Origin of the sequence: Cellulomonas sp. zg-ZUI22 (genome assembly GCF_017353535.1) — a bacterium.
Taxonomy (GTDB): domain Bacteria; phylum Actinomycetota; class Actinomycetes; order Actinomycetales; family Cellulomonadaceae; genus Cellulomonas; species Cellulomonas wangleii.
Genome location: NZ_JAFMUZ010000003.1, coordinates 1 through 230,686 on the forward strand (window position 1 = coordinate 1; position 230,686 = coordinate 230,686).

A 230,686-nucleotide genomic window follows, 5' to 3' on the forward strand; every position below is an offset into this window, starting at 1 on the left:
TGTCAAACAGCCACCCACCGACCGAAACCGGCGAGCAACAGACACACAAAGAACCCCCCAAAAGAGGGGCATCAACTGGCATCATCCCTGACCAGACCCACGGGGTGGACCCAGCCAGGATCGACACCACAAACATGGCATCGACTACTTGGCACACTGTTGAGTTCTCAAGGAACAGACGCGCATCCTCGTCAACGCTTTCGCGCTTTCGCAGGAGGCTTTGTTCGATCTTCAATCTACCAGGCGTTCTCCGCGCCCCTGACCACCGTGGTGATCCAGGCCCTGGCGAACGCCGCCGCACGACTCTACCCGACGCGCTGAGCGCCGAGAACCACCATGCGGGAGATGCCCAGCTCCTGCGGGGACCGACCACCGAACGACTGCTCGGTGTCCGTTCCTCCCTGCTGGGCGGGCTCGGAGAACATTACGCGGGTCCCGCGCGGGCGGTCAAATCCGCGAGCGTGTGACGCCGACCACCGCGTGCTCGCCGGCCCCCCGGTCGTCATCTCCGCAGGTCAGCGAGCCGGGAGCCGCTGGTGGGCGGCGCCGTGCACGTGCACGGCGCCGCCCACCAGGGCTCAGGCCGCGGGGTCGGGTGCCTGCACGTCGACCACGGCCAGGGTCCGCTTGCCCCGTCGCAGCACGGCCCACCGGCCGTGCAGCAGCTGCTCGGCGGTGAGCGTGGCGTCCTCCGACGCGACGCGCACGTTGTTGACCGACGCGCCGCCCTCGGCGACCGCCCGGCGCGCGGCCGCCTTGCTCGCCACCACCCCGGTGGCCGCCAGGAGGTCGACGATCGGGTCACCGACCGCGCCGCGTGCCGTCGGCAGCTCGGCGACGGCCGCCCCGAGCGTGCCGGCGTCGAGCGCCCCCAGCTCCCCCCGGCCGAACAGCGCCTGGCTCGCGGCGATCACGGCCTCCGCCGCCTGCTCCCCGTGCACCAGCGCCGTCACGTCGTGGGCGAGCGCGCGCTGCGCCTCACGCGCCGCCGGGCGCTCGGCGACCGCCTGCTCGAGCTCGGCGATCTGCTCCCGCGTGCGGAACGTGAACACCTTGAGGTACCCCACGACGTCGGCGTCGTCCGCGTTGAGCCAGAACTGGTAGAAGGCGTACGGCGTGGTCATGGCCGGGTCCAGCCACACCGTGCCCGACTCCGTCTTGCCGAACTTCGTGCCGTCCGCCTTGGTGATCAACGGCGTCGTCAGGGCGTGCACCCCCGTGGCCTCCACCTTGCGCACCAGCTCGACGCCGGACAGCAGGTTCCCCCACTGGTCGTTGCCCCCGGTCTGCAGCCGCACACCGTGCCGGCGGAAGAGCTCGAGGTAGTCCATCCCCTGCAGGATCTGGTAGCTGAACTCGGTGAAGCTGATCCCCTGGTCGCTGTGCAGCCGGCGGGCCACCGTGTCCTTGGCGAGCATCGTGCCCAGCCGGTAGTGCTTGCCGACGTCCCGCAGGAAGTCGATGGCCGACAGGCCCGACGTCCAGTCGAGGTTGTTGACCATCGTGGCGGCGTTGGCGCCCTCGAACCGCAGCAGGGGTGCGATCTGGGCGCGGATCCGCTCGACCCAGCCGGCGACCACGTCAGGAGAGTTGAGCGTGCGCTCCCCCGTCATCTTGGGGTCCCCGATGAGACCGGTGGCGCCGCCGACGAGGGCGAAGGGGCGGTGGCCCGCGTCCTGCAGGCGCCGCACCGTGAGGATCTGGACGAGGTTGCCGATGTGCAGCGACGGGGCCGTGGGGTCGAACCCGCAGTAGAGCGAGACGGGCCCGGCGGCCAGCTCGGCCCGGAGCGCGTCGAGGTCGGTGTGCTGCGCGAGGAGCCCGCGCCAGGCGAGCTCGTCGAGGATGTCGGTCACAGGGGTCTCCGTCGATCGGGGGCCGGCGCACCCGCGGGACGGGCGGCACGGCGGTACGGGGTCGGACGCCGCACGGCGGCGCGGGACGAGGGGGTGGGGCACGACGAGGGGGTGTGCACCCGGGTCAGGCCGACGTCGTCGCCCCGGGAGGGGCGTCTGCCGACGTCGGCGACCGATACGCGGGGCGGTAGGCCGAGACGGTCGGCTCGCCCGTCAGCCACAGACGCCACGGGTGCACCGCGGCGTCGCCACCGACGCCCGACACCCCGACGCGTGGCCCGGCCGCGACCGGGGACTGCGTCACCGCGACGTCGCGCTTGCGCACGAGCACCGGGCCGCCGGGCTCCGTGAGGTCGGCCCCGTTGGCCGCGAGATCCAGGCCCAGGCACACCGCCAGGCGTGCCGGGCCGCGGGCGAGCTGGCGCTCGTTGTCGACGACGCCGGCGCTCGCGCGTCGCGCCCAGGCGAGCTCGACGCCCTCCACGACCTCGCCGGCGCGCAGCAGCACGGCCGACGCCCGGCCCGCCTGCTCGGTCACCACGTTGACGCAGTGGTGCAGCCCCATGTGCCGGTACACGTACAGACGCCCGGGCTCGGCGAACATGGCCGCGTTGCGGGCCGTCCGCCCGCGGAAGGCGTGCGAGCCCGGGTCGTCCTCGCCGCCGTACGCCTCGACCTCGGTCAGGCGCACGGTGACCGGGCCCTCGGGGCTGCGCGCCGTCACGAAGGCTCCGAGCAGGTCGCGTGCGACAGCGAGGGGATCGCGCGCGTACCAGCTGCGCGCGGGCACCACGCCGGTGCCGGGGACGATGCCGTCGTCCGGCCGACCCGTCGCGGGCGTCTCGAGGTGCACGCGGCCATCATGCCAAACCGGTCGGTCCCGGCGCGGGGACGTCCGGCGCGGGGACGTCCGGCGCCGGACCGACGGCACGCCCGTCGCCGTCGAGCCGGACGTCGGCGCGCTCCCGCGTGCGCTCCCGCTCGAAGTGCGCGCGCTCGTCGGCCATCCACGCCGTCCAGTGCGCCCGTGCCGCCTCGCCGTCGCGGGCCAGGCCGCGCGCCAGCCGCACGTCGTCGGGTGCGCACACCCAGACGCGCACCGACACGAACCCGTCGACCGCGCGACGCGCCGACCCGCACCCCTCGACGACCAGCACGTCGGGGACCGGGACGTCGACCCAGTCGGTGAACGCGCCCGCGGACCAGTCGTAGCGCTGGAAGCGTCCGGGCAGACCACGCCGCAGCGGTTCGAGCACCTGCGCCGACAGCCGCGGCCAGAGCGTGCCCTCCAGCCCGCCCCACCCGTCGTACAGGTCGTCGAGGTGCACGACCGCGACCCGTGCGCCCGTCTCCCCGACGAGCGCGGCGACGCGGGCGGCCGTCGTCGTCTTGCCCGAGCCGGCGGGTCCGTCGACGCACACCAGCCGCACGCGGCCGAGCCGCGGCGGGGCGGCGAGCGCCCGGGCCACGACGACATCGGCACCCGGCGTCACGTCGTCCCGCCCGCGTGCCGGTGCGCTCAGGCCCGCTGTGCGCGCAGGGCGGCGCTGCGCTCGCGCGCGGCGGCGAGCTGCTCGGCCACGCGCACCGGTGCCGTACCACCGACGGCGTCACGGGACGCCAGCGAGCCCTCGACCGAGAGCACCGCACGCACATCGGGCGTCAGGTGCTCGCTGATGCCCGCGAGGTCCGTGTCCGACAGGTCCCACAGCTCGATGCCGCGCTCCTCGCACGTGCGGACGCACGCGCCGGCGACCTCGTGAGCGACGCGGAACGGGACGCCCTGACGCACCAGCCACTCGGCGATGTCGGTGGCCAGGGAGAAGCCCTGCGGCGCCAGCGCGGCCATGCGGTCGGTGTCGAACGTCAGTGTGGCGACCATGCCCGCGAACGCCGGCAGCAGGACGGTGAGCTGGTCGACCTGGTCGAAGACCGGCTCCTTGTCCTCCTGCAGGTCGCGGTTGTACGCGAGCGGCAGGCCCTTCAACGTGGTCAGCAGGCCCGTGAGGTCGCCGACGAGGCGCCCGGCCTTGCCGCGCGCGAGCTCGGCGACGTCCGGGTTCTTCTTCTGCGGCATGATGCTCGACCCCGTGGAGTACGCGTCGTGCAGGCGCACGAACCCGAACTCCTTGGTCGCCCACAGCACCACGTCCTCCGCGAGGCGGGACAGGTCGACACCCGTCATCGCGGCGACGAACGCGAACTCCGCGACGACGTCGCGCGAGGCGGTGCCGTCGATCGAGTTCTCGACGGGCCCGGCGAAGCCGAGCTCGGCCGCGACCGCCGCCGGGTCCAGGCCCAGCGACGAGCCGGCCAGGGCACCGGAGCCGTACGGCGAGCGTGCGGCGCGTGCGTCCCAGTCGGCCCAGCGCTCGACGTCGCGCAGCAGCGGCCACGCGTGCGCGAGCAGGTGGTGCGCGAGCAGCACCGGCTGGGCGTGCTGCAGGTGGGTGCGACCCGGCATCGGGGCGTCCCCGACGGCCTGAGCCTGCGCGACGAGCGCGTCGACGACGTCGAGCACCAGCCCTGACAGCACGCGCGACTGACGACGCAGGTACATGCGGACCAGCGTCGCGATCTGGTCGTTGCGCGAGCGCCCGGCCCGCAGCTTGCCACCGAGGTCGACCCCGGCCCGCTCGATGAGCCCCCGCTCGAGCGCGGTGTGCACGTCCTCGTCGTCGGGCAGGGGCCCGAACGCCCCCGACGCGACGTCGGCACGCAGCCGCTCGAGGGCGTCGACCATGCCGGCGACCTCGTCGTCCGACAGCAGCCCGGCCGCGTGCAGCACGTGGGCGTGCGCCACCGAGCCGGTGATGTCGTCGTCGGCGAGGCGCCAGTCGAACTGCGTCGAGCGCGAGAGGTCGGCGAGGGCCGCCGCGGGGCCGGACGCGAAGCGTCCGCCCCACAGCGCGAGCGGGCCGGGCTGGTCGCTCACGCGTCGATGCCTCCCTGCGTCCCCAGGTCGGGGGCGTTGCCGAACCGGACGTCGCGGGCCGCGGCGAGCTTGGAGCTCAGCCCGTAGATCTCGATGAAGCCACGTGCGGCGGACTGGTCGAACGTGTCGCCCGAGTCGTACGTCGCGAGGTTGAAGTCGTACAGGCTGGAGTCCGAGCGCCGGCCGGTGACCGTCGCGCGGCCGCCGTGCAGGACGATCCGGACGTCGCCGGAGACGTACCGCTGCGTGTCGTCGATGAAGACGTCCAGCGAGCGCTTGAGCGGCGAGAACCACTGGCCGTCGTAGACCAGCTCGGTCCAGCGCTGCTCGACGCCGCGCTTGAAGCGGGCCTGCTCGCGCTCGACGGTGACGTTCTCGAGCTCCTGGTGCGCCGCGATGAGCGCGATCGCGCCGGGGGCCTCGTAGACCTCGCGCGACTTGATGCCGACCAGGCGGTCCTCGACGATGTCGATGCGGCCGACCCCCTGCGCGCCGGCGCGGCGGTTCATCTCCTGGATCGCCTGCAGCGGGGTGACGGGCACCTCGTCGAGCGCGACGGGCACGCCCTGCTCGAACCGCACGACGACCTCGTCGGCGACCGGCGGGAACGTCGGGTCGTCCGTGTAGGTGTAGACGTCCTTGGTCGGCGCGTTCCAGATGTCCTCGAGGAACCCGGTCTCGACCGCGCGGCCCCACACGTTCTGGTCGATCGAGAACGGGTTGTGCTTGGTGGTCGCGATCGGGAGGCTGTGCTTCTCGGCGTACTCGATCGCCTTGTCCCGCGTCAGCGCCAGGTCCCGGACCGGGGCGAGGCACTTGAGGTCGGGCGCGAGAGAGGTGATGCCGACCTCGAAGCGGACCTGGTCGTTGCCCTTGCCCGTGCAGCCGTGGGCGACCGTCGTGGCGCCGAACTGCCGCGCCGCCCGCACGAGGTGCTTGACGATGACCGGGCGCGACAGCGCCGAGACCAGCGGGTACCGGTCGAGGTACAGGCCGTTGGCCTTGAGCGCCGGCATGCAGTACTCGGTGGCGAACTCGTCGCGCGCGTCGGCGACGTACGCCTCGACGGCGCCGCAGTCCAGCGCACGGCGCCGGATGACCTCGAGGTCCTCACCGCCCTGGCCGACGTCGACGGCCACGGCGATCACCTCGGCACCGGTGGCCTCCGCGACCCAGCCGATGCCCACCGAGGTGTCCAGGCCACCGGAGTACGCGAGGACGACGCGTTCGGTCATGTCAGGTTCTCTCCTTCTCGAGGTTCGCGTGCATGAACATACATGCAACTGCGGACCTATGCATAACTCGTCTCAGCCCTCGCCCGCGAGCGCGAGGAAGCGGGCGGCCACGGCGTCGCCGCCCTGCGGGTCGCGGGAGATCACCAGCACCGTGTCGTCCCCCGCGATGGTGCCCAGCACCGTGGGCAGCACCGAGTGGTCGATGGCCGACGCGAGGAACTGGGCCGCGCCGGGCGGCGTGCGGAGCACGACGAGGTTGCCCGACGCCTCCGCCGCGACGAGGAGCTCGGCGCACAGGCGCGCCAGGCGCGCCGCGAGCTGCTCGGTGTCCGTGGTGGTGGGGGTCCGGTCCCCGCCCTCCCCCGGTACCGCGTAGACCAGGGAGCCCGACGCGGTGCGGATCCGCACGGCGCGGAGCTCGACCAGGTCGCGGCTCAGCGTCGCCTGCGTGACCGTGACGCCCTCGTCGGCCAGCAGCGCGGCCAGCTCGCCCTGCGAGTGCACCGTGCCGTGCTGCAGCAGCGTCCGGATCAGCGCGTGCCGGGCCGCCTTGGTGGCCGCCACGGTGGGCGTGCTCACGACCGCTCCAGCAGGAAGGCCAGCAGCGCCTTCTGCGCGTGCAACCGGTTCTCGGCCTCGTCCCAGACCACCGACTGCGGCCCGTCGAGCACCTCGGAGGTGATCTCCTTGCCGCGGTACGCCGGCAGGCAATGCAGGACGAGCGCACCGGGAGCCGCGAGCGCCAGCGCGGCCGCGTCGAGCCGGAAGGCGTCGAACCGGTGCTCCCGGTCGTCGGCCTCGTCCTCCTGGCCCATCGACGTCCACGTGTCCGTGGCGACCACGTCGGCACCCGCCACGGCCGCCGCCAGGTCGTGCACGACGGCGACCGAGCCACCGGTGCCCGCCGCCACCTGCGCCGCGCGCTCGAGGACCTCGGGGGCCGGCAGCGTGCCGGTGGGCGTGCCGATGCGCACGTGCATGCCCGCGGTCGCGCCGCCCAGCAGGTAGGAGTGCGCCATGTTGTTCGCCCCGTCGCCGACGTACGCCAGCGTCGTGCCGGGCAACGACGCCACGCCGCCTCGGTGCTGCGCGAGCGTCGTGAGGTCGGCCAGCACCTGGCAGGGGTGGAACTCGTCCGTGAGCGCGTTGACGACCGGCACGCCGGCGACGTCCGCCATCTCCTCCAGGCGCGTCTGCGCGTGCGTGCGCCAGACGATCGCCGCCACCTGGCGCCCGAGCACCCGGGCGGTGTCAGCGATCGACTCGCGCACGCCGATGCGTGCCAGGTTGCCGTCCACCGGCAGCGGGTAGCCGCCGAGCTCGGCGATGCCGGTCAGGAAGCTCACCTGCGTGCGCAGGGTCGGCTTGTCGAAGATGACGGCGATCGCGCGGGGGCCCGCCAGCGGTGTGCGGATGAACCGGTCGTCGCGGAACGCGAGCGCGAGCTCGAGGACCTCGGCCTGCTCCCGGGGGGTCAGGTCGTCGTCGCGCAGGAAGTGCCGGGTCACGCGGTCTCCTCGGGGGCGAGGTCGGCCGGCAGCGCGGCGACCAGGTCGACGAACGGCTGCACCTGGTCGTCCGTCAGGACGAACGGGGGTGCGAGGCGCAGCGTGGTGGGCGTGCACGGGTTGACGATGAACCCGGCCGCGAGCGCGTCGGCCGCGACCCGTGCCGCGACGGGCCGGTCGAGCTCGACGGCGACGAGCAGCCCCTCGCCCCGGACCTCACGCACCAGCGGGTTGCCGGTCGAGCGCAGGCGCTCGCGCAGCCGCTCCCCCAGCCCGGTCACGTGGTCGAGCAGGCCGTCGCGCTCGATGACGCCGATGGTCGCGAGCGCGGCCGCCGCGGCGACCGGGTTGCCGCCGAAGGTCGTGCCGTGCTGGCCGCGACCCAGCAGCTCCGCCGCCTGCGGCCCGTACGCGATCGCGGCGCCCACCGGGAACCCGGCGCCGAGCCCCTTGGCCACCGTGACCACGTCGGGGCGGACGCCGCCGCCGATGTGCGGGTGCTGGTGGGCGAACCAGCGTCCCGTGCGTCCCATGCCGGTCTGCACCTCGTCGAGGACCAGCAGCGCGCCGTGCGCGATGGTCAGCTCGCGCGCCAGCGCCAGGTACCCCGGCGGCAGCGGCCGCACGCCCGCCTCACCCTGGATGGGCTCGACGACCAGCGCCGCGACCTCGTCACCGCCGTGCGCGAACGCGGCACGCAGCGCGTCCGCGTCACCGAAGGGCAGGAACTCCACACCCGGCGGCAGCGGCTCGAACGGCTCGCGGTACGCCTGCTTGTGCGTCAGCGACAGGGCACCCATCGAGCGGCCGTGGAACGCGCCCTCCAGCGCGAGGACGCGTGGGCGGGCGCCGGCCGAGTGGCGACGCGTGAGCTTCAGCGCGGCCTCCGTCGCCTCGGTGCCGGAGCTGGTGAGGAAGACGCGGGAGCCCTCGGGTGCGTCCGCGATCGCGAGCAGCCGCTCGGCCAGCGCGATCTGCGTCGGGCTGGCGAAGAAGTTGGAGATGTGGCCCAGGGTGCCCAGCTGGGCGCTGATCGCGGCGGTGAGCGTCGGGTGCGCGTGACCCAGCGAGTTGACCGCGATGCCGCCGAGCAGGTCGAGGTACCGCACGCCGTCCGCGTCCCACACGTACGGTCCCTCCCCGCGGACCAGCACGCGCTGCGGCGGGCCGAACGTGTCCATCACCGCGTGCGTGTAGCGCGCGGTCCACTGCGCCACCGAGCCGTCGGCGGCGGGCAGCGGCAGCGCGTCGTCCGTCCCGGGTGCGCGGTGCCGGGGGGTGCCCGGGCTGGTCACGGTCACGTCCTGGGTCGCGCTCACGGCGTCGCCTCCTGGTCGTCGCCGGCCAGCCGGACCGCCCGCACGGGCACGGTCGACGGGTGGCCGTCGGGGTCGGTGTCGGGCAGCACCATGGTGCCGACGCCCTCGGACGTGAAGACCTCGACGAGGATCGAGTGGGTCGCTCGGCCGTCGATGACGTGCGCGCGCGGCACACCGCCCTCGACCGCTCGCCAGCAGGCCTCCATCTTCGGACGCATGCCGGAGTCGAGGCGCGGCAGGAGCTCGGCCAGGGCGGACGCGCGGATGCGCCGCACGAGCGTCGAGCGGTCCGGCCAGTCGGTGTACAGGCCCTCGACGTCCGTGAGGATGATGAGCTTGCGCGCCCCGAGCGCGACGGCCAGCGCCGCCGCCGCGGTGTCCGCGTTGACGTTGAGCACCTGGGTGGGGTCGTCGATGTCCGGCGCGACGGTCGAGACCACGGGGATCCGCCCCGCGTCGAGCAGGTCGAGGACGGCCCCGGGGTTGACGTGCACGACGTCACCGACGAGGCCGACGTCGACCTCGTGCCCGTCGACCACGGCGGTGCGGCGGCGCGCCTGGAAGAGCCCGGCGTCCTCGCCCGACAGGCCGACGGCGTGGGGCGCGTGGGCGTTGAGCAGGCCGACGAGCTCGCGCGAGACCTGGCCGGTGAGCACCATCCGCACCACGTCCATGGCCTCGGGCGTCGTCACGCGCAGCCCGCCGCGGAACTCGCTGGCGATGTCGAGGCGGTCGAGCATCGCGTTGATCTGGGGACCGCCACCGTGCACGACGACGGGCCGCAGGCCGACCTGCCGCAGGAAGACCATGTCCTCCGCGAACGCCCGCTTGAGCGTGTCGTCGATCATGGCGTTGCCGCCGTACTTGACCACGACGAGCGCGCCGGCGAACTGCTGGAGCCAGGGCAGCGCCTCGACGAGGACCTCGGCCTTCTGGTCGGCGCGCAGGTCGGTGCGCGTGTCGAAGACGAAGTCGTCGGGCACGGAGGGAAGGTTCACGTCGGGACCGCTCATGTGGAGTAGGCGCTGTTCTCGTGGACGTACTCGTGCGTGAGGTCGTTGGACCACACGGTCGCGGCGGCGTCGCCGGCGTGCAGGTCGACCACGACGTGCACCTCGCGGTCCGCAGCGAGGTCGACCTCCGTGCGGTCGGCGTGCGGGCGGCCGGCCCGGCAGACCATGACACCGTTCATCGACACGTCGACGGCCTCGGGGTCGAACGGCGCGACCGCCTCGGGCACCGTGCCGGCCTGCGCGAGCACGCGGCCCCAGTTGGGGTCGTTGCCGAAGATCGCGGCCTTGAAGAGGTTGGACCGCGTGACGGCCCGGGCGACCGCGAGCGCGGCCGACTCGTCGGTGGCGTGCACCACGTGGACGGCGACGTCGTGCGACGCCCCCTCGGCATCGGCCACGAGCTGGCGCGCGAGCGAGGCGCACACCCGCAGCACGGCGTCCGCGAGCACGTCCCGCGACGGTGTGACGCCCGACGCACCCGAGGCGAGCAGCGTGACCGTGTCCGACGTCGACATGCAGCCGTCGGAGTCCACGCGGTCGAACGTCCGCGCCGTCGCCGAGCGCAGCACCGAGTCGAGCACCGGGGCCTCGACGTCGGCGTCGGTGGTGAGGACGCACAGCATGGTCGCGAGCGCCGGGGCGAGCATGCCCGCGCCCTTGGCCATGCCTCCGACCGTGAACGACCCGTCCGGCGTCTGCACCGTGACGTGCGCGGTCTTGGCCACCGAGTCGGTCGTCATGATCGCCGTCGCGGCGGCGAGCCCGTCGTCCCCCAGGGCGGCGGCGGCGAGGTCGACGCCGGTCAGCAGGACCTCGCGCGGCAGCCGCTCGCCGATGAGCCCGGTGGAGCACACCACGACGTCACCCGCGGAGACGCCGAGCGCCGACGCGACGCGCTCGGCCGTCATGTGGGAGTCGAGGAAGCCCTCGGGCCCCGTGCTGACGTTGGCGCCGCCGGAGTTGAGGACGACGGCGGAGACGACGCCGTCGGTGACGACCTGCCGGGACCACACCACGGGCGCACCGACCACGCGGTTGGTGGTGAACACCGCCGCGCCGGCCTGCCGCGGGCCGTCGTTGACGACCAGCGCCATGTCCGGCGTCCCGGACGCCTTGAGCCCGGCCGTCACGCCCGAGGCACGGAACCCGGCCGCCGCGGTCACCCCGGGCGACGTGCCGGGCGACGTGCCGGCAAGGGCGGCACCGAGGTGGTCGGTCACGGGGCGACTCCGTTCCGCGGCAGGCCGAGGGTCTCCGGCAGGCCGAGCGCGAGGTTGAGGGACTGGACGGCACCGCCGGCGGTGCCCTTGACGAGGTTGTCGATGGCGGTGACCGTCACGACGCGGCCCGCACGGGCGTCGTACGCGACCTGCACCAGCGCGGTGTTCGCCCCGGTGGTCGACGCGGTGGTCGGCCACTGGCCGGCGGGCAGCACCCGCACGAACGGCTCGTCCGCGTACGCGGCGCGCCACGCCGCGCGCAGCTGCTCGTCGTCGACCGTCACGCCCGGCGCGAGCCGTGCGGTGGCCGTCGCGAGGATGCCGCGGGACATCGGCACCAGCACGGGCGTGAAGGAGGTGCGCACGTCCGAGGCGCCGGCGCTGCGCAGGTTCTGCGCGAGCTCAGGGATGTGCCGGTGGCTGCCGCCCACCGCGTACGGCACCGCGGCGCCGAGCGCCTCGGAGGCCAGCAGGCGCGGCTTCAGCGACTTGCCGGCACCGGAGTAGCCGACGGCCAGGACGGCGACGAGGTCGGTGGTGTCGAGCAGACCGGCCGCGACGCCGGGCTGCAGGCCGAGGGTGACGGCCGTGACGTTGCACCCCGGCACGGCGATGCGGCGCGCCCCGGCGAGGAGCTCGCGCTGGCGGGTCATCGACTGCGCGACCACGAGCTCGGGCAACCCGTACGTCCAGGTGCCCGCGTGGGGGCTGCCGTAGTACGCCTCCCAGTCGGCCGCCTCGACCAGGCGGTGGTCCGCCCCGAGGTCGAGGACCACCGGGTCCTCACCGAGCGCCTCGAGCTCGGCCGCGACCTGCCCGCTGGCACCGTGCGGCAGCGCGAGCACGACGACGTCGTGGCCGGCGAGCGCCTGCGCGGTCGTGGGCTCCAGGACGCGGTCGGCGAGCTCCACGAGGTGCGGGTGGTGCGCCCCGAGCGGCGTCCCCGCGTTGGAGTGCGCCGTGAGCGTGCCGATGCGTGCCTGTGGGTGGTCGAGCAGCAGCCGCAGGATCTCCCCGCCGGCGTATCCGCTGGCCCCGGCTACCGCCACCGTGAACGTCATGTGCATGAACATACAGTCGAGTGCAGACAAATACCAAGGAGAAACGGGAACAGTCGACTCACCTCGCACGGTTGCGGCTGGCATGCGCGCCGTCATCGCCACCCACGCCGGTGGCCCCGAGGTCCTGCAGGTCAGAGACGTCCCGGACCCTGAGCCGCGACCCGACGAGGTGCTCGTGCGCGTCGCGGCGGCCGGCGTCAACTTCATCGACACCTACCGTCGCGGCGGGATCTACCGTATGCCGTTTCCTCATGTCGTGGGGTCCGAGGGCGCCGGTGAGGTCGTCGCGGTCGGCTCGGACGTCACCACGCTCGCGCCCGGGGACCGCGTCGCGTGGGCGTCCGCCGAGGGCTCCTACGCGGAGCTGGTCGCCGTCCGCGAGGCCGACGCGCTGCCCGTCCCGCCGGGCGTGGACGACGCCACCGCGGCCGCGCTGCCGATGCAGGGCATCACCGCGCACTACCTCGTCTCCTCGACCTTCCCCGTCGAGGAGGGTCACGACGTGCTGCTGCACGCGGGTGCCGGGGGCGTCGGGCTGCTGCTGACCCAGCTGGCCGCGGCGCGTGGCGCCCGCGTCGTCTCGACCGTCGGGTCCGTCGAGAAGGAGCACCTGGCGCGTGCCGCCGGTGCGTCCGACGTCATCCGCTACCGCGAGCTGTCGGACCTGACCACCGAGCTCCCGGCCCTCGTGCGGGACCTGACCGGCGGTCGCGGCGTGCACGTCGCCTACGACGGGGTCGGCAAGGACACGTTCGACGCGTCCCTCGCGTCGCTGGCCCGCCGGGGCACGCTCGTGCTGTTCGGTGGCTCCTCGGGCCAGGTGCCCCCGGTCGACCTCCAGCGCCTCAACGCCGCCGGGTCGGTCTTCGTCACGCGCCCGACGATCGCCCACTACACCGCCACGCGCGAGGAGCTGCTCTGGCGGGCGGGCGAGCTCTTCGAGGCCGTCACCGCTGGCGCCCTCGACGTCCACGTCGGAGCCACCTACCCCCTGGCGGACGCCGCCGACGCCCACCGCACCCTCGAGGGGCGTGCCACCACCGGAAAGGTCCTGCTGCTCCCGTGACGCTCGACGCCCCCACGTTCACCTCCCCTCCCCGCACCGTGACCGTCGAGGTCTGGTCCGACGTCGCCTGCCCCTGGTGCTGGATCGGCAAGCGCCGGTTCGCCACCGCGCTGCGCGCGTTCCCGCACCGCGACCACGTCGAGGTCGTGTGGCGCTCGTACCAGCTGTCCCCCGAGACACCGACGGGGCCCGGCCGCCCCGAGATCGACGCGCTCGTGGCCGCCAAGGGCCTGCCGCGGGACCGGGTCGAGGAGATGTTCGCGCGCGTCGCCGCGGTCGGTGCCGCGGACGGGCTGCACTACGACTTCGACGCGACGCTCGCCTTCAACACGTTCGACGCCCACCGGCTGCTGCACCTCGCCCGTGAGGCGGGCGGCGCCCCGCTGGTCGACGCGACCATGGAGACGCTGTTCTCGGCGCACTTCGAGGAGGGCGCCGACCTCGGCGCGCCCGGCGCGCTCGGCGCGATCGCCCGGCAGGCCGGGTTCGCCGCGCACGGGTGGGACGACGCCCGTGTCGCGGCTGCGCTGCAGGGCGACGCCGCGGCGGACGACGTCCGGGACGACCTGGCGACGGCGCGCACGCTCGGGGTCACCGGCGTGCCGTTCTTCGTGGTCGACCGCCGGTACGCGGTGTCCGGTGCGCAGCCCGCCGAGGTGTTCTCCCAGCTGCTCGACGCGGGCTGGCGCGAGGCCAACCCGCTGGTCGTCGCACCTGCGGGCGAGGTGTGCACCGACGGCTCCTGCTGACGGCGTCCCACCCGTCGGCGCGGTCCACCCTGCGGGCTCACCGGACGCCGAGCATGAGGGAGACGAGCTCGCGCAACGAGTCCACGCGCACGTCCGCGAGCGCGGCGTCGGGGCGTCGGGCGTGCACGTAGCCCCACGGGCCGCGCCGCACGAGCGCCGTGCGCATGCCCGCGGCACGCGCCGGCAGGACGTCGTTGTCGAGCCGGTCGCCCACGTAGAGCACGTCGTGCGCGGGCACACCGAGGTCCGTCACGACGCGGGCGAAGAACTGCGGAGAAGGCTTGGCCACTCCCCAGCGAGCCGAGGTCGCCAGCAGGTCCACCTCGACACCGGCGGCCCGCAGCTGGTGCTCGGCGCGCGCCGGCTGGTTGCCAGCGACCGCGACGAGGTATCCCGCGGCCCGCAGCGCCCGCAAGGTCGGCAGCGCGTCGGGGTAGAGGTCGTCCGGCCGGATCTCCGGGGGGGTCGACGGCGGATCGACACCGACGTGCCGCCACACGTGGCTGTGCGGCTCGTCGCGCTCGGCCAGCGCCCCGAGCACCGCCATGAGGGCCAGGGGCGGCACACCCACCTCCCCGGCGACCTGCACCCACGCGCGCGTCTCGTCCACGAGCGTCTCGCCGACGTCGAACACGACGGCGCGCACGTCGGCCCACCGCGGACGCGGAGTCAGGTCATCCACGGCGGACACCCTGCCAGGCCCGTGGCACCCCCGTCACCCGTCCGGCGCCGCCTCGTCCCGCGTCACCCGACGGGCGCGAGCGGGCGCGCACGCACCTGGTCGAAGAAGGCGACCTCGTGCGCGCACGACGCCGCGTACGCAGCGAGCATGCGTGCGCGGGTCACCGCACCCACCTCACGCGCGGCGGCGTCGGCGAGGTCGGAGGCACGGTCGGCCGCCGCCGCGAAGGCGGGGTCCCCGTAGGTGGCGACCCAGTCGCCGTACGGGTGCGCACCCAGGTGGCCCGCGCGCGCCAGGATGCGCGCGCCCAGGTCCGCGTACAGGACGTAGCACGGCAGCACCGCGGCGACGACCTCGGCGTACGACCCCGTCGCGGCGACCGCCAGCAGGTGGTCGACATAGGCGGTGGTCGCAGGGCTCGCCGGACCGGACCTGCCGCTGCCGGTGAGCCGCTCCTCGTGCAGCCGGGCCTCGATGTCGAGGCACCGCGCCGCGCCCTGCGCGAAGAACACCTGGGCCGCGGGGCCGGGCGCGAGCTGGCTCGCCCGGGCGAGCACCCGGGAGTACTGCGCGAGGTACAGCGCGTCCTGGTGCAGGTAGGCCTCGAAGTCGTCCACGGGCAGCGTCCCGTCGGCCAGCCCGCGCACGAACGGCAGGTCGTCGCACGCGCCGCGCAGTCCGGCCGCCCGCTCCCACGCGTCGACGCTGAACGGGCGCGCACCCAGTGTCGGCGCGTGGTGCAGGTGGTCGACAGGCCCCCGCCCCGACCCGACCGCGAGGGCCTCGCCGGCGGCGATGGCGCCGGTGAGCCACTCCTTCGCCTCCCGGGCCGCCGCCACCCAGTCGGGCCGTCGCGGGCGCAGCGCCGCGACGGCGGCCGACAGCGAGCAGCCCGTGCCGTGCGTGCTGGTCGTGCGCACGCGCGCCCCGCCGAGCTCGGTCACCGTCGTCGGACCGACGACCGCGTCCGGGCTCGCGTCCCCGGCGAGGTGGCCGCCCTTGAGCAGCACCGTCACGCCCGACCGGTGCGCGAGCCGCCGGGCCTGGTCGACCGCGCCCGGCCACGTCGTCGCGACGGGTTCACCGAGCAGCACGCCGAGCTCGGGCAGGTTCGGCGTCACGAGGTCCGCGAGCGCGACCAGCCGCCGCACGGCGTCCTCGGCGTCCGCGTCGAGCAACCGGTCCCCGCTGCTCGCGACCATGACGGGGTCGAGCACGACGACGGGTGGGCGCGCACCGGCGAGCCAGAGCGCGACCTCGTCGGCGACGGCGCGCGTGCCGAGCATGCCGATCTTCACCGCGTCCACCACGACGTCGTCGCTCACGGCGTCGAGCTGGGCGCGCAGGAAGTCGACGCCGGGGACGTGCACCGCCCGCACCCCGTGCGTGTTCTGCGCGACGAGCGCGGTCACCACGGCCATGCCGTACGCGCCGTGCGCGGCGAACGACTTCAGGTCGGCGTGGACACCGGCACCGCCCGTCGGGTCGGTGCCCGCGACCGACAGCACGCGCACGCGGCTGCCCGTGAGGCGCGCGCCGGTCGCGGACGCGGCCGGTGCGGCGCTCACCGGGCCACCGCCGGCGCCGCGGCGCGGTCCCACGCCTCGACCAGCCGCGCCGCGGCTCCTCCGGGGTCCGGGGCACCGCACACGGCGCCGACGACGGCCATGGCGTGCACCCCGGCGGCGCGCAGCGCCGGTGCGTCGGAGGCGTCGAGCCCACCGATGGCCACGACGGGACGACCGCCGGCCGCGACGACCGCCGCACGCGCACCGGCGACCCCGATCGCCGGCCCCGCCTCGGGCTTGGTGGGCGTGAGCCGCAGGGGCCCCGACCCCAGGTAGTCGGCGCCCGCGACCGCCCGGACGTGCTCGGGCAGCGCCGCCGAGGCGCCCACCAGGGCGTCCGGACCGAGCAGCGCGCGCGCGTCGTCGACCTCGAGGTCACGCCTCCCCACGTGCACACCGTCGACGTGGGCGCCGCGCGCCCGCGCCGCGAGCGCGACGTCGACGCGGTCGTCCACGACGAGCACCGCGGGACCCGCGAGGCGCAGCGCGTCGGCCACCGAGACGGTCAGCGCGACGAGCTCGCGGGCGGTCGCCCGCTTGGCGCGCACCTGGACGGTGCCGACACCGGCACGGACCGCAGCGCCCGCGACGTCCGCGGGACGGTGTCCGGCACGTCCGCACACGTCGGCGTCCAGGACGAGGTAGATGCCCGCGGGCAGCGCGCTCATGCCGGCACGCCGATCCGCTGCGCGGCCGCGACGCGGCACGCGAGGTCGTCCGGGGTCAGCAGGTACAGCTCGTCGAGGAGCCCGACCTGGAACGACGCGGGGCCGCGCGCGTCGATCACCGCGCGCTCGGCGGCGAGCCCCAGGGCCGCCGACGCCGCGACGGCCGCGGTCAGCGGCGGCGCGACCGACGTGAAGGCCGCGACGAGACCGCCCAGCGCGCACCCGGACCCGGTGATCGTCGTCAGGAGCCGGTCACCGACCGCGAGCCGCACGTGCGTGATGCCGTCGGTGACGAGGTCGACCGGCCCGGACACCGCGACGACCCCGCCGGTGCGCCGCGCGAGGGCGTCGGCGGCGTCGGCGCTGGTGTCGACGTCGTCGCGCGCGTCGACACCGCGACCGGCGGAGACGAAGCCCGCGAGCGCGCGGACCTCGCTGGCGTTGCCGCGCACCACGGCCGGACGCTCGCCGAGCAGGTGGCCGGCCAGCCGCGTCCGGACCGACAGGACACCGACCGCGACCGGGTCGAGCACCCACGGCACACCAGCCCCCGCGGCAGCCGCGACCGTCGGGGCGAGGCACGCACGCTGGTCCGGCCCCGGCGTCCCGAGGTTGACCAGGACGGCGCCCGCGGCGCCCGCGAGCTCCTCGGCCTCCCCCGGCACGCTCGCCATCGCGGGGGACGCGCCGATCGCGAGCAGCGCGTTGGCGACGAGGTTCGTCGTGACCTCGTTCGTCAGGCACTGCACGAGCGGGGTACGCCGTCGCAGCTCGTCGAGGGCCGCGCCACATGCGGCGGCGAGGTCGGTGGGCAGGGCAGACGTCATGGCGGACATCCCTTCGCTCGTACGAACGAGATCAGGTTCGACGGGTGTGATCTCAGCCCTGCTCGGTACAGGGCACCCCGTGTCTCGCCGCCGACCCTAGCCCGCCGGCGGTGACGCTGCCGAGAGCAGGTCTCGCCCTGCGGACGCCTCGATGCCTCACCCGCCCGGGGGCCCCGGGCGGGTGAGGCCGCCGCTACGCTCACGGGTGCGGGTCGCCGGCGCCCCCGGGTGCCCTGCGCGGTCCGCGCCGACCAGCGCGCGTGCGCGCCAGAACCTGCGAGGCGACATGACCCCCGACACCACCCGACCCGCGCCGCTGACCGACCCGGTCGGCACCGTGGTGCCGTCCGCCGTGCCGACGCACTGGTACAACCTGGCAGCGGACCTGCCCGAGCCGTGCCCGCCGGCGCTGCATCCCGGCACGCGCGAGCCGCTCACCCCGGACGACCTGGCGCCGCTGTTCCCGATGGCGCTCATCGCGCAGGAGGTCTCGACCGAGCGCTGGGTGGAGATCCCGCAGACGGTCCGCGAGATCTACGCACTGTGGCGGCCGTCCCCGCTGGTGCGCGCCCTGCGGCTCGAGCGGGCGCTGGGCACGCCGGCGAAGATCTACTACAAGTACGAGGGCGGCTCCCCCGCCGGCTCGCACAAGCCCAACACGGCGGTCGCGCAGGCGTACTACAACGCGGTCGAGGGCATCACCCGGCTGACGACGGAGACGGGCGCCGGGCAGTGGGGCGCGTCGCTGTCGATGGCGTGCGCGCTGCTGGGCCTCGACCTCGAGGTGTGGCAGGTACGGGCGTCCTACGACGCCAAGCCGTACCGCCGCATGCAGATGGAGACGTACGGCGCGACGTGCCACCCGTCGCCGTCGGACCTCACCGAGGCGGGGCGGGCGATGCTCGCGGCCGACCCGACGACGACCGGGTCGCTCGGCATGGCGATCAGCGAGGCGGTCGAGGTCGCGGCGCAGGACCCGAACGCGCACTACGCACTGGGCTCGGTGCTCAACCACGTGCTGCTGCACCAGAGCGTCATCGGGCAGGAGGCCCTCGCGCAGCTCGACGAGATCGGCGAGCGTGCGGACGTCGTGTTCGGGTGCGCGGGCGGCGGGTCCAACCTGGGCGGGCTGAGCTTCCCGTTCCTGGGGCGCAACCTGCGCGACGGGACGACGACCCGGGTCGTCGCGTGCGAGCCGGCCGCGTGCCCGTCGATGACGCAGGGCGAGTACCGCTACGACTTCGGTGACGTCGCGGGCCTGACCCCGCTGCTGAAGATGCACACGCTCGGCAAGGACTTCGTGCCGCCGCCGATCCACGCGGGCGGGCTGCGCTACCACGGCATGGCACCGATGGTGTCGCACGCCTACGCGCTGGGTCTCATGGAGGCGATCGCGGTGGAGCAGGACGACGCGTTCGCGGCGGGCATCGAGTTCGCGCGCGCCGAGGGCATCATCCCCGCGCCGGAGTCGACGCACGCCGTGGCCGGGGCCATCGCGCACGCCCGGGCGGCGACGACCGACGAGACGATCGTCATCGGCCTGTCCGGCAACGGCGTGCTGGACCTGCCCGCGTACCACGACTACGTCTGACCGGACGCGGTGCGCGGGCCGGCGACGACCCGGCCCGCGCAGCACCCGTCCGCGTCGGGCGCCCGACGTCAGGCCGGAGGGCTCGCGGCGCGGGCGCGGGCGATGTGCCCGCGCACCGCGTCCAGGTCCGCGTCCGTGAAGAGCGCGCGCGGCAGGACGAGCCACCCGTGCGGCGGGTGGGTCCACAGCGCCACTGCCGCACCGCGCACACGGACACCGCCGAAGGCGCTCCAGCGGGTCTGCGCCGCACCACGCGGGGAGGTCGTGCACAGGGCGGTCTCCCCCACCTCGACGGTGAAGGGCCCCGGGGGCGTCAACCCGACCACGCGACGCATGGCATGACGTGTGACCACGATCAGGACCACCGGCATGAGCGACACCACGACCAGCAACGTGATCCAGTCGGCGGGCCCGAGCCGGAACTCGTGGGCACCGAGCTGCAGCGCCGTGACCCCGAGCACGAGCACCCCGCCCCGGATGCGCGTCTCGCGTGACCGCAGCACGACGGCCGCGGCGTCGTGCGCCATGTCACGTCGCAGTTCCTCGGTCACGGTGAGCGTCCGTACGCCGGCATCCTGCATGGCGCACATCGTGGCAGCGCGGCCGGCCCGACGGAGCGGTATCGCCGCGGTTCACCCGACCGCCGGACCCGGCACCCGGCGAGCCCGGGAAGACCACGAGGGCCCGGCCGGACGACGCCGACCGGGCCCTCGTGCGCGTCCGTCAGCCGCGGACCGTGACCGTGCGGCTCGTGCTGCCCGCGACGTCCGCCGCGTCGTCCGGCACGAACACCGCGGTCAGGCGGTGCGTCCCGCTGCCGAGGTCGCGCGGGACGGTCCCGATCGCCAGGCCGAGCACCACGTCCGCGCTTGCCACGACGCGCTCACCCTCGCGCAGCTCGACACGGCCCGCCGGGAGCCGGGCGGTGTCGAGACCCACGGTCGCGACCCACACCGACGGGACCAGCCGCGGGAACGGCGACTGGACGACGGACAGCGACGTGGTGCTGGTCGCCTGCTCGACGGTCACGGTCACCGGGGCGGACTGCGAGCCCGCCACGGCCTCCGTGCCGGCGTACCGCGCGACGACCTCGTAGGTGCCGACGGGCGTGTCCCCCGGCAGCGTGAGCACCGCCCGCCCGCCACGCAGCGACGCCGTGCCGAGCACGTCGTCCCCGGCGACGAACTGCACCGACCCGGTGACCGGGCCCGGCGACGTCACGACGGCCGTGAGCCGGACGCGGGTGCCGCGCGTGCCGAACACCTGCGTGTCCGGCGACGCGCTGAGCGCCGTGGTCGACGCCTCGCCGGCGTCCTCGACCGTGAACGGCACCGAGGCGGTCGTGCCGCTCGGTGACGCGACGACCGTGAGCGTGTGCTCACCCGCCCCGAGATCTGCCGGGACGGTGACCGTCACCTGCGCCGACGCGTCCGGCCCGTCGCCCCGCACCAGCGGGAACGTACCGAGCGACACCTCACCGAGGAGCACCTCGACCGACGTGTTCTCGGGCGCCCCCAGGCTGGTGAGGTTGATGCCGCCGACCGTGAAGGTGAGCTCGTCCCCGGGCGCCACCGGCTCGGTGAGCGCCGGCACCTCGACGGCCCGCTCCGCGAAGTCCGGCGCGATGCCCGGGTGCGCCTGCAGGTACGCGATCCAGGCGTCCCGGTCGATGAGACCGGAGTCGGCCGTGCGGGCGCCCTCGGCGAGCACCCGGAAGTTGTCCCCGCCCTGGGCGAGGAACGAGAACGTCCCGATGCGGTACTCGGCCCCGAGGTCGATCGGCGCGCCGTCGACCGTGACCGACGTGATCCGGTCGCCGAGCTCGCGCGAGGCGTCGTACGTGTAGGTGACGTTGTCGGACAACCCCAGCTGCAGGTACGGACGGCTCGGGATCGAGCCGTCGGCGTTGGTCTGCCACTGCTGCTCCAGCATCGTCACGACCTGGGCCCCGGTGAGCGTGGTGGTCCAGAGGTTGTTGACGAACGGGAGCACCGCGTTGGCCTCGGCGTAGGTCACCGTGCCGTCGGGGGCGTGGAGCAGCTCGGCGCGCATGCCGCCCGGGTTGACGACGCCGATCTGGGCGCCGCCACGCTCGGGCGACGCGAGCGTGTCGAGCAGGGCGTCCGCGACGAGCGAGCCGAGGGCCGACTCGCGGCTGCGGTCGTCCCGGCCCGTCGTGGTGCCCGGTGCCGAGCCGACGTACACGCCGTCGACGTACTGCCCCCCGGTGAACGCCGTCGTGACGTCCGCCGTGACGGACCCCACGGGCTGCGACCCGACCTCGTTCGCGTACGCGAGGGCAGCGGCGACGATCTGCGCCACCTCGGCGACCCGGGGATACGCGGCCACGAGCTCGGCGTCCGGGGTCGTCGTGCGGGCCACGTTCTCGGCCGTGGCCGCCGTGACCGCGTCCGTGGCGGGGTCGTACGTCAGCACGACCTTGCCGAGGTACTCGCCGTACGAGCCGGTCTGCACGACCGGCCGGGTGGCGTCGCCGTCGCCGACCGGCCCGAACCACGCGTACTGCTTGTGCGTGTGGCCGGTGAAGATGACGTCCACCGCGGGGTCGGTGCCGGTGACGATGTCGGCGAACGTCCCGCCGGCCGCGAGCTCCTCCTCGAGGGTGGCGCCGTCGGGCGTGCCCGCGCCGGCCCCCTCGTGGTACTGCGCGACGATCACGTCCGCCTCGCCGTTCGCCTCGTCGCCGTCGGTGAGCGCGGCGGCCACGCGGTTGACGGCCTCGACGGGGTCGCCGAAGTCCAGCGCGGCGATCCCACCCGGGGTCACCAGCGTGGGCGTCTCCTCGGTGACCGCGCCGATGACGCCGACGCTCACGCCGGCCATGTCGAGCAGCGCGTACTCGTCGAGCGCGGGCGTCGTGGTGCCCTCCCGGTAGACGTTGGCACCGAGGTACGGGAACTCCGCGTTCTCGCCGCCGGCGATCACGCGCTCGACCAGGTCGTCGTACCCCTTGTCGAGCTCGTGGTTGCCGATGGCCGACGCGCCCAGGTCCAGGGCGTTCAGCACGTCGATCGTCGGCTGGTCGTCCTGCACCGCCGACGCGAACAGCGACGCGCCGATGTTGTCGCCCGCCGACAGGAACGCGACCGGGCCGTCCGCCGCCGCGCGCTGCTGCTCGACCGTGCCCGCGAGCTTCACGGTGTTGGCGTCGATGCGCCCGTGGAAGTCGTTGATGTTGAGGAACGTCAGGTCGACCGGCCCGTCGTTCGCGTCACCGGCGGCCAGGCCCACGACCACCGGGTCGTGGTCCGACGAGCGGTACGCGTCGGGCGCGTGGAACGTCGTGCCGTGGTAGCCGTACCGGCTGTACTCCAGCGCGATGGACTCGGGGGCGTTGATCTCCCAGACGTCGGCACCGGTCGCCCGCGCGATGGCCGCCTCATTCAGCAGCACGTGGTCGAGCGACCCCGACAGCCCTTGGTACGAGTACGAGTACTGGCCGGGTGAGAGCTGCGCGACGGCGTCGACGTAGCCCGCGTCGTACAGGACCTGCAGCGGGTCCTCCCGCGTGTAGGCGTTGAAGTCGCCCACGAGGGCGACGGCCTCGGCGTCGCCCTGCACCGTCGGGACCCAGTCGCGCAGCGCGGTCGCCTGGCGCACGCGCGACTCGTTCGCCGCGCCCTGCCCGTCGCCCGTGTCGGCGTCGCCGGGCCACGGCCCGGCCGAGCCCTTGGACTTGAAGTGGTTGACGACGACGAGGAACGGCTCGCCGCCGTCCGTCGGCGTGAAGACCTGCCCGATCGGCTCGCGTGCGTTGCCGAACGCCTGGTCGTCACCGCTCTGGTCACCCAGCGCACGCGACGCGCCCGTCGGGGTCACCGCGGCCGGCTGGTAGATGATCGCGTTGGTGATGACGTCCTGCTCCGCCGCCGGCGGCAGCTCGTCGGACGACGGCACGAAGGCCCAGCGGTCCTCGCCGGCCGCGGCGTTGAGCGCGTCGACCAGGGTCGAGAGCGCCTCGTCGGCCACACCGTCGACGCGGGCCGAGTTCTCGATCTCCAGCAGACCGACGACGTCGGCGTCCAGACCCTCGATCGCCGCGACGACCTTGGCCTGCTGCCGCTCGAGGTCCGCCGCGTCCCACGCGCCGCGCTGGTCGCAGCCCTCGCGCACCGTGACGGGCTCGCCCGCGGGGTCACGGTAGGCCACGCACGACGCGGCCTCGTCACCGAGGGTCGTGAAGTAGTTGAGGACGTTGAACGACGCGACCGACAGGTCGCCGCCCACCGGCTCGGGGGCCGCGGTGCGGTCGTTCTCGAAGGTCACGGGGGCGGGACCGCCGGCGACCACAGGGGCCGTCGGGTTCAGCTTCCAGGTCCCGTTGCGCCAGTCCACGACCAGCGGCTCGGTCACCTGCACGCCCGCACCGACGCGCACCGGGTTCTGCAGCGACACCCACGGCGGGGTGAGCCCACCGTTGCCGGAGCCGAGGAAGTTGGTCGACGCGCCGTCGTCCAGGACGACTCCCCGCGCGGCGTTGTCGGCCGCGACGGCCGCCGCCTCCGCGGACCCGGGTCGCGCGACCTCCGTGGGCTGCAGCAGCGGCGTCGTGCCGACCGCGAGGCCGACCTCGCCGTACTGGTTCGTGCTGTACGTGTTCGAGACCGTGAGGTCACCCGTCGGCAGGAGGAGCATCGACTCCAGCGCCTCGCGCGCGGCGGCGTCGGCCGGCCACGGGCCGGTCACCGGGGACGGTGCGTCCGCCGCCGGGAGCTCCTGGACGTCGCCGGGAGCCGCGACGGTGACCTGCGTCAGCCCGTTGAACTCCACGACCTCGCCCGTCACCTGCAGGTGCTGACCGATCGCCACCTGCCCGACCGTCGCGGGCGAGTACACGAACAGGGCCTGCGAGCCGTCGCGTGCCGCGTCGCCGCCCGAGCCCGGCGTCTGCAGGACGTAGCCCGCGAGCCCGCCGGTCGGGTAGGCCGCCGTCACGACGCCGGACGTCGTCACGCGCTGACCCACCAGCGGGGACGCGTCACCGGTGCCCTGGATCGCGCCGATGGTGACCACCTGCGGCTCACCCGGCTCGCCCGGCTCCTCGGGCTCCTCGGGCGCGGTCCCCGCCGGCTGCGGCGTGGGCGCGCCGGTCCGGAAGTCGGCCGCGTTGTCCGCGGTGTGGGTGTGCGCGGCGTCGCGCTGCACCGACGTCGCGTTCGTCGTGGCCGGTGCGGCGCCGGACCCCGCCCACGAGGTCGCGTTCGGTCCCCAGCCGACGAGGTCGACGACCGCGTCCAGCTGGGCGCACCCGCTGTCGCACGTCAGGGCGGCCGTGCCCGCGACGAGCGCGACCTTGCCCGTGGTGCCGCTCATCGCGGTGCCCGTGCCCTCGAGGTCGACGGGCACGTCGGGCGCCGCGGTGTTCGCCCCGAACGCCTGCCCCACGACGAAGGTCGCGCCCGCAGGCACGCTGCCCGACAGCGGCGTGACCTGCCAGGACGTCCCGGTGGCCGACGCGTACTGCAGCGAGTAGCCGGCCAGGTCGACGGCCGCGTCGCCCGGGTTGTACAGCTCGACGAAGTCACGGTCGAACGGCGCGCCGGAGTTGCCCCCACCGCCGTACACCTCGTGGACCAGCAGGGGTGCGTCGGGCGACACCGCCGCCTGCGCGGCTCCCCCGGTGGCCAGGCCACCGGTGAGCATCACGGCGAGTGCGGTGAGCGCCCCCGTGGACCGTCGTCGTGCGTGCACGCAGATCTCCTCCGTCGGGCGCGCGAGGGGTGGGGGACCACGCCTCGTCGCGCGAGCAGCAGCCGTCACCCGGACGGCCGGTCTCACCCTGCGTGGTCCATCCGGTTCGTCGCAACTACCCGACAGTAACTATCTGGTGAACTCCTCCGAGGGTGCCCGGTTCACCCCGGTTCGCCCGGCCCGCGAGCGCACCGACGACGACGGGCCGGCCCCGGGGTGTCCCCGCGACCGGCCCGTCGACCTGACGATCAGGCGCGCAGCTCGGCGCCCACGCGCGCGTGCGCCTCGGCGACCACGGCGTGCCGCACGGCGGCCGTCTCCTCGGCCGTCAGCGTCCGGTCGGGCGCGCGCAGCCGCAGCGCGAAGGCGAGCGACCTGCGTCCCGGTCCGACCTGGTCGCCGACGTAGACGTCGAACAGCCGCACGTCCTCCAGGACGTCGCCCGCGGTCGACGCGGCGGCGCCGACCCGCACGGCCGTCAGGACGTCCGCCGCCGGGACGTCGTCCGCCACGACGAGCGCGACGTCCTCCTTCGCCACCGGGAACGTCGAGACGGGCACGGCCTGCACCGGCTCCGCGGACGAGGCCGCGAGCAGCGCCGACAGGTCGACCTCGAAGGCCACGGTCCGCGCGGGCAGGCCGAGCGCGGTGACGACGTTCGGGTGCAGCTCCCCCGCGTGGCCCACGACGACGCCGTCGAGCGTCGACAGCCGCGCGCAGCGGCCCGGGTGGAACGGCGCCCGCTCCCGGTCGGCGGTCACCGCGAGCTCGACGCCCGCCAGCCGCGCGAGGTGCTGCACGTGCGCGATCGCGTCCCCGTGGTCGGCGCGGCGACCCGCGCCCCACACCCCGGCAGGCTCCGCCAGACCGGCGAGCACGCCCGCCGCGTGCAGCGGCTGCGGCGGCACGGCCGCCTCGAGCGCGGCAAGGGTGTCGTCGTCCGGGCGCGCCCCGCCCGGCAGCCGCGGCGCCACGCCGGGGCCCGCCGGCGGCAGCGTGACGAGCCCGAGCTCGAACACGCCCACGTCGGACGTCCCGCGCGTGACGTTGCGGCGCGCCGTCTCCAGCAGCGTCACCAGCAGGTCCGTGCGCATGTACGGCTGCCCGTCGGCGAGCGGGTTGACCAGCCGCACCGCCCGGCGCCGCTCGTCGTCCTCCGGCAGGCCGAGCGCCTCGAGCTGCTCGGCACCGACGAACGGGTAGCTGAGCACCTCGACGAGGCCCGACGCCGCGAGCGTGTCCGCGACCGCGCGGCGCAGCCGCTGGTCCCGGGTCAGGCCGCGGCCGGTCGGGGCGGACGGCACGATCGACGGGATGGCGTCGTACCCGCGCAGCCGCGCGACCTCCTCGACCAGGTCGACGCCCGCGACGAGGTCGGGCCGCCAGGACGGCACGTGCACCCGCCAGGGCGTCGTCGCGTCCTCGACCGTGCAGCCGATCTCCGTGAGCGTCGCGCGCACCTCGTCGTCGGTGTACGGGACGCCGACCAGCCGCCCGGCCTGCGCCGGGTCGAACGCGACCGGCTCCGGCGCCGACGTGCGGTCGACGTCCGTCAGCGCGTCCTCGACCGTGCCGCCGCCGTGCTCGACGAGCAGCGCGGCAGCCCGTGCGACCGCGACCCGCGGCAGCTGCGGGTCCACACCCCGCTCGAAGCGCTTGGACGCCTCCGACGTCAGCCGGTGCCGCCGCGACGACCGCGCGACGGACACCGGGTCGAAGTGCGCGGCCTCGAGCAGCAGGTCCGTCGTCTCCTCCCCCACCTCGGAGTCCGCGCCGCCCATGACCCCGGCGATGCCGAGCACGCGCGCGGCGTGCCCGCCCGTGGAGTCGGTGACGAGCAGGTCCTGCGGGTCCAGGGTGCGCTCGACGTCGTCGAGCGTCGTGGCCTTCTCCCCCGGGCGCGCCCGACGGACGACGACCGGCGCGGTGAGCGTGGCCAGGTCGTAGGCGTGCATCGGCTGCCCGAGGTCGAGCATGACGTAGTTCGTCACGTCGACCGCCAGGCTGATCGGGCGCATGCCGGCCTGCGTGAGGCGCTGCTGCATCCAGGCCGGCGACGGTCCGGACGCGCGCACGCCGCGCACGACCTGGGCGACGAACCGGTCGCACCCGGGCACCCCGCCGATGCCCGCGTCGTCGGCGATCTCGACCGCGAACCCGGCGGGTCGCTCCCGCAGCACGTCGTCCGACGCCAGGCCGGGGTCGGTGAAGCGCGCGCCCGTGGAGTGCGCGTACTCGCGGGCGACGCCGCGCATCGCGAAGCAGTACCCGCGGTCCGGGGTCACGTTGATCTCGAGCACCTCGTCGGCCAGGCCGAGCAGGCGCAGCGCGTCGGTGCCGGGAGCGGTGACGTCGTCGCCGTACCCCAGTCGCGACAGCACGATGATCCCGGCGTGGTCCTCACCGAGGCCCAGCTCGCGCGCCGAGCAGATCATGCCGTCGGACACGTGCCCGTACGTCTTGCGCGCCGCGATGGGGAACGGCCCGGGCAGCACCGCACCCGGCAGCGCGACGACGACACGGTCCCCCACACCGAAGTTGTGCGCGCCGCAGACGATGCCGCGCGCGACGGTCGGGTTGCCGTCGTCGTCGAGGTCGTTGTGCGCGCCCACGTCGACGCGGCACCAGTTGATGGTCTTGCCGTTCTTCTGCGGCTCGGGCGTGAGCTCGAGGACCTGCCCGACGACGAGCGGGCCGGTGACGCCGGAGGTGTGGATCGCCTCCTCCTCGAGGCCGACGCGCACGAGGTCGGCGGCCAGCTGCTCGGCCGTGAGGTCGGCAGGGAGCTCGACGTGGTCGCCGAGCCAGGTCAGAGGGATGCGAGGCATGTCAGATCACCGTCCGGAACTGCTGGGAGAAGCGCACGTCGCCCTCGACCATGTCGCGCATGTCGGCGATGCCGTGCCGGAGCATGAGGGTGCGCTCGATCCCCATGCCGAACGCGTACCCGGAGTACACGTCGGGGTCCACTCCGCAGGCGCGCAGCACGTGCGGGTTGACCATGCCGCAGCCGCCCCACTCGATCCACCCGGGCCCGCCCTTCTTCTGCGGGAACCACAGGTCCATCTCGGCGCTCGGCTCGGTGAACGGGAAGAACGACGGCCGCAGCCGCGTGCGCGCCTCCGGCCCGAACATCGCCCGCGCGAAGTGGTCGAGCGTGCCCTTGAGGTGCGCCATCGTCAGGCCCTTGTCGACCGCGAGGCCCTCGACCTGGTGGAACACCGGGGTGTGGGTCGCGTCGAGCGCGTCGGTGCGGAACACCTTGCCGGGACACGCGATGTACACCGGCACGCCGCGCTCGAGCATCGTGCGCGCCTGCACGGGCGACGTGTGCGTGCGCAGCACGAGACCCGAGCCGTCCTCGGCGACGTCGCCGTCCTGCGGCGCCACGAAGAACGTGTCCTGCATCTGGCGCGCGGGGTGGTCGACGCCGAAGTTCAGGGCGTCGAAGTTGAACCACTCGGCCTCGAGCTCCGGACCCTCGGCGATCTCCCAGCCCATCGCGACGAACACGTCGGCGATGCGCTCCGAGAGCGTCGTCAGGGGGTGGCGCGCACCCAGCGGGTGACGGTCGGCGGGCAGCGTGACGTCGACGGACTCCTCGACGAGCACGCGCGCGTCGCGCTCGGCCTCCAGCTCGGCCGTGCGCGCGGCGATCGCCGCGTTGACGCGCCCGCGGGCCTGGCCCACGAGCCTACCGGCGGCGGCCTTGTCGGGGCCGGGCAGCGTGCCGATCGCCCGGTTGGCGAGCGCCAGGGCGCTCGCGTCACCGGTGTGCGCGAGGCGCGCGGACTTCAGGGCGTCGAGGTCGCCGGCGGCGGCGACCGCCGCGAGGGCGTCGTCGACGGCTGCGGCGACGCCGTCGGCGTCGAGCGGGGACAGCGGTGTGTCGCTGGTCATCAGGACCTTCCAGGGCGGTTCGGCGACGGCCGGACCGTGCGGCGCGGACAGGTCACGCGGTGCACGTCGGCCGGCTGGGCAGTCTAGTGGCGCCCGTCCCGGGGCGGTCGCGACGTCCGGCGCGGACGTGGACCTCGGTCACGCTCCTCAGCGTGCGTGCGCGCGTGCGCGGCCCGGGACGGGCCGCGGAAATCGTCGACCACCCGACGCCCGGGTGAGCAGGTGCACGCGCATGCGGCCATGCTGCCACAGCACCGGCTCACGCCCCGAGGGGAAAGGTCCCGACCGTCGTGTACGCCGGTCCGCCGCCGCGGCCTGCCCCGGGCCGCGACTCCACCAGCGTCAGGGCGTCCACGGTCCAGCGGGGTCCCTCGTAGACCGCGAGCGCCTGCTCGAACACCTCCGCCGGTGCGAGGTCCCGACGGTCGCCGCCCGCCGTCCGGCCCGGCCCCCGGCCGCCGCCGCGCGCGCCGGCCACCGCGCGGGTGCCGCGTCGCGGCGGTCGCGCCCCCGCACGGGCCCGCCCGACGGTCAGGTGCGGGCGGTGACGGACCCGCGCGTCGGGCGGCGCACCGTGCGCCTCCCCGACCGCCCGGGCGCCGGCGGCGAGGTCGACCATGGCCGTCACGTCACCGGAGGCGCCGACCCACAGCGTGCGGTGCGCGAAGACGCCCGCGCCGCGCAGCTGCAGCTCGAAGGGCCGCGCGCCCGCCGTCACGTCCACCAGCCCGGCGGCGAGGTCGTCGGTCACCGCGTCGGGAAGGCTCCCGTAGAACGCCGCGGTCAGGTGCCACGTCTCGCGGGCCGACCACCGCACACCCTCGTCCTGAGCGCCCGCACCCCGCCGCACGACGGCGAGTGCGAGGTCCAGGTGGTCGAGCACGTCGTCGGGGGGCCACACCGCGGCGAACAGTCGCATGGGTGCAGCCTGCCAGGCGGGCGGTGCTCAGCGCTGGGCGCGCCCCGAGGCGTACAGGCACACGGCGGCGGCGGTCGCGAGGTTCAGCGACTCGGCCCGCCCGCGCAGGGGCACGCGCACCGCGGCGTCGGCCAGCGCGAGGTCCTCCTCGCGCAGCCCCCACGCCTCGTTGCCGAACACCCAGGCGGTCGGAGCCGCGAGGTCCGGCACACCGGCCGGCGCCGCACCCGCCACGTCGAGCAGGTCGTCCAGGTCGTGCGGGGCGGACCCGTCGGCCGCCAGCACGGTGAGCCCCGCCGCGCGCAGCCGCGCCACGACCTCCGGCAGCTCGGGGCCCGCGACCACCGGGAGGTGGAAGAGCGATCCGGCGGTCGAGCGCACCGCCTTGGGGTTGTGCACGTCCACGCTGCTCGCCGTGAGGACGACAGCGCCCGCACCCGCCGCGTCGGCCGCCCGCAGCACGGTGCCGGCGTTGCCCGGGTCCCGGACGTGCGCGAGCACGGCGACGAGCCGCGGGCGTGCCGCGAGCACGTCGTCGAGGTCCGCCCGCACCTGGTCCACCACCGCCACCACGCCCTGGGCGTCCGGGCTCATCGCCTCGAGCACCTCGGGCGTGCCGGTCCGCACGCGCGCGCCCACCTGGTGCGCACCCTCGACGATCTCGGGGTGGCGGCGGACGGCGTCGGGCGTGAGGTACACGTCGTGCACCCGCGGAGCACCGGGGCCGACGGCCTCGCGCACGGCCTGCGGCCCCTCCACGAGGAAGGTCCCGGACCGTCGCCGCACGCTGCGGCTCGCCAGCGCGCGGACGGCCTTCACACGCTCGGCACGGGGGTTGGTCAGCAGCTCGTCGGGCACCCGTCCATCATCCCCGGTGCCGGTGCCGTCCCCCGCACGCGGGTGCGGGGCGTGTCCCTCGGCGGGCACCGCGCCGTGCGTGTGCCGGGCGCGGTCGACGACCGTCCGCGGGGACGAGGACGCCCCCGCCGTCACGAGGACGACGGGGGCGTGCCGGACGCGGTGCCGGCGGCGGGCGCCGGCGGTCCGTGTGGGTCAGGCGGCGGCCCGGGGCGCGTTGACGTCCTCCGGGAGCGCCGACTTGGCGACCTGCACCAGCGCGGTGAACGCGGCGGCGTCGTTGACGGCCAGGTCGGCGAGGACGCGACGGTCCACCTCGACACCGGCGGCCTTGAGGCCCTGGATCAGGCGGTTGTAGGTCATGCCGTTCTCGCGGGCCGCAGCGTTGATCCGCTGGATCCACAGCTTGCGGAAGTCGCCCTTGCGCGCCTTGCGGTCGCGGTAGGCGTACACCAGGGAGTGGGTGACCTGCTCCTTGGCCTTGCGGTACAGCCGCGAGCGCTGCCCGCGGTAGCCGCTCGCCCGCTCGAGGGTCGACCGGCGCTTCTTCTGGGCGTTGACCGCCCGCTTCACGCGTGCCACGTGATGCTCCTTGCCTTGTCCGGGGCTCGATGCCTCCGCCAGGGGCGCTGACGCGCCGGCGGGTCAGCGACCGAGCAGCTTCTTGATCTTGGGGGTGTCGGCGGGCGAGACGACGACGTCACCGGCGATGCGGCGGGTGCGGCGGCTCGACTTGTGCTCGAGCAGGTGGCGACCACCGGCCTGCTCGCGCATGACCTTGCCGGTGCCGGTGACCCGGAACCGCTTCTTGGCACCGGAGTGCGTCTTGTTCTTCGGCATGGCTGCCGTGTCTCCTTGTCGTTCGCATCGCACGGTCGTGCGACTCGTGGGTCGTCCGGACGCGGGGTGGGCGCGTCCGTGCGGATGTCAGCCGGACTGCTCGCCGTCCGCGGCCGGCGGAGCGGGTCGCGGAGCAGGCTTCGGGGTCGCACCGGGCCGGGGACCGGGCCGCGCCGCGGGGTTCGGCGTCGACGTCGGGCCGGCGGGGCGCGGCGCGGGCGCCGGCGGGCGGGGCGTGCTCGCCGCCGGTGCGGGACGCGCTGCCGGCGCCGACGTGCGCGGCGCCGGTGCCGAGCTGCGCGGCGCGGGGGCCGAGGAGCGCGGTGCCGAGGAGCGCGGTGCCGACGTCCGGGGTGCGGACGCCGAGGACGGGCGCGGCGCCGCGGCCCGACGCGGGGCGTCGGACGTGGCGGACGGCGCGGACGCCTCGGGAGCCGGTGCGGCAGGAGCCTCGGCCGCGGGAGCCGGCGTGGCAGGAGCCTGCGCGGCGGGCGCCGCCTGCTGCTCCGCGGCACGCCGCTCGGTCGCGACCGGGGGCCACGGGATGTGCTCGACGTGCTCGTCGCTCGCCGTCGACTCCCCGTCCTCCGGGTTCGCCTGGGCCGCGGCGCGACGCTGCTCGTTGCGCTGCTCGGCCTTCTTCTTGGTCGGCCCCAGCACCATGATCATGTTGCGGCCGTCCTGCTTCGGCATGCTCTCGATGAAGCCGAGCTCCGAGACGTCGGCCGCGAGGCGCTGCAGCAGGCGCACGCCCATCTCCGGGCGCGACTGCTCGCGGCCGCGGAACATGATCATGACCTTGACCTTGTCGCCGGCCTTGAGGAACCGCTCGACGTGGCCCTTCTTGGTGCCGTAGTCGTGCGGGTCGATCTTCAGCCGGAAGCGGATCTCCTTGAGGATCGTGTTCGCCTGGTTGCGCCGGGCCTCACGCGCCTTCATGTCGGCTTCGTACTTGAACTTGCCGAAGTCCATGATCTTGCACACGGGCGGACGCGCGGTCGGGGCGACCTCGACCAGGTCGAGGTCCGCGTCCTGGGCCAGACGCAGGGCGTCCTCCAGGCGCACGATGCCGACCTGCTCACCGTTGGGTCCGACGAGTCGGACCTCGGCGACGCGGATCCGATCGTTGATGCGGGGCTCGCTGATGTGGTGCTCCTCGGGTTCGTCGTGTCGGACCTCCAGGAACGAGGAAGGCCCCCGCCCTGGGCACAGGCGGAGGCCTCGTCCGGCACCGACGGACGCACGAGGCGTACCGTCGACCGGCCGACGGGGCGAAACCTGTCGACCTGCGGACCGGGACCCGGACCCCTGTCGTCGGACGAGCCGAGCGGTCGGGACCGGGTGGGAGAAGCTCCACTTGTGCATCCACCCCGCCGTGCGTCCCCGACTCCGGCACGGACACCCGGGTGTGCTCCCGGAGGGCCATGCGACAGGACGAGGGCGCGCGACAGCGCGGATCAGTCTCGACAACTCTAGCAGACCACTGCCCGCACGCACCCGAGGGGCCCCGCCCACCGGGCTGCACCCCTCCCGGCCGCACCCCTCCCGATCGCGCTGCGCCCCGCTTCACGTCGGGCGCCCCCCGGGCCGCCGCGCCCCGCACACCCCGTGGCCATCGAATCTTGAACCATTCCAGAAAACGTGGTCGAGTGTGCCCGTGACCGACACCGACCTGCTCCGTGAGCACGGGCTGCGGGTGACCGCCCCGCGGCTCGCCGTGCTCGACGCGCTCGCCGGTCGCGCGCACCTCGACGCCGACGCGGTGCTGCAGGAGGTCCGCGCCACGCTGCCGAGCGTGTCCGTGCAGGCGGTCTACGACGTGCTGCACGCACTCGCCGACGCCGGCCTCCTGCGCCGCATCGAGCCGGCGGGCCACCCGGCCCGCTACGAGCGGCGCACCGGTGACAACCACCACCACGTCGTGTGCCGCGGCTGCGGCGCCCTCGACGACGTCGACTGCACGGTCGGCCACGCGCCGTGCCTCATCCCCAGCTCCACGTCCGGCTTCGCGGTCGAGTCCGCCGAGGTCACGTTCTGGGGCCTGTGCCCCACCTGCCGGTCGGCCGGCTGACCCACCGCCGCCCACCCGCACCACGATCCCCGCCGGGCCCGTCCGCCCGGTCGACGAGAGGAACCCACCTTGTCCCACGTCCCGCCCACCACCACCAACTCCGGCGCACCGGTCGCCTCCGACGCCCACGCCCTGTCCGTCGGCGCCGACGGCCCGATCGCCCTGCACGACCACTACCTGGTGGAGAAGCTCGCGCAGTTCAACCGCGAGCGGGTGCCGGAGCGCGTCGTGCACGCCAAGGGTGGCGGTGCGTTCGGCACGTTCACGGTGACGAACGACGTGTCGGCCTACACCCGCGCCGCGGTGTTCCAGCCCGGCACGACGACCGAGATGCTCGCGCGCTTCTCCACGGTCGCCGGTGAGCAGGGCTCCCCCGACACCTGGCGCGACCCCCGCGGCTTCGCGCTGAAGTTCTACACGACCGAGGGCAACTACGACCTCGTCGGCAACAACACCCCCGTCTTCTTCATCCGCGACGGCATCAAGTTCCCCGACTTCATCCACTCCCAGAAGCGGTTGCCCGGCTCGCACCTGCGCGACAACGACATGCAGTGGGACTTCTGGACGCTGTCGCCGGAGTCGGCGCACCAGGTGACGTGGCTCATGGGCGACCGTGGCATCCCCGCCACGTGGCGGAACATGGACGGCTTCGGGTCGCACACGTACCAGTGGATCAACGCCGCGGGTGAGCGCTTCTGGGTCAAGTACCACTTCAAGACCCAGCAGGGCATCGAGAACATGCCGGCCGAGGTCGCCGCGCAGCTGGCCGGCTCGGACGCCGACCACCACATCCGCGACCTCCACGAGCACATCGAGTCCGGCGACTTCCCGCGCTGGACGCTCAGCGTGCAGGTCATGCCCTACGCGGACGCCGCGGAGTACCGCTTCAACCCGTTCGACCTGACCAAGGTGTGGCCGCACGGCGACTACCCGCTGATCGAGGTCGGCGTCATGGAGCTGAACCGCAACCCGGAGAACTACTTCGCGCAGATCGAGCAGGCGACGTTCGCGCCGAGCAACTTCGTGCCCGGCATCGCCGCCAGCCCCGACAAGATGCTGCTCGCGCGCATCTTCTCCTACGCCGACGCGCACCGGTACCGCGTGGGCACGAACCACGCCCAGCTGCCGGTGAACGCCCCGAAGTCCCCGGTGCACTCGTACTCGCAGGACGGCGCCGCGCGGTACACCTTCTCGTCGGCGACCACGCCGGTCTACGCGCCCAACTCGGTCGGCGGCCCGGCTGCCGACCCGGCCCGCGCCGGTGAGGGCGGCTGGGAGTCGGACGGCGCCCTGGTGCGCACGGCGGCGACCCTGCACCCCGAGGACGACGACTTCGGCCAGGCGGGCACGCTCTACCGCGAGGTGTTCGACGACGCCGCGCGCGCCCGGTTCCTCGACACGATCACCGGTCACGTCGGTGGCGTGAAGCGCTCGGACGTCCGGGAGCGCGCCATCCAGTACTGGACCAACGTCGACGCCGGCCTCGGCCAGGCGCTGCGCGAGCGCCTCACCGCGCTCGACGCGCCCGTCGAGACGGGTGACCCCGGCACGGCGAGCGTCCCGGTCGCCTGACCACCGCCCTCGGTCACGTCGGCCCCGCACCCCGTCGGGTGCGGGGCCGTCGTGCGTCGGGGCGCCGCGCACCGGCGGTGAGAGGATCGACGCATGAGCCACACCCACGCGGACGACGCGGCCACCGACCCGACGACCCAGGCCGTCCGTGACATCGCCGACGTCGCGGCGGTCGAGGTCATCACCGCCGCGGCGGTCCACCTCATGAGCGCCGCCGCCGTCAAGTGCGGCCTGGCCGAGGACGACGCGCAGGGTCCGGGCGCGCGGCACCGGGACCTCGACGAGGCCCGCAAGCTGATCACCGCCCTGGCAGCGCTCGTGGTGACGTCGGCGCCCGACATCGGCAACCAGCACGCCCGCTCGCTGCGCGACGGCCTGCGCTCGCTGCAGCTCGCGTTCCGTGAGGCGTCGCCGTTCCCCGACGCACCGGGCGAGGGCCCGGGCGAGACGTTCACCGGCCCGGTGTCCTGACACCGGCGGGCGTCGCGTCGGGGTCCCGCGGTCGGGTCAGCGCCGGGCGGGGTCCTCACGCAGGTCGCGCACCGGCCCGGTGACGACGTCCGTCACCACGGGGACGACGCCGCCGTGCGCGCGCCGCCGCCCGGCGAGTGCGACCACGACGAGGCCCACGACGGCCACGGCGCCGCCGACGACGGCCGCCGTCGCGAACCCCGCGCCCGCGCCGGCACGGTCGATGACCACCCCGCACAGGGGTGCACCCAGCGCGTTGCCCACGGTCTGCATGGTCCCGCCCCACCCCATGACCTCGCCGCGGCGCTCCTCGGGCACCAGCCGCACGAGCGTGGCGTTGATCGACGCGAGGACCGGGGCGCAGGGCAGGCCGGCGATGACGACGGCGACCGCGAGCGCCCCCCGCCCGTCGGCGAACGCCGCCGGCAGGGTGGCCAGCGCGAGCAGCGCCACCAGCACCAGCGGCGCGGGCTGCCGCGGGCTGATGCCGTGCAGGAGCCCGCCCACGAGCGACCCGCCGGCCCAGAGCGCGACCATCCACCCCACGTCCTGCGGGCGTCCGGCGTCGTTGAGCGCCGCGACGAGGGACACGTCCGTCCCCACGATGACGAAGGCTGCGGCGACGGCCGCGAGCAGCACGACCAGCAGCCGGGGCGTCACCACCCGGCCCGCGGGGCGGTCGGCCGGCGTCGCCGCCCCCGACGCGGACCGCGTCGGGGGGTCGGCCCACAGCAGCAGGGCGCCGCCGCCCACCGTCGCGACGCCGACCACGGTGAGCGCCAGCACGCTCGAGCCGCCGGTCACGAGCAGCACCCCGAGCACGGGACCGAGCATGAACGTCAGCTCCGTGGCCACGGAGTCGAGCGCGAACGCCGCCTTCTGCTGCGCGGGCGGCACGAGCACGGACAGCGACTGCCGCACCACCGAGAACACCGGGACGAGGAAGAGGCCGCCGACGAACACCACGGCGATGAGGCCGACGTAGTCCAGGTGCGGGGCGGCCAGCCACACCGCCGACTCCACGGCCACCGACGGCAGCACGGCGCGGCGCAGCCCGAGCCGGTCCACGAGCCGTCCGCGCCACGGGGCACCCACGGCGAGCCCGACGGTGAGGGACGCCGCGACGACGCCGGCGCGTCCGTAGCCCTCGTCGAGCGCCCCGACGACGTGCAGCGTGAGCACGACCCCGGACATGGCGTGCGGGACCCGGGCGACCAGCCCGATGAGGAACAACCGCGCCACACCGGGCAGGCGCAGCACGTCGGAGTAGGCGGAACGCACGATCGACCATGCTGACACGGTGCGGGTCACCGCCCGTGCGGCCGGCGCCCGCGATGCCGGGATCGTCCGGTGCGGCGCGCGCGAGCCACGTCACACTCCCGGACGAGGGCGCGCGGGCGTCCGGTCCGGGCTCGCCGTGACCCTCGCCACGCCGCCCTATCCTGGGGCGATGACCGGACCGAGCGGCCCGACCCCCGACCCCGGGCAGCGTCGCCCCGAGCCCAGGGTGACGACACCGACCGCGCCCCTGCCGGCGGGCTGGGCGGGACCCGAGCCCGTCGCGGCCGCCCCGCACACGACCCCCGCGCACACGGCCCCCGCGCCGACCGCGCCGCCGCGGCGCGGACGTGCCACCACGGTGCTCGCGCTGCTCCTGGTCGCGGTGCTGGCGACCGCCGGCGTGGTCGGCTGGCGCCTCTGGGAGACCACGGTCGCCTGGGAGGAGTCCGCCGCCGACTGGGAGGCCCTGGCACGCACCCACGGCGACGAGCTCGCGCAGGTGCGCGCCGAGCTCGAGGCGACGGCGGGCGAGCTCGACGCCACGCGTGCCCAGCTGGCCGCCGCGCAGACGCGCATCACCGAGCTCGCCGACGAGAAGGCCCAGCTCGGCGACACCACCGCCGCGCAGCAGCAGCTCGCGGACTACCAGGCGCGCGTCTCGCAGGCCGCGGGGCGCGTCGCGACGTCCCTGGCCACCTGCGTCGACGGTCAGGAGCGCCTCATCGGCTACCTGCAGGACGCCGCGGCCTACGACGCCGCCGACGTCGCCCGCTTCCGCGCGGACGTCGAGCGCGTGTGCGGGGCCGCCGCCGACGCGAACGCCTCGCTGCAGAGCGAGCTGTCCCGGTGAGGACGGCGCACCGCAGGAGGGCGCTCGCACCCGTGGCCGCGCTGGTGGCTGTCCTGCCGGTCGTCGGCGGGTGCGCCGCCCTGCCCGAGCCCCCGGCCCCCGTGCCGACGAGCGTCGTGCCCACGGCCGCCCAGGTACCGCCGCCGGCCGCCGACGGCTCGCAGCTGTCCCCCGACGGCTTCGACGCCGCCCAGCGGATGGCGGTCCGGATCCGCAACATCGGCTGCGGCGGGCTGTCCACCGGGTCCGGCTTCGCGCTCGACGAGCACACGCTCGTCACCAACCGGCACGTGGTCGCGGACTCGGCCGAGCTCCAGCTGAGCACCTACGACGGTCGCGACGTCGCCGCGGAGGCCGCCAGCACCGCGGGGCTGGCGGACCTCGCGGTGGTCCGCACTGTCGACGCGCTGCCCGCGGCGCCCGTCCTGGCCGAGGCCGACCCCCAGGTCGGCGACCCGGTGACGGTCGTGGGGTACCCGCTGGGCCGGCAGCTGACCGTGACGGACGGCCGCGTCGTCGGCGAGGTGACGGACCCGCTGCACGCGAACCTGGGCCAGGTGCTCGTCACCGACGCCCCGGTGGAGCCCGGGAGCTCGGGGTCCGCCGCCCTCGACGCGGACGGTCGCGTCATCGGCGTCGTGTACGCGAAGAACGCGGAGGGGATGAGCTTTCTGGTGCCCGTGAGCACGTTGCGCGCCATGCTGGGCGACGACACGGCGTTCGCGCCGGCACCGACCTGCGGGTGAGCGCGGGCCGGTCCATCACGACGACGGGACGGCACGACATGACGGAGCGCAGGTTCGACCCGGCCACCCTGACCGGTGCGGCGGCGGACACCTTCACGGTCCGCCGGGCCTTCGGCGAGGCGTACGAGCGCGACGGGCGTCTCGTCGTGCCCGTCGCGCGCGTCACGGTCCTCACGGGGTCCGGGGCGGGCGGGGGCGACGGCGACCTGACGCCCCCGGACGCCGCGGACGACGGGTCCCGCGCGACGGGCCGCGTCGCGCACGGCAGCGGCGACGGCGGTGCGGGCGGGTTCGCCGCGCACGTCACCCCGCTGGGCATGGTCGTCGTCGACGACGACGGCGCGCACTGGCAGCCGACCATCGACATCAACCGCGTGATCCTCGGCGGTCAGGTCGTCGCCGCCGTGGTCGCGAGCGTCTGGGCGGTCGCGTGGGCCGTCCGGCGTCGCTGAGCACGACCGTCGGCTCAGGCTGCGCGGACCCGGAGCTCCAGGGAGTCCACGCGGGCCGCGACCACCGGGTCGTGCGCCAGCGCGTCGTTGACCTGCGCCAGGACCCGGTCGAGCGCCGCCCGGTCCAGCCCGGCGGGCAGGGCGAGCCGCACCGCCACCTCGGCGCGGGAGCCGGGCACCGCCTCCGCGTCGACCACGAGGCGGACGTCCGCGAGCGCGGCGCGCACGGCGGAGCACACCTCGTCGTCGACCCGGCCGTCGTGGACGGCCGGCTGCCAGCCGTGACCCTGGGCGAGCGCGTACACGGCGGTGCGCGGCAGCGCGACGGTCACCGGGCCGGCGGGGTCGAGGACCAGGACCTCCCAGCCCTCCGCGACCGCGGAGAGTGCCGCCCGCGGGACCGCGGTGGGCACGGGGCGGGCGTCGGCACGCCAGCGCGCCATCGCCGCGACCCCCGTGAAGACCGGCAGGGCCGTGCGGCCGTCGGGCGTGCGCAGCGCGACGATGCCCGCGGACGCCTCCTTGTCGACCGTGTGGGCGTGGCCGCCGTGCTCGACCACGTCGGCCACCTCGAGCTCGGCCAGGACGGGCACGAGCACGCGCGTGGGCGCCAGGGCGGCCACCACGTCGGCGAGCGGCGCGTCCCCGGCGGCGTGCCGGGCGAGCACGTCCACCAGCGTGGGGTCGGCGGACCCGTCGTCCCCGGCGAACGGCGACGACGGCGGCAGCTCGCGACCCCTCACGGGCGTCCGGCCACGTCCAGCGCCTGCGGCAGCGTGAACGCACCCGCGTAGAGCGCCTTGCCGACGATCGCGCCCTCGACGCCGACCCCGACGAGACCGCGCAGGGCGCGGATGTCCTCGAGGCTGGAGATGCCGCCCGACGCCACGACGGGCGCGGACGTGCGTGCGCACACCTCGCGCAGCAGGTCCAGGTTGGGTCCGCGCAGCGTGCCGTCCTTGGTGACGTCGGTGACGACGTAGCGCGAGCACCCGGCGGCGTCGAGGCGCGCGAGCACCTCCCACAGGTCGCCGCCCTCCTGCGTCCAGCCGCGCGCTGCGAGCGTGGTGCCGCGCACGTCGAGCCCCACGGCGATCTGCTCGCCGTGCGAGGCGATGACGTCCGCCGTCCACTCCGGGTCCTCCAGCGCGGCCGTCCCGAGGTTGACCCGGGTCGCACCGGTCGCCAGGGCGCGCTCGAGCGACGCGTCGTCACGGATGCCGCCGGACAGCTCGACCTTGACGCCCTTGGCCGCCAGGTCGGCGGCCACCTTGCCGAGCAGGACCGCGTTGGTGCCGCGGCCGAAGGCGGCGTCCAGGTCCACCAGGTGGATCCACTCCGCCCCGCCGGCGTACCAGTCGAGCGCGGCCGTCAGCGGGTCGCCGTACGCGGTCTCCGAGCCGGCCTCGCCCTGCACGAGGCGGACGGCCTGGCCGTCGGCGACGTCGACGGCGGGCAGCAGCTCGAGCCGGGGCTCACGCGTGGGAGTCATGGGTCCTCTCCGGGTGGGGCCGCACCGGACCTCCGACGGGCCGGTGCGGTGCGGTGCGGTGCGGTGCAGTGCGGGTGACGTGCGGTGCCGTGCTCAGCGCAGCGAGCCGACCCAGTGGGACAGCAGCTCCGCGCCGGCGTCGCCGGACTTCTCGGGGTGGAACTGGGTGGCCGACAGCGGCCCGTTCTCCACCGCGGCGACGAACCGGCCGCCGTGGTCGGCCCACGTCACCCGCGGGGCGGGCAGCGGGTGCTCGCCCGCCGGGGGCGCGTCGGCCAGCGGGAAGGAGCGCGCGGCGTAGGAGTGGACGAAGTAGAAGCGCTCGCCGTCGAGCCCGTCGAGCAGGACGGAGTCCTGCGGTGCCGTCACGTCGGCCCAGCCCATGTGCGGCACGACGTCGGCCTCGAGGCGGTCGACCACACCGGGCCACTGGCCCAGGCCCTCGGTGCGCACACCGTGCTCGACACCCTCGGCGAACATGACCTGCATGCCGACGCAGATGCCGAGCACCGGGCGACCGCCGGCCAGCCGGCGGTCGACGACCTGGTCGCCCCCGACGGCGCGCAGGCCCTGCATGCAGGCGGCGAACGCACCGACACCGGGCACCACGAGACCGTCGGCGTCGAGGGCCGCCTGCTTGTCGGCGGTCAGCTCGACGTCGGCACCGACCCGGGCGAGCGCCCGCACCGCGGAGCGCACGTTCCCGAAGCCGTAGTCCAGGACGACAACGCGGGGAGACACGACCCCAGGGTAACCGCGACGCGGTGCGGCCCCGGGCAGTCGTCCGACGACCGGACGGTCCCCGGGCGCCGGGTCAGCGCCGGTGCGCGGCCAGCAGCTTCATCGCCTTCCAGCGCGACATCCCGACGGACGACACCACACCCTCGACCTCACCGGCCGGCAGGTCCCCCAGCAGCAGCTCCTCGAGGACCTCGGGAGCCCCGGACAGCACCAGGCCGGCCGGCAGGTCCTTCTCGTGCTCGCCGCCCACCCACTGCGACGCCGTGACCTTGCCCCCGCGACGCTCCAGCAGCACGACGGGGACCTGGCGCAGCAGCCGGGACACGGCACCGGCCGCGGGGACGCCGGCCGCGGGGTCACGCAGCACCGCGAGCGCGCCCACGGGCGACGGCACCGCGTCCACGTCCACGCCCGCCAGCGAGCAGGCGGCCGCGAGCGCCGGCGCGACCGCGACCTGCGTCACGACGACGGCCACCGTGGGCGTCGGTGCCGCGGTCAGACCCGACAGGTCGTCGGGGATCTCGATGCCGCGCAGGTCGTCCTCGCTCACAGCGAACCCTTCGTGGACGGGATGCCGTCGACGCGCGGGTCCAGCGCCACGGCCGCGCGCAGCGCGCGCGCCAGCGCCTTGAACTGCGCCTCGACGATGTGGTGCGGGTCGCGGCCCGCGAGCACGCGCATGTGCACGGTGAACGCCGCGTGGTGCGCGATCGACTCGAGCACGTGCGCGGTCAGCGACCCCGTGAAGTGGCCGCCGATGAGGTGGTACTGCTGCCCCTCGGGCTCACCCGAGTGCACGAAGTAGGGCCGTCCCGAGACGTCGACGACCGCGTGGGCGAGCGCCTCGTCGAGCGGCACCGTCGCGTCGCCGTAGCGGACGATGCCCCGCTTGTCGCCCAGCGCCTCGCGCAGCGCCTGCCCGAGCACGATCGCGGTGTCCTCGACGGTGTGGTGGGCGTCGATGTGCGTGTCGCCCTTGGCCTGCACCGTCAGGTCGATCAGCGAGTGCTTGCCGAGCGCCGTGAGCATGTGGTCGTAGAACGGCACGCTCGTGTCGATCTGCGTGCGCCCCGTGCCGTCGAGGTCGAGCTCGACCAGCACGCTGGACTCGCTGGTGCTGCGCTCGATGCGCGCCGTGCGCCGGCGTGCCTCACTCATCGTCCTGCCACCTCCACCAGGGCGTCCTTGAACGCCGCCGTCTCCTCCGGGGTGCCGACCGACACCCGGAGCCATCCCTCGGGGCCCGTGACCCGCACGAGCACACCGTGGTCGAGCAGACCCTGCCAGACCGCCTCGCGGTCGTCGAACAGGCCGAACAGCACGAAGTTCGCGTCCGAGTCGGCGGCCGTGAACCCGTGGTCCCGCAGCCACGTCACCAGGGCGTCCCGCTCGGCGCGCAGCGACCCCACCTGCGCCATGAGCTCGGGGGCGTGCCGCAGCGCGGCGCGCGCGACCGCCTGCGTGACCGCCGACAGGTGGTACGGCAGGCGCACGACGCGCAGCGCGTCGACGAGGGCGCGTGAGGCCGACAGGTAACCGACGCGCGCACCGGCCAGGCCGAAGGCCTTGGACATGGTGCGGCTGACGGCCAGGTGCGGGTAGTCGTCGAGCAGCTCGAGCGCCGACGGCGTGCCCTCGCGACGGAACTCGCCGTACGCCTCGTCGACCACCACGACGCACCCGCCGGGCACCTCGGCGGCGGTGTCGAGCACGGCACGCACGGTGTCCGCCGGCAGTGCGGTGCCGGTCGGGTTGTTCGGGCTGGCCAGCAGCACGACGCTCGGCGCGTGCGCCGCGATCGTCGCGCGCGCGTGGTCGGGGTCGAGCGTGAAGTCCTCCGCGCGACGGCCCGTGACCCAGGCGGTCGACGTGCCGCGCGCGTACTCCGGGTACATCGAGTACGTCGGGGCGAACGACAGCGCGGTGCGCCCGGGGCCGCCGAACGCCTGCATGACGTGCAGCATGATCTCGTTCGAGCCGTTCGCCGCCCACATCTGCTCGGGCTCGCGGTGCACACCCGACTCGACCTCGAGGTACGCGGCGAGGTCGGCGCGCAGCGCGGCGAAGTCGCGGTCGGGGTACCGGTTGAGGCCGCGGGTCGCGTCGGCGACCGCGGCGGCCACGTCGGCGACGACCTGGTCGGACGGGGCGTACGGGTTCTCGTTGACGTTCAGCAGCACCGGGACGTCGAGCTGCGGGGCACCGTACGGCTCGATGCCGACGAGCTCGGGGCGCAGCGGCAGCGTGCCGGGCGACAGGTCGGGAGCGGCGGTCACGTCCCGAGTCTAGGTTCCGTGCCGCGTGCCCCGGCCAGGGGCCCGCGCACCGGGACGTGTCGGCGTCCCGACGTACGCTGCCGGGCATGCCCACCCCTGCTCCCGACACCGCCACCGCCGTCGACCGGGTCGCGCTGCGCGCGCAGGCGGAGGAGGTGCTGCGGGCGCTCGTCGGACGCGACGACGCCCACCTGCACGAGGACCAGTGGCAGGCGGTCGAGGCCCTGGTCGCGGACCGCCGGCGGGTGCTGGTCGTGCAGCGCACCGGGTGGGGCAAGTCCGCTGTGTACTTCGTCGCCACCGCGCTGCTGCGCCGCGGCGCCGCCGGGCCCCCGCGCGGCGCCACGATCATCGTGTCGCCGCTGCTCGCGCTCATGCGCAACCAGGTCGACGCGGCACGCCGCGCCGGCATCGCCGCGGAGACGCTCAACTCGGCCAACCAGCAGGACTGGGACGAGGTGCACGCGCGCATCGCCGCCGGCGAGGTCGACGTGCTGCTCGTGTCCCCCGAGCGCCTCAACAACCCCGGCTTCCGCGACGAGGTGCTGCCGCGGCTCGCGTCCGACGCCGGGCTCGTGGTGGTGGACGAGGCCCACTGCGTGTCCGACTGGGGCCACGACTTCCGGCCCGACTACCGGCGCATCGGCACGCTGCTGGCCGACCTGCCCGCCGGGGTGCCGGTGCTCGCCACCACGGCCACCGCCAACGCGCGCGTCACGGCCGACGTCGCCGAGCAGCTCGCCGTCACCGGGACCGGCGACGACGGCGACGCCGGTCCCGGCACCCTGGTGCTGCGCGGCACGCTCGACCGGCCCAGCCTGCGGCTGCAGGTGACGGCGCTGCCCGACGTCGCGACCCGCCTCGCGTGGCTCGCGTCGACGCTGCCGACGTTGACCGGCTCCGGGATCATCTACTGCCTGACCATCGCCGCGGTCGAGCAGGTGACCGAGCACCTGCGCGCGGCCGGGCTCGACGTCCGGTCGTACACCGGCCAGACCGACCCCACCGAGCGCGAGCAGGCCGAGGCCGACCTCCTCGCCAACCGCGTGAAGGCGCTGGTGGCGACGTCGGCCCTCGGCATGGGGTACGACAAGCCGGACCTCGGGTTCGTCGTCCACGTGGGCGCGCCCTCCTCCCCCATCGCCTACTACCAGCAGGTGGGACGCGCCGGCCGCGCGACCGCCCGCGCCGACGTCGTGCTCCTGCCCGGGCACGACGACCAGGCGATCTGGGAGTGGTTCGCCTCGACGGCCTTCCCGCCGGAGGACCAGGTGCGCGCGACGCTCGCGGCGCTCGACTCCCAGGGGACGCTGTCGACCGCCGCCCTGGAGACGTTCGTCAGCCTGCGCCGCAGCCGCCTCGAGGGGATGCTCAAGGTCCTCGACGTCGACGGCGCGGTGCGCCGCGTGCGCGGCGGCTGGGAGTCCACCGGGCAGCCGTGGGCCTACGACGGGGAGCGGTACGCCCGCGTCACCGCCGCGCGGCGCGCCGAGCAGCGCACGATGCTCGACTACCAGGCCACCGAGGGCTGCCGGATGGCGTTCCTGCGCGCCGCGCTCGACGACCCGGACCTGCCCGACGGCTGGCGGTGCGGACGCTGCGACCGGTGCACGGGGACGAGCGTCGGGGCGGTGCCCGACGCGGGCGCGGTCGAGCACGCGCGCGAGCTGCTGGCGGTGCCCGGCGAGCCCGTCACCGCGCGCCGGCAGTGGCCCAGCGGTCTGGGCTCGCTCGGGCTGGACCTCAAGGGACGGATCGCACCCGGCGAGCAGGTGGCCGAGGGGCGTGCCGTCGGCCGCCTCGACGCGCTCGGGTGGGGCGGCCCGCTGCGCGAGGCGCTGCGCGAGCAGGTGCCCACGGAGCTGCCGGTCAACCTGCGGCCCGCCGTGCGCACCGTGCTGGACGCGTGGGCCCCCCCGGTGGACGTCGTCGTCGCCGTCGCGTCGGAGAGCCGCGGCGCCCTCGTCGAGCACCTGGCGGCCGGGACGGCGCGGCTGCTGGGCGTGCCGCTCGTCGGCGCGCTGCTGCCGACCGGGACGCCGTCGCGGCACGACGTGAACTCCGCGCAGCGGCTGGCGGACGTGCTGCGCCACGTCGACCTGCCGCCCGACGTGGCGGCCGCGGTCGACGGTCGACGGGTGCTGCTGGTGGACGACCGCACCGACACCGGCTGGACGCTGACGGTGGCCGGCCGTCTGCTGCGCCGTGCCGGCGCGACCGAGGTGCTGCCGTTCGTGCTCGGGGTGGGCTGACGCCCGGGCCGGGCACCGACGCGTGAGCGCACGGGCCCGCCGCGCCGAGCGCGACGGGCCGCGTCGTTCAGAACCGCGCGCGCACCGCCTCGCCGTGGGCCGGCAGCCCCTCGGCGTCGGCCAGCGCCACGACCCGGTCGGCCACGGCGGCCAGCGCGTCGGCGTCGTACTCGATCACCTGCACGGCACGCAGGAACGAGTGCACTCCGAGGCCGCTGGCGAAGTGCGCGCAGCCGCCGGTGGGCAGCACGTGGTTCGACCCCGCCATGTAGTCGCCCAGGGACACCGGGGACCACGGCCCGACGAAGATCGCGCCGGCGCTCGTGACGCGGTCCGCCCAGGCGGCGGCGTCGACCGTCTGGATCTCCAGGTGCTCGGCCCCGTAGGCGTTCACGACGTCGAGGCCGGCGTCCAGGTCGTCGACCAGGACGATCGCCGACTGGGTGCCCCGCAGCGCGACCCCGACGCGGTCCCGGTTGGCGGTGGCGTCCGTCAGGTCGACGAGCTTCGCCTCGACCGCACCCGCCAGCTCCACGGACGGCGTGACGAGCACGGCCGCGGCGAGCGGGTCGTGCTCGGCCTGGGAGATGAGGTCGGCGGCGACGTGCACGGGGTCGGCGGTGCCGTCCGCGAGGATCGCGATCTCCGTCGGGCCGGCCTCGGCGTCGATGCCCACGACGCCGCGCACCAGGCGCTTGGCCGCCGCGACGTAGACGTTGCCGGGTCCGGTGATGACGTCCACTGGCTCGCACAGCGTCTCGCCGTCGACGTCCTCGCTGCCCGCTGCGCCGTACGCCAGCATCGCGACCGCCTGCGCGCCGCCGACGGCGTAGACCTCGTCCACGCCGAGCAGGGCGCAGGTGGCCAGGACCACGGGGTCGGGCAGCCCGTCGTTGTCCTTCTGGGGCGGGGACACGACCGCGAGCGACGTCACGCCGGCCTCCTGGGCCGCCACGACGTTCATGACGACCGACGACGGGTACACCGCGAGGCCGCCGGGCACGTACAGCCCGACGCGGCGCACCGGGAGCCAGCGCTGGCGCACCTGGGCACCCGGCGCGACCTGCACCGTGAAGTCCTGCGGGCGCTGCGCGCCGTGCACGGCACGCACCCGTCGGATCGTCTCCTCCAGCGCGGCGCGGACCTGCGGGTCCAGCGCCCCCACCGCACCGGCGACCACCTCGGCCGGAACCCGCACGTGCGCGGGACGCACGCCGTCGAACCGCTCGGCCAGCTCGCGCAGGGCGTCCGCGCCCCGCGTGCGCACCGCCTCGAGGATCGGCGCCACCGTGGCGGTGGCGTGCTCGACGTCGAGCTCGGCCCGGGGCAGCTCGAGGAGCAGCTCACGACGTGACGGACGGCGACCGCGCAGGTCGATTCTGGAGATCACGGGATCGAGTCTAGGACGACGCACGGTGACGGGTCGGGGCCGTCCGCCGCCCGCGGATCCGGCGCGGCGACGGTTGCCGCACCGGGCGACGGTGCCGCACGGGGACACCGTGGCGCGCCTGGCAGACTGGCCCCGTGACCCAGCACGACGAGCCCATCCGCCTCGGCCAGTTCCTCAAGCTCGTCGGCCTCGCCGACACCGGCGGGCACGCCCGCGCCCTCCTCGACGACGGCGCGGTGACCGTCAACGGCGAGCCCGAGGCCCGCCGCGGTCGGCAGCTGCGCCCGGGCGACGTGGTGGAGGTCGACCTGCCCGGCGGCGTGCAGCGCGCGACCGTCGAGGACTGACCGGGCACGGACCGCGCAGCGCGGCCACCCGGCCGGCACGTGGCCGACCGGGTGCGGGACCGGGATCAGGACGCCAGGCAGCTCGGACCGAGCAGGGCCTTGAGGTCCCCGAACAGCGAGGGTGACCGCTCGACGCGCAACCCGTCGTCGAGCCGCATCACCACGGCTCGGCCGGGACTGGTGAGCCGCAGGTGGACCTCGGTGACGCCCGGGTGCGTCGACAGCACCTCGCGCAGCCGCTCGACGACGGGCGGCGTGCAGCGGCCCTCCGTCAGGGACACCACGACCGGGGAGTCGGCGGCCTGCGACGTGTCCGGGATGGAGACCTCCATCGCCTGCAGCTGCATCTGGTCGTCGCGGCGGCGCACACGGCCCCGCACCACGAGCACCGCGTCCTCGGCCAGCACCGTCGAGTAGGCGAGGTAGGTCTCGCCGAAGAACATGATCTCGACGGAGCCCTCCATGTCCTCGAGCGTCACGGCGGCCCACGGGTTGCCCTGCTTCGACATCTTGCGCTGCAGGCTCGTCACCAGGCCCGCGACCACGACCGTCGACCCGTCGGGGCGCTCGGTGTCCGCGTTGAGCGTCGCGATCGACACGTCGGCCTGCGCGGACAGCACGTGCTCGAGCCCCGACAGCGGGTGGTCCGAGACGTACAGGCCGAGCATCTCGCGCTCGAACGCCAGGCGCTGCTTCTTGTCCCAGTCCGGCAGGTCCGGGATCGTCACGGCGATGCCGGTGCCGGTCTCGTCGTCACCGCCCAGGTCGGCGAACAGGTCGAACTGGCCCGTCGCCTCCTTGCGCTTGACGTCGATGACCGCGTCCACGGCCTGCTCGTGGATCAGCAGGAGCGCCCGACGGGGGTGGCCGAGGGAGTCGAACGCACCGGCCTTGATGAGCGACTCGATCGTCCGCTTGTTGCAGACGACCGCCGGCACCTTGTCGAGGAAGTCGGTGAAGGACGTGAACGCGCCCTTCGCCTCGCGGGCCGCCACGATCGCGTCCACGACGTTCGCGCCGACGTTGCGCACGGCCGTCAGGCCGAACCGGATGTCGACACCCACGGCCGTGAAGTTCGCCGACGACGAGTTCACGTCCGGCGGCAGCACCGTGATGCCCATGTGCCGGCACTCACCGAGGTACAGGGCCGACTTGTCCTTGTCGTCACGCACGCTGGTGAGCAGCGCCGCCATGTACTCGGTGGGGAAGTTCGCCTTGAGGTAGGCGGTCCAGTACGAGACGACGCCGTACGCCGCGGAGTGCGCCTTGTTGAAGGCGTAGCCGGCGAACGGCACGAGGACGTCCCAGACGGCCTGGATCGCGCCGTCGGAGTACCCGCGCTCGCGCATGCCGGCCTGGAAGGGGATGAACTCCTTGTCGAGCACCTCCTTCTTCTTCTTGCCCATCGCGCGACGCAGCAGGTCGGCCTGACCCAGCGAGTACCCGGCCAGCACCTGGGCCGCCTTCTGCACCTGCTCCTGGTAGACGATCAGGCCGTGCGTGACACCGACGACCTCCTCGAGCGGCTCCACCAGCTCGGGGTGGATCGGCTCGATCTCCTGCAGGCCGTTCTTGCGCAACGCGTAGTTGACGTGCGAGTTCATGCCCATCGGGCCCGGGCGGTACAGCGCGATGACGGCCGAGATGTCCTCGAAGTTGTCCGGGCGCATCTGGCGCAGCAGCGAGCGCATGGGCCCGCCGTCGAGCTGGAAGACCCCGAGCGTGTCACCGCGGCCGAGGAGCTCGTACGTCGCAGGGTCGTCGAGCGGGACCGTCTCGATCTCGATCGCGGGCTTGCCGTTCATCACGATGTTCTCGAGCGCGTCGTCGAGGATCGTGAGGTTGCGCAGACCCAGGAAGTCCATCTTGATGAGGCCGAGGGCCTCGGACGCCGGCTGGTCGAACTGCGTGATGATCGCCCCGTCCTGCGGGCGCTTCATGATCGGGATGATGTCGAGCAGCGGCTCGCTCGACATGATGACGCCGGCGGCGTGCACACCCCACTGCCGCTTGAGGTTCTCCAGCCCGCGGGCCGTCTCCAGCACGCGCTGCGCCTCGGGGTCCGCCGCCACGACCTGGCGGAACTCGTCGGCCTCGGCGTAGCGCGGGTGCTCCGGGTCGTACATGCCCGACAGCGGGATGTCCTTGCCCATGACGGCCGGGGGCATCGCCTTGGTGAGCTTGTCGCCCATCGCGAACGGGAAGCCGAGGACGCGCGACGCGTCCTTGAGGGCCTGCTTGGCCTTGATCGTGCCGTAGGTGACGATCTGGCAGACCCGGTCGTCGCCGTACTTCTCGGTGACGTAGCGGATGACCTCGCCGCGCCGGCGCTCGTCGAAGTCCACGTCGACGTCGGGCCAGGACACGCGCTCGGGGTTGAGGAACCGCTCGAAGATCAGGCCGTGCTCGAGCGGGTCGAGCTCGGTGATGCCCATGGCGTACGACGCCATGGAGCCGGCCGCCGAGCCACGACCGGGTCCGACGCGGATGCCCTGCGCCTTGGCCCAGTTGATGAAGTCGGCGACGACGAGGAAGTAGCCGGAGAAGCCGAGCTGCGTGATGACGCCCGTCTCGTACTCGGCCTGCTTGCGCACCGCGTCGGGCACCGAGCCGTGGTAGCGCCGCTGCAGGCCGCGCTCGACCTCCTTGATGAACCACGACTCCTCGTTCTCCCCCGCCGGGACGGGGAAGCGGGGCATGTAGTTCGCCCCGGTGTTGAACTTGACCTCGCACTGCTCGGCGATCAGCACCGTGTTGTCGCACGCCTCGGGCAGCTCGGCCCACGTGCGGCGCATCTCCGCGGCCGACTTCACGTAGTAGCCGGACCCGCTGAACGCGAACCGGCTGCCGCCCTGGTCGCTCGTCGGCTCGTCGAGCGTCGAGCCGGACTGCACCGCGAGCAGCACCTCGTGCGCGTGGGCGTCCTCCTCACGCGTGTAGTGCAGGTCGTTCGTCGCCACGAGCGGGGCACCGATGCCCTCGGCGACGCGCAGCAGGTCCTTGATGACCCGACGCTCGATGTCGAGGCCGTGGTCCATGACCTCGATGTAGAAGCTCTCCTTGCCGAAGATGTCCTGCAGCTCGCCCGCGGCACGCACGGCCTCGTCGTAGTGACCGAGGCGCAGGCGCGTCTGGATCTCCCCCGACGGGCACCCGCTGGTGGCGATCAGACCGTCGGAGTACCGCGACATCAGCTCACGGTCCATGCGCGGCCACTTGCCCATCTGGCCCTCGAGGGACGCCAACGACCCCATCCGGAACAGGTTGTGCATGCCCTCGGTGGTGCGGCTCAGCAGTGTCAGGTGCGTGTACGCACCGCGCGCCGAGACGTCGTCGGCCGCCTGGTGCGCCTCGCCCCAGCGCACGCGGTTCTGGTCGAACCGGCTGGTGCCCGGCGTGACGTACGCCTCGACGCCGATGATGGGCTTGATGCCCCGGTCCGTCGCCTTCTGCCAGAACTCGAACGCACCGAACAGGTAGCCGTGGTCCGTGATCGCCATGGCCGTCTGGCCCAGCCGCTTGGCCTCGTCGAGCATCTCGCCGATACGCGCGGCGCCGTCGAGCATCGAGTACTCGCTGTGCACGTGGAGGTGGACGAAGGACGGGTCCGGGGATCCTCCAGCACTCATGCTGGCGATCCTACGTCGCCCCACCGACGCCCCCGGACTGCCCCGCCGGGATCTAGGAGTACGCCCCCCGCAGCGTCTCGAGCCCGGCGGCGAGGTCGTCCGGGTACTCGCTGGCGGCCTCGAACCACTGCCCCGTCCCGGGGTGCTCGAAGCCCAGGCGCATCGCGTGCAGCCACTGCCGGGTGACCCCGACACGCGCCGCGAGCGCGGGATCGGCCCCGTAGGTGAGGTCCCCCACCAGGCTGTGGTGCAGCGCAGCGAAGTGCACGCGGATCTGGTGCGTCCGACCCGTCTCCAGGTGCACCTCGACCAGCGAGGCCCCGGGCAGCATCTCCAGCACCTCGTAGTGCGTGACCGACGGCTTGCCACCCGCGACCACGGCGAACTTCCAGTCCGACGACGGGTGACGGCCGATCGGGGCGTCGATCGTGCCCGTCGTCGGCGACGGGTGGCCCTGCACCAGCGCGTGGTAGACCTTCTCGACCGTGCGCTCCTTGAACGCCCGCTTGAGCTCGGTGTACGCGTGCTCGCTCTTGGCGACCACCATGAGGCCGGACGTGCCCGCGTCGAGGCGGTGGACGATGCCCTGGCGCTCGGCGGAGCCGGACGTGGAGATGCGGTAGCCCGCGGCGGCGAGCGCGCCCACCACGGTGGGACCCGTCCAGCCGGGCGACGGGTGCGCCGCGACACCGACGGGCTTGTCGACGACCACGAGGTCGTCGTCGTCGTGGACGATCCGCATCCCCGGCACGGGCTCGGGGACCACGGCCGGCACGGCGGGAGCCGCGGGCTCCAGGTCGACCTCCAGGTAGGCACCCGCGACCAGCCGGTCGGACTTGCCCACCGGGAGCCCGTCGACACGGACGGCACCCTCGGCGGCGAGCTCCGCGGCGCGCGTGCGCGACAGCCCCAGCAGACGGGCGAGCGCGGCGTCGACCCGCTCACCGGCCAGGCCGTCCGGGACGGGCAGCGCCCGCGTGCCGCTCACGCCGCACCCCCACCCGTGATCGGGCCGGACGTGCTGGGGCCCGGCTTCGTGGTGCCGGGCGTGGCGGTGCCGGGCGTGGCGGTGTCGGGCACGTCGGTGCCGTCGCCCGGTGCGGGATCGCCCGCCGTTCCCGGAGGAGCGGCGTCGTGCCCGTCGCGGCTGCCGTCGACGTGGATGCCGCGCGAGGTGAGCCACACGACCAGCACCGCCGCCACGACGATGGCGATGTCCGCGATGTTCCCGATGAAGAGCCGCCCGTACGCGAGGAAGTCGATGACGTGGCCGCGCAGCGGCCCGGGCTCGCGGACCATCCGGTCCACGAGGTTGCCGAGCGCACCCCCGAGCAGCAGCCCCAGGGCCACCGCCCAGCCCGCCGAGCCGATACGCCGCGACACCCGCACGATCACGATGACGACGACCACCGCGACCAGCGTCAGGACCCAGGTCATGCCCGTCGCGATCGAGAGCGCGGCGCCGGGGTTGCGGACGAGCTGGAGCCCGAACAGGTCCCCGAGCAGCGGCGTGCGCTCCCCCGGGGCCAGCGCGGCCACCGCCCACACCTTGGTGACCTGGTCCACGACCAGCACCGAGAGGGTGAGGGCGACGAGCCCGCGGATCAGCCGACGACGGCGCTCGGGGGCGACGAGCACCGCCCCACCCGCTCCGTCGTCGCCCGTCGCGGTCGCGGCGGGTGTCGGGCGGTCGTCGGGCAGGGCGGTGTCGTCGTCCGTCGTGGGCACCGCAGGAGTCTACGGGCGCCTCAGCGGCGCTCCTCCCGCTGCTTGCAGCTCACGCACAGCATCGCGCGCGGGAACGCCTGCAGGCGTGCCTTGCCGATGGCCTGCCCGCAGGACTCGCACACACCGAACGTCCCGGCGGCGAGCCGGTCGAGCGCGTGAGAGGTCTGGTCGAGCAGGTCGCGCGTGTTGTTCACGAGGGTGAGCTCGTGCTCACGCTCGAGTGCGGACGAACCGGAGTCCGCCTGGTCGTCCCCGGCACCGTCGCCGGAGTTGCGCAGCAGATCCGACAGCTCAGCGTCGGCCGCAGCCACCTCGTCGATGAGGCGTAGGCGGTCGGCAGTGAGCTCGTCGGTGACCTGGTCGATCTCGGCTCGGGTCCACGGCACCTCGCCGTCACGCACCGGCAGCAGCGCGACCGGTCCCCCCCGTTCCTCGTCGGACCCCGTCGTCAGCGTGCTCAAGGCATCATTGATGGTCACGGACGTTCCCCCCGTCTCGAGTGCGCCGACTTTATGCGCGTCCGGGGCACCGCACAACAGGACACGACGGGCGCGGGGCACGCGACACGCCGGGCCGACCAGCCGGTGGCCGCTGGGGCGACCGCCGCGCCCTCCTGGCCGCCGTCGGCCGCACCGTCGTCGCCCTGGTGCCGTCCGGGCACGCCGACGCCGCCGGGGGCGGGCACGCACCCCCGGCGGCGGGCAGTCGATCAGATGCTCTGGCTCTCCGGGACCGACTGGCCCTGGCCCGAGCGGGGCGGCAGCGCGTTGCCGCGGTTCTCGAGGTCCCCGAGGAGGTTCTCGAGGTAGCTCTTGAGGCGCGTGCGGTAGTCCCGCTCGAACACCCGCAGCTCGTCGATCTTGCGCTCGAGGAGCGAGCGCTCCTGCTCGAGCTGGCCGAGGGTGCGCTGCGAGGTCTCCTCCGCCTCACGCACGATCCGGTTGGCCCGCGTCTTCGCCTCGTTGATGAGCCGGTCGGACTCCTCCTGACCGCTGCGCACGTAGTCGTCGTGCAGCTTCTGCGCCAGGGCGAGCATGCCGGTCGCGGACTCGGGCTCGTTGCCCCGCGCGGGGCCGGGCGCCGGCGCCGACACGACGGACGGCTGGGCCATGGCCGGCACGGGGGCGGGCTGGGCCGGAGCGGGAGCGGGGGTCGGCTCCGGGGTGGGCTCCGGCTTGGGCGCGGGCGCGGCCTGCTGGGCACCTGCGCGGCTGAGCTCCGCGATGCGTCGCTCCGCGGCCGCGAGCTTCGTCTTCAGGTCATCGTTCTCGCCCTGGACGTCCCGCAGGGTGTTGACGACCTCGTCCAGGAAGTCGTCGACCTCGTCCTGGTCGTAGCCTTCCCGGAACTTCGTCGCCTGGAACTTCTTGTTCAGGACGTCGTCTGCGGTGAGCAGTGCCATCGTCGTCACCTCTGTCGGTCGTACTGGCTCTGGCCGGCGGCAGTCAGTCCACCGACCACCTCGGGCCACGGTAGCGGAGAATCCGGGCGGCGTACGCCTCCCGACACTTCGAGGACGCGTGCTGCGCGCACCCCGCGGACGCCCGCACGGGCGCCCGTCGAACGGCGGTTCAGGACAGCCTGCCCAGCACCTGGAGCAGCAGCGAGCACACGAGCGCGAGCACCAGGAAGGCCAGGTCGAAGCGCACGGAGCCGATGCCGATCGGCGGCAGGACGCGCCGCAGCGCGCGCAGGGGCGGGTCGGTGACCGAGTAGGTCACCTCCGCGACGACGAGGACGAACCCCGTCGGCCGCCAGTCGCGCGCGAAGACCTGGACCCAGTCCAGCACCAGGCGCACGAGCAGCAGCAGGAAGAAGACGAGGACGACCAGGTACAGCAGGCTGGCGAGCAGGCGCACGCGTCAGCTCTGGTTGTAGAAGCCGGAACGCGTCGCCGGCTCGGCAGCGGTCGCCGCGTCGCCCGCCAGCTCCACGTGCGCGGGCGACAGCAGGAAGACCTTGCTCGTCACGCGCTCGATGGCACCGTGCAGGCCGAAGATCAGCCCTGCGGAGAAGTCGACAAGACGCTTGGCGTCCGAGTCGTCCATGTCCGTGAGGTTCATGATCACCGGCGTCCCCTCGCGGAACGCCTCGCCGATCTTGCGCGCGTCGTTGTACGAGCGGGGGTGGATGGTCGTGATGCGGCGCAGGTCGCCCGCCTCGTGCGGCGCCGGTGCAGCCTGCACCCGCGGCGTTCGGTGCAGCGGCATGACCTGGGCCTCGTAGCTGTCCTCGGGCACGGCGACCTCCGCCTCCTCGTACTCCTCGAGGTACTCCTCGTGGTCGGACCGGTCGTCGGCCAGGCCGAGGTACAGCATCGTCTTGCGCAGCGCTCCGGCCATCGCGTCGTCTCCCATCCGCCGGGCTCCCCCGACTCCTGCGGCCCTGCCTGACGGCACCGGCCGCCCGGCAGGTGCCGGGAACGGTGTCGGTGCGGTGTCGATCGTCTCCGCGCTGGTCACGCTAGCAACGCAGGCCCGGGAGGGCGCGGCGACACGCGGGCGTGTCGCGGCCGCCGCTCACGAGGTCACCCGGTCGGCGCGGTGCGCGCCGGGAGCAGCCGGACGACGCCGACGAACCGCCCGGTGGTCGCCGAGCCCTCGTGGACCGCGCGGCGGTGCGAGTACAGGTCGGCGTCGCGGTACGTGTCACGGCCGTCCACGTGGACGTGGACCAGCCCGGCGCGCAGCAGCACCGCGCGCGCACCGGCCGCGAGGTCGAGCGCGGGCGTGCCCGCCGCCGTCGTCGCGGCCGCCTCCGGCACCACGGCGGCCACCTCGTCCCGCATCGCGGCGGGGACCTCGTAGGACGCGCCGGCGATGCAGGGGCCGACGGCGGCGACGGTGCGCGCCGGGTCCGCGCCCCGCCGGACCATGGCGGCCACCGTGGCCTGCAGCACACCGGCCGCCAGCCCCGCCCGGCCGGCGTGCGCGGCGGCCACGACGCGGGCCACGGGGTCGGCCAGCAGCACGGGTGCGCAGTCCGCCACGTACACACCCACCGCCACGTCCGAGGTCGTCGACACCAGACCGTCCGCGGGGAGGTCCCGCGACGACACGTCGGTGACGAGCAGCACGTCGGCGCCGTGCACCTGGGTGGCGAGCACGACCGGCGCACCGATCCGCTGCTCCAGCGCGCGCCGGTTGGCGGCGACGGCGGCGGGGTCGTCACCCACCCGGGTCCCCAGGTTCAGACCACGCCACGGGCCGCCGCTGCGGCCGCCGGCCCGCGAGGTGAACCCCGCCACGACGCCGGGGCCGAGCGGAACGGCGTCGATCACGACGCCGTCCGCCGGCCCCGGACGGTCGGCCACACGGACCTACTTGAGGAAGTCGGGCACGTCGAGCTCGTCCCGCTCGCGGCGGGCGGGCTCCTCCGCCAGCACGCGGGGCACCTCGAGCGACCCCGTGGCGGGCGCGGGCTCGGACCGCGTCGCCATGAACGCCGGCACCTCGGGGCGCGCTGCCTCGCCGGGCTGACCGGTGGTGCGCACGGTGCCGACCGGCACCAGGTCCTCGTCGGGGAGCTGCACGGGGCGCGGCGTCGGGGCCGGACCGGCACCCGGCAGGGTCGTGACGGGCGCCACGGCGGGCACCTGGCGGGCGGTCGCGCCGCTGACCTGGCCGAGCGCGCGGGCGTCGCGACGCACGACGGGACCACCGCCGTCGAACCCGGCAGCGATGACGGTGACCCGGACCTCGTCGCCGAGGGCGTCGTCGATGACCGCACCGAAGATGATGTTCGCCTCGGCGTGCGCGGCCTCCTGCACCAGCCGGGCTGCCTCGTTGATCTCGAACAGGCCGAGGTCGGACCCGCCCTGGATCGACAGCAGCACGCCGTGGGCGCCGTCGATGCTGGCCTCCAGCAGCGGCGACGAGATCGCCATCTCCGCCGCCTGCACGGCGCGGTCCTCCCCGCGGGCGAAGCCGATGCCCATGAGGGCGGAGCCGGCACCCTGCATGACGGACTTGACGTCGGCGAAGTCGAGGTTGATGAGGCCGGGCGTGGTGATGAGGTCGGTGATGCCCTGGACGCCGGACAGCAGCACCTGGTCGGCGGAGTGGAACGCGTCGAGCACGGAGACGGACCGGTCGGAGATCGACAGCAGCCGGTCGTTGGGGATGACGATGAGGGTGTCGACCTCGGCTCGCAGCGCCTCGATGCCGGCGTCGGCCTGCACGGAGCGCCGGCGGCCCTCGAAGGTGAACGGTCGCGTCACGACACCGATCGTCAGCGCGCCCAGCGAGCGGGCGATCCGCGCGACGACGGGTGCGCCGCCGGTCCCGGTGCCGCCGCCCTCGCCGGCGGTGACGAACACCATGTCGGCGCCCCGCAGGACGTCCTCGATCTCCTCGGAGTGGTCCTCGGCCGCCTTCTTGCCGACCTCGGGGTCCGCCCCTGCCCCGAGCCCGCGCGTCAGCTCGCGGCCGACGTCGAGCTTGACGTCGGCGTCGGACATGAGCAGGGCCTGGGCGTCGGTGTTGACGGCGATGAACTCGACACCCTTGAGGCCGACCTCGATCATGCGGTTGACGGCGTTCACGCCGCCACCGCCGATGCCGACGACCTTGATGACCGCCAGATAGTTCTGCGGAGCTGCCACGGTGGGTGCCTCTCGTTCGCGGGTCGCGGCGTGCCGGGCCGCTGGTGCTCGCCCCGACACGCGGGACGCGGGTCGTGCTCGTCAACCTTCACCCTCAGGTTGAAGGTGAGAGTTATGTCAGATGTGCTGTCGGGTCGTGACGCTAGGTGGCCGCCGACCCCGGATCAACGACCGCGCCGCGCGTGTCGTGCTTCGCCGCCGTGATCCGCGTCCTGGACGCCGCCCGCTCACTTGGTGATGGGCATCTGGGGCGCCGAGACGTCGAAGACGGACGCGCCCGCCGCCTCGGGCGCGCCACGCAGCGCGGCCAGCACGGCGAGCTTCAAGGGGGTCTGCTCCGCGCTCCCCCAGTCGATCCGGGGGCCGCCGTCGCGCAGCTGCATGGTGACCGTGTCCTGGCTCGCCGCGGCGACCGAGGCGACCTGCCCCAGCAGGTCGGGCGGCAGCTGCTCCAGGACGTGCAGCACCGCCGACAGCGTGCGCTCGTCACCGACCGGGACGTCGACGACGGGCAGACCGGCGGGCGCCGCGTCGGCGCGGCCCACCTGCACGCCCTGCTCGTCGAGCAGCACGAGGCCCGTCGCCGGCGCCTCCTCCGGCACCGCCGCGACCGGCTCGCGCGACACGAGCTGCACGGCCAGCCCGCGGGGCCACTGCCGCACGACGCGCGCCTCCCGGACGCCCGGCACCTCCAGGACCTGGTCCCGCAGCCCGACGGTGTCGAGCCGCGGCAGCGGCGTGCCGGCACGCTCGTGGACGACCGCGACCACCTGGTCCACCGCCACGACGGTTCCGGCGCCGGTGACCTCGAGCTGCGTCACGTCGAGCGCGAGCACCGGCGAGAGCAGCAGCAGCCAGCCGAGCGCGCCGACGCCGACGACGCCGGCCGCTGCCCCGACCACCTGGCGCCGGGCGAGGTTGCGCCGGGCACGCGCCCGCTCGGCGAACCGCTCGCGCGACGTGGTCGACACGACCGCGGGCCGCACCGGCCCGCTGAACCGGCCGACGGTGTACGTGGTCACCGCCCGCGTCGACCCGGTGACCGGGTCGGTCGCCGGCGCCGTCGGCGCACCCGGCGCCCGACGGACGCGCGACGTCGCGGCGGTCGGCCGCGTACCGGGACCTCGCACCGTGGATCCCGGTGCCTCCGAGCGGTCCGCCGTGGCATCGGGATCGTCGCGACCCGGTCGCGACGCGGCGCGGGCGGACGGCACGCGCGTCGCCGGGGTGGGGCGGACGGGCGTCGAGCGGGTGGGCGTCGAGGGGGTGGGCGTCGAGGGGGTGGGCGTCGAGGTGGCGGGCGGTGCGGGGACCGGACCCGTCGGCGCGCTGCGCGGCGCGGGGTCGTCCCCCCGGACCGCGCGGCGACCCGCGGTCCGACGCGGGGCGGCGGGACGTGCGGTGGGCGACGGGCGTCCCGGGCGCGGTGCCGGTGGACGCTGCGGGCTCACGGCCGCGCACCGTCCCGGGGCTCCACCGCGCCGTCCGCGTGGGTGCCGTCCGCGTGGGTGTCGTCCGCGTGGGTGCCGTCCGCGTGGGTGCCGTCCGCGTGGGTGTCGCGGTCCTCCGCGGCGCCCGCGTCCGGAGCGCGCTCGGCGAGCTCGGCGAGCACGACGGGCGCGAGCTCCGTCACGTCCCCGGCACCGACGGTCAGCAGCAGGTCACCGGGCCGCGCGAGCGCGGCGACCGCCCGGGCGGCGTCGACCCGTCCCGGCACGAACACGGCCTTGCCCGGCGTCGGCACGTGCTCGACCACCAGGGCTCCCGTGACGGTGGGGTCCGGGTCCTCGCGCGCGGCGTACACGTCCGTCACGACGACCGCGTCCGCGAGGTCGAACGCCTCGCCGAACTCCCGCGCGAACGTCCGCGTCCGCGAGAACAGGTGCGGCTGGAACAGCACGACCACGCGACCGCCGTCGGCCACCTCACGGGCGGCCCGCAGGACGGCGGCGACCTCGGTGGGGTGGTGCGCGTAGTCGTCGACCACCCGCACCCCGCCGGCCGTGCCGCGGTCCTCGAACCGCCGCCCCGTCCCGACGAAGTCGTCGAGCCCGTCGGCAGCCTGCTGCGCGTCGACACCCAGCCGCCGCAGCGCGCACCACGCCGCCGCCGCGTCGAGCGCGTTGTGGGCGCCGGCGACCTGCAGGTGGAGCGTCACGGCGGGCTCGTCGCGGGGCGTCAGCGTGACCCGCCACCGCCCGCCGGTGCTCCGCTCGCTGGGCGAGACGCGCACCTCGGCGTCCGGGCCGGTGCCGTAGGTGCGCACCGCGACCCCTCGCGCGGCCAGCCGGGCACGCGTCGCGGCGACGAGACGCGCCGCGCCCGGGTCGTCCGCGCAGGCGACCAGCAGCCCACCGTCGCGGACCCGGTCCGCGAAGCGCTCGAACGCCGCCTCGAACCGCTCGCGCGTGCCGTAGTGGTCGAGGTGGTCCGGCTCGACGTTGGTGACGACCGCGACCAGCGGCTCGTACGCCAGGAAGGAGCCGTCGGACTCGTCGGCCTCGGCGACGAAGGGCCCGGCCCCGTGCCGGGCGCCGCCGAGCGTGCCCCCGGTCGCGCGGACCACGCCGCCGATCGCGAACGAGGGGTCGGCGCCGGCGTGCACGAGGGCCGCGGCGATCATCCCCGAGGTCGTGGTCTTGCCGTGCGCTCCGGCGACGGCCACGGCGTCGCGGTCGGCCATGAGCGCGGCAAGCGCCTCCGAGCGGTGCAGCACCGGCAGGCCCCGCTCCCGGGCACGGGCGACCTCCGGGTTGGACGCGCGGACGGCGGACGAGACGACGACGGTGTCGACGTCGTCGACGTGCGCCGCGTCGTGACCGACGTGCACCGTCACACCGGCGGCCCGCAGCCCGGCCAGCGCCGGGCCGTCGTGGGCGTCGGACCCGCTGACGGCGAGCCCGCGCGCGGCGAGCAGCGGTGCGACCGCGGACATCCCGGCACCGCCGATGCCGACGAGGTGCACGCGGCCGAGGTCGGCCAGCGCCACCGGCCCGCGCTCACCCGGGTCGGCCACGGCCGGTGCGTGCGCCGGGGGCGTGCGGTGCTGCGGGGTGGCGGTCCGCAGGTGGGCGGGCAGCTGCTGCTCGACGAGCCGCGCGACGCGCGCGGCGCCGTCCCGGACGCCCACCCGCGCGGCGGCCGCACCCATGCGTGCCCGGGTCTCGGCCCCGGTGTCGCCGGCCAGCAGGACCGGGAGGTGCTCGCTGACCCAGGCCGGCGTCAGGTCGCCGTCCTCGACGAGCACGCCGCCGCCGGCCGCGACCACGCCGGCCGCGTTGAGGCGCTGCTCGCCGTTGCCGATCGGCAGGGGGACGTAGACGGCCGGGATCCCGAGCGCGGCCAGCTCGCAGACCGTCCCCGCGCCCGCCCGGCCGACCACGACGTCCGCGACGGCCAGCGCCCGGTCCATCGCGGTCAGGTACTCCAGGACGTGGTACCGCTCCGCACCGGGCACGGCGGCGGTGGCCGCCCGGACCTCGTCGGCCTTGCCCCGCCCGGTCAGGTGCAGCACCTGGGCACCGGTGGCGAGCAGCGCACCCGCCGCCCCGGCGACGGCGCGGTTGATGCTCAGCGCCCCCAGGGAGCCGCCGGTCACCAGCAGGGTCGGCAGGTCGGGGTCGAGCCCCAGCGCGTCGGCGCCCGCGCGCCGTGCGGCCGCGGCGTCGGACGCGCGCGCCGCGAGCAGGTCCTGCACCACGGTCCGCAGCGGCAGGCCGGTGACCTGCGCGCCGGGCAGCGCGGTGCCCTCGAAGGTGACGGCGACGGCGGCGGCCCAGCGTGCGCCGAGGCGGTTGGCCAGGCCGGGCCGCGCGTTCTGCTCGTGCACGACGACGGGGATGCCGCGGCGCCGGGCAGCGAGGTACGCGGGCGTGGCCACGTACCCGCCGAACCCGACGACCACCTGGGCGTCGATCTGCGCGATGGCGTCCTCGGCCGCACGCACGGCGGCACCCAGCCGGCCGGGCAGGTGCAGCCAGTCGACGGTGGGGCGGCGCGGCAGGGGGACGCGGGGCACCACGGCCAGGTCGTACCCGTGCTCCGGCACGAGCCGGGCCTCCAGGCCCTCGGCCGTACCGAGGACGGCGAACCGTCCGTGGGGGTGGCGCCGACGCAGCTCGTCGGCCACGGCCAGCAGCGGGTTGACGTGGCCGGCGGTCCCGCCGCCGGCCAGGAGGACGGAGGTCGCGTCAGCCACGGGTACGTCCGATCACGGCGAGAGAGCGGCGCACGACCGAGGCACGGGCCGCGAGAGCCTCCGCGGCGCCCGGCTCGGTACGGGCGAAGGACAGCACGAGCCCCAGGGCGGCCATCGTCATGATGAGCGCCGACCCGCCGGCGGAGACCAGCGGCAGCGGCACGCCGATCACGGGCGCGAGGCCGATGACGACGGCGATGTTGACCGCCGCCTGGCCGACGACCCACGCGAACACGGCGGCCGTCGTGATCTTGACGAACGGGTCGGGGTGCCGGCGCATGATGCGCACCATCGCGAACGCGAGGAGCGCGAACAGACCGAGCACGAGCAGGGTGCCCACGAGGCCGAGCTCCTCCCCCAGGATCGCGTAGATGAAGTCGTTGTGGGCCGCCGGCAGGTACGACCACTTCTCGGCGCTCTGCCCCAGGCCGACGCCGCTGACGCCGCCGGTGGCCAGGCCGTAGCCGGCGTGCAGGCTCTGGTAGCACTCGTTGGTCTTGTCGCACTCGTCCGAGAGCCAGGACATGATCCGGTTGACGCGGTTCCGGCTGCCGAGCGTGAGCGCCGCCACGCCGCCCGCGGCCAGCAGCGCCGCGAACCCGAAGATGCGCAGCGGCACGCCGGCCACGAACATCGCGCCCGCGACCAGCAGGACCATCACCATCGCCGTGCCGAGGTCGTGGCCCAGCAGCACGACGCCGATCGCGATCCCCGCGACCGGCACGACGGGCACCAGGGCGTGCTTCCACTCGTGCAGCAGGGGGAGCTTGCGCGTGAGCAGCGCACCGAGCCAGATCGCCAGCGCGAGCTTGACGACCTCCGACGGCTGCGCCGAGAACCCGGGCAGGCACACCCAGTTGAGGTTCCCGCCCTCGCCGCAGCCCAGCGGGGTGAACACCAGCATCTGGAAGGCGATCGCGCCGCCGAGCACGGGCCACGCGAGCGCCCGCACCGCACGGACCGGCAACCGCGACATCAGCAGCAGCACCGGCAGCCCGATGAGCGCGTACCGCGCCTGGTTGAGGAAGACCGCGTACGGCGAGTCCCCCGCCGCCAGCGACTCGACGCTCGAGCTCGACAGCACCATGACCAGGCCGATCGCCACCAGCAGGAACGTCGAGCCCAGCAGCACGTAGTAGCTGGTGACGGCCGAGTTCCACGTGCCCAGGAAGGACGGTTCACGGACCTCCGGCGTACCGCCGGGCGGTGTGACCGTGCGGGTGGGAGCCGTGCGGGGGCGCGGGGGCGCGTCGGCGGTCACTGCCGACCGTCCGCCTGCCGCTCCTGCCCGACCTCGCCGTGCAGCGACCGCACGGCCGCCGCGAACGCGTCGCCGCGGGCGGCGTAGGACGTGAACTGGTCCATCGACGCGCACGCGGGGGCGAGCAGGACCGTGACGGGCACGCCCTCGGGCGCGCCGGCCGCCAGCCGGCGCGCGCTGTGCACGGCGCGCGTCATCACCGGCTCAGTGTCACCGGCGTCCAGCTCGATCACCGGGACATCCGGTGCGTGTCGGGCGAGGGCCTCGCGCAGCGGCGCACGGTCCACCCCGAGCAGGACGACCCCGCGCAGCCGGTCGCGCCGGGTGCGGACGAGGTCGTCGAACTGCGCGCCCTTGGCCAGCCCGCCCGCGATCCACACGACCGACCCGGGCTCGAAGGCGGCGAGGGAGGCGGCGGCGGCGTGCGCGTTGGTCGCCTTGGAGTCGTCCACGTACGCCACGTCGTCGACGCGGCCGACGGTCACGATGCGGTGCGCCCCGGGGGCGAAGCCGCGCAGCCCGTCGCGGACGTGCACGGGGTCGACACCGTGGGCGAGCGCCAGCGCGGCGGCCGCGAGCGCGTTGCGCACCACGTGGGGCGGGACCACCCCGGCCGGGCCCGCGAGCTGCGCGAGGTCGGCGAGCGTGCCGAGCTCGGCGGCGTGCGTGTGGCGCAGCCGGGCGAAGCCCCGGTCCACCAGCACGTCCTCGACGAGTCCGAGCTGCCCGACGCCGGGCATCCCGAGCGTGAACCCGACGGCGACGCACCCGTCGACCACGTCGGCCTCGCGGACGAGGTCCTCGGTGACCGGGTCCGTCGCGTCGTACACGCACGCGACCTGCGCCCGCTCGTAGATGCGCCCCTTGTCCGCGGCGTACGCGGCCAGCGAGCCGTGCCAGTCGAGGTGGTCCGGCGCGACGTTGAGCACGGCCGCCGCCTGCGCGGACATCGAGTGCGTGTGGTGCAGCTGGAAGCTCGACAGCTCGACCGCCAGCACGTCCAGCGCCGGGTCCACGGCCGCCAGCACCACGGGCGTGCCCACGTTGCCCACGGCGACGGTGCGCCGTCCCGCCGCACGCAGGATCGACTCGAGCATGCCGACGGTCGTCGTCTTGCCGTTGGTCCCCGTGACCGCGAGCCAGGGGGCGGGCTGCCCGTCGCCGCCGTCGCGCGGCACGCGGACCTGCCACGCGAGCTCGACCTCGCTCCACACCGGAACCCCGCGCTCCCCCGCCGCGGCGAGGACCGGGTGGGTCGGGGGCAGACCCGGGGAGGTCACGACGAGGTCGGCCCCGCGCAGGCCCTCGGCGACGAGCCCGGCCACGTCCGCGGCATCGGCCTCGGGGGCGTGCTCGTCGAACGTCACCACCCGCGCGCCACGGTCCCTCAGGACCTGCGCCGCGGCGCGCCCGGAGACGCCCAGGCCGGCGACGAGCACCGTGCGACCGTCGAAGCGTGCGTCCACCTACTGCGCCACCCACTCCGCGTAGAAGATGCCGACCCCGAGCGCGACGAACAGGCCGGCGATGATCCAGAACCGGATGACGATCGTCACCTCGCCCCACCCCGACAGCTCGAAGTGGTGGTGCAGCGGTGCCATCTTGAAGACGCGTCTGCCGGTCATCTTGAAGAAGCCGATCTGGATGACGTCCGAGAGCACGATGAGGACGAACAGACCGCCGATGATCGCCCCGAGGATCTCGGTGCGCGTGAGGATCGTCAGCGCCGCCAGCGCCCCGCCCAGCGCGAGCGACCCGGTGTCCCCCATGAAGATCTTCGCGGGGCTCGCGTTCCACCACAGGAAGCCGAACAGGGCACCGGTGATGGCCGCGGCCACGACCGCCAGGTCCAGGGGGTCGCGCGTCTCGTAGCAGCGTGGCCCCGCGGACAGCAGCTTCTGGCACGTCTGGTTGAACTGCCAGACCCCGACCAGCACGTACGCCCCGAAGACGATGAGCGAGACACCGGTCGCGAGCCCGTCGAGACCGTCGGTGAGGTTCACGGCGTTGGACCAGGCGGTGATGAGGAAGTTCGCCCAGATGACGAACAGGACCAGGCCGACGGTCGCACCGGCGAACGCCAGGTCCAGCCCTGTGTCGCGGATGAACGAGATCCGGGTCGACGCCGGGGTACGGAACTGCTCGTTGGGGAACTGCAGCGCCAGCACCGAGAACACGACACCGACGACGCCCTGGCCGACGATCTTCCACAGCGGGCTCAGTCCGAGGGAACGCTGCCGCGAGATCTTGATGAAGTCGTCGAGGAACCCGACGACCCCCAGGCCGGTCATGAGGAACAGCGCCAGCAGGGCCGACGCGCTGGGCGTCGTGCCCGTGAGCAGCAGGCCGAGCCCCCAGCCGACGAGCGTCGCGCCGATGATGACGACGCCGCCCATCGTCGGCGTGCCGCGCTTGGTGAAGTGCGCGGTCGGGCCGTCCTGCCGGATGAACTGCCCGTACTGCCGCTTGACCAGGAAGCGGATGAACAGCGGGGTGCCGAGCAGCGCGACGAGCATCGAGATGCCGCCGGAGATGAGGACGGCCCTCATGCGTCGGCCCCCACGAGCCGGTCGCCCAGGCGCCACAGACCGGCGCCGAACGAGGACTTCACGAGCACCACGTCACCCGGGCGCAGCTCGTCGGCCAGGAACGCGGCGGCGGCGTCGACGTCGTCGGCCAGGACGACCTCGTCGCCCCACGAGCCCTCGTGGTTGGCGCCGTCGCGGATGGCGCGCGCCCCGTCGCCGACGACCACCGTCAGGCCGATGTTGAGCCGCACCACGAGCCGCCCGATCGCGTCGTGCGCGGTGCGGGACTCCTCGCCGAGCTCGAGCATCTCGCCCAGCACGGCGACCGAGCGCCGCTGCCGCCCGGCGATGACCGCCAGCGCCTTGAGCGCGGCCCGCATCGAGTCGGGGTTGGCGTTGTAGGAGTCGTCCACGACGGTGACGCCGTCCGGGCGGTCCACGACGTGCATGCGGTGCGGCGACAGGGCGTCGGCGGCCGACAGGCCGGCCACGACGTCGTCGAGCGCGATGCCGGCCGTCAGCGCCGCCGCGGCCGCGGCGAGCGCGTTGTGCACGTGGTGCTCGCCGACGAGTCGCAGCTCCACGGGACGCTCCTCGCGGACGTCGCCCTCGACGTGCACGAGCCGGAACCGCGCTCGGCCCAGCGCGTCGAGGCGCACGTCCTGCGCCTGGACCCGCGAGTCGGGGGACGCCCCGAACAGCACGACCGGTCCGGGGGCCACGGCCGCCATGGCGCGCACCCGCGGGTCGTCGGCGTTGAGCACCGCGGTCCCGGCCGGCACCAGCCCCGCGACGATCTCCGCCTTGGCGCGTGCGACCCCGTCGATGCCGCCGCCGAAGCCGCCCAGGTGGGCCTGCCCGACGACCAGCACCACGGCGACGTCCGGCGGGGCGATGTCCGTGAGGTACGTGAGGTGACCGGGGCCGCTCGCGCCCATCTCGAGCACGAGGAACCGGGTCTGCTCGTCGGCGCGCAGCACCGTCAGCGGCAGCCCGATCTCGTTGTTGAACGAGCGCACGGGGGCGACCGTGGGGCCGGCCGCACCGCACACCTGCGCGAGCACGTCCTTGGTCGTCGTCTTGCCGACCGAGCCGGTGATCCCGATGACGCGCAGGCCGGACCCGCCGGGCTGCGCGGCCGCGTCCCGCAGCCGCACCAGCACGTCGCGTGCCAGGTCGCCCAGCGCGCGCTCCACGTCGGGCACCACGACGCACGGCAGCCCCGGCAGCGGGCGCGCGGCCAGGACGAGCGAGGCGCCGGCCGCCACGGCCGCGGGGGCGAAGTCGTGCCCGTCGACGTGCTCGCCGGGCAACGCGACGAACAGCCCGCCGGGCAGCACCTCCCGCGAGTCGGTGACGACGGGGCCGGCCACCACGTGCTCGGGGGCGACGTCGGCCAGGGTGCCGTGCGTGGCGGCCGCGATCTCGGCCGCTGTGAGGGCGATCACGCGTGCTGCTCCCGGCGCTCGGCGCGGGCGGCGAGGAACACGTCTCGGTCGTTGTAGCGGTGGAACACCCCGGCGATCTCCTGGGTCGGTTCGTGGCCCTTGCCCGTGACGATCACGGTGTCGTCCGGTCCTGCCAGACGAAGGGCCTCGCGGATGGCCTGCGCACGGCTCGTGGCCTCGTGCACGTCGGCCAGGTCGGGGCGCACGTCGCGCACGCCCTCGAGGATGGCGGCCCGGATGGACGCGGGGTCCTCCGAGCGCGGGTTCTCGTCGGTGACGACCAGCACGTCGGCCAGCCGGGCGCCGACCTGCCCCATGATCGGGCGCTTGCCGCGGTCACGGTCGCCGTCCGAGCCGTACACGAGCACGAGCCGGCCGGGCGTGATGGGCCGCACCGCCTCGAGCGCGAGCTCGAGCGCGTCCGGCGTGTGGGCGTAGTCGACCAGGCACAGCGGCCAGCCGTCGCCGCGCTCGACCACCCGCTCCATGCGGCCCGGGATCGCGTGCGCGCGCCCCACGGCCTCGGCCGCCGCGTCGACGGGTACGCCCGCGGCGTGCGCGACCACCACGGCGAGCGCGGCGTTCGAGACGTTGACCAGGCCCGGCAGCGGGCTGTGCGCCTCGTGGCGGGCGCCGTCGGGGCCGCGCAGGACGAAGCGTGAGCCGACGCCGTCCAGGCCGACGTCGGCCTCGACGACCGCCCAGTCGGCCTGTGCCGCCTGCGGTGCGCCGACGCGCGTGCTCACGGTCTCGACGGGGATCGGGGACTCCTGCGCGAGCCGCCGGCCCCACTCGTCGTCGACGACGACGACGCCGCGGCGGGCCTGGCCGGGGGCGAACAGCCGCGACTTGTCGCGGAAGTACCCCTCCATGTCGCCGTGGAAGTCCAGGTGGTCGCGCTGCAGGTTGGTGAAGCCGACGACGTCGAACTGCACGCCGCCCACGCGTCCCAGCGCGAGCGCGTGCGACGAGACCTCGGTGGTCAGCGCGGTCGCGCCCCGCTCGTGGGCCAGCGCCAGCAGCGACTGCAGGACGGGTGCCTCGACGGTGGTGCGAGGGCTCTCGACGGCGTCGTCGCCGATCCGCAGCTCGACGGTGCCGAGCACGGCCGTCACGGCGTGCCGGGCGCGCAGCGCCGCGTCGACGAAGTAGGTGGTGGTGGTCTTGCCGTTCGTCCCGGTGACGCCCACCGTCACGAGCCGCGACGCGGGGTCGTCGAGCACCCAGGCCGCGACCGGCCCGGCCAGGGCGCGGGGGTCGTCGGTGAGCAGGACGGGCACACCCGCGGGGACGAGCTCGGCGCCCTCGGTGTCGGTGAGGACCGCCACCGCCCCGCGCGCGACCGCCTCGGCGGCGAACCGTGCCCCGTGGACGCGCAGGCCGGGCACCGCGACGAACAGGTCCCCCGGCTCGACGTCGGCGCTGGACATGGTCACACCGGTGGCCGTCACACCCTCCGCGGGGCCGTCGACCCGCAGGCCGAACGCGGCGGCGAGGTCGTCGACCCTGCGGACCGGCGGGTGCTCGGGGCGCAGCCGGCCCAGGGGGGACGTCATGGGGAGAAATCTACCCCGCCGACTCACTCCCACGTCGCCGGGAACAGCGACGCGGGCGTCCCGGAGGGCGCGACCCCCAGCTGCTGCAGGGCGTACGACGTGACGGTCGAGAAGACCGGTGCGGCCGCCGTGCCGCCGAAGATCGAGGCGCTGGGGTCGTGCAGGATGACCGCCGTGACGACCTGCGGGTCGTCCGCAGGCGCGACGCCGATGAACGACGCCGTGATGCCCGCGGGCGCGAACTTCTGCGCCGTGCCGGTCTTGCCCGCGACCCGGTACCCGGGGATCGCGGCGTTGCCGCCGGTCCCGTCGTCGACGACGCTCTCCATCATCGACAGCACGGTGCCCGCCGTCTGCTCGGAGACCACCCGGGTCCCCTCGGGCGCCGGGCGCGGCGCGTACGCCCCGTCGGGGTCGGTCCACCCCGCCACCAGGTGCGGCGCCACGCGGACACCCCCGTTGGCGATGGTCGCGAAGACGCTCGCGGCCTGCAGGGCGTTCACGGACACCGCCTGACCGAACAGCACGGCGTACTGCGAGCGGCCGTCCCACTCGTCGTACGGGTGCAGGATGCCCCCGGACTCGCCCGGGATCTCGATACCCGTGCGGCTGCCGAACCCGAACAGCGACAGGTACCGGTGGCGCTGCTCCAGCGACAGCCGCTCGCCGATCTGGATCGTGCCGGTGTTGGACGACTCCGCGAAGACGCCCGTCGCGGTGAGTTGCTGCACGGGGTGGTCGTGCGAGTCCTTGAAGGTCTGGCCGTTGGGCGTCGTCAGCCGGTCGGCGACGGTGAAGCGGTCGGTGGGGCCGACGAGCCCCTCCTCGAGCGCAGCGGCCATCGTCACGACCTTCCCGGTCGACCCGGGCTCGAACACGTCGGAGACGCTGCGGGTCAGCGAGCCCGTGCCGAGGGCGCCCGGGTCGTTCGGGTCGAACGCGGTGGACTCCGCCAGCGCGAGCACCTCCCCCGTCGGTCGCATGACGACGACCGTGCCGCCGGTCGCGCCCATCGCGGCCACCTGCTTGCGCAGCTCCTCCTCGGCCTTCCACTGCAGGTCGGAGTCGAGCGTCAGGCGCACCGAGCTGCCGTCGCGCGCAGGGGTCTGCTCGCTCGCACCCCCGGGGATCGGCTGACCGCCCTTGCCGCGCTCGAAGCGCTCGGTGCCCTTGACCCCCCGGAGCTTCTCGTCCAGCGAGGACTCCAGACCCTGCAGCCCGACGCCCTCGGAGTTGACGAATCCGACGATGTTCCCCGCGACCGTGCCCTTGGGGTACACCCGGTCCGGGACCTTGTCGACGTTGACGCCGTCGATCCGCAGCGCACGGATCTCCCGCGCCACCTCCGGCAGCACGTTCTTCTTGACGTAGACGAAGGGCCGGTCGCCGACGAGCTTGCCGCCGAGCTCCGCGGCGTTCATGTCCAGCAGCGGCGCCAGCCGGGCCGCGACGCCGGCGGCGCCGTCCAGCCCGACCGTCGACCCGCGCGCCTGGTAGCGCGCGATCCGCTGCTGGTTGACGGAGATGTCGTACCGCTCGACCGACGTCGCGAGGACGACGCCGTTGGCGTCGGTCACCTCACCGCGTGCCCCGATGACCGAGGCGGTCGTCATCCGGTTCTCCCGTGCCTCCTGCGCCAGCTCGGGGCCGGCGAGGACCTGCACGTGCACCAGCCGGCCCGCGAACGTCACCAGGACCAGGGCGAGCACGACGACCAGCGTCAGCATGCGCGGGCGCGACGCCACGACGGTCGGCGGCACGGCCGGTGCCGGCGGACGGCCACCACCCCGCACGGGCGGGCGCCCGCCGCCCCCGCGCGCGGGCGGGACGGCGGCGGCCGGGCGTGCGGGCGTCGCCGCACGTCGGGCGGTCGGCTCCTGGCCGGGCCGTCGGCGCGGCACCGTGCCGGCGCGCTCGTCCACGCGGCCCACCGTGCCACGGGTGCCCGGACGGGCGGTCGCGACGCGCGGGTCGACGCGCACCGCCGGCTGGCGCCGGGCCGGCCGGACGCCCGGCGTCGCCGGGCCGGTCGCGCGCGGGCTCATCCGTCGGCGGGTGCCGGGGCCCCCTGGACGCTGCCGTCCGCGAGCCGCAGCCAGCCGGTGCCGTTCGCCTCCACCATGCCGCGAGCACGTGCGGCCTCGGCCAGCTGCGTCGGCGAGGACCGCGCGTCGAGCTGGGCGACCAGGTCCATCCGGTCCTGCCGCAGCCGGCCGAGCTCGTTCGAGAGCTCGTAGCGCTCGAACGCCAGCGACGCCATCTGGGTGTTCAGCAGCAGCGCCGCGAGCAGCGCACCGCCGAGCACGGCCATGCACGCGAGGACGAACGGCACGCGCGAGCGGGCCTGGGCCGGTGCCCGGACGACCCGCAGGCGCGGCGGCGGCGCGGCCGCGGGGCGAGCGGGCAGCGGGTACGCACGCGCGGCACCGGTGCGGGCGGCGGCCAAGGGCTGGGCGCTCATGCGGCTCTCCTCGGGGTGCGCAGGTGGTCGGGGGTGGGGCGCAGTCGCTCGGCGGCGCGCAGGCGGACGGACTGGGAGCGGGGGTTGCGGGCGAGCTCGTCGGCGTCGGCCTCCTCCGCTCCCCGGGTGAGCAGGCGCAGGTAGGGCGTGTGGGTCGCGGGCTCGACCGGCAGGTCGGGCGGGGCGCTCGACGTGGCTCCCGCCGCGAGCGCGCGCTTGACGATCCGGTCCTCGAGCGACTGGTACGACTCGACGACGATCCGACCGCCGACCGCGAGCGCCTCCACCGACGCCGGCACCGCCCGCTCGAGGGCGGCGAGCTCCCCGTTCACCTCGATGCGCAGCGCCTGGAACGTCCGCTTGGCCGGGTGGCCGCCGGTGCGGCGGGTCGCGGCCGGCACGCCGGCGCGCACGATGTCGACGAGCTCGGACGTCCGCGTCAGGGGCGCCTGCTGCCGGCGCCGGACGACGCCGCGCGCGATGCGGGCCGCGAACCGCTCCTCGCCGTACACCCGCAGCACGCGCGCGATGTCCCGCTCGTCGTACGTGTTGAGCACGTCGGCCGCGGTCGGGCCCGTGGTCGGGTCCATGCGCATGTCGAGGGGGGCGTCCTGCGCGTAGGCGAACCCGCGTTCCGCCTCGTCGAGCTGCAGCGAGGAGACGCCGAGGTCCATGAGGACGCCCTGCACCTCGGGGATGCCGAGCCGGTCGAGCACCTCACGGATCTCGTCGTACACCGCGTGCACCGGCGTGAACCGCTCACCGAACGGCGCGAGCCGCTCGCTCGCGAGCGCCAGCGCCTGCGGGTCGCGGTCGATGCCGACGACCCGGACGTGGTCGAACGCGCGCAGCACGCCCTCGGTGTGCCCGCCCATGCCGAGCGTGGAGTCGACCATGACGGCGCCCGGGGCCGCGAGGGCGGGGGCGAGCAGGTCGAGGCAGCGCTGCAGGAGGACGGGCGTGTGCCGCGACGACGCACCGGCGCCGGTCTGCTCGCTCATCGCCCCTCCTCGCTCTGACAGTGCTGCTGACGTGACTGCTGGTGCCCGTGTGACTGGTGGTGCTGGTGGGACATGGAGATGGCCGGACGATCCCTCCACCGCCCGGCCAGATCCCCCACCGACCCTCTGGCGCCGGGGAAGTGGCGTCAGAGAGGACGGGAGGAGGTCTCGACGGACGGGTGAGGACGACGGGGTGGACGGGCCGTGCCGTCCACGGCGGTGCCGGTGACGGCGGTGCGGAAGGGTGCGGGGGCGACGCGGTGGCCCGGGGGCCGGCCGACGGCTCAGAACGGGCCGTTCGGGAAGACCTCCTCGGTCGTGTCGGCGTAACCCGCCTCCTGCTCGGACAAGTAGGTCTCCCAGGCTGCGAGATCCCAGATCTCGACCCGGGTACCGGTGCCGATGACGGCGACGTCCCGGTCGAGCCCCGCGTAGGTGCGGAGCATCGGCGGGATGGAGATGCGGCCCTGCTTGTCGGGCAGCTCGTCGCTGGCCCCGGACAGGAACACCCGCAGGTAGTCACGCGCCTGCTTGCTCGTGACCGGTGCGGTCCGCAGCTGGTCGTGCATCCGGCGGAACTCGTCCATCGGCAGCACGAACAGGCAGCGCTCCTGCCCGCGTGTCATGACGAGGCCCCCGGCCAGCTGCGGCCGGAACTTCGCCGGGAGGATGAGCCGGCCCTTGTCGTCCAGGCGCGGCGTGTACGTCCCGAGGAAGGGCGCGAAGGAGCCGTAGGCGCCTGTCGGTTCATACGACACCTCACTCCCCTCCTGCTCGTCCCGGATCCGTGGACCCCCCACGCGGCGGGGCTGCCCGAGCACTGCTGAGCCACCCCGCGAGCGAGATGCCACCCGCTCTCCCCACGTGCCTCCACGGTACTCCACTTCCCTCCACCAGCATCTTGTCAAGAGGCCAAGTTCACCCGTCTGGTGAGCGTCCTCCCAGGTCAACGTCGTGGAGCGAAATGGAGGGCCCGGCGCGCCCCGGAACCGCCTCGGCACGGGGGGACGGGGACGAACCCGGGACAAGGCGGCATACCTCTCCCCCGGCGACCGCGACGCACGTGCCGTGGGGGCCGCCGTGGAGGGATGTGGGGGGTCGCGAGGTCGACACCCGAACGGCCCCCGGGGGGCGCGTCCGCGCACGTCCGGGGCACCGGGTCGACGCACGGTCCGGGTGAACCTCGCCCGCGGACGACCACTCATGCGTACTCTCGTTCCAGTCGCCGAGGGAGTCGTCCACATGCAGCCACTGCCGTCCCCGCACGAGCTCGACGGACTCGTCGAGACAGCCGCCCGCCTCCGGGCCGGGATCGAGTCGGTCGTGACGGGCCGCCCGGACCTCGTGCGGGTGTCGCTCGCCGTCCTGCTGGCCGAGGGGCACCTGCTGCTCGAGGACGTCCCGGGCGTCGGCAAGACGACGCTCGCCAAGGCGATCGCCCGCAGCATCGACGCCCAGGTCGGCCGGATCCAGTTCACGCCCGACCTGCTGCCGAGCGACCTCACCGGCGTCAACATCTTCCGGGCGCAGACCCACGAGTTCGAGTTCCGCCCCGGACCCGTCTTCGCGCACGTCGTCATCGGTGACGAGATCAACCGGGCGTCACCCAAGACCCAGTCGGCCCTGCTCGAGTGCATGCAGGAGGCGCAGGCGACGGTCGACGGCCGCACGTACCCGCTGCCGCGCCCGTTCCTGGTCGTCGCGACGCAGAACCCGGTCGAGATGGAGGGCACCTACCCGCTCCCCGAGGCGCAGCGCGACCGGTTCATGGCGCGCCTGACGGTGGGTTACCCCAGCGTGGAGTCCGAGCTGGAGATGCTCGACCAGCAGGAGGACGCCGACCCGTTGGCACGCATGCGTCCCGTGACGGATGCTGCTCAGGTGCAGGGGTACATCGATCTCGCCCGCCGGCTGTACGCGGCGCCGTCCATCAAGCGGTACATCGTCGCGCTCGTGACGGCGTCCCGCGAGGACACCGGGCTGCGCCTGGGGGCGTCGCCGCGGGCCGCGATCCAGCTCCTGCGGGCCTCGAAGTCCCTCGCCGCGATGTCCGGGCGGGACCACGTCCTGCCCGACGACGTGCAGGAGCTCGCGGGGCCCGTGCTCGCGCACCGGCTCCTGCCCAGCACCGAGTCACGCCTGTCCGGGCGCACGACCCAGGACGTGGTGACCGACATCGTGGCCCGCACCTCGCTGCCGGCGCCCGAGCCCCTCGCCCGGGCGCGGCGCGTGCTGGGCTGATGGACCGACGCCCGACGCCCCGGGGCTGGGCGCTCGCGGCGGCGGGTGTCGTCGGCCTGCAGGCGGGCATCGGGCTGGGCTCGCTCGACCTCGTCCGCGTCGGCGTGCTCCTCCTGGCGCTGCCCGTCGCCGCGCTCGTCGCGGCCCTCGTGGTGGACGCGACCCGAGGCCGTCGAGGGCTGGAGGTGCACCGCGAAGTCCGCCCGGACCCGGTGCACGCCGGCCAGGACGCGGAGGTCCGCGTGGACATCCGCGCGACGGACCGTGCGGGCCGGGCCCGGCTCGCCGGGCTGCGCTTCTCGGAACAGGCCGCCGTGGAGCTCTCCGGCGGCCGCGCCCTGCGCGCCCGGGTCGCCCGGGCGCCCGACCACGCCACCGTCCGCTACCCCGTGCACGCCTCGCAGCGCGGCCGCTGGCCCCTCGGTCCCCTCGTGGTCACACGGACCGACATGTTCGGGGTGGTGCGTTCGCGCACCACGCTGGGCACCGAGTCCCGCGTCGCGGTGTGGCCGGCCGTCGTGGCGCTGCCCGCCCCCTCGGACGTGCTCGTGGGCGAGCCCGACCGCGTCGCCCTCGGGGCGCGGACGCCGTCGACCGACGACGCCAACCTGCGCGACTACCGCGACGGCGACGACCTGCGGCGCGTCCACTGGAGGTCGAGCGCACGCCGCGGCGCGCTGCTCGTCCGCTCGGACGAACGTGCCGGCATGCGACCCGTGACGGTCCTGCTCGACCTGCCCGTGCGCGCCACCGCCACCGAGTGGACCATCTCCCTCGCGGCGTCGATGGCCCTGGCCATGCTCGACAGCGGTCACCCCGTCCGGCTCGTCCCGGCCGGCAGCAGGACCCCGGCGCCCCACGTGCACGCGCGCAGCGGGCCCGAGGCCCGTGCGGCCCTGCTCGACCTCACGCTCGACCTGTCGCCGGCGCGCACCGCGAACGACGCCGAGGCCGCCGTGCTCGACGCCACCCGCAGGCTCGACACGACGCGGACCGCCGGTGAGATCGTGCTGGCCGTGGTCGGCCCGATGTCGCCGGCAGGGTGCGGTGCGTTCGCGCACCTGGGCGACGCCGGGCAGGGCTGGGCCGTCGTGCGTGCCGACGGCCGGAACGCCGGTGACGCCCGCGAGAGCCAGCTCACCGCCACGGCGCTGCGGCGCGCGGGGTGGCGGGTCGCGCAGGTGACGACCGGTGAGGACCCGGTGGCCTGCTGGCTGCGCCTGCTGGGGAGCACCCGGTGAACGCCGGACCGGAGCAGGGCACCCGCGCGGTCGTGGGTGCGGCGCTCTGCGTCGTCGCGACGTGGGCCGGTCTGCTCGCGCTCGCCGGGCTCGTCGCCGGGCGACGGTGGCTCGTCGTGGCGTGCGTCGGTGTCCTCCTCGTGGCGGTCGCCACGACCCTGGCACGGGCCGCCTCACGCCGCTGGTGGCCGCCGACCCTCGTCGGGGCGCTCGTGGCGCTCGTGGGCGTCGTGCTCCGGTACGGCGCACCCCCCGGGCGCCCCCAGTTCCTGCCCGACCTCGACGCGGCGCGGCGCGCCTGGGCGACCGCGCGCCAGGGCGTGGTCGTCGTCAACGACTCCTTCGTCCCGATGCCCGACATCCGCCCCTCGGAGATGCTCCTGGTCGTCGGCGGGCTCGTCGTCTTCCTCCTGGTGGACGCCGCGGTGCTCGGCCTGCGCTTCCCCGCGGTCGCCGGCCTGCCGCTGCTGGCGCTGTGGGTGCCGGCGATCGTCCTGGGGTTCCCTGCCGGTGCGGCCCCCGTGTTCTGGACAGCGGCCGCGTACCTCGCGCTGCTCGCCTACGGTGCGGCACCCCTGCACGCCCAGGCGGGCCGGGCACGGCGCGCCGCCACCGCCGTCGTGGCGGGGGTGGCGCTGGTCGGCTCGAGCGTCCTCGCCGGCCCCTCCCTGATGCAGCTGCCCGGCTGGGCGAGCGTCGCCCTGCCGACGTTCGGAGACGGCCCGATCGGCCCGCTGGAGCTGAGCGACGACCTTGACCTGCGCGAGAGCCTGGGCACGCGGTCCGCGCAGGTCGTCCTCACCTACCGGGTCACCGACCCCGCAGCGGGCGACCCCGCCACGGCCGCCGACGACGCGGCAGCGGCCGACGCGGCAGCCGCACCCACCGCGGACGCCGCCACCGGGCCGCCCGCCGACGCAGGGACCGACGCCGAGACCGACACCGGGGTGGACGCCCTGGCGGCGCCCGGCAGCCCCGCCGGGCAGGACGCCGGTGCCACGCCGAGCCCCACGCCGGCACCGCCGCCGGCGGTGGACGCACGCCTGGTCGGACCGCTACGAGCCTTCACCATGGCGGAGTTCGACGGACGCCTGTGGAACCGGACGGAGGCGGACGAGCTCGCACCGTGGGACCCCACGACGCTCCTGTCGTCCGACCCGCTGCTGCGCGGCACCGCACCCGACGCGGCCGCCGGCACCCTCGCCCGGGTCGAGATCGAGGTGGGGGCGCTGCGCGAGCGACGCCTGCCGGTCCCGACCTTCCCCCGCACCGTCGCGGTGGAGGGCACCTGGGGGTACGACCCGCAGCGCGACGAGGTGGTCGGTCGTCGCTCGACCGGTGCGGGCCTGTCCTACCAGATGCTGGTCCAGGTGCCGACCCTCACGGCGGACGACCTGCGCGGGACCCCGGTGGGCACTCCCCCGGACCTCGACCTGTACACGACGGTGCCCGACACCCAGCACCGGGACGACATCGCGACGCTGGCCGCCGACGTCACCGCGGACGCCGACACGGCCTACGAGCGTGCGCTCGACCTGCAGACCTGGCTCCGCTCGGCCTCCAACTTCACGTACGACACCCGGGTCCCGCCCGCCCGGAGCACCGACGCGGTGTGGGACTTCCTCGAGGACCGCCGCGGCTACTGCGTCCAGTTCGCCACCGCGATGGCGATGATGGCGCGCACCCTGGACATCCCCTCCCGCATCGGCGTCGGGTTCCTTCCGGGCCAGCGTGACGACGACGGTGCGTACGTGGTGACCGGCCGGCTCGCGCACGCCTGGCCCGAGCTCTACTTCGACGGGCTGGGCTGGGTCCGGTTCGAGCCGACCCCCGCCTCGCAGAGCGGACCCCCGCCGGCCTGGGCGGACCCGTTCACCGGCATCACAGCCCCGGGCTCGGTTCCCGACGAGCTCGGACGCAGCGGGCAGGACGCACTGCCCAACACCCTGCCCAGCGCGGCGCCGGCGACGCCGGGCGCCGCCGCCGACGAGGAGTCCCCGTGGACGACCGTCCTGCTGCTCGCGGGGATGGGGCTCCTCGCCGCGGGTGGCGTGCTCGCCGCCTACCTGCTGTCCCGGCGTCGCCGTCGCGCCACCGTCCCGGACGACGCGTGGGTCGCGCTGCGCCGTGAGCTCTCCCGCATCGACATCCACTGGTCCAGCTCGACCAGCCCTCGCGGTGTGGTCCGCCACGTGCAGCGCACCCTCGAGACGCGCACAGGCACCGGCCTGTCCGGACCGGCGCTCGCGGCGCTGGAGAACCTCGCGCTCGCGGTGGAGCGGACACGCTACGCGCCGACGCCGCCCGTCCACCCCGCCGACGAGCTGGACGGCTGGGTGCAGGCGGTCCGCGACGGGCTCCGTGAGCTCCTGGCGCAGGGAGCCGGGCGCACCCCGGTCCCCACGGGCTGACCGCGTCCGGCGGGGCGGGCAGCACGCGCGGGTGCAGCTCCCCGGTCGCCGCCCGGCACCCGGACATGCGCACGGCCCGGGCGCCGTGACGAGGCGGCACGCTGGGCCCGTACCTCGGCGCCACCGTGGGGCAGGCACGAGACCTGAGGGCGCCGGTCGGCCGAGGCGGACCGGCGCCGCTGCGGACCGTGCGTCAGCTCCGCGCCGTCAACCCGTCGGGCCCGCGCGTCGCGGGCGGCAGTGCCCCGGCGCGACGACGGGCAGGGACACATGCCGTCGGACCCGTGCCCTCGAACAGTGCCCTCGGACCAGTGCCGTCGACGACGGGTCAGTGACCCTCGCGGCGGCGGTCCCACCGCTCCTCGAGGCGCGCCATGAACCCCTGCTTGCGGCCCGCGGCAGGCGCACGCCTCACGGAGCCGTCGGCGCCGACCGTGCCCTGGGGTCCGGTGGGCTCGCCGCGTGGCGCGGCGAAGGCGAACGCGACCGCCGCGAACATCACGACGAAACCGATGGCACCCAGCCAGGGCTCGGACATCGCCGCCCCGACGACCAGCAGGAGGAGGCCGACGGCTGCTCCGACGCCGGCAATGACGTAGCGCGTGACAGGTCGGTGACCGCCCCGTCGCGTCAGCGTATTGGCGAGCCGAGGGTCGTCAGACGTCAGCTGGCGCTCCATCTGCTCGAGCACGCGCTGCTCGTACTCGGAGAGTGGCATCCCGACCCCCGTCGCACTCCGGTGGACTATGTGGCCTCAGGATAGATCGGCTGGCACCAAGGTGGTAGTCGAGCGACCGTCGGCAGGGCGATCATCATGCGGCACGGAGCGGTGCCGACGCCACCACCGGGGCGGTATCCGCCCCGGTTTCACCTGACGATCGCGACCTGGTCCTCCTCCGACGGCGTTGCGTCGCTCACGAGGGCGTCCCGCACGGCGTCGACCAGGTCCTCCGCCGCGCACAGCGACCGCTCAGCGCGGGCCAGCGTGACAGCCTCGAAACGCCCCGCGTCGACCGCGGCACGCAGCGACGCCCCCTGGGCGAAGAGCGCCGACAACCGGTGCAGCTCGGGTGCGACCGCGTCGAGCATCCCCCACACGGTCCGCGGCGCGCCGCGACCCGACGGACGACCCCGGGCGGCGACGAGCGCCGCACCGGCGCGCAGGGCCGCCAGGTGCGCGTGGGAGAACATCTCCCACGGCTCGCCGGAGAACTGGGCCGCGAGCAGCTCGGCGTCCGCGCGCGCGAGGAGCTCCGCGCTCTGCGGCGGAACCGTCGCTGCGTGCAGCAGGCTCACCCGTCCGACCATCGCCCGCACCTCCCGTCGCGGCGGCCCGTCCGCCTCGTCCATCTTCGAACACCTGTTCGAACACGTCAACACCTGCCCACCCCCTGGTCCCCGGGGCCGGGAGGTCCGCGCCTGCCCCGCACCGCACCGGTGCGCCCACGGCACCCTCACCACGTACGGTGGCGGCGTGGCTGCCCGACGTCGCGACCCATCGTCCCGCCGACCACCGACATCCCGGTCGGCCCCGACGGCGCCCGCGTGGCCGGTCGGACCTGTCCCCGTGGCGACGGGCACCGTGGAGGTCGTCCCCGAGCCCGGCCGCCCGCGCGCCGCCACCCTGCTCGTCAACGGCGTCCCGAGCTCGTTCGTCGACCTCGACGACCCGGGCCTGCTCGACTTCGAGTACATGCAGCAGGCCGCCGCCGTCGTCGAGGTGGTCGCCGAGCGGCGCCCCGACCTGACCGTGCTGCACCTGGGCGCCGGCGGCTGCGCGCTGGCCCGGGCGCTCGCCCACCGCCACCCGGAGGCGCGCCAGCTCGCCGTGGAGCTGGACGGGGACGTCGCGCGCCTGGCACGGGAGTGGTTCGCGCTGCCCCGTGCACCGCGGCTGCGCCTGCGCACGGGCGAGGCGCGGGCGGAGCTGACCGGGCTCGCCGACGCCACGTACGACGTGGTCGCCCGTGACGTGTTCGCCGGCGACCGGACGCCCGACCACCTCACGACGGTGGAGTTCGCGCGCGAGGTGCGGCGCGTGCTGCGGCCCGGCGGCGTCTACGTGGCGAACTGCGCGGACCGGCCCCCGCTCGCCCTGGCGCGCGCCGAGCTCGCGACGCTGGCCGCGGTCTTTCCCCACGTCGGCGTCGTCGCCGAGCCGGCACAGCTGCGCGGGCGGCGCTACGGCAACCTGCTGCTCGTCGCCACCGACGACCCCGACCTTCTCGACGACGCCGGCCTGGCACGGACGCTGCGCACGCTCCCGGTCCCTGCGCGCCTCGTGACGGGCGCCGAGGTGCGCACGCTCACCGGCGCGGCGGCACCGCGCCACGACCCGCATCCGACGGTCGAGCCGCCGACGCCCGACGAGCCGGAGCCGGCCGGGGACCCCGCGGGGTGACGGGCCCGGGAACGGCACAGGGTCGCACCCGTGCGGGTGCGACCCTGTGCGCCGCAGGTGCCCGACCGAGGCCGGGCACGGGTCACAGCGGGCGGACGTGCTCCGCCTGCGGACCCTTCTGACCCTGCGTGATCTCGAACTCCACGCGCTGACCCTCGTCCAGCGAGCGGTAGCCCTGCGTGTCGATGGCCGAGTAGTGGACGAAGACGTCGGCGCCGCCGTCGTCCTGGGCGATGAACCCGTAGCCCTTCTCGGCGTTGAACCACTTGACCGCGCCCTGTGCCATGTCCTGCATCCTTCTGTCCCACCGGGTGACCACCGCGGACCGGTGCCCGCGGCGTGCCGCAGCGCCTCACGTCCAGCACCGGGTGGTGCGATCCCCGGCCAGCCGGGGACCCGATGGTTCCGCGCACCGCGCCCCGGAGGGCGAGGGGCAGCGGGCCGGTCGAGCGTCCGTACGCCACTGCAACGGTGAGCATCCTCGCACGTCGGATGTGGCGAACGCCACGAAATCGGACGACTCCCGGGTGCGGGTGACAACGATCCGGTCACGACGCGCGCGCCGCGCTCCTCAGGGAGTGGGACCGTCCCCGCCACCCTGGTCGGTCTGCTCGGCGAGGAACCGCTCCAGCTCGGCTCCGATCTCCTCGGCCGTCGGCAGGTCGGTCGCCTGCGCCAGCAGGCTCGTGCGCCCGACGCTGCGGGTGAACGCGTCGTACTGCTCCTCGAGCGCCTGGACCACCGCAGCGATCTCGGAGGAGCCCTCGACCTGCCGCTCGATCTCCTGCATGACCTCGGCTGCAGCGGGCTCGAGCGCGGACAGTCCCAGGTCGAGGCCCGTGGCCCGCTCCACGTGACGCAGCCCGGCGAGCCCGGCCGCAGGGAACGACGACTGCGCGAGATAGTGCGGCACGTGCACCGCGAACCCCATCGCGTCGTGGCCGGACTGCCCCAGGCGCAGCTCGAGCAGCGCTGCCGCGCTCGCCGGCACCTGCACCGTGCCGAACATCGACGTGTGGTCCGCCACCAGCTCGGCGCGGGTCGCGTGCGCGGTCACCGACACGGGCCGTGTGTGCGGAACCCCCATCGGGATGCCGTGCAGCCCGACGACCAGCGGGACGTCGAAGCGCTCCACGACCTGACGGACGGCGGCGACCCAGCGCTCCCACTGCAGGTCCGGCTCCAGGCCGTGCAGGAGCAGGTAGGGCACGCCCTGCGCGTCCCGGAGCAGGTCGACGACCAGCTCCGGTGCGTCGTAGTCGGTCCAGCCGGCGTCGAACGTCATCACCGGCCGTCGGCTGCGGTAGTCGACGAGCTGGTCGACGTCGAAGGTGACGAGGCGCTGCGCGTCGCCGAGGGCGGCGAGGTGGTCCACGGCGACCTGCCCGGCGTGCCCGGCGTCGACGAACCCGCGCACGGCGTGCACCAGCACGGGTCGTGCACCGCGCCGCGCGGCGTCGTCCACGCTCGCGGCGACGTCGGGGTCGACGTCGTAGATCTCCCGGGGGTCCAGCATCGCTCTGCACTCACCTCTCGTCGTGGTGTCGAGCGGTACAACGCCCCCGCGGGCCGGTCTCTTCCCGGCCGGCGGCGGCGCCCGTCAGCGACCGGGCAGCCGGACGACCTCGACGAAGAACTCGTCGATCTGCCGCACCACGTCGATGAACCGGTCGAAGTCGACCGGCTTGGTGACGTACGCGTTGGCGTGCAGCGAGTAGCTGCGCACGACGTCCTCCTCGGCCTCCGACGTCGTCAGGACGACGACCGGGATGGCGCGCATCGTCTCGTCGGACTTCATGGCCTCGAGCACCTCGCGCCCGTCCATGCGGGGCAGGTTGAGGTCCAGCAGCACGAGGTCCGGCGTGGGGGCGTCGGCGTGCTCGCCCTCCTTGCGCAGGAACTCCAGGGCGCTGACCCCGTCCGCCACGACCGACAGCCGGTTGCGCACCTTGTTGTGCTCGAACGCCTCCCGCGTCATGAGGACGTCGCCGGGGTCGTCCTCGACCAGCAGCACATCGATGACCTTCTGATCCGACACTGTCAGCTCCGTCCGTCGTCCCCGTCACCGGGGGTCTCGTCCTCCGCGACGGGCAGGGTCCACCGGATGGTGGTGCCCTCGCCCTCGGTCTCGGGGATCCAGATGCGACCGCCGTGGAACTCGACGATCTTCTTGCACAGGGCCAGGCCGATGCCCGTGCCCTCGTAGAGGTCCTTGGCGTGCAGGCGCTGGAAGATGACGAAGACGCGCTCGACGTACTGCGCCTCGATGCCGATGCCGTTGTCCCGCAGCTCGATCTCCCACGCGCCCTCGACCCGGTGCGCGCTGACGTGCACGGCCGGCGGCCGGTCCGGGTGCCGGAACTTCACCGCGTTGCCGACGAGGTTCTGGAAGAGCTGGACCAGGAGCGGCTCCTCGCCGCGCACCACCGGCAGCTCGTCGTGCGTGACGACCGCGCCGGACTCCTCGATGCGCTCGGAGAGCTGGTCCTGCGCACGGGCCAGCGCGGCCGCCAGGTCGACGTCGACGACCTCGCCGCCGACGCGCCCGACGCGGGAGAACCCGAGCAGGTCCTGGATGAGCCGCTGCATGCGCTTGGCGCCGTCGACGGCGAAGTCGATGTACTGGTCGGCCCTCTCGTCGAGCTGGCCGCCGTACCGCTTCTGCAGCAGCTGCGTGAAGCTCGCCACCTTGCGCAGGGGCTCCTGCAGGTCGTGCGAGGCGACGTAGGCGAACTGCTCGAGGTCGCGGTTGGACCGGCGCAGCTCCTCCGCCTGCTCGGTGAGCCGCTGGTGGGCCTCGGTGATCTCCTCGCGCGACGACCGCAGCTCGGCCAGCTGCGTCACCAGCCCGAGCCGCATCTGCTCGACGTCCGAGGCCAGCTGCTCGATCTCCCCCGGGCCCTCGACGCGCACCACGTGACCGAGGTCGCCCTGGGTCACGGCCCGGGTCGCCTGCCCGAGGTCCGTCAGGGGCAGCAGGATCCACCGGCGCAGCGCGAACGACAGCGAGACGCCCATCGCGACGGCTCCGGCCACCAGCAGCAGCACCAGGGCGCCCGTCGCCGTGGTCCAGGTCTCCAGCTCGGACACGGCCGTCGCGCGGTCCTTGCGGAGCTCGTCGAGGTACGCCTCGATCGCGGCGCGGGCGTCGTCGAACAGGACGCGCCCGGCCTCGACCTCGGCCGCCGAGACCGCCTCGCCGCCCTGGTCGCGGACCTGCGCGATGATCGGCTCGGCGAACTGCGTGTGCCACCGGTCCGCGGCGTCCGCCGCGGCACGCGCGTCGGCGACCAGCTCGGCGTCCGGCGCGGTCTGCGCGAGCTCGTCCGCGAGGACCGTGAACGTGACGTCCGCCTCGCGCGAGCGGTCGTACGGCTCGAGCGTGATCTCGTCACCCGTGAGCGCGAACCCCCGGACCGCGGTCTCGGCGTCGACGAGACGGACGTACGCGGAGTCGGCCCGCGTGACCGCGTCGAAGTACACCTCGGTGACCTCGTGCTGGGACGTCAGCGCACGGGACAGCACGAAGCCCGCGACGACGAGCACCAGCCCGAGCAGCACCCCGGTCGAGACGAGCAGCGCGGTCAGACGTCGCCGCAGGGTCGTCCCGGTCCGTGCGCCCGCCGTGGTCGCGGCGGCGCTCACCCGTCCCACCCGATGAGCACGACGGCGGCGTCGTCCACGAGGTCGCCCCCGTGGCGCGCCCGCACCGCCGACAGCATCCGGCCCAGGACCTGGTCCTCGTCGGGGCGCAGCGCACCGTCGGACTCGGCGGTGCCCAGCATGGTGGCGTCGGCCACGTCGAGCAGGCCGGCCTTGCCCAGCCGCTGCGTGCCGTCGCCGACCGTGGCCTCCAGCAGGCCGTCGGTGTAGAGCAGTACCCGCCAGCAGTCCCCCAGGTCGAGCCGCTGGGCCGGCCAGCCGCCCCCCACGGGGATGCCGAGCGCCCGACCGCGGGCACCGGACGGCAGCAAGGTCGACGGCGGGCCGAGGCGCAGGGGCACGGGGTGCCCGGCGAGGTAGAGGTCGGCGGTGCGCCGGTCCGGGTGCACCGCGAGCATCGAGACGGTCGTGAAGACCTCCGGCCGCGCGCGTTCGGCGGCGAGCACACGCTCCAGCAGGCCCAGGATGTCGTCGGCGGCGATCCCCGCGAGCACGAGCGTGCGCCACGCCGTGCGCAGGGTGGCGCCGAGCGCTGCCTCGTCGGGTCCGTGGCCGCAGACGTCACCCACCATCGCGAGCACGGTGCCGTCCGGCCGCTCGACGACGTCGTAGAAGTCGCCACCGAGCAGACCGTCGCGGCCGGCCCGGTAGCCGACCCGCACCTCGAGGCGGTCGTCGCGCACGGCGGGCGTCGGCAGCAGCGCACGCTCCAGGCGGGTCGTCTCCGCCGCGCGCACGAGGCTGCGGTAGAGCGCCCGGCCGGTGTCCTCCAGGCGGCGGCGCTGCACGGCGTAGCGCACGGCACGAGCCAGCAGCTGAGCGTCGACGTCGCCCTTGACCAGGAAGTCCTGCGCACCGGCGGCGACGGCCTCGACGCCGGCGTCCGTGCCCGTCAGGCCGGTGAGCACGACCACCGGCGGGGCGCCGGCGGCCAGCACCCGCTGCAGCGCGCTCAGGCCCATCGCGTCCGGCAGGCCGAGGTCCAGGAGCACGCAGTCCGCGTCGAGGTGCAGCAGCGCCTCGTCGACCGTGCGCACCCACACCGTCTCGTGCGGCAGGCCCCCGTCCTGCAGGTGCTCGCGCACCAGGACCGCGTCGCCCTCGTCGTCCTCGACGACGAGGATCCGCAGGGGCACGTCGTCGTCCCCGGGTGCGCCGGACCGCACGTCCTGCTCAGGCGCCACAGAGCCGTGCACATGCATCCCTTCGTCGGTGTGGACGCACTGTAAGCCAGCCGGACCGCATCCGGGCGATCCCGCCACTCCCGGATGACGCCACGGTCGGATGACGGCGTGCCCGGTGCGCCGGGGGTGCGGGGTCGCGGATAATGGACGGCCGCCCGCAAGGCGGTGCGCCCCGCGTCCGTGCGGGGCGTGGCGACCGGGCGCCCGACCCGGCGCGACGGGGGTGTCCGCGCGCGTGGCAGCGATCGACAACGAGCTGGCCGGTGAGCAGCGGGTCGTCGACGGCCTGTACGGACGCCTCGACGCGCTCCGCGCGCAGGCGCGGCGCCGGCTGGCTGCCGTGCGACGCGCCGGGCCGTCGGGATCGCCGCAGAACCGCTCGGAGCGCGACGCGTTCGCGACGCTCTACGAGGACCGGGTCGCGCAGCTCGAGGCCGTCGAGGACCGGCTCGCGTTCGGCCGTCTCGACCTGCACGACGGGGACCGCCGTTACATCGGGCGCATCGGCCTGACGGACGAGGAGCAGACTCCGCTGCTCACGGACTGGCGCGCACCTGCCGCCCAGGCGTTCTACCGCGCGACCGCCGCGCACCCCGACGGCGTCGTGCGGCGCCGTCACCTGGTGACCGCCGGACGCCGGGTGACGGGCCTCGAGGACGACGTGCTGGACCTCGACGCGCTCGTCGCGCAGGGGGTCGACCCCGCGTCGCTGGCCGGCGTGTCCGGCGAGGGCGCGCTCCTCGCCGCCCTGGGGGCCGCCCGCACGGGACGCATGGGCGACATCGTCGCCACCATCCAGGCGGAGCAGGACGCGATCATCCGCTCGCCCCTGGCCGGCGCCCTGGTCGTGCAGGGCGGCCCGGGCACGGGCAAGACGGCGGTCGCGCTGCACCGCGCGGCCTACCTGCTGTACGCCCACCGCCGGCTGCTGGAGCGTTCCGGTGTGCTGCTGGTCGGGCCGTCGCGCACGTTCCTGCACTACATCGACCAGGTGCTGCCGTCCCTCGGCGAGACCGGCGTCGTCACCGCGACCCTGGCCGACCTGTTCCCCGGCGTCGAGGCCCGCGGCACCGAGTCCGACGAGGTCGCCCGGCTCAAGGGCAGCACCGTCATGGCGGAGGTGGTCGCCCGCGCGGTGCGCCAGCGCCAGCGGGTGCCGCAGCAGCCCACGCGCGTGCGCATCGACGGGCGCACGGTCGTGGTGCGCCCGCAGGACGTCGCGTCCGCGATCAGCCGCGCCCGGCGCCAGCACCGACCGCACAACCTGGCGCGCGTCACGTTCGTGCGCGACATGCTGGGCCGTCTCGCGGAGCAGTACGTCCAGCAGCTCGGCGGCGACGTGGCGCCGGAGGACCGCGCCGAGATCATCGAGGACCTGCGCACCACGCGCGAGATCCGTGTCGCACTGAACCTGGCCTGGATGCCCCTGACGCCGCAGGGCCTGCTGCGGGACCTGTGGACCAAGCCCCACCGCCTCGAGGCCGCGGCACCGGAGCTGTCGCCCCGCCAGCGTGCGCTGCTGGCCCGGCCGGCCGACGCCCCCTGGACGCCGGCGGACGTCCCCCTGCTCGACGAGGCGGCGGAGCTGCTGGGCGAGGACGACCAGGCCGCGCGTGCCCAGGCGCGCGCCGAGGCGGCGCAGCGCGCGGCCGACGTGGAGTACGCCCGGCAGGTGCTGCGCAGCACCGGGGCGGGCGACCTCGTCTCGGCGGAGACCCTCGCGGGCCGGTTCGCCGGCAGCGGACCGTCGCTCACCACCGCCGAGCGTGCCGCGGCGGACCGCGCGTGGACCTACGGGCACGTCGTGGTGGACGAGGCGCAGGAGCTGTCCGCCATGGCGTGGCGCGCCCTGCTGCGACGGGTCCCCACGCGGTCGCTGACCATCGTCGGCGACGTCGCGCAGACGTCGGCCGCCGGCGGCACGCACGAGTGGGCCACGATGCTGGACCCGCTGCTGCGCGGCTCGTGGCGGCTCGCCGAGCTCACCGTGAACTACCGGACCCCCGCCGTCGTCGCCGACACCGCCCGCCGGGTGGCCCTGGCGGCCGGGCTGCCGGTCAGCCCCCAGACGTCGGCCCGCGACGTGCCCGACGCGCTCACCTGCACACGGGTCGACGACGACGCGCGCCTGGCGGCGACCGCGGCCGCGCGCGCCGAGGCGCTGACGGACGAGGTCCGCGACGCGGCCGGTGCCGGACGGGTCGCGGTGGTGGCCACGCCGGAGCGCGCGGCGCAGGTGCGGGCCACGCTCGTCGCGGCGGGGCGCGACGTCCCCGCGGGCGACGCGGTGGACCTGCACGCGCCGCTGGTGGTGCTCACGCCGGGCCAGGCCAAGGGGCTCGAGTTCGACGTGGTGGTGCTCGTGGAGCCCGCGGAGGTCCTCGAGGTCTCGGCCGGTGACCTGTACGTGGCCATGACGCGCCCGACGCACGCGCTGCACGTGCTGCACACCCGGGACCTGCCGGCGGGGTTCACCGAGCGCACCTAGCCCTCCGCGGAGGACGCCCGGCCGGTCCGGCGGCGAGCGACGGCAAACGTTTAGCACCGTTGACCTCCCCGGGTGCCGCCGGTCATGGTCCTGCGCAGTCGCGGGATGTTCACCCGGTGCTCATCCCGACGTCACGCAGCGCCGGCTGACACCAGGGGGATCACCGCGCATGGACCAGATCGTGCTCGTCGCCGTCGACCTCGTGGCCATCGGCCTGCTGACGTCGACGTACTTCCGCCGCCACCGTCGGCGCGACCTGGTGGTCGCGTACCTCGGCATGAACGTCGGCGTGCTCGCCGTCGCGTCCACGCTGTCCTCCGCCGCGATCGGCGCGGGTCTGGGCCTGGGCCTGTTCGGGGTGCTGTCGATCATCCGGCTGCGCTCCACCGAGATCGACCAGCGCGAGGTCGCGTACTACTTCGCCGCCCTCGCCCTCGGCATCCTGGGAGCGCTTCCCGCGCAGGTGCTGTGGCACTCCGTCGTGTTCATGGCGCTGCTGCTGCTCACGGTCGTCGTGGCGGACCACCCCCGCGTCCTGCGCCGGCACCACCGCCAGGAGCTCGTGCTCGACGGGGCCGTGCTCGACCGCGTGGCGCTCGTGGCACGTCTGGAGGGCCTGCTCGGCGCACGGGTCCACCAGGTCGCCGTGCAGCGCGTCGACCTCGTCGACGACACCACGTGGGTGGACGTCCGGTACGAGACCGTGCCGCCGTCGCGACGCCGGGGGCACGGGGAGACCGGCCGGGAGGCCGCCCGCACGTCCACGGCGGGTGCCGGCTCGTGACGCCCGCTGTCGAGCTGCTGGCCGACCCGGTGGCGCGCCTCGTGCCCGTCGGCCTCGACGAGCTCGTCGAGCGCGCCGGCCTGCTGACCCGGGTGGACCGCAAGTACCTCGTCCCGGTCGAGGCGGTCGACGGGCTGGTGCGCCGGCTGCCGCGGGACGCCCAGGTGCTGGAGATCGCGTCCCGCCGGCTGTTCGCGTACGAGTCCGTGTACTTCGACACGCCGGACCTCCTCGCGTACCACCTGGCCGCACGGCGGCGCCGGCGGCGGTTCAAGGTGCGCACGCGCACGTACGTCGACTCGGCGCAGTGCTGGATCGAGGTCAAGACCCGCGGTGCGCGCGGCACCACGGTCAAGGACCGCGTCCCGCACCGGCTCGACGACCGCGAGGACGTCGCACCGGCGCTGCCGTTCGTCACCGCCACGCTCGGGGCGCACGGCATCGCGCACGCCGACCAGATGCACTGGCGGCCGAGCCTGCTCACGCGCTACCGACGAGCCACGGTCCTGCTGCCCGACACGGGCAGCAGGCTGACGATCGACGTCGACCTGGTGTGGCACGACGGCCGCCGGCCGCTCCACCTGCCGCACATGGCCGTGGTCGAGACCAAGACCGGTGCGACGGCCTCGGCCGCCGACCGGCTGCTGTGGGCGCACGGGCACCGCCCGCTGCGGATCTCGAAGTACGCGACGGGGCTGGCGGCGCTGCGGCCCGAGCTCCCCGCGAACCGTTGGCGGCGCACGCTGCGCCGTCATCTGCTGCCCGACGGCGCGCCCGACCCGGCGCCCGGCCCCCGCTGACCACGGCACCCGCCACCGGAGGAGACGACGATGTCACGACGGAGCTCCCGCACCCTCGCCCTGGGAGTGCTCGCCTGCGCCCTGGCGGCGCCCCTGGCGGGCGCCGCACCCGCCGCCGGCGCACCCGTTCCGGCCGCGGCGCCGGCGGCCCCGTCGCCCGACGGTGACGTGACGTTCTCGGTCCCCCCGGGCGGGTTCACCGGGACGCTGCAGGTCACCCTCGCGGCGGCCGCACCCGGCGCGCAGGTCCGGTACACCACCGACGGGTCGGTCCCGACCGGCTCCTCCCCCGTCGCGTCCGGCCCGCTCACCCTGACGCGGAGCACCGAGGTGCGGGCGCAGGCGTTCGTCGGCGCGGCCCCCAGCGGTGAGCCGGCGACGGCGCGCTACGTCGCCACGTCCGTCACCACCCGCCACGACCTGCCGGTGCTCGTGGTCGACTCGTTCGGCAAGGGCGCCGTCGGGGACGACTACCACGCCGCCGCGATGCTGGAGCTGCAGCCGACCGGCGGCACCACGACGCTGACGTCGCCGCCCGCGCTCGTCACCGCCGGCGGCTACCGCCTGCGCGGTCAGTCGAGCCGCATGTTCGACAAGAAGCCCTACCGCCTGGAGCTGTGGGACGACACGGGTGACGACGCCGACCTGCCGTTCTTCGGCATGCCGGCAGAGTCCGACTGGGTGCTGCGGGGTCCGTTCGCCGACAAGTCGCTGGTCCGCGAGGCGCTCGTGCTCGACCTCGGGCGGGAGATGGGGCTGGCGACGCCCCGCTACCGGTTCGTCGAGGTCTACGTCAACGACGACGCCCGTCCCGTCGCCGCCGACGACTACCGGGGCGTGTACCTGCTCGAGGAGACGATCAAGAACCAGAAGAACCGGCTGGACCTCAAGAAGCTGGACCCCGAGGACGTCGCACCGCCGCGCGTCGAGGGCGGGTACATCCTCAAGTTCGAGTGGCTGGCCGCCGAGGAGCCGCTCGTGCCGTGCCGGGGCGGGTCGACCTGCTGGTCCGACCTCGAGGTCCACGACCCCGACGACCTCGTACCGGCACAGCTCGAGTACATCGCGGGGTACGTCGGACGCGTCAACGACGCGATCCACTCCCCCGGGCGCGCCGACCCGGCAACCGGCTACCCGTCGCTCGTCGACGTCGACTCGTTCGTCGACCTGGTGATCGTCAACGAGCTGAGCCGCGACATGGATGCGTACTACCGCAGCCAGTACTTCCACAAGGACCGCGGCGGACTGCTGACCGCCGGGCCGCTGTGGGACTTCGACCTCACGTTCGGGGTGGGGGGCTACTTCCAGAACGACCAGGTCACGGGGTGGCAGTACGAGCAGACCCGCCAGAACCCGCCGAACGACTGGTTCACCGTGCTCATGCGCGACCCGGCGTTCGTCGAGCGCGTGCGGGCGCGCTGGCAGGAGCTGCGCCGTGGCCCGCTGGCCGACACGGCGCTGCGCGGCCACGTCACCCGGCTGACGGGCCCGCTGAGCGGGGCCGCAGCCCGCAACGCGCAGCGCTGGCCGAACCTGTCGACCCAGCTGATCGGGCCTTTTGTCACCCCGACGGCCCCCACCTGGAACGGTCAGGTGGCCTACCTGGAGGACTGGATGCTGCGCCGCGCCGCGTGGCTCGACACCCCCGCCGCGTGGGGCGGTCCGGCGAGTCCCCCGCCGACGTCCACCGCGTCGCCGGCCCCGACGCCGTCACCGTCGGTCTCCACCGGCCCGACCGCGTCGCCCGTCACGTCCGCGTCGCCGACACCCGGCCGCGACCCCGGCGGGCAGGCGTGCACGGCGACGTTCCGGACGGTGTCCGCCTGGCCCGGCGGGTTCCAGGGCGAGGTCACCGTCACGGCGGGGACCGCCCCCCTGACGGGCTGGGTCGTGACGCTGGGACTCCCGCCGGGTGTCGGAATCACGCAGTCGTGGAGCACGACGCTGACCGGTGGCGGGAGCACGCTCACGGCACGCAACGCGGCGTGGAACGGCAGGCTCGGGGCGGGGGCCGCGACGACCTTCGGCGTCATCGGCTCGTCCTCGGGCGGTTCGGTAGCCCCCACGCTCGCCTGCGCCGCGGGCTAGCCGCCGCGGGCCGGACGCGTCCCCCCGACCCGTGGTCCGGGCGGACGCGTCCCGGCCCTCGGGACGGCTTTGGTCCACGCCGCGGGACGGGAGCACCATGAGGCGTGCCCACCGCCCTGCTCCTCGAGAACCTCCACCCGCACGCCCGGACCATCCTCGAGTCCGCCGGCTTCGACGTCGTGACGCGCACCGGCGCGCTCGACGAGGCCGAGCTCGTCGAGGCCCTCGCCGGCGTCCAGGTGCTGGGGATCCGGTCCAAGACCGACGTGCCTGCCGAGGTGCTGGCGGCCGCCCCCGACCTCGAGGTCGTGGGCGCCTTCTGCATCGGCACCAACCAGATCGACCTGCACGCCGCCGCCGGCCACGGGATCGCCGTCTTCAACGCACCGTTCTCCAACACGCGGTCCGTCGTGGAGATCGCGATCGCCGACATCATCTCCCTGACGCGCCGCCTGACGGTGTTCGACAAGGACATGCACGCGGGCGTCTGGAACAAGTCGGCCACCGGCGCGCACGAGGTGCGCGGCCGCACGCTCGGCATCATCGGCTACGGCAACATCGGCACCCAGCTGTCCGTGCTCGCCGAGAACCTCGGCATGTCGGTCGTGTTCTACGACACCGCCGAGAAGCTCGCGCTCGGCAACGCCCGCCGGATGGACACCCTCGACGAGCTGCTCGAGGAGGCGGACGTCGTCACGCTGCACGTCGACGGGCGCGCCGGGAACGCCGGGATGTTCGGTGCCAAGCAGATCGCGCGCATGCGCCCGGGCTCGATCTTCCTCAACCTGTCCCGCGGCTTCGTCGTCGACTACGCCGCCTTGCGCGACGCCGTGCTGTCCGGCCACGTGGCGGGCGCCGCGGTCGACGTCTTCCCGACCGAGCCCAAGCGCAAGGGCGACCCGTTCGAGTCGGAGCTGCGCGGACTGCCCAACGTGATCCTCACGCCGCACACCGGCGGGTCGACCGAGGAGGCACAGGCCGCCATCGGCCAGTTCGTCGCCAACAAGGTGCGTGACTACCTGGCGACCGGCTCGACCAACCTGTCGGTCAACCTCCCGAACCTCGCGCTCGACCAGCGCCCGGACGCGCACCGCATCGCCTACCTGCACCGCAACGTGCCCGGCGTCCTGGCGACGATCAACGCCACCCTCGCCGAGCACGGCGTCAACATCGAGGGTCAGCTGCTCGCGACCCGCGGCGAGCTCGGCTACGTCGTCACCGACGTCGCGTCGCCCGTCCCGCAGGAGGTGGCCGACGTGCTGCGCGGCCGACCGGAGTCGCTGCGGCTGCGCCTGCTCGACTGACCGGGCCGGACGCCCTGTCGTGCCTGCCGGCCCGATGGTGATGTCGGGGCCGACGACGACGAAGGGGGCCGCGCAGCCGTGTGCTGCGCGACCCCCTGCGGCTCGCTGCCGGTCCCTGACCGGTCAGGCCGAGCCGGACTTGCGCTGGAACCGTCGCTGGACCGGCCCCGCCGTCTCCGCGCCGTGGACCGCGCCGGTGTTGCGGCTGCCGTCCGCGCTGCGGTGCCCCTGGGCCTTCTTGTGCTCGAGCGCGGCCCGGAACTTCTCCTTGGCCTCGTCGCTGACTGCCGACGGCTGATCGTCCTGGGTCATGTGCTTGTCCTCCGCTCGCCGGCGTGGTCACACCGGCGGTCCCAGCGTGGTCGACCGCGGCCGTCCACGCCAGCCCATTCCTGCGGGGCACGCCGGACGGCGAGGGTCAGACCCCGCTCGACGCCGTCCCGGCGGGTGCGTCGTCCTCGCCCGCGCGGGACGCGCGGTGCTCGGCACGCAGTCCCGAGATCGCGGTCTCGAAGTCCTCCAGGGAGTCGAACGCCTGGTAGACGCTGGCGAACCGGAGGTAGGCGACCTCGTCGAGCTCGCGCAGCGGCCCGAGGATCGCCAGACCGATCTCGTAGGCGTCGATCTCGGCCGAGCCGGACGTGCGCAGGCTCTCCTCGACCTTCTGCGCCAGGAGCGCGAGGTCGTCCTCGCTCACCGGTCGCCCCTGACACGCCTTGCGCACACCGTTGGCGATCTTCTCGCGGCTGAAGGGCTCGGTGGCCCCGGACCGCTTCACGACGGACAGGCTCGCGGTCTCGACGGTGGTGAACCGACGGTGGCAGCTCGGGCACTGACGGCGGCGCCGGATCGACGACCCGTCGTCGGAGGTGCGGGAGTCGACCACACGGGAGTCGGGATGCCGGCAGAACGGACAGTGCACAGCGGACCTCTCGGCGTGGCGCAGATGACGTCCGCCTCGACAGCGCCGCGCGGACGCACGCGACGCTAAGCGGTACGGCCTGCCGCCGCAACATCCCTGCCACCGTCGGGGCGCGGTGGGCGCCGTCGCGGCCCACAGCGTGGCGGACCCGCCCGCAGTGCCGCGCCGCGGGCCTTCCGCCCGTCGCCGTGCGCTCAGCGCGCCGGCACGACCACCGTCTGCCCGGCCTGCACCCCGCCGGAGGGCAGCTCGTTGAGCGCCATCAGCTCGAGCACGACGTCCCGCACGTCCTCGCCCGGGGAGGCGGCCTCCGCCGCGATGCCCCACAGGGTGTCCCCGGGTGCGACGACGACGCGCCGCACCTCAGGAGCGGCCGCAGGGCCGTCGGCCCAGGCGCCCGCGGCGCCGCCGACGCCGAGCGCCACCAGCGCGGCCACCGTCCAGACGACGAGCCGGCCGCGACGCGTGAGGTGGAGCGTCGACGAGGGCCCCGTCGGCCGCGCAGCACGCGTGCTCGCGTCCCGCACCACGGGTGCCGGACGCACCGCACGGACACCCGCGGCCGGTCGCACCGTCCGTTCCGTCGTCATCGCGCTCATCCTGCGTTCCTCTCGTCGTCGATCCCGGTCCTCGACCTCGACCCGACCCGGCATCTGTCCGCTCGATCGAACACGTGTTCGTCGAACGCTTGTACGATGTCTACCAGACCGGACCGACACGCGTCGAGACACGATCGAACAGATGTTTGATCCGACCACCCCCCGCCCCTAGGGTGAGCACTGCGACGAGTGCACCACCGACCTCCGACATCGCCGTGGCGACGTCGGCGGCGGCGACCGTCGCCGGAGCTCGTCCCCGAGGGCGAGGCCCGGCGCGGGTGGCGGCGCCCGGCGCACGCGGGTCCCGCCCCGGGCCCCGCGTCGACCGACGCAGGAGGCGCAGTGGACGTGCAGCACGGCTCGACGACGCAGGCCCGCGGGCGGGCCGCCGCCGCGGCCGCGTCCGCCACCGACGCCGACGAGGTCCCCGGCGACGGGCTGACCACGCGCCAGCGCCTCGTCCTGGAGACCGTGCGCGCCTCGGTCGAGCAGCGCGGGTACCCGCCGAGCATGCGGGAGATCGGCGAGGCCGTCGGGCTCACCAGCCCGTCCAGCGTCAAGCACCAGCTCACGGCGCTCGAGCGCAAGGGCTACCTGCGGCGCGACCCGCACCGGCCCCGCGCCATCGAGGTCGTGCAGCCGGACGACGCGCGCAGCGTCGCACGGTGGGGCGCCGGGTCGGACGGCCCCGCGCCGGACACCGACCTGCCCGAGCGCGACAGCGCCCCCGCCCCGTCGTACGTGCCCGTCGTGGGCCGGATCGCCGCAGGCGGGCCGATCGTCGCCGAGCAGGTCGTCGAGGACGTCTTCCCCCTGCCGCGCCAGCTGGTCGGGGAGGGTGAGCTCTTCCTGCTCAAGGTGGCCGGCGACTCGATGATCGACGCCGCCATCTGCGACGGCGACTGGGTGGTGGTGCGACGTCAGCCGGTGGCCGAGAACGGCGAGATCGTGGCCGCGATGATCGACGGGGAGGCGACGGTGAAGACCCTCAAGCGCGCCGACGGCCACGTCTGGCTGCTGCCCCACAACCCGGCCTACGCACCGATCGACGGCGACGAGGCGACCGTGCTCGGACGCGTCGTCAGCGTCCTGCGGAGCCTGTAGCGCCGGCCCGCCGGCGTCGCCGTGCGACGGGTCACCCGCGGCGCGAGGCTGTGGCCGTGCGCCGGACGGCCCGGCGCACGGCCAGCCCGCAGGGAGACACCATGCCCGCACGTCGCGACCCCGGCCCCAGCGTGAAGGACCCCGAGTTGTACGAGGACCTGCGGGACCGGGGCAACAGCAAGGAGAAGTCCGCGCGCATCGCCAACGCCGCGGCGGCGCGCGGGCGCTCGGCGGTCGGCCGCGCGGGCGGTCGGGCGGGCGACTACGACGACTGGACGGTCGCGGACCTGCGGCGGCGCGCCGCCGAGATCGGCATCACGGGCCGCTCCGCCATGCGCAAGGCCGAGCTGGTCACCGCCCTGCGCTCGCACTGACGCGCCCGCGGGCCGAGGTCGGCAGGCCGCCGCCCGTCCCGGCGCGCTTCCGGCCCGCTGGGCGGCGGCGGCCGCCGTGCGAGGTCAGAAGCCGAAGCGGCGTGCGACCGACCGGACTGCCTCCGCGGAGCGACGCATCCCCATGATCTCGTCGGAGGACATCGGCACCTCGAGCCTCTCCAGCACGCCCGCCGCACCGACGATCGAGGGCACGCTGAGGCAGACGTCGGACATGCCGAGGTACTGGTCCAGCAACGAGGACACCGGCAGGATCCGGCGCTCGTCCTTGAGCACCGCCTCGATGATCCGGGAGCCCGCGAGGGCGATCGCGTAGTTGGTCGCGCCCTTGCCCTCGATGATGCGGTAGGCGGACTCGACGACCTCCCGTGCGATGGAGTCGCGCACCTCGCGCGTCAGGGGGCCGTTGCCGCCCGTGCCCTCCCAGTCGAGGATCGGCACGGCGCCGATGGTCGACGAGCTCCACAGCGGGATCTCGGTGTCGCCGTGCTCGCCCGCGACGTACGCGTGCACGTTCTGCACCGCCACGCCGGTGTGCCGCGCGATGAGGTACCGCAGCCGCGAGGAGTCGAGCACCGTGCCGGACCCGAAGACCTGCCCGGGCGGCAGCCCGGAGATCTTCATCGCCGCGTACGTCACGACGTCCACCGGGTTGGTCACCATCACGTAGACGGCGTTCGGTGCGACCTCGACGATGCCGGGCAGCACGTTCTTGACCAGGGAGATCGTCGCCTCGGCCAGGTCGATACGGGTCTGGCCGGGCTTCTGCTTGGCGCCTGCGGTGAACATGACGATGTCGCAGTCCGCCATCACGGCCACGTCGTCCGACCCGATCACCTCGGCCATCGACGTGAACTGGATGCCGTGCGACAGGTCGAGGACCTCCGCGTCGACCTTCGCGCGGTTGACGTCGAGCAGCGCCACGGTCCGCGCCGCACCGCGCATCAGGGCGGCGTAGGCCATGGTCGAGCCCACCGCGCCCGCGCCGACGATGCCCAGCTTCGACGTGCGGCGCGGCACGGACGGCGTCGTGCTCAGGGCGTACTCGTCGCCCTCGATGGCGTCGACCATGGTGTTTCCCCTCGTCACGGGCGTCGAGCCGAGCCCGGGACGCACACGCCCGGTCCGCACGCCCCAGGCACGAGGCTAGTCGGAACCGGCCAGCCGGCGCAGCGCGGCGAGCACGACCTCGCGGTCGGTGGTCCGCCAGAACGGCGGCATGGACCGCTGCAGGAACTCGCCGTAGCGCGCCGTCGCCAGCCGCGGGTCGAGCACCGCGACCACCCCGCGGTCCTCCCCCGAGCGCACCAGGCGCCCCGCGCCCTGGGCCAGCAGCAGCGCGGCGTGGGTGGCGGCGACGGACATGAACCCGTTGCCGCCCGCGGCGGCCACCGCGTCGGAGCGGGCCGAGCGCACCGGGTCGTCGGGGCGCGGGAACGGGATGCGGTCGATGACGACGAGCCGGCAGGCCGGGCCCGGCACGTCGACGCCCTGCCACAGCGACAGGGTGCCGAACAGGCACGTCGGCTCGTCGGCGGCGAACCGCGCGACCAGCGTCGGGAGCTGGTCGTCCCCCTGCAGCAGGACCGGCACGTCCAGCCGCTCGCGCATCGCCTCCGCCGCGACCGTCGCCGCGCGGCGGGACGTGAAGAGCCCGAGCGTGCGGCCCCCGGCCGCCTCGACCAGGGTGGCGATCTCGTCGAGCTGGGCGTCCGTGGCCGGTTCGCGTCCCGGTGGCGGGAGCCGCCGCGCGACGTAGCAGATGCCCTGCCGCGGGTAGTCGAACGGGCTGCCGACGTCGAGGCCGCGCCAGCGCAGGACCTCCTCGCCGGCCGGGGGCGGCTGCGTGCCACCGGGCGCGGGGACGCCCGTCGTCGCGGCACCGGCCACGGCCTGCGGCCCGACGGGTGCCGCGTCCGGGCGCACCGCCAGCCCTACCGAGCGGGCGGCGGGATCGAACGACCCACCGAGCGTGAGCGTCGCGGACGTCAGCACCGCCGTCCGCCCCGCCAGCAGGTTGCTGCGGACCAGGCCCGCCACGGCCAGGGGTGCCGCGTGCAGCCGCGTGGTCGTGACGCCCCGGCGGTCCTCCCCGCGCGCGCACCAGAGCACGGTCGACGCGTTCTGCTCGGGGTCGGCAGCCATCCGCTCGGCGACCTCGAACAGCAGGAGCATCGCGGAGTTGGCCATCTTGCGGCCCCCGTCCGCGGCGTCGCGCGCACCTGCCTCCGGCTTCAGCGCCGTCAGCAGCGTGCGCGCCGCGTCGCGCACGGCGGCCACGGCCAGGCGCACGTCCTCCGGCAGCCCGCGGGGGAACCGGCCCTCGGGCAGGGGCACGATGACGCTCGCGAGGTGCTGCGCGGCGGTGTCCAGGTCGGTGGTGGGGACGCCGCCGTGACGTCGCGCCATGCGCGCCGCCTGCTCGATCGCCGGCAGGGACAGCTCGGCCGTCGCCTGCGCCGTGACCCGGTCGGCCAGCTCGTGCGCCTCGTCGACGACCACGACCTGGTGCTCGGGCAGCACGCCGGGCGAGCCGGACGCGGCGATCCCCAGCATCGCGTGGTTCGTCACGACCACGTCCGCCTCCCGCGAGCGCGCCCGGGCGGCTTCCGGGAAGCACTCGGCGAGCATCGGGCACGTCCCCCCGAGGCACTCCATGGCGGTGACGGACACCTGCCGCCACGCACGGTCGGACACGCCCGGGACGAGGTCGTCACGGTCGCCCGTGGTCGTCTCCTCGGCCCACTCGCGCACGCGGACCACCTGCTCGCCCAGCGACTCGCGCACGGTGTCGCCGTCCTCGACCACGGGCGGGTGCTCGGCGGCGCCGGGCCGCTCGGGGACGTCGAAGAGCGTCCCCTGGTCGTCGGACGGGTAGCCGCCGGCAACCTTGTGGACGCACAGGTAGTTGTGCCAGCCCTTCAGCAGCGCGATCTGCGCCTGGCGCGGCAGCTTCGACGCCAGCGCCGTGGTGACGAGCGGCAGGTCACGCGTGAGCACCTGGCGCTGCAGCGCCAGCGTCGCGGTCGACACCACCACGCGCTCCTCGGCCAGCACGGCGTGCCGCACGGCGGGCACGAGGTAGCCGAGCGACTTGCCCGTGCCCGTGCCGGCCTGGACGAGGAGGTGCTCACCGGTGCGCAGCGCGTCGGCCACGGCCTGCGCCATCGCGTGCTGCCCGTCGCGCCGCCCGCCGCCGAGCGCCCCGACGGCCAGGTCCAGGAGCTCGTCGACCTCCGCTGCCGCGTGCGGGGCGCGGGCGCCGTCGTCGGTGCCTGTCGACGACGCAGGTTCGGGCTCGGGCACCGCGTCAGCGTAGTCGCGGCCGCCGACACCCCTCGTGCCCGCCCGGGCACCGGGACGCACTGCACCACACCCGCGGACCGTCCGCGGTCATGCCGTGCGCGCCGCCGCCTCGAGCTCCGCAGCCAGACCCGCGTCGACCCGGGCGCGCAGCAGCGTTCCGGCCGCCGTGTGCTCCTCGTGGTCGATGTCGCCGTGCTCGTGCACGCGGTTGACGAGGTCGCCGCGCGCGTAGGGCACCACGACCTCGACCTGCACGCCGGGGCGAGGCAGCTGGTCGGCGATCAGGGCGCCGAGCTCCTCGATGCCCTCCCCGGTGTGGGCGGACACGACGACCGAGTGCACCTCGCGCGAGCGCAGCCGCGCCACCGCCTCCGGCGACGCGAGGTCGGCCTTGTTGAGGACGATGATCTCGGGCACGTCCATGGCGCCGGGGATGTCGGCGAACACGTGCCGCACGGCGGCGATCTGCCCCTCGGGGTCGGGGTGCGCCGCGTCCACGACGTGCAGGATGAGGTCGGCGTCGGCCACCTCCTCCAGCGTCGAGCGGAACGCCTCGACGAGCTGGTGCGGCAGGGCGCGCACGAACCCGACCGTGTCGACCAGCGTGTAGACGCGCCCGTCGGCGGCCTCCGCGCGACGCACGGTCGGGTCGAGGGTCGCGAAGAGCGCGTTCTCGACCAGCACACCCGCGTGCGTCAGCCGGTTGAGCAGCGAGGACTTGCCGGCGTTGGTGTAGCCGGCGATCGCGACCGACGGGATCGCGTTGCGCTTGCGGGAGGCCCGCTTCGTCTCGCGCGCGGGCGCCATCGCGGCGATCTCCCGACGCAGCTTCGCCATCCGGTTGCGGATGCGGCGGCGGTCGAGCTCGATCTTCGTCTCGCCCGGCCCGCGTGAGCCCATGCCCGCGCCGGCGCCGCCGACCTGGCCACCGGCCTGGCGGCTCATGGACTCACCCCACCCGCGCAGGCGCGGCAGGAGGTACTCGAGCTGCGCGAGCTCGACCTGCGCCTTGCCCTCCCGGGACTTCGCGTGCTGCGCGAAGATGTCGAGGATCAGCGCAGTGCGGTCCACGACCTTGACCTTGACCACGTCCTCCAGCGCGCGCCGCTGGGACGGCGCCAGCTCGCCGTCGACCACGACGGTGTCCGCGCCCACGGCCGCGACGAGCGTCGCCAGCTCGGCCGCCTTGCCCGAGCCGAGGAACGTGCCGGGGTCGGGCGTCCGGCGGCGCTGCAGCAGCCCGTCGAGCACCTCCGAGCCGGCCGTCTCCGCGAGGGCCGCCAGCTCGCGCAGCGAGTTCTCGGCGTCCTCGACCGAGCCGGAGCCCCACAGGCCCACGAGCACGACCCGCTCGAGGCGCAGCTTGCGGTACTCGACCTCGGAGACGTCCTCGAGCTCGGTCGACAGCCCGGAGACGCGCCGCAGCGACGTGCGCTCCTCGAGGTCGAGCTGGTCGCCGTCGAACGCGGTGTGCGACGTCCCGCCGGACTGCAGCGCGGTACCGGCCCGTGCGAGCACACGTGCGACGACGTCGTCGGCCACCTCCTGCGCGCTGCGCGCCGGCGCCTGCTGCGCCTCGTCGGTGGTGTGCTCTCGGTCGTCCACGCGGGTCCTCTCGTCGGCGGATGGCTGTGTCCAGGATCGCACGCACGTACGACGCCCGCGACGGGTTTTCGCTGCGGGCACACCCTCGCGCGCCGCTAGCCTCGGCAGGTGAGCGGCACCGACGACGAGCAGGGTCAGCACTACTTCACGGCCCGACCGGCCTCCCCCGAGCAGCGCCGCACGCTGCGCGTGCACCTGGCAGGGCGCGACGTGGAGGTGGAGACGGCCGGGGGCGTGTTCTCCCCCGACCACGTCGACCTCGGCACGCAGGTGCTCCTGCGGACCGTGCCGGCGCCACCGCCCCGCGGCGACCTGCTCGACCTCGGCTGCGGCTGGGGACCCGTCGCGCTCACGCTCGCGCTGCTCGCGCCCGACGCCCGGGTGTGGGCCGTGGACGTCAACGAGCGCGCGCTCGACCTGGTGCGCCGCAACGCCGTGCGGCTCGGTCTGACGAACGTCGTGGCCGCGACCCCTGACGACGTGCCGGACGACGTGCGGTTCGCGGCCGTCTGGTCGAACCCGCCGGTGCGCATCGGCAAGCCCGCGCTGCACGGGCTGCTGACGCGGTGGCTGCCCCGCCTGGCGCCCGGCGGTGAGGGCTGGCTGGTCGTGGGACGCAACCTCGGTGCCGACCCGCTGCAGCGCTGGCTGGTCGAGGAGGCCGGGCTGCCCACCACGCGCGAGGCCAGCGCGAAGGGGTTCCGGGTGCTCCGGGTCGCGCCGTGACGGTAGCGCCGGACGGTCCTGCCGTGACGCTCCCCGACGACGCGACCCCCGATGCGATGTGGCGCGCCCGTCGCCCCGTGTCCGCCGCGATGTTCGCGCTGGTCGTGCTGGTCGCCTTCGAGTCGTTCGCCGTGACCACCGTGATGCCGCAGGTGGCCGAGGTGCTGGACGGGCGCGCCCTGTACGCGTTCGCGTTCGCCGGACCGCTGGCGACCGGTGTCGTCGGCATGGTCGTGGCCGGCGCGTGGTCCGACCGGCGCGGGCCCGGCCCGCCGTTCGCCGCGGGCGTCGTGCTGTTCGTGCTCGGGCTCGTCGTCGCCGGGGCCGCCGCGTCGATGCCGGTGCTCATGCTGGGGCGGCTCGCCCAAGGGCTCGGGGGTGGCGTTCTCAACGTCACGCTGCTCGTCGTCGTCGCCCGCGCCTACCCCCCGGTGCTGCACCCGCGCGTGTTCGCGTGGTTCTCCACGGCGTGGGTGCTGCCGTCCGTGGTGGGGCCGTCGCTCGCGGGTCTCGTGGCGGACCTCGCCGGCTGGCGGTGGGTGTTCCTCGGCGTCGCCGTCCTCGTCGTCCCGACGACCGTCCCCCTGCTCGGTACGGTGCGGGGTGCCGCGGGGTCGGCGGCGCCGGACCGGGCCGCGTCGGCCCCCGCCGGTGACCGCGCCGCCCGTCGGGTCGCGTGGGCCGTGCTGGTCGCGGTCGCGGTGCTCGCGCTCAACGTCGCCGCCCAGCTGCCCGCGCCCTGGTCGCAGGCCGTCGCCGCCACGGCCGCCCTGGGTGCGGTCGGCGCCATGCGTCCCCTCGTGCCGCGCGGCGCGCTGCGCGCGCGCCCCGGCCTGCCGGCCGTGATCGCGACGCGCGTGCTGGTCTCCGGTGCGTTCTTCGGGGCGCAGGTGTACGTCCCCTACCTGCTGGTCGACCGGGACGGGTGGGGCACCACGGCCAGCGGGCTGGGGCTCTCGACGTCCGCGCTGGCGTGGTCGGTCGGGTCGGTCGTGCAGGGACGCCTGGGGGCCGGGCTGCCCAGCCGCACGGCCGTGCGCCTCGGCACGGCGCTGGTGCTCGCGGGGGTCACGGGCGCCACGCTGGTCACGGCGCTGGGCCTCCCCGCGTGGGCGCTCGTGGCGGTGTGGACCGCGACCGGGGCCGGCATGGGTCTCGGCTCGTCCCGGCTGAACGTGCTGCTGCTGGGGTGGTCGACGCCGGCGGACCAGGGCCGCAACAGCGCCGCCAACTCGATCGCGGACTCGGTCGGCGCGGCCCTGGCCCTCGCGCTGACCGGCGTGGTGTTCGTGACCGCGGGCGGCGCCGACGGCTACGCCGGCCCCGCGCCGTTCGTCGGGTCGTTCCTGCTCACGGCGGTGCTCGCGCTGGGCGCGGTGCTCGTCGCGGGGCGCGTCGGCGTCCCGCCGACCGAGCGGCGCGACGCGCTCACGCCGTCGGGCGGCTCAGCGGGCGGCTCAGCGGGCAGCGCGGCGCCGAGCGCCCCGAACACCTGACGCGGCGTCGGCACACCCTGCGCCCGGGCGACGACCGCGCCGTCGGCGTCGAGGACCACGACCGTCGGGGTGGCGGTGACGGCCAGTGCGGCGGCGAGGTGCGGGGCGTCCGCCACGTCGACCTCGACGTGCCGCACCCCGGGGACCGCGTCGGCCACGCGCGCCAGGACGCGCCGGGCCGCACGGCACGGCGCGCAGAACGCCGTCGACACCTGCAGCAGCGTGGCCCGCTCCCCCAGCGGCGAACCGAGGTCCGCCGCCGTGAACGCCGCCGTCACGCGTCCAGCGCCGCCACGTCCACGGCCACGTCGGCCACCAGCACGGCCGGCCCGGCGAGGTCCGCCCGCCCGTCGGCGTGCAGCGTGACCCGCAGCGTGCCGCCCGGGACGTCGACGAGCCACGTACCGGGGGCCTGCGGTCCGCCCCAGGCACGGACCGCTGCTGCCGCCGCGACCGCGCCCGTCCCGCACGAGCGGGTCTCGCCCACGCCCCGTTCGTGCACCCGCATCCGCAGCCGACCCACGACCGTCCCGTCGGCCGCGACCTGCTCGCCCAACGGCACCACGAGCTCGACGTTCGTGCCCTGCGGGGGCAGGGGTGTCACGTCCGGCGCCCGCGTCAGGTCCGCCGCCTCCAGGTCCTGCTCCTGCGCCAGCACGACCACCGTGTGCGGGTTGCCCACGTCGACGGACAGGCCCGGTCGCGTCACGGTCAGGCCGGCCACGTCCACCTGCGCGTCCCCGCCGGTCGCGAGGGCGTCGGGGCCGGCGGGCAGGGTGACGGACCCCATCCCGACGGTGAACCACGGGCCGGACCCGACGTCGGGCTCCGTGGCCGCGACGGCCCGCACCCCGGCACGCGTCCCGACCGCGAGCGGCCCGGTGGCGGGGTCCCACAGCCCCAGTCGCTGCGCGAACCGCGCGAACACGCGCACGCCGTTGCCGCACATCTGCGCGATCGACCCGTCCGCGTTGCGGTAGTCCATGAACCACGGGGTCCCGGCGGTGGCGTCCGGTGCGTCGGGGACGTGCCGGGTGGCGACCAGGCGGATGACGCCGTCCCCGCCCACGCCCGCCCGGCGGTCGCACAGCCGCGCGACGAGCGCCGCCGTCAGGTCCAGCCGGCCGTCCCGGTCGTCCAGCAGCACGAAGTCGTTCTGCGTGCCGTGCCCCCGGACGGCGGCGAGCGTCACGGGCGCGTGGGTGCTCGCGGCGGTGCTCGCGTGGGTGCTCGCGACGGGGGTGGTGGGGGCGGTCACGAACCCAGCGTACGGCGCACGGGCGCGTGCGGGTCGGGCCGCGGCAGGCGGTCCGCGTCGGCCGCCTCGACCAGCTCGAGCGCGTGCGCGACGAGGTCCGGGTCGCGGGCGTCGAGCCAGTGGACGCGCGGGTCGCGCCCGAACCAGCCCATCTGCTTGCGGGCGAGCCGCCGCGTCCCGGCGGCCGTCGCGGCACGCGCCGCGTCGGCGTCGAGCTCACCGTGCAGCTGGGCGAGCGCCTGGGCGTACCCGACCGCACGGGACGCCGTGCGACCCAGCCCGTGCCGCTCGAGGCGCTCCACCTCCTCCAGCAGGCCGCCGTCCCACATCCGGTCCACGCGCACCTCGATGCGTGCGTCCAGCGCGGCCCGGTCGCAGTCCAGGCCGATCTGCAGGGCCGGCACCTCGTACTCGTGGCGGGGCAGGTTCGCGGAGTACGGACGTCCCGTCAGGGCGACGACCTCCAGCGCGCGCACCACGCGGCGGGCGTTGCGCGGCCCGATGCCGGCCGCGGCGACCGGGTCCAGCGCGGCCAGCTCGTCGTGCAGGGCGCGGACGCCCTCCACCTCGACGCGCTCCTCGAGGCGCGCGCGCAGCCCCGGGTCGGTGCCGGGGAACTCCATGCGGTCCAGCAGGGCGCGCACGTACAGGCCCGAGCCCCCGACGGCCACGGCCCGCGAGCCCCGGGCGTCGAGGTCCCGCAGCACACCGCGCGCGAGCAGCTGGTAGTCCGCGACGGACGCCTCCTCCCGCGGGTCCAGCACGTCCAGCAGGTGGTGCGGGATCCCGCGGCGCTCCTCCGGGGCCAGCTTCGCCGTACCGACGTCCATCCCGCGGTACAGCTGCAGGGCGTCGGTGTTGACGACCTCCGCGCCCAGGGCCTGCGCCAGGCCGAGGGCGAGGTCGGACTTGCCGGTGGCGGTGGGGCCGACGACCGCGACGACGAGGCTCACGGTGCGACCTGCCAGAGCACGACGGCGTGGGCGGCGCCGTGCCACACGTCCGCGCGCAGCACCTCCGGCGTCGGGGCGGGCGCGTCGGGCGGCAGCGCGTCGAGCGCACCGACCAGCACCTGCCACGGTGCCCAGCCGGTGGCGGCCAGGTCGGCCGCGGTCCGCGCGTCCGCCCCTGCGAGCGCCTCGCGGGCCCGGGTGCCGCCTGCGCGCAGCGCGGCCACGACAGCACCGTCCCACGCGGGTGCCCGCGCGTCGGGCGGCAGCGGGGCGCCCGGACCGTGCCGTGCGGACCCCGAGCCCACGAGGACCAGTGCGGTGGGCGCGCCGGTGCCGACCGCCGCGCCCACGGCGCGCAGCGCGTCCGCCGGGCCGGGCGCGACCTCGAGCAGGTGCAGCCGGTCCGCCGCGACACCCGCGTCGAGGACGGTCCGCAGCCCCACGACCGCACCGGTGCCCGGGGCCCCCGGGACGGGCGGGGCACCGGGGACGGGGCCGAGGACGACGTCGGGCACGGGCGCGCCGAGCAGGTGGTCCGGTACCCCCGCGGCCCCGGCACCGCCGTGCACGGACCCGACGACGCAGCGCGTGACCCGGCCGGGCGCGACCACGACCACACGGTCGGCGTGGGCGACCGCACGCGCCGCGGCGGTGGCCGCCGCCGACCGCAGCGCGACCGGCGCGGGGTCCTCGGGGGCCCGCCCCGCGACGCCGGGCAGCAGGAGCACCGTGTCGGGGACGAGGGCGGCGGCGACGAGCACGGACCGACCGTAACCCGCCGCAGGCCCCGGGCCTGCCGCGCGCACCGGCAGGCCGGTCGTCGGTGGTGCCGGGTAGGGTCGGCGCATGGGGTGGTTCCGTCAGCGCGCACGCCGGTGGTGGTCCGGCACCCGCCCGGTCACCGGCACGCCCGAGGTCGGTGTGGACGACGCCGACCTCCACGAGCGTGTCGCCGAGCTGCTGGCCCGCGAGCTGGGGACGGTCGAGCACCGCTCCGCCGCACCGACGCCGGTCTCCCCCGCGCGGATCGCGTCGTGGATGACCGACAACCAGTTCTCGTACTTCGTCGACAACGACGGCGACCTGGGCGGCCTGTGGCGGGGCCGGCTGTTCTACTTCTTCCTCTTCGGCGCGCAGTCGGAGATCCTGCAGGTGCGCGGACAGTGGCACCGCGAGCTCGCGATCGAGCGGCTCGAGGAGGTCCTCGACCTGTGCAACGAGTGGAACGCCGAGCGCATCTGGCCCAAGGCGTACGCCCGGGTGCGGGACAACGGCCGCGTCCACGTGGTCGCCGAGGTGGCCACCGACCTCGAGCACGGTGCCACCGACGCCCAGCTCAGCCAGATCCTGTTCTGCGGCCTGTCGACCGGCAGCATGCTCTTCGACGCGCTGGACGAGCGGTACCCGGACCCGGCCGGGGCGGCGCCGTGAGCGCGCCCGGGTGGCTCCTGCGGGTCCTCGGCGGCCTGCCCAAGCCGACCAAGACGACACCGCTGGACGACGAGCCGCCGCGTCCCCTGACGCGGGACCGCGTGGCCGACTACCTCCTGGGGCGCGGCTACCGGTTCGTCGTGGACGACGACGGTGACCTCACCGGCACGTGGGACGGCAGCCGCTTCTGGTTCCTGCTGCTGGGCGAGCAGCAGGAGATCCTGCAGGTCCGCGGGAGGTGGCAGCGCACGCTCCCCATCGAGCAGCGTCGCGCGCTGGCGCTGGCGATCAACGACTGGAACCGCGAGCGCATCTGGCCGAAGGCCTACGTGCGCGAGGAGGAGGGCATGCTCGCCGTGTACGCCGAGGTCTCGGCGGACCTGGAGCCCGGGGTCACGGACCTGCAGCTGGCGCAGCTGCTGGCCTGCGGGCTGGGCACCGGCGTGCAGCTCTTCGCCGCGCTGGAGCCCGTCGTGCCCGGCGACGTCCAGCCGCCGGACGTGCCCGACAACTGACGCTCACAACCCGCCCAGCAGCTGCCCCAGGACGATCTTGGTGACCATCGCCGCCGGGTACACCAGGGCGTAGCCCAGGGCGACCCGCGCGTCGTACCCCGTCCGGCCGTTCGCGAACGCCAGGACGGCGGGCTGCGTCTGCGTGCCGGCCACGATCCCCGACAGCCGGGTCCCGCCGACCCGGAACACCCGACGCATGACGAGGTACAGCCCGGTCGCGACGAACGTCGTCACGACCGCGCCCAGCAGCAGGATGCGCAACCAGTCCCCCGACGTGAACGCGGCACCGATCTGCGCGCCGGCCCGCGTGCCCGCCTGGGCGAGGAAGATCAGCAGGCCGAGCTCGGCGATGGCCTGCGCCGCCGTGTAGGGCATGGCCGTGACGACCGGCCCGACGCGTCCCAGCCGGCCCAGAACGAGCCCGACCAGCAGCGTGCCCGCCGCCGACCCGACCGCGAAGTGGCCGCCGGGCACGGGGAACGCGACGGCGCCCAGCAGGATCCCGAGGGTCATGCCGACGCCCAGGACGACCGGCACGATGTCCGAGAGCCCGCGCGCCGAGTCGCCGAACCACGCCGAGACCTCCGCCATGCGCTCGCGGGGCGCGATGACGCGCACCCGGTCGCCGAGCTGCAGCTGGAAGTCGTCGGTGGCGACGACGTCGACGTCCCCGCGCCGCACCCGCGAGATCGTGGCACCGAACCGGTGCAGCAGGTCAAGCTCACCGATCGTGCGCCCGGCGGCCCGCTCCGCGGACACCGTCATGCGCCGCATGTCCAGGTAGAGGCGGTCCGCCTCCAGCCGGTGCGACGAGGCGTGCCCGAGCTCGCGCGTGACCGCGTCGACGTCCTCCGCGGGTCCCACGACCGTGACGAGGTCGTCGAGCAGGAGCAGGTCTCCCCCGTCCGCGGTACGGATGGGCGCCTCCTCGCCGCGCCGCACGCGGGAGAACTTGATGCGGTCGCCGTGCCGGTCCTCCAGGTCCTCGATGCGGGGTCGCCCGGTGGCCTCGACGCGCACGGTACGGGTCACGAGCGTCGGCGGGGCGTCGGTGTCGAGGTCCCGGTGCCGCAGCGCGAGGGACACCGCGACGAGCATGCCCACGACGCCGAACAGGTACGTGACGGCGTACCCGATGGTCGGGCCGGTCGCGTCGCCCGCGGCGTCACGGGCCGCCGCCAGCGCGGGGGTGTTGGTGACCGCACCGGCCCAGGCGCCCGCGACGACCGCGCGGTCCAGCCCGAGGACGCTGCCGACCCCCGTCGCGACGGCCGCGCTGGCCACCAGGACGCCGGCCACGGCCAGGATCGGCGCGAGGCTGCGGCGCAGCGAGGAGAAGAAGGTGGCACCGGACACCAGGCCGACGCAGAACGTGAACAGGCACAGCCCGAGCGTGCCCAGCGCCTCGGTGATCTCGAGGTCCACGCCGTACGACGCGGCCCAGGCCGAGAGGCCGATGGCCAGGAACAGCACCGCGGCGGCCCCGAGCCCGACGCCGCGAACCCGGATGTGCCCGACGGCCGAGCCGACACCGATGACGACGAACAGCAGGAGGACGGGCTGCTGGGCGAGGAAGAGGAAGACCTCGGACATGACGGCTCCACGGGGGTGCGGGACGGCGACGCCGTCCAGCCCATTCAAGACCTGACCGGTGCCGACTGCCTGGTCCGAAGGGCCCGGGTCGCCCGGTCCCCGGCGGCGTCAGGCGCCCGGGCGACCGACCGCGGGCAGGCCGAGCACGACCGGCCCCGCCGGCGCGGGAGCACCCGTGCCGCAGCCGCCGCCGGACCCACCGTGCGCGTGCTCCTCGCGGCCCTCCGCCCGCACCTGCCAGGCGTCGCCGGCCCGGGTGCGCCGCACCCGGAAGACGCCGCCCGGGAGCAGGCCGGAGTCCGCCACCAGGTGGTGGGGGGCGCCGTGCGTCACCACGACGGTCACCAGGTCACCCGGGCGGGGGGCGTCGGCCGGGTCCAGGCCGACGGGGAGCGCCAGGTGCACCAGCCGGTTGTCCTGCGCACGGCCGGAGATGCGCGCCGTGGCGCCGTCCTTGCGCCCCTCGCCCTCGGCGACGAGCACGTCCACGGTGCGGCCGACCTGGGCGGCGTTCTCCTCGGCGGAGATCCGCTCCTGCAGCGCGACCAGCCGCTCGTACCGCTCCTGCACGACGTGCTTGGGCAGCTGGTCCGGCAGGTCCGCGGCGGGCGTGCCCGGCCGCGGGGAGTACTGGAACGTGAACGCGGAGGAGAAGCGGGACTCCTCGACGACGCGCAGGGTCTGCTCGAAGTCCTCGTCCGTCTCCCCAGGGAACCCGACGATGACGTCCGTGGTGATCGCCGCGTGCGGGATGGCGGCCCGCACGCGCTCGAGGATGCCCAGGAACCTGTCCGCCCGGTACGACCGGCGCATGGCCCGCAGCACCCGGTCGGAGCCGGACTGCAGCGGCATGTGCAGCTGCGGCATGACCGTCGGCGTGCTCGCCATCGCGTCGATCACGTCGTCGGTGAACGCCGCGGGGTGCGGGGACGTGAACCGCACGCGCTCGAGGCCGGGCACGGCGCCGACGGCGCGCAGGAGCTTGCCGAACGCGTGCCGGTCGCCGAACCCGACGCCGTAGGAGTTGACGTTCTGCCCGAGCAGCGTCACCTCGATGGCGCCCGTGGCCACCAGCGCCTCGACCTCCGCGAGGACCTCCCCCGGACGCCGGTCGCGCTCCTTGCCGCGCAGGTGGGGCACGATGCAGAACGTGCAGGTGTTGTTGCACCCCACGCTGATGGAGACCCAGCCGGCGTACACGGACTCGCGGCGCGTCGGCAGGGTGCTCGGGAAGACCTGCAGGGACTCGGCGATCTCCACCTGGGCGGCGGCGTTGTGCCGCGCCCGCTCCAGCAGCGTGGGCAGCACGTCGAGGTTGTGCGTGCCGAACACCACGTCGACCCAGGGGGCGCGCTCGACGATCCCCGCGCGGTCCTTCTGCGCCAGGCAACCGCCCACCGCGATCTGCATGCCCCCGGGACGCGTCCGCTTGGTGCCGGCCAGCCGGCCCAGGTTGCCGTACAGCTTGTCGGCCGCGTTCTCCCGGACGGCGCACGTGTTGATGACCAGGACGTCGACGTCCTCGGCGGCCGCGTCCGCGGGTGCCGCGGGCACGTACCCGGCCTGCTCGAGCATGCCGGCCATGTGCTCGGAGTCGTGCACGTTCATCTGGCAGCCGAGCGTCTTGACCAGGTAGGTGCGCGGGCGCGCGTCGGCCGACGAGTGCTCGGGGGCGTGCGCGAGCACCGGGGAGGGCAGGGTCGTGGACATCACTCCCAGGGTACGTCCCCGCCCCGGCGCCCTCCGAACGGCGGGCGCGACGGCGGCCCCGGCGCGGCGGCCGGCGAACCGCCCTTACCGCCCGGACCGGCAGGTCCCGTGTGAACGTCCTGTTACTGGACCGTGACGTCCATTCGTGACATCCGCAACATCTCACCCGTAGGTTCGACCAATGGCCGACAGCATCACGGCGGAGCCGAGCCCCACGGACGCGACGCCGCGCCCGACCGGTGACCCGCTCATCGTCCTCGACCACGTCGACAAGCACTTCGGCGCGCTGCACGTGCTGCGCGACGTCGACCTGACCATCCACCGCGGCGAGGTGGTCGTCGTCATCGGCCCGTCGGGCTCGGGCAAGTCGACCCTGTGCCGGACCATCAACCGGCTCGAGACCATCGACTCCGGGACCATCACGATCGACGGCAAGCCGCTGCCCAGCGAGGGGCGCGAGCTGGCCCGGCTGCGGGCCGACGTCGGCATGGTCTTCCAGTCGTTCAACCTCTTCGCGCACAAGACGGTCCTGGAGAACGTGACGCTCGGCCAGGTCAAGGCCAAGGGCGTGCGGCCCGCCGAGGCCAGGGCGACGGCGATGGACCTGCTGGAGCGCGTCGGCGTCGCCGACCAGGCCGCCAAGCGGCCCGCGCAGCTGTCCGGCGGTCAGCAGCAGCGCGTCGCGATCGCGCGGGCCCTGGCGATGAAGCCCAAGGCCATGCTCTTCGACGAGCCGACCTCCGCGCTGGACCCCGAGATGATCAACGAGGTCCTCGACGTCATGGTCGGGCTCGCGCACGACGGCATGACGATGGTCGTCGTCACGCACGAGATGGGCTTCGCACGCCGCGCGGCGCAGCGCGTGGTCTTCATGGACGCCGGTCAGGTCGTCGAGGAGGCGGACCCCGAGACGTTCTTCACCGCGCCCCGCAGCGAGCGGGCCCGCGACTTCCTGTCCAAGATCCTCACCCACTGACCGCTGCCCTGCGGGCAGCGCGACGACCGACCCGATGCAGGACGACGAAGGGAAGCACAGATGCGTGCACGACGACTGGCGATCGCCCTCACCGCTGTGGCGGCACTGACGCTGGGCGCCTGCTCCGGCGGCGACGACGCCGCCGAGAGCACCGCCGAGCCCGGTTCCGGTGCCACCGAGGACAGCGGTGGCGCCGAGGGCACCCTGCGGATCGGCATCAAGTTCGACCAGCCCGGCCTGGGGTACCAGGACGGCAGCGAGTACACCGGGTTCGACGTCGCGGTCGCGACGTACGTCGCCGAGAAGCTCGGGTACGGCGCGGACCAGATCGAGTGGGTGCAGGCGCCGTCGCAGCAGCGCGAGACGATGCTGCAGAACGGCCAGGTCGACATGATCTTCGCGACGTACTCGATCACCGACAAGCGCAAGGAGGTCATCGCGTTCGCCGGGCCGTACTTCGTCGCCGGGCAGGACCTGCTCGTCGCGGCGGACGACGACTCCGTCTCCGGCCCCGAGGACCTCGAGGGCAAGACGCTGTGCTCGGTGACGAGCTCGACGTCCGCGCAGCGCATCAAGGACGAGTACGCGACCGGGACGGACCTGCTCGAGCAGCCGGGGTACGCGGAGTGCGTCACGGCCCTGGTGGCGGGCACGGTCGACGCCGTCACGACGGACGACATCATCCTCGCCGGCCTGGCCGCGCTCCCCGCCAACGAGGGCAAGGTCAAGGTCGTCGGCGCGCCGTTCTCCGAGGAGAACTACGGGGTCGGCCTGCCGCAGGACAACGACGTCTGCGAGGACGTCAACGCCGCGATCACCGAGATGATCGAGTCCGGGGCGTGGCAGGAGGCTCTGGACGAGGCTGTCGGCGCGTCGGGCTACGAGCCCAACGAGGAGCTGAACCCGCCCGCCGTGGCCGCCTGCGCCTGACGCCCGCACGACCACCGGCCCGGGGCCGGACCCGCACACGCGGGCCGGTCCCGGGCCTGCTCACCGCACCGCACCCACGGGAGGCCCGGTGGACGAGGGGTACCTCGACCAGTTCCTGTCCCTGTTCGACGAGTTCGACGTGCTCGCGGCGTTCTGGGTGAACATCCAGCTCACGCTCTACGCCGCCGTCATCGCGCTGGTCATCGGCACGCTCCTGGCGGTCATGCGGATCTCCCCCGTGCCGAGCCTGCGGTGGGCGGGCGCCACGTACGTGACGCTGCTGCGCAACACGCCGCTGACGATCATCATCGTGTTCTGCGTGCTCGGCCTGTGGGGGCAGCTCGGCCTGACGCTGTCGACCGACTTCCAGACCAACTTCTTCCGCCTCGCCGTGCTGGGCCTGGCGGTCTACCACGCGGCGTTCGTGTGCGAGGCGCTGAGGTCCGGGGTCAACACCGTGCCCGTCGGGCAGGCGGAGGCCGCCCGTGCCATCGGCCTGGGGTTCTGGTCGGCCGCTCGGCTGGTCATCCTGCCCCAGGCGTTCCGCGGCGCGGTCGCACCGCTGGGCAACGTCCTGATCGCGCTGCTGAAGAACTCCACCGTCGCCGCCGCCGGCTCGGTGGCCGAGACCTCAGGACTCATGCGGACCATGATCGAGTTCCGACCCGACGTCATCCTCGCGATCTTCCTCACCTTCGCCATCGGCTACGTCGCCCTCGTCGTCCCCATCGGGCTCGCGACCACCACGCTGTCGCGGCGGCTGGCGGTGGCCCGGTGAGCGGCCTCGTCCTGTTCGACGTCCCGGGACCGCGCACGCGGCGACGGATGCGCATGGTCAACGCCGTGGCCGCCGTCGTGGTCGCCGGGGTCGCGGCGTGGGCCCTCGTGCTGCTGGAGCGCAAGGGGCAGCTCGCGCCCGCGCTGTGGCAGCCCTTCCTCGAGGCCGGCACCTGGTCGGACTACCTGCTGCCCGGGCTGCGCGACACGCTGCGGGCCGCCGGGCTCGCCATCGTCGCGTCGGCGCTGTTCGGGTTCGTGTTCGGGCTCGGCAGGCTGGCGGGCTCCCGCGTCGTTCGATGGGTCTGCGGCACGGTCGTCGAGTTCTTCCGGGCGGTCCCCGTGCTGCTCATGATGGTCTTCTTCTACACGGGCATCTCCCAGCTGCGGCTCGTCGAGCCCCGGGACGTCCCCCTGCTGGCCGTCGTGCTGGGCCTCACGCTGTACAACGGGTCGGTGTTCGCCGAGCTGGTGCGCTCCGGCGTCCACAGCCTGCCGAACGGGCAGCGCGAGGCGGCCCTGGCCGTCGGGCTGCGGCCGTCGCAGTCCCTGCGTCTCGTGGAGGTCCCGCAGGCGCTCATCGCGATGCTCCCGGCGATCGCCAGCCAGCTCGTCGTCATCCTCAAGGACACGGCGCTGGGCGCGATCATCACCTACCCCGAGCTGCTCGACGCCGCGCGCCGCTTCGGCTCCGGGAACGGCAACATCCTGCAGTCGCTGCTGGTCGTGGCCGTCGTCTTCATCGTCATCAACTACCTGCTGACGACGCTCGCGGAGCGGCTCGCGTCCCGCGTGGACCGGCTCACCGCCGGGGCCGCGAAGGCCGAGGCACCCACGCTGGCGGCAGGCACCACGAGCTGACGTGCGCCGGCGCCCGGCCGGTGCGGTGCGCCGGCCGGGCGCCGTTCGTCAGCCCGCGGTGGCGCTCGCGCGCAGCTCGCGCACGACCGTCACCCGGATCTCCCCCGGGTACGTCAGGTCCGCCTCGATGTGCTTGGCGATGGCCGAGGCGAGCTGGGGCAGCGCGCGGTCGTCCACCTCGTCGGGCTCGACGACGACGCGCACCTCCCGACCGGCGGCCATGGCGAGCACGCGGCGCACGCCCTGGTGCGCCGCGACGAGGGACTCCAGCTCACCCATGCGCTCGACGTACTGGTCGATCTCCTGCCGGCGGGCACCCGGACGGGCCGCGGAGACCGCGTCGGCGGCCTGCACCAGCACCGCCTCGACCGTCGCCGGGGGCACCTCGTCGTGGTGCGCGGCGATCGCGTTGACCACGGCGTCGGACTCCCCCAGCCGCCGCGCCAGGTCCGCGCCCACCGCGGCGTGCGTCCCCGCGACCTCACCGGTCAGCGCCTTGCCCACGTCGTGCAGGAACGCCGCGCGTCGGGCGACCGCGACGTCCGCGCCCACCTCGGCAGCGATGGCCGCCGCGATCTGAGCGCTCTCGACGAGGTGCTCCAGCACGTTCTGCCCGTACGACGACCGCAGCCGCAGCCGGCCCATCGTCCGCACGAGGTCGGCGTGCAGGTGGTCGATCCCGGCGCGCTCGACCGCGTCGTGGCCGGCCGCGTCGTGCCTGTCGTCGGCGCCGGCCAGGGCCTCGGCGTAGGCGGCCTCGATGCGCTGCGGATGGATCCGGCCGTCCGCCATCAGGGCCTCGAGGGCCACCTGGGCGACCTCCCGGCGCTCCGCGTCGAAGCAGGAGAGCACCACGGTGTCCGGGGTCTCGTCCACCAGGACGTTCACGCCGGTCAGGGCCTCGAAGTGCCGGATGTTGCGGCCCTCCTTGCCGATGATGCGGCCCTTCATCTCGTCCGACGGCAGCGGCAGGATCGTGACGACGGGCTGTGCGCTCGTGGGCACGGCGACCCGCTGCACGGCCGTCGCGACGATCCGCCGCGCGCGGGCGTCCGCCGTGCGCCGCGCCTGCGCCTCGGTGCGGCGGACCTGCGCCGCCGCGGCGTCGACCGCCTGGGCCGTGATCCGGCGCGTCAGCTCGGTGAGCGCCTCGTCCTGCGTCAGGCCGCTCACGGACTCGAGCTCGGCGCGGGCCTGCGCCCGGGCGTCCGCGAGCCGCTCGTTGGCCGCCCGGTCCGCGTCCGCCAGCGTGCGGGCCGCGACCCGCTCCGCCTTGTCGAGCTCGCGCGCCCCCGCCCGGCGCGCCTCCGCCAGGGCGTCCGCGTCGCTGCGGGTGCGGCGCTCGAGCTCGGCGAGCTCCGTGCGCTCGGCGGCGAGCTCCCGCTCCCTGTCCGCGACGCGACGCTCCCGGCGCTCGGCGTCGGCCAGCATCGCGCGCGCGTCGTCGCGGATCTGCGCGACGTCCTGCACGGCCCGACGACGCTGGTCGTCGGCCTCCCGACGTGCCGTGAGGACGAGGATGAGTGCGACGAGGCACGCCCCCAGCAGACCCACCACGGTGGCGATCGCACCCGGCTCCACGGCACCTCCTCCAGTGTCGGCGCGCCCACGGCGCCGCGACCATTGTCGCCGGTGCACGCCCCGGCGACGTCCCGCCGCGCGGTCAGCGGGTCGCCGGGTCGGCGAGCTCGTCCCACAGCGGGCCGTTCCCCCACTGCGCCTGCTCCCACGCGACCAGGTCCCGTGCCAGCTCGGGCTCCGTGACGTCGACGGCTCGGACGGTCTGCTCGGCCAGCAGGGAGTCGCGCACGTAGAGGTCGAACTCGCGGGACTTCTCGGCCAGCAGCGCGACCAGCCGCTCGTCGACCGTGCCCTCGGCCAGCAGCCGGTGCGCGGTCACCGGGCGCAGCTGGCCCATGCGGTGCAGCCGGGCGAACGCCTGGGCCTCGGTCGCGGGCGTCAGCTGCGGCTCGCAGAGCACCGCGACGGATGCGCACTGCAGGTTGAGACCGACGCCGCCGGCCTGCACCTGCGCGACGAGCACCGCACCGGCGGCGGGGTCGAGCCGCGCCAGCTCGTCGACCAGCTCCTGGCGGCGGTGCGGTGGCACGTCACCCGTGAGCGGGCCGAGCACGGTCGCGCCGCCGTGGGTGACCAGCGCCTGCGCCACGACGTCCAGCACCTCGCGGAACCAGGAGAAGACCACCACCCGACGGCCGTGCGCCCGCGCGTCGGCGACGACCTCCAGGAGCCGGCCCAGCTTCCCGGACGTCGGGTGGCCCGCGTGGACGGACGCGGCGCGCCGCATCCCCATGAGGTCCCCGCGAGCCACGGCGTCGCGGTACCGGCGCCGCCCCTCGGGTGTCAGCTCCTCCCACTCGTCCACCACGGTGAGCGCCGGGAGCTCGACCAGCACGTCGTCCCGGTCCCGGCGCAGGTAGACCGGCGCGACGGCCCGCCGGAACGCGTCCCTGCCCGCAGCACCCAGGTGGCGCGGCAGACCGTCGGCGAGGTCGGGCTGGACCAGGCGGACGAGCGCGACGAAGTCCCCGACGCGGTTCTCCATCGGGGTGCCCGTGAGCAGCGCGACGCGGAAGGTGCGCCCCGCCCACGCAGCGACCGCGCGGGACCGCGCCGCCCGGGGGTTCTTGACGAGGTGCGCCTCGTCGACGACGAGCATGCCGAGCGGGGCGCCGCCGACGGACCACGTGCCCGTGCCGTCGGCGGGCTCGGGGCGACCTTGGGCACCGGTGGCCGGGACGCGATCCGGGGCGTCGAGCGGGGGCACATGGTGCAGGGAGCCGAACGTGGCCACCGCGACACCGCCCTCGCGTCGCCACCTCTCCCCCGCGGCGGCCGCGTCGCGGCCGTGCACACGGACCACGGTGAGCGTGGAGTGCCGCTCGATCTCCCGCTGCCAGGTGACCAGCACGCTCGCGGGGCACACGACGAGCAGGTGGGTCGCACCCTGCGCCGCGACGTGCGCCATGGCCGCCACGGCCTGGACCGTCTTGCCCAGGCCCATCTCGTCGCCGAGCAGCGCACGCCCCTGGTGCAGCAGGAACCGCGCCCCGAAGTCCTGGTAGCCGCGCAGCCGGACCCGCAGCCCCCTGGTGTCGAGGGGGTGGTCCGCGACCTGGGCCGCCAGCTCGGCGGCGAGCAGCCCACGCTCGACGGCGACGTCGACGGCGTGCGGGACCAGCCGCAGCAGCTCCGTGGTGTACGTGGCGGGCCGCGTCTCGACGTCGTCCCAGAGCGCCGCCTGCGGCGGGTCGGGCTCGGCACAGGCGGCCTGCAACCTGTCGACGAGCGCGGGGAGCCCCGAGTGCTCCGCCCAGTGGTCCGCGTCGGCGAGCAGGCGCAGCGCCCGCACGGCCGCCTCCTTGGTCGGGCGCCGGGCCAGCGCGTACCGCAGCCGGTGCCGGGCGACGGCTGCCGCCGGTGCGCACGCGTCGACCGTGCGCACGTGGTCCGTGAGCTCCCGGCGGTGCGGACCGACGAGCGGCTCGAGGCGCAGCGTCCGGGCCAGCAGGGCGAGCAGCCGGGTGGTGGCGAGCACGTCCGGGGCGCCGTCGGCGCGGTCGAGCCGCAGCCGCGGGGCCGTCACCTCCCGCACCGCGTCGGCGAGCTGCTCGACGGCCGCCGCGGTCGCCCGCGCGGTGCGCGGCCCGACGCCCGGGACCTGCTCCAGGACGGCGGCGGGGACCCCGACGAGGTCCGCCGCGACGCGGTAGCCCGCGTCCTCCAGCCGACCGAGGCGCAGGTTGCGGTCGGTGGCGTCGCCGAGGCGGGTGACCGGGACGAGCGCCAGCTCGGCGAGCACCCGTCGCCCGCGGTCGCGCGCCACGGCGTCCGCGACCTGCAGGACGGCCGCGTCGAGGTGGTCGATGACGCCCCGCGCCCGGTCGGCGAGCGCCACGCTCCGGTCGACCAGTGCGCGCGCCGGGTGCCCGATCTCGGGCTCGACGGACGTGGACACGTCCCGGATGATCGCACGGCCCGGGCCCGGCGCCGCTCCCACCCGTCAGTCGTCGGGCGGGGTGCTCACCATGTCGTCGTCAGCGAGCCCCTCGGCCGCCAGCTCCTCGCGCACGAGCCGGGCGACCAGGCCCGGGGCGTATCCCTTGCGGCCGAGCGCGCCGTAGGTGCGCCGGACGCGGACCGGCGCCTCGAGGCCGGCCGTGGACCGCAGGCGCCGGCGCACGAGCTCGCGTGCAGCCTGCTCCTCGTCCTCGTCGTCGAGATCCTGCAGCGCGGCTGCGGCGGTCTCGTCGTCGATGCCCTTGCGGCGCAGCTCGACGCCGAGCGCCCGACGCGACAGACCACGCTCCGCATGCCGCGACCGCACGAACATGCGCGCGTACTCCGCGTCGTCGATCAGACCGACCTCGGTGAAGCGGTCGAGCACGCGGGTCGCGACGTCGAGCGGCACGTCACGCCGTGCGAGCGCGTCGGCCAGCTGCCCCCGCGACTGCGCGGCGGCGGCCAGTCTGCGCAGGACGATGCTGCGGGCGACCGACTCGGGGTCGGGCTCCAGGTCCTGCGCCGCGGCGCCGTCCGGCGGCGGCTCGGTCGCCGGCCGGCCGCGGCGACGCGCCGCGGACCGGCCGGTGGCACCCGTCACGGCGCTCAGAAGTCGACCGGGACCGGCGCGTCGGCCGGGGCGTCGACCTTGGCACCGATGCCGAGCTTCTCCTTGATCTTCTTGTCCAGCTCGTTGGCCAGGTCGGGGTTGTCGCGCAGGAACTTGCGCGCGTTCTCCTTGCCCTGGCCCAGCTGGTCGCCGTCGTACGTGAACCACGCACCCGACTTGCGGACGAAGCCGTGCTCCACGCCCATGTCGATGAGCGAGCCCTCGCGGGAGATCCCGACGCCGTACAGGATGTCGAACTCGGCCTGCTTGAACGGCGGCGCCATCTTGTTCTTCACGACCTTGACGCGCGTGCGGTTGCCGACCGCCTCGGTGCCCTCCTTGAGGGTCTCGATGCGCCGGATGTCCAGGCGGACCGAGGCGTAGAACTTGAGCGCCTTGCCACCCGTGGTGGTCTCGGGGCTGCCGAAGAACACGCCGATCTTCTCGCGCAGCTGGTTGATGAAGATCGCCGTGGTGCCGGACGAGTTGAGGGCACCGGTGATCTTGCGCAGCGCCTGCGACATCAGCCGCGCCTGCAGACCGACGTGCGAGTCGCCCATCTCGCCCTCGATCTCCGCCTTCGGCACGAGAGCGGCGACGGAGTCGATGACGATGATGTCGATCGCGCCCGAGCGGATCAGGGTGTCCATGATCTCGAGCGCCTGCTCCCCGGTGTCCGGCTGCGACACGAGCAGCGCGTCGGTGTCGACGCCCAGCTTCTTCGCGTACTCGGGGTCGAGCGCGTGCTCGGCGTCGATGAACGCGGCGATGCCACCGGCCTTCTGGGCGTTGGCGACGGCGTGCAGCGCGACGGTGGTCTTGCCGGAGGACTCCGGCCCGTACACCTCGACGACGCGCCCACGGGGCAGCCCGCCGATGCCGAGCGCGATGTCCAGCGCGATCGAACCGGTCGGGATGACCTCGACGGGAGCCCGGGTCTCGTCACCGAGGCGCATGACCGAGCCCTTGCCGAACTGGCGGTCGATCTGGCTGAGGGCGGCCTCGAGGGCCTTGGAACGGTCAGGAGCAGCGGGCATGGGTCCACCTCGTCGTCTCGTGCAGCACGTGCTGCGCCTGCGGGGGCTGGTCTTGTCGCGGCGACGCTATGCCCGACCACCGACATCCCGACCGGACCGCCCCCTCCCCGCGACCGGCTCGTCACCGGGTGGGGCTGTGGTCGGCTCGACCGTGTCACCGGGCACCACGCTACCCGAACACCTGTTCGACGCCCACCACGACACGCGGGCGTCGCTCACGGCGCGGCGGGTCCCGGCACCGGGTCGACCACCACGGCCCCGCCGGGCGCGAGCACGCACGGCCGCACGCCCGGCGCCACCCGGCGCACCGCCGCCTCGAACGCCCGCCCGCCCCGGTCCATCCACCCCGGCGGCAGCCGGCGGCCGGCGGGGGCGTGCAGCGTGCCCCAGTGCACGGGCACCGCGACCCGGGCCCCCACCAGGGCGCACACCCGGGCCGCCTCCACGGGGTCGAGGTGGCCCCCCGACAGCCGCGGACCCCACCCGCCGACCGGGACGAGCGCGAGGTCCACGGGCGCGCCGGCGAGCTCCGGGACGCGTGCCAGCCCCGGGAACGATCCGGTGTCCCCGGCGAACCACACCGTCACCCCGCCACCGCGCACGACGAACCCGGTCGCGGCGTTCGGGCGGTGCGGCATGGGGCGGTGACCGTGCTCGGCCGGGACCGTGCGCACCCGCACGTCGCCCGCGACGGTCCGCCACCGGCCCTCGGGCAGCCCGACGCCGTCCACACCGTGCGTGCTGAGCCAGTGGGCGCTCGAGGGCGCGGCGAGCACGGGCACCGACCCCAGCATGCGCAGCGACGCGAGCTCGGCGTGGTCGTGGTGCAGGTGCGACAGGAGCACGGCGGCCGCGCCGCGCCAGTCGGCCCGCCGCGGGGCGGCCCCGCGGCGGCGCAGCAGCCCGGCGTGCGGCAGCAGCAGGGGATCCGTGACGAGCCGCACGCCGCCGACGTCGAGCACGACCGTCGCGTGCCCCAGCCAGCGCGCCCGCACGCTCATGCGCGCTCCGCCGTGGTGGGCCGCCCCGTCGCGACCTGGCGCGGTCGCAGACCGCGCTCGTCGAGCCACGCGACCAGCTGTGCGTGCACCGCGTCCGCGCCGACCAGCATGCGGTGCCCGTCGACGTCCTCGCACCGCGCGTCGTCGACCCCCAGGTCCGCCGGGTGCAGCAGGAACGCGAGGTTCTGCGCGCCACCCAGGCCGCCGTGCGACCCGACCTGGCCCTCGAACGCGTGGACCTGGTCCCGCGGACCCACGGTGGAGACCAGCAGCAGGTCGCCGGTGTGCGGCAGCCGCGCGGCGCGCGCGAGGTCCGCCCGGGCGCGCGACGGGTACGCGGCCAACGGGTCCACGCCCTCGACCACGTCGCCGTCGGCCTCCAGCAGGCGCAGGCCCGCGTCACCGACCGCGACGAGCCCGCGCGTCCGGGAGTCGACGACGACGACGCCGACGGCGGGTCGCGCCGCCAGCCCGGCCACCAGGCCTGGCCACCGCTCCTCCAGGTCCTCCAGCAGCAGTCGCTCGGGCGCCTCGGGGAACCACACGAGCCCGAGGTTGCCCGAACCCACCACGACCACGTCGGGCACGGCCCCACCGGCGTCGGCGGTCGAGCGCGCGGCCCGGCCGTGCTCCCGCACGCGCGGGACGCCGTCCTCGCGCACCCGCCCCCGGTGCCGGTCGGCGCCGGCGTCCGGGCCGAGCACGACGGGGTCGGTCGGCCGCCCGAGCACGCTGGTCAGCAGCGTGTTGAGCGGACCCCAGCCCTCGCCGTCGGCGCTCTCGACGCCCTCGAGGTCGGGCTCGGCCATCAGGGCCCGGACGGTCTCCAGCAGGGACCGGCCCTCCACCTGCTCGAACGTCGCCCCGAGTGTCTGGCCGTGGTCGGAGAGCACGACCACGTCGTACCGGCGGGGCGCCAGGGGCGCCACCTCGTCGAGGATCCGCACGACCTGGTCGAGGCCCTCGAGCGAGCGCAGCGCCTCGGGGCGTGTGGGGCCGGCGTGGTGCGCGACCTCGTCGTAGTCGACCAGGTCGACGTAGACCGTCGGGTCGCCGCGCACCAGCGCCTCCGCGACGAGCGACGTGGCCAGGTCGCGCAGCAGCACGTTGGACACCGCGCGCAGCAGCACGTACCAGCCGCCCCGGGACACCCGCGGGCGGACGTCGTACACCGCCTGCCGACGGGCCTGGTAGAGCTCCTTGACGATCTCGCCCGCGGTGCCGGCCACGGCGCGGGCCAGCACGAACGGGCGGGCGAAGAAGCGCACGTACCCGGGACCGGGGCCCAGCCCGTGACGCCGGCTGCGGCTCATCACCAGGTACGACGACGCCGCGTCGCCCGAGAACATGGTCGCGACCGCCGTGCCCCCGCCCGACAGCAGCCCCGTCCCGTCGCTCATCCGCTCCTCGACGACGGCCGCGTCGGCGGGATGGTTGGTCACGACCAGCCGGCCCAGGCCGCGGTCCCACCAGCGGAACGCCGGGATCGCGTCGGCGGCCCCGTGCAGCAGGCCTGCCTGCGCCGCGGGCGTCGTGCTGGGGACGGCCGACCACCAGGTGGTCAGCCGGTGGCTCCCGGAGTCGACCCAGCGCTGCAGGGTCGGGACCAGCCCGGCGTCCATGGCCTGCTCCAGGACGGGTGCACCCACGCCGTCCAGCTGCACGACGAGCAGCCCGGGCGGCCGCGCCGCACCGGCCGGGGCGCCCCGCGCGTCGCCGCGGCGCCGCGCCCGACGCACCACGTCGGCCACGACGTACGCGTTGTCGCTCGACCCCCACAGCCACCGCCCCGCGGCCATGACGGCCGCGGTGACGAGCAGGACCCACAGCACCGACCACCCCGAACGCACCTCGACGCCCGGCGCGACCAGCAGCGCCGCCCACACGACCAGGACCTGCGCCGCCAGGCCCGTGACGAGGGCACCGCCGGCACCCGCCACCCCGGCCAGCAGCCGCAGCGGGGCGCGGAGCGCGAGGTCGCCGACGCCCACCGCGAGCGCGACCAGCAGCACGCCCCAGGGCGTGACGGCGGTGATCCCGTCCACCAGGGCGATCGCGATCCCGAGCCCGAGCGCCGTCACGGCGAGCGCGAACAGCGCGTCGAGGAGGTCGCCGGTGCGGGGCAGCCACCGCGCGCGGCCCGCCGGCGCGGGGCGGTCGCCCGCGCCCTCCGCCGCGGGCCCGGTCATCGCGTCAGCGCCCCGCCTGCCGCGGTGGCGCTTGGCGGTGCTGGTCCCTGCCCCACCGGTCCGACTCGGGGACGCCGAGGGCGTCGCACAGCGCGCGCCACACGACGCGCGGCTCGACCCCGTCGGCGAGGGCGGCGGCCCCGGTCCGGCCGCCCAGCTCGCCCAGGACCATCTCGCCGAGCAGCAGCCGGCCCTGGACAGGGCCGAGCACGTCGTCCACCAGACCGGCCAGCTCGCGATGCCTCACACCCCCAGCCTGCCACCGTCCGGCGGGGCCGCGCGCGTGTCGGTCGTGCCCGACACAATGGCCCCCGTGGTGCTCGACCGGTTCTCCGCGCCGACCCGTGCGTGGTTCACGGGCGCCTTCGACGCGCCCACGGCCGCGCAGGCGGGTGCGTGGGAGGCCGTCGCGGGCGGCGACCACGCGCTGGTGGTGGCACCCACGGGGTCCGGCAAGACGCTCGCGGCGTTCCTCTGGGGGCTCGACGGCCTGCTGACGGGGCCGGCGCCGCAGGACCCGACCCGGCGCTGCCGCGTGCTGTACGTGTCCCCGCTGAAGGCGCTGGCCACGGACGTGGAGCGGAACCTGCGCTCGCCGCTGGTCGGCATCCGCCAGGCCGCCACCCGCCTGGGGACGACGCTGCCGGAGGTGACGGTCGGCATCCGGACCGGTGACACCCCGCCCGCGGAGCGCCGCGCGTTCGCGACGGCCCCGCCGGACGTGCTCATCACGACGCCGGAGTCGCTGTACCTCGTGCTCACGTCCGGTGCCCGCCGCGGCCTCGCCGGCGTCCGCACGGTGATCGTCGACGAGATCCACGCGGTCGCCGGGACGAAGCGCGGTGCGCACCTCGCCGTCAGCCTGGAGCGCCTCGACGCCCTGCTCGAGGCGGAGGGCGGGCCGGGCCCGGCCCAGCGGGTGGGCCTGTCCGCGACCGTGCGACCGGTCGACGCCGTCGCGTCCTTCCTCGGCGGCGCGCGCACGCCCGCGGACGGCGGTCGGTCCGTGGTCGTCGTGCAGCCGCCGTCGCAGAAGGTCATCGAGGTCGACGTCGTGGTCCCCGTGCCGGACCTGGGCGACCTGGCGGCCGCGGGCCGGCCGGGCGCGGCCGGGACCGCACCGGGGTCGGTCGGACGGTACGGCGGCCCGGGCATCGACCCCGACCTGGCGGGCTTCGGCGCCCCGGCGCCCGGCGCCGCTGCGACGACGGTCGAGGGCGAGCGACCCCGCGCGTCCATCTGGCCGCACGTCGAGGAGCGGGTGGTCGACCTGGTGGCGGCGCACCGCTCGACGCTGGTGTTCGCCAACTCTCGGCGCGGGGCGGAGCGCCTGACCGCCAGGATCAACGAGGTCTGGGCCGAGCGCCACGGCGCCGACGTCCCGGACCCCGGGTCGGTGCGCGCGGCGGCCGTGCCCGGGCAGTCGGGGACCGCGGCCGGCGTCGACACGCGGGACGCGGCGACGATCGTGGCGCGCGCGCACCACGGGTCGATGAGCCGCGCGGAGCGAACCCGCACCGAGACCGAGCTCAAGGCCGGCCGGCTGCCGGCCGTGGTGGCCACCAGCTCCCTGGAGCTCGGCATCGACATGGGCGCCCTCGACCTGGTCGTCCAGGTGGGCGCACCGCCCTCGGTCGCCAGCGGCCTGCAGCGCGTGGGGCGCGCCGGGCACCAGGTCGGTGCGGTGTCCCGCGGCGTTGTCTTCCCGACGCACCGCGGCGAGCTGGTGCCGGCGGCCGTGACCGCGCAGCGCATGCGCACCGGGGAGCTCGAGGCACTGGCCGTTCCGGCCAACCCGCTGGACGTCCTCGCCCAGCAGGTGGTCGCGATGGTGGCCGTCGACGACTGGGCCGTCGACGACCTGGCCCGCGTCGTGCGCCGCGCCGCCCCCTTCGCCCACCTGGGCGACGTGACCCTGCGCGCCGTGCTCGACATGCTCGCCGGCCGCTACCCGTCGGAGGACTTCGCCGAGCTGCGCCCGCGCGTGGTGTGGGACCGCGTGACGGACGTCCTGTCGGGGCGGCCCGGTGCGCTGCGCCTCGCCGTCACCAGCGGCGGCACCATCCCGGACCGCGGCATGTTCGGGGTCTTCCTCGCCGGCGGCGACACGACGGCCGACGTGGCGGTGGACGCCGAGCGCACGGGCGGCCGGCTGCGCGGCGGCAAGCGCGTCGGCGAGCTCGACGAGGAGATGGTCTACGAGTCGCGCGTCGGGGACACGTTCACGCTCGGGTCGAGCACGTGGCGCATCGAGGACATCACCCCCGACCGGGTGCTCGTCACACCCGCACCCGGCGTCCCGGGGCGCCTGCCGTTCTGGAAGGGTGACGCACCCGGCCGGCCGGCCGAGCTGGGCCGGGCGGTGGGCGCCTGGGTCCGCGAGGTCGCGGCGCTGCCGGACGCGGGTGCGCGGGCGCGGGCCGAGGGCGCGGGCCTGGACCCGTGGGCCGCGGACAACCTGCTGGCCTACCTGCGCGACCAGCAGGCGGCGACGGGGCAGCTGCCGAGCGACACGGTGCTGGTCGTGGAACGGTTCCGCGACGAGCTGGGCGACTGGCGCATCGTGCTGCACTCCCCGTACGGCGCGCGGGTCCACGCCCCGTGGGCGCTGGTGCTGGCCGGGCGTCTGCGGGAGCGCTACGGGGTGGACGCGGCCGCCATGCACGCCGACGACGGCATCGTGCTGCGCCTTCCGGACGTGCTGGACGGCGCGGCGGACGCCGCGTGGGGCGAGGACGCGGCCGCGGGTGACGGTCCCCGGCTGAGCCTGGAGGACCTGCTGCTCGACCCGGACGAGGTGCTCACGGCCGTCCGGGACGAGCTCGGCGGGTCCGCGATGTTCGCGGCCCGGTTCCGTGAGGCGGCCGGCCGCGCGCTGCTGCTGCCGCGGCGCCGCCCGGACCGCCGCCAGCCGCTGTGGCAGCAGCGCCAGCGCGCGGCGCAGCTGCTGGAGGTCGCAGCCCGGTACCCGGACTTCCCGATCCTGCTCGAGGCCGTGCGCGAGTGCCTCCAGGACGACTTCGACACCGAGGCCCTCTCCGGTCTCATGCGGGACGTGGGGACGGGACGCGTGCGCGTCGTCGAGGTGACGACTCCGCACCCCTCGCCGTTCGCGCAGTCGCTGCTGTTCGGCTACACCGCCCAGTTCCTCTACGAGGGCGACGCCCCGCTCGCCGAGCGACGGGCCGCCGCCCTCACGCTCGACCCCACGCTGCTGGCCGAGCTGCTCGGCACCGGCGGCGAGTCGCAGCTCGCCGACCTGCTGGACCCCGAGGCGGTCGAGCGCACCGAGGCCGAGCTGGCCGGCACAGCCCCGGACCGCCAGGCGGGATCCCTCGAGCAGGTCGCCGACGTCCTGCGGCGTCACGGCCCGCTCACGGCGACCGAGGTGGCAGCCCGCACCCGCCCCGAGCTCCGCGACGCGGTCCCGGTGTGGCTCGACGAGCTCGCGGCGGCGCGCCGGGCCATCCGGGTCCGCCTCGCGGGGCTGCCCGGCGACCGCGCCGAGCAGTGGGCGGCGGTCGAGGACGCCGGACGCCTGCGCGACGCCCTCGGCGTGGCGCTGCCCGTCGGTGTGCCGGAGGTCTTCACCGAGGTGCTGCCCGACCCCCTGGCCGACCTGCTGCGCCGGCACGCCCGCACGCGCGGGCCGTTCCCCGCCGCGCAGGCGGCGTCCCGGTTCGGCCTGGGCGTCGCGGTGGTCACCGAGGTGCTGCGACGGCTCGAGGCGTCGGGCGTCCTGGTGCAGGGCCGGCTGCGTCCCGACGTGCTGGGCGGGACCGGTGACGAGTTCTGCGACGCCGAGGTGCTGCGCCGGCTGCGCCAGCGCTCGCTCGCGGCGCTGCGCGCCCAGGTGGAGCCGGTCGACCCGCAGGCACTGGGCGTCTTCCTCCCGCAGTGGCAGGGCGTCCAGGCCGTCGGGCGGCGACCCTCGGGGCTGCGCGGCGTCGACGCGGTGGCCCGTGCCGTCGAGCAGCTAGCCGGCTTCGCCGTGCCCGCGTCGGCGCTGGAGACCCACGTGCTGCCGGCGCGGGTGCCCGACTACGTGCCCGCGATGCTCGACGAGCTGACGGCCGCGGGTGAGGTGCTCTGGGCCGGGCACGCGCCGCTGGCCGGGCACGACGGGCTCGTCTCGCTGCACCCCACGGCGGTCGCGGACCTCACCCTGGCCCCGGTGCCCGACCTCGACGACCCGGACGCCCCGGCGACCGACCGCGTGCACCGCGCGGTGCTCGCGGCGCTCGAGGGCGGCGGTGCCTGGTTCCTCGCCGCGATCGTCGAGCGGGTGGCGGCGCAGTGGCTGGACGAGGACGCGCCGCCGGACACCGCCGGCGTCCTGACCGCGCTGTGGGACCTGGTGTGGGCGGGCCGCGTCACCAACGACGGACTGGGACCGCTGCGTGCGTGGCTCGCCGGCGGGTCCACCGCACACCGCACGCGCCCCGCGCCTGCACGCGGGCGGCCGGTGCGGCCACGCCTCGGCCTGCGCGCCGGTGGCCGGCTCGGCGTGGGCCCGACCGGGACCGTCCCGCGCACGGCGGGACCGACCTCCGGGCCCGGCGCCGGGCGGTGGTCGCTGCTACCCGCCCGGGAACCGGACGCGACGGTGCGCGCGCACGCCCTGGCGGCCCAGCTGCTGGACCGGCACGGGGTGCTGACGCGTGCCGTCGCACCCGCCGAGGGCATCGGCGGCCGGTTCGCCGCGGTGTACCGCGTGCTGACCGCGCTCGAGCAGGCGGGCCAAGTGCGTCGCGGGTACTTCGTCGAGCGGCTGGGTGGGTCGCAGTTCGCGCTGCCCGGGGCGGTCGACAGGCTGCGCACCGACGCGGAGGTCGTCGACCGGGCCCGTGAGCAGGCGGCCGACCGCCGCGACGCCGGCCCCGCCGGGCCGACGCTCCCGTGGCAGGACGTCGCCCCGCCCGCCTGGGGTGGCCCTGCCGGGCCGGGCACCTGGTCACCCGGTGCGGGGAGCCCCGCCTCGCGGCAGGAGCCGCCGTGGTCCGTGGTGCTGGCCGCGACGGACCCCGCCAACCCGTACGGCGCCGCGCTGGCCTGGCCCGACGCGCCGCCGGGGCGCGACGCGACCGGCCACCGCCCGGGCCGCAAGGCGGGCGCGCTCGTCGCCCTGGTGGACGGGGCGCTCACGCTCTACCTCGAGCGCGGCGGGCGCACCCTGCTGACCTTCACCGACGACCCCACGATCCTCGCCGCGGCCGCGCAGGCGCTCGTCACGACGGCCCGCGACCGACGCACGGGCCGGCTGACCGTCGAGCGCATCGACGGGTCGCCCGTCCTGTCCGCCGAGGTGCTGCGCTCCCCCGCGGTCACCGCCCTGACGGCGGCCGGGTTCGTCACCACACCGCGCGGCCTGCGCCTGCAGGTCCCGTGAGGGCCCGCGGAGGACGCCGTGCCCGAGGGTGACGTGCTGCGGCGCACCGCCGCGCACCTGGACCGGGCGCTGGCCGGCCGTCGCCTGCTCCGGGCCGACCTGCGCTGGCCCACCGCGGCGGCGGTCGACCTGGTCGGCCGCACCGTGCTCGGCACGCGGCCGTACGGCAAGCACCTGCTCACCCGCTTCGACGACGGCCGCACCCTGCACACGCACCTGCGCATGGACGGGACATGGCGCATCGTCCCCACGGGCGGGCCGCGCGCGGGTGCCCGCGCGCCCGACGTCCGGGCCGTCCTGGGTGACGAGCGCTGGACGGCGGTGGGCCACCACCTCGGCATGCTCGACGTGGTTCCCACGAGCACGGAGCGAACGCTGCTCGCGCACCTCGGCCCCGACGTCCTCGACGGCGACTTCGACACCACACCGGGCGTCCCGTGGGCGGGACCACCGGTGCTGGACCTGCCCACCCCGGGGATCGAGGAGGCGCTGCGCCGCTGGGCGGCTCAGGGTGCCCGGCCCGTCGCGGAGGTCCTGCTCGACCAGCGGGTCGTGGTCGGCATCGGCACGATCTTCACCGCCGAGGCGCTGTTCGCGCGGGGGTGGTGGCCCTGGGCCCCGGCGTCGGAGGTGACGGACGCCGACGAGGTGCTGCGCGCGGCCCGGGCGCTGCTGCGGGCCTCGGTCGCGCAGGGCAGGCCCACAGCGGCCGTCTACGGCCGGCAGGGTCGCACGTGCCTGCGGTGCGGTGCGCGCGTCGCGCGCGGGGACGTGGGCGAGCAGCCCACGCAGCGGCAGGTCTACTGGTGCCCGGGGTGCCAGGTGCGCGGTCGTCCCTGACCGCGGACCTCCGCCTTCGGGCGTCTCGCATGCGGACCGCGCGCCGCCTCGGCGACGCGCGGGACGGGTGCCGGCTCAGCCGACGGGCGCGAGCTCCGAGCGCGGCATCGCCCACCCGGCGTCGCCGCCGAGCGCTCGCTCGGTACCGCCGACGCCCGCGCAGGCCGTCAGGTCCGCCGGCACGGTGTCGGGGATCAGCAGACCCTCCGCCACGGCGACACGGTCGCTGACCTCGCGCAGCACGAGGGAGAGCGGTACGTCGAGCGCGTCGCAGATGCTGCTGAGCAGCTCCGACGACGCCTCCTTCTGCCCGCGCTCGACCTCGCTGAGGTACCCCAGCGAGACGCGGGCGGCCGAGGAGACCTCACGCAGGGTGCGGCCCTGGCGCTGGCGCGCGTCCCGCAGGACGTCGCCGATCTCTCGTCGCAGGACGACCATCTGGGCTCCTCCCCTCACGTCGTGTCCCCGGTTCTCCGACGGGCCCGCCCCACGCGGGGCCGTCGCACTTGACGCTCCCGGCCGAGAAGCCGGGAGACGTCCACCGTACCGCGCACCGCCCACGCGTGCGTTCGTGCCTCGCAGGGGCGGCCGGGTGCTCGTCATATCCCCCCCAACGCGACGCCCCTCCGGCGTGTTCCCGGCGCCGGTGAGGCGATGGGGGTGAGGTCACGGGGTGACCTCCCACGGTCAGGGGCCGAGCACCTGCGCAGCGAGGCTCAGCACAGCGGCGCAGGCCGCGGCGCGGACGTCCCGGCGGTCGCCCGGCAGGTCCAGGCTGCGCACGTGGCGTGCCTCGGGGGTGACCACCGCGACGTGCACCGTGCCCGGTGCGTGGCCGTCCTGCGGGTCGGGCCCGGCCACGCCCGTGGTCGCCAGGCCCACGTCCGCGCCGAGGCGCTGCCGTACCCCCGCCGCCATCGCGACCGCCACCTCGGGATCCACCGCACCGCGCGCCGCGAGCAGGGCCGCGTCGACCCCCAGGACGCTCGCCTTGAGCTCGGTGGCGTACGCGACCACGCCCCCACGCAGGACGCGTGAGGCGCCCGGCACGTCCACGAGCGTGGCCGTCACCAGACCACCGGTGAGCGACTCCGCGACGGCCAGCGACCACCCGCGCCGTGCCGCGGCGTCGAGGACGGCGGCCGGCGCGGCACTCACAGCCCTGCCGCCGGCGGCAGGCCGGCTGCGCGCCGGATGCGGACGGCGTCCCGCACGTAGTCGAGCCCGGTGAGCACCGTGACCAGGACGGCGGCGGCCATGACGACCGCGGCCGGCACCCCGACGAACGCCGGCAGGTGGTCCAGCGGGAGCAGGTACAGCGAGATCGCCACGGCCTGCAGGACCGTCTTGAGCTTGCCGCCGCGGGAGGCCGGCAGCACGACGTACCGCAGCAGGAAGAACCGCATGACGGTGATGCCGAGCTCACGCACCAGGACCAGCACGGTGACCCACCACCAGAGGTCCCCCAACCACGACAGCAGCACCAGTGCGCTGCCGATGAGCAGCTTGTCCGCGATCGGGTCGAGCATCTTGCCGAGGTCGGTCACCTGGCCGGAGCGGCGCGCGAGCCAGCCGTCGAGCCGGTCCGACGCGGCGGCGAGGACGAAGAGCCCCGTGGCCAGCAGCCGGCCACCGACGGTGTGACCGCCGTCGGCCAGCAACGCCACGGCGAAGAGCGGGACAACGGCGATGCGCAGCACAGTGACGACGTTGGCCGCGTTCCAGGCGGAGGGAGCGTCGGAGACCACGCGCACAGCCTAAGCGCCGGTCGGTGGGCCACCCGACAGGGCGCTTCTCACCTGCGGGATCACACGTCCAGCGGTGTCGCCCGTGTCCCCCGCGGGGCTAGCGTCCCGGGCGTGCCTCGACATGCCCGGGACCCCGGAGCAGCGGTGCTCCCCGTGGCCGTGGCGAGCACCCTGGCCGCGCTCGTGCTGGTGGGCGCCGCCGGAGCTGCCGGCGCCCTCGCCCTGGGGCCCGCACCGGCACCGCCCGTCCCGACGGTGGCGGGGGCCCACGCGTCGCGCCCGACCGTGACGCCCACCCCGCCGCCCGACCCCGACCCCGACCCGGACGTCGAGCTCACCGTCGTCGCCGCAGGCGACGTCCTGCCGCACATGCCCGTCCTGCGCTCGGCCCGGGTCGACGGCGGCTACGACTTCGACCGCCTGCTCGGCCCGCTCGACCCGTGGGTCCAGGGCGCCGACCTGGCGCTGTGCCACCTGGAGGTGCCCGTGGCACCGGACCGCTCGGCACCGTCGGGCTACCCCGTCTTCGGGGCCCCTGCGGAGCTCGCGGCAGGGCTGGCCGACCAGGGCTGGGACGGCTGCTCGACCGCCTCGAACCACGCCGTCGACCGCGGGTGGGCCGGGGTCGTCGCCACGCTCGACGCGCTCGACGCCGCGGGGCTGGGACACGCGGGCACGGCACGGTCGGCGGCCGAGGGCGCCGACCCGCAGCTCTACCGCCTGGAACGCGGCGGCCGCACGGTGACCGTCGCGCACCTCTCCGCGACCTACGGCACCAACGGCATGCCGGTCGACGCCGACAAGCCGTGGTCGGTCCAGCTGCTCGACGTGGACGACGTCCTCGCGCGGGCCGGCGCGGCCCGCCACGCCGGTGCCGACGTGGTCCTGGTGAGCCTGCACTGGGGCACGGAGTACCGCACGGCACCGACCGACGTGCAGCGGGCGGTCGCGCAGCGCCTCGCCGACGCGGGCACGGTCGACCTCGTGATCGGGCACCACGCCCACGTGCCCCAGCCGGTCGAGCAGCTCGCCGGCGGGCCGGGAGGGGCCGGGATGTGGGTCGCCTACGGCCTCGGCAACTACGTGTCCAACCAGGACGAGGCGTGCTGCTCGCGCGCCACCGCCTCCGGGCTGCTGCTGACCGCCCAGGTCGTCGCGACGGGGGCCGATCCCGCCGCCGGCACGCCCGCCGGGCCCGCCCGCGTGGTCGGGGTGCAGTGGACGCCCGTCACGGTGGACCGGCGCGGCGGGCACACGGTCCACGCGCTCGTCGACGTCCCGGCCGGCTCGGCGGGCCTGTCGGCCGCCCAGGTGGCCGACCGGCTCGCGCTCGTCCGGGACGCTGCGGGCACCGCGGCACCCGAGCGCCTCGCACCGGCCCTGGCCACGGGCCCTGCACCGGTGGCCGTCCCGCGCGGTCGGTGAGCCCGGCCGCACCGCCCGCGGCTCCTGCCCGCACCCACCCGCGGTGCGTGCGTCGCACCCGCAGCGCACCGCCGCCGCGGGTGCCGTCAGGGCATCGGGCGCGCGCCGCCGTACAACCAGCCCTGCCCGTAGCGCCAGCCGTTGCGCCGCAGGAAGTCGGCCTGCTCCTCGTTCTCGATGCCCTCGGCGATCGTGACCATCGCGAGCTCCCGCGCCAGGGCACCCAGCGCGCGCACCACCTTGCCGGCCGTCGGGTCGTGCGGGATGCCGGAGGTGAACGACATGTCGAGCTTGACCCCGGCGACGGGCAGGTCGCGCAGGTAGGACAGGGGCGAGACGCCCGTGCCGAAGTCGTCGAGCAGGATCGGCACGCCCGCGGCCGAGAGCTGCGTCAGCTCGTGGCGGATGCGCGTGCCCGACGCCACCAGGGACGACTCGGTGAGCTCCAGGACCAGCCGGCCCGCCGTGACGCGGTGCCGCGAGAGGTCCTGCAGCAGCCGCGTGGCGAGCTCGGAGTCCCCCAGCTGGTCGGCGGACACGTTGACGGACACCCAGCGTCCGTCGTCGGCGGTCCGCGCCAGGTGCTCGACGACCTGCGTGGCCACGAGCTGCCCGAGCAGCACCGACACCCCGGCCTCCTGCACCTGGGGCAGGAACGCCCCCGGCAGCAGCAGCCCGCGGTGGGGGTGCTGCCACCGCACCAGCGCCTCGTAGCCGACCACGTGCCCGTCGGACAGGTCGACGATCGGCTGGTAGTGCACCACCAGCTCCCCGGCCTCGATGGCCTCCACCAGCTCGCGGTGCACCATCGAGGGCGCGGCGATCTCCATCGAGGTGTCGTAGACCTCGGTGCGCCCGCGGCCGCTCTGCTTGGCCCGGTAGAGGGCCGCGTCCGCCGCCGCGAGCAGCGTCGGCGCACCCGCCTCGACCAGGTGCGGCTCGGCGAGCGCGATGCCGATGCTCGCCCGTACCCCGAGCCGGCGGCGGCCGACCCGCACGGGCTCGGCGAGCCCGGAGTGGATCTCGTTCGCGACCTCGAAGACCGCCTTGGCGGCGTGCACGTCCTGCAGCACCACGACGAACTCGTCACCACCGAGCCGCGCGACGGTGCTGCTGCCGGAGGTCGCGGCCCGCAGCACGCCGGCGACGTGCACGAGGATGTCGTCGCCCGCGGCGTGGCCGTAGCGGTCGTTGATGTCCTTGAACCCGTCGAGGTCGCACGCGAGCACCGCGATGCGGTCCACCGCCCCCGGCTGGGCGAGCGCGGCCTGCAGGACCTCCTGGAGCAGCGTGCGGTTCGCCAGCCCCGTCAGCGGGTCGTGCATGGCACGGTGGGTGAGCATCTCCGCCTGCATGCGGGACTCGGTCGCGTCGCGCACCTGGACGACGAAGTGGTCCGGCCCGCCGTCGGCGGCGCGCACGAGCGCCGCGTCCAGCACGACCCACACCAGCTGGTCGTCGGCACGCCGGCACCGCATCTCGAGCGAGAACCGCTGCTGGCCCCCGCCGAGCAGCTTGTCCATCTCCATGCGCTGGGCGGCGCGGTCCTCGGGTGCGCTGAGCTCGTCGACGCGGTAGCCCCGCAGCGCCGCGGCGTGGGTGCCGAGCAGCTCGGCGAGCGCCACGTTGGCCTCGGTGATCCGCCAGTCGAGGTCGACGAGCGCCATGCCGATCGGCGCGTTCTCCATGGCGACCCGGAACTGCGTCTCGCTGCGGGACAGCGCCACCTCCACGTCGTGGCGGGCGGTGATGTCGACCACCGTGGTGAGCACGGCGATCTCCCCGTCCTCCTCTGCGGGCACGGAGCGGCTCGTCACCTGCACCACCGACGGCCGGTTGCCCGGACCGGGTGGCACGAGGGTGACCACCGTGGTGCGCTCGTCCGCGTCGCCCTCGTGCCGGCCCAGCACCAGGCCGGGGTTCACCGCGAGGCCGCGGTCGTCCAGCAGGACGACCGGGAGACGCGAGACCGGCACCCCCACGACGGCCTCCCGCTCGACGCCGAGGATCTGAGCGGCCCGCTCCGACAGGTCGAGCACGTGCCCGTCCCGCGACTGCACCACGACACCTTCGGCGGTGACGCGCTGCAGCGCGTCGTAGCGCCGGTGCAGCTGCCGGGCCACGCGGACCAGCTCGGCGTTGCGCCGGGCCTGCGACCGCTCGCGGCGCAGCAGCACCAGCACGGTCGCGAGCGCACCGACGGCGACCACCGCGATGACCGTCGTGACGATGCTGTACGGGCCGACCAGACCAGCGTCCACGCCGTGGCCGCTCAGTCGCCGTCGGCGGGGACGTGCCCGCCGGGGCTCTCCTCGTCCGCGAGCGGCGCCGGCTCCGGCGCGCTCTCGCCGCGCAGCATCGCCAGCGTCGCGGGCAGGTCGTCCGGCTGCAGCAGCACCTCGCGCGCCTTCGAGCCCTCGGACGGACCGACGATCTCGCGCGACTCGAGCAGGTCCATGAGCCGGCCCGCCTTCGCGAACCCGACGCGCAGCTTGCGCTGCAGCATCGACGTCGAGCCGAACTGGGTGGTCACGACGAGCTCGGCGGCCTGCAGCAGCAGGTCGAGGTCGTCGCCGATGTCCTCGTCGACCTGCTTCTTGGTGGCGACCACGGCGACGTCCTCGCGGTACACCGGCTTGAGCTGCGTCTTGACGTGCTCGACGACCGCGTGGATCTCCGACTCGGAGACCCACGCGCCCTGGGTGCGCATCGGCTTGGCCGCGCCCATGGGCAGGAACAGGGCGTCACCCTGGCCGATGAGCTTCTCGGCGCCGGGCTGGTCCAGCACGACGCGGGAGTCGGTGAGCGAGCTCGTGGCGAAGGCCAGGCGGGAGGGGACGTTGGCCTTGATGAGGCCGGTGACGACGTCGACGGACGGGCGCTGGGTGGCGAGCACCAGGTGGATGCCGGCGGCCCGCGCGAGCTGCGTGATGCGCTGGATCGAGGCCTCGACGTCGCGCGGGGCGACCATCATGAGGTCGGCGAGCTCGTCGACGATGACCAGGAGGTACGGGTAGGTCGCGATCTTGCGCTCGGACCCGGGCAGCGGCTTGACCTTGCCGGCGCGCACGGCGGCGTTGAAGTCGTCGATGTGCTTGTACCCGAACATCGCCAGGTCGTCGTAGCGCGCCTCCATCTCCCGCACCACCCACTCGAGGGCCTCGGCGGCCTTCTTCGGGTTGGTGATGATGGGGGTGATGAGGTGCGGGATGCCCTCGTACAGCGTGAGCTCGACGCGCTTGGGGTCGACGAGGATCATGCGGACCTCGTCGGGCGTGGAGCGCATGAGGATCGAGACGATCATCGAGTTGACGAACGACGACTTGCCCGCACCGGTGGCGCCCGCGACCAGGAGGTGCGGCATCTTGGCGAGGTTGGCCACGACGTAGCCGCCCTCGACGTCCTTGCCGACGCCGATCACCATGGGGTGCTCGGTGCGCTTGGCGGCCGACGAGCGCAGCACGTCGCCCAGCGCGACCGTCTCGCGGTCGGTGTTGGGGATCTCGATGCCGATGGCCGACTTGCCGGGGATCGGCGACAGGATGCGCACGTCGGCGCTGGCGACGGCGTAGGCGATGTTCTTGCTCAGCGCGGTGACGCGCTCCACCTTGACGGCGGGCCCGAGCTCGACCTCGTAGCGGGTGACCGTCGGCCCCCGGGTGAACCCGGTGACCTGCGCGTCGATCTCGAACTGCTCCAGGACCGACGTCAGCGACTCCACGACCCGGTCGTTGGCGGCCGAGCGCACCTTGTGCGGGGCGCCCTTCGCCAGCACGTCCTCGGTGGGCAGGATGTAGACGACGTCGCCCTCGAGCATCGGCTGCTCACCGCGCGGGACCCCGCTGGTGGGCGGCGCGGGCAGCTCGGCCTCGACGGCCGCCATCGGCACGGTGGGCGCGGTGGGCGCCATGCGCCGGGTCTCCAGCGCGTCGGCGGCAGCCGCGGCGGCGGCGGCCTCCTCCTCCTCGCGCGCCACGACGGCTGCGCGCTCGAACGCCTCGTCGCCCTCGTACCCGTCGAGCCGCCCGTCCTCCGGCGGCGCCAGGTCCTCGGCCCGGCGGCGGCCCAGGAGACGCCGCGGCTTCTTGGCCGGGGGCTCGGGACGGGCGCTGTGCAGCGCCTCGATCACCAGGGGCGCGTCCTCGTCCACGTCCTCGGCGGGGTGCTCGTGCTGGCCGGTCAGGCGGCGGTAGAGGCCGCGCAGACGGGGCCCGATCTGGTGCACGGGCGTCGCCGTGACCACGAGCACCCCGAAGAAGGCGAGGATGCCGAGCAGCAGCCCCGCCACGATCGTCGTCAGCAGCGTGGCGAGCGGCGTGCCGACGCCGAAGCCGACGATGCCCCCCGCGGCGCGGACGGCAGCCATGTCCTGCGTGGCGGGCAGCCCGTTCGCGAGGTGGACGATGCCGCACACGGCGACCGTGATGGCGCTGAGCCCGATGCCGATGCGCGAGTTGGCCTGGACGCGGTCCGGGTGCCGCATCAGCCGCACGCCGACCCCCAGCAGCACCACGGGCACCGCGACGCCGACGACGCCGAACGTCCCGGCCACGACGTTGTGGATGACGTCACCGGCCGTGCCGGACAGGTCCCACCACTCGCGCGCGGCGACGACCACGGCCAGACCGACGAGCGTCAGCGCGAGGCCGTCGCGCCGGTGGGCGGGGTCGAGCTCGCGGGCACCGGCCCCGACGTGCCGGGCGGTCCCGCCGACGAGGTGCGCGGCGCCCATCCAGACGCGGCGCACGATGCGCACCGGCAGAGCGGGTTGACGCGGTGCCGGGGGGGCGCCACGCCCCGCGGGACGGGACGCGCCGCGCGGCTGGGCGCCCTTGGGTGACCGGGGCGACGCACCGGAGGCACGCGTGGGGCGCGCGGGGCCGGGGGTCGTACGGGTCGCCATGGTCCTCACGGTAGCCGCACCGGGCGCCGCTCCCCGGCGACCGGGGGTCGTGTCGCCCGGTGGCACTCGCCACTCCCGGGTGAATCGGGGCTCCTCAGGCGGTCAGCAGACCGACGCCGAGGGTCACGACGCCCGCCGCGACGGCCAGCGCGCCGAGCGGCAGCAGGGCGACGAGGCGGTTGGGCCGCGTCCGGCCGGACCCCGCGGCGGACAGGAAGAACCCGGCCGGCAGCAGCACGGCGCCGACGAGCACGCCGGTCTGCGCGAGCCACCGCCAGCCCCCGGTGAGGGACGTGGCCTCCCCGAGCAGCAGGCACACCAGTCCGAGGGTGACCAGCACGCCGGCGTGGGCGTGCCCGGCCCGGTAGAACGAGCGCTGGAAGTCGGTGGCCGGGGCACGCCCGGTGACGACCCGCAGCAGGAACCACCCGCCGGACTCGATCGTGACGACCGCGAGGGCCACCACCCCCGCCGTGCTGCGCGCCGCGTCGGTGAGCTCGATCATGAGGCCACCTCCTTTCGTAACACTGTTACAGAACACCGTTACGGAATCCTTGTCAAGCCCCTTATCCTCAGGACGTGCCCCGCCCCCGCAGCCACGACGACACCCTGCGCGAACGACTCCTCGAGGAGGCGACCCGTGCCGTGGCGGACGACGGTGCGGCCGCGCTCACCGTCCGCGACGCCGCCGCCCGGGCCGGGACGTCGTCCAGCGCCGTGTACGCGCTCTTCGGCGGTCGGGACGCGCTGCTGCAGGCCGTCGGCGACCGCGCCGCGGCCCGGTTCGCCGCGCGGCTGCGCGACGCACCCGCCACCGGCGAGCCGGGCGCGGACCTGCTCGCGCTCGGGGCGGCCTACCGCCGCTTCGCCCTCGACGAGCCGCAGGCGTACCGCGTCATGTTCGCGCGCCCCGGCGCCGGGGCCCGCCACCCCGCGAGCGGACCCGTGGACGAGGCGCCCACGTTCGTCGTGCTGCGCGACGCCGCCGCCCGCGCACTCGCCGCGAGCGCCGCCGCGCCCTTCGACCCCGACGGCGCCGACCGCGACGCGGTGGCCGCCGCCGCGACCGGGCTGTGGGCGCTCACCCACGGCTGGGTGATGCTCGAGATCGACGGCCTGCTCCCCTGGCCGCCGCACGAGCGCGACGTGCGGTACGTCGCCGCGCTGCGCGGCGCGGGCCCCGGCCTGCTGCGCGGCACCCCGCCCGGCGCTGTCCGCGACGGCCCGGACGGGTCCCGGACCCCGTAGCCGGGCGCCCGGGCACGCCTGCGGGTGGGGGGTCCGCGGGCCGCCGGCCCGGTACCCGCGGCCGTCGGTCGCCCGTGTCGGTGGCCGGTGCCACCATCGGCGTATGACGTCAACCGCCCCCGGTGCCACCCGCGCGGCGGTCCTGCGGTACCGGGTGCACGCCCAGCAGCTCGACGCCGCGCCGGCGACGAGCGCGGACCCCGCAGCGCCGACCGTGCTGGACGCCGGCGTGCAGGACACGGGACCCGACGGGGCCCTGTGGGCGCTGGCGCTGCGCGGTGCGGACGTGCGGGCGGGCGAGCCGCCCGAGGCCCTCGTGCTCGCCTGGACCCTGCGCGGCGCGCCGCACGCCTACCGGCGGGACGAGCTGGCCGCGGTCGAGGCCGCGGCCCGGCCCTGGTCGGCCCGTGACGCCGCCCAGCGGCTCTTCGACGCCGCACGCCCCCTGCGTGCGGCCGGGATCGACCTGCGCGACGCGCTGGCCACGGCCGCGCGCACCATGCGGGACGTCGTGACGGCGCCGATGCCGAAGGGTGCGGTGTCGACTGCCCTGACGTCCCGGCTGCCCGAGCCCTACCTGCGGTGGTGCCGCACGTGCGGCGCGACGCACGTGTACGAGCAGACGTTCCGCCTGGCCGCGCTGCACGGGGGCCTCGAGCTGGTGCCGGGGACCTCACCGCCGGTGCTGCGCCGGGTGACCGGCTGGCCGCCCGACGCCGTCGGCCGCACGGACGCACCCGGGCCCGGCGGGCGGCACGACCTCGTCCGCACGGCCCTGCACCTCCTGGGTCCGTCGACCCCCCGCCTCGTCGCCGCGTACCTGGACGCCCCGGTGGCTGACGTGACGGCGCGCTGGCCGCACGACGTCCACGAGGTCGACGTGGCAGGAGAACCACGCAGCGTCCTCACCGCGGACGCCGACGCGCTCGCCACCGCCCACGACGTGCCGCCGGCGCCCGTGCGGCTCCTCGGCCCGTACGACCTGTTCCTGCAGGCGCGGGACCGCGAGCTCCTCGTGCCGGACGCAGCGCGACGTGCGGCGCTGTGGCCGGCGCTCGGTCGGCCGGGCGCCGTGCTGCGGGACGGTGACGTCGTCGGCACCTGGCGCCCGCGTGCCCGCGGCGCCCGTCTCGCCCTCGAGGTCGACCCGTGGACGCCGTGGGACGCGGCCACGCGGCGCGCGGTCGCGACGGAGCACGAGCGCCTCGCGGAGTTCCGGGGCAAGCAGCCGGCCTGAGCCGGTGTCCCCCGGGACGTGACGAGGCCCCTGTCGTCCCGGCGCGGGCCGGGACGACAGGGGCCTCAGCGGATCACGCCTCGACGACCACGGGGATGATCATCGGCCGGCGACGCAGCTTGTTGGACACCCAGCGGCCCACGACGCGGCGCATCACCTGCTGGAGCTGGTGCGTGTCCGTCGCGCCCGACCGGGCGGCGTCCTCGAGCGCGGCCGTGAGCACGGGCAGGATCTCGTCGAAGACGTCGTCCTGCTCGGCCACGCCGCGGGCGTGGATCTGCGGACCGGCGAGCACCTTGCCGTCGCCGGAGGACACGACGGCGAAGATGGAGACGAAGCCCTCGTCCCCGAGGATCCGACGGTCCTTCAGCTCGGCCTCGGTGAGCTCGCCGACGCTGGACCCGTCGACGTACACGTAGCCGCAGGGCACGGCGCCGACGACGCGGGCGCGGCCGTCGATCAGGTCGACCACCACACCGTCCTCCGCGAGCACCACGCGGTCCGCCGGTACACCGGTCTTCACCGCGAGCGCGGCGTTGGCGATGAGGTGCCGCACCTCGCCGTGCACGGGCATGACGTTGCGCGGTCGCAGGATGTTGTAGCAGTAGAGCAGCTCGCCGGCGCTGGCGTGGCCCGAGACGTGGACCTTGGCGTTGCCCGAGTGCACGACGCGCGCGCCCAGCCGCATGAGGCCGTTGATGACGCGGAACACGGCGTTCTCGTTGCCGGGGATGAGGCTCGAGGCGAGGACCACGGTGTCACCGGGGCCGACGGACACCTTGTGGTCGCCGTTGGCGATGCGCGACAGCGCGGCCATGGGCTCACCCTGCGACCCGGTGCACATGAGCACGACGCGGTCGTCGGGGAGCTTCTCGATCTGCTTCTGGTCGACCAGCACCCCGTCGGGGACCCGCAGGTACCCCAGCTCGGCGGCGATGCCCATGTTGCGCACCATCGACCGGCCGACCAGGGCGACCTTGCGCTCGTTGGCCACGGCAGCGTCGATGACCTGCTGCACGCGGTGCACGTGGGACGCGAACGACGCCACGACGACACGTCCGGTGGACTCGGCGAAGACCTGGTCGAGGACCGGCCCGATCTCCCGCTCGGGGGTGACGAAGCCGGGGACCTCGGCGTTGGTCGAGTCGACCATGAACAGGTCGACACCCTGCTCGCCGAGGCGCGCGAACGCGCGCAGGTCGGTGATGCGCCCGTCGAGCGGGAGCTGGTCCATCTTGAAGTCACCGGTGTGCAGCACGGTGCCGGCGGGGGTCCGCACGGCGACCGCGAGCGCGTCCGGGATGGAGTGGTTGACGGCGACGAACTCGCACTCGAAGGCGCCGAGCTGCTCGACCTGGCCCTCGCGCACCGGCAGCGTCAGCGGCGCGATGCGGTGCTCCTTGAGCTTGGCCTCGACGAACGCGAGGGTCAGCTGCGAGCCCACCAGCGGGATGTCGCGGCGCAGCCGCAGCAGGTACGGCACGGCACCGATGTGGTCCTCGTGGCCGTGCGTCAGCACGATCGCGTCGATGTCGTCCAGGCGGTCCCGGATGTAGTCGAAGTCGGGCAGGATCAGGTCGACGCCGGGCTGGTGGTCCTCGGGGAACAGGACGCCGCAGTCGATGACGAGCAGCCGCCCCGCGTACTCGAGGACGGCCATGTTGCGCCCGACCTCACCGAGCCCGCCGAGGGGGACGATCCGCAGAGCGCCCTCCGGCAGCGGCGGGGGCAGGGTCAGGTCGGGGTGCGGGTGACTCATGGAGCTCCTGAGGGATCGGTGGGTCCCGACCGCTGCGTCACGCGCGGTCGGTGCCCGCGACGACGCCCAGCAGACCTGCGGCCGCCAGACCGGCACGCACGTCGGCGGCCTCGTCGTCGGTGAAGGGGACCAGGGGAAGCCGGGAGGCCCGGCTGTGGAGGATGCCGAGCTCGACGAGCGCGGCCTTCGCGGCCGCCGCCTGGAACCCGGCGCCGTTGAGGGCCGTGACCACGGGCAGCAGCGAACGGTAGACGTCGAGGGCGGTCGCGGGGTCGCCGGCCTGCCAGGCCGCGAACAGGCGCGCGAAGCCCTCGGGCGCGGCCTGCGTCGCGACGCCCACGAGGCCGACGGCCCCGTGCGCGAGCTGCGCGAGGGTCAGGGCGTCGTCGCCGCTGTACCAGGCCAGGCCGGTGCGCACGATCGACCGGGCGGCGGCGACGACGTCGCCGGACGCGTCCTTCATCGCCACGACGTGGTCCAGGGCGGCGAGGCGGTCGATCGTCGAGGCCGCCAGCCGCACCCCGGCACGGCCGGGGACGTCGTAGAGCATGACGGGCAGGTCCGTGGCGGACGCGACGGCCCCCACGTGGGCGACGATGCCGTCCTGCGACGGCCGCGAGTAGTACGGGGTGACGACGAGCAGCCCGTGCGCGCCGGCCTCCGCGGCCTGCTCGGCCATGCGGACGGCGTGCGCCGTGTCGTTCGACCCGGCGCCGGCGACGACGTACGCACGGTCACCGACGGCCTCGACGACCGCGGCGACGATCTCGGCCTTCTCCGGTGCGTGGGTCGTCGGCGCCTCGCCGGTCGTGCCGTTGAGGACCAGGCCGTCGTGCCCCGCGTCGACGAGGTGCTTCGCGAGCCGGACCGTGGCCTCGAGGTCGACGGCGCCGTCCGCGGTCATCGGGGTGACCATGGCGGACAGCAGCGACCCGAACGGGTGGGTTGCGGAGGTCACGGCGGGCATGCGCACACGGTACCGCTCGGACCCGTCGTCCGCGTCGACCCTTCCACCCACCGGTCCGGGAGCGTCCGTCACCGCACCCAGGTGTCGAACCGGTAGCGGGTCCCGGTCCGCGAGGTGTGCCACGGGCCGTCCGGGCCGCCGGCGACGAGCCGCCAGCCCGGCCCGATCGCGGGTGCCGTGGTGTCCCCGGGCACGTCCAGGTCGACGACCGTCACCTCGAGCCGGTCGGCGCGGCCGAGCGTCGCGGCGTAGACCGCGCCCCCGCCGATCACCCAGACGTCCGGCGCGCTGCGCAGGGCGGCGTCGAGGTCGGCGAGCACCTCGGCCCCCGGCGCCCGGTAGCCCGGGTCGCGCGACAGCACGACGTTGCGGCGCCCGGGGAGCGGCCGGAACCGCTCGGGCAGGGACTCCCACGTGGCGCGCCCCATGACGACCGTGCCGCCGGCGGTGACCTCGCGGAAGTGCGCCAGGTCCTCGGGCACGTGCCACGGGATGGCGCCGGCGTCACCGATGACCCCGGCGGGCGTCTGCGCCCAGACCAGACCGATCACGCGTCAGACCGCCACGGGCGCGGAGATCGCGGGGTGGTGCACGTAGCCCTCCACCGCCACGTCCTCCCACGTGTAGTCGAACAGCGACCCCGCCCGGCGCAGCCGCAGCGTGGGGTACGGGTACGGGTCGCGGGAGAGCTGCTCGCGGACCTGCTCGACGTGGTTGTCGTACACGTGGCAGTCGCCACCGGTCCACACCAGGTCACCCACCTCGAGGTCGACCTGCTGGGCGATCATGTGCGTGAGCAGCGCGTACGAGGCGATGTTGAACGGCACCCCGAGGAACAGGTCGGCCGAGCGCTGGTACACCTGGCACGACAGCCGCCCGTCGGCGACGTACAGCTGGAAGAACGCGTGGCACGGCACCAGCGCCATGCGGTCGAGCTCGGCGACGTTCCACGCCGACACGACGTGCCGCCGGGAGTCGGGGTTCGCGCGCAGGTCCGCCAGCACGCGCGTGAGCTGGTCGACGTGGCCGCCGTCGGGCGTCGGCCACGACCGCCACTGCACGCCGTAGACGGGCCCGAGCTCGCCGTCCGCGTCGGCCCACTCGTCCCAGATGTGCACGCCGCGCTCGACCAGCGAGGAGATGTTCGACTCCCCGCGCAGGAACCAGAACAGCTCCTCCGCGACGCCTCGGAAGAAGACCCGCTTGGTCGTGACCAGCGGGAACCCGGCGCGCAGGTCGTAGCGCAGCTGGTGCCCGAACAGCGAGCGCGTGCCGGTGCCGGTGCGGTCGGACTTCGGCGTCCCCGTGGCCAGGACGAGGCGCAGCAGGTCCTCGTACGGCGTCGGGACGTCGGTCGTCGGGGCGTGCGTGGCGTCGGCCGGCTCCGTCATGGCGACATCGTAGGCAGGAGGCCAGGATGGTCGGCATGACCTCGCCGCTGCCGCCGACCGTCGCCGCGCACCTGCCCACCGGGATGCTCGTGGGCGGGCGGTGGCGCGCCGCGAGGTCGGGCGCGACGTTCGAGGTCGAGGACCCGGCGACGGCCCGCACGATCTTCGAGGTCGCCGACGCCGACGAGGCGGACGCCCGCGACGCGCTCGACGCCGCCGTCGAGGCGTTCGACCCGTGGCGCCGCACCGCGCCGCGCGTGCGCTCGGACCTGCTGCGGGCCGTCTTCGACACGCTCGTGGCCCGCACGGACGACATCGCGGCGCTCGTGACCGCCGAGGGCGGCAAGCCCTTGGCGGAGTCGCGCGCCGAGGTCGCGTACGCGGCCGAGTACGTGCGCTGGTACAGCGAGCAGGCCGTCCGGGTCGACGGGCTCGCGCGACGCGCCCCGGCGGGCACCCACCACCAGCTCGTGCTGCGCCGACCGGTCGGCCCCGCCCTGTTGATCGCGCCCTGGAACTTCCCGATCGCCATGATCGCGCGCAAGATCGCGCCCGCGCTGGCCGCCGGGTGCACGTGCGTCGTCAAGCCCGCGCGGCTGACGCCGCTGACCACGGCGTACGTCGCCGAGGTCATCCGCGCCGAGCTCGAGGCGCGGGACCTGCCGGCGGGCGTCGTCAACGTCGTGCCCTCGTCGTCCGCGCGGCGGATCAGCGAGCCGCTGCTGGTCGACCCCCGGCTGCGCAAGCTGTCGTTCACCGGGTCGACCGAGGTGGGGGCCACGCTGCTGGCCGCGGCCGCCCCGTCGATCCTGCGCACCTCGATGGAGCTGGGCGGCAACGCCCCGTTCCTGGTCTTCGCGGACGCCGACCTCGACGCCGCGGTCGAGGGCGCGGTGCAGGCCAAGATGCGCAACTCCGGCCAGACGTGCGTGGCGGCCAACCGATTCCTCGTGCACGCGTCCGTCGCGGACGAGTTCTCGCGCCGGCTCACGCGGGCCTTCGAGGGTCTCGTCCTGGGGCACGGCGCCGACGACGGCGTGACGGTCGGCCCGCTCATCGAGCGCGCGGCGGTCGAGCGCGTCGCCGAGGTCGTGGCGCAGGCCGCCGACGGCGGCGCCCGGGTCCGCACGGGCGGCACCGTCCCGCGCCGTGCCGGGTACTTCTACGCACCGACGGTGCTGACGGACGTCGCGCCGGACGCCCGCGTGGTGACCGAGGAGATCTTCGGGCCCGTCGCGCCCGTCGTGACGTTCGACGACGAGGACGAGGCGCTGCGCCTGGCCAACGCGACCCCGTTCGGGCTGGTGGCGTACGCCTACACGCGGGACGTCGGCCGGGCCATGCGGCTGGCCGACGAGGTGCAGGCGGGGATGATCGGCATCAACCGGGGCATGGTCTCCGACGCCAGCGCACCCTTCGGCGGGCTCAAGACCTCGGGCCTGGGCCGGGAGGGCGGCGAGCTCGGCATCGAGGAGTACCTCGACCCGGTGTACGTGGCGCTCTGACGTCGCCCGGCACGGGCGCCGCCGGCACATCCGCGCGCGGCCCGGCACACCGCCGTGCGGGAGACTGGGGACGTGACCACGCACGACCCCGCCTCCGCCGCGCGCCGGCAGGCGGTCTCGGTGTCGGTCGCCACCGGGCTGTACGGCATCTCGTTCGGTGCGCTGTCCGTCGCCGCCGGCCTGTCGGTCCCGCAGACGATGGCCCTGAGCCTGCTGATGTTCTCGGGCGGCTCCCAGTTCGCCTTCATCGGCGTCGTCGGCGGCGGCGGCGCCATGGGTGCCGCCGTCGCGTCCGCCGCGCTCCTCGGCGCGCGCAACGGGCTGTACGGCGCCCAGCTGACGCCCCTGCTGGACCTGCCGTGGTCCCGGCGCCTGCCGGCCGCGCAGCTGACCATCGACGAGTCGACGGCTGTCGCGACGGCCCAGCCGACCCGGGCGGCCGCGCGGGTCGGCTTCTGGTGGACCGGCGTGGGTGTCTACGTGTTGTGGAACCTGTTCTCGCTGCTGGGGGCGCTCGTCGGCGACCGCCTCGGCGACCCGCGCGCCTACGGGCTCGACGCCGCCGCGGCAGCCGCGTTCCTCGCGCTGGTGTGGCCACGCCTGGCGGGGCGGGCCGCGCAGGCGGTGGCGGCGGCCGCGGTCGTCGTGGCGCTGGCGACCACGCCGCTGCTGCCCGCCGGTGTCCCGGTGCTGCTGGCCGCGCTGGTGGCCGTGGTCGTCGGCCTCGTCACGACCCGGCGCCCGCCCGCACCGGGAGCGGGAGCATGACCGCGCTGTGGGGCGCCGTGCTGCTCGCGGGCCTGGCGTGCCTCGCCATCAAGCTCGCGGGCCACGTCCTGCCGGAGCACTGGCTCGCCCAGCCACGGGTCGCACGTGTGGCCGCCCTCGTCACCGTCGCGCTGCTCTCGGCGCTCGTCGCCGTGCAGGCCGCCACCGACGGCGGACGCGTCGTGCTGGACGCGCGGCTGCCCGCACTGGCCGTGGCGGCCGTCGCGCTGGTGCTGCGTGCGCCGTTCGTCGTCGTCGTGCTGCTCGCCGCGGCGACCGCGGCCGGTCTGCGCCTGCTCGGCATGCCGTGACGGGCGGCCGGGGCGTCGACCGGCAGGGTTAGGCTCACCGGGTGCTGCCCACCGCTGACGTCTCCGTCCGCCCCGCCGTCCCGGGGGACGAGGAGCGCATCGCGCGCATCCAGCTCGCCGCGTGGCGTGCCTCCCACGTCGACGTGCTCGGCGAGGTCGTGCTCGACTCGCTCGACGAGCAGGCGTTCGTCGAGCGGTGGCGGCAGGCCGTGACGGCGCCGCCCGGGCCGGGGTACCACGTGCTCGTCGCGTGCGACGGACCCCGCGTCGTCGGGGTCGCGTCGGTCGCCCCCGTCGCCCCGCCCGACCCGATGCAGGCCCCCGGCGGTGTGGTCCTCGCCCTCGAGGTCGACCCGCCGGACCAGCGCGCCGGGCACGGGTCCCGCCTGCTGGCGGCCGCGGTCGACCTGCTCCGCGCGGACGGCGCCGACCAGGTGCAGACGTGGGTGGTCGAGGGGGACGCGGCGCGCGAGCGCTTCCTTTCCGGCGCAGGGCTCGGGCCCGACGGTCGCAGCCGCCGCCTCGCGACGGGACCCGGACCCGACGAGGAGGCGCACGTCGTCACCGAGCGCCGCTGGTACGCCGGCATCTGAAGACCACACCGGCCCGTGTCGCGACGTCCCCGCGGCGGCCCGGCCGCCCCGTCAGGGCAGGTCCGCGGCCGCGCCCTTGCCCCGGTGCAACCGGCTGGCGGTGCGTAGCGCCGACCGCGCGCGCGACCGGTCCCCGGCCGCGTCGTACGCGAACGCCAGCCGGTACCAGCCGCGCCAGTCACCGGGGTCCGCCTCGACCTGCTCGCGGTGGGGCGCGAACGCCGCCCGCGCCGCCGCCCGGTCGATGCGGCCGCTCGGCGAGCGCGGCAGGTCGTCGACGGGCAGGTCACCCGTCGCCGCCAGCTCGTCGGCCATGCGCTGCACGTCGATCGCCAGCAGCCACTCCCGGGTGATGAGGGCGAGCACCAGCAGCGGCGCGACCAGCAGGGCGACGCCGAGCACCACGCCGACCGTCTGCCCCGTGCCGATGAGCTGCACCGCCCGCAGGGCGACCAGCCAGACGTAGATCGCCAGCAGTGCCGTCAGCCCGACCGCCGCGAGCAGGCCGGTGCGGCGACGGCGTGCCGCGGGTCCGTCGGTCATGCGGGGAGGTCCAGCAGGTGCTCGAGCCCCACGGTGAGGCCGGGCCGGTCCGCCACCCGGCGCACGGCGAGCAGGACCCCGGGCATGAAGCTGCTCCGGTCGAACGAGTCGTGCCGGATCGTCAGCATCTCGCCGGGGTTGCCCAGCAGGATCTCCTCGTGCGCGACGAGGCCCCGCAGGCGCACGGCGTGCACGCGCACGCCGTCGACGTCCGCACCCCGTGCCCCGTCCAGCGCCTGGGCGGTCGCGTCGGGCACGGGCCCGAGGCCCGCGGCGGCACGTGCCGCGGCGATGCCCTGCGCTGTGTGCCGAGCGGTGCCCGACGGTGCGTCGACCTTGTCGGGGTGGTGCAGCTCGACGACCTCGGCGGACTCGAACCAGCGGGCGGCCTGCCGCGCGAACGTCATGGCCAGGACCGCGCCCAGCGCGAAGTTGGGCGCCACCACGACCCCGACGCCGGGCGCCCGGGTCAGGTGGTCGCGCACCCGCCCGAGCGACGCGTCGTCCCAGCCCGTCGTCCCCACGACCGCGTGCACTCCCTGGTCCACCAGGGCGTGCACGTGCTGCTCCGTCACGGCCGGCACCGTGAAGTCGACGGCGACCTGCGCGCCGGCGTCGGTCACGGCTCGCAGGTCGTCACCCGCGTCGAGGGCGGCCACCAGCTCGAGGCCGTCGGCCCCCTGCACGGCGCGCACGGTCTGCGCCCCCATGCGCCCGGAGGCGCCCAGCACGGCCACGCGGATCGGTTCGCTCACGGCAGGCCACCCTAGTCGCCGCGCACCGGCGGGTCGCGGTGCGTCCGCGGCCCGCACGCCTGCGACCCCGCCCGCCCCGGCCGGACGTCCGACGCGCCCCTCAGCGCGCGAGCGCTCCGGGACCGAACCGCTGCGCGAGGTGCTCGGCGAGCCGCCGCAGCTCGACCGGCGGGAGTCCGGTGAACCGCTCCACCTCCCGGGGCTGGTAGCCCGCCGCGACGTACCACTCGATCGCCGCGACCGTCGCGGCCGCGTCGACCGGTCCGGCACCCACCGCCTCCCGCACGAAGGTGCTGAACCTCACGGCGGAGAGGTACTGCGCCGGGCTCGTGCCCAGCAGGTGGGTGCACCACCGGTGCAGCTCCCCCAGGCTGGTGCCGACCTCCCGTGCGACGTCGGTCGCCCGCACCAGGCCGCGGCGCTCGTCGACGAACGCCAGCGCGTCGTCGAGGTGGTCGAGGTCGGCGCTGCTGCGCCGGGGCCGTGCCGCCAGCGCCCCGAGGACCGTCGCCACCGCCGCGTCGTCCTCCCCCGCGGCGAGCTGCTCCCCGGCCGCGGCGACGGTGGCCTCGTCGAGGACAGCGGTCGGCGGCAGCCACGTGTCGGCGGTCGGGCGCTCGTCGCGCAACCGCGCGAGGCCGGCAGGGTGCAGCTGCACCCCCAGCCGGGCCACGGGGCCCGTCTGCTCGCCGACGACCGCGTGGGTCCAGGCGCCCCGAACCCCGTCACGGTCGGGCGTCCGCTGCCCGGTCAGCGGCTCGACGTTCGCGCCGCCGGTACCGCGAACGATCTGCAGCAGACCCCGACCGTCCGGCAGCAGCACCTCGGCGTGCGCGCGGCCCGCGGCGTGGCGGGCGACCCAGGCGTGCTCGGCCACCCCCGCGAGGGCGCTGGGCACGGCGAACCGACGGTAGGAGTCCACGGCGACGGGCATGCCCCATCATGCCCCGACCGCGGGGCACCACGGGACCGTCAGTCCCCGAAGGGACCGACCCGCACCACGCTGCGCGGCGCAGCGGCCAGCTCGCCCGCCAGCGCCTGGACCTGCTGAGCGGTGACCGCGCGGACCCGCGCCAGCGACTCGTCGATGTCGAGCAGCTCGCCGTGCACCAGCTCGGCCTTCCCGAGCCGGCTCATGCGCGACCCCGTGTCCTCCATGCCGAGCACCAGCCCGCCGCACAGCTGTCCGATGCAGCGGGCCAGCTCGGCCGCACCCATCGGCTCGTCCGCCATGCGCTCGAGCTCGTGCACCATGAGCGCCGTGACCTCGTCGACCCGCGCCGGGGTGCAGCCCGCGTAGAGGCCGAACAGGCCCGTCTCGGCGTGACCGCTGGCGAACGAGTACGTCGAGTACGCCAGGCCGCGCTTCTCGCGCACCTCCTGGAACAGCCGCGAGGACATGCCCCCACCCAGGGCGGCGTTCAGCACCGAGAGCACGAACCGCCGCTCGTCGGTCGCGTTCAGGCAGGTCCCGCCCACGATGACGTTCGCCTGCTCCGTCGTGCGACGGATGGTGAGCTCCGCGCCGCCCGTCGGCGACGCCGTGGCACCCACCCGGCGTCCGGCGGGCACGTCGGTGGTGCCCAGCTCCCAGCCACCCGTGCGCAGCGCCGCCTCGACCTGCGCGCAGAGCGCGTCGTGGTCGACGCCACCGGCAGCCGTCACCACGAGGGTCTCGGGCCGGTAGTGCTCGCGGTAGTGCTCCCAGACCGCGTCGCGCGGGACCGAGCGGATCGCCTGGGGCGTGCCCCCGATGGGCCGCCCCAGCGGCGTGTCCCCGAAGACCGCGGTCGCGAACTGCTCGTGGGCGACGTCCGACGGGTCGTCGTCGTTCATCGCGAGCTCCTCGAGGATCACCCCGCGCTCGGTCTCGAGCTCGGCGGGGTCGAGCCGCGCCGAGGTCACCATGTCCGCGATGACGTCCACCGCCATCGGGACGTCGGTGTCGAGCACCCGTGCGTAGTAGCACGTGTGCTCCTTGCCGGTGGCGGCGTTGGCCTCACCACCGACGGCGTCGAACGCCTCCGCGATGTCCATCGCGGTGCGCCGCGCCGTGCCCTTGAACAGCAGGTGCTCGAGGAAGTGCGTCGAGCCGAAGTGGCCCGACGTCTCGTCCCGGGACCCGACGCCGACCCAGGCGCCGACGGTCGCCGAGCGCATGCCGGGCATGTGCTCGGTGAGGACCCGGACGCCGCCGGGCAGGACGGTGCGCCGCACGGCGGCGCCACCCTCCTGCCCGACGACGAGCTCCGCACCCGGCGACCCGGGTGCGACGAGCGGGAGCTGCTGCGGCACGTCAGGCGTCGGCGGTCGCCGGCTCGGCGGCCTGGTCGCCGCCCTCAGCCTGGGACTCGTCGAGCACCGCGTGCAGCGAGAGCTTGCCGCGCGGGTCGATCTCACCGATCTCGACCTGGACCTTCTGGCCGATGGCCAGCACGTCCTCGACGTTCTCGACCCGCTTGCCGCCGACCAGCTTGCGGATCTGCGAGATGTGCAGCAGACCGTCCTTGCCGGGCGACAGCGAGATGAACGCGCCGAACGTCGTGGTCTTCACCACGGTACCGACGAAGCGCTCGCCGATCTCGGGCATGTGCGGGTTCGCGATCGCGTTGATCGCGGCCCGCGCGGCCTCCGCCGACGGTCCGTCGGTGGCGCCGATGTAGACCGTGCCGTCGTCCTCGATGGAGATGTCGGCGCCGGTCTCCTCCTGGATCTGGTTGATCATCTTGCCCTTCGGGCCGATGACCTCGCCGATCTTGTCGACCGGCACCTTCACGGAGATGACGCGGGGAGCGAACGGGCTCATCTCGTCCGGCACGTCGATCGCCTCGGCGATGACGTCGAGGATCGCCAGGCGAGCCTCCTTGGCCTGGGTCAGCGCGCCGCCGAGCACCGAGGCGGGGATGCCGTCGAGCTTGGTGTCGAGCTGGATGGCCGTGACGAACTCGCGCGTGCCGGCGATCTTGAAGTCCATGTCGCCGAACGCGTCCTCGGCGCCCAGGATGTCGGTGAGCGCCGCGTAGCGGGTCTCACCGTCGACCGTGTCGGACACCAGGCCCATGGCGATGCCGGCGACGGGCGCGCGCAGCGGCACACCGGCGTTGAGCAGCGACAGGGTCGCGGCGCAGACCGAGCCCATGGACGTCGAGCCGTTGGAGCCCAGCGCCTCGGACACCTGGCGGATCGCGTAGGGGAAGTCCTCGCGGGCCGGCAGCACCGGGACGATCGCACGCTCGGCGAGCGCGCCGTGGCCGATCTCGCGGCGCTTCGGCGAACCGACGCGGCCCGTCTCGCCCGTGGAGAACGGCGGGAAGTTGTAGTGGTGCATGTAGCGCTTGCGCGTCTCGGGCGACAGCGAGTCGATCTGCTGCTCCATGCGCAGCATGTTCAGCGTGGTGACACCGAGGATCTGCGTCTCGCCACGCTCGAACAGCGCGGAGCCGTGCGTGCGGGGCAGCACCTCGACCTCTGCCGACAGCGTGCGGATGTCGCGCAGCCCGCGGCCGTCGATGCGGAAGCCGTCGGTGAGGATCCGCTGGCGGATGAGCGCCTTCTGGACCGAGCGGTACGCGGCGGAGATCTCCTTGTCGCGGCCCTCGAACTGCTCGGCGAGCTCGCCCTGGACCTCGGCCTTGATCTCGTCGAGACGGCCCTCGCGCTGCTGCTTGTCGGCGATCGACAGCGCCTCGGACAGGCGCGCCGTGGCGGCCTGCTCGACGGCGGCGTACGCGTCGGGCTGGTAGTCCGGGAACGTCGGGAAGACCTGGGTCTCCTTGGCGGCCTGGCCGGCGAGCTGCTGCTGCGCCTCGGCCAGCGCGCGGATGGACGGCTTGGCGGCCTCGAGGCCCTGCGCCACGACGTCCTCGGTCGGCACGGTGCCGCCGCCGCCGTGGATGAGGTTCCAGGCACCCTCGGGCGCCTCGGCCTCGATCATGGCGATCGCGACGTCGTCACCGACGATGCGCCCCGCCACGACCATGTCGAACGTCGAGCGCACGCGCTCGGAGTAGCGCGGGAACGCGACCCAGTGGCCGTCGACGAGCGAGAGGCGCGTCGCGGCGACGGGGCCGGAGAACGGCAGGCCGGACAGCTGGGTCGACATCGACGCCGCGTTGATCGCGAGCACGTCGTACGCGTCGTCGGGGTTGATCGACAGGACCGTCACGACGACCTGGACCTCGTTGCGCAGGCCCTTGACGAACAGGGGACGCAGCGGGCGGTCGATCAGGCGGCAGGCCAGGATCGCCTCGGTCGAGGGACGGCCCTCGCGGCGGAAGAACGAGCCGGGGATCTTGCCGGCGGCGTACTGGCGCTCCTCGACGTCGACCGTCAGGGGGAAGAAGTCGAACTGCTCACGCGGGTGCTTGCCGGCCGTGGTGGCCGACAGCAGCATCGTGTCGTCGTCGAGGTACGCGACGGCCGCGCCGGCGGCCTGCTTGGCCAGCCGGCCGGTCTCGAAGCGGACGGTGCGGGTGCCGAAGCGACCGTTGTCGATCGTGGCCTCGGCGAACTGGATCTCGGGACCCTCCATGGGTGCCCTCCTTGTTCTCGAAGGCGCCGCCCTGCCCCGCGGCGGTCTTCGACCGTGGCGCCCGGACACATGTTCCGGGGGCCACTACCGAGGACCGGACGAGCGGGGTCGGCGCGGTGGTTGTGCTGGTCGTGCGGTGGTGCAGGTGGTGCGTGTCGTGCGGACCCGCGTCAGCCCGTCCGGGGGGACGGGGCCCGACGCAGGACCAGCCCGGACCGACACGGTCCGGGCTGGTGCGGGTCGTTCAGCGGCGCAGGCCGAGGCGCTCGATGAGCGCACGGTAGCGGTTGATGTCGACCTTCTGCAGGTAGCCGAGCAGCCGGCGACGGCGCCCGACGAGGAGCAGCAGCCCGCGGCGGCTGTGGTGGTCGTGCTTGTGGGTCTTCAGGTGCTCCGTGAGGTCCTTGATCCGCTGCGTCAGGACCGCGATCTGGACCTCCGGCGAACCGGTGTCACCCTCGTGGGTGGCGTACTCGGTCATGATGGACTGCTTGATGGCACTGTCGAGCGGCACAGGGTCTCCTCAGGATTCTCGTTGCGCGGTGCGCCGGGGCATGTCCACCCGGGCTCTCTCGGTCCGCGGCCGGTCGTACGGCTCGCCCAGACTACCAGGACACGCCGCTCACCTCGTCATGCGGTGCCGGGTGCACCCGTGCGGAGCTCGCGGCGGACGTCGCGCACGTCCTGCGCCATCTGCTCGAGCAACGCGTCGACCGTGTCGAAGCGCACCGTCGGGCGCAGCCGCGCGACGAGCTCGAGCACGACCTCCTCGTCGTACAGGTCGAGGTCGGTGCGGTCGAGCACGTAGGCCTCGACCCGGCGACCGCGGCCGCCGAAGGTCGGGTTGGTGCCGATCGAGACGGCGACGGGCAGGAGGCGGTCGGCGGCCGGCACCGGCAGCCCGTCGGGACGGCGCTCCGCACGCCGCAACCACCCGGCGTAGACGCCGTCCGCGGGCACCATGCCCACCGTGTCGCCGAGGTTGGCGGTCGGGTACCCCAGCTCGCGCCCGCGCGCGTCGCCGTGCACGACGACGCCCCGGACGCGGTGCAGCCGGCCGAGCACCTGCGCCGCCTCCTCGACCGCGCCACGCGCCAGGAGCTCGCGCACCCACGTCGACGACCAGCGGCGGTGCGCGGGGGTGTCCTCGACGGCGCCGCCGGGGCGCACGTCGTCGATGACGTCGACCGTGAACCCGTACCGCTCCCCCAGCCGGCGCATGGTCGTCAGGTCGCCCGAGTTCTGCCAGCCGAAGCGCACGTCGTGGCCGACGACCACGGTGCGCGCCCGCAGCGCCGCCACCAGGTAGCGCTGCACGAACTCCTCGGGGCTCTGGCGCGCGAACCCGAGCGTGTACGGCACGAGCAGGACGGCGTCGAGCCCGGTGGCCGCGAGCAGCTCGAGCCGGTCCGCGTCACCGAGCAGCAGCTCGGGTGCCTCGTCCGGCCGGTGGACCTGGGCGGGGTGCGGCGTGAACGTCACGGCGACGGCGTGCGCGCCGACCGCGCGCGCGTCGTCGACCATGCGGGTCAGGACCGCGACGTGCCCCCGGTGCACGCCGTCGAAGTTCCCGAGCGTGACCACGGAAGGCCCCCACCCGGGGGGCACCTGCGACACGTCGGTCCAGACCTGCACACCAGCTCCCGTTCCACCGCACCCGCCCGTCGCGGGTCCCGGCGGACAAGCCTGCCACGACGCGGGGGACGCCCCGCACCGCCGGTCCTCGGGCGGGCGCGCCCGGGGACCGGCGGTGCGCGTCAGCGACCGAACCGCGGCGTGAGGCGGGCGCCGTCGGTGACGGCCGTGCCGGCGGGGTTGCGGAACACCGCGCGGTACTCCGTCCCGAGGGCGAGCGGCGTCACCAGCACGCGCAGCGTGGTGCTGCGGGCGAAGGGCACCGGGAGCCACGGGCCCCTCCCCCAGCGCCACTGCCACTGCACGGTGGGTGCAGGCTGCCCGCTGGCGGCGGCGCTGAACTCCACGAAGGTGCCGACCCGGCCCGCCGTGTCGGTGGGGTGCCGGACCACGGACGGCGCCTGCTGGGGCACCAGCAGCCGCGCGGCGGTGGTGGTGACGGTGCCCGAGGCGTTGGTGAACACCGCCCGGTACTGCGCACCGGCGTTCGCCGACGTCGCGACGACCTGCAGGGTGGTGCCGGTCGCGCCGGGCACGTCCCGCCACGTCCCGCCGGAGCGGACCTGCCAGCGCACGTCGGGCGCCGGCGCACCGGTCGCGGCCGCCGTGAAGGTCGCGGTCGTGCCCAGTGCGGCCGTCACGTCGACCGGGTGCGTGGTCACCACCGGGGCGGCCGCGGCGGGCGCACCGTCCTGCTGGTCCGCGGCGAACGACGCGACCCAGGAGAGCGACGAGTTCCAGTTGACCGTGATCTCGTTGGAGGCCCACGAGCTGATCTCGTCCAGGTAGCACGTCGCCGGGGCGCAGTCCTCGGGGAGCGTCGCCTGCATGGTGGGGTCCCACGTGCCGCGGATCGAGTTGGGACCCCCGGCGAGCGAGCCCTTCGGGGGGTTGGGCAGGGACGGGTCGAGCTGGTGCGCGAACCAGCGGGAGTGCTGGTTCTGCGAGAAGACCGTTCCCCAGCCGGTCACGTACGACCGGTTGAGCGCGTTGCGACCGAACAGGTAGTCCAGCCCCTCCAGGGTCCCCTGCAGGTAGGTCTCGTCGCCCGTGAGGTCGTACGCCGTCGCGACCACCACGAGGACGTTGGTCACCGACGAGTTCGAGCCCCAGTCGTACACCCCGTCGGTGGGCGAGTAGACCGAGCCCCACGGCTGCTGGGCCTGGGCCTCGAGGTACCGGTCCGCGGCGGCCACGACGGACGCACGCACGTCCGCACGGTCGGGCAGCCCGTTCGGGACCGTCGCGAGCGTGAGGCGGCCCAGCGCGGCCGTGCCGCCCCAAAAGAACCCGCCGGGCCCGAAGACGTCGCCGGTGTGGTGCGGGCTCGCCGTGACGTCCGCCGCGTACCGGTCCTCCCCGGTCGTGACGTACAGCTCGGCCGCCGCCCAGTAGAACTCGTCGCTGACGTCCGTGTCGTCGTACGGGCCGCCGCCGTCGCTGCCGGCAGCGGCGGGCGCGTAGACGTCGGGGTGCGCGAGCGCCGCCTCGTACGTGCTGCGCGCCGTGGTCAGGAGGGTCGCGGCGAACTCCGGGTCGATGTCGGCGAACAGGCGCGCACCCTGCGCGGCGACCGCCGCGAGGTTGAGCGTCGCCGCGGTGGACGGCCGGTGCAGGGACCGCGCCTGCGGGTCGTCGGCGGGCGCCAGCGGCAGCCCGGTCCAGCCCTCGTCGTGGATCTTGTGGTGCACCATGCCGGCGTACTCACCGGACGGGGCCACCATCTTCAGCATCCACTCGAGCTCCCAGCGCGCCTCGTCGAGCACGTCGGGCACGCCGTTGCCGTGCTCGGGCAGGTCGAGCGTGCCGTCGTCGAGCGCGCCGGCGCGGGCGCCGGGTGCGGTCAGCGTGCGCTCGTACGTCGAGAGCAGCTGGGCGACGGCGATGCCGCCGTTGACGACGTACTTGCCGTGGTCACCCGCGTCGTACCAGCCGCCCGTGACGTCGAGCGTGTAGTCGCAGGTCCAGCCGTCGTAGTAGTCGCGCGGTCCGATGCACGGCACGTCGGTGTCGCCCTGGTTGGGGGCGACCCCCACGTGCCCCGCCTCCCGGGCGTACTCCTCGCCGACGATCGAGGCCTCGATGTCGATGCCCGACCGCGCCAGGTAGAAGTAGTTCAGCGCGTCGTACCGGAGCTGGGAGTACAGGTCCGTCGCGATCGCGAACGGGTGGCTGGTCTCGCCGTCGGCGACGAGGGTGAGGTCCGACCCCGTGGTCGTGACGTCGGAGAAGTCGATCACGTGGACGTTCTCGCCCGAGGACGCGTCCGGGCCGACCGGCTCGGACTCGCCCTGCGCGACCTGCTCGCCGTCCGCGTCCAGCAGCTGCCACTCGACCGCCTCCGTCGCGTCGGTGACGAGCGTCGCGCGCTTGACCGCCTGCGGCAGGTAGCCGACCTGGTTGACGCGGACCCGCGGGCCGGTGTCCGGCTCGTAGGGCGGGGGCGGCGTGGCGGACGTGCTCAACGAGACCTCCGAGAGGCAGAACGTGTACGGCGCGGCCTTGCCGAGGTGGAGCGCGACCTGGCCGGGCGCGTCACCGTCGGCGGGGAACGTCAGCCCCGCGGTGAAGGGGTACGACAGTGTGGTGCGCTCCTCGGTCAGCGGAGCCGCCGACTGCTCGAACGCCGTGCGGTACGCGCCGCCGCCCTCGCCGACGATCACGCGCACCGGCGTGGCGGGCTCCGTGCGCCCCGTCAGGGACAGCACGTAGTTCTGGCCCTCCTCGATCGGCAGGCCGGTGAACGACAGGCCGGCGTCCCAGGGGTTCACGTTGCCCCCGGGCACCTCGACGCACATCTCACCGTCGGCGAACGTCGGGTCGCCCGTGCCGTACAGGCTCCAGGGGCCCAGGCTCTCCGCGAACGAGGTGTGGGGCAGCAGCTCGCTGTCGCTGCTCAGCGACACGTCGTCGAGGCAGAAGGTCCACGCCTCGGGGGTGACGCCGCCCAGCTGGAAGGCGATCTGCCCGTCGGGGGACTCGTCGGTCGGCGTGGCGGGGTACGACGCGATGGCGGTGAACGTCTCCTCGACGGCGGTCGGCTCGGCGGTGAGCGCCGGGCTCGTGTCCAGCACGGTGCCGTACGGCGCACCGTTCTGTCCGACCACGGCGCGGATCGTCACGTCGGTGGTCGCGGCGGCCGTGTAGGCGAGCGTGTACGTCGCACCCTCCTCCACGGCCACGCCGTTGAGCACCACGCCGACCCCGTACTGCGCCGAGCCGGCGGGCACGTCCACGCACAGCGCGCCGCTGCTCGTGTCGATCCCGCCGTCGGTGCCGTACGCGATCCACGCGCCGGGTCCGTCGTCGAAGGTGTCGTCGACCGCGACCGCGGGCAGCAGACCGACCGCCGCGAGCACCGCCGCGCTGCCGATCGCCGTCGCCGCGCGCACCGCGCGCCGTGTCTTTCGAGAAACCACGTCGTCTCCCCGGGGTGACTAGAAGCGCTCCCACACCTCGGCGTGCCGGGCGCTCGTCCTGCGGGCGACAGGCTACGGGCGAACCGGACGAACCGGAAGACGCGGTCCGGACCCGGCCCTGCGCGAATCGTTTCGGCCCGTCCTGTGCCAGGTCAGGACGCCGGCGCGAACACCACCGCCGGTCGCAGGCGGGCGCCCCGCCGTTCCACCACGGCCACCAGCGTCCCGTCGGGCGCGATCGCCGCCAGCGGACCGTCGGGCCCGTCGTGCGCGTCCACGCCCTGCCCGTAGGACAGCGCACGCGCCTCAGGCTCCGTGAGCTCCCGGACGGGGAGCACCCCGCGGGCCGCCTCCGCCAACGGCACCACGGGCACCGCCACGTCGTCCGGCGTCGCGCCGAGGTCGTCGAGGGTGCGCGCCTGCGCCAGCCCGAACCCGCCGACGCGCGTGCGGCGCAGGGCCGTGAGGTGGCCGCCGACGCCCAGGGCGTCCCCGAGGTCCCGCGCCAGCGCCCGCACGTACGTCCCGGACGAGCAGGTGACCTCGACGTCGACGTCCAGCACCGGGACGCCGTCGTCGACGTCGGTGCGTGCGGCCACGACCTCGAACCGGGCGACGTGCACGGGACGCGCGGCCAGCTCGACGTCCTCACCGGCGCGCACGCGCGCGTAGGCGCGCTGCCCGTCGACCTTGATCGCCGACACCGTGCTGGGGACCTGGCGGATGTCACCGGTCAGCTCCGCGACCCGGGCGAGCAGGTCGGCCCGCGGGACCGCCGACGCGTCGACCCGCGCCACGACCTCACCCTCCGCGTCGTCCGTCGTCGTGGCCACGCCCAGGCGCACGGTGGCCGCGTAGTCCTTGTCCGCCCCGGTGACGTACGTGAGCAGCCGGGTGGCCCTGCCGATGCCGAGGACCAGGACGCCGGTCGCCATGGGGTCCAGCGTGCCGGCGTGCCCGACCTTCCGGGTCGCCGCCAGCCGCCGCACGCGGGCGACCACGTCGTGGCTGGTCCACCCCGCGGGCTTGTCGACGACGAGCAGCCCGTCGTCGGCGGTCGGGCGGCGCGGCCCGGACTGCCGGGCGTCGCCCCGGCCCGCGTGGGCGGTCATGCGGACGCCGGGACGTGGTGCGGTGCGGTCGGCATCCGGCCAGGCTAGCGGCGGACCCACGGCGTGCCGCACGCGGGTGCGTCCACCGCTGCACCGGGAGCCCGCACCGGGACGACGGACGACGACACCGGGACGGCGCCGGGACGGCACCGCGACGACGACGCGGCACGGCGACCCGGCCGGGGACGACGACGGGCCCCGCGCCGGCACGTGGCCGGGGCGCGGGGCCCGTCGAGGGTGCTCAGTCCGTGCCGGTCTCGTCGTCGTCGCGACGGTACGGGTCGGCCTCGCCGGCGTACCGCGCGCTCGCGGCGAGCCGCGCCACCTCGGCGTCCCGCCGGGCCGCCTCGGACAGCGCCTGCTCGAGGTGCGCCGCCGTCTCCGGCACCGCGTCGAGGTGGAATGCGAGGGTGGGCGTCAGCCGGATGCCCGTCTGCTTGCCCACCTCGGAGCGGATGAGGCCCTTGGCGCTCTCCAGCGCCTTCGCGGAGCCCTCGCGCGCCTCGGCGTCGCCGAGGACCGTGTAGTACACGTCCGCGTGCTGCAGGTCGCCGGTGACACGGACGTCCGTCACCGTCACGAACCCGAGCCGCGGGTCCTTGACCCGCGTGTCGATCATCTGCGCGACCACCTGCTGGACCCGCTCGGCCAGCTTCCGCGCCCGCCCTGTGTCGGCCATTCCGCCGCCTTTCCCTAGACCTCCTCACCGCGTGGGTGACGAGGGGTGACGAACTCACGAGGACGACCGGAGGGAGGGGACGGCGGGCCGTGGTGGGCCTGGCACGGGCCGCCAGGCCCGCGGTAGGCCCGCCGTCCCCTCCCGGAGGTCGTCCGGAGACGACCTCGACATCGTCAGCTACGCGGCTTCTCCCGCATCTCGAACGTCTCGATGACGTCCTCGAGCTGCAGGTCGTTGAACGACCCGAGACCGATACCGCACTCGTAGCCCTCGCGGACCTCGGTCGCGTCGTCCTTGAACCGCTTGAGCGACTCGATCGTCAGGTTGTCCCCGATGATCTTGCCCTTGCGGAGCACGCGCGCCTTCGTGTTCCGTCGGATCTCGCCCGAGCGCACGATGCACCCGGCGATGTTGCCGAACTTGGAGGAGCGGAAGATCTCGCGCACCTCGGCCGAGCCGAGCTGTGCCTCCTCGTACTCCGGCTTGAGCATCCCCTTGAGGGCTGCCTCGACGTCGTCGATCGCCTGGTAGATGACCGAGTAGAAGCGCACGTCGACGCCCTCGCGGTCCGCCAGCTCCTCGACACGCGGCGCCAGCTTCACGTTGAAGCCGATGATGATCGCGTTGTCGACCGTGGCCAGGTTGACGTCGTTCTGCGTGATGGCACCCACACCGCGGTGGATGACGCGCAGCTCGACCTCGTCGCCGACGTCGATCTTGAGCAGCGCGTCCTCGAGTGCCTCGACGGCACCGGACACGTCGCCCTTGAGGACGAGGTTGAGGGTCTCGACCTTGCCCTGCTGCAGAGCCTGCGTGAAGTCCTCGAGGCTGATGCGCTTGCGACGCTTGGCCAGGAGGGCGGCACGCTCGGCCGACTCGCGCTTCTCGGCGATCTGACGCGCGGTGCGCTCGTCGGGCGCCACGAGGAACGTGTCGCCCGCGCGGGGCACCGAGGACAGCCCCAGCACCTGCACGGGACGGGCGGGACCCGCCTCCGTGAGGTTCTCGCCGTGCTCGTCGAGCATGGCCCGGACGCGGCCGTGCGCCGTGCCGGCGACGATCGCGTCACCGACGTGCAGCGAACCGGACTGGACCAGCACCGTGGCGACCGCACCGCGACCCTTGTCGAGGTTGGCCTCGATCGCGACGCCGCGCGCATCCTTGTCGGGGTTGGCGCGCAGGTCGAGGGCCGCGTCCGCGGTGAGCAGGACGGCCTCGAGCAGCTGGTCGATCCCCTGGAGCTGCTTGGCGGAGACGTCGACGAACATCGTGTCGCCGCCGTACTCCTCGGCCACCAGGTTGTACTCGGTGAGCTGCTGGCGGATCTTGTCGGGGTTCGCCCCCTCCTTGTCCACCTTGTTGACCGCGACGACGATCGGCACGTTCGCCGACTGCGCGTGGTTGAGCGCCTCGATCGTCTGGGGCATCACGCCGTCGTCCGCCGCGACCACGAGGATCGCGATGTCGGTGACCTGGGCACCACGGGCACGCATGGCGGTGAACGCCTCGTGACCCGGGGTGTCGATGAACGTGATGGCCCGCTCGACACCCTCGTGCTCGGCGCGCACCTGGTACGCACCGATGTGCTGGGTGATGCCGCCGGCCTCGCCCGCGACGACGTCCGTGGACCGGATGGCGTCGAGGAGCTTGGTCTTGCCGTGGTCGACGTGACCCATGACGGTGACGACCGGCGGCCGCGCCTCCAGGACCTCGTCACCCTCGGCCTCGAGCTCGGCCTCCAGGTCGATGTCGAAGGCCCCGAGCAGCTCGCGGTCCTCCTCCTCGGCCGACACCATCTCGATGACGTAGCCGAGCTCGGACGCGAGCGCGCCGAACGTGTCCTCGTCGAGCGACTGCGTCGCCGTCGCCATCTCACCGAGGTGGAACAGCACGGTGACGAGCGACGCCGGGTTGGCGTCGATCTTGTCGGCGAAGTCGTTCAGCGACGAGCCGTGGCGCAGGCGGACGACCGTCTTGCCGTTGCCGCGCGGGACGGACACGCCGCCCAGCGACGGCGCCTGCATCTGCTCGAACTCCTGGCGCTTCGCCCGCTTGGACTTGCGCCCACGGACCGGACGACCCCCGGCGCGACCGAACGCACCCTGGGTCGAGCCGCGACCGGCGCCGCCGGGACGACCGCCGCCACCACCGGGACGACCGGCGAAACCGCCGCCACCACCGGGTGCACCGCCACCGGGACGGGCGCCGTAGCCGCCGCCACCGCCACCGGGACGACCGCCACCCCCGCGACCGGCGGGTGCCGGACGCTCACCGGGGCGACCGACGCCGCTCTGCGTACGACCGGGCATCATGCCCGGGTTGGGGCGGGGACCGCCGGGACGCGGACCACCAGGACGAGGACCGCCCGGGCGCTCGCCGGCCGCCGCAGCGGGCGCACCCTCGGCGGGTGCCGGACGACGGTCACCGGGACGCGGCATGCCCTGCGACGGGGCGAAGGGGTTGTTGCCCGGACGCGGGCCACCGGGACGCGGTCCGCCGGGGCGCTCACCCTGGCGGGGCATGCCCTGGGCCGGGGCGAACGGGTTGTTGCCCGGACGCGCCGCGGGACGCGGGGCACCGGGACGGGCACCACCCTGGCCACCGCTCTGCGGCGGACGGGGCGCGCCGGGACGGGCACCCTGCGGGGCCGGCTGCGACGGACGGGCACCGGGGTTGGCCGGTGCGGCCGCGCGCGGGGCCGGGGTCTGGGCGGCGGGAGCCTGGGGGGCCGGCGCCTGGGGGGCCGGCGCCTGGGGGGCCGGTGCCTGCGGCGCCGGAGCCTGGGCGGCCGGAGCCTGCGGTGCCGGGGCCTGCGGTGCTGCCGCGGCCGGCGCCGGAGCAGCCGGTGCGGGAGCGGCCGGTGCCGCGGGACGCGCCGGTGCCGGGGCGGGCGTGCCCCCGGACGGTGCGGGCGCCTGCGGCGCGGCGGGGCGCGCTGCGGGCTTGCCCGAGCCTCCCACCGGGTAGGTGTCGCGCAGCTTGCGCACGACGGGGGGCTCGATCGTCGATGACGCCGAGCGGACGAACTCTCCGAGCTCGTTGAGCTTGGTCATGATGGTCTTGCTGTCGACCCCGAGCTCCTTCGCGAGCTCGTAGACGCGGACCTTGGCCACATCTCTCCTGTCCTGGTCCGCCCGGACAGGGTCGGACCGTCGTTAGTGCGAGGTACTCATCGCTGGGTACTCATCGGTGCGTGCTCATCGGGTAGCCATCGGCTTCCAACCCGCTTTCCCGGTCGACGGTCGGTACCGGAGTCGGTCCCGGCACCGTGGTGCTGTGCTGTGGCTGATCCTGCGCGGCGAGCCGCGTGACGACCTGCTCCACGACATCGACCCCCAGGGGGCCGGTGTGCCGCAGCGCCCGGCCGAAGGCCCGCCGTCGTACGGCGAGCTCGAGGCAACGCTGGTCGGGGTGCAGCCACGCACCCCGGCCCGGCATCCGGCGGCGCTCGTCCACCACGAGCACGGGATCACCCGCGCCGTCGTCGGACAGCACCACCCTCAGCAGGGCCGACCTGAGGCCGGTCGCACGGCACCCCACGCACGTGCGGACGGGACCCGGTTCTGGCGCCTGGGGCGCGGGATCGGGGTTCCGCCTGCTCGGCGAAGAGAGCCGGGCAGCCGGCCCAGCCTCAGAGAGTCTAGCGCGCCTGGTCACCGGACGGGACCGGACGCCCCCGCAGCCGGGTCGTCGGCACCGCGGGAGGACCCGGGTGCGGCGCCCGCCGCGGGCTCCGCGTCGGACCGGATGTCGATGCGCCAACCGGTCAGCTTCGCGGCCAGACGGGCGTTCTGACCCTCCTTGCCGATGGCGAGGGACAGCTGGTAGTCGGGGACGACGACCCGTGCCGCACGGGCGACCGGGTCGACGATCGTGACGTCGAGCACACGTGCCGGCGAGAGCGCGTGCGCGATCATCTCGGCGGGGTCGTCGGAGTGGTCGACGATGTCGATCTTCTCGCCGTGGAGCTCGGCCATGACGGCGCGCACGCGCCCACCCATGGGGCCGATGCACGCACCCTTGGCGTTCACGCCGGGCACGTTCGCGCGCACAGCCATCTTGGTCCGGTGACCGGCCTCGCGGGCCATGGCGGTGATCTCCACCGTGCCGTCGGCGATCTCCGGCACCTCGAGGGCGAACAGCTTGCGCACCAGGTTCGGGTGCGTGCGCGACAGCGTGATCTGCGGCCCCCGCTGGCCGCGGGCGACGTCGAGCACGTAGGCCCGCAGCCGCTCGCCGTGCACGTACCGCTCCCCCGGCACCTGCTCGTGCGCCGGCAGGACGGCCTCGACGCCGCCGACGTCGACGAGCACGGTGCGCGGGTCGCGTCCCTGCTGGATGACGCCGCCGAGCACCTCGCCCGCCTTGCTGCGGAACGTGCCGAGCACCTGGTCGTCCTCGGCGTCGCGCAGCCGCTGCACGATGACCTGGCGCGCGGTCGCGGTCGCGATGCGGCCGAAGCCTGCGGGGGTGTCCTCGTACTCCGGGGTGTCCGGCGTGCCGGGCTCCGCGTCCTCCGGCAGCGGGTCGCGCGCCCAGACGGTCACGTGGCCGCTGCGCCGGTCCAGCTCGACCCGCGCGCGCGCCTGCGCACCGGGCGTCCGGTGGTAGGCGGAGAGCAGCGCCTGCTCGATGGCCTCGACGAGCACGTCGAGGCTGATCTCCCGCTCGCGCTCGATGAGTCGCAGCGCCTGCATGTCGATGTCCACGTCAGCCCCTTCCTGCGCCGTCCCGAGAGACCGCGTCGTCGTCGTCCTCGGCGTCGCGCACCGCGGCGAGGTCCACCTGCACCCGTGCGTCCCGCACGTCGTCCCAGGCCAGCGTCACGGGCGCGCCCTGCACGGGCCGGCGGCCCTTGCCGGGGGCCGTCACCGGCACCACCACGAGGTCCGGCCGCTCGCCGTCGCCGACCTGCTCCAGGCGGCCGGTGAGCGTGCGCCCGTCGGTGCGCCGCACCACCACGGTGCGACCCCGGGCCCGCCGCCAGTGCCGTGCGGCCGTCAGCGGACGTTCTGCGCCGGGGCTGCCGACCTCCAGCGTGTAGGCCGCGGGCAGCACGTCGGCGGCGTCGAGCGCGTCCGACACGGCGCGCGTGACGTCACCCACCCGGTCGAGGTCGAGCGTGCCCGGGTCCTCGTCGCGCAGGTCGACGACCACGCGCACGACCGTGCCACGCCCGCTGCCGGCGACCTGGAGGTCGTCGAGCAGCAGACCGGCGCCGGTCACGGCTGCCTCCACGATCTCCCGCACCCGGGGTGCGGTGGCTGGCGCGCCCATGACCCGGCCTCCTGTCGACTCTCCTGCACGGTGGGGCGCAGGCGGCGACCCTGTGACGTTGTGGAACCAGGGTAACGACTCCCGGCGCCCCCACCGGACGTGCCGGGCCGGAGGCGGCGGGCATGGCAGGATCGCGCCCGATGGACCGCCACCGCACCCCGCACCCCGCACCCCCGACCGCGCGCCCGGAAGCGCGCCGGCGCGCACCCGTGCTGCGCCTGGCGGCCACCCTGGTGGCGGGCGCGCTCGCCCTCGGGGGCTGCGGCGTGCGGCTCGAGTCACCGCCGCCGGCGGAGCCCTCCCCGGACGCGATCGAGCAGGTCCGGGCGCGGACGGTGGACGACGCCCTCGCGCTGGCGGACGCCGCGCGGGCCGCCGCGCCGTCCGCCGACGAGGCGACCAGGGCCGTCCTGGACGACGTCGCCACGTTCTCGGACCAGCACGTCGAGGCGCTCGGCGGGGTCTACGACTCCGGGCTGCCGGACGCGACGCCCACCCCCGCGCCGGCCGCGACGTCGCCCGCGGTGACGGACGTCACCGGCGTGCTCAGCGCACTGGTTGACGACGCGGCACGCGCGGCGGACGACGCGGACGACGTGCCCGACGGTGCGCTGGCCCGGCTGGTCGCGTCGGTGTCCGTGGCGCGCGATGCGCTGGCCGACCGGCTCGCCGCGGTGACGGGTGTGCCTCGCCCCGACCCGGCCCTCGCGGCACCCGACGGCACGGCGGGCACGGCGGCGACGGCCACCGCGGACCCCACGGTCACGCCACCCGGTGCCGCGCCCACCGGCGGTGCGGCACCCGGTGACGCGACGCCCGCGGCCTCGGCGGGTGCGAAGGCACTGGCGCTGGCGCACGACGAGGCCGCGTGGACGCTCGCCGTCCTCGCCGCCCGCACCACCGACGAGCGGCGGGCCACCCTCCTGGCGGCCGCCGACGGGCACCGCCGGGCGTCGGACGCGTGGGCCGCGACCGCCGGCGTCGTCGGCCAGCCGACCGACCCGCGCCGGTCCGCGTACGCCCTGCCCGGCGGGCTGGACGACCCGACGGTGGCGGACGCCCTGCCGCGCACGCTGGAGCAGGCCGTCGCCGACGCCTCCGCACAGGCCGTGGACGACGCGCCGGCGGGTGCGCGGGCGGAGGCGATCGCGTCGTTGCGCACGGCGACGGCCGCGGCGGTCGCCTGGGGCGCCGCCCCGGTCCCCTTCCCCGGCATGCCCGAGCTCGCGACGCCCCCCGTCGGCTGACCCGCCGGCACCCGCCCCGGTCGCCTGACCACCGGGACCCGGGCGGACGGTTCCGGCCCGGACGTGGGGGGGCCCCCCCCCCCGCCCCCCGCGGCGGCGCGCGCGGCGGGCCCACCAGCGGGCCCCCCCGGCCGGGGGACGTCAGCCGGCGACCAGCTCGTCGACCATCTCGGCGACGCGGTCGGCCGCCGTGGCGACGGGGACCTGCTCGGGGGTGCCGCCGACCCGGGGGCGGACCTCGACCACACCCTCGGCCAGGCCCCGCCCCACGACGACGACGAGCGGGACGCCCAACAGCTCCGCGTCGGCGAACTTCACGCCGGGCGAGACCTTGGGCCGGTCGTCGTAGAGCACCTCGACGCCGCGCGCCGACAGCGTCGTGGCCAGCGCCTCGGCCGCCTCGAACACGGCGGCGTCCTTGCCCGTGGCGACGACGTGGACGTGCGCGGGCGCGACGTCCGCCGGCCACGCGAGCCCTCGGTCGTCGTGGTTGGCCTCGGCGAGCGCCGCCAGGACGCGGGTCACCCCGATGCCGTACGAGCCCATGGTGACGACCTGGGACTTGCCGTTCTGGTCGAGCACCGTCAGGCCGAGGGCCTGCGCGTACTTGCGACCCAGCTGGAAGATGTGGCCGATCTCGATGCCGCGCGCGAGCTCGAGCGGTCCCGACCCGTCGGGCGCGGGGTCGCCCGCGCGCACCTCGGCCGCCTCGACCGTGCCGTCGGCGGTGAAGTCCCGGCCGGCGACCAGGTCGAAGACGTGCCGCCCGGGCTCGTTCGCCCCGGTGATCCAGCGGGTGCCGGCCACCACGCGGGGGTCGAGGAGGTACCGCACCGCGGTGCGCTCCTCGCCGTCCGCGACGGGCACGTTGGGACCGAGCACGGACGGGCCGATGTACCCGCGGACCAGCTCGGGGTGGGCAGCGAAGTCGGCGTCGCCGGCGGGCTCGACCTCGGCGGGCGCGACGGCGGCCTCGAGCCGCTTGAGGTCGACCTCGCGGTCACCGGGCAGGCCGACGACGAGCAGCTCGCGCTCCCCGGTGGGCTGCACGAGCGCGACGACGACGTTCTTGAGCGTGTCGGCGGCCGTCCACGGCCGGTCGTCCCGCGGCAGGCGCTCGTTGGCGAGCGCGACGAGCGAGTCGATCGTGGGCGTGTCCGGGGTGTCCTCGACGTGCGCGGCGGGCGCGTCGGACCAGTCGATCGCGTCGGGCACGACGGTGGTGACCGCCTCGACGTTCGCCGCGTACCCGCCGGGCGAGCGCACGAACGTGTCCTCCCCGATGGCCATCGGGGCGAGGAACTCCTCGGACCGCGAGCCGCCCATGGCGCCGGAGGTCGCGGCGACGATGACGTACTCGAGCCCCAGCCGGTCGAAGATCCGCTGGTAGGCACCGCGCTGCGCCTCGTAGGACGCCGCGAGGCCCTCGTCGTCGACGTCGAACGAGTACGCGTCCTTCATGACGAACTCGCGCCCGCGGATGAGGCCGGCGCGCGGCCGGGCCTCGTCGCGGTACTTCGTCTGGATCTGGTACAGGGCCGCCGGAAGGTCCTTGTACGACGAGTACAGGTCCTTGACCAGGAGCGTGAACATCTCCTCGTGCGTGGGGGCGAGCAGGTAGTCGGCGCCCTTGCGGTCCTTGAGGCGGAAGATGTTCGGCCCGTACTCGGACCAGCGCCCCGTCGCCTCGTAGGGCTCCTTGGGCAGCAGCGCCGGGAAGTGCACCTCCTGCGCACCGATCGCCGCCATCTCCTCACGGACCACCTGCTCGACCTTCGACAGGACCCGCAGGCCCAGCGGGAGCCAGGTGTAGATGCCGGGGGCGGCGCGACGGATGTACCCCGCGCGCACGAGCAGCCGGTGGCTGGCGACCTCGGCGTCGGCGGGGTCCTCGCGCAGGGTACGGAGGAACAGGGTGGACATGCGCAGGAGCATGACGACGAGCCTAGTGCGCACGCCGAGCGCATTCGCACGGCCCACGGGCGGCGGCGCCCGGCGTGCACCGGCGACGGAGCACGGGCGCTGAGGCGGGCACCGGTGCGAGGATGACCCCGTGCCGGAGCTGCCCGAGGTCGAGGCGCTCGCGCAGCACCTGCGCGAGCGGACGGTCGGCCGCACCGTGACCCGCGTCGAGGTCGCCGCGATCAGCGCGCTGAAGACGTTCCGCCCCGCCCCGGCGGCGCTGCGCGGCGGACGGGTGACGGACGTGGCACGGCACGGCAAGTGGCTGGACACCGCGGTGGACTCCCCCACGGACGGTCCGCTGCACCTGGTGTGGCACCTCGCCCGTGCGGGCTGGGTCCGCTGGTACGACGCGCTGCCGGAGCGCCCTGCGCGGCCCGGGAAGTCACCGATCGCGCTGCGCGTGGGGTTCGACGACGGGTCAGGCTTCGACCTGACCGAGGCGGGGACGCGCAAGCGGCTGGCGGTGCACGTCGTGGCCGACCCCCGCGACGTGCCGGCAGTCGCGACGCTCGGGGTCGAGCCGCTCTCGGACGCGTTCACGCCCGAGCGGCTGGGCGAGCTGCTCGCGGCACGCAACCAGCAGGTCAAGGGCCTGCTGCGGGACCAGGGCACGATCGCCGGCATCGGCAACGCCTACTCCGACGAGATCCTGCTGGTGGCCCGCACCAGCCCGTTCGCCCCGACCCGCTCCTACGACGAGGCCCGCACCCGCACGTTGCACACCGCGATCCGTGAGGTCCTCACGGAGGCGGTCGCGACCGCCTCGGGGCGCCCCGCCGCCGAGCTGAAGGACGCCAAGCGCCGCGGCATGCGCGTGCACGGGCGCACCGGTGAGCCGTGCCCGGGCTGGGACGGCACCCCGTGCGGCGACACGGTCCACGAGGTGTCGTTCGCGGACTCCTCGCTGCAGTACTGCCCCACGTGCCAGACGGGCGGCAAGCCGCTCGCGGACCGGCGGCTGTCCCGGCTGCTGCGCTGACCCGTCGCGGCGCGCGCCGGGCGCTCGGCCCGGTGGACGGGCGGGCCTCGGCGTCAGAACAGCACGGTGGCGTACGCGCCCACCTCGCGGAAGCCGACGGCCTCGTAGGCCCGCACCGCCCGGGTGTTGTAGCCGTTGACGTACAGGGAGACGACGGGAGCGACGTCGGCGCGCGTCGCGCGGACGACCGCGGCCATCCCGCTCTCGGAGAGCCGCTCGCCGCGGCGCTCGGGGTCGACCCACACGCCCTGCACCTGGGCGACGCCGCCGGCCACGGCCGGCACCTCGGCCTTGAACACGACCCGCGGTCGGCGCCAGCCGCCCGCGCGGTCGACCAGGACGAAGGACCGCCCCTCCTCGATGAGCCGGCGCACGCGCGTCTCGTACGGACCGCCGGGCCCGCTGGCCGGGGAGTACCCGACCTCCTCGGTGAACATGCGGATGCACGCGGGCAGCACCATGTCGTACTCGTCGGGGCGGGAGCGGCGCACGCGCGGGTCCGACGCGATGACCGGCTCCGTGTCGAGCACCATCGAGGGCTGGTGCGCCCGCACCTCCCGCTCCACGGGCCACGTCCCGCGCAGCCGGCCCCACAGGTCCAGCACCGTCGGCGCCGGGCCGACGATCGACGAGCAGCGGCGCCCGCGGGTGGCGCCGAGCTCGGCGAACGCCGCCGTCGCCCGCGCGTGGACCGCCGCGTCGGCGGTCCCCACGACCGGGACGAGGTTGGCGCCGACCCAGCAGACCGCCAGCAGGACGTCGTCCTCGGCGTAGCCCCACAGCTCGCCGCCGGCGCGCCGCACACCCACGGTCGCCGCGTGCTCGAGCCGGCTGGCGGCGAGCACCGACCCGACGGGGTCCGTCGCGCAGACCGCCAGGGCGGCCGGCACGTCACCGTCGCCGAGGACGGCCGCGCCGGTGCGTCCCGAGAGCGTCGTCGCCGGCGGCAGCACCATGTCCTGATTGTGCCCCAGGTCACACGCGGCTGTCGCCCGTGCGACGGCGCGATGCGCGCCGGTCACTCAGCCGACGCTGACGACGGGGGCGCCCGTGCCCGCCTCGACGGGGTCCATCGTCTCGGCCAGGCGCATGGCCTCCTCGATGAGCGTCTCGACGATCATCGACTCGGGCACCGTCTTGATGACCTCGCCCTTGACGAAGATCTGCCCCTTGCCGTTGCCGGACGCGACACCGAGGTCGGCCTCGCGCGCCTCACCCGGGCCGTTGACGACGCAGCCCATGACGGCGACGCGCAGCGGCACCTCCATGCCCTCGAGGCCCGCGGTGACCTTCTCGGCCAGCGTGTAGACGTCGACCTGCGCGCGGCCGCACGACGGGCACGAGACGATCTCCAGCTTGCGCGGGCGCAGGTTGAGCGACTGCAGGATCTGGATGCCGACCTTCACCTCCTCGACCGGCGGGGCCGACAGCGACACGCGGATGGTGTCGCCGATGCCCTTGCTGAGCAGCGCGCCGAAAGCGGTGGCGGACTTGATCGTGCCCTGGAACGCCGGCCCGGCCTCGGTGACGCCGAGGTGCAGGGGCCAGTCACCGCGCTCGGACAGCAGCTCGTACGCGCGGACCATGACGACGGGGTCGTTGTGCTTGACGCTGATCTTGAAGTCACGGAACCCGTGCTCCTCGAACAGCGACGCCTCCCAGACGGCGGACTCGACGAGCGCCTCGGGCGTCGCCTTGCCGTACTTGGCGAGCAGCCGCGGGTCCAGCGAGCCGGCGTTGACGCCGATCCGGATCGAGACCCCGGCGTCGGTGGCCGCCTGCGCGATCTCCTTGACCTGGTCGTCGAACTTGCGGATGTTGCCGGGGTTGACGCGCACGGCCGCGCAGCCGGCGTCGATCGCGGCGAAGACGTACTTCGGCTGGAAGTGGATGTCGGCGATCACGGGGATCTGCGACTTGCGCGCGATCGCGGGCAGCGCGTCCGCGTCGTCCTGGCTGGGCACGGCGACCCGCACGATGTCGCAGCCCGAGGCCGTCAGCTCCGCGATCTGCTGCAGCGTGCGGTTGATGTCGGTCGTCGGCGTCGTCGTCATCGACTGCACCGAGACCGGGGCGTCGCCGCCGACCTCGACCTTGCCGACGCGGATCTTGCGGGTGGGGCGCCGCGGGGCCAGCACGGGTACGGGGGCCTGCGGCATGCCGAGGCTGATCGGGGTGCTCACCTCCCCATCATCCCACCCCGTCGCGCCCGCGTCGGCGCAGGGCGAGGTGCGTCACACGCATGCTCACCGAGCCGTCACCGGACGTCCACGACCGTGACGCCTGCCGCACCGGGTCAACCGATCCGGACGGGGTCCACGATGTCGAGGTACACCAGCAGCAGACCGACGCCGCCCAGGACGACGAAGACCGTGTACGCCAGCGGCACGAGGCGTGCGGAGTCGGACGGGCGCGGTCGGGCCGTGCCGCGCAGGCGCGCCACCTGACGCCGTGCGCCCTCCCACAGCGCGGTGACCACGTGCCCACCGTCCAGCGGCGGCAGCGGCAGCAGGTTGAACACGAACAGCGCGAGGTTGAGCATCGCGAGGGTCGACAGCAGGCCCGCGGCCCGCACCGCGACCGGCTCCGTGTCCATCGCCGCGATCTCGCCGGCGAACCGGCCCACGCCCACGGGGCCGACGATCGACGTCTGGTCGCGCTCACCGCCCGTGGCGGTGGTGGTGACGAGGTCCACCACGCGCTGCGGGAGCGTCACGACCACCTGCATGGTCTGCCACGTCCCGGACGCGGCGACGGACAGCGCCTCGCCGACCGACTGGCGCTGGATCACCGACGCCGGTGAGAGCCCGAGGAACCCGACCTCACGGGTCAGCACCTCGCCCGCGTCGTCGGTCACCGCGAAGCCGTCGTCGTCGACCACGGGACGCTCCGCGACCACGGGCGTGGCCGTCAGGTCGACCTGGCGGCCGTCCCGCTCGACGACCAGCGGGACCGTCCGGTCACCGGCGTCCCGGATGAGGGCGCTGACCTGGGCCCACGAGGTCACCTCGACGCCGTCGAACGACACGAGGCGGTCCCCGGGCCGCACGCCGGCTGCCGCCGCGGGCGCCGGCGGGTCGTCCGCGGCGCACGCGGTGCCGGCCGGGGCGTCGGCGGCGACGATGCACTCCGAGACGCTCTCGACCGTGGTGCCGGGCACAGGCATGCCGATGCCGACGTACGCGACGAGCAGCAGGACCACGGCGATGAGGAGGTTCATCACCGGACCGCCGAGCATGACGACGAGCTTCCTGGGCGTCGACAGCCGGTAGAAGGCGCGGTGGTCCTCGCCCGGGCGGATCTCCCCGGCGCTGGCCGCGCGCGCGTCGGCGGCCAGGCGCTGCCACCAGGTGCGCGGTGCCCGCGCCCCGACCGCCTCGTCCGGCGGGTACATGCCGATGAGCCGGACGTACCCACCGAGCGGCAGGGCCTTGATCCCGTACTCGGTCTCACCGCGCGTGCGGGACCACAGCGTGGGGCCGAACCCGACCATGTACTGGCTGACGCGCACACCGAACCGCTTGGCGGGCACCATGTGCCCCACCTCGTGCAGCGCGATCGAGCCGAGCAGCACGACGACGAAGACGAGCACCCCGACGACGGTCTCCACGACACCCCCTCCTGCGGGCCGCGGTCGGCCCTGCGTGCGCGGACAGCGTACGTCCGCCGCAGGACATCATCCCCGGTCCGCCTGTGAACAGGGGCGCCGGTCCCCCGGGCGGCGAAGCGCTCAGCGCCGACGCGCCCGTGCGACCACCTGCACGACCAGCACGACGAGCAGGGCCAGGACGAACATCGCGGAGCTGATGACGTTGGCCTGCGGGGGGATGCCCCGGGTCGCCGACACGTAGACGAACTTCGGGAACGTCGTGAACCCGCCCGACGTGAAGTTCGTGACGATGAAGTCGTCGAAGCTGAGGCTGAAGGCCAGCAGGGCAGCCGCCCCGATCCCGGGCAGCAGCAGCGGGAACGTGACGCGCCAGAACGCCTGCCAGGGGGTGGCGTACAGGTCCGCCGCCGCCTGCTCGAGCGCCGGGTCGAGCGTCGACACGCGGGCCTTGACGGCCACGACCACGAAGCTCAGGCAGAACATCACGTGCGCCAGCACCACGGTGCCGAACCCGAGCGGCAGGCGCAGGGACAGGAACTGCGAGACGAGCGCGGCCCCGAGGACGACCTCCGGCGTGGCCATGGGCAGGAAGACCAGCAGGTCGACCGCCGGGCGGCCGCGGAACCGGGCGCGCACCAGGCCGATGGCCAGGAGCGTGCCCAGCGTCGTCGCGACGACCGTCGAGACGACACCGACCTGCAGGGACCCGACCAGCGCCGAGCAGACACGCGGCGCGCCACAGGGGTTCCGCCACGCGTCGAGCGTGAAGCCGCGCCACACGAGGTTGGTCTTGCCGCCGTCGTTGAACGAGAACAGCACGGTGTACGCCACCGGCACGAGCAGGAACAGGAACCCGAGCGCGGCGAACGTCGGGACGACCGCACCGCCGATCCCCCGCCGGCTCACACGAGGTCCTCGGTGCCGGCGCGCCGCACGTACGCCGTGACGAGCACGAGGATCGCGACCATGAGGACGACCGACAGCACCGCCGCGGTCGGGTAGTCGAGCAGCCGGAAGAACCGGCCGTCCACGACCTGGCCGATCATGACGGTCGTCGTGCTGTTGCCCAGGAGCGAGGAGTTGACGTAGTCCCCGACGGCCGGGATGAACGTCAGCAGCGTGCCGGCGACGACGCCCGGCATGGACAGCGGGAGCGTCACCCGGCGGAACGTCGTCGCGGGTGTCGCGTACAGGTCGGCCCCTGCCTCCAGCAGCCGGGGGTCCAGACGCTCGAGCGCGGCGAACAGCGGCAGGACCATGAAGGGCAGGAAGGAGTACGTGAGTCCCACGACGACCGCGGCCGACGTGGCGGACACGCGGCCGTCGGGCGGCAGGACGTGCAACCACCGCAGCGCGCCGACCACCGCTCCCCCGTCCGCGAGGATCTGCTTCCACGCGATGGTCCGCAGGATGAAGCTCGTGAAGAACGGCGCCACCACCAGGACCACGAGCAGTCCCTGCAGGGTCCGGCGCCCACGGGCCCGGACGGCGATGACGTAGGCCATCGGGTACCCGACGAGGAGGGCCGCCACGGTCGCGGCACCCGCGAACGCGAACGAGCGGAGCAGCTGGGGCCAGAACGCACCGAGCGCCTCGGGGTAGTTCTGCCACCGCAGGGCGGGCGTGTACTGCCCCAGCTCGCCACCGGGCACGGGCGCGTACAGGGACGTCGCGAGCAGGGTGCCGACGGGCAGCACGAAGAACACGGCGAGGTACAGCACGCCCGGCAGCAGGAGCCGACGTGCGCCGCGGCCGCCCGCCGGTGCCGGCGGCGGCCCTCCGGGGACGGTCGGGGCGCGGGGCCGCGCCAGCGCCGCTGCCGCGCTCACGGCTCGTCGTCCAGGTCGACCGTGCCGGCGGCGGGCTCCTCGTCCCCGTCGAGGGCGAAGGCGAAGACCGGGTCCCACGTCAGGGCCACCGGGGTGCCGGGCGGGTGCACCGTGGCCCCGCCGGCGTTCTGGGCGAAGACGCCGAACGTGGCCAGGCCGCCGACGTCCACCTGGTACTGGGTGCTGACGCCGGTGAACGACGCGTCGACCACGGTGCCGCCCCGCAGGACGTCCTGCCCCGCGGCGACCTGCTCGTCCGCCGCGACCAGCCGGATCTTCTCCGGGCGCACGCCGACCAGCACGCGGGGGCCCGCCGCGACGTTGCGGGCGGCCGGCACGCGCAGCCGGGCGCCGGTGACGTCGACGCCCAGCACCCGCCCGCCGTCGAGCACCTCGACCACCGTGCCCGGCACCAGGTTCGACTGCCCCAGGAAGTTGGCGACGAAGGCGGTCCGTGGGTGCTCGTAGAGCTCTGCCGGCGCCCCGACCTGCTCGACGCGGCCCCGGTTCATCACCGCGACGGTGTCGGCCATCGTCATGGCCTCCTCCTGGTCGTGCGTCACGTGGACGAACGTGATGCCGACCTCGGCCTGGATGCGCTTGAGCTCCAGCTGCATCCGCCGCCGCAGCTTCAGGTCGAGCGCGCCCAGCGGCTCGTCCAGCAGGAGCAGCGCCGGCCGGTTGACCACGGCCCGGGCGAGGGCCACCCGCTGCTGCTGCCCGCCGGACAGCTGCGTCGGACGTCGGTCGGCGAGGTGCGCGAGCTCGACGAGCTCGAGCGCCTCGAGCGCCCGCGCCCGCACGTCGCGGGCCCGGCGCCGACGGAGCCCGAACGCCACGTTCTCGAGCACGTCGAGGTGGGGGAAGAGCGCGTAGGACTGGAACACGGTGTTGACCGGGCGGCGGTGCGCCGGCACGTCCGTCACGTCCTGCCCGGCCAGGCGCACGGTGCCCGCCGAGGGCCGCTCCAGCCCGGCGACCATCCGCAGCGTGGTCGTCTTCCCGCAGCCGGACGGCCCGAGCAGCGCGAAGAAGGTTCCGGACGGGACCGCCAGGGTGAGGTCGTCCACCGCGAGGAACTCGCCGAACCGCCGGCTGACGCCGTCGATCTCCAGCGCGGCGCCCGCGGCCGCCGTGCGCTCGACCGTCGGGTCGTCCGTGCCGACCGCGGTCACGCTCTCAGGCCCCGATCGCGGTGAGGAACTGCCCGTTGTAGCGCTCCTCCTCCGCGGGGGTGAGCGTCCGGAACACGCGCACCTGGGACAGGATCTCGTCCGTCGGGAAGATCATGGGGTCCTCCGCGAGCGCGGGGTCGATGCCCACCATCGCCTCCTGGGCGCCCTGCACCGGCGTGATGTAGTTGACCCAGGCGGCCACCTCTGCGGCGACCTGCGGGTCGTAGTAGTAGTCGAACAGCTCCTCGGCCTGCGCCCTGCGCGGCGACGCGTGCGGGACCATGAGGTTGTCGCTCCACAGCGTGCCCCCGGCCTCGGGGATGGCGAACGCGAACCGCCCGTCGTACTCGTAGTTCAACGACGTGATGTCACCCGACCACGCGATGCACGCCACCGCGTCGCCCGAGGCCAGGTCCTGCACGTAGGAGTTGCCCCGGACCTGACGGATCTGCCCGTCGTCGAGGTGGCGCTGCACCACGTCGAGCGCGTCGAACCAGTCGTCCGTGCTCCACCCGCCCGACGGGTCCGTGCCGTTCTCGAGCATGATCAGCCCGATGGTGTCGCGCATCTCCGACAGCACCTCGACGCGGCCCTTGTAGCGCGGGTCCCACAGGTCCGACACCGACCGCAGCCCGTCCGGGATCGCCTGGGTGTCCCAGGCGATCCCGGCGAAGCCCGACTGCCACGTCAGGGAGAACCGGCGGCCGTCGTCGAAGTCGACCCCGGCGAGGTTCGGCAGGATGTTGGCGGCGTTGGGGATCCGTGACTTGTCGAGCTCGGCCACGTACTCCTGACGGATCCAGCGGGCCGTCATCCAGTCGGTGAGGGTCACGACGTCGTAGCCGATGTCCTGGCCGTTCTCGAGCTGGCGCGAGACCTTCCCGTAGAACGAGTCGTTGTCCTCGACGTCCTCCGCGTAGTCGACGGCGATGCCGGACTGCTCCTCGAACGCCGCGAGCGTCGGGAAGCTCGTGCCCGCCTCGTCCTGGTCGAGGTACTGCGTCCAGTTGGCCCACCGCAGCGCGCCCCCGGCGCCGCCGCCGTCCTCCCCCGCCTGGGTCGAGCCGGCGGTCCCGCAGGCGGCGAGCAGCGCGCCCGCACCGGCGGCGCCCGCCGCGCCGGCGAGGAACCTGCGCCGGGACACCCCGCCGGCCTGCCGCACCAGCTCGCGTACACGGGGGTCCCCCGGGAGCTCACGTCGACCGCTGCTCATCTCGCTCCTCTCGCGGCCGCCCCCGGCCTGCGTGGATGGTGGCGCACCCGCAGGTGCACGCACAAGGAATCCGTCGCGACGAGCGCTGTTGGCAACGAAAAGTTTCCACCGTCGGAACATCCGCGACCGAGAACACCCGTCGTGCCCGACGGCGCGCACATGCTACGAGCGCGACGTGCGCCCGTGACAGGCCTGACCACGGGTCGGACTCGTCCCTGTTCGTCCGGGTACGGCCCGGCGCGGGGGTGCCTACGCGCCGAACGCGGACATCACGTGCTTCACCCGGGTGTAGTCCTCGAGGCCGAGCAGTGACAGGTCCTTGCCGTACCCCGAGTGCTTGAAGCCGCCGTGCGGCATCTCGGCCACGAACGGCAGGTGCGTGTTGACCCAGACGACCCCGAAGTCCAGCGCGCGGGACGTCCGCAGCGCCCGCGCGTGGTCCCGGGTCCACACCGAGGACGCGAGCCCGTAGCGGACGTCGTTCGCCAGCCGCACCGCCTCGTCCTCGTCGGTGAACGTCTGGACCGTGACGACCGGGCCGAAGACCTCCTCCTGCACGATCTCGTCCTCCTGGTGGAGGCCGTCGACGACGGTCGCCTCGAGGAACCAGCCGTCGCCGGGGGGCCGCCCGCCCCCCGACACCACGGTGGCGTGCCCCGGCAGGCGGTCCAGCAGCCCGGTGACCCGCGCCAGCTGCCGCTCGTTGTTCAGGGGCCCGAAGGCCACCTCCGGGTCGTCGGGCGCGCCCGTGCGCCGGGTGCGCGCCGCCTGCGCGAGCGCGGCCACGAGCTCGTCGTGCACGTCCGCGTGCACCAGGACGCGGGACGCGGCCGTGCAGTCCTGGCCGGCGTTGTAGCAGGCCGCGTCCGCGATGCCCTCCGCCGCGGCCTCGAGGTCAGCGTCGTCGAGCACGACGACCGGGGCGTTGCCCCCGAGCTCGAGGTGGACCCGCTTGAGGCCGTCCGCGGCCGCCCGCGCGACCTCCCGCCCGGCACGGACCGACCCGGTGATGGCCACCATGTCCGGGCGCGGGTGGGCGACCACGGCGCGACCGGTCCCGCGGTCGCCGCACACGACGTTGAGCACGCCGGGCGGCAGCACCTGCGCCGCGAGCTGCGCCAGCCGCACCGTGGTGACCGGGGTGGTGTCGGACGGCTTGAGGACGACCGTGTTGCCCGCCGCGAGCGCGGGCGCGATCTTCCACACCGCCATCATCAGCGGGTAGTTCCACGGCGTGACCTGCCCGACCACGCCGACGGGCTCGCGGCGCAGCCAGGACGTGTGCCCCTCGAGGTACTCGCCGGCCGCCAGTCCGGGCAGCACCCGCGCCGCCCCCGCGAAGAACCGCAGCTGGTCGACGCACGGCGGGACCTCGTCGGTCACCGTCAGGTGCAGCGGCTTGCCGGTGTTGCGCGACTCCGCGGCCACCAGCTCGTCGGCGTGCGCGTCGACGAGGTCGGCCAGCGCGAGCAGCGCGGCCTGCCGCTCGGCCGGCGTCGTGCGTGCCCACCCGGCGGCGGCGCGGTCGGCGGCGGCGTACGCCGCGTCGACGTCCTCGGGGCCGCTGAGCGGCGCCGTGCCGTACGACCGGCCCGTGCTGGGGTCCACCACCGCGGTGGTGGACCCGTCGCGCGCCGGGACGTCCCGGCCGTCGACGACGTTGGTGAGCTCGAGCGTCGGGGTGTCGGTCACGGTCGTCCTCCTGACGCCCCGCAGGGCGGCCGGCGTGGCGTGCGGTGCGGCGAGGCTAGTGCGGGTGACGCCCGCACGGTAGGGCAACCGACGCCGGGTGCCCGAGATCCGCGGTCTCGACCACGCTCGGCGACGGATCCGTCGCATCAGCCGGGCCGCACCGACGGAATCCCTTGCGGCGGCGCTGTCGTCCGCGCCACGATCGGGGCATGACGCAGCGGGACCGCACCGCCGTCGCGCTGGACGCGGCGGCGAAGGGCATCATCGAACAGCTCCAGGAGGACGGCCGACGGCCGTACGCCACCATCGGCAGGGCCGTGGGGCTGTCCGAGGCGGCCGTCCGCCAGCGGGTGCAGCGCCTGCAGGAGCAGGGCGTCATCCAGATCGTCGCGGTGACCGACCCCCTGCAGGTCGGCTTCCGCCGGCAGGCGATGATCGGCATCCGGGCCGACGGGGACCTCAACGAGCTCGCCGAGCGGGTCGCGGCCATCCCGGAGGTCGACTACGTCGTCGTCACCGCGGGGTCGTTCGACGTGCTGGTCGAGGTCGTCTGCGAGGACGACGAGCACCTGCTCACCGTGCTCAACGACGCCGTGCGCGCGCTGCCCGGCGTCCGCAGCACCGAGACGTTCGTGTACCTGCGCCTGCACAAGCAGCTCTACAACTGGGGGACGCGATGAGCACCACGCCGCTCGGCACCGACCGGCAGACGGCCGCGCGCAGCCACCTGTGGGGCCACTTCACCCGGCAGAGCGCGTGGGAAGCGGGCGTCCCGACGATCGTGCGGGGCGAGGGGCACCATGTCTGGGACGCCGAGGGGCACCGGCTGATCGACGGGCTGTCCGGGCTCTTCGTCGTGCAGCTCGGCCACGGCCGGGAGGAGCTCGCCGCCGCGGCGGCGGCGCAGGCGCGCGAGCTCGCGTACTTCCCCGTGTGGTCCTACGCCCACCCGCAGGCGATCGACCTCGCCGAGCGGCTGGCGTCGTACGCACCGGGCGACCTCAACCGGGTCTTCTTCACCACGGGCGGGGGCGAGGCGGTCGAGACCGCGTGGAAGCTGGCGAAGAACTACTGGCGCCTGCGGGGCAGGCCCGGCAAGCACAAGGTGGTCTCGCGGGCGATCGCCTACCACGGCACGACGCACGGCGCCCTGGCGATCACGGGCCTGCCCGACCTGCGGGCACCCTTCGAGCCGCTGGTCCCGGGCGCGCACAAGGTGCCCAACACCAACGCCTACCGGGCACCGGAGCACCTGCGGGACGACCCCAAGGCGTTCGGGCGCTGGGCGGCGGACCGTATCGCGGAGGCCATCGAGTTCGAGGGCCCCGACACGGTGGCCGCCGTGTTCCTCGAGCCGGTGCAGAACGCCGGCGGGTGCTTCCCCCCGCCGCCCGGCTACCTCGAGCGCGTGCGCGAGATCTGCGACGAGCACGACGTCCTGCTCGTGTCCGACGAGGTGATCTGCGCGTTCGGCCGCATCGGCGGGATGTTCGCGTGCACCGACCTCGGCTACGTGCCGGACATGATCACGTGCGCCAAGGGCATGACCTCGGGCTACTCCCCCATCGGCGCGTGCATCGTGTCGGACCGGGTGTTCGAGCCGTTCGCGGCCGGGACGGCGAGCTTCGCGCACGGGTACACGTTCGGCGGCCACCCGGTGTCCGCGGCGGTCGCGATGGCGAACCTCGACCTGTTCGAGGCCGAGGGCGTCGTCGACCACGTGCGCCGCGAGGCACCGGTGCTGCGCCGCACCCTCGAGCGGCTGCTGGACCTGCCGATCGTCGGCGACGTGCGCGGGGAGGGGTTCTTCTACGGCATCGAGCTCGTCAAGGACCGCGCGACGCGGGAGACGTTCGACGACGAGGAGTCCGAGCGGCTGCTGCGCGGGTTCCTCACCCCGGCGCTGTACGAGGCGGGCCTGTACTGCCGCGCCGACGACCGCGGCGACCCGGTCGTCCAGCTCGCACCTCCCCTGACCTGCGGGCCGGTGCAGTTCGACGAGATCGAGCAGATCCTGCGCGACGTGCTCACGCAGGCGTGGGCCCGGCTGTGACGCTCGCGGACGTCTCGCTGTGGTGGGAGCAGGTCGTCGCCGACGACCCCGCCGCCGGCCGCCCACGCCCGCCGCTGGACGGTGACACCACCGCGGACGTCGTCGTCGTGGGCGCCGGGTACACCGGCCTCTGGACGGCCTACTACCTGCTGGAGGCCGACCCGTCGCTCGACGTGCTGGTGCTCGACGCGCACACCGCCGGGTTCGGCGCGAGCGGGCGCAACGGCGGCTGGTGCTCGGCGCTGTTCCCCGTGGGGGGAGACGCCCTCGCGCGCCGGTACGGCCCGGACGCGGCGCGCGCGATGCGCGCCGCGATGCGCGACACGGTCGTCGAGGTGGGCGGTGTGACCGCCGCCGAGCAGATCGACTGCGACTTCCGGTACGGCGGCACGGTGACGCTGGCACGCGGCGCCGCTCAGCTGGACCGGGTGGCCGCCGACGTCACCGAGGCCGGCCGCTGGGGCGACGAGCTGCACCTGCTCGACCCGCAGGGCGTGGCCACGCACGTGCGGGCCACGGACGTGCTGGGCGGCGCCTGGACGCCCGACTGCGCACGCGTGCAGCCGGCGCGCCTCGTGCACGGCCTCGCCCGGGTCGTCGAGCAGCGGGGCGCCCGCATCGCGGAGGGCACCCGCGCGCTGCGCATCGCGCCACGGGCCGTCGTCACCGACCGGGGCACGGCCCGGTGCCGGTGGGTCGTGCGCGCGACCGAGGGGTGGACCGCGACGCTGCCGGACACGCGCCGCGCGCTGGCGCCGGTGTACTCCCTGATGATCGCCACCGCGCCGCTGCCGGCGGACGTGTGGTCGCAGATCGGCCTCGAGCAGGGGCAGACGTTCACCGACGCCCGCCACCTGCTGGTGTACGGGCAGCGGACCGCGGACGACCGCCTGGCGTTCGGCGGCCGGGGCGCCCCGTACCACGTCGGGTCCACCGTGGAGCCCGCCCACGAGCACGCACCGCGCGTCCACGCCCACCTGCGGCGGGCGCTCGTCGACCTGTTCCCGTCGGTGGCCGGCCACGCGGTGACGCACTCCTGGGGCGGGCCGCTGGGCGTGCCCCGCGACTGGCACCCGTCCGTCGGCCTGGACACCGCGACCGGGATCGGGTGGGCCGGGGGCTACGTCGGCGACGGCGTCGCGACGGCGAACCTCGCCGGGCGCACGCTCGCCGACCTCGTCACCGGTGCGGAGTCGCCGCTGACGCGGCTGCCCTGGGTGGGGCACCGCTCGCCACCCTGGGAGCCCGAGCCCCTGCGGTGGGCCGGCATCACCGCGGCGCGCTGGGCCGCGCGCCGGGCGGACCGGGCCGAGCGGCGCACCGGCCGCGCGGGACGGACCGGCGGGCTGCTCGCCCGCGTCACGGGCGGCTGACGCGCCGATCGGTGCCGGCGGGGCCGTGCGCCCGCCCCCCGTCAGCCCGCGGCCAGCACCTCGTGCGCGCGCGTGCGCGCCCAGCGCTCGGCGTCGAGCACCGCCTCGAGGGTGAGCGCCCCGGCCGGGGTGCCGACGTGCTCGCCCAGCACCCGCTCCACGGTGGCCACCACCTGGCCGAAACCGATGTCACCGGCCAGGAACGCGCCGACCGCCTCCTCGTTCGCCGCGTTGTAGACCGCGGGGTGCGTCGCCGAGGCGGCGACGGCGGAGCGCGCGAGCCCGACCGCCGGGAAGACCGTCTCGTCGAGCGGCTCGAACGTCCACGACGTCGCGGTGGACCAGTCGCAGGCACGCGCGGCACCGGCCACCCGGTCCGGCCACGCCAGTCCCAGCGCGATGGGCAGGCGCATGTCGGGCGGCGAGGCCTGCGCGATCGTCGACCCGTCGACGAACTCGACCATGGAGTGCACCACCGACTGCGGGTGCACCACCACCGCGATGTCCGCGACCGGCACGTCGAAGAGCAGGTGCGCCTCGATGAGCTCCAGCCCCTTGTTCATCAGGCTCGCCGAGTTCACCGTCACGACCGGGCCCATCGACCACGTGGGGTGGGCCAGCGCCTGCTGCGGCGTGGCGGCGGCGACCTGCTCGGCCGTCCAGCCGCGGAACGGGCCGCCCGACGCCGTGAGCACGAGCCGGGCCACCTCGCCGCGGGCGCCGGAGCGCAGCGCCTGCGCGATCGCGGAGTGCTCGGAGTCGACCGGGACGATCTGGTCGGGCCGGACCGCGGCCGCGTGCACCAGCGCGCCGCCCACCACCAGCGACTCCTTGTTCGCCAGCGCGAGCGTGCTCCCGGCCCGCAGCGCCGCGAGCGTGGGCAGCAGACCGACCGACCCGGTGATGCCGTTGAGCACGACGTCCGCCCCGTGACCGGCCAGCTCGGCGGCGGCGTCGGGTCCCGCGAGCACCCGCGTCCCGGGCAGCGCGTCCCGCACGACGGCGGCGGCGGCCGGGTCGGCCACGGCCACGGACGGAACGGCGTACCGGCGTGCCTGGGCGATCAGCAGCTCGACCTGCGCGCCGCCGGCGGAAAGGCCGGTGACCGTGAACCGGTCCGGGTTGGCCGCCACGATGTCGAGGGCCTGCGTCCCGATGGACCCCGTGGAACCCAGGACGACGACGGACCGGCTCGCACCGCCGTCGGTGTGTGCGCTCACTCGACGCCGAGCAGGACCTCGACCGCACGCGCCACGAACGCGTCGACGGGCCCCTCCGCGTAGCCGTTGCGCCCGTTGCGGCGTCGGAACGTGGTCGCGCGCACCTCGGCCGCCGTCAGCGGCGCCCCGGTGTCGAAGTAGGCGACCAGCCGGTGGCACAGCTCGTCGACGTCCGCGGGCTCGTAGCCCGGCTTGCGGCCCTCGGGCGGCGCGAACCGGTCGCCGTCCGGACGGCCGAGCCGTCCGTACAGGGTGCGGGCCTGCGCACCGAGGTGCTCCATCCACGCCCCCTGGCCACGCTCGGCGACGAACTGCGCGCGGTGACGCGCCACGAACGCCGCCTCGAGACGGTCGAGCGCCGCGTCCACGGCCGCGGTCACGTACCCGCCGCGTACGAGGTCGAAGGCGACGTCACGGACGTCCGCACCGGACAGCGCCGCCGGGGGCCCCTGCTCGTACACCGACCGCGCGTGCGAGAAGAACTCGTCGACCTCGTCCGGGTCGTAACCCCGACGCAGGCCGGACACGGTGCGGAACATCCCGTCGCTCACTCGTCCTCCTCCGCGGCGAGCTGGCCGCACGCACCGTCGATGTCGCTGCCGCGGGTGTCCCGGATGGTCGTGGGGATCCCGTGCGCCCGCAAGCGTGCCACGAACTCGCGCTCGACCTCGGGATCGCTCGCCGTCCAGCGCGAACCGGGTGTCGGGTTGAGCGGGATGGGGTTGCAGTGGACCCAGCCGGAGCCGCCGCGGGCGAGCAGCTTCTCGCCCAGCAGGTCGGCCCGCCACGCGTGGTCGTTGACGTCGCGGATCAGGGCGTACTCGATCGACACGCGCCGGCCGGTGACGTCGAAGTACCGCCGCGCGGAGTCCAGCGCCTCGTCCACGCTCCACCGGGTGTTGACCGGCACCAGCTCGCTGCGCAGCTCGTCGTCGGGGGCGTGCAGCGACAGCGCCAGCGTCACGGGGATCCCCTCGCCGGCGAGCCGGTCCATCGCGGGCACCAGGCCCACCGTGGAGACCGTCACGTTGCGTGCCGACATGCCCAGACCGTCGGGGGCGGGCGCGACCAGCGTGCGCACGGTCGCCATGACCGCCTTGTAGTTCGCCAGCGGCTCGCCCATGCCCATGAAGACCACGTTGCTCAGGCGGGTGGCACCGCCGGCCACCTCACCGGCCGCCAGCGCACGGGCGGCCTCGCGCACCTGCTCGACGATCTCGGCGGTGGACAGGTTGCGCAGCAGGCCCATCTTCCCGGTCGCGCAGAACGAGCACGCCAGGCCGCAGCCGGCCTGCGACGACACGCACAGCGTCGTGCGGCTGGCGTACCGCATCAGCACCGACTCGACCTTGGCGCCGTCGAACAGGTGGTACAGCGTCTTCACGGTCGTGCCGTGGTCGGCCGTCAACGTGCGGCTGGTGGTCAGCAGCCGCGGGAACAGGTCACCGACGAGGGCCTCGCGCGACGCCTTCGGCAGGTCGGTCATCGCGTCGGCGTCGGCCGTCAGGTGCGTGAAGTAGTGCGTCGCGAGCTGCTTGGCGCGGAACGGCTTCTCGCCGAGCGTCGTGACGGCGGCGACCCGCTCCTCGGGCGTGAGGTCCACGAAGTGGCGCGGCGGCTTGCCACGCGCGCCCCGGGTCGGGGCGGTGAGCTGCAGGCGCACGGGGGTGGCGTTCACGGTCGGCGCCTCCTTCCAGGGATGGGCGGTGCGGTCACCCGGCGGGGGGCTGCAGGTACGCGAGCAGCACCCACACGGTCGGGGCGGTGAGCAGGAGGGAGTCGAGCCGGTCGAGCACGCCGCCGTGGCCCGGCAGCAGCCGACCCATGTCCTTGAGCTCGAGGTCGCGCTTGATCATGGACTCGGCCAGGTCGCCGAGCGTCGCGCTCACGACGACCCCGACGCCCAGGAGCGCACCGACCAGCGGCTCGCCGTGGAACACGGTCTGGATGCCGACCACACCCACGACGCTCGTCAGGACGAGCGAGCCGACCAGGCCCTCCCAGGACTTCTTGGGGCTGACCGACGGCGCCAGCGGATGACGTCCCAGGAGCGTGCCGACCACGTACCCGCCGGTGTCGCACGCGACGGCCAGCAGGATGAACAGCGCGACCCGCGCGGGCCCGTCGGGCTCGGCGAGCATGAGCATGACGAACCCGCCCAGGAACGGCAGGTACGCCGCGGCGAACGTCGCCGCGGACGCGTCCCGCAGAGCCGCCTCCCCGCTGCCGTCGAGCACGCGCCAGACCACGGCACCGCCCACGGTCAGCAGGAACGCCACGAACAGGGCCTCCGACCCCGCGACATACGCCGAGACGAGGATCCCGGCGGCGCCGACGACCAGCGGGACCAGCGGCAGGTGGATCGAGCGCCGCGCGAACGCCTGCGCCAGCTCCCACATCGCTGCGGAGACGGCGAGCACGGCGAGGACCGCGAACGCGTCCTTGCGGATGAACAGGGATGCCCCGACGGCGCCGAGCAGGATCACGGCGACCGTCACCGCCGCCGGGAGGTTCCGGCCGGCGCGGGTGGCGCGAGGAGCGGCGAGCTGCGTCATCAGACCTCGAGGAGCTCGCTCTCCTTGGAGGCGAGCAGCTGGTCGACGAGCTCGACGTGCTTCTTGGTCAGCGCCTCGAGCTCCTTCTCGGCACGACCCACCTCGTCCTCGCCCGCCTCGCCGTCCTTCGCGATGCGGTCGAGCTCCTCCTTGGCACGACGACGGATCGAGCGCACCGAGATGCGTGCGTCCTCGGCCTTGGACTTGGCGAGCTTGACGAAGTCCTTGCGGCGCTCGGCCGTCAGCGCGGGCAGCACGACGCGCACGACGTTGCCGTCGTTGGTCGGGTTCACGCCGAGGTCGGAGTCGCGCAGCGCCTTCTCGATCGCCGCCATCGACGACTTGTCGAACGGCGAGACGAGGATGGTGCGCGCCTCGACGACGTTGAACGACGCGAGCTGCTGCAGCGGCGTCGGCGAGCCGTAGTAGTCGACGAACACCTTCGCGAACATCGCGGCGTTCGCCCGACCCGTGCGGATGGCGGCGAAGTCCTCCTTCGCGACCTCCACGGCCTTGTCCATCTTCTCCTCGGCCTCGAGGAGTGTGTCGTCGATCACCGGTGCTCCTTCGTCTGTGTCGTGCGGACCTGCGCCTGCCGGCGCCGCGCGGCGCCGTCGTCGTGCTCAGCTCGCAGTGATGAGCGTCCCGATCTTCTCACCCTCGAGGGCGCGCGTGACGTTGCCCTCGGCCTCCAGGCCGAAGACCCGCATGGGCACGTCGTTGTCACGGCAGAGGCTGAGCGCCGAGGTGTCCATGACGCCGAGCTCGCCCACGATGGCCTCGGTGTAGGTCAGGTGGTCCAGCTTGCGCGCGTCGGGGTCGCGCCGGGGGTCCGCGGTGTAGACGCCGTCGACGCCGTTCTTGCCCATGAGGACCTCCTGGCAGTGCGTCTCGAGCGCACGCTGGACGGCCACGGTGTCGGTGGAGAAGTAGGGCATCCCCGCGCCCGCGCCGAAGATCACGACGCGTCCCTTCTCGAGGTGCCGGATCGCGCGCAGCGGGATGTACGGCTCCGCGACCTGACCCATCGTGATGGCGGTCTGCACGCGGGTGCTCACGCCCGCCTGCTCGAGGAAGTCCTGCAGGGCGAGGCAGTTCATCACGGTGCCGAGCATGCCCATGTAGTCGGCACGTGCCCGGTCCATCCCGCTGACCTGCAGCTCGGCGCCGCGGAAGAAGTTGCCCCCGCCCACGACGATCGCGACCTGCACCCCGTTGCGCACGGCCGCGGCGATCTCGCCGGCGATCCGGCGCACCACGGGCACGGCCAGTCCGATGGAGCCACCACCGAAGCTCTCACCCGAGAGCTTGAGCAGGACGCGGCGTGCGTCCCCGGACCCGTTCCGGTGCTGCTCCTGCGACGACGGCTGCTGGCTCACGTGTCCTCCACCTCGCTCGTGCGCCGCGTGGCGCGTGCCCGCTGGGTCGGTGCGGGTCGCCCGGCGGACCACGGGCGCCCGGTGCGGCGGTGGCCCCGGCCCACGCGGGCCGGGGCCACCGTCGTCGTCGCGACGCTCAGGCGCCCACGCGGTAGCGGACGAAGCCCGTCACCGTGCCGCCGGCCTCGGCGAGGACCTGGCCGACCGACTTCTTGTTGTCCTTGGCGAAGGCCTGGTCCACCAGGACGGCCTCCTTGAAGAACCCGTTGAGGCGACCCTCGACGATCTTCGGGAGCGCGCCCTCGGGCTTGCCCTCGTTGCGCGCCGTCTCCTCGGCGATGCGGCGCTCGTTCTCCACGACGTCCGCGGGGACCTCGTCGCGCGTGAGGTACGTCGGCGAGAACGCCGCGACGTGGGTCGCGATGTCACGCGCGACGGCGGCGCCGGCCGCGTCCGTGGCGACGAGGACACCGACCTGCGGGGGCAGGTCCTTGTTGACCTTGTGGAGGTAGACCTCGACGTGCTCGCCGGCGAGACGCGCGACGCGCCGCACGACGATCTTCTCGCCCAGCGTGGCGGCCGTCTCGTCGACGACCGTCTGCACGGGCGTGCCGTCGGACTCGGCCGCGAGCAGCGCGTCCGCGTCACCGGCACCCGTGGCGACGGCGGCGGCGAGCACCCGGTCGGCCAGCGAGATGAAGGTCTGGTTCTTGGCGACGAAGTCCGTCTCGGAGTTGACCTCGACGAGCACGCCCACCTGACCCTCGCCGTCGGCCGTCGGGCCGACGTGCGCGGCGACCAGGCCGTCGGAGGCGGCGCGGCCCTCGCGCTTGCCGACGCCCTTGAGGCCCTTCACGCGGATGATCTCGAGGGCCTTGTCGGCGTCGCCGTCGGCCTCCTCGAGCGCCTTCTTCACGTCGAGCATGCCCGCACCGGTGCGCTCGCGCAGGGCCTTGATGTCTGCCAGCGAGTAGTTCGCCATCAGTTCCGTCCGTCCTCGAGTTCTCGTCATGCCGACGTCCTCGGCATGCCGGGTGCGGCGCGGTGGTCCGCGCCGCACCCGTGGGGTCGTACCGGGCGCCCGGGGGCGCTGGCGTCAGGCCTGCTCGGTGCCCTCGGCTGCGGGCTCGGCGCCCTCGGCCGTGGCCTCCTCGCGCGCCTCGGCCGCGGCAGCGGCCTCGACGGCGGGGGCGGCGTCCTGACCGGGAGCGACGGCCGACTCGTCCGGCGTCGCCTCACCCGGGGCGGCCTGCGGGTCGCCCGCCTGCGCAGCCGCGGCGTCGACCGCGGCCGGCGCCAGCGCCGGGTCCTGCAGACCGGCCTCGGCACCCGCCAGGAGCTCCCGCTCCCACTCGGCGAGCGGCTCGGCGGCCGGCTCGCCCGCCTGGCTGGCCGCAGCGCCGCCGGAGTGGCGCTTGAGCGTGCCGTCGGCGACCGCGTCGGCGATCACACGGGTCAGCAGCTGCACGGCACGAATGGCGTCGTCGTTGCCCGGGATCGGGTAGTCGACGACGTCGGGGTCGCAGTTGGTGTCGAGGATCGCGACGACCGGGATGCCCAGCTTGCGCGCCTCGTCGACCGCGAGGTGCTCCTTGTTCGTGTCGACGATCCACACGGCCGAGGGAACCTTGGCCATGTCACGGATGCCGCCGAGCGTCTTGGTGAGCTTGTCCTTCTCGCGGCGCAGGACGAGCAGCTCCTTCTTCGTCAGGCCCGAGGCCGCGACGTCGTCGAAGTCGATCTGCTCGAGCTCCTTGAGGCGCTGCAGGCGCTTGTGCACCGTGGTGAAGTTGGTGAGCATGCCACCGAGCCAGCGCTGGTTGACGTACGGCATGCCGACGCGGGCGGCCTGCTCGGCGACGGGCTCCTGCGCCTGCTTCTTGGTCCCCACGAAGAGGATCGAGCCGCCGTGCGCGACCGTCTGGGAGACGAACTCGTACGCGCGGTCGATGTAGGACAGCGACTGCTGCAGGTCGACGATGTAGATGCCGTTGCGCTCGGTGAAGATGAAGCGCTTCATCTTGGGGTTCCAGCGGCGGGTCTGGTGCCCGAAGTGGACACCGCTCTCGAGCAGCTGGCGCATGGTCACGACGGCCATGGCACGTCCTTCCGGCATGCACCGCGAGGTGCACGCGCATGTGTGCGGACCCCCCGGGCCCGCGATCTCGGTTGTCGGCGCGGCCGGCGGCCGTGCCCCTGGTGCCACACCCCCGTCCGCGCCGGGCACGAGGCCCGGACCGCTGCGGACGAGACCCCGCCGTCCTGCCCCCGCCGGCGGGCCGCCGGTCCCGCACGGGGCGGTTCGACGGACGTCGGCGCGTGGACCTGGACGACCGGAGCCGTGGCACGCGAATTCGACCGGCACACGCCGGTCGTGGAAGAAGTCTATCCCACCGCCGAGGGCCTCCCGGACGCGCCGGCCCGGCTGCCCACGCGCCGAGCCGACCACGTCCCCGTCCCCGCACGGCTCCGCCCCCAGGCGCGTGCCGTGCAGGGACGGCTGTCCCGGGCGCCCGCCCATCCTGGGCCCGTGCCCTCCGCCCGCCGCACGACTGCGGCCGCCCTCGCCCCGCGTCACGGTCCCGTCGCCTGTCGCGGCCGTACGCCCGCCCGTGCCGCACCCGGTGTCCGGCGGCGTCCGGTCCCCCGTGCTCTCCACCGTGCTCTCCACCGTGCTCGCCCCCGTGCGCTCCCCCGTGCGCTCCCCCGTGCTCTCCCCCGTGGCCGTGCTCCGGCGGGAGCGCCCTGGGTGATCGTGGTCGCCCTGTCCGTGGTCGCCCTGTCCGTGGTCGCCCTGTCCGTGGTCGCCCTGTCCGTGGTCGCGGGCTCGGCCCCGGCGGTGCCCGGCGACGGCCCGCTCGTCCCCGCCCCGGGTCACCACGTCATGGCCGCCCGCGGGGCGGAGCGGATGGGCACCGTACCCGCCGGTGGGGGGTCGCCGCCCGTGGTCGGCGGCGCCCCTGCGCGCACCGTCAGCCGGGCGGGCGCCGGTCCGGCGCGAGCGGGAGCACGGGGGACGCCCGTGGGCGGGTACCGGGCGCCGGTGGACGGCGTGCCGCGCCTGCTGCGAGCCTTCGACCCGCCGCCGCAGCCCTGGCTGGCCGGCCACCGCGGCGTCGACCTCGGAGCCGGGTCCGGCGCGACGGTCCGCGCCCCGGCGGCCGGCACGGTGACCTTCGCCGGGGACGTCGCGGGCCGGGGCGTCGTGACGGTGCTGCACGACGACGGCCTGCGCAGCAGCCTCGAACCCCTGTCGCCGGCGGTCGCGCCCGGCGCCCGTGTCGACGCGGGCGGGGCCCTGGGGGCGCTCACGGGCGACGCCCACGGCGGCACGCCGGGCGGGCCGGCGCTGCACTGGGGCGTCCGGGACGGTGACCGCTACGTCGACCCCTGGGCGCTGCTGCCGGGTCACGGCCCGGTGGTGCTGCTCCCGCTGCGGTGAGCGGCCACCGGCGCCGTGGGGGTCACGCGCGCTCGGCGTCCAGCAGCCGGGTACGCAGCCGGCCCATCGCCGCGGTGTGGATCTGCGAGATGCGCGACTCGGTCACCCCGAGCACGCGGCCGATCTCGGCGAGCGTCATGCTCTCGTAATAGTAGAGGACGACGACCAGACGCTCACGCTCGCCGAGGCACTCGATGGCCCGCGAGAGCAGGTACTTGGTCTCCTGCGCCTCCACGGAGCCCGCGGGGTCGTCCGCGCGGCGGTCCCCCAGCGTGTCCGCCAGCGTGGCCGCGCCGGGGCGGTCGTCGCTGCCGGCGAGCATCTCGTCGAGGGCCGCGATGTTCACGGACGCCAGCTGGGAGTACACGGCGCGCAGCTCACCCACGGGCAGCTCGAGCCGCTGGGCGACCTCGGCCTCGGTGGGCGCGCGGTGCAGCAGTGCCTCGAGCTCGCCGTAGGCGCGGTCGACGGCGCGCGCCTTGGTCCGCACCGACCGCGGCACCCAGTCCATGGCCCGCAGCTCGTCGATGATGGCGCCACGGATCCGCGAGGAGGCGTAGGACTCGAACCGCACGGCGCGGTCGGTCCGGTACTTCTCGATCGCGTCGATGAGCCCGAAGACGCCGTAGGAGACGAGGTCGGCGTGCTCGACGGTCGAGGGCAGGCGCATGCCGATGCGCCCGGCGACGGCCGTGACGAGCGGGACGTAGTGGAGGATCAGCTCCTCGCGCGCGTCCGGGCAGTGTGTCGCGGTGAACCGCGTCCACGCCGCGTCCACCGCGGACACCTCGACGGGTGCGGCGGGCGCCGTGTCCGTCGGCGGCACGGAGGGTGCCGCGGCACCCTCCACGGCCGGACGCTGCTGGGGGATCACGCCGGCCGGCGCGGTCCCCGGGCGGTAGGCCCGCAGGGCGACGGGGGCGCCCGTCTCGGCGAGGTCGTCGTGCAGGGCCGTCATCGTCGGGTCCGTCTCTCTGCAGGTGGTGCTGGCCGTCGGGCGGAGGGTAGGGACCGCGCCCCCGGTGGTGGTCACGACATCACGCCCGGGGGTGGGCGAGCTGGAAGGCGGAGCGCAGGCGCTCCGCGGAGACGTGGGTGTAGCGCTGCGTCGTCGACAGGCTCGCGTGGCCGAGGATCTCCTGGACCGTACGCAGGTCCGAGCCGCCCTCGAGCAGGTGGGTGGCCGCGGTGTGGCGCAGCGCGTGCGGTGCGACGTCCTCGACCCCGACCTCGCGGGCGAGTTCGTGCACGACCGTGCGGACCTGCCGCTGGTCGATGCGGCCGCCGCGGCTGCCCAGGAGCAGCGCCGGCGGGGAGCCGTCGCGCACCAGACGCGGGCGGCCCGTGCGCAACCACGCGTCCACCGCCTGCGCCGCCGGCCGGCCGAACGGCACGACCCGCTCCTTGTCACCCTTGCCCACGACGCGCAGCATCAGCTCGGCCGCATCGACGTCGTCGACGTCCGCGCCGCAGAGCTCGCCGACCCGCACACCTGTCGCGTAGAGCAGCTCGACCGCCGCCCAGTCCCGCACGTGGACGGCGTCGCCGTCGAGAGCGCGCTCCCGTGCCGCGTCGAGCAGGCGGGTGACCGGCTCCACCGCGAGCACGGTGGGGAGGGCGCCGGCGGCGCGCGCCGTCCCGAGCCGCAGCGTGGGGTCGATGGGGACACGGCCGGTGTGGACGGCCCAGCGGAAGAAGGTCCGGGCGGCGGCGGCCCGCCGCGCGAGGGTGGCGCGGCTGCGGTGGGCGTTCGCCATCGCGGCGAGCCATCCCCGCAGGATCGTGATGTCGACGTCACCCAGATCGGTCGCGCCATGACGCACCGCGTGGTCCAGGAGATGGTCCACGTCCCCCAGATATGCCCGCACGGTGTGGTCCGAGACCCCGCGCTGGGCCCGCAGATGTGTCGCGAAATCAGCGCGCAGGAGCTCGCGCTGAGCGGCTCCGGTGCTGATCGCGGCCATGTGCATGCCCCTAAGGTGACGTGGCGCACGCAGTTCGACAAGGATGGTTCCTGGCCTGCCCGAGACCGTCTGCTCGGATTGGCCGACAATGTCCGATCCGGCGGTGCGTATTCCCACGAACGCCGGTTTTTTTCACCCATCCGCTACTCACCGGCATCCACCACCCAGCCCGACCCGAGGCGGCGCGCGAAGCCCTCGAGCTCGAGCAGCCCGAGCATCGCACGCGCCTGCGCCACCGTCGTCCCGGCGCGCGCAGCGACCTGCGCCGTGTCGTGCGGCACCCGGCGCGACAGGCCGTCGTGCACACGACGCGCGAGCGGGTCCAGGCCGTCGACGGCACGCGTGTCGTCCTCGGGGTGCGCCGGAGCGACGTCGGCGCCCACGTCACCCGCCAGCTCCACGACCTCGTCGACGTCGGTCACGCACACGGCGACGCCCTCGCGCAGCAACCGGTGGCACCCGGCCGAGGCAGCCGAGGTGATCGGTCCGGGCACCGCACCCACGGGCCGCAGCAGCCGCGCCGCGTGGTGCGCGGTGCTGGCAGCGCCCGACCGCCACGCGGCCTCCACGACGACGGTGCCCGCCGACATCGCCGCGATCAGCCGGTTGCGCTGCAGGAAGCGGCTGCGGGTGGGTGTGGCGCCGGGAGGCACCTCGCTCACCAGGCTCCCGCCGGCGCCCACCACCTCCTCCAGCAGCCGCGCGTTGCCGACCGGGTAGGCACGGTCCACTCCCCCGGCCAGCACCACGACGGTCGTACCGCCGACGAGCAGCGCACCACGGTGCGCTGCGGCGTCGACGCCGTACGCACCCCCCGAGACCACGGTCCAGCTGCGGCCGGCCAGCCCTGCCGCGAGGTCCACGGCGACCCGCTCGCCGTAGGTGGTGCACGCACGCGCGCCGACCAGTGCGACGGACCGGCGCGCCGATGGCGGGGCTCCCCGCACCCAGAGGGCGAACGGGGCCAGCGCACCGAGGTCGTCGAGGCCGCACGGCCACGCGGGGTCGCCCGGCGCGACGATCCGTGCCCCGCTGCGCGCCGCAGCAGCCAGGTCGCGGTCCGGGTCCACGGCGTGCCACCTCGCCGCCCAGCGCTCCGCCGCCGCGCGCAGGCGGCGGGCCGCCGCGTCCGGTGGGTCCGTCCCACCGAGGGGAACCGGCTGCGGGGCAGCGCCGCTCACCGCGCCGGCCACCCAGTCCAACGCGGCCGTCGCACCGCAGGCGCCGACCAGCGCTCCCGCGACCGCGTCGCCCGGCTCGGCCAGCGCGCTCCAGACCGCCCGGGACGACCGGTCGTCGTCCTGCCGGAGGCGGTCGGCGAGCCACCCGGGCACCCGGACGCCCGTCATGCGCCGTGCCCCCTCGTCCGGAGCACGAGTGCGTGGGCCACGTCGGTGCGCCGGGGTCCGTCCCGCCCCTCGAGATCGGCGAGCGTCCACGCGACCCGCAGGACGCGGTCCGCCCCGCGCAGGCTCAGCGTGCCCCGGTCCACGGCACGGTCGAGGTCGGCCACGAGCCGTCGGTCGGCCCGTAGCCGCGCCTGCAGCTCCCGGCCGGGAACCTCCGCGTTGGTGCGCCACGTCGTGCCCCGCCACCGTGCGAGCTGCGCGGCGCGCGCCGCCGCGACCCGCGCCGCGACCGCCGCCGTGCCCTCGCCCGCAACGCCGGCTGGACGGGCAGCGGGCACCTCGAGCTGCAGGTCGACCCGGTCGAGCAGCGGCCCCGAGAGCTTGCCGAAGTACCGTCGGCGCTGCTCGGGGCGGCAGGTGCACGTCAGCCCCTTGCCGACCGCGTTGCCGCAGGGGCACGGGTTGGCCGCCAGGACCAGCTGGAACCGGGCGGGGTACCGCGCGGCGCCACCCGCACGGTGCAGCACCAGCTCACCGTGCTCGAGGGGCTGCCGGAGCGTCTGCAGCACCCCCGAGGCGAACTCCGGCGCCTCGTCGAGGAACAGCACACCCCGGTGGGCACGGGAGGCCGCCCCCGGCCGTGGCGTGCCCGACCCGCCGCCGACGATGCTCGCGGGCGTCGCGGTGTGGTGCGGGTCCTCGAACGGGGGTCGGCGGACGAGGCCCTGCACGGGGTCGAACGTTCCGGCCACGGAGTGCACGGCGGTGACCTCGACGGCGTCGGCCTCGCAGAGGTCCGGGAGCAGCCCCGGCAGGCGGGCCGCCAGCATGGTCTTGCCGGCGCCGGGCGGTCCCACCATGAGCAGGTGGTGCCCACCCGCCGCGGCCACCTCGAGGCCGTGGCGCGCGTCCTCCTGACCGAGCACGTCCGCCAGGTCGGGCGCCGGGCCGCGCGAGGTCACCGTCCGCACGTCGTGCACGGGCTCGACGTCGGGCACCTCGATGTCGGCGCCGTGGTACGCGGCGACCTGCGCGAGGGTGTCGGCCGCCAGCACCTGCGCACCCGGGACCAGGCTCGCCTCGACCGCGTTGCCGCGCGGGACGACGACCCGGGGATGGCCCGCCGCGACGGCCGCCGCCACGCACGGCAGCACGCCGCGCACGGGCCGCAGCCGCCCGTCCAGGCCCAGCTCGCCCAGGTGCACCCAGTCGGCGACCGACGCCGCGTCCGCGAGTCCCGCGCCGGCGAGCGTGGCGATCGCCACGGCGAGGTCGAACGACGAGCCGGTCTTGGGCAGGGTCGCCGGTGAGAGGTTGACCGTGATCCGGCGCGTCGGCCACGCGAGCCCCGAGGACGTCACGGCGGCACGCACCCGGTCCCGCGCCTCGGCGAGCGAGGCGTCGGGCAGCCCGACGAGCGTGAAACCCGGCAGCGAGGGGGCGAGGTGGGACTCGACGTCGACGGGATGGCCGACCAGCCCCACGAGCGCGACGGCGCGGGTGCGTCCGAGCACTCAGACCACCCCGACCAGGTGCTCGACCCGGGCCGCGCCGCGGTGCGGCAGGACCACGGCGATGACGTCGACACGCACGGACCCCGCCCGCACGTCGTGCTCCCGCAACCAGCGGGCGGTCAGCCGCCGCAGCCGCGCCAGCTTGCGGTACGTGACGGCCTCCGCCGGGTGCCCGTAGGCGTCCGAGCGTCGCGTCTTGACCTCCACGGCCACGACCGCGTCCCCGTCGAGCGCGACGATGTCCAGCTCACCCTCGGCGCACCGCCAGTTGCGCGCCAGGACCGTCCACCCCGCCCGCACGACGAACGCCGCCGCCACGTCCTCCCCGTACCGCCCGACCGCGTCCTTCGCCCGCACGTCGACCACCTCCGGCACCGACCCTGCCGCGCGAGGGCGGGGCGGGAGTGAGTGCCGGTGACGGTCCGTGGACGCCGGAGACGCGGCCGGTGCTGTGGGCGGCTCGGTGGCGGCGCCGTGGTCTCCCGGGGCCGCTGCGGTGTCGGAGGCGGCGCCGGAGCGGGGGTGTCAGCGGGTGAAGCCCGCCCCGGACCCGAGGTCGAGCTCGGCCTTCGCCAGCTCCTCGACGTTGACGTCCTTGAACGTCACCACGCGCACCGACTTCACGAAGCGGGCCGAGCGGTAGACGTCCCACACCCAGGCGTCGACGAGCGAGAGCTCGAAGTAGACCTCGCCGGCGGCCGACCGGACCTGCAGGTCGACGTGGTTCGCGAGGTAGAACCGTCGCTCCGTCTCCACGACGTACGAGAAGAGCCCCACCACGTCCCGGTACTCGCGGTACAGGGCGAGCTCCATGTCGGTCTCGTAGTTCTCCAGGTCCTCGGCGCTCACCGGACCATCATCCCTCATCGCCGGGTGCGGCGGACGCCCACCCCTCCGGGGAGACCGGCGCGGCGTCGTCCCGCCACCCCGGCGCGCGCCCCGGGTCGGGCAGCAGGCCCCCGACCTCCCACCCCGGCCCGCGCGTCACCACGGGCGGCTCCTGCAGGCCCGGCAGCCGCCAGGACCGGCGGTGCAGCGGGCTCGGGCCGTGCTCCCGCAGCGCCGCCAGGTGCTCGGGCGACGCGTACCCCTTGTTCTCGTCCCAGCGGTACGCGGGGTGGGCGGCCGCGTGGCGCACCATGAGGGCGTCCCGCTCGCACTTGGCCAGGACGCTCGCAGCAGCGACGCTCGCGCAGGAGCGGTCGGCCTTCACCTTGAGGTGGACCAGCGGCACCGGCAGGTCCCGCGGCGGCTCGAACAGGTCGTCCTGGGTGCCGAACAGGTCGGGCGCCGGGGGCGTGAGCCAGTCGTGCGAGCCGTCCAGCACGACGGCGTCGACGGGGCCGACCACGTCGACGACCGCCCGCAGCGCCCGGGTGCCCGCCAGGCGGAGCGCCGCGACGATCCCCCGCTCGTCGATCTCGTCGGGCGAGGCGTGGCCCACGGCGCGCGCGACGCCCCAGCGTCCCAGCGCCGGCAGCAGCGCGCGCCGCGCCGCGGGCGTGAGCAGCTTGGAGTCGGCCACGCCGCGCGGCGCCGACCGGGTGCTGAGGTCGACCACGACGACCCCGACGGACACGGGGCCGGCGAGCGACCCGCGGCCCACCTCGTCCATGCCGGCCACGAGACGCAGGCCCGTGCGCAGCAGCGCACGCTCGTGCCGCAGGTGCGGGGTGGGGCGGGCCGCGGCACGGCGCGCGACCCGCACCGGCGTCCGTGCCGGGGTCTCGGGTCCCGCCGACGTCATCCCGCGTCGGGGACGTCCGCGAACGTCGCGGACGGGTTCTGCAGGAGCGTGAAGCGGTCCAGCGGCCACACGGTGACGAACGCGGTCCCCACGACGTTGTCGACGGGCACGGACCCGCCGCCCGGGCTGCCCGTGTTGTACCGCGAGTCCGCCGAGTGCTGCCGGTTGTCACCCATGACCCACAGCGAGTCGGGGGGCACGACGACGTCGAACGCGCGCTCGCTGGGCTGGGAGCCCGGGGCGAGGTACGGCTCGTCGACCGGGACGCCGTTGACCGTCACGGGCTGACCCGGCCCGGCGCAGGCCACGTGGTCACCCGGCAGGCCGATGACCCGCTTGACGAGGTGCTCACCGGCGTCCTGCGGGAGCAGCCCGACGAACGTGAGCCCCTCGGTGACGGCCTCCGCCAGAGGGCTGCGCGGCGCCTGGATCTGCGGGTTGAGCCAGCCGCCGGGATCCTTGAAGACGACGACGTCCCCGCGCTCGATGTCGAAGGGTCCGGGCGTCAGCTTGCTGACCAGGATCCGGTCGTCGACGACCAGGGTGTCCTGCATCGACTGCGACGGGATGTAGAACGCCTGCACGAGGAAGGTCTTGACGACCAGGGACAGCACCAGTGCGCTGACCAGGATGATGGCCGTCTCGCGCAGCCAGGACCAGGCGGACCCCGGGCGGCGTCGGACGGCGTCGCGGTTCCGGCGCCGTGAGCTCATGCCGGGTTCGTCCGTTCCCTCGTCACCGGTGCGCGCGTCCCGCGACCGGCTCGTCCAGTCCTGGCCGCTGCCGCCACCCTGGGCGCCCGTGGGCGTCCACAGCGGACGGGCAGCGGTGGGGGCGGCGCGGGTCGGGGACGCCGTCGGCCCCGTCGCGTCAGGTCGGAACTCGCTCACGGTCACACTCTCGCACGGACGCAGCGGTCGTGGGGGGCCCGGCCGGGGCCCGGTGCCCGGGTGGACGCGTCCCGGACGCCCGCGCGGCGGCGTGCCGCGGCGACGGGGACGCCGACGGGCGGCGTCCCCGAGGGGGAGCCGCCCGTCGCGTCGTGCCGGGAGAGCAGGAGGTCAGCCCTTCTTGGCGGGCGCCTGCCCGCGCTTCTCCTTGATCTTCGCCTTCTTGCCGCGCAGCGCCCGCAGGTAGTACAGCTTGGCGCGACGCACGTCACCGCGGGTGACGACCTCGATCGAGTCGAGCGACGGCGTGTGCAGCGGGAACGTCCGCTCGACACCCACACCGAAGCTGATCTTGCGGATGGTGAAGGTCTCGCGCACGCCGGCACCCTGGCGGGCGATGACGACGCCCTGGAAGGCCTGGATCCGGGAGCGGTTGCCCTCGACGACCTTCACGTTGACCTTGAGGGTGTCGCCGGGACGGAAGTCCGGGTGGTCCTGGCGCAGCGATGCTGCGTCGACCGCGTCGAGCGTCTGCATGTCGTGTCGCTTCCCCGCCCTGCCGCAGGTCAGGAACGTGATCGACGGGCGCGCGCGCTGCCGGGGCAGGGCAGGCGCCCGTGGTTCGGGTCTGGTCGGTCGGTCCGGGTCGTCGGCGCTGGGCCGGTCCGGTCCGCGCGTCGTGAGCCCTCCCCTGCGGCAGAGAGGCGCTCGACGCACACCGAGGACACAGTCTGCCACAGCAGCCGCGCCGTCCCCAAGCCGCGCGCCACGGATCACACGGCGCGCGTGTCCTCCGCAGGCACGGGGGCCGCAGGACGCAGCTCCCCGTCCACCACGTCCCACCCGCAGTCCGACAGCACGGCACGGTCGTGGCGGTCGAGGGCCGCGACGTCGAGCGCCGCCAGCAGGTCCGGTCGCCGCGCCGCGGTGCGCCGCAGCGCCTCGTCGCGGCGCCAGCGCTCGATCCGTGCGTGGTGGCCCGAGAGGAGCACGTCGGGCACGGCGTGCCCCTGCCACGTGGCCGGCTTGGTGTAGACCGGGTACTCCAGCAGGCCGGCCGCCCCGTGCGACTCCTCGACCAGCGACTCCGGATTGCCCACCACACCGGGCAGCAGCCGCGCCACCGCCTCGACCACGACCAGCGCCGCGACCTCGCCGCCGTTGAGGACGTAGTCCCCCAGGGACAGCTCGGTCACGCGACCCCGCGCGGCGTAGTGCTCGGCCACACGGGCGTCGATGCCCTCGTAGCGCCCGCACGCGACGACGAGGTGCTGCTCGGTCGCCAGCGCCTCGGCCGTGCGCTGCGTGAAGGGCGCCCCGGCGGGCGACGGCACGATGAGGTGGGCGCCGGGCGTCAGGACGTCGTCCAGCGCGCGGCCCCACACGTCGGGGCGCATGACCATGCCGGCGCCGCCGCCGAACGGCGTGTCGTCGACCGTGCGGTGCCGGTCGTCGGTCCACGTGCGCAGGTCGTGGACCTGCAGGTCCAGGAGCCCGGCCGTCCGGGCCTTGCCGACGAGCGAGAGCTCGAGCGGCGCGAGGTACTCGGGGAAGATCGAGACGACGTCGACGCGCACGCCTCAGGCCTCCTCGCCCGTGCCGCGGGTCTCGTCGCTGACGACGAGGTTGGCCGCGTCGGCCGCGAGCAGACCGCCCGGCGGGTCGAGCACGACCCGGCCACCGGCCACGTCGACCACGGGCACGATGGCCTCGACGAACGGCACGAGCGTGCGCGCACCGTCGGGTTCCCGCAGCACGAGCACGTCGTGGGCCGGCAGGTGCTCGAGCCCCACGACCTCGCCGAGCGGACGCCCGTCGGCGACGTGCTCGGCGCGCAGGCCCGCGAGCTCGTGCGGGTACCAGCCGTCGTCGTCGTCCGTGTCCTCGTCGCTGTCGACGAGGAGCTCGACGCCGCGCAGCCCCTCGGCCGCGGTGCGGTCGTCCGCCTGCGCGAACGTCACGTACCACCGGCCCTGGGCCTCGCGCACGTGCGCGATCTCGAGCGGGCCCGCCGCAGCGGGCTCGGTGACGAACCGGGCCCCGACGACCAGACGCTCCTGCGGGACGTCGGTGCGCACGTCGAGTGCGACCTCACCCCGCAGGCCGTGCGGACGCCCGACCCTGGCGACGGTCAGCAGCATGTCACTCCCTCCCCCGACGTGTCGGGGACGACGACGGCCCGGCCCCTCGTCGAGGGACCGGGCCGTCGGGTGTCTGCGGTCAGCGCCGGTCGACGTCGACCACGTCGACGCGCACGGCACCGTCCGGCGAGAGCGCCCCGACCACCGTGCGCAGCGCACGCGCGGTCCGGCCGCCCCGACCGATGACGCGCCCGAGGTCCTCGGGGTGCACGCGCACCTCGAGCATCTCACCGCGGCGCAGCGACGACGCACGGACGTGCACGTCGTCGGGGTGGTCGACGATGCCCCGCACGAGGTGCTCGAGCGCGTCGGCCAGCATCAGGCCTGCTCGTCCTCGGCGGGAGCCGCGGCGGGCTCCTCCGTGGCGGCGGCCTTCTTCTCGGACGCCTTGGCCTTGACCTTCTCGGCGTCGAGCGCGGCAGCCTCGACGGCAGCCTTCGCGTCGGCCTTGGGCTCCTTCACGCGCAGCGTGCCCTCGGCACCCGGCAGGCCCTTGAACTTCTGCCAGTCACCGGTGACCTTGAGCAGCACCAGCACCTGCTCGGTCGGCTGCGCGCCGACGCCCAGCCAGTACTGCGCCCGCTCCGAGGTGATCTCGATGAGCGAGGGCTCCTCGGTGGGGTGGTACTTGCCGATCTCCTCGATCACGCGACCGTCGCGCTTGGTGCGCGAGTCGGCGACGACGATGCGGTAGTACGGCGCGCGGATCTTGCCCATGCGCTTGAGACGGATCTTCGTTGCCACGAGGTGGTGTTCTCCTGATGTCTGCTGGGGTGGCCTCGCGGCGCGTCCCGTGGGGTGGGTGCGCCGTTCCGGCCGGAGGACACGGCACCGGGCAGGTAGAGGGGCTGCACGGACCGAGTACAACCGACCATTGTGCCAGACGTGGCGCGGCGGCAACGAATCGAGCACACGCCGCGGTCGGCCGCGGTAGAGCGTGTCGCACGAGGGGTCCGCGCGCTAGCGTCCGATCACGTGTCCCGCCGACGACTGTGACGCCCCATGACCTCCTCGACCACCCGATCCGGATGCCCCTGCGCACGTTCACCGGCATGAGCCGGCGCGACATCGCGCGCGACCTCGCCGGGGGTGGCGTCGCGGCCGACCAGCGCCCGTCGCCGGAGGGCGCGCGCGTCACGTTCCACAGCGGCCGGTTCTTCGGACCTCAGCGCGGCGCGCAGATCAGCCTCGGGCCGGGCCGGCTCGTCCTGGTCTCGGCGGGCGTCGCGGTCCGCACGGAGGACGTGGTCCTGCTGGGCGAGGACGACGACGGCGACGTCGAGCTCGTCACGCGCACCGGTGCGTCGTTGGTGCTCGACCCGAAGCACTTCCGAGGGACTGCCGGCCCGTGGCAGCGGTTCGTCGCCGCGATGCCCCCGGGGGTGGAGCGCTCCAAGCGCGGCGCCGCCGCTCTCACGTCCGGGGCGGTCGCCGGCTGACGCACCCCGGACGCCGGCACCGGGCGCGGGCCGTCACCGGACGCGGGCACCCCGCAGCAGCACGGCCCGCGGGCGCGTCAGCGCCCCCACGTCCGCACGCGGGTCCTCGTCGTAGACGACCACGTCGGCGCTCGCCCCCTCGGCGATGCCCGGCACGCCGAGCCACGCCCGCGTCCGCCACGACGCGGCAGCGACGACGTCGCGCGCGGGGATGCCGGCGCGCACCATCTCGACGGCCTCGTCGGCGACGCGGCCGTGCGCGATCGTGCCGCCCGCGTCGGTGCCGAGCAGCACCCGCACGCCCGCGTCGTGCAGGTGACGCACGTGCTCGTACCGCCGCGCGTGCATCGCCCGCATGCGGGCGGCGAACCGGGGGTAGCGCGCCTCCCCCTGGGCGGCGATGGCGGCGAACTGCCCCACCTGCAGCAGGGTCGCCGTGACCGGCACCCCTGCGGCGGCGATCCGCTCGATCTGCTCCGGCGTCGCTCCCGTCGCGTGCTCCAGCCCGTCGACGCCGGCGTCCAGCAGCCCGTCGAGCGCCTCGTGGCTGAACGTGTGGGCCGTGACACGGGCGCCGGCGTCGTGCGCGGCCGTGACCGCGTCGGCCAGCACCTCGTCCGACCAGAGCGGACGCAGGTCACCGTCGGGGCCGAGGTCGCGGTCGATCCAGTCGGCCACGAGCTTGACCCAGCCGTCGCCGCGGGCCGCCTCCTCGCGCACGGCCTGCGGCAGCTGCGCGGCGTCGGCGAGCTCGCGTCCGTAGTGCCGCAGGTAGCGCTTGGGGCGTGCCAGGTGCCGCCCGGCCCGCAGCAGGCGCGGCAGGTCCGCCCGCGCGTCCATCCAGCGGGTGTCCGCGGGCGAGCCAGCGTCGCGCACCAGCAGGACACCGGCGTCCCGGTCGGCGCGCGCCTGCGCCTCCGCGGTGGCGTCGTCGACCGGGCCGTCGGACGCGAGGCCGACGTGGCAGTGCACGTCGACGAGCCCGGGCAGCACCCAGCCCTCCAGCACGGTGTCGGGCGCCCGGCCCGGGCGCTCGAGGGAGAGCCGGTCCCCCACGACCCACGCGTCACCGACCTCGTGGTCGTCGTCGAGGACGACCGTGCCGCGCAGGTGCGTGATCACGCCTCAGCGGCCCTTGAAGAGGTCACCCAGCCCGGCCGGCAGGTCGCTCGGGTCGAACGACGCCGGGTCGGCGGGCGCAGGAGCGCCCCCGAGCCCGAACGCGGAGCCCGACGGTGCGGCCGGCGCGCCGCCCGCCGCCCGTGCGGCCGCGGCGCGCTCCTGCTCGGCCCGCTTGGCGGGGTTGCCCGACCGCGCGCCCTTGGCCCGCTTGGCGGGCGCCTGCTTGCCGCGGGACTTCTTGCCCCCCATGCCGGGCAGGTTGCCCATGCCGGGCATCCCGCCGGGCATGCCGCCGCCCTTGGCCATCTGGCGCATCATCTTGCGGGCACCGTCGAACCGCTCGAGCAGCTGGTTGATCTCGCTCGTGGTGGTGCCGGACCCGCGCGCGATGCGCGCACGGCGCGAGCCGTTGATGATCTTCGGGTTCTGCCGCTCGCCCGGCGTCATCGAGCGGATGATCGCCTCGATGCGGTCGACCTCGCGCTCGTCGAAGTTCTCCAGGGCCTCACGCATCTGCCCCATGCCCGGCAGCATGCCGAACATCTTCTTGATGGAGCCCATGTTCTTCAGCTGCTGCATCTGCACGAGGAAGTCCTCGAGCGTGAAGTCCTCGCCGGAGACGAGCTTGCCGGCCATCTTCTCGGCCTCGCCGGCGTCGAACGCCTTCTCGGCCTGCTCGATGAGCGTCAGGACGTCGCCCATGTCGAGGATGCGCGAGGCCATGCGGTCCGGGTGGAAGACCTCGAAGTCCGTGAGCTTCTCACCGGTCGACGCGAACATGATCGGACGCCCGGTCACGCTGGCGATCGACAGCGCCGCACCACCGCGCGCGTCGCCGTCGAGCTTCGACAGGACCACACCGGTGAAACCGACGCCGTCGGCGAAGGCCTGCGCCGTGGTCACGGCGTCCTGGCCGATCATCGCGTCGACGACGAAGAGGATCTCGTCCGGGGAGACGGCGTCGCGGATGTCCGACGCCTGCGCCATGAGCTCGGCGTCCACGCCGAGGCGGCCGGCGGTGTCGACGATGACGACGTCGTGCTGCTTCTGCCGGGCCGTCTCGAGCCCCGCCTGCGCCACGGCCACCGGGTCGGCGCCCGCGGGCAGCACGTCGTCGGCGCCCTGGTTGCCGGGGTGCGGTGCGAACACGGGCACGCCCGCGCGCTCGCCGACGACCTGGAGCTGCGTGACCGCGTTGGGGCGCTGCAGGTCCGCGGCGACGAGCAGCGGCGTGTGCCCCTGCTCGCGCAGCCACCGCGCGAGCTTGCCCGCGAGCGTCGTCTTCCCGGCGCCCTGGAGGCCCGCGAGCATGATGACGGTCGGCGGCTGCTTGGCGAACGTCAGCGGGCGCGTCTGGCCGCCCAGGATCGCCACGAGCTCGTCGTTGACGATCTTGACGACCTGCTGCGCCGGGTTCAGAGCGCCCGACACCTCGGCCGAGAGGGCGCGCTCGCGCACGGCGCCGGTGAACTGCCGGACGACGGGAACGGCGACGTCCGCGTCGAGCAGCGCGCGGCGGATCTCACGGATCGTCGCGTCGATGTCCGCCTCGGACAGGCGACCCTTCGCACGGAGGTTCTTGAACGTCGACGTGAGACGGTCGGAGAGGGTGGCGAACAACCTGGGCCTCGCGGTGGTCGGACGGACGGCTACGGACGTCCCAGGGTACCCGCCAGCGCCCGTGCGGCTCTGGCGGTCAGGTCGTCGACGAGCGTGGCCCGCCACGTGGTCCACGCGGCGGGGCCCGCGGCGGAGGCGTCGGCCTCCGTGAGCGCGCGCAGCATCGTCAGCATGTCGACCCTGCCGTCCACCGCGTCGAGGAGCCGTGCGAGCGTCGCCGGGTCGTCCGGGTCGGCCGTCGTGGCCAGCTCGGCGAGCGTCAGGTGCTCGCGGACCAGGCGCGTGACGTCGGCGACGACCTGGGGGCCGAATCCCATGCGCGCCACGACCGGCCCCGCCAGGCGGGCGCCCTCGACGGAGTGGTCCCCCGCCCCCGCGCGCTTGCCGATGTCGTGCAGCAGCGCCGCGAGCAGGAGCGTGTCGGGGGCCTCCACCGCGCGACGGTCCCGGCCGGCGCGCGCCACGGTCTCGACGAGGTGCCGGTCCACGGTGTGCCGGTGGATGGCCGAGCGCTGCGGCCGGTTGCGCACGCCCGCCCACTCCGGGATCCAGGTGGTCGCCACCCCGGCCAGGTCCAGCGCCTCCCACACGGGGACCTGCGCGTGCCCCGAGCCCAACAGGTGCAGCAGCTGCTGGCGCGCCGCGCGCGGCCAGGGGGTCGGCAGCGGCGGTGTCGTCTCGAGGCTCGCCACGGTGACGGGTGACAGCACGAGCCCCGTGCGCGTGGCCGTCGCGGCCGCACGCAGGGACAGCACCGGGTCCTCGGCGGGCCGGGCGTCCACGGCCAGGACGATCTCCCCGTCGTGCTCGACCAGGCCCTCGGCGATCGTGCGCAGCCGGGGCGGGGTGCGCCGTCCCCGGACCAGCACGGGCTTGCGGGCGGGGCGCTGCAGGGCCTGCCGTGCGTTGCGTGCGGTCGTGTCGAGCGCGTAGGAGATCACGCGCCCGGCCTCGGCGATGGAGGCGAGCAGGTCGTCCCGGTCGTCGAAGCCGACGAGCGCGGCCACCTCGTCCTGGTCCGCCTGCAGCAGGCGGTTGGTGCGGCGCCGCGTGACGACCTGCAGCGCGTCGCGCACGTCGAGCAGGTGCGTGTACGCGTGGTCGACGGCGCCGTGCGGCCGGTCGGTGAGCCACGTCGCGGCGAGCGCCGAGAGCACCACGGCGTCACGGATGCCGCCGCGGGCCTCCTTGAGGTCCGGCTCGATGAGGTAGGCGAGCTCCCCGTGCCGGTCCGCGCGCTGCCGGGTCGACGCGAGGAGCTCCGGAAGGCGCCTGCGCGCGGCGGAGCGCCAGTCGGCGAGCAGGGCCGACGTCGCCCGTGCGATGACGACCCCGTCGCCCGCGACGGGCTGCAGCTCGAGCAGCCCGACGGCCGCGGGCAGGTCCTTGGACGCGACCTGCCGGCACTGCGCCAGCGACCGCACCGAGTGGTCGAGGTCGAGCCCGGCGTCCCAGATCGGGTACCACAGGCGCTCGGCCAGGCCGCCGAGCTCCTCGGCCGAGCGCGCCCGGCCCTCGTGCACGAGCAGGAGGTCGAGGTCGGACACCGGGCCGGCGTCGCCGCGCCCGACGCTCCCCACGACGCCCAGTGCGACGCCCTGCACGTCGCGCCCGTCCGTCGCCTCGGTCCAGAGCCGGGCGAGCGCGCCCACCACCAGGTCGGCGACGGCGCGACGCCGCGCCACCCCGTCCCCACCCGGTCCCGTCATCCGTGCGGCCAGGTCGAGCCGGGCAGCACGCAGGTCCCGCACCCCGGCGGGGTACGGGACCTGCGGCTGCTGCGGTGACCCGGCTGCGCCCCCCGCGGGCAGCCGTTCGGTCGTCATGTGTGGGCTGCGACCTAGAGCGCGTCGTCGCCGTGCTCACCGGTGCGGACGCGAGCCACGTCCTCCACCGGGACCACCCAGACCTTGCCGTCACCGATCTTGCCGGTCTGCGCGGCCTGCACGACCACCTCGGTGACCCCGGCCACGTCCTCGTCGGCGACGAGGACGTCGATCCGCACCTTCGGCACCAGGTCCACGGTGTACTCCGCACCCCGGTAGACCTCGGTGTGACCCTTCTGCCGACCGTAGCCGCTGGCCTCGCTGACCGTGAGTCCACGGACCCCGGCGGCCTCGAGGGCCGACTTCACGTCGTCCAACCGGTGCGGCTGGATGATCGCCGTCACGAGCTTCGTCATCACTTCACCTCCGACACGACACGGGCGCCGCCCAGGTTCTCGTACGCCGTCTCACCGTGCACCGCGAGGTCGATGCCGCCGACCTCGACGTCCTGCGAGACGCGCCACCCGAGCGTGGCCTTGAGGATGAGACCGATCACCAGCGTCGTCAGACCGGAGAAGACGACCGCCACGAGCGCGATCACGATCTGGATGACGAGCTGGTTGGCGCCACCGCCGAAGAACAGACCCGTGTCGGCGGCCAGGAAGCCGATCATCACGGTACCGACGAGACCGCCGACGAGGTGGACACCGACGACGTCGAGCGAGTCGTCGTAGCCGAACTTGTACTTCAGGCCGACGGCGAGGGCGCAGAGCACGCCCGCGATGACGCCCAGGATGATCGACGTGACCGGGCGGAGCGCACCGGCGGCCGGGGTGATGGCGACGAGGCCGGCGACGATGCCCGATGCGGCACCCAGCGACGTCGCGTGACCGTCACGGAACTTCTCCGTGATGAGCCAGGCGAGCATCGCGGCGGCGGTGCAGGTCGTCGTGTTGACCCAGGCCATGCCCGCGTTCTCGTCGGCGCCGAAGGCGGAGCCGGCGTTGAAGCCGAACCAGCCGAACCACAGCAGCGCGGCGCCGAGCATCACGAACGGCAGGTTGTGCGGCCGCATGGCCTCCGTGCCGAAGCCCTTGCGCTTGCCGACGAGCAGCGCCAGGACGAGCGCGGCGATACCGGCGTTGATGTGGACGACCGTGCCGCCCGCGAAGTCGATGGGTGCGGTGTTGGCCGTGCCGTCGGTGGTGCCGAACATCGCGGCCGCGATCGAGCCCTCGGCGCCGGACAGCTGCCCGCCGCCCCAGACCATGTGGGCCATCGGGAAGTAGGTCACGGTGACCCACACCGCGACGAACGCCATCCAGGTCCCGAACTTGGTGCGGTCGGCCAGCGCGCCACTGATGAGCGCGACCGTGATGATGGCGAACGTCACCTGGAACGCCACGTCGATGACCTGCGGGTAGTTCCCCAGGCCGACCATGGGCTCGCCGTCCGCGTCGAAGAGCGTGCCGCTGAGGCCGAACTGGTCGAACGGGTTGCCGAACACGCCGGCCACGCTCGAGCCGTACGACATCGACCAGCCCCACAGCACGTAGAGGACCCCGACGACGCCCATGGCGCCGAACGACATCATCATCATGTTGAGGACGGACTTGCCCCTGACCATGCCCCCGTAGAAGAACGCCAGTCCTGGCGTCATGAGGAGCACGAGGGATGCTGACGTCAGCATCCAGGCTGCGGCTCCGGTGTCCCACTCCATGTCTGCACTCCCCTCGCCAGCCGGGCGGCCGGACGGGGACAACTGTGGAGCGATCGCGTTTCGCGGTACCGGCGCGGGGGTTACGCACGTGTGACAGCCGCCCCCCGCGCGTAAACGTTGGGTTTCGTGCTGGGCAGATGTCCAGTGCTCGGGACGTCGCGTCCCGACGGCTGGTCCGGCCGGACCGGGCCCCGGCGCGCGGGGCCCGGTCGCGGCTCAGGACTGCAGCAGACCGTCGACGAAGGCCTCCGGGTCGAAGGGCGCCAGGTCGTCGGGACCCTCACCCAGCCCGACCAGCTTGACCGGCACCCCCAGCTCGCGCTGCACCGCCACGACGATGCCGCCCTTGGCGGTGCCGTCGAGCTTGGTCAGCACGATGCCGGTGACGCCGGCGACCTCGCCGAACACCCGCGCCTGGTTCAAACCGTTCTGGCCGGTCGTCGCGTCCAGCACGAGCAGCACCTCGGACAGCGGGGCCGTGCGGGTGATGACGCGCGTGATCTTGCCGAGCTCGTCCATCAGCCCGGCCTTGTTCTGCAGCCGGCCGGCCGTGTCGACGAGCACGACGTCGGCGCCGTCGCGCACACCCGCACGCACCGCGTCGAACGCGACCGCGGCCGGGTCGGCACCGTCACGGTCGGAGCGGACCGTGGGGACCCCCACGCGTGAGCCCCAGGTCTCGAGCTGGTCGGCCGCCGCCGCGCGGAAGGTGTCGGCCGCGCCGAGCACGACGCTGCTGCCGTCGGCCACGAGGACGCGCGCCAGCTTGCCGACGGTGGTGGTCTTGCCGGTGCCGTTCACCCCGACGACGAGGACGACGGCCGGCACGCGGGCGCCGTCCTCCCCGGTGGTCGGCGTGGTGTGCAGCGTCCGGTCGAGCGTGGGGTCCACGAGAGCGAGGAGCTGCTCGCGCAGCACGGCGCGCGCCTGCTCGCCGTCCCGCAGCCCCTCCACGCGCACGCGCGTGCGCAGCGCCTCGATCAGCTCGTCGGTGGGTCCGGCACCCACGTCCGCGAGCAGCAGGGTCTCCTCGAGCTCGTCCCAGTCGTCCTCCGTCAGCTGGTCGCGCGAGAGCACGCCCAGCAGCCGGGTGCCCAGCGGCGAGCCCGAGCGGGCGAGCCGCTCGCGCAGCCGCCGCAGCCGGCCCGCGGTGGGGGCCGGGGTCTCCAGCGGCGGGGTCGCGAGGTCCTCGGGGACCTCGAGCAGGTCGGTCGTACCGGTGGCCTCCGGGCCCTCGTCGGGCACGGCAGGTCCGGTGTCGGCGGGCGCGGCCGGACGGTCCGCGACGCCGGTCCCCACGGCGGGGGCACCCCCGGCAGGCGGCGTCTCGGCGGGCCGGGTGTCGGTGCGCGGCGTGTCCGTGGGACGGCGGCGCAGGCGCACGGCGGCGGCGACGCCCGCGGCGAGCACGGGCACGCCGACCAGGTAGGGCAGAAGGTCGTTGAAGTCCACGCGGACAGTCTGTCGGGCTGCGCGGCCCCGGTGCGACCCGGGACGTCAGGGCGGTGTCAGGACCGCGTCACCGGTGGGCGTCCTCGCTGCGGGGCTCGTCGGCCCGGGTGTCGTGCGTCCGGGTGGCGTCACGGCCGACGCGCAGCACGTGGGCGGCGCGCTCACGGGCGAGGCGCAGGTCCTCGGCCAGCTCGTCGGGGTGCAGGTAGCCGTCGCCCTCCGAGGCCGTCGCCCGCAGGAAGTCGGCCAGCGACAGGTCCACCGGTCGCGCGGCGGCGGCGCGGGCGGCCTCCGCCTGCTCGACGTCGGGGTCGCGGCGCGCACGCAGACCACGCCGGAACGCGACCCACGGGCTCTCGCCGTCCGGCCTCGAGGGGACGGCGACGAGCGCCACCGCGGCGACGAGGAGGGCGACGAGGAGAAGCGTGATGACGACAGCCACGACACGATTCTGCGACGGGTCGCCCGCGACCGTCGCGCACACGCACGGTGTGCCGGGCAACCCCCGCACAACCTTCACACGGCGTCACCCGGTCACCCGCCCGGACCCCGCGGCCGGGGGGCGCGACCTCAGGCGGGGACGTCGTCGGTCATGCGCTGGCTGATGACGGTGGTCACGCCGTCGCCGCGCATCGTGACCCCGTACAGCGCGTCCGCGATCTCCATGGTGCGCTTCTGGTGCGTGACGACGATCAGCTGCGAGTCCTGCTGCAGCTCCCGGAAGATCTCCAGCAGCCGGCCCAGGTTGGCGTCGTCCAGCGCAGCCTCGACCTCGTCCATGACGTAGAACGGGCTCGGCCGCGCCTTGAAGATCGCCACCAGCAGCGCGACGGCCGTGAGCGAGCGCTCGCCGCCCGACAGCAGCGACAGCCGCTTCACCTTCTTGCCGGCGGGTCGCGCCTCGACCTCGATGCCCGTGGTCAGCATGTCGTCCGGGTCCGTGAGGACCAGCCGTCCCTCACCGCCCGGGAACAGCCGCGGGAACACGACGTCGAAGGCGGCGGCGGTGTCCCGGTACGCCTCGGTGAACACCTGCTCGACCCGCTGGTCGATGTCCTTGACGATCTCCAGCAGGTCGCTGCGCGACTTCTTGAGGTCGGCGAGCTGCTCGACGAGGAACCGGTGCCGCTCCTCCAGCGCATCGAACTCCTCGAGCGCCAGGGGGTTGACCCGTCCGAGCTGCGCGAGCGCACGCTCCGCCGACCGCAGGCGCTTCTCCTGCTCCGCACGCACGTAGGGCACGGCGGTCGGCGCGTCCGGTGCCGGCTCGGTCCCCGGCGGCAGCACGACGGGGACGTCGCGGTGCGGACCGAACTCCTCGAGCAGCACCTCGGGGTCGAGCCCCAGCTCCTCGACCGCGCGGGTCTCCAGCTGCTCGATGCGCAGCCGCTGCTCGGCACGGGCCACCTCGTCCTTGTGCGCCACGTCCGTGAGCTCGGCCAGGTCCCGCACCAGCACGTCGACCTGCGCGCGGACGGTCGTCAGGGCGGCGTCGCGCTCGGCGCGGGCGGCCTCGGCGGCGTCGCGCTCGTCCGCGGCGCGGCGCAGCGCCCGGTCGAGGAGCTCCCCGGTGCGCGCAGCGGCGGTCTGCACCGCGCGCGCCACGGCGGCCTGGCGGGCCCGCTCCTGCTGCCGGCGGGCGGCCTTCTCGCGCGCGGCCCGCTCGGCGGTCGCCGCACGCTCCAGCGACTCGGCGCGGCCCGCGAGCGCCCGGGCGCGCTCCTCACCCGTGCGCAGCGTGAGACGCGCCTCCGTCTCGCGGCCCCGGGCAGCCGTGGCGGCCTGCGCCGTCGCGTCCCGCCGCGCGGTGGCCCCGGCGATCGCCGCCTCGGTGTCCTGCGGCGCCTCCTGCGCGGCGGCGAGCCGTTCGGTGAGCTCGACGAGCGTCGCGTGGTCCGCCTCGAGCGTCGCGCCGGCCGCCTCCAGCGACCGCTGGACGCGCTCGGCCTCGGCGCGGGCGGCGCGGGCGGCGGACCCCAGGTGGCCGAGCTGCTCCGCCACCGCCGCGAGGGCGGCGTCGGACTCGTTGAGGCGCTCGAGGGTCGCGTCCACCTGCTCCTGAGCCGCGGCACGGTCCTCCCGTGCCGTGGCGAGCTCGAAGCGGAGCCGCTCGGCGCTCGCGGTGGCGGTGGCGGCGGCCGAGCGTGCCGTGTCGAGGGCCGCCTGCAGGTGCAGCGCGCTGGGCGCCGACGCGGACCCGCCGGACGCCCGGTGCCGGGAGAGCACGTCACCCGTGCGCGTCGCCACGACGAGGTGCGGGTGCGCCGCGACCAGGGGCCGCGCGGCCGCGAGGTCGTCCACGACGACAACCTCCGCGAGCAGCGCGCGCACGGCGTCGCGCACGGTCGCGGGCGCCTGCACGAGGTCGACGGCGCGGTCGGCACCCGCGGGCAGGTCGACGTCGGAGTCGGGCGAGGCACCGGCGACGAGCAGGGTGGCGCGGCCGGCGTCCTCCGCGCGCAGGTGGCGGATCGCGTCGACGGCGGCGTCGACGGACTCCACGGCGACGGCGTCGGCCACGGCCCCGAGCGCCGCGACGATCGCCTCCTCGTCACGCTCGCCGACGCTGAGCAGCGCCGCGACCGAGCCCACGACACCCGGCAGGGTGTCGGCGGCCAGCAGCGCACCGGCACCGTCCTTGCGGCTGAGGGACATCTCGAGCGTCTCGGCGCGGGACGTCTGCTGGTCCCGCTCCCGCTCCGCCGCGCGCAGCGCGTCCTCGAGCTCCGCGACGCGGGCGGTGGCGGTGTCGAGGGCCTCGGCGGCGGCCTCGTGCTCGGCGTCGAGTCCTTCCTCGCCCTGCTCCACGCCGGCGACCTGGGACTCCAGCGCCGCGAACTGCGTCGTGGCGTCGCGGGCGCGCTCCTCGGCCGCGGCGAGCGATGCGCGCAACCGACCGATCTCGGCCTCCGTCGCCTCGACGCGGCTGCGGCGGGCGGCGACCTGCCCGGCGAGCCGCGCGACGCCCTCGCGGCGGTCGGCGGCGCTGCGCTGCAGGTCCGCGAGCGCCCGCTCGGCCGCACCGGCAGCGGCCTCCGCCTCCTGCCGCGCGGTCCCGGCGGCCGTGACGGCGGCCCGGGCGAGCTCGACGTCCGCCGTGAGCTCGGCCTCCGCGGTCCGCACCCGTGCGGCCTGCGCCTCCAGGTCGGCGGGGTCCTGCCCGGTGGGGCGCTCGGTGGTGGCCGACCCCAGCAGCCGTGCGCGGTCCGCCGCGAGCGACGCGGTGCCGCGCACGCGCTCGCGCAGCGACGAGAGCCGGTACCAGACGTCACCGGCCTCGCTCACGGCCGGCGCCGCCTCCGCGGCCTGCCGTTCGAGCGCCACCAGCCGGCCACGGGCCTCGGCGAGCGCCGTCTCGACCTGCTCGCGGCGCTCCCGCACGGCTGACTCGTCGGCGATCTCCTGCTCCAGACGGGCCCGCAGCTGTGCCAGGTCGTCCGCGAGCAGCCGCGCCCGCGAGTCGCGCAGGTCCGACTGGACCACGGCCGCCTTGCGGGCGACCTCCGCCTGCCGGCCGAGCGGACCGAGCTGGCGGCGGATCTCCGCGGTGAGGTCACCCAGCCGCGTGAGGTTGCCCTGCATCGCGTCGAGCTTGCGCAGCGCCTTCTCCTTGCGCTTGCGGTGCTTGAGGACCCCCGCTGCCTCCTCGATGAATCCGCGACGCTCCTCGGGGGTCGCGCGCAGCACGGCGTCGAGCTGCCCCTGCCCGACGATGACGTGCATCTCGCGGCCCAGGCCGGAGTCGGACAGCAGGTCCTGGATGTCCAGCAAGCGGCAGCCGCGGCCGTTGATCGCGTACTCGGAGCCGCCGTTGCGGAACAGCGTCCGCGAGATCGTGACCTCGGAGTACTCGATCGGCAGCGCACCGTCGGTGTTGTCGATCGTCAGCGAGACCTCGGCCCGTCCCAGCGGCGGGCGGCCGGACGTCCCGGCGAAGATGACGTCCTCCATCTTGCCGCCGCGCAGCGACTTGGCACCCTGCTCCCCCATCACCCAGGCGAGCGCGTCCACGACGTTGGACTTGCCGGAGCCGTTCGGCCCGACGACGCACGTGATGCCCGGCTCGAAGCTCAGCGTCGTCGCCGAGGCGAACGACTTGAACCCGCGCAGGGTCAGGGTCTTGAGGTGCACGTGAGGCAGCCTAGGCAACGCACGACGCGGGGCCGCGCACGCCGGGTGCCCGGGCGTGTGCGGCCCCGCGTCGCGTGGGCGTCAGGGCGTCACAGGCCGGGGAACCACAGGGCGATCTCGCGGGCCGCCGACTCCTCGCCGTCCGACCCGTGCACGATGTTCTCGATGAGCTTGGTGCCCCAGTCGCGCGCCAGGTCGCCCCGGATCGTGCCCGGGGCGGCGACGGTCGGGTCGGTGGCGCCGGCGAGGGACCGGAAGCCCTCGATGACCCGGTTGCCCTCGACGACGACGGCCAGCACCGGACCGGACCGCATGAAGTCGATGAGCGCGCCCACGAACGGCTTGCCGGCGTGCTCGGCGTAGTGCTCGGCCAGGAGCGCCTCGTCGGCCTGGCGGAGCTCGACGGCGACGAGCGTGTAGCCCTTCGCCTCGATGCGGCGCAGGACCTCGCCGACGTGCCCGCGCCGGACTCCGTCGGGCTTGACCAGGACGAGCGTGCGCTGCGTGAGGGGTGCGTCAGACATGGCCGCCACCCTAGCGGGGACCCGCGGCCCCCCGGGCTGTCACGTCCGGTGTCCGGACGTGGGCGCTCGACGCGACCCGGTCAGCCCTCCGGGTGCGCCGCGTCGTACTCCGCACGCTCGCGGTCGATCCGCGCACCCAGCCACAGCGACACCGCCCAGAGCACGACGAAGACGCCGCCGATGACGAACATCATCGGCACGAGCACACCGAAGGAGAGGACGGCGACCTGGGCGACGGTCCCGGCGACGTAGCCCCCCGGCCGTCCGACGTACCCCGCGAGCAGCAGCAGGATCAGCGCCGTGATGCCGCCCAGCGCCCACACGGTGGCGGTGGGCGCGACACGCAGCCCGTGGGCCACGAGGGTCGCGAAGAACACCAGCAGCGCCTCGAGGACGAGCGTCATCTGGGTGAACTGCGGCGTGGCGGGACGCTTCGGCCGCGAGGGTGCCGGGTGCTGCGTGCTCATCGCTCAAGGCTAGCCGCGACCGCCGGGCGCTCAGACCTCCCCGAAGCCCGCCTCGACGTCCGCGACGAGGCGCCGCACCGCCTCGGCCGCCTGCGGGCCCTGCGCCGTGACGACCAGGACGTCGTCCTTCACGGCACCCAGCTTCATGAGCTCCAGCACGCTGGCGGCGTTGACGCCGTTGACCTGGACCTTCGCGTCGAAGGCGGCGAGCATCCGCACCATGAGCGCCGCCGGCCGCGCGTGCAGCCCCAACGGGTTGCGCAGGACGGTCGTGGCCCGCACGGATCCGTCGGGGGCCACGACCGGCTCGGTCGCACCCCCGGGGACGACCTCCGGCGCGGTGTCCGGCGCCGCCGTCGTGCCCACGGGCCCGAACGTGCGCCCCGCGGCCTGCGCCGACGCCAGCACCTGGTCGACGTCCGCCCCGCCGTGCGCGGTGACGGCCGCCGCGACGGCGCCCTCGACGAAGGGCGCGTCCGCGATCCGCACCCGGTCGGCGGTCGCCGGGTCCCCCGCCTCCAGCACGGACTCGGCGGTGAGCACGGCCGACCCGAGGTCGGTGAGCACGACGACCGACCCCCCGCCCGCGGTCGCCTCGCGCACGGCGGCCTCCACCCGGTCGAAGCTGGTGCCGAGACCGCCGTCGTCGGTGCCCCCCGCCGGCAGGATGCGCACCCCCGGAGCCATCTGCGCGGCGACCTGCGCCGCGCCCTCGGCGAGCTGCTGCGAGTGCGACACGAGCACGAGCGCCACGAGCGCCCACTGGTCCGTCACCGGTCCCGCCTCCCCCGCGGCGTCCCTGCCGCGCGCTGCCCTGCACCGCGCCGGGACCGGCGCGGCCGTCGTGTCGTCAGTCCGCGTCGGCGGCGGCCTCGGCGGCCGCCGCCAGGATGAGGGCGCTCGAGCGGGCCCCCGGGTCGAGGTGCCCGGCCGAGCGCTCCCCCAGGTAGCTCGCGCGGCCCTTGGTCGCCACGAGCGGCACCGTCGCGTCGGCGCCGGCCTGCGCACCGCGTGCCGCCGCGGCGAGCACCTGCGAGGGCGGCGCGCCGTGGTCGGCGGCGTCCACCGCCGCGGCGACCGCCGGCGTCCAGGCGTCGACCATGGTCTTCTCGCCCGCCCCGGCGCGCCCGCGCGTGACGATGCCGTCGAGCGCCGCCTCCAGCAGACCCACCACACCGTCCCGGTCGAGCGCCGCGGCCGAGCCGACCTTCGACGCCCGGAGGAACGCCGTGCCGTACAGCGGGCCGGCGGCGCCGCCGACGGTCGACATCAGCGTCGTCGCCACGAGCCGCAGGACGTCGCCGATCGTCGCCGGCGGCGCCTCCAGCGCGTCCAGCTTGGCGACGACCGCGCGGAAGCCCCGCGCGAGGTTCTCCCCGTGGTCGCCGTCACCGATCTGCCGGTCGAGCTCGACCAGCTCGTCCCGGTGCTCGTCGACGGTCGCCGCGCTGCGGCGCACCCAGTCGACCGCCCATGCCACGTCCAGCGTCATCCGCCCCGCCTCCCCCAGTCCCCACGTCACTCACCAGCGCAGCGCGGTGGTGTGCACCGGGGCGTCCCACAGGACGGTCAGCTCGTCGTCCAGCCGGAGGACCGTGACCGACGCGCCCTGCATCTCCAGCGATGTCACATAGTTGCCGACGAGCGAGCGGGTCACCTCGACCCGTCGCTCGGAGAGCAACGCGCGTGCTCGACGATAGACGACGTACAGCTCGGACGCGGGCGTGCCCCCCATGCCGTTGACGAGCAGGAGCACACGCTCGCCGCCCGTGAGCCCCAGGTCCTCGACGACGGGCCCGAGCAGCTTCTCGGTCAGCGCGTCGGCGCTCTCCAGGCCGACCCGGTGGCGGCCGGGCTCGCCGTGGATGCCGATGCCGATCTCGATCTCGTCGTCCGGGAGGTCGAAGCCGGGTCGCCCGACGTGCGGCACGGTGCAGGCCGTCAGCGCGAGGCCCATCGTGCGCACGTTGTCGACCACCCGTTGCGCGACCGCGGCGACCGCGTCGAGGTCGTCGCCGCGCTCGGCGGCGGCACCGGCGATCTTCTCCACCGCGACGGTGCCCGCCACTCCGCGCCGGCCCGCCGTCCAGGTCGAGTCCTCGACCGCGACGTCGTCGTTCACCAGGACCTGGCGCACCGTGGTGCCGTCCGCCTCGGCGAGCTCGGCGGCGGTCTCGAAGTTGAGGACATCGCCCGTGTAGTTCTTCACGATCGTCAGGACGCCCGCCCCGGCGTCGGCCGCTGCGATCGCCGGCGCGATCTGGTCGGGGGTCGGGGAGGTGAAGACCGCGCCGGGCACGGCGGCGTCCAGCATGCCCACGCCCACGAACCCCGCGTGCAGCGGCTCGTGGCCGCTGCCGCCGCCGCTGACGAGCCCGACCTTGCCGGGCACGGTGCCACCGGCCCGCGTGACGTACAGCGGGTCGGTGTGCACCCGCACGACGTCCGGGTGGGCCAGACCGAAACCCTCGACGGACTCGACGACCACGTCGTGCGGGTCGTTGATGAGCTTCTTCATGCTCGACTCCTTCGGCGTGCACGACGGTGGCTCGTCCACCTCACCCCGGTCCCGGACGGCCGTCAAGGCGGGGCGGTGCCCGCCACCTGCACATGCGTGCAGGCGGCGGGCGGGGCGGACGCGCGTGCGTCGTGCGGTCAGGGGCGGCCCAGCAGGATGCGCGCCTCGGCGACCAGCAGGATCGAGCCGGTCACCAGGACGCCGGCGCCGCGCTCGGCCTCACCCTCCGCGCGCTGCACCGCGACGTCGATCGCGTCGGGCAGCCGCGCGGCGACGTGCACGCGGTCCTCCCCGAACACGTCGACGGCGACCTCCGCGAGGTCGTCGGCGTCCATCGCGCGCGGGTTCGACGCCTGCGTGACGACCACCTCGGCCAGCAGCGGCTCGAGCGCCGCGAGGATGCCCTCGGGGTCCTTGTCCGCCATGACGCCGACGACGCCCACGAGCCGCGTGAACTCGAACGCCTCCTCGACGGCGTCCACCAGCGCCTCGGCACCGGCGGGGTTGTGCGCCCCGTCGACCAGGACGGTCGGGCTGGACCGCACGACCTCCAGCCGGCCGGGGGACGTCACGTCCGCGAACGCCACCTCGACGACCGCACCGTCGAGCGCCCTCCCCCCGGTCAGGAGCGACTCGGTGGCGGCGAGCGCCAGCAGCGCGTTGTGCGCCTGGTGCTCGCCGTACAACGGCAGGAACACGTCGGTGTAGACGCCGCCCAGCCCCCGCAGCGCGACGAGCTGGCCGCCGACCGCCACCTGCCGCTCGACGACCGCGATGTCGACGTCCTCGCGCACGACGCGCGCACCGCGCTCGGCGGCGGCCGCGAGCACGACGCCCTCGACGTCGTCGGTCTGGTGCGCGAGCACCACGGTCGCACCGTCCTTGACGATGCCGGACTTCTCCGACGCGATCTCGACCAGGGTGTGGCCCAGGTAGCGCTCGTGGTCCATCGCGATCGGCGTGATGACGGCGACCTCGGCGTCGACGAGGTTGGTCGCGTCCCAGCGACCGCCCATGCCGACCTCGACCACCGCGACGTCCACGGGCGCGTCGGCGAACGCCGCGTACGCCATGACCGTGAACACCTCGAAGAAGGACAGCCGCTGGCCGCCCTGTGCGAGGTGACGTTCGTCGACCATCTCGATGTAGGGCGCGACGTCGTTCCACACCTCGACGAACCGCTCGTCGCTGATCGGCTCGCCGTCGATGCTGATCCGCTCGGTGACCCGGGTCATGTGCGGGCTGGTGAACCGGCCCGTGCGCAGCCCGTGCTCGCGCAGCAGCCGCTCGACCATGCGGGCCGTCGACGTCTTGCCGTTCGTACCGGTCACGTGGACGCACCGGAACGCCCGCTGCGGGTCTCCCAGCAGCTCCAGCACGTCACGGACGCGGTCGAGCGTGGGGTCGATGTCCTGCTCCGGCGCGCGCGCCAGGATCGCCCGGTAGACCTGGTCGGCCGCCTTCCGGGCGGCCCGGGCCGCCTCGTCCCTCAGGTGGTCGGCGCCACCGCGCTCGCGGCTCACGCGTCGGCCCGCACGACGGTCACGGCGACCTCGGCCACGTCGGCGGCCTCGATGGTCACGGACGTGGCGAGGGTCTCGGCGGCGACGAAGTCGCGGTGCGCCTCGACGTCCGCCACGTGCGCCGTCGGGACCGTGAGCGTGAGGTCGACGCGGTCCGTGACGTGCAGACCGGCGGCCTTGCGCGCGTCCTGCACGGCGCGCACGACGTCGCGGGCGTACCCCTCGGCGCGCAGCGCGTCGTCGAGCGCGAGGTCGAGGACGACGACCACGCCGCCGGCCAGGACGGCGGCGGCCACGTCGGCCCCCGCACCCTCGCCGACCACCGTCGTCAGCTCGTACTCCGCCGGCTCGAGGGCGACGTCCCCGGCGTCGGTGGTGACGACGACGGTCTCGCCGTCGACCCGCCACGCACCGGAGCGGGCGCCCTTGATGACCTGCTGCACGGCCTTGCCGAGGCGCGGGCCCGCGGCGCGGGCGTTGACCGCGAGCCGCTGCGTGATGCCGAACCGCTCGGTGGTCGCGGCGTCCGCCTCGACCACGTCGACGTGCTTGACGTTGAGCTCGGCGGCCAGCAGGTCGGTGTACGGCGCGAGCGCCGCGGGGTCCGGCACCGCGACCGTGAGCCGGCGCAGCGGCTGGCGCACACGCACCTGGTGCGCCTTGCGCAGGCCGAGCGCCGAGGACACCACGGCGCGGACCTCGTCCATCGCGGTGACGAGCGCCGGGTCCTCGACGAGGAGCGCCTCGCCGACGTACCCACCGCCGGCCACGGCGTACCACCCGCCCTCCCCCTGGAGGACGGGGGCGTCGTCGCCCGGCGGCTGCAGGCTCACGGGCCAGTCCGTGAGGTGCACGGAGCGCCCACCGGTGAGCCCGCGCCACACCTCCTCGGTGACGAGCGGGGCGAGCGGCGCCATGACGCGCGTGAGCGTCTCCAGCGCGGTCCACAGCGTGTCGAACGCGTCGGCGTCCTCCGACCAGAAGCGGTCGCGCTGGGTGCGCACGTACCAGTTCGTCAGCAGGTCGAGGTGCTCGCGCACGGCCTCGCACGCGGCGGGGACGTCGTACGCGTCGAGCAGCTCGGTCATCCGCGTCGCGAGGTCGCCGGTGCGGGCCAGCAGGTAGCGGTCCATGGGCGCCAGGCCGGCGGCACGCTCGGCCGTGACGCGCTGCGCCGTGCACCCACGGCCCTCGTCGGCCGCGCCGGCGTACAGCGTGAAGAAGTAGTACGTGCTCCACAGCGGCAGCAGCACCTGACGCACGCCGTCGCGGATGCCCTCCTCGGTGACCACGAGGTTGCCGCCCCGCAGGATCGTGGAGGACATGAGCGACCAGCGCACGGCGTCCGAGCCGTACTTGTCCCACATGAGGACCGGGTCGGGGAAGTTGCGCAGCGACTTGCTGGCCTTGCGGCCGTCGTCGCCGAGCACGATGCCGTGGCACATGACGTTGCGGAAGGCCGCCCGGTCGAAGATCGCCGTGGCCAGCACGTGCAGCGTGTAGAACCAGCCGCGGGTCTGGCCGATGTACTCGACGATGAAGTCGCCCGGGTAGTGGTGCTCGAACCACTCGCGGTTCTCGAACGGGTAGTGCACCTGCGCGAACGGCATCGACCCGGAGTCGAACCACACGTCGAGCACGTCCGGGATGCGGCGCATCGTCGAGCGGCCCGTCGGGTCGTCCGGGTTGGGGCGCGTGAGGTCGTCGATGAAGGGCCGGTGCAGGTCCGGCTCGCCCTTGTCGTTGGTCGGCACGCGGCCGAAGTCGGCCTCGAGCTCGGCGAACGAGCCGTAGACGTCGACGCGCGGGTACGCCGGGTCGTCGCTCACCCACACCGGGATGGGCGTGCCCCAGTAGCGGTTGCGGCTGATCGACCAGTCGCGCGCGTTCTCGAGCCACTTGCCGAACTGGCCGTCCTTGATGTGGCCCGGGATCCACTCGATGCCCTGGTTGAGCTCGACCATGCGGTCCTTGAACTCGGTGACCCGCACGAACCACGAGGACACCGCCTTGTAGATCAGCGGGTTCCGGCAGCGCCAGCAGTGCGGGTAGGAGTGCTCGTAGGTCTCGTGGCGCACCAGGGCGGCGCGGTCGGCGGCGTCGACGCGCGCCAGCGGGCCCGTGCCGTTCTTCAGGTCGGCGATGACCTGCTTGTTCGCCTCGAAGACCTGCGTGCTGGCGTAGTCGCTCACCTGCGCGGTGAACCGGCCCTTGGAGTCGACCGGCACCACCGGCACGATGCCGGCGGCGTCGCACGCGGCCATGTCGTCCTCACCGAAGGCCGGGGCCAGGTGCACGACGCCGGTGCCGTCCTCGGTGGTGACGAAGTCCGCCGCGAGCACCTGGTGCGCGTGCTCGTGCCCGGCGAAGTAGTCGAAGGGCGGGGTGTAGCGCCGGCCCACGAGGTCGGCACCCGTCAGACGCGCGACGACGGTCGGCTCGTCGCCCAGCTCACGGGCGTACGCGCCCAGGCGCGCCGCGGCGAGCACCACGCGCTCCCCGGGGTGCGCCTCGCCGAACGGCGACCCGGCGGCCGGCTCGACGACGACGTACTCGACGTCGGGCCCGACCGCGACGGCCAGGTTGGACGGCAGCGTCCAGGGCGTCGTCGTCCAGATCAGCAGCAGCTCGCCGGAGTCCAGACGGAACCCGACGGTGATCGCCGGGTCCTGGCGCGAGGCGTACACGTCCTCGTCCATGCGCAGCTCGTGGTTGCTCAGCGGCGTCTCGTCACGCCAGCAGTACGGCAGGACGCGGTAGCCCTCGTAGGCCAGGCCCTTGTCGTACAGCTGCTTGAACGCCCAGATCACCGACTCCATGAAGGACGGGTCGAGCGTCTTGTAGTCGTTCTCGAAGTCGACCCAGCGCGCCTGCCGGGTGACGTACTCCTCCCACTCCTTGGTGTACGTCAGCACCGACTCACGGCAGGCCTCGTTGAACGCGGCGATGCCCATCTCGTCGATCTGCGACTTGTCGGTGATGCCGAGCCTGCGCTCGGCCTCGAGCTCGGCCGGCAGGCCGTGGGTGTCCCAGCCGAACCGCCGCTCGACGTGCCTGCCGCGCATCGTCTGGTAGCGCGGGACGACGTCCTTGGCGTACCCGGTCAGCAGGTGGCCGTAGTGCGGCAGGCCGTTGGCGAACGGCGGGCCGTCGTAGAAGACGTACTCGTTGTCGCCGTTCTCGCCCGTCGGGCGCAGCGCCACCGAGGCGCGGAACGTGTCGTCCGTCTCCCAGTACCGCAGCACGTCCTGCTCGAGGGCAGGCAGGTCGGGGCTCGGCGGGACGGTCGCGGGAGTGCCGGCGGACGTGCCGTCGGAGGTGCGGTGCAGCGGGTACGCCACGGTCGGTGCTCCTGGTCTCGCGCACCCGAGGGTGCGGTACGGCCACGAGGACGACGCCACCCGGACCGGCCGGGCACCACCGCGGTACCACCTCGCTTGCCGGGGACGGGTCCCCGGCCTCTCGCCTGCGGCTGTGACGGGCCTGCCCCGTCCGGTTCTACTGAGGACCCGCGCCACGAGGACACGCGATCCCGTTCTTCCGGAGGCTCACCGGTGATGGCCGGGTCGATGCCTGTGCGGGCAGTCTATCGGCGTCCGTGGTGTGAGCGCATCGCAGGTCCGCCCGCAGCGAGCGGAGCACCCGCGTGAGGCCGGCACCGCCGGCGACGCACGCGACCAGCGCGAGGACGACCCCGGGCCCTCCGACCCCGACGACGACGAGCAGGTGGGCCAGGGGCGCCGCCGCGAGCACGGTCGCGGCGACCAGCCCCGCGGTGGCCGCGTCGACGCCCCGCAGGGAGCGTGGCGCGACGAGCTCGCCCCGGTGTGCGCGGGCCAGCAGCCACCACCCGGCGACGAGGCACACCTGGAGGCACGCGACCGCCGCGATCGCGGTCAGTGCGTAGGGCACGACGAGCCGCTCGGTCTCGGTGTACCCGCCGCCCACCGCCTCCGCCAGCACCGGCAGGAACCCCTGGAGCAGGAGCGAGCCGGCCAGCAGGATCACCAGAGCGATGCGGAGCACGAGCCGGCGTGAGGTCGTCATCTATCGAGTCTCGATAGATCTCTGTCGACTGTCAAGAGGCAAGCAGGTGATTGGCCCGACCCGAGGGCGACCAGGCACCATCGGCCCATGACCACCGCTCGACCCGTTGCCCTGCTCGACCTCGACGGCACGCTCATGGACTCCGCCTCCGGCATCGTCGCGTCGGTGCGCGCCGCCTACGCCGCGGTCGGCCTGCCGGCCCCCGACGAGGCGACGATGCGCTCGTTCGCCGGGCCGCCGATCGCGTGGTCGTTCACGACGCACGGCGTGCCCGTCGACCTGGTGGACGCCGCGATCACCGGCTACGGCGAGCACTTCGGCCGCGAGGGCGTGTGGGACACCCGGGTGTTCGACGGCATCCCCGAGGCCCTGGTCACGCTGCGCGAGGCCGGGGTGCTGCTCGTGGTCGCCACGGCCAAGCCGCTGCGCTGGGCGGAGCCGATCTGCGCCGAGACCGGTCTCACGCCGCTCCTCGACCACGTGGTCGGCGCACCCGACGACGAGTCGGAGACCAAGGGCGAGATCATCGGGCGGGCGCTGGCGTGGGTGCGCGGGACCGTCGGCGACACCGGGTACCGCGCCGTCATGCTCGGTGACCGGGAGCACGACGTGCACGGCGCCGCCGAGCACGGCCTGCCCTGCCTCGGTGCCCTGTGGGGCTACGGCGGCGCCGAGGAGCTGCTCGCGGCGGGCGCCGTCGAGGTGCTCGCGTCGCCCGCCGACGTCCCCGCCGCGGTGCTCGCCCGCGTGACGGGCCGAGGCCCCCGCACCCTGGGATGATGGCCGGGATGACCCACGCACCCCTGGTCCTGCTGGACCTCGACGGCACCCTCACCGACTCCTACCCCGGCATCGCCGCGAGCGCCCGCGTCGCGTTCACCGCGCTGGGGCTGCCCGTGCCGGACGCGACCGCGCTGCGGCGGTTCGTCGGCCCGCCGCTCGCCGAGTCGTTCGCCCTGTTCGACGTCCCGGCCGACCGCGTGCCCGAGGCGATCGCCGCGTACCGCGCGTACTTCCGCGAGACGGGGATGTGGCAGAACAGCGTCTACCCGGGCGTCCCGGAGCAGCTCACGGTCCTGCACGACGCGGGCGTGCGGCTGGCGGTGGCGACCAGCAAGCCCGAGGTCTTCGCCGGACCCATCTGCGAGCGCTTCGGGCTCGCGCCCCTGCTCGAGGGGGTGTTCGGGGCACCGCTCGACCACGTGCCGTCGTCGAAGGCGACGGTCGTCGCGGCGGCCCTGGACGCGCTGCGACCCGCCGGGCCCGTGCTCATGGTGGGCGACCGTGAGCACGACGCGCACGGTGCGCGCGCCCACGGCGTCGACTGCGTCGGCGTCGCGTGGGGCTACGCGCAGCCGGGCGAGCTCGCGCGCGCCGGTGCGCTCGAGGTCGTCCCGACGGTCGACCGCCTGGCCGAGAGGGTGCTGGCGACGCTCCGTACGCCCGGGCGGGCCGAGCTCAGCGCGTCGGCCGGACGGGCGGCAGCGCCGACCACGGGAACGTGATCCACAGGTCGGTGCGGCGCCACACGTAGTCCGGGTCGATCACCGAGCGCGGCTTGGCGTACAGCACGGCGGTGCGCACCTCCGCGCAGTGCGCGGACAGCAGCCGCTTGACCAGGGCGAGCGTCTCACCGGAGTCGGCGACGTCGTCGACGACGAGCGCGCGGAGCCCGCGCATCGCGTCGGTGTCCAGCAGCGGGGGCAGCAGCTGCGGCTCCGGCAGCGTGCTGTCGATGCCCGTGTAGAACTCGACGTTCATGGTGCCGACGGCCTTGGTGCCCAGCGCGTAGGCGATCGCCCCGCCGGGCGGCAGGCCGCCGCGCGCGACCGACACGACGACGTCGGGCACGTACCCGGAGTCCACGACCGTCTGGGCCACCTCGCGCGTCGCGGCGCCGAACGTCGTCCAGTCCAGCACCTCGCGCTCGGTCGGCAGGTCCTGCCCGGGCGCGGCCTCCGTCGTCGTCATGCCTCCATGGTCCCGCACGTACCCGGGCGTGCGCACCGGCCGCGCGTCCCGCGCGCAGACCTGCTCCGATGTGTGCCACCGTGGTGCTGTGAGCGCCGGTACCGAGTCCCCGCTGTTCCCGGGCAAGCACTTCATCAGCACCGTGCTCGAGGCGCTGGAGACCAAGACCACCATGGCGGGCGCGCTGGGCCGCCGCTACCTCATGCGCGCCGCGATGGCGGGGATCATCATCGGGCTGCTGTACGGGGCGCACTACGCCGTCGTGTCCGCGTTCGCGCAGATCACGGTCGGCGGCACCTCGCTGTACCTGGTCGGTCGGATGGCGGGCGCCGTCCTGTTCGGCTGGGCGCTGGTGTTCATCTACTACTCGCGGTCCGAGCTGCTGACCTCGAACATGATGATCGTCTCGATCGGGGCCTACCACCGCCGCACCACGTGGGGACGCGCGCTGCGGCTGCTGGGCCTGTGCTTCGTCGGGAACTTCGTCGGCGGGCTGCTGGTGGCGGTGCTGCTGCGGTACTCGACGCTCACGGAGGGCGCCACCCTCGACCAGATGGTCACCGCGGTCGACCACAAGCTCGCGTTCGTCGCCGACGGACCGACGGGGTGGGGCGACCTGGTGGTGCGGGCGGTGCTCTGCAACTTCTGCATCAACCTCGCGATGCTGCTGGTCTACAACGGCCTGATCGGCGACGACCTGACCAAGTCGCTCGTCATGATCGTGGCCGTCTTCATCTTCGCCTTCCTCGGGCTGGAGCACTCGGTCGCCAACACGGTGCTGTTCACCATCGTCGGGTTGCAGGAGGGCATCGACGTGGGGCTGGCCGCCGGCAACGTCGGGCTGGCGCTGATCGGCAACTTCGTCGGCGGCGGGCTGCTGATCGGGCTGTACTACGCGTACGTCAACGACGACTCGCGCTGGCTGCGCGAAGGCGGCCCCACCTCCTGACGAGGGGGCGGCGCCCGCACCGACCCGCTTGACCTTGACGTCGCGTCAGCTCCTACCGTCGACCGGGTCCGCACACCGAGGTCGAGGAGGAGCCGTGGAGGCGTCGATCCAGGAGGTCGCCCGGCTGACAGGCACGACGAGCCGCGCCCTGCGTCACTACGACGCGATCGGTCTGCTCGCCCCCAGCCGCGTCGCCGGCACCGGGTACCGCTGGTACGACGACGCCGCCCTCGTGCGGCTGCAGCGCATCCTGCTGCTGCGCGACCTGGGGCTCGGCCTGGCCGAGATCCGGCGGGTTCTGGACCGCGAGACGGACGAGGCGACGGCGCTGCGCCGGCACCTCGCGTGGCTCACGGCCGAGCAGGACCGGCTCGCACGCCAGGCGGCCTCGGTGCGCCGGACGCTCACCGCACGCGACGAGGGAGGCGACCTGATGGTCGAGGAGATGTTCGACGGGTTCGACCACACGCAGCACCGGCAGGAGGTCGAGGAACGCTGGGGTGCCGACGCGTACGCCGCCGGTGACGCCTGGTGGCGCAGCCGGAGCGACGACGAGCGCACCGCGTGGCAGGAGCGCTCGGCGGCGCTCGCCCGGGACTGGGCGGCGGCGGCCGCCGCGGGCACCGACCCCGCGTCGGACGAGGCGCAGGAGCTCGCGCGCCGGCACGTGCAGTGGCTGCGCGACGTGCCCGGTACGCCCCGCGAGGGCGACGCCCCGGCCCGCGGGTACGTGCTCGGGCTGGCTGACATGTACGTCGCCGACCCGCGGTTCGCCCGCAACTACGGCGACGACGAGCGGGGCGCGGCGTTCGTGCGTGACGCCCTGCACGAGTACGCCGCGCGCCACCTGTGACGCCGGGACCGGCGCGACCCCCGAGGAGCCGCGCCGGTCCCGGCCGCGGGAGCCGTCAGGCCGGCGACGTCGTCGCCAGGTACTGCCGCCAGCCGCCGTGCTGCGTGATCTCGGGGTGCTCCTGCGCCCTCGCCCGGTGGTCGAGGATGCCGGGCACGAGACGCCCGTCCGCGAGCTCCACCGGCCCCCGGTACAGCCCGGCGGGCTCGCCCTCGATCACCCGCACCAGCACCTCGGCCGGCACCCGGTACAGCTCGCCGTGGACGGCCGCCCCCTCCTCGTCGTCCGCGACGCGGTACATGCCCGGGTGCCGGCCGTCGACGGCGTGCACGCGGTACCGCGGTGCGGTCGTCGTCTCCTCCACCAGCTCGGCGCCGTCGAGGTGCCCGTGCAGCTCGAGGCCTCGCATGAGGCTGCCGTTGACGAAGAGCAGCTCGTCGTCCAGCGCGTCGTCCCGCTCCTGCCGCAGGCGCCACCCGAACGCCGCGAGCAGCACGGCGAGCAGGACGTAGCCGGTCGTCACGGCCGGGGACGCGTTGACGCCCACCTCGACGGCGTTGACGAGCCCGAAGAACGACAGCACCGCGGCGATGCCGGACGTGATCGCCGCCGCGTACAGGCGGCGGTCGATCACGAAGCACGCGATCGCGCCCAGCAGGATGCCGACGAGCACGGCTCCCTGCCCGAGCAGCCGCAGCCCGTCGTAGACGACGCCGTTGGCGATGAGCGCACCGGTCCCGACCTCTTCCGCGGACGTGCCCGCCGCCGCGAGCGCGTTGTCGATCAGCCCGGTCGCCCACTCGGCGAGGCTGGGGACGATCGCCAGCACGATCGCCGGCGCGTACCGCCGCGGGTTGACGTCGAACGCCTGGGCGCCGATGACGAGGCCGATGTACAGCAGGACCGGGACGAGCGCCTGCATGGGGAACACCGCCAGGAACGTGCCGACCAGGCCGGTGAAGCACACGAGACCGACGACGACCCCCGTCGCCAGCGAGTACCCCACCCGTCCGCCGACCGCCTTCCAGCCCGGGTGCCCGATGTACACCGCGGGCGGGAACGGCGAGCCGAGGAACGACCCGACGACCGCGCCGAGCCCGTCGGCCGTGAGCACCTGCCGGGCGGAGTACCGGTCCCCCGCCGCGGCGGCCGACTCCACGTTGGTCATGCCCTCGGTGAAGTTGTAGATGCCCAGCGGGATCGCCGAGGCCAGCAGGGGGGCGATGTCCTGCAGCCCCGTGACGACGTCCGCCGACGGCAGCGGCAGGTGCAGCGCGAGGTCCGCGACCGACTGCGTGACCGCGCTCGGCTCGAGGATGCCCGACCAGCCGGCGGCGACCGCGGCCCAGGCGACCGCCGTCGCGACGAGGACCGCGACCAGGCCGACAGGAGCACCGAAGGGCATGCGACGCCCCCCGAGCCAGCCGACGAGGATGAACCCGAAGGCCACGAACGCGATCCACGGCGCCTGCCACATCTGCGCGGCCGGGCTCATCGAGATGAACGTGATCGAGATGCCCGCGAGCGCGCCGAGGAGCGCCGCCCGCGGCGTCCAGCGCCGGATCCACGGGCCGAAGACCGCCCCGAGCAGGACGATGCAGCCGATGATGAACGCCCAGGCCAGCCCCGCACGCCAGGCGGCCAGCGGGTCCTGCGTGCGCAGCAGCACCGGCAGCATGACGACGAAGACGACGATGAACGTGTGCGGCACGCTCGGCCCGTACGGCAGCGCCGCCACGTCGGAGCGGCCCTCCCGGCGGGCGAGCCGCCGTGCGAGCACGGCGTACCAGATGTTGCCCAGCGGCAGCGCGATGCCCAGGGCGGGCAGGATCCGCCCGTAGACGGTGTCGCCGGGGATCTGGACGACCGCCAGGCACAGGCCCGTCAGGACGATGACGTTGAGCAGGACGTTGGTGCCGAGGCCGAACAGGCCGTTCCAGTCCCCCGGGGTCCACCACGGCAGACGGCCGGGCGTGCCGGCGGGACGGTCGGCGGTCGACACCTCGCGTGCGGCAGTGCTCATCGTGGGACCTCCTCGTGCGTTGTGGTGCGCAGGGCCGTCAGGAGCGCGTCGGAGGTGCCGACCCAGCCCACGATCCCGCCCTGGGCGCAGAACATGTCGAGTGCGGAGCGGTGGAACTGCGGGAAGTACGACGCGGTGCAGTCGGACAGGACGAGGGACTCGAAGCCGCGGTCGTTCGCCTCGCGGACCGTCGTCTGGACGCACACCTCGGTGGTGACGCCCGTGACGACGAGGCTCGTGATGCCCCGGGCCCGCAGGACGGTCTCGAGGTCGGTGGCGTAGAACGCGCCCTTGCCGGGCTTGTCGAGGGCGACCTCCCCCTCGACGGGCGCCAGCTCCGGGACGATGTCGTGCCCGGCTGAGCCGCGCACCAGCAGCCGGCCCATCGGGCCGTCCTCGCCGATGCGCAGGGTCGGGCTGCCGCGGTCGCGCTTGGCGGGGAACAGGTCCGCGAGGTCGGGGCGATGGCCCTCGCGCGTGTGGATGACCGGCCAGCCCCGGCTGCGGAAGGCGGCCAGGACGCGGCTCGTGGGCTCGATGGTGCCGCGCAGCCGCGACACGTCGTTGCCGAGGGACTCCCCGAAGCCGCCGGCCTCCATGAAGTCGCGCTGGAAGTCGATGCACAGCAGCGCCACCTGCCGGGGGTCGAGGACGAACGGGAACGGGTCGGCGGGGAGGGTGATCACGGGTCCTCCTGGTGTCGGCGTCCGAGGTGCGGGCGCGTGGGTGCCGGGACCGGCCCGGGCGGTGAGGAGCGTCCCGGACCGGCCCGCGAGCGCGTCACGGAGCCGGGGCAGGGACGTGACGACGGCGCGCCGGGCGCCGTCGGTGACGAACTGCAGCGCCGACTCGACCTTCGGGCCCATGGACCCCGCCGGGAACTCCCCCGCGTCCAGGTGCGCCCGCAGCTCGGCCGGGTCGACGTGCCGCAGCGCGCGCTGCCGCGGCGTCCCCCACCCGACGGCCACCGCGTCGACACCGGTGACCAGGACGAGCGTGTCGACGCCCAGGGCGTCGGCCAGCAGCGCCGACGCCCGGTCCTTGTCCACGACGGCGTCCACACCGCGCCAGCCGTCGGCGGTGCGGACCACCGGGATGCCGCCGCCGCCCGCCGCGACGACGACGGCACCGGCGTCCAGCAGGGTCCGGATGTGCGCGGACTCCACGACCCGCCGCGGGCGTGGGCTGGGCACGACCCGGCGGTGGACCCCGGGCGACGTCTCGACGACGTCCCAGCCCTCGACCGCACGCAGACCCGCGGTCGCGGACGTCATCGCGGCGCCGATCGGCTTGGTGGGCCGCGCGAACGCGGGGTCGTCGCGGTCGACCTCGACGTGCGTGAGGACGGCGACGGCGCGCGCGGTCAGCCCGCGGTCCTCCAGCGCGGAGTCCACGCCGGTCGCGAGCAGGTGGCCGATGCCGCCCTGGGAGTCGGCGACCGCGAGCCACAGCGGCAGCTCGGGCAGCCCCTCGGCCGTCGCCTCCGGCGCCACGAGCTCCCCCCGGCGCAGGATGAAGCCGACCTGGGGCCCGTTCCCGTGCGTGAGGACGACCCGCCACCCGTCGGCGACCAGGTCGGCGACCGTGCCGGCGAGGTCCGCCGCCCGCTCCTGCTGACGGGCGACCGACCCGGGCTCGCCGTCGAGCACGAGCGCGTTGCCGCCGACAGCGAGCAGCACCGTGCCGGTCATCGCGCACGCATCCCGTGCAGCGCGCGGACCGCCTGCAGGAAGACGTCGGACGGTGCCTCGACGACCCCGGCACCGATCTGCCCCACGCCGGCCTCCCGGTGCGCGATCCCGGTGTTGATGACCGGCAGCACCCCGGTGTCGAGGACCTTGAGCACGTCGATGCCGCTGGGTGCCCCGGCGAACCCCAGCGCCGGCAGCCGGAACGCCGGGTGCGGGCCCAGTGTGATGCGCCGCATCGAGCGGGTGGTCTCGAGGGCGTCGTCGGGGGTGCCGCCCACGAACAGGGTGATCGCGGGTGCGGCCGCCATCGCGAAGCCGCCGATGCCGAGCGTCTCGGTGATCGCCGAGTCACCCAGGTCGGGGTTGGCGTCCTCGAGCCCGTAGCCGGGGAAGAACAGGCCGTCGGCGGCGCCCACGGGTGCGGTGAACCACCGCTCCCCGGTACCCGCGACGCGCAGCCCGAACTCGACGCCGTTGCGGGCCATCGCCGTGACGAGGGTCGAGTGCTCGACGCCCACGGCGGCGTCCGTCGCCAGCTTGGCCCCGGCCATCGAGAGGTTCAGCGCGAAGTGGTCGTTGGCCGCGAGGAACCGCAGCACCTCCACACCCCGGTCCTGCTGCGCGACCTCGGGGGCCAGGCGCCGCGCGAGCAGGCTCGTCGCGGCCGTCGAGCGGTTGTGCCCCTCGTCGCCCATCGTCAGCGCCTGCGCGACGAGCGAGGTGACGTCGACCGGGCCGCCGAGCCGCAGGGCGCCGTCCAGCACCGGTCCGAGCACGTCGCGCATCCAGCGCAGCCGGTCCACGACCTCCGCGTCGAACGCCCCGAAGCGCAGCACCCGTCCCAGGCCCTCGTTGAGCGAGGCGTACGCGCGGCGGGGGCCGTCCCGGACGACCAGGACGGGCATCGACGGGCTGAGCACTCCCGCCATGGGGCCGACCGCGTCGTGGTGGTGGCACGCGTCGAGCGTGACCCCGCCGGCCTCCAGCAGGTGCAGCGC

The 230,686-nt window shown here is 74.9% G+C and carries 201 protein-coding genes, 1 pseudogene and 1 riboswitch (1 of these 203 cut by a window edge); of the genes and pseudogenes, 50 read left to right on the forward strand and 152 right to left on the reverse strand.

Features of this window, described 5'->3' with window-relative positions:
* Nucleotides 1–578: 578 nt before the first annotated feature.
* From tyrS to argC, 11 genes are all read right to left on the reverse strand, one after another.
* On the reverse strand, nt 579–1,856 hold the full coding sequence (tyrS, locus tag J1G43_RS11375; RefSeq protein ID WP_207378483.1) for a tyrosine--tRNA ligase: 1,278 nt from the start codon (nt 1,854–1,856) through the stop codon (nt 579–581).
* A 124-nt stretch (nt 1,857–1,980) separates the two neighbouring features.
* A complete protein-coding gene (locus J1G43_RS11380) occupies nt 1,981–2,709 on the reverse strand; it encodes a DNA-3-methyladenine glycosylase (protein ID WP_207370671.1) in 729 nt (242 codons plus the stop codon).
* 7 nt (nt 2,710–2,716) lie between these two features.
* A complete protein-coding gene (locus J1G43_RS11385) occupies nt 2,717–3,349 on the reverse strand; it encodes a uridine kinase (RefSeq protein WP_307859560.1) in 633 nt (210 codons plus the stop codon).
* Between the two features lie 26 nt (nt 3,350–3,375).
* A complete protein-coding gene (gene argH, locus J1G43_RS11390; RefSeq protein WP_207341293.1) occupies nt 3,376–4,791 on the reverse strand; it encodes an argininosuccinate lyase in 1,416 nt (471 codons plus the stop codon).
* Nucleotides 4,788–6,026, reverse strand: a complete 1,239-nt coding sequence (locus tag J1G43_RS11395) for an argininosuccinate synthase (RefSeq protein WP_207341294.1) — start codon at nt 6,024–6,026, stop codon at nt 4,788–4,790. Before J1G43_RS11395 ends, argH begins: the two co-directional genes overlap by 4 nt.
* A gap of 72 nt (nt 6,027–6,098) precedes the next feature.
* Nucleotides 6,099–6,605, reverse strand: a complete 507-nt coding sequence (locus J1G43_RS11400; protein ID WP_207341295.1) for an arginine repressor — start codon at nt 6,603–6,605, stop codon at nt 6,099–6,101.
* On the reverse strand, nt 6,602–7,534 hold the full coding sequence (gene argF / locus J1G43_RS11405; protein ID WP_207370672.1) for an ornithine carbamoyltransferase: 933 nt from the start codon (nt 7,532–7,534) through the stop codon (nt 6,602–6,604). The genes J1G43_RS11400 and argF overlap by 4 nt, the downstream gene beginning before the upstream one ends.
* A complete protein-coding gene (locus J1G43_RS11410) occupies nt 7,531–8,853 on the reverse strand; it encodes an acetylornithine transaminase (RefSeq protein WP_372437915.1) in 1,323 nt (440 codons plus the stop codon). Before J1G43_RS11410 ends, argF begins: the two co-directional genes overlap by 4 nt.
* Nucleotides 8,850–9,866 carry an acetylglutamate kinase gene (argB, locus tag J1G43_RS11415; protein ID WP_207341297.1) on the reverse strand — a complete coding sequence of 339 codons (1,017 nt, stop codon included), beginning with the start codon at nt 9,864–9,866 and terminating at the stop codon, nt 8,850–8,852. Before argB ends, J1G43_RS11410 begins: the two co-directional genes overlap by 4 nt.
* The gene (argJ, locus tag J1G43_RS11420) at nt 9,863–11,086 is read right to left on the reverse strand and encodes a bifunctional glutamate N-acetyltransferase/amino-acid acetyltransferase ArgJ (protein ID WP_207341298.1); all 1,224 of its coding nucleotides are present in this window, start codon (nt 11,084–11,086) and stop codon (nt 9,863–9,865) included. Before argJ ends, argB begins: the two co-directional genes overlap by 4 nt.
* Complete coding sequence (gene argC, locus J1G43_RS11425) at nt 11,083–12,153, reverse strand: N-acetyl-gamma-glutamyl-phosphate reductase (protein ID WP_242635671.1); 1,071 nt, start codon at nt 12,151–12,153, stop codon at nt 11,083–11,085. Before argC ends, argJ begins: the two co-directional genes overlap by 4 nt.
* A gap of 76 nt (nt 12,154–12,229) precedes the next feature.
* Here argC and J1G43_RS11430 point away from each other — a divergent pair, with 76 nt between their 5' ends.
* The gene (locus J1G43_RS11430; protein ID WP_207341299.1) at nt 12,230–13,213 is read left to right on the forward strand and encodes a quinone oxidoreductase; all 984 of its coding nucleotides are present in this window, start codon (nt 12,230–12,232) and stop codon (nt 13,211–13,213) included.
* On the forward strand, nt 13,210–13,962 hold the full coding sequence (locus J1G43_RS11435) for a DsbA family oxidoreductase (protein ID WP_207370673.1): 753 nt from the start codon (nt 13,210–13,212) through the stop codon (nt 13,960–13,962). Before J1G43_RS11430 ends, J1G43_RS11435 begins: the two co-directional genes overlap by 4 nt.
* A 37-nt stretch (nt 13,963–13,999) precedes the next feature.
* Here the strand turns inward: J1G43_RS11435 and J1G43_RS11440 are convergent, their stop codons facing one another.
* The 4 genes from J1G43_RS11440 to thiM all read right to left on the reverse strand — a co-directional run bounded on the left by J1G43_RS11440 (nt 14,000) and on the right by thiM (nt 17,707).
* Nucleotides 14,000–14,644 carry an HAD family hydrolase gene (locus tag J1G43_RS11440; protein ID WP_307859561.1) on the reverse strand — a complete coding sequence of 215 codons (645 nt, stop codon included), beginning with the start codon at nt 14,642–14,644 and terminating at the stop codon, nt 14,000–14,002.
* 62 nt (nt 14,645–14,706) lie between these two features.
* Nucleotides 14,707–16,212, reverse strand: coding sequence for a bifunctional hydroxymethylpyrimidine kinase/phosphomethylpyrimidine kinase (gene thiD / locus J1G43_RS11445; protein ID WP_207378485.1), 1,506 nt, complete (start codon nt 16,210–16,212; stop codon nt 14,707–14,709).
* The gene (locus tag J1G43_RS11450; RefSeq protein WP_207370675.1) at nt 16,209–16,880 is read right to left on the reverse strand and encodes a thiamine phosphate synthase; all 672 of its coding nucleotides are present in this window, start codon (nt 16,878–16,880) and stop codon (nt 16,209–16,211) included. The genes thiD and J1G43_RS11450 overlap by 4 nt, the downstream gene beginning before the upstream one ends.
* The gene (gene thiM, locus J1G43_RS11455) at nt 16,877–17,707 is read right to left on the reverse strand and encodes a hydroxyethylthiazole kinase (RefSeq protein WP_207341303.1); all 831 of its coding nucleotides are present in this window, start codon (nt 17,705–17,707) and stop codon (nt 16,877–16,879) included. The genes J1G43_RS11450 and thiM overlap by 4 nt, the downstream gene beginning before the upstream one ends.
* Nucleotides 17,699–17,797: riboswitch (TPP riboswitch) on the reverse strand. It overlaps the preceding gene by 9 nt.
* A gap of 196 nt (nt 17,798–17,993) precedes the next feature.
* Here thiM and J1G43_RS11460 point away from each other — a divergent pair.
* Entirely contained in the window at nt 17,994–19,298 is a 1,305-nt protein-coding gene (locus J1G43_RS11460) for a TrpB-like pyridoxal phosphate-dependent enzyme (protein ID WP_207370676.1), read from the forward strand.
* A 68-nt stretch (nt 19,299–19,366) separates the two neighbouring features.
* Here J1G43_RS11460 and J1G43_RS11465 read toward each other — a convergent pair whose 3' ends face one another.
* From J1G43_RS11465 to infC, 9 genes are all read right to left on the reverse strand, one after another.
* Complete coding sequence (locus J1G43_RS11465; RefSeq protein WP_207378486.1) at nt 19,367–19,849, reverse strand: hypothetical protein; 483 nt, start codon at nt 19,847–19,849, stop codon at nt 19,367–19,369.
* A 172-nt stretch (nt 19,850–20,021) separates the two neighbouring features.
* Complete coding sequence (locus J1G43_RS11470; protein WP_207378572.1) at nt 20,022–24,962, reverse strand: ExeM/NucH family extracellular endonuclease; 4,941 nt, start codon at nt 24,960–24,962, stop codon at nt 20,022–20,024.
* 296 nt (nt 24,963–25,258) lie between these two features.
* Entirely contained in the window at nt 25,259–27,838 is a 2,580-nt protein-coding gene (pheT, locus tag J1G43_RS11475) for a phenylalanine--tRNA ligase subunit beta (protein WP_207378487.1), read from the reverse strand.
* 1 nt (nt 27,839) lies between these two features.
* On the reverse strand, nt 27,840–28,910 hold the full coding sequence (gene pheS / locus J1G43_RS11480) for a phenylalanine--tRNA ligase subunit alpha (RefSeq protein ID WP_207341307.1): 1,071 nt from the start codon (nt 28,908–28,910) through the stop codon (nt 27,840–27,842).
* Between the two features lie 259 nt (nt 28,911–29,169).
* On the reverse strand, nt 29,170–29,829 hold the full coding sequence (gene thpR / locus J1G43_RS11485) for an RNA 2',3'-cyclic phosphodiesterase (protein WP_207341308.1): 660 nt from the start codon (nt 29,827–29,829) through the stop codon (nt 29,170–29,172).
* A gap of 27 nt (nt 29,830–29,856) precedes the next feature.
* Nucleotides 29,857–30,687, reverse strand: coding sequence for an RNA methyltransferase (locus J1G43_RS11490; RefSeq protein WP_249670855.1), 831 nt, complete (start codon nt 30,685–30,687; stop codon nt 29,857–29,859).
* A 195-nt stretch (nt 30,688–30,882) separates the two neighbouring features.
* Nucleotides 30,883–31,269 carry a 50S ribosomal protein L20 gene (rplT, locus tag J1G43_RS11495; protein ID WP_089801998.1) on the reverse strand — a complete coding sequence of 129 codons (387 nt, stop codon included), beginning with the start codon at nt 31,267–31,269 and terminating at the stop codon, nt 30,883–30,885.
* A gap of 63 nt (nt 31,270–31,332) precedes the next feature.
* The gene (gene rpmI / locus J1G43_RS11500) at nt 31,333–31,527 is read right to left on the reverse strand and encodes a 50S ribosomal protein L35 (RefSeq protein WP_046528208.1); all 195 of its coding nucleotides are present in this window, start codon (nt 31,525–31,527) and stop codon (nt 31,333–31,335) included.
* An 87-nt stretch (nt 31,528–31,614) separates the two neighbouring features.
* Complete coding sequence (gene infC / locus J1G43_RS11505; protein WP_307859584.1) at nt 31,615–32,739, reverse strand: translation initiation factor IF-3; 1,125 nt, start codon at nt 32,737–32,739, stop codon at nt 31,615–31,617.
* A gap of 445 nt (nt 32,740–33,184) precedes the next feature.
* On the opposite strand from infC, the gene J1G43_RS11510 reads away from it, so the two are divergent.
* The 3 genes from J1G43_RS11510 (at nt 33,185) to J1G43_RS11520 (ending at nt 35,641) form a co-directional block, all read left to right on the forward strand.
* The gene (locus J1G43_RS11510) at nt 33,185–33,598 is read left to right on the forward strand and encodes a Fur family transcriptional regulator (protein WP_307859563.1); all 414 of its coding nucleotides are present in this window, start codon (nt 33,185–33,187) and stop codon (nt 33,596–33,598) included.
* 69 nt (nt 33,599–33,667) lie between these two features.
* Complete coding sequence (locus J1G43_RS11515; protein ID WP_207378488.1) at nt 33,668–35,170, forward strand: catalase; 1,503 nt, start codon at nt 33,668–33,670, stop codon at nt 35,168–35,170.
* 93 nt (nt 35,171–35,263) lie between these two features.
* Entirely contained in the window at nt 35,264–35,641 is a 378-nt protein-coding gene (locus J1G43_RS11520; RefSeq protein ID WP_207341311.1) for a DUF1844 domain-containing protein, read from the forward strand.
* 36 nt (nt 35,642–35,677) lie between these two features.
* On the opposite strand, the gene J1G43_RS11525 is transcribed toward J1G43_RS11520, so the two are convergent.
* Nucleotides 35,678–36,922 (reverse strand): MFS transporter, encoded by a 1,245-nt coding sequence (locus J1G43_RS11525; RefSeq protein ID WP_307859564.1) that lies wholly within the window; start codon nt 36,920–36,922, stop codon nt 35,678–35,680.
* A gap of 169 nt (nt 36,923–37,091) precedes the next feature.
* On the opposite strand from J1G43_RS11525, the gene J1G43_RS11530 reads away from it, so the two are divergent.
* From J1G43_RS11530 to J1G43_RS11540, 3 genes are read left to right on the forward strand one after another with little or no spacing between them, the layout of a single operon-like run.
* The gene (locus J1G43_RS11530; RefSeq protein WP_207341312.1) at nt 37,092–37,772 is read left to right on the forward strand and encodes a hypothetical protein; all 681 of its coding nucleotides are present in this window, start codon (nt 37,092–37,094) and stop codon (nt 37,770–37,772) included.
* Nucleotides 37,769–38,518 (forward strand): S1C family serine protease, encoded by a 750-nt coding sequence (locus tag J1G43_RS11535; protein WP_207341313.1) that lies wholly within the window; start codon nt 37,769–37,771, stop codon nt 38,516–38,518. The genes J1G43_RS11530 and J1G43_RS11535 overlap by 4 nt, the downstream gene beginning before the upstream one ends.
* A gap of 38 nt (nt 38,519–38,556) precedes the next feature.
* Nucleotides 38,557–38,970, forward strand: a complete 414-nt coding sequence (locus J1G43_RS11540) for a spore germination protein GerW family protein (RefSeq protein WP_207341314.1) — start codon at nt 38,557–38,559, stop codon at nt 38,968–38,970.
* Between the two features lie 14 nt (nt 38,971–38,984).
* Here J1G43_RS11540 and J1G43_RS11545 read toward each other — a convergent pair whose 3' ends face one another.
* The 6 genes from J1G43_RS11545 to J1G43_RS11570 form a co-directional block, all read right to left on the reverse strand.
* On the reverse strand, nt 38,985–39,713 hold the full coding sequence (locus J1G43_RS11545) for an SseB family protein (protein WP_207341315.1): 729 nt from the start codon (nt 39,711–39,713) through the stop codon (nt 38,985–38,987).
* Nucleotides 39,710–40,462: a bifunctional 1-(5-phosphoribosyl)-5-((5-phosphoribosylamino)methylideneamino)imidazole-4-carboxamide isomerase/phosphoribosylanthranilate isomerase PriA gene (priA, locus tag J1G43_RS11550; protein WP_207341316.1), complete on the reverse strand. Its 753-nt coding sequence runs from the start codon at nt 40,460–40,462 to the stop codon at nt 39,710–39,712. Before priA ends, J1G43_RS11545 begins: the two co-directional genes overlap by 4 nt.
* Before the next feature lie 93 nt (nt 40,463–40,555).
* Nucleotides 40,556–41,203: an imidazole glycerol phosphate synthase subunit HisH gene (gene hisH / locus J1G43_RS11555; RefSeq protein ID WP_207370680.1), complete on the reverse strand. Its 648-nt coding sequence runs from the start codon at nt 41,201–41,203 to the stop codon at nt 40,556–40,558.
* A 73-nt stretch (nt 41,204–41,276) separates the two neighbouring features.
* On the reverse strand, nt 41,277–41,753 hold the full coding sequence (locus J1G43_RS11560) for a hypothetical protein (protein ID WP_207370681.1): 477 nt from the start codon (nt 41,751–41,753) through the stop codon (nt 41,277–41,279).
* Complete coding sequence (hisB, locus tag J1G43_RS11565) at nt 41,750–42,361, reverse strand: imidazoleglycerol-phosphate dehydratase HisB (RefSeq protein ID WP_207370682.1); 612 nt, start codon at nt 42,359–42,361, stop codon at nt 41,750–41,752. The genes J1G43_RS11560 and hisB overlap by 4 nt, the downstream gene beginning before the upstream one ends.
* The gene (locus J1G43_RS11570; protein WP_207378489.1) at nt 42,358–43,479 is read right to left on the reverse strand and encodes a histidinol-phosphate transaminase; all 1,122 of its coding nucleotides are present in this window, start codon (nt 43,477–43,479) and stop codon (nt 42,358–42,360) included. Before J1G43_RS11570 ends, hisB begins: the two co-directional genes overlap by 4 nt.
* A gap of 86 nt (nt 43,480–43,565) precedes the next feature.
* Between J1G43_RS11570 and J1G43_RS11575 the strand changes: the two genes are divergently transcribed.
* On the forward strand, nt 43,566–45,731 hold the full coding sequence (locus J1G43_RS11575) for a RecQ family ATP-dependent DNA helicase (RefSeq protein ID WP_207341321.1): 2,166 nt from the start codon (nt 43,566–43,568) through the stop codon (nt 45,729–45,731).
* 67 nt (nt 45,732–45,798) lie between these two features.
* Here the strand turns inward: J1G43_RS11575 and hisD are convergent, their stop codons facing one another.
* Nucleotides 45,799–47,121, reverse strand: a complete 1,323-nt coding sequence (gene hisD, locus J1G43_RS11580) for a histidinol dehydrogenase (RefSeq protein ID WP_207378490.1) — start codon at nt 47,119–47,121, stop codon at nt 45,799–45,801.
* Between the two features lie 134 nt (nt 47,122–47,255).
* Between hisD and J1G43_RS11585 the strand changes: the two genes are divergently transcribed.
* Complete coding sequence (locus J1G43_RS11585; RefSeq protein WP_207341323.1) at nt 47,256–47,468, forward strand: RNA-binding S4 domain-containing protein; 213 nt, start codon at nt 47,256–47,258, stop codon at nt 47,466–47,468.
* Between the two features lie 65 nt (nt 47,469–47,533).
* On the opposite strand, the gene dnaE is transcribed toward J1G43_RS11585, so the two are convergent.
* The 20 genes from dnaE to mraZ form a co-directional block, all read right to left on the reverse strand.
* On the reverse strand, nt 47,534–51,097 hold the full coding sequence (dnaE, locus tag J1G43_RS11590) for a DNA polymerase III subunit alpha (RefSeq protein WP_207370686.1): 3,564 nt from the start codon (nt 51,095–51,097) through the stop codon (nt 47,534–47,536).
* A gap of 52 nt (nt 51,098–51,149) precedes the next feature.
* Nucleotides 51,150–52,085: an RluA family pseudouridine synthase gene (locus tag J1G43_RS11595; protein WP_207341325.1), complete on the reverse strand. Its 936-nt coding sequence runs from the start codon at nt 52,083–52,085 to the stop codon at nt 51,150–51,152.
* Nucleotides 52,082–52,825 carry a signal peptidase II gene (lspA, locus tag J1G43_RS11600; RefSeq protein WP_207378491.1) on the reverse strand — a complete coding sequence of 248 codons (744 nt, stop codon included), beginning with the start codon at nt 52,823–52,825 and terminating at the stop codon, nt 52,082–52,084. The genes J1G43_RS11595 and lspA overlap by 4 nt, the downstream gene beginning before the upstream one ends.
* A 20-nt stretch (nt 52,826–52,845) precedes the next feature.
* Complete coding sequence (locus J1G43_RS11605) at nt 52,846–53,286, reverse strand: TraR/DksA family transcriptional regulator (RefSeq protein ID WP_207800455.1); 441 nt, start codon at nt 53,284–53,286, stop codon at nt 52,846–52,848.
* Nucleotides 53,287–53,534: 248 nt separating this feature from the next.
* The gene (locus J1G43_RS11610) at nt 53,535–54,227 is read right to left on the reverse strand and encodes a DivIVA domain-containing protein (RefSeq protein WP_207341326.1); all 693 of its coding nucleotides are present in this window, start codon (nt 54,225–54,227) and stop codon (nt 53,535–53,537) included.
* Nucleotides 54,228–54,396: 169 nt separating this feature from the next.
* Nucleotides 54,397–54,684 (reverse strand): YggT family protein, encoded by a 288-nt coding sequence (locus J1G43_RS11615; protein WP_207341327.1) that lies wholly within the window; start codon nt 54,682–54,684, stop codon nt 54,397–54,399.
* A 3-nt stretch (nt 54,685–54,687) separates the two neighbouring features.
* Nucleotides 54,688–55,167 (reverse strand): cell division protein SepF, encoded by a 480-nt coding sequence (locus tag J1G43_RS11620; RefSeq protein ID WP_207341490.1) that lies wholly within the window; start codon nt 55,165–55,167, stop codon nt 54,688–54,690.
* 185 nt (nt 55,168–55,352) lie between these two features.
* Nucleotides 55,353–56,138 (reverse strand): peptidoglycan editing factor PgeF, encoded by a 786-nt coding sequence (gene pgeF, locus J1G43_RS11625; RefSeq protein WP_307859565.1) that lies wholly within the window; start codon nt 56,136–56,138, stop codon nt 55,353–55,355.
* Between the two features lie 6 nt (nt 56,139–56,144).
* Nucleotides 56,145–57,428: a cell division protein FtsZ gene (ftsZ, locus tag J1G43_RS11630; protein ID WP_207341328.1), complete on the reverse strand. Its 1,284-nt coding sequence runs from the start codon at nt 57,426–57,428 to the stop codon at nt 56,145–56,147.
* A gap of 227 nt (nt 57,429–57,655) precedes the next feature.
* A complete protein-coding gene (locus tag J1G43_RS11635) occupies nt 57,656–58,450 on the reverse strand; it encodes an FtsQ-type POTRA domain-containing protein (RefSeq protein ID WP_207378492.1) in 795 nt (264 codons plus the stop codon).
* A 425-nt stretch (nt 58,451–58,875) separates the two neighbouring features.
* Nucleotides 58,876–61,626, reverse strand: a complete 2,751-nt coding sequence (gene murC, locus J1G43_RS19635; protein WP_207378493.1) for a UDP-N-acetylmuramate--L-alanine ligase — start codon at nt 61,624–61,626, stop codon at nt 58,876–58,878.
* Nucleotides 61,619–62,887, reverse strand: a complete 1,269-nt coding sequence (gene ftsW, locus J1G43_RS11645) for a putative lipid II flippase FtsW (RefSeq protein ID WP_207378494.1) — start codon at nt 62,885–62,887, stop codon at nt 61,619–61,621. The genes murC and ftsW overlap by 8 nt, the downstream gene beginning before the upstream one ends.
* Nucleotides 62,884–64,353 (reverse strand): UDP-N-acetylmuramoyl-L-alanine--D-glutamate ligase, encoded by a 1,470-nt coding sequence (murD, locus tag J1G43_RS11650; RefSeq protein ID WP_207341332.1) that lies wholly within the window; start codon nt 64,351–64,353, stop codon nt 62,884–62,886. The genes ftsW and murD overlap by 4 nt, the downstream gene beginning before the upstream one ends.
* The gene (gene mraY / locus J1G43_RS11655; RefSeq protein WP_089801950.1) at nt 64,354–65,436 is read right to left on the reverse strand and encodes a phospho-N-acetylmuramoyl-pentapeptide-transferase; all 1,083 of its coding nucleotides are present in this window, start codon (nt 65,434–65,436) and stop codon (nt 64,354–64,356) included.
* Entirely contained in the window at nt 65,433–66,863 is a 1,431-nt protein-coding gene (gene murF / locus J1G43_RS11660) for a UDP-N-acetylmuramoyl-tripeptide--D-alanyl-D-alanine ligase (RefSeq protein WP_207378495.1), read from the reverse strand. Before murF ends, mraY begins: the two co-directional genes overlap by 4 nt.
* The gene (locus J1G43_RS11665) at nt 66,860–68,419 is read right to left on the reverse strand and encodes a UDP-N-acetylmuramoyl-L-alanyl-D-glutamate--2,6-diaminopimelate ligase (protein ID WP_207378496.1); all 1,560 of its coding nucleotides are present in this window, start codon (nt 68,417–68,419) and stop codon (nt 66,860–66,862) included. Before J1G43_RS11665 ends, murF begins: the two co-directional genes overlap by 4 nt.
* Before the next feature lie 23 nt (nt 68,420–68,442).
* Nucleotides 68,443–70,341 carry a penicillin-binding protein 2 gene (locus J1G43_RS11670; protein WP_307859566.1) on the reverse strand — a complete coding sequence of 633 codons (1,899 nt, stop codon included), beginning with the start codon at nt 70,339–70,341 and terminating at the stop codon, nt 68,443–68,445.
* Between the two features lie 119 nt (nt 70,342–70,460).
* A complete protein-coding gene (locus tag J1G43_RS11675) occupies nt 70,461–70,880 on the reverse strand; it encodes a hypothetical protein (protein WP_207341336.1) in 420 nt (139 codons plus the stop codon).
* A complete protein-coding gene (gene rsmH, locus J1G43_RS11680; protein WP_207341337.1) occupies nt 70,877–71,881 on the reverse strand; it encodes a 16S rRNA (cytosine(1402)-N(4))-methyltransferase RsmH in 1,005 nt (334 codons plus the stop codon). Before rsmH ends, J1G43_RS11675 begins: the two co-directional genes overlap by 4 nt.
* Before the next feature lie 284 nt (nt 71,882–72,165).
* A complete protein-coding gene (gene mraZ, locus J1G43_RS11685; RefSeq protein WP_089802192.1) occupies nt 72,166–72,639 on the reverse strand; it encodes a division/cell wall cluster transcriptional repressor MraZ in 474 nt (157 codons plus the stop codon).
* A gap of 484 nt (nt 72,640–73,123) precedes the next feature.
* On the opposite strand from mraZ, the gene J1G43_RS11690 reads away from it, so the two are divergent.
* Genes J1G43_RS11690 through J1G43_RS11700 form a run of 3 tightly spaced genes read left to right on the forward strand, consistent with a single transcriptional unit; the run spans nt 73,124 to nt 77,774 of the window.
* Nucleotides 73,124–74,122 carry a MoxR family ATPase gene (locus J1G43_RS11690; protein WP_207370693.1) on the forward strand — a complete coding sequence of 333 codons (999 nt, stop codon included), beginning with the start codon at nt 73,124–73,126 and terminating at the stop codon, nt 74,120–74,122.
* Complete coding sequence (locus J1G43_RS11695; protein WP_207341339.1) at nt 74,122–75,363, forward strand: DUF58 domain-containing protein; 1,242 nt, start codon at nt 74,122–74,124, stop codon at nt 75,361–75,363. The genes J1G43_RS11690 and J1G43_RS11695 overlap by 1 nt, the downstream gene beginning before the upstream one ends.
* Nucleotides 75,360–77,774 (forward strand): DUF3488 and transglutaminase-like domain-containing protein, encoded by a 2,415-nt coding sequence (locus J1G43_RS11700; protein ID WP_207378497.1) that lies wholly within the window; start codon nt 75,360–75,362, stop codon nt 77,772–77,774. The genes J1G43_RS11695 and J1G43_RS11700 overlap by 4 nt, the downstream gene beginning before the upstream one ends.
* 328 nt (nt 77,775–78,102) lie before the next feature.
* On the opposite strand, the gene J1G43_RS11705 is transcribed toward J1G43_RS11700, so the two are convergent.
* Nucleotides 78,103–78,492: a DUF3040 domain-containing protein gene (locus J1G43_RS11705; protein WP_207341341.1), complete on the reverse strand. Its 390-nt coding sequence runs from the start codon at nt 78,490–78,492 to the stop codon at nt 78,103–78,105.
* Nucleotides 78,493–78,641: 149 nt separating this feature from the next.
* Complete coding sequence (locus J1G43_RS11710) at nt 78,642–79,124, reverse strand: SAV_6107 family HEPN domain-containing protein (RefSeq protein ID WP_242635672.1); 483 nt, start codon at nt 79,122–79,124, stop codon at nt 78,642–78,644.
* 124 nt (nt 79,125–79,248) lie between these two features.
* On the opposite strand from J1G43_RS11710, the gene J1G43_RS11715 reads away from it, so the two are divergent.
* Entirely contained in the window at nt 79,249–80,175 is a 927-nt protein-coding gene (locus J1G43_RS11715; RefSeq protein WP_207370695.1) for a spermidine synthase, read from the forward strand.
* Nucleotides 80,176–80,257: 82 nt separating this feature from the next.
* On the opposite strand, the gene J1G43_RS11720 is transcribed toward J1G43_RS11715, so the two are convergent.
* The 5 genes from J1G43_RS11720 to J1G43_RS11740 all read right to left on the reverse strand — a co-directional run bounded on the left by J1G43_RS11720 (nt 80,258) and on the right by J1G43_RS11740 (nt 85,022).
* Nucleotides 80,258–80,461, reverse strand: a complete 204-nt coding sequence (locus tag J1G43_RS11720; RefSeq protein WP_089801928.1) for a cold-shock protein — start codon at nt 80,459–80,461, stop codon at nt 80,258–80,260.
* A 285-nt stretch (nt 80,462–80,746) separates the two neighbouring features.
* Complete coding sequence (locus tag J1G43_RS11725) at nt 80,747–81,691, reverse strand: PAC2 family protein (RefSeq protein WP_207378498.1); 945 nt, start codon at nt 81,689–81,691, stop codon at nt 80,747–80,749.
* Nucleotides 81,692–81,775: 84 nt separating this feature from the next.
* Entirely contained in the window at nt 81,776–82,213 is a 438-nt protein-coding gene (locus J1G43_RS11730) for a response regulator (RefSeq protein ID WP_089801924.1), read from the reverse strand.
* A gap of 2 nt (nt 82,214–82,215) precedes the next feature.
* Nucleotides 82,216–83,820: an ATP-binding protein gene (locus J1G43_RS11735; RefSeq protein ID WP_207341344.1), complete on the reverse strand. Its 1,605-nt coding sequence runs from the start codon at nt 83,818–83,820 to the stop codon at nt 82,216–82,218.
* A complete protein-coding gene (locus tag J1G43_RS11740; protein ID WP_307859567.1) occupies nt 83,817–85,022 on the reverse strand; it encodes a SpoIIE family protein phosphatase in 1,206 nt (401 codons plus the stop codon). The genes J1G43_RS11735 and J1G43_RS11740 overlap by 4 nt, the downstream gene beginning before the upstream one ends.
* A 235-nt stretch (nt 85,023–85,257) precedes the next feature.
* Here J1G43_RS11740 and J1G43_RS11745 point away from each other — a divergent pair, with 235 nt between their 5' ends.
* The 5 genes from J1G43_RS11745 to serA all read left to right on the forward strand — a co-directional run bounded on the left by J1G43_RS11745 (nt 85,258) and on the right by serA (nt 92,486).
* The gene (locus tag J1G43_RS11745; protein WP_307859568.1) at nt 85,258–87,510 is read left to right on the forward strand and encodes an AAA family ATPase; all 2,253 of its coding nucleotides are present in this window, start codon (nt 85,258–85,260) and stop codon (nt 87,508–87,510) included.
* A gap of 169 nt (nt 87,511–87,679) precedes the next feature.
* Entirely contained in the window at nt 87,680–88,294 is a 615-nt protein-coding gene (locus J1G43_RS11750) for a DUF4956 domain-containing protein (RefSeq protein ID WP_207341347.1), read from the forward strand.
* The gene (locus J1G43_RS11755; protein ID WP_307859569.1) at nt 88,291–89,094 is read left to right on the forward strand and encodes a polyphosphate polymerase domain-containing protein; all 804 of its coding nucleotides are present in this window, start codon (nt 88,291–88,293) and stop codon (nt 89,092–89,094) included. Before J1G43_RS11750 ends, J1G43_RS11755 begins: the two co-directional genes overlap by 4 nt.
* Nucleotides 89,095–89,124: 30 nt before the next feature.
* Nucleotides 89,125–91,182, forward strand: coding sequence for a CotH kinase family protein (locus tag J1G43_RS11760; protein ID WP_207341348.1), 2,058 nt, complete (start codon nt 89,125–89,127; stop codon nt 91,180–91,182).
* Between the two features lie 104 nt (nt 91,183–91,286).
* Nucleotides 91,287–92,486 (forward strand): phosphoglycerate dehydrogenase, encoded by a 1,200-nt coding sequence (gene serA / locus J1G43_RS11765; RefSeq protein ID WP_207341349.1) that lies wholly within the window; start codon nt 91,287–91,289, stop codon nt 92,484–92,486.
* A gap of 123 nt (nt 92,487–92,609) precedes the next feature.
* On the opposite strand, the gene J1G43_RS11770 is transcribed toward serA, so the two are convergent.
* From J1G43_RS11770 to J1G43_RS11780, 3 genes are all read right to left on the reverse strand, one after another.
* On the reverse strand, nt 92,610–92,798 hold the full coding sequence (locus J1G43_RS11770; protein WP_089802184.1) for a DUF5302 domain-containing protein: 189 nt from the start codon (nt 92,796–92,798) through the stop codon (nt 92,610–92,612).
* A gap of 106 nt (nt 92,799–92,904) precedes the next feature.
* Nucleotides 92,905–93,408 (reverse strand): transcriptional regulator NrdR, encoded by a 504-nt coding sequence (nrdR, locus tag J1G43_RS11775; protein ID WP_207341350.1) that lies wholly within the window; start codon nt 93,406–93,408, stop codon nt 92,905–92,907.
* Nucleotides 93,409–93,602: 194 nt separating this feature from the next.
* Nucleotides 93,603–94,007, reverse strand: coding sequence for a LysM peptidoglycan-binding domain-containing protein (locus tag J1G43_RS11780; RefSeq protein WP_242635673.1), 405 nt, complete (start codon nt 94,005–94,007; stop codon nt 93,603–93,605).
* Between the two features lie 342 nt (nt 94,008–94,349).
* Between J1G43_RS11780 and lexA the strand changes: the two genes are divergently transcribed.
* Nucleotides 94,350–95,111 (forward strand): transcriptional repressor LexA, encoded by a 762-nt coding sequence (gene lexA, locus J1G43_RS11785; protein WP_207378499.1) that lies wholly within the window; start codon nt 94,350–94,352, stop codon nt 95,109–95,111.
* Between the two features lie 101 nt (nt 95,112–95,212).
* On the forward strand, nt 95,213–95,485 hold the full coding sequence (locus tag J1G43_RS11790; RefSeq protein ID WP_207341352.1) for a Rho termination factor N-terminal domain-containing protein: 273 nt from the start codon (nt 95,213–95,215) through the stop codon (nt 95,483–95,485).
* Between the two features lie 84 nt (nt 95,486–95,569).
* Here J1G43_RS11790 and J1G43_RS11795 read toward each other — a convergent pair whose 3' ends face one another.
* The 3 genes from J1G43_RS11795 to hflX form a co-directional block, all read right to left on the reverse strand.
* Nucleotides 95,570–96,574 (reverse strand): L-lactate dehydrogenase, encoded by a 1,005-nt coding sequence (locus J1G43_RS11795; RefSeq protein WP_207341495.1) that lies wholly within the window; start codon nt 96,572–96,574, stop codon nt 95,570–95,572.
* 75 nt (nt 96,575–96,649) lie between these two features.
* The gene (locus J1G43_RS11800; RefSeq protein WP_207341353.1) at nt 96,650–98,809 is read right to left on the reverse strand and encodes an ATP-dependent DNA helicase; all 2,160 of its coding nucleotides are present in this window, start codon (nt 98,807–98,809) and stop codon (nt 96,650–96,652) included.
* 87 nt (nt 98,810–98,896) lie between these two features.
* Nucleotides 98,897–100,414, reverse strand: coding sequence for a GTPase HflX (hflX, locus tag J1G43_RS11805; protein WP_207341354.1), 1,518 nt, complete (start codon nt 100,412–100,414; stop codon nt 98,897–98,899).
* 108 nt (nt 100,415–100,522) lie between these two features.
* Between hflX and J1G43_RS11810 the strand changes: the two genes are divergently transcribed.
* Together J1G43_RS11810 and J1G43_RS11815 are read left to right on the forward strand one after the other, a co-directional pair.
* The gene (locus J1G43_RS11810; RefSeq protein WP_207370700.1) at nt 100,523–101,140 is read left to right on the forward strand and encodes a class I SAM-dependent methyltransferase; all 618 of its coding nucleotides are present in this window, start codon (nt 100,523–100,525) and stop codon (nt 101,138–101,140) included.
* A gap of 23 nt (nt 101,141–101,163) precedes the next feature.
* A complete protein-coding gene (locus J1G43_RS11815) occupies nt 101,164–102,636 on the forward strand; it encodes an MFS transporter (protein ID WP_307859570.1) in 1,473 nt (490 codons plus the stop codon).
* A gap of 23 nt (nt 102,637–102,659) precedes the next feature.
* Here J1G43_RS11815 and J1G43_RS19060 read toward each other — a convergent pair.
* From J1G43_RS19060 to J1G43_RS11830, 4 genes and pseudogenes are all read right to left on the reverse strand, one after another.
* Nucleotides 102,660–102,914: pseudogene (locus tag J1G43_RS19060) on the reverse strand (TlpA family protein disulfide reductase); the annotation flags it as partial.
* Nucleotides 102,911–103,894 carry a diaminopimelate epimerase gene (gene dapF, locus J1G43_RS11820; protein WP_207378500.1) on the reverse strand — a complete coding sequence of 328 codons (984 nt, stop codon included), beginning with the start codon at nt 103,892–103,894 and terminating at the stop codon, nt 102,911–102,913. The gene dapF and the pseudogene J1G43_RS19060, both read right to left, overlap by 4 nt.
* Entirely contained in the window at nt 103,891–104,847 is a 957-nt protein-coding gene (gene miaA, locus J1G43_RS11825) for a tRNA (adenosine(37)-N6)-dimethylallyltransferase MiaA (protein WP_207378501.1), read from the reverse strand. The genes dapF and miaA overlap by 4 nt, the downstream gene beginning before the upstream one ends.
* Nucleotides 104,844–105,608, reverse strand: coding sequence for a hypothetical protein (locus J1G43_RS11830; RefSeq protein WP_207370702.1), 765 nt, complete (start codon nt 105,606–105,608; stop codon nt 104,844–104,846). The genes miaA and J1G43_RS11830 overlap by 4 nt, the downstream gene beginning before the upstream one ends.
* An 85-nt stretch (nt 105,609–105,693) precedes the next feature.
* Between J1G43_RS11830 and J1G43_RS11835 the strand changes: the two genes are divergently transcribed.
* A complete protein-coding gene (locus J1G43_RS11835) occupies nt 105,694–106,278 on the forward strand; it encodes a YbjN domain-containing protein (RefSeq protein ID WP_207341359.1) in 585 nt (194 codons plus the stop codon).
* A complete protein-coding gene (locus tag J1G43_RS11840; RefSeq protein ID WP_207378502.1) occupies nt 106,275–106,793 on the forward strand; it encodes a YbjN domain-containing protein in 519 nt (172 codons plus the stop codon). Before J1G43_RS11835 ends, J1G43_RS11840 begins: the two co-directional genes overlap by 4 nt.
* A 3-nt stretch (nt 106,794–106,796) precedes the next feature.
* On the opposite strand, the gene J1G43_RS11845 is transcribed toward J1G43_RS11840, so the two are convergent.
* Together J1G43_RS11845 and miaB are read right to left on the reverse strand one after the other, a co-directional pair.
* Nucleotides 106,797–108,386, reverse strand: a complete 1,590-nt coding sequence (locus tag J1G43_RS11845) for an aspartate:alanine exchanger family transporter (protein WP_207341361.1) — start codon at nt 108,384–108,386, stop codon at nt 106,797–106,799.
* Between the two features lie 108 nt (nt 108,387–108,494).
* Complete coding sequence (miaB, locus tag J1G43_RS11850; protein WP_207378503.1) at nt 108,495–110,096, reverse strand: tRNA (N6-isopentenyl adenosine(37)-C2)-methylthiotransferase MiaB; 1,602 nt, start codon at nt 110,094–110,096, stop codon at nt 108,495–108,497.
* 181 nt (nt 110,097–110,277) lie between these two features.
* Between miaB and J1G43_RS11855 the strand changes: the two genes are divergently transcribed.
* From J1G43_RS11855 to J1G43_RS11870, 4 genes are all read left to right on the forward strand, one after another.
* Entirely contained in the window at nt 110,278–111,072 is a 795-nt protein-coding gene (locus J1G43_RS11855; protein ID WP_207341363.1) for an amino acid ABC transporter ATP-binding protein, read from the forward strand.
* Nucleotides 111,073–111,132: 60 nt separating this feature from the next.
* Entirely contained in the window at nt 111,133–112,002 is an 870-nt protein-coding gene (locus J1G43_RS11860; protein ID WP_207378504.1) for a glutamate ABC transporter substrate-binding protein, read from the forward strand.
* 88 nt (nt 112,003–112,090) lie between these two features.
* On the forward strand, nt 112,091–112,780 hold the full coding sequence (locus J1G43_RS11865; protein WP_207341365.1) for an amino acid ABC transporter permease: 690 nt from the start codon (nt 112,091–112,093) through the stop codon (nt 112,778–112,780).
* A complete protein-coding gene (locus J1G43_RS11870) occupies nt 112,777–113,640 on the forward strand; it encodes an amino acid ABC transporter permease (protein WP_207370704.1) in 864 nt (287 codons plus the stop codon). Before J1G43_RS11865 ends, J1G43_RS11870 begins: the two co-directional genes overlap by 4 nt.
* Nucleotides 113,641–113,688: 48 nt before the next feature.
* On the opposite strand, the gene rny is transcribed toward J1G43_RS11870, so the two are convergent.
* From rny to J1G43_RS11905, 7 genes are all read right to left on the reverse strand, one after another.
* Nucleotides 113,689–115,221: a ribonuclease Y gene (gene rny, locus J1G43_RS11875; protein ID WP_207341367.1), complete on the reverse strand. Its 1,533-nt coding sequence runs from the start codon at nt 115,219–115,221 to the stop codon at nt 113,689–113,691.
* An 82-nt stretch (nt 115,222–115,303) separates the two neighbouring features.
* The gene (locus tag J1G43_RS19065; protein WP_207370705.1) at nt 115,304–117,619 is read right to left on the reverse strand and encodes a DEAD/DEAH box helicase; all 2,316 of its coding nucleotides are present in this window, start codon (nt 117,617–117,619) and stop codon (nt 115,304–115,306) included.
* Nucleotides 117,620–117,664: 45 nt separating this feature from the next.
* Nucleotides 117,665–118,264, reverse strand: coding sequence for a regulatory protein RecX (locus J1G43_RS11885; RefSeq protein ID WP_207370706.1), 600 nt, complete (start codon nt 118,262–118,264; stop codon nt 117,665–117,667).
* A 5-nt stretch (nt 118,265–118,269) separates the two neighbouring features.
* On the reverse strand, nt 118,270–119,310 hold the full coding sequence (gene recA / locus J1G43_RS11890; RefSeq protein ID WP_207341370.1) for a recombinase RecA: 1,041 nt from the start codon (nt 119,308–119,310) through the stop codon (nt 118,270–118,272).
* 215 nt (nt 119,311–119,525) lie between these two features.
* Nucleotides 119,526–120,311: an MBL fold metallo-hydrolase gene (locus J1G43_RS11895; RefSeq protein WP_207370707.1), complete on the reverse strand. Its 786-nt coding sequence runs from the start codon at nt 120,309–120,311 to the stop codon at nt 119,526–119,528.
* Nucleotides 120,308–122,500 (reverse strand): alkaline phosphatase family protein, encoded by a 2,193-nt coding sequence (locus J1G43_RS11900; RefSeq protein WP_207341372.1) that lies wholly within the window; start codon nt 122,498–122,500, stop codon nt 120,308–120,310. The genes J1G43_RS11895 and J1G43_RS11900 overlap by 4 nt, the downstream gene beginning before the upstream one ends.
* Nucleotides 122,501–122,504: 4 nt before the next feature.
* Complete coding sequence (locus tag J1G43_RS11905) at nt 122,505–122,747, reverse strand: DUF3046 domain-containing protein (RefSeq protein ID WP_207341373.1); 243 nt, start codon at nt 122,745–122,747, stop codon at nt 122,505–122,507.
* 57 nt (nt 122,748–122,804) lie between these two features.
* Between J1G43_RS11905 and J1G43_RS11910 the strand changes: the two genes are divergently transcribed.
* On the forward strand, nt 122,805–127,889 hold the full coding sequence (locus J1G43_RS11910) for a DEAD/DEAH box helicase (protein ID WP_207378578.1): 5,085 nt from the start codon (nt 122,805–122,807) through the stop codon (nt 127,887–127,889).
* Nucleotides 127,890–127,907: 18 nt separating this feature from the next.
* Nucleotides 127,908–128,729: a DNA-formamidopyrimidine glycosylase family protein gene (locus tag J1G43_RS11915; RefSeq protein ID WP_207341374.1), complete on the forward strand. Its 822-nt coding sequence runs from the start codon at nt 127,908–127,910 to the stop codon at nt 128,727–128,729.
* Between the two features lie 75 nt (nt 128,730–128,804).
* Here the strand turns inward: J1G43_RS11915 and J1G43_RS11920 are convergent, their stop codons facing one another.
* From J1G43_RS11920 to pgsA, 3 genes are all read right to left on the reverse strand, one after another.
* A complete protein-coding gene (locus J1G43_RS11920; RefSeq protein WP_207341498.1) occupies nt 128,805–129,167 on the reverse strand; it encodes a helix-turn-helix domain-containing protein in 363 nt (120 codons plus the stop codon).
* A 249-nt stretch (nt 129,168–129,416) separates the two neighbouring features.
* Nucleotides 129,417–129,887 (reverse strand): CinA family protein, encoded by a 471-nt coding sequence (locus tag J1G43_RS11925; protein WP_207378505.1) that lies wholly within the window; start codon nt 129,885–129,887, stop codon nt 129,417–129,419.
* Nucleotides 129,884–130,477, reverse strand: a complete 594-nt coding sequence (pgsA, locus tag J1G43_RS11930) for a CDP-diacylglycerol--glycerol-3-phosphate 3-phosphatidyltransferase (protein ID WP_207378506.1) — start codon at nt 130,475–130,477, stop codon at nt 129,884–129,886. Before pgsA ends, J1G43_RS11925 begins: the two co-directional genes overlap by 4 nt.
* A gap of 111 nt (nt 130,478–130,588) precedes the next feature.
* On the opposite strand from pgsA, the gene J1G43_RS11935 reads away from it, so the two are divergent.
* Complete coding sequence (locus J1G43_RS11935; protein ID WP_249670846.1) at nt 130,589–131,902, forward strand: CapA family protein; 1,314 nt, start codon at nt 130,589–130,591, stop codon at nt 131,900–131,902.
* Between the two features lie 86 nt (nt 131,903–131,988).
* On the opposite strand, the gene J1G43_RS11940 is transcribed toward J1G43_RS11935, so the two are convergent.
* The 3 genes from J1G43_RS11940 to J1G43_RS11950 form a co-directional block, all read right to left on the reverse strand.
* A complete protein-coding gene (locus J1G43_RS11940; RefSeq protein WP_207341377.1) occupies nt 131,989–134,163 on the reverse strand; it encodes a bifunctional diguanylate cyclase/phosphodiesterase in 2,175 nt (724 codons plus the stop codon).
* Nucleotides 134,164–134,174: 11 nt separating this feature from the next.
* Entirely contained in the window at nt 134,175–136,805 is a 2,631-nt protein-coding gene (locus J1G43_RS11945; protein WP_242635674.1) for a DNA translocase FtsK, read from the reverse strand.
* Nucleotides 136,806–136,899: 94 nt separating this feature from the next.
* Nucleotides 136,900–137,310, reverse strand: a complete 411-nt coding sequence (locus tag J1G43_RS11950) for a hypothetical protein (RefSeq protein WP_207370708.1) — start codon at nt 137,308–137,310, stop codon at nt 136,900–136,902.
* A gap of 74 nt (nt 137,311–137,384) precedes the next feature.
* Here J1G43_RS11950 and J1G43_RS11955 point away from each other — a divergent pair, with 74 nt between their 5' ends.
* Together J1G43_RS11955 and J1G43_RS11960 are read left to right on the forward strand one after the other, a co-directional pair.
* The gene (locus tag J1G43_RS11955; RefSeq protein WP_207378507.1) at nt 137,385–138,053 is read left to right on the forward strand and encodes a TetR/AcrR family transcriptional regulator; all 669 of its coding nucleotides are present in this window, start codon (nt 137,385–137,387) and stop codon (nt 138,051–138,053) included.
* A gap of 103 nt (nt 138,054–138,156) precedes the next feature.
* Nucleotides 138,157–139,290, forward strand: a complete 1,134-nt coding sequence (locus tag J1G43_RS11960; RefSeq protein WP_207378508.1) for a DNA glycosylase AlkZ-like family protein — start codon at nt 138,157–138,159, stop codon at nt 139,288–139,290.
* A gap of 73 nt (nt 139,291–139,363) precedes the next feature.
* Here the strand turns inward: J1G43_RS11960 and J1G43_RS11965 are convergent, their stop codons facing one another.
* The 4 genes from J1G43_RS11965 to J1G43_RS11980 form a co-directional block, all read right to left on the reverse strand.
* Entirely contained in the window at nt 139,364–141,049 is a 1,686-nt protein-coding gene (locus J1G43_RS11965; RefSeq protein WP_089802168.1) for a ribonuclease J, read from the reverse strand.
* A gap of 37 nt (nt 141,050–141,086) precedes the next feature.
* The gene (gene dapA, locus J1G43_RS11970) at nt 141,087–142,016 is read right to left on the reverse strand and encodes a 4-hydroxy-tetrahydrodipicolinate synthase (RefSeq protein WP_207341381.1); all 930 of its coding nucleotides are present in this window, start codon (nt 142,014–142,016) and stop codon (nt 141,087–141,089) included.
* 68 nt (nt 142,017–142,084) lie between these two features.
* The gene (locus tag J1G43_RS11975) at nt 142,085–142,567 is read right to left on the reverse strand and encodes a dihydrofolate reductase (RefSeq protein ID WP_207370711.1); all 483 of its coding nucleotides are present in this window, start codon (nt 142,565–142,567) and stop codon (nt 142,085–142,087) included.
* Between the two features lie 3 nt (nt 142,568–142,570).
* Nucleotides 142,571–143,407, reverse strand: coding sequence for a thymidylate synthase (locus J1G43_RS11980; protein WP_207341383.1), 837 nt, complete (start codon nt 143,405–143,407; stop codon nt 142,571–142,573).
* A gap of 35 nt (nt 143,408–143,442) precedes the next feature.
* Between J1G43_RS11980 and J1G43_RS11985 the strand changes: the two genes are divergently transcribed.
* From J1G43_RS11985 to J1G43_RS12000, 4 genes are all read left to right on the forward strand, one after another.
* Nucleotides 143,443–144,912 (forward strand): NAD-dependent succinate-semialdehyde dehydrogenase, encoded by a 1,470-nt coding sequence (locus tag J1G43_RS11985; protein ID WP_207378509.1) that lies wholly within the window; start codon nt 143,443–143,445, stop codon nt 144,910–144,912.
* Between the two features lie 72 nt (nt 144,913–144,984).
* Nucleotides 144,985–145,680 carry an AzlC family ABC transporter permease gene (locus J1G43_RS11990; protein WP_249670845.1) on the forward strand — a complete coding sequence of 232 codons (696 nt, stop codon included), beginning with the start codon at nt 144,985–144,987 and terminating at the stop codon, nt 145,678–145,680.
* The gene (locus tag J1G43_RS11995) at nt 145,677–145,991 is read left to right on the forward strand and encodes an AzlD domain-containing protein (protein WP_207378510.1); all 315 of its coding nucleotides are present in this window, start codon (nt 145,677–145,679) and stop codon (nt 145,989–145,991) included. Before J1G43_RS11990 ends, J1G43_RS11995 begins: the two co-directional genes overlap by 4 nt.
* A gap of 41 nt (nt 145,992–146,032) precedes the next feature.
* Nucleotides 146,033–146,584: a GNAT family N-acetyltransferase gene (locus J1G43_RS12000; RefSeq protein ID WP_207341387.1), complete on the forward strand. Its 552-nt coding sequence runs from the start codon at nt 146,033–146,035 to the stop codon at nt 146,582–146,584.
* A gap of 51 nt (nt 146,585–146,635) precedes the next feature.
* On the opposite strand, the gene J1G43_RS12005 is transcribed toward J1G43_RS12000, so the two are convergent.
* The 14 genes from J1G43_RS12005 to rimP form a co-directional block, all read right to left on the reverse strand.
* Entirely contained in the window at nt 146,636–147,127 is a 492-nt protein-coding gene (locus J1G43_RS12005; protein ID WP_207378511.1) for a hypothetical protein, read from the reverse strand.
* A complete protein-coding gene (dapB, locus tag J1G43_RS12010) occupies nt 147,124–147,882 on the reverse strand; it encodes a 4-hydroxy-tetrahydrodipicolinate reductase (RefSeq protein ID WP_207341389.1) in 759 nt (252 codons plus the stop codon). The genes J1G43_RS12005 and dapB overlap by 4 nt, the downstream gene beginning before the upstream one ends.
* 100 nt (nt 147,883–147,982) lie before the next feature.
* Nucleotides 147,983–148,816, reverse strand: a complete 834-nt coding sequence (locus tag J1G43_RS12015) for a helix-turn-helix transcriptional regulator (RefSeq protein ID WP_207378512.1) — start codon at nt 148,814–148,816, stop codon at nt 147,983–147,985.
* A gap of 38 nt (nt 148,817–148,854) precedes the next feature.
* Nucleotides 148,855–150,177, reverse strand: coding sequence for a pitrilysin family protein (locus J1G43_RS12020; RefSeq protein ID WP_207341391.1), 1,323 nt, complete (start codon nt 150,175–150,177; stop codon nt 148,855–148,857).
* Between the two features lies 1 nt (nt 150,178).
* Nucleotides 150,179–152,413 carry a polyribonucleotide nucleotidyltransferase gene (locus J1G43_RS12025; RefSeq protein ID WP_207370713.1) on the reverse strand — a complete coding sequence of 745 codons (2,235 nt, stop codon included), beginning with the start codon at nt 152,411–152,413 and terminating at the stop codon, nt 150,179–150,181.
* Between the two features lie 244 nt (nt 152,414–152,657).
* Nucleotides 152,658–152,927 (reverse strand): 30S ribosomal protein S15, encoded by a 270-nt coding sequence (gene rpsO, locus J1G43_RS12030; protein WP_207341393.1) that lies wholly within the window; start codon nt 152,925–152,927, stop codon nt 152,658–152,660.
* A 116-nt stretch (nt 152,928–153,043) separates the two neighbouring features.
* Entirely contained in the window at nt 153,044–154,048 is a 1,005-nt protein-coding gene (locus J1G43_RS12035) for a bifunctional riboflavin kinase/FAD synthetase (RefSeq protein WP_207378513.1), read from the reverse strand.
* Nucleotides 154,049–154,170: 122 nt separating this feature from the next.
* On the reverse strand, nt 154,171–157,467 hold the full coding sequence (locus tag J1G43_RS12040; RefSeq protein WP_207378514.1) for a glycoside hydrolase family 9 protein: 3,297 nt from the start codon (nt 157,465–157,467) through the stop codon (nt 154,171–154,173).
* Nucleotides 157,468–157,619: 152 nt separating this feature from the next.
* Nucleotides 157,620–158,579 carry a tRNA pseudouridine(55) synthase TruB gene (truB, locus tag J1G43_RS12045; protein ID WP_207378515.1) on the reverse strand — a complete coding sequence of 320 codons (960 nt, stop codon included), beginning with the start codon at nt 158,577–158,579 and terminating at the stop codon, nt 157,620–157,622.
* A gap of 241 nt (nt 158,580–158,820) precedes the next feature.
* Complete coding sequence (rbfA, locus tag J1G43_RS12050) at nt 158,821–159,258, reverse strand: 30S ribosome-binding factor RbfA (RefSeq protein WP_207341397.1); 438 nt, start codon at nt 159,256–159,258, stop codon at nt 158,821–158,823.
* Between the two features lie 173 nt (nt 159,259–159,431).
* A complete protein-coding gene (gene infB / locus J1G43_RS12055; protein ID WP_207341398.1) occupies nt 159,432–162,371 on the reverse strand; it encodes a translation initiation factor IF-2 in 2,940 nt (979 codons plus the stop codon).
* A gap of 70 nt (nt 162,372–162,441) precedes the next feature.
* The gene (locus J1G43_RS12060) at nt 162,442–162,753 is read right to left on the reverse strand and encodes a YlxR family protein (protein WP_307859571.1); all 312 of its coding nucleotides are present in this window, start codon (nt 162,751–162,753) and stop codon (nt 162,442–162,444) included.
* 158 nt (nt 162,754–162,911) lie between these two features.
* The gene (nusA, locus tag J1G43_RS12065) at nt 162,912–163,967 is read right to left on the reverse strand and encodes a transcription termination factor NusA (protein ID WP_207341400.1); all 1,056 of its coding nucleotides are present in this window, start codon (nt 163,965–163,967) and stop codon (nt 162,912–162,914) included.
* 1 nt (nt 163,968) lies between these two features.
* The gene (gene rimP, locus J1G43_RS12070) at nt 163,969–164,535 is read right to left on the reverse strand and encodes a ribosome maturation factor RimP (RefSeq protein ID WP_207341401.1); all 567 of its coding nucleotides are present in this window, start codon (nt 164,533–164,535) and stop codon (nt 163,969–163,971) included.
* 140 nt (nt 164,536–164,675) lie between these two features.
* On the opposite strand from rimP, the gene J1G43_RS12075 reads away from it, so the two are divergent.
* Entirely contained in the window at nt 164,676–165,782 is a 1,107-nt protein-coding gene (locus J1G43_RS12075) for a DUF4439 domain-containing protein (protein ID WP_207378516.1), read from the forward strand.
* A gap of 141 nt (nt 165,783–165,923) precedes the next feature.
* Here J1G43_RS12075 and J1G43_RS12080 read toward each other — a convergent pair whose 3' ends face one another.
* Entirely contained in the window at nt 165,924–167,717 is a 1,794-nt protein-coding gene (locus tag J1G43_RS12080; RefSeq protein ID WP_207341403.1) for a proline--tRNA ligase, read from the reverse strand.
* A 118-nt stretch (nt 167,718–167,835) separates the two neighbouring features.
* Here J1G43_RS12080 and J1G43_RS12085 point away from each other — a divergent pair, with 118 nt between their 5' ends.
* Nucleotides 167,836–168,726: an Fpg/Nei family DNA glycosylase gene (locus J1G43_RS12085; protein WP_207341404.1), complete on the forward strand. Its 891-nt coding sequence runs from the start codon at nt 167,836–167,838 to the stop codon at nt 168,724–168,726.
* A 53-nt stretch (nt 168,727–168,779) separates the two neighbouring features.
* On the opposite strand, the gene J1G43_RS12090 is transcribed toward J1G43_RS12085, so the two are convergent.
* The 8 genes from J1G43_RS12090 to J1G43_RS12125 form a co-directional block, all read right to left on the reverse strand.
* On the reverse strand, nt 168,780–169,682 hold the full coding sequence (locus tag J1G43_RS12090; protein WP_207341405.1) for a DUF4081 domain-containing GNAT family N-acetyltransferase: 903 nt from the start codon (nt 169,680–169,682) through the stop codon (nt 168,780–168,782).
* Nucleotides 169,683–169,748: 66 nt separating this feature from the next.
* Nucleotides 169,749–170,885, reverse strand: coding sequence for a flavodoxin-dependent (E)-4-hydroxy-3-methylbut-2-enyl-diphosphate synthase (ispG, locus tag J1G43_RS12095; RefSeq protein WP_207341500.1), 1,137 nt, complete (start codon nt 170,883–170,885; stop codon nt 169,749–169,751).
* A 137-nt stretch (nt 170,886–171,022) separates the two neighbouring features.
* On the reverse strand, nt 171,023–172,336 hold the full coding sequence (locus J1G43_RS12100) for an RIP metalloprotease (RefSeq protein ID WP_207341406.1): 1,314 nt from the start codon (nt 172,334–172,336) through the stop codon (nt 171,023–171,025).
* 120 nt (nt 172,337–172,456) lie between these two features.
* A complete protein-coding gene (locus J1G43_RS12105; protein WP_207370717.1) occupies nt 172,457–173,242 on the reverse strand; it encodes an ABC transporter permease in 786 nt (261 codons plus the stop codon).
* Nucleotides 173,239–174,165: an ABC transporter permease gene (locus tag J1G43_RS12110; protein WP_307859572.1), complete on the reverse strand. Its 927-nt coding sequence runs from the start codon at nt 174,163–174,165 to the stop codon at nt 173,239–173,241. The genes J1G43_RS12105 and J1G43_RS12110 overlap by 4 nt, the downstream gene beginning before the upstream one ends.
* Nucleotides 174,162–175,340 carry an ABC transporter ATP-binding protein gene (locus J1G43_RS12115; protein ID WP_207341408.1) on the reverse strand — a complete coding sequence of 393 codons (1,179 nt, stop codon included), beginning with the start codon at nt 175,338–175,340 and terminating at the stop codon, nt 174,162–174,164. The genes J1G43_RS12110 and J1G43_RS12115 overlap by 4 nt, the downstream gene beginning before the upstream one ends.
* 4 nt (nt 175,341–175,344) lie before the next feature.
* Entirely contained in the window at nt 175,345–176,553 is a 1,209-nt protein-coding gene (locus tag J1G43_RS12120; protein ID WP_207378517.1) for a spermidine/putrescine ABC transporter substrate-binding protein, read from the reverse strand.
* Between the two features lie 249 nt (nt 176,554–176,802).
* Nucleotides 176,803–178,245, reverse strand: coding sequence for a gamma-aminobutyraldehyde dehydrogenase (locus J1G43_RS12125; RefSeq protein ID WP_207378518.1), 1,443 nt, complete (start codon nt 178,243–178,245; stop codon nt 176,803–176,805).
* A gap of 209 nt (nt 178,246–178,454) precedes the next feature.
* On the opposite strand from J1G43_RS12125, the gene J1G43_RS12130 reads away from it, so the two are divergent.
* Genes J1G43_RS12130 through J1G43_RS12140 form a run of 3 tightly spaced genes read left to right on the forward strand, consistent with a single transcriptional unit; the run spans nt 178,455 to nt 181,671 of the window.
* Complete coding sequence (locus tag J1G43_RS12130) at nt 178,455–178,925, forward strand: Lrp/AsnC family transcriptional regulator (RefSeq protein ID WP_207341411.1); 471 nt, start codon at nt 178,455–178,457, stop codon at nt 178,923–178,925.
* Nucleotides 178,922–180,298 (forward strand): aspartate aminotransferase family protein, encoded by a 1,377-nt coding sequence (locus J1G43_RS12135; RefSeq protein ID WP_207341412.1) that lies wholly within the window; start codon nt 178,922–178,924, stop codon nt 180,296–180,298. Before J1G43_RS12130 ends, J1G43_RS12135 begins: the two co-directional genes overlap by 4 nt.
* Nucleotides 180,283–181,671 carry an FAD-binding oxidoreductase gene (locus tag J1G43_RS12140; RefSeq protein WP_207378519.1) on the forward strand — a complete coding sequence of 463 codons (1,389 nt, stop codon included), beginning with the start codon at nt 180,283–180,285 and terminating at the stop codon, nt 181,669–181,671. Before J1G43_RS12135 ends, J1G43_RS12140 begins: the two co-directional genes overlap by 16 nt.
* A gap of 41 nt (nt 181,672–181,712) precedes the next feature.
* On the opposite strand, the gene dxr is transcribed toward J1G43_RS12140, so the two are convergent.
* From dxr to rpsB, 8 genes are all read right to left on the reverse strand, one after another.
* Nucleotides 181,713–182,891 carry a 1-deoxy-D-xylulose-5-phosphate reductoisomerase gene (dxr, locus tag J1G43_RS12145; protein WP_207378520.1) on the reverse strand — a complete coding sequence of 393 codons (1,179 nt, stop codon included), beginning with the start codon at nt 182,889–182,891 and terminating at the stop codon, nt 181,713–181,715.
* Entirely contained in the window at nt 182,888–183,442 is a 555-nt protein-coding gene (locus J1G43_RS12150; RefSeq protein ID WP_207378521.1) for a DivIVA domain-containing protein, read from the reverse strand. The genes dxr and J1G43_RS12150 overlap by 4 nt, the downstream gene beginning before the upstream one ends.
* Nucleotides 183,439–184,569, reverse strand: a complete 1,131-nt coding sequence (gene rlmN / locus J1G43_RS12155) for a 23S rRNA (adenine(2503)-C(2))-methyltransferase RlmN (protein ID WP_207378522.1) — start codon at nt 184,567–184,569, stop codon at nt 183,439–183,441. Before rlmN ends, J1G43_RS12150 begins: the two co-directional genes overlap by 4 nt.
* 34 nt (nt 184,570–184,603) lie before the next feature.
* Entirely contained in the window at nt 184,604–185,446 is an 843-nt protein-coding gene (locus J1G43_RS12160; protein WP_207378523.1) for a phosphatidate cytidylyltransferase, read from the reverse strand.
* Complete coding sequence (frr, locus tag J1G43_RS12165) at nt 185,446–186,003, reverse strand: ribosome recycling factor (protein ID WP_207341418.1); 558 nt, start codon at nt 186,001–186,003, stop codon at nt 185,446–185,448. Before frr ends, J1G43_RS12160 begins: the two co-directional genes overlap by 1 nt.
* Before the next feature lie 66 nt (nt 186,004–186,069).
* On the reverse strand, nt 186,070–186,825 hold the full coding sequence (pyrH, locus tag J1G43_RS12170) for a UMP kinase (RefSeq protein ID WP_207341419.1): 756 nt from the start codon (nt 186,823–186,825) through the stop codon (nt 186,070–186,072).
* A gap of 136 nt (nt 186,826–186,961) precedes the next feature.
* Nucleotides 186,962–187,807 carry a translation elongation factor Ts gene (tsf, locus tag J1G43_RS12175; protein WP_207370719.1) on the reverse strand — a complete coding sequence of 282 codons (846 nt, stop codon included), beginning with the start codon at nt 187,805–187,807 and terminating at the stop codon, nt 186,962–186,964.
* A 114-nt stretch (nt 187,808–187,921) separates the two neighbouring features.
* Nucleotides 187,922–188,923, reverse strand: a complete 1,002-nt coding sequence (gene rpsB, locus J1G43_RS12180) for a 30S ribosomal protein S2 (protein ID WP_207341420.1) — start codon at nt 188,921–188,923, stop codon at nt 187,922–187,924.
* 651 nt (nt 188,924–189,574) lie between these two features.
* On the opposite strand from rpsB, the gene J1G43_RS12185 reads away from it, so the two are divergent.
* Complete coding sequence (locus tag J1G43_RS12185) at nt 189,575–190,267, forward strand: M23 family metallopeptidase (protein ID WP_307859573.1); 693 nt, start codon at nt 189,575–189,577, stop codon at nt 190,265–190,267.
* Between the two features lie 22 nt (nt 190,268–190,289).
* Here the strand turns inward: J1G43_RS12185 and J1G43_RS12190 are convergent, their stop codons facing one another.
* The 13 genes from J1G43_RS12190 to rpsP form a co-directional block, all read right to left on the reverse strand.
* Entirely contained in the window at nt 190,290–191,138 is an 849-nt protein-coding gene (locus tag J1G43_RS12190) for a FliA/WhiG family RNA polymerase sigma factor (protein WP_372434914.1), read from the reverse strand.
* A gap of 166 nt (nt 191,139–191,304) precedes the next feature.
* The gene (locus tag J1G43_RS12195; RefSeq protein ID WP_374191800.1) at nt 191,305–192,237 is read right to left on the reverse strand and encodes a tyrosine recombinase XerC; all 933 of its coding nucleotides are present in this window, start codon (nt 192,235–192,237) and stop codon (nt 191,305–191,307) included.
* Between the two features lie 137 nt (nt 192,238–192,374).
* On the reverse strand, nt 192,375–193,580 hold the full coding sequence (dprA, locus tag J1G43_RS12200) for a DNA-processing protein DprA (protein ID WP_207341422.1): 1,206 nt from the start codon (nt 193,578–193,580) through the stop codon (nt 192,375–192,377).
* A complete protein-coding gene (locus J1G43_RS12205) occupies nt 193,577–195,094 on the reverse strand; it encodes a YifB family Mg chelatase-like AAA ATPase (protein ID WP_207341423.1) in 1,518 nt (505 codons plus the stop codon). Before J1G43_RS12205 ends, dprA begins: the two co-directional genes overlap by 4 nt.
* Nucleotides 195,095–195,451 (reverse strand): YraN family protein, encoded by a 357-nt coding sequence (locus J1G43_RS12210; RefSeq protein ID WP_207341424.1) that lies wholly within the window; start codon nt 195,449–195,451, stop codon nt 195,095–195,097.
* 168 nt (nt 195,452–195,619) lie between these two features.
* On the reverse strand, nt 195,620–195,943 hold the full coding sequence (locus tag J1G43_RS12215) for a DUF2469 domain-containing protein (RefSeq protein WP_089801771.1): 324 nt from the start codon (nt 195,941–195,943) through the stop codon (nt 195,620–195,622).
* A gap of 7 nt (nt 195,944–195,950) precedes the next feature.
* Entirely contained in the window at nt 195,951–196,841 is an 891-nt protein-coding gene (locus J1G43_RS12220) for a ribonuclease HII (RefSeq protein WP_207378524.1), read from the reverse strand.
* Nucleotides 196,838–197,731 carry a signal peptidase I gene (lepB, locus tag J1G43_RS12225; RefSeq protein WP_249670842.1) on the reverse strand — a complete coding sequence of 298 codons (894 nt, stop codon included), beginning with the start codon at nt 197,729–197,731 and terminating at the stop codon, nt 196,838–196,840. The genes J1G43_RS12220 and lepB overlap by 4 nt, the downstream gene beginning before the upstream one ends.
* A gap of 171 nt (nt 197,732–197,902) precedes the next feature.
* Nucleotides 197,903–198,268 (reverse strand): 50S ribosomal protein L19, encoded by a 366-nt coding sequence (rplS, locus tag J1G43_RS12230; RefSeq protein WP_207341426.1) that lies wholly within the window; start codon nt 198,266–198,268, stop codon nt 197,903–197,905.
* Nucleotides 198,269–198,504: 236 nt separating this feature from the next.
* On the reverse strand, nt 198,505–199,308 hold the full coding sequence (trmD, locus tag J1G43_RS12235) for a tRNA (guanosine(37)-N1)-methyltransferase TrmD (RefSeq protein ID WP_207370722.1): 804 nt from the start codon (nt 199,306–199,308) through the stop codon (nt 198,505–198,507).
* 3 nt (nt 199,309–199,311) lie between these two features.
* Nucleotides 199,312–199,872: a ribosome maturation factor RimM gene (rimM, locus tag J1G43_RS12240; protein WP_207370723.1), complete on the reverse strand. Its 561-nt coding sequence runs from the start codon at nt 199,870–199,872 to the stop codon at nt 199,312–199,314.
* A 79-nt stretch (nt 199,873–199,951) separates the two neighbouring features.
* Entirely contained in the window at nt 199,952–200,191 is a 240-nt protein-coding gene (locus J1G43_RS12245; protein WP_089801762.1) for an RNA-binding protein, read from the reverse strand.
* Nucleotides 200,191–200,616 (reverse strand): 30S ribosomal protein S16, encoded by a 426-nt coding sequence (rpsP, locus tag J1G43_RS12250; RefSeq protein ID WP_207341429.1) that lies wholly within the window; start codon nt 200,614–200,616, stop codon nt 200,191–200,193. Before rpsP ends, J1G43_RS12245 begins: the two co-directional genes overlap by 1 nt.
* A 284-nt stretch (nt 200,617–200,900) precedes the next feature.
* Here rpsP and J1G43_RS12255 point away from each other — a divergent pair, with 284 nt between their 5' ends.
* The gene (locus tag J1G43_RS12255) at nt 200,901–201,311 is read left to right on the forward strand and encodes a hypothetical protein (RefSeq protein WP_207378525.1); all 411 of its coding nucleotides are present in this window, start codon (nt 200,901–200,903) and stop codon (nt 201,309–201,311) included.
* A 33-nt stretch (nt 201,312–201,344) separates the two neighbouring features.
* Here J1G43_RS12255 and J1G43_RS12260 read toward each other — a convergent pair whose 3' ends face one another.
* The 16 genes from J1G43_RS12260 to J1G43_RS12335 all read right to left on the reverse strand — a co-directional run bounded on the left by J1G43_RS12260 (nt 201,345) and on the right by J1G43_RS12335 (nt 222,201).
* On the reverse strand, nt 201,345–202,433 hold the full coding sequence (locus J1G43_RS12260; RefSeq protein ID WP_207378526.1) for an amidohydrolase family protein: 1,089 nt from the start codon (nt 202,431–202,433) through the stop codon (nt 201,345–201,347).
* 3 nt (nt 202,434–202,436) lie between these two features.
* Nucleotides 202,437–204,053, reverse strand: a complete 1,617-nt coding sequence (gene ffh / locus J1G43_RS12265) for a signal recognition particle protein (RefSeq protein WP_207341432.1) — start codon at nt 204,051–204,053, stop codon at nt 202,437–202,439.
* A 29-nt stretch (nt 204,054–204,082) separates the two neighbouring features.
* Nucleotides 204,083–205,879 (reverse strand): [protein-PII] uridylyltransferase, encoded by a 1,797-nt coding sequence (locus J1G43_RS12270; RefSeq protein ID WP_207370724.1) that lies wholly within the window; start codon nt 205,877–205,879, stop codon nt 204,083–204,085.
* A gap of 14 nt (nt 205,880–205,893) precedes the next feature.
* Nucleotides 205,894–206,235 (reverse strand): P-II family nitrogen regulator, encoded by a 342-nt coding sequence (locus J1G43_RS12275; RefSeq protein ID WP_013116698.1) that lies wholly within the window; start codon nt 206,233–206,235, stop codon nt 205,894–205,896.
* Entirely contained in the window at nt 206,235–207,539 is a 1,305-nt protein-coding gene (locus J1G43_RS12280; protein WP_207370725.1) for an ammonium transporter, read from the reverse strand. Before J1G43_RS12280 ends, J1G43_RS12275 begins: the two co-directional genes overlap by 1 nt.
* Nucleotides 207,540–207,755: 216 nt before the next feature.
* Nucleotides 207,756–208,991, reverse strand: a complete 1,236-nt coding sequence (gene ftsY, locus J1G43_RS12285) for a signal recognition particle-docking protein FtsY (RefSeq protein ID WP_207378527.1) — start codon at nt 208,989–208,991, stop codon at nt 207,756–207,758.
* A 67-nt stretch (nt 208,992–209,058) separates the two neighbouring features.
* Nucleotides 209,059–209,433 carry a hypothetical protein gene (locus tag J1G43_RS12290; protein ID WP_207801425.1) on the reverse strand — a complete coding sequence of 125 codons (375 nt, stop codon included), beginning with the start codon at nt 209,431–209,433 and terminating at the stop codon, nt 209,059–209,061.
* A 128-nt stretch (nt 209,434–209,561) separates the two neighbouring features.
* A complete protein-coding gene (gene smc / locus J1G43_RS12295; RefSeq protein WP_207378528.1) occupies nt 209,562–213,122 on the reverse strand; it encodes a chromosome segregation protein SMC in 3,561 nt (1,186 codons plus the stop codon).
* Between the two features lie 89 nt (nt 213,123–213,211).
* Nucleotides 213,212–213,646, reverse strand: a complete 435-nt coding sequence (gene ndk, locus J1G43_RS12300) for a nucleoside-diphosphate kinase (RefSeq protein ID WP_207341437.1) — start codon at nt 213,644–213,646, stop codon at nt 213,212–213,214.
* Nucleotides 213,647–213,726: 80 nt separating this feature from the next.
* Nucleotides 213,727–214,113: a DUF4233 domain-containing protein gene (locus tag J1G43_RS12305; RefSeq protein ID WP_207341438.1), complete on the reverse strand. Its 387-nt coding sequence runs from the start codon at nt 214,111–214,113 to the stop codon at nt 213,727–213,729.
* 30 nt (nt 214,114–214,143) lie between these two features.
* Nucleotides 214,144–214,887, reverse strand: coding sequence for a dihydroxyacetone kinase phosphoryl donor subunit DhaM (gene dhaM, locus J1G43_RS12310; RefSeq protein WP_207341439.1), 744 nt, complete (start codon nt 214,885–214,887; stop codon nt 214,144–214,146).
* Nucleotides 214,888–214,963: 76 nt separating this feature from the next.
* The gene (gene dhaL / locus J1G43_RS12315) at nt 214,964–215,605 is read right to left on the reverse strand and encodes a dihydroxyacetone kinase subunit DhaL (RefSeq protein ID WP_207341440.1); all 642 of its coding nucleotides are present in this window, start codon (nt 215,603–215,605) and stop codon (nt 214,964–214,966) included.
* 30 nt (nt 215,606–215,635) lie between these two features.
* Complete coding sequence (gene dhaK, locus J1G43_RS12320; RefSeq protein WP_207378529.1) at nt 215,636–216,631, reverse strand: dihydroxyacetone kinase subunit DhaK; 996 nt, start codon at nt 216,629–216,631, stop codon at nt 215,636–215,638.
* Between the two features lie 137 nt (nt 216,632–216,768).
* On the reverse strand, nt 216,769–218,154 hold the full coding sequence (locus J1G43_RS12325; protein ID WP_207341442.1) for a folylpolyglutamate synthase/dihydrofolate synthase family protein: 1,386 nt from the start codon (nt 218,152–218,154) through the stop codon (nt 216,769–216,771).
* Nucleotides 218,151–221,495, reverse strand: coding sequence for an isoleucine--tRNA ligase (gene ileS / locus J1G43_RS12330; RefSeq protein WP_207378530.1), 3,345 nt, complete (start codon nt 221,493–221,495; stop codon nt 218,151–218,153). Before ileS ends, J1G43_RS12325 begins: the two co-directional genes overlap by 4 nt.
* Before the next feature lie 157 nt (nt 221,496–221,652).
* On the reverse strand, nt 221,653–222,201 hold the full coding sequence (locus tag J1G43_RS12335; protein WP_207378531.1) for a DUF2975 domain-containing protein: 549 nt from the start codon (nt 222,199–222,201) through the stop codon (nt 221,653–221,655).
* An 87-nt stretch (nt 222,202–222,288) separates the two neighbouring features.
* Between J1G43_RS12335 and J1G43_RS12340 the strand changes: the two genes are divergently transcribed.
* Together J1G43_RS12340 and J1G43_RS12345 are read left to right on the forward strand one after the other, a co-directional pair.
* Entirely contained in the window at nt 222,289–222,981 is a 693-nt protein-coding gene (locus tag J1G43_RS12340; protein ID WP_207378532.1) for an HAD hydrolase-like protein, read from the forward strand.
* 8 nt (nt 222,982–222,989) lie between these two features.
* Nucleotides 222,990–223,706: an HAD hydrolase-like protein gene (locus tag J1G43_RS12345; protein ID WP_207370733.1), complete on the forward strand. Its 717-nt coding sequence runs from the start codon at nt 222,990–222,992 to the stop codon at nt 223,704–223,706.
* Here the strand turns inward: J1G43_RS12345 and J1G43_RS12350 are convergent.
* Complete coding sequence (locus J1G43_RS12350) at nt 223,660–224,172, reverse strand: phosphoribosyltransferase (RefSeq protein ID WP_207341447.1); 513 nt, start codon at nt 224,170–224,172, stop codon at nt 223,660–223,662. The two genes, J1G43_RS12345 and J1G43_RS12350, sit on opposite strands and share 47 nt — an antisense overlap.
* An 88-nt stretch (nt 224,173–224,260) precedes the next feature.
* Between J1G43_RS12350 and J1G43_RS12355 the strand changes: the two genes are divergently transcribed.
* On the forward strand, nt 224,261–225,121 hold the full coding sequence (locus tag J1G43_RS12355) for a formate/nitrite transporter family protein (protein WP_249670841.1): 861 nt from the start codon (nt 224,261–224,263) through the stop codon (nt 225,119–225,121).
* A gap of 94 nt (nt 225,122–225,215) precedes the next feature.
* Nucleotides 225,216–225,974, forward strand: a complete 759-nt coding sequence (locus J1G43_RS12360) for a MerR family transcriptional regulator (protein WP_207378533.1) — start codon at nt 225,216–225,218, stop codon at nt 225,972–225,974.
* Between the two features lie 55 nt (nt 225,975–226,029).
* Here the strand turns inward: J1G43_RS12360 and J1G43_RS12365 are convergent, their stop codons facing one another.
* The 3 genes in view from J1G43_RS12365 to J1G43_RS12375 are tightly spaced (each overlapping or abutting the next) and all read right to left on the reverse strand, a layout consistent with a single transcriptional unit that may run on beyond the window.
* Nucleotides 226,030–227,997, reverse strand: coding sequence for a gamma-glutamylcyclotransferase (locus J1G43_RS12365; protein WP_207378534.1), 1,968 nt, complete (start codon nt 227,995–227,997; stop codon nt 226,030–226,032).
* Nucleotides 227,994–229,688, reverse strand: a complete 1,695-nt coding sequence (locus J1G43_RS19070; protein ID WP_242635675.1) for a carbamate kinase — start codon at nt 229,686–229,688, stop codon at nt 227,994–227,996. The genes J1G43_RS12365 and J1G43_RS19070 overlap by 4 nt, the downstream gene beginning before the upstream one ends.
* Nucleotides 229,685–230,686, reverse strand: partial view of a DUF1116 domain-containing protein gene (locus J1G43_RS12375; protein ID WP_307859574.1) — the 3' portion only. Its footprint extends 366 nt past the window's final position; 1,002 of the gene's 1,368 nt are visible here — the last part of the coding sequence; its start codon lies off the right edge, out of view; the stop codon is at nt 229,685–229,687. The genes J1G43_RS19070 and J1G43_RS12375 overlap by 4 nt, the downstream gene beginning before the upstream one ends.

Bases quoted from the DNA above. Each gene is read 5' to 3' on its own strand.
- J1G43_RS11395 (WP_207341294.1), bottom strand. From the start codon at position 6,026: ATGACCGAACGCGTCGTCCTCGCGTACTCCGGTGGCCTGGACACCTCG.
- argB (WP_207341297.1), bottom strand. From the start codon at position 9,866: ATGAGCGGTCCCGACGTGAACCTTCCCTCCGTGCCCGACGACTTCGTC.
- argC (WP_242635671.1), bottom strand. From the start codon at position 12,153: ATGCACATGACGTTCACGGTGGCGGTAGCCGGGGCCAGCGGATACGCC.
- J1G43_RS11430 (WP_207341299.1), top strand. From the start codon at position 12,230: ATGCGCGCCGTCATCGCCACCCACGCCGGTGGCCCCGAGGTCCTGCAG.
- J1G43_RS11450 (WP_207370675.1), bottom strand. From the start codon at position 16,880: ATGAGCGCGCTGCCCGCGGGCATCTACCTCGTCCTGGACGCCGACGTG.
- thiM (WP_207341303.1), bottom strand. From the start codon at position 17,707: ATGACGTCTGCCCTGCCCACCGACCTCGCCGCCGCATGTGGCGCGGCC.
- J1G43_RS11460 (WP_207370676.1), top strand. From the start codon at position 17,994: ATGACCCCCGACACCACCCGACCCGCGCCGCTGACCGACCCGGTCGGC.
- J1G43_RS11470 (WP_207378572.1), bottom strand. From the start codon at position 24,962: ATGCTCACCGGTGGCCTGGCCACCGGGGGAGCCGCGCAGGCGGCGGTG.
- pheT (WP_207378487.1), bottom strand. From the start codon at position 27,838: ATGCCTCGCATCCCTCTGACCTGGCTCGGCGACCACGTCGAGCTCCCT.
- pheS (WP_207341307.1), bottom strand. From the start codon at position 28,910: ATGACCAGCGACACACCGCTGTCCCCGCTCGACGCCGACGGCGTCGCC.
- thpR (WP_207341308.1), bottom strand. From the start codon at position 29,829: ATGCGACTGTTCGCCGCGGTGTGGCCCCCCGACGACGTGCTCGACCAC.
- rpmI (WP_046528208.1), bottom strand. From the start codon at position 31,527: ATGCCGAAGAACAAGACGCACTCCGGTGCCAAGAAGCGGTTCCGGGTC.
- J1G43_RS11520 (WP_207341311.1), top strand. From the start codon at position 35,264: ATGAGCCACACCCACGCGGACGACGCGGCCACCGACCCGACGACCCAG.
- J1G43_RS11530 (WP_207341312.1), top strand. From the start codon at position 37,092: ATGACCGGACCGAGCGGCCCGACCCCCGACCCCGGGCAGCGTCGCCCC.
- J1G43_RS11540 (WP_207341314.1), top strand. From the start codon at position 38,557: ATGACGGAGCGCAGGTTCGACCCGGCCACCCTGACCGGTGCGGCGGCG.
- priA (WP_207341316.1), bottom strand. From the start codon at position 40,462: ATGACTCCCACGCGTGAGCCCCGGCTCGAGCTGCTGCCCGCCGTCGAC.
- hisB (WP_207370682.1), bottom strand. From the start codon at position 42,361: ATGAGTGAGGCACGCCGGCGCACGGCGCGCATCGAGCGCAGCACCAGC.
- J1G43_RS11575 (WP_207341321.1), top strand. From the start codon at position 43,566: ATGCCCACCCCTGCTCCCGACACCGCCACCGCCGTCGACCGGGTCGCG.
- dnaE (WP_207370686.1), bottom strand. From the start codon at position 51,097: ATGAGTGCTGGAGGATCCCCGGACCCGTCCTTCGTCCACCTCCACGTG.
- J1G43_RS11610 (WP_207341326.1), bottom strand. From the start codon at position 54,227: ATGGCACTGCTCACCGCAGACGACGTCCTGAACAAGAAGTTCCAGGCG.
- J1G43_RS11620 (WP_207341490.1), bottom strand. From the start codon at position 55,167: ATGGCCGGAGCGCTGCGCAAGACGATGCTGTACCTCGGCCTGGCCGAC.
- mraY (WP_089801950.1), bottom strand. From the start codon at position 65,436: ATGAGGGCCGTCCTCATCTCCGGCGGCATCTCGATGCTCGTCGCGCTG.
- J1G43_RS11665 (WP_207378496.1), bottom strand. From the start codon at position 68,419: ATGACGTCCCCCCTGGGCCGGCTGCGCCCCGAGCACCCGCCGGTCCGC.
- J1G43_RS11675 (WP_207341336.1), bottom strand. From the start codon at position 70,880: ATGAGCGCCCAGCCCTTGGCCGCCGCCCGCACCGGTGCCGCGCGTGCG.
- rsmH (WP_207341337.1), bottom strand. From the start codon at position 71,881: ATGAGCGAGCAGACCGGCGCCGGTGCGTCGTCGCGGCACACGCCCGTC.
- J1G43_RS11690 (WP_207370693.1), top strand. From the start codon at position 73,124: ATGCAGCCACTGCCGTCCCCGCACGAGCTCGACGGACTCGTCGAGACA.
- J1G43_RS11695 (WP_207341339.1), top strand. From the start codon at position 74,122: ATGGACCGACGCCCGACGCCCCGGGGCTGGGCGCTCGCGGCGGCGGGT.
- J1G43_RS11705 (WP_207341341.1), bottom strand. From the start codon at position 78,492: ATGCCACTCTCCGAGTACGAGCAGCGCGTGCTCGAGCAGATGGAGCGC.
- J1G43_RS11710 (WP_242635672.1), bottom strand. From the start codon at position 79,124: ATGGACGAGGCGGACGGGCCGCCGCGACGGGAGGTGCGGGCGATGGTC.
- J1G43_RS11720 (WP_089801928.1), bottom strand. From the start codon at position 80,461: ATGGCACAGGGCGCGGTCAAGTGGTTCAACGCCGAGAAGGGCTACGGG.
- J1G43_RS11725 (WP_207378498.1), bottom strand. From the start codon at position 81,691: ATGCTGGACCCCCGGGAGATCTACGACGTCGACCCCGACGTCGCCGCG.
- J1G43_RS11750 (WP_207341347.1), top strand. From the start codon at position 87,680: ATGGACCAGATCGTGCTCGTCGCCGTCGACCTCGTGGCCATCGGCCTG.
- J1G43_RS11760 (WP_207341348.1), top strand. From the start codon at position 89,125: ATGTCACGACGGAGCTCCCGCACCCTCGCCCTGGGAGTGCTCGCCTGC.
- J1G43_RS11770 (WP_089802184.1), bottom strand. From the start codon at position 92,798: ATGACCCAGGACGATCAGCCGTCGGCAGTCAGCGACGAGGCCAAGGAG.
- J1G43_RS11780 (WP_242635673.1), bottom strand. From the start codon at position 94,007: ATGAGCGCGATGACGACGGAACGGACGGTGCGACCGGCCGCGGGTGTC.
- J1G43_RS11790 (WP_207341352.1), top strand. From the start codon at position 95,213: ATGCCCGCACGTCGCGACCCCGGCCCCAGCGTGAAGGACCCCGAGTTG.
- J1G43_RS11795 (WP_207341495.1), bottom strand. From the start codon at position 96,574: ATGGTCGACGCCATCGAGGGCGACGAGTACGCCCTGAGCACGACGCCG.
- J1G43_RS11835 (WP_207341359.1), top strand. From the start codon at position 105,694: ATGGGGTGGTTCCGTCAGCGCGCACGCCGGTGGTGGTCCGGCACCCGC.
- J1G43_RS11845 (WP_207341361.1), bottom strand. From the start codon at position 108,386: ATGTCCGAGGTCTTCCTCTTCCTCGCCCAGCAGCCCGTCCTCCTGCTG.
- miaB (WP_207378503.1), bottom strand. From the start codon at position 110,096: ATGTCCACGACCCTGCCCTCCCCGGTGCTCGCGCACGCCCCCGAGCAC.
- J1G43_RS11855 (WP_207341363.1), top strand. From the start codon at position 110,278: ATGGCCGACAGCATCACGGCGGAGCCGAGCCCCACGGACGCGACGCCG.
- J1G43_RS11860 (WP_207378504.1), top strand. From the start codon at position 111,133: ATGCGTGCACGACGACTGGCGATCGCCCTCACCGCTGTGGCGGCACTG.
- recA (WP_207341370.1), bottom strand. From the start codon at position 119,310: ATGCCCGCTGCTCCTGACCGTTCCAAGGCCCTCGAGGCCGCCCTCAGC.
- J1G43_RS11895 (WP_207370707.1), bottom strand. From the start codon at position 120,311: ATGAGCGTGCGGGCGCGCTGGCTGGGGCACGCGACGGTCGTGCTCGAC.
- J1G43_RS11900 (WP_207341372.1), bottom strand. From the start codon at position 122,500: ATGACCGGGCCCGCGGCGGAGGGCGCGGGCGACCGCCCCGCGCCGGCG.
- J1G43_RS11910 (WP_207378578.1), top strand. From the start codon at position 122,805: ATGGCCCCCGTGGTGCTCGACCGGTTCTCCGCGCCGACCCGTGCGTGG.
- J1G43_RS11920 (WP_207341498.1), bottom strand. From the start codon at position 129,167: ATGGTCGTCCTGCGACGAGAGATCGGCGACGTCCTGCGGGACGCGCGC.
- J1G43_RS11945 (WP_242635674.1), bottom strand. From the start codon at position 136,805: ATGGCGACCCGTACGACCCCCGGCCCCGCGCGCCCCACGCGTGCCTCC.
- J1G43_RS11950 (WP_207370708.1), bottom strand. From the start codon at position 137,310: ATGATCGAGCTCACCGACGCGGCGCGCAGCACGGCGGGGGTGGTGGCC.
- J1G43_RS11960 (WP_207378508.1), top strand. From the start codon at position 138,157: ATGACGTCAACCGCCCCCGGTGCCACCCGCGCGGCGGTCCTGCGGTAC.
- J1G43_RS11965 (WP_089802168.1), bottom strand. From the start codon at position 141,049: ATGAGTCACCCGCACCCCGACCTGACCCTGCCCCCGCCGCTGCCGGAG.
- dapA (WP_207341381.1), bottom strand. From the start codon at position 142,016: ATGCCCGCCGTGACCTCCGCAACCCACCCGTTCGGGTCGCTGCTGTCC.
- J1G43_RS11980 (WP_207341383.1), bottom strand. From the start codon at position 143,407: ATGACGGAGCCGGCCGACGCCACGCACGCCCCGACGACCGACGTCCCG.
- J1G43_RS11985 (WP_207378509.1), top strand. From the start codon at position 143,443: ATGACCTCGCCGCTGCCGCCGACCGTCGCCGCGCACCTGCCCACCGGG.
- J1G43_RS11995 (WP_207378510.1), top strand. From the start codon at position 145,677: ATGACCGCGCTGTGGGGCGCCGTGCTGCTCGCGGGCCTGGCGTGCCTC.
- J1G43_RS12005 (WP_207378511.1), bottom strand. From the start codon at position 147,127: ATGACCGACGGACCCGCGGCACGCCGTCGCCGCACCGGCCTGCTCGCG.
- J1G43_RS12015 (WP_207378512.1), bottom strand. From the start codon at position 148,816: ATGCCCGTCGCCGTGGACTCCTACCGTCGGTTCGCCGTGCCCAGCGCC.
- J1G43_RS12025 (WP_207370713.1), bottom strand. From the start codon at position 152,413: ATGGAGGGTCCCGAGATCCAGTTCGCCGAGGCCACGATCGACAACGGT.
- truB (WP_207378515.1), bottom strand. From the start codon at position 158,579: ATGACCGCCCACGCGGGCCGGGGCGACGCCCGGCAGTCCGGGCCGCGC.
- rbfA (WP_207341397.1), bottom strand. From the start codon at position 159,258: ATGGCCGACACAGGGCGGGCGCGGAAGCTGGCCGAGCGGGTCCAGCAG.
- rimP (WP_207341401.1), bottom strand. From the start codon at position 164,535: ATGGGCGCGCCAGCCACCGCACCCCGGGTGCGGGAGATCGTGGAGGCA.
- J1G43_RS12075 (WP_207378516.1), top strand. From the start codon at position 164,676: ATGGACCGCCACCGCACCCCGCACCCCGCACCCCCGACCGCGCGCCCG.
- J1G43_RS12080 (WP_207341403.1), bottom strand. From the start codon at position 167,717: ATGCTCCTGCGCATGTCCACCCTGTTCCTCCGTACCCTGCGCGAGGAC.
- J1G43_RS12090 (WP_207341405.1), bottom strand. From the start codon at position 169,682: ATGGTGCTGCCGCCGGCGACGACGCTCTCGGGACGCACCGGCGCGGCC.
- ispG (WP_207341500.1), bottom strand. From the start codon at position 170,885: ATGCCGCAGGCCCCCGTACCCGTGCTGGCCCCGCGGCGCCCCACCCGC.
- J1G43_RS12120 (WP_207378517.1), bottom strand. From the start codon at position 176,553: ATGAGCAGCGGTCGACGTGAGCTCCCGGGGGACCCCCGTGTACGCGAG.
- J1G43_RS12130 (WP_207341411.1), top strand. From the start codon at position 178,455: ATGACGCAGCGGGACCGCACCGCCGTCGCGCTGGACGCGGCGGCGAAG.
- J1G43_RS12135 (WP_207341412.1), top strand. From the start codon at position 178,922: ATGAGCACCACGCCGCTCGGCACCGACCGGCAGACGGCCGCGCGCAGC.
- J1G43_RS12160 (WP_207378523.1), bottom strand. From the start codon at position 185,446: ATGACGCAGCTCGCCGCTCCTCGCGCCACCCGCGCCGGCCGGAACCTC.
- tsf (WP_207370719.1), bottom strand. From the start codon at position 187,807: ATGGCGAACTACTCGCTGGCAGACATCAAGGCCCTGCGCGAGCGCACC.
- rpsB (WP_207341420.1), bottom strand. From the start codon at position 188,923: ATGGCCGTCGTGACCATGCGCCAGCTGCTCGAGAGCGGTGTCCACTTC.
- J1G43_RS12195 (WP_374191800.1), bottom strand. From the start codon at position 192,237: ATGCACATGGCCGCGATCAGCACCGGAGCCGCTCAGCGCGAGCTCCTG.
- dprA (WP_207341422.1), bottom strand. From the start codon at position 193,580: ATGACGGGCGTCCGGGTGCCCGGGTGGCTCGCCGACCGCCTCCGGCAG.
- J1G43_RS12220 (WP_207378524.1), bottom strand. From the start codon at position 196,841: ATGACGTCGGCGGGACCCGAGACCCCGGCACGGACGCCGGTGCGGGTC.
- rplS (WP_207341426.1), bottom strand. From the start codon at position 198,268: ATGCAGACGCTCGACGCGGTCGACGCAGCATCGCTGCGCCAGGACCAC.
- rimM (WP_207370723.1), bottom strand. From the start codon at position 199,872: ATGCTGCTGACCGTCGCCAGGGTCGGGCGTCCGCACGGCCTGCGGGGT.
- J1G43_RS12245 (WP_089801762.1), bottom strand. From the start codon at position 200,191: ATGCTGGCCGACGCGCTCGAGCACCTCGTGCGGGGCATCGTCGACCAC.
- J1G43_RS12255 (WP_207378525.1), top strand. From the start codon at position 200,901: ATGCCCCTGCGCACGTTCACCGGCATGAGCCGGCGCGACATCGCGCGC.
- J1G43_RS12270 (WP_207370724.1), bottom strand. From the start codon at position 205,879: ATGACGACCGAACGGCTGCCCGCGGGGGGCGCAGCCGGGTCACCGCAG.
- J1G43_RS12275 (WP_013116698.1), bottom strand. From the start codon at position 206,235: ATGACGAAGCTCGTGACGGCGATCATCCAGCCGCACCGGTTGGACGAC.
- J1G43_RS12280 (WP_207370725.1), bottom strand. From the start codon at position 207,539: ATGGAGTGGGACACCGGAGCCGCAGCCTGGATGCTGACGTCAGCATCC.
- ndk (WP_207341437.1), bottom strand. From the start codon at position 213,646: ATGTCTGACGCACCCCTCACGCAGCGCACGCTCGTCCTGGTCAAGCCC.
- J1G43_RS12305 (WP_207341438.1), bottom strand. From the start codon at position 214,113: ATGAGCACGCAGCACCCGGCACCCTCGCGGCCGAAGCGTCCCGCCACG.
- dhaL (WP_207341440.1), bottom strand. From the start codon at position 215,605: ATGACGCTGGACGTGGCATGGGCGGTCGACTGGGTGCGCCGCAGCGCG.
- dhaK (WP_207378529.1), bottom strand. From the start codon at position 216,631: ATGAAGAAGCTCATCAACGACCCGCACGACGTGGTCGTCGAGTCCGTC.
- J1G43_RS12335 (WP_207378531.1), bottom strand. From the start codon at position 222,201: ATGACGACCTCACGCCGGCTCGTGCTCCGCATCGCTCTGGTGATCCTG.
- J1G43_RS12340 (WP_207378532.1), top strand. From the start codon at position 222,289: ATGACCACCGCTCGACCCGTTGCCCTGCTCGACCTCGACGGCACGCTC.
- J1G43_RS12345 (WP_207370733.1), top strand. From the start codon at position 222,990: ATGACCCACGCACCCCTGGTCCTGCTGGACCTCGACGGCACCCTCACC.
- J1G43_RS12350 (WP_207341447.1), bottom strand. From the start codon at position 224,172: ATGACGACGACGGAGGCCGCGCCCGGGCAGGACCTGCCGACCGAGCGC.
- J1G43_RS12365 (WP_207378534.1), bottom strand. From the start codon at position 227,997: ATGAGCACTGCCGCACGCGAGGTGTCGACCGCCGACCGTCCCGCCGGC.
- J1G43_RS19070 (WP_242635675.1), bottom strand. From the start codon at position 229,688: ATGACCGGCACGGTGCTGCTCGCTGTCGGCGGCAACGCGCTCGTGCTC.